Origin of the sequence: Billgrantia gudaonensis (assembly GCF_900100195.1) — a bacterium.
Classification (GTDB): domain Bacteria; phylum Pseudomonadota; class Gammaproteobacteria; order Pseudomonadales; family Halomonadaceae; genus Halomonas; species Halomonas gudaonensis.
This window is the reverse complement of the sequence record NZ_FNES01000010.1, coordinates 1-165,643: the sequence shown is the minus strand read 5'-3', so window position 1 is coordinate 165,643 and position 165,643 is coordinate 1. Positions and strand designations below refer to the sequence as shown.

Below are 165,643 nucleotides of genomic sequence, written 5' to 3'. Positions count from 1 at the left end.
TTCCCCGCTGACGGCTTCGCCACCCTGGCCGAGGCTCAGGACTGGGTTCAGCAATTTACCGAGTGGTACAACCACGAGCACCGGCACAGCGCCCTTCGCTACGTCACGCCGAGCCAGCGTCATAACGGCGAGGCCAAAGGCATCCTGGCCCAGCGCCGGGAGGTCTTCGAGGCGGCGAAGCAGCGTCACCCGGAGCGCTGGTCGGGTGACATCCGGAAGCTCAGCCTGCCTGAGATCGTGCACCTGAATCCCGAGCGGGACCCAGTGCCGCAGGCAGCAGGGTTTTAAAGAGCCAGAACTATTTCATATGCCAACTATGTTGACAGACTCCGAGTACCGCCACGCTCGCAAAGAGAAGCGCCTGGCCATCGGTGTTTATCCCGAGACCTCTCTGGCGGATGCAAGACAAGCCCGCGACGAGGCCAAGCGCCTGCTAGCTCAAAGCATCGATCCCAGCACTGCTAAGCGTCTCGCCAAACAGCTCGGGCACCAGGCGGCCATCAACACCTTCGAGGCAGTGGCCATCGAGTGGTTGGAGCAGGTCCACCAACATGAGGTCGTGCCTGCACACTACCAACGCAACAAACGCCGCCTGGAGCGCGACGTCTTTCCAGTCATCGGTAAGCGCCCCGCTTCTGAGCTCAGCCCGCCTGAGGTGCTGAGCTGCCTTCGCAAAATCGAAGCCAGGGGCTACATCGAGACAGCCCACCGAGTAAAAACCCTTTGCAGCCAAGTATTTCGCTACGGCATCTCGACGGGGCGTGTCGAGCGAGACCCCACTGTCGATTTACGGGGCGCCTTGAAGCCCCATAAAACCCAGCATTACCCCGCCATCACCGATCCCAAGGAGATCCCGGCTCTGCTAAACGCCCTCGACGGCTACGGTGGTCAGCCCACCACAATCGCCGCCCTGAAGCTGGCGCCTCTGGTCTTTACCCGTCCCGGTGAGCTGCGACAGGCAAAATGGGCCGATATCGACCTGGAGGCAGCCACCTGGACCTTTCAGGCCAGCAAGACCGCTCTACCCCACATCGTCCCACTACCCAACCAAGCAGTTGAGATTCTGCGTGAACTGCACGGGCTGACCGGGCGAAGCGAGTTCGTCTTCCCTGGTGTGCGAAGCAGTAAGCGCCCGATGAGCAACAACACTATCAATGCAGCGCTGAAGAACCTCGGTTTCAAAGACAAAATGACTGGTCATGGCTTCCGTGCAATGGCTCGGACTGTACTTGCAGAGCGCCTTAACTACCCTGAGCAGTACATTGAGCAGCAGTTGGCTCATGCAGTGAAAGATAGCAACGGTCGTGCCTATAACCGCACCACTCATCTAGAGCAGCGCAGAGAGATGCTCCAAGCCTGGGCTGACTACCTGGATACCTTGCGCAGCTCGTCCGCGCAAGCCGCATCAGCGAGCAAGCATGAAGCGCCTCCAGCGTTGCCGTAGCCATTGGACAAGATGAACGCAGTTGGAGCCTCCATGGTCGATTCGGTTGATCGAGAAACCCGAAGCAGAATCATGGGTAGGGTGCGTAACAAGGATACCCGCCCAGAGATGACCGTGAGGCGGCTCGTCCATGGAGCAGGCTACCGGTATCGCTTGCATGGCAAGAAGCTGCCAGGGAAGCCTGACTTGGTGTTCAAGAGCCGCAGGAAGGTCATCTTTGTGCATGGATGCTTCTGGCATCGCCACGAAGGCTGCACCCTGGCGAGGCTCCCCAAGTCCCGGCTGGACTTTTGGCTGCCCAAGCTGGAAGCCAACCGAGAGAGGGACAAGAGAAATGAGGAGCACCTTCGGGAGATGGGATGGGATGTGCTCATCATTTGGGAATGCGAGCTGAAGGACCAGGAAGCCCTCCTTTCCAGAGTTTCGGCATTCCTCGATCAGAGCCGCCAGTCCTAGCTAGTCAGCCTCGATGATCGTTCCTGAAGGAATCGGGCGCCTATCATTCTTATAGGCAATTACGTATCCCGGCAGGGCGGTTATTCGCCAGCTTGCGCCAAGTTCGCGCTTGGCGAGCTTCAGGAAGCTGAGGACAGTTCCCGTTTTGCTGGGAAGCTGGACCTCGGCATCCTCTAGGTCTTGGTGAGGCTTTCTCCCGCCTCCTCGGCGTGTCTCGAAACGGATGTTATAGGCCAGCTGCTTTTTCATTTGCTGGAGCAGCTCCGCCACTGTGATGGCGTTCCCGTCTGCCTCGATGGTTACTTGGAAGTCAAGGTCTATCGGGTACTGCGCATCGAAGTTAGTCTCCTTCACTCTGGTGGTGTCTCGCTCTTTCCCAGGGTCGTTCGACCCGAAGCCGCTGTGTTGCCAGTCAGGCTGTTGTCCGGCTTCTCGGTAATGGCTTATGAGGAGACTTTCCAGGTCCATAGCTGTGAAGACATAGACGCGAATTGCCTTGAAGGTCACCTGCTCGACAGGAAGGTTCCGGCGAGATTGAATTTTGGCGGCATGGCGAGACAGCCGTTTCTTGAGGCCCGCTTCAGCGTCAGTCTTTCCGATGTAGACAAGCTGGCCATCCTTGAAAAGCTGGTAGACGCCTTGCTCCTCCTCAACATGACCAAGTGCTTCGGCATTGAGGGGACCAGCGGGCATCTCGCCAAATAGCCTAACCAGCTCTTCCAACAGCTTAGACGGGAGGTCGAACTCGAGTTCTTGAAAGTAGGTGCGTGCTGACATAGCCGTCCTCCATAATGAGGATTCGACTATGCCATGACTGTTACATTAGAGAAACCGGCTTAGATCAGTTTATCTCGTGCAGCACCCTCGCGACTGAGTTGGCTACAACCTCTGCGAGCTTCACCGGGACGGCATTTCCTAGCTGCCGCATGGTCTCGCCCCAAGCCCCATGGAAGATGTACTCGTCTGGGAAGGTCTGGAGCCTTGCGGCCTCACGGACAGTGAAGTAGCGGACGGAGCCGTCGTCACGTACGAGCATGTTCTCGCCTCCAGGCACGCCGTGAGCCCCAGCCTTGAGAGTCTTCGAGGGCTCGTCGTACGGACTGCCGGTGTGCCCCTTGTACACTCTAGCTCCAGGCGTGAATGCATGGTTCGGGATCGAGAAGGGAGACGGCTTCTCGGGGTCTGGAAGGTCGCTGATAGCGTCTCTCACGGTCATCCAAGGCAAGCGGCAGGCCACCTCTCGCTCCTCTGAGGCAAGGCGTTTGATGCGGCTCCTCATCCTTTCGGGGATCGCTGGACGGCTCTTCTTGGCGATGCGATGCCGCTCCCAATACTCACCGGTGACCCACTTGGCACGGAGAAGCTCCACGTCGGAGTGAGTGGGCTCGGGGAAGGACCATTCAATGCTCAGATCCGAGCGGAAACCGACGAGGAATACCCGCTCCCGCTTCTGAGGAACGCCATAGTCGGCAGCGTTCAACAGCCTAAAGACGACGTTATAGGTGGGCTGCTTGCCTGATGTGTGGAGACCTTCCAGGCGAGCAAGGTGCTCTTCCCATGTCTCTCCCTGTTGTTTTACCACTTCAGGGTGGCTGAGCTGGAGATAGGTGTACTCGAAGTAACTGGCGAAGCTCTGACGCAGCAGCCCTTTGACGTTCTCGAAGATGAAGGCGCGAGGCATCGTCTTGTGGACGGCTTGGACCGCCGTGGGGAACATATCCCGTTCGTCCAGGTTGCCTCTGTGCTTTCCACCCAAGGAGAATGGCTGGCAAGGCGGGCCGCCAGAGATGACTTCCACCCTCCCCGCATACGGTGTCAGGTCGAATTGTCTTGCGTCACCCTCGAAGAGAACGAAGTCTTCCCCATGAGAGTCGTAGTGGGTCCGGTTCTCGCGGATGGTCTGGCAGGCATCGTCGTCCCACTCAACCACAGCTGAGTGTTGGAACCCTGCACGAGCCATGCCCATCGCTAGGCCGCCCGCCCCGGCGAAAAGCTCGATGCTACTCATCCTGTGCACCCTTCGTCCTGCTCATTGTTCCATCACCTCTGTCTTGCGTACCGGCCAAATGACGCTTTCTACTGGCGCCCCTTGGCTTCTTGGGGACCGTTTCCAACCCCGCGAGGGCCTGTCTGAAGTCGATGCCCTGCTCCGCCATTTCTCCCATCAGCTTGGAAATGACTGCCAGATGGGTCGGTATCGAAGACCACCCAGCGTAGTTCGAGACTGAATTGCGGTTCATTCCAACCAGCTCGCTGAACTCCTTCACTGTGAGCCCCGCCTTGCCGAGTTGCCGCAGGAACTCTTCGTAGGTCATAGAAAATAGCATAACATGCCATGCCAGGAAATACACTAATTAATGTAATTTCCACATTAATTAATGTGCCACGCAATCATCATGGGTCTCTCGACCAACCTGCGGCGCTAAAACCACCTCACCAGGTGGACAGCATTCCAGACACGCAGCCCTTGGAGGCATAGCTCCAGAGCACGACATCACATGCTCACTGCTGGTTAACCTGGTAGGTGCCTCACCCCGAGTTCTAAGCAGAGCCATTGGCGCCGACTGTCAGGCTTCGACGAGGCCGGCTATCATGTGCAAGGCTCGAAGGCCGCGTCCTGTATGGATTTTCCTGCTGTAGGAGCAGAAAACATAAGCATTTCGATCAAAAGGGAGTCTCCCCAACCAGGCTCGCTACGTGCTGCCTGGTCGTCCCTGACGATCATTTGGTTCCAGAATCCTATCTGCTCTCCCCCTCGCAAGATGCTTGAACAATGCTACACTTTGTTATAAAAGGTTATTATTAGCCTCATTTGGTAGACAAATATTACGAGCGGGGTGGGGTATGCTCGGAAAAAAAAACACAAAGATAAAAACCCTTTATAGCGTTTTCGATGAGCTTTCACGAGAAGTGGGAGATGAGTTCACTTCTGCGGAATTAATGGAAGCCGCTCAAACCCTTATTAAAATATCTCAAGAAGAATACGTTAGTATCAGACACAGCGAAAACGCTGGCTCGTCTCACTACTTCGCACACAATGTTGTAAGCGCTATGGAGAATATGGGATTTCAAATCCTATGCATGGAAACAAAGCTCAACCAGGACAGTGCCGAGCTTTCCGAAGACGCGAGAAATAAGCTTTTTTTACTAGGTGAAGATACAGGAGAATTTAATTGAACCGCTCGTATCAACCCGCTATGGCGCTTAGAGAACACATGCTTGCCGGCCATAGGGTATCTCTCCTGGAGGCAATCCTACTTTTCGGCGTACAAGGCCCAAACGCAGAATTCACTAGAATGAAAAAGGATGGATTTTTGATTAAATCACAAAAAGTTCCGATGGCAAAAATCATTAGGAGAATCAATGAATATACCGAATGCAAGGTGCCTAGTGATTTGCCTTATCGTGAAATAAGCTTAACAGAATATTGGATTAGCAAGTAGTGAAAAGGTTATTTTCTAAAAGACAAAAATCAATCTTAAAGCTTCTTTCTGGAGGCTTATGCCAGGTATGCGGCTCGCGTCTTGAGCCTAATTTTCACGCCGATCATAAGACACCATATTCGAGAGGGGGTGGCACTCTAATTAACAATGGACAAGCCCTCTGCCCCTCCTGCAACTTAAAAAAGGGAAACAAAATGGCTGACCTCAATTTGAGACCTTGGCAAACCACCGCTATAAAAAAAGCAGAAGATTGGTTGCTGGGAGCCGATGGGGGAAAACATTTTCTAATAAATGCAGCCCCTGGATCAGGAAAAACTATCTGCGCATCAGTAATTGCAAAGCAATTGTATGAAAAGGGTGAAATTGATAGAACAATAGTGATTGCCCCGCGTGCGGAAGTTGTACGTCAGTGGTCTGATGAATTTAAGTTTGTCACTGGCAAAACGATGATGAAAGTAACCGGTGCTGACCATGAGGATCTCGCTGGATACGGCTTGGATCTCTGCGCTACTTGGGCGGCAGTAGAGGGGCTTTTAGATGGATTTCAATCCATTTGTCTATCATCTCGCACACTTGTGATATGTGATGAGCACCATCACGCAGCAATCGAAGCGGCCTGGGGGCGCGGTGCTAATGGAGCTTTCGCTAAAGCGAAATACGTGCTTGTACTCACTGGAACACCTATACGTTCTGATGGACAAGAGCCCGTTTGGTTCGCCTATGACGATAACGGACGCATAGATCATCCCGACAAGGGTTCTTATACACTCACTTATGGAGAGGCGGTGGACTTAGACTATTGTCGTCCCATTACTTTTCACCGGCATGAAGGAAAGTTCACCGTATCACTACCAGATGGCGATAACATAGCTGTTTCAGGAACAGAAGAAACAAATTTAGAAGGCAGCCTTAAAAGAATTAGCGGACTACAGCAGGCATTGGAATTTTACAAACTTGCATGTACTCCGCACTACACGAAAGATGGCAAGGCTGATCTCCACTCCTACCAAGGCACAATGTTGGAATGGGCTATTGCTAAACTAGACGACTTACGAAATGAAGTGCCTAGCGCGGGGGGGCTTGTTATAGCACCAAGCATAGAAGTTGCTGAGTACATGGCGGAAATAATAGAGACGATGGAAGGAGAAAAACCGACAATAGTTCATAGTCGCACCCCGAATCCCGAAGCCAAGATCAAGGCATTTAAAGAAACAACAAAAAAATGGCTAGTCTCTGTTGCGATGATATCTGAGGGAGTGGATATCAAGAGGTTGCGCATTCTGGTTTACCTGCCTTCCTCACAAACTGAGCTGTCCTTCAGGCAATCAATGGGACGTGTTGTTAGAAGTCTAGGACCAGATGATTGCTCTCGGGCATATGTCGTTATGCCAACACATCGTATCTTTGAAGAATACGCACGACGTGTAGAGATGGAAATGAGCTCATCAAAAAGGGGTGACTCAGCTGAAATTAACTTTAAATTATGCCCGGTATGCGAAGAGAAGTGCTCTAAACTTGAAACCTCCTGCTCTAGCTGCAGTTACGAATTTCCTGCCACAAAAGTTAAATTCAAAACCTGCCCAGATTGTGATCAGCTAAATCCTCTCGGTCTTTCGGAGTGTCAGTTCTGTGGTTGCTCTTTCATGCATGAATTCGAGGTGAGCTTGGATGAAGCTCTTCGTATGGGTGCTATCGTCAGAGGAATGGATATAGAGGAAACCGAAGTGGTTGATGGGGAAAAGTATCGCCGAGAAATAAAAAGAGAGCTTCTATCGTCGGGAGACGAAGCCCTTATTAATATCGTCAAAAGGCTGCCTGAGGAATCTTGGGGGAGGCTAAGAAAAATTATTAATAAACAATAGAAGCATGCACCTATCGTTTTATAGGCTAGTCTGGCCCTGGCTAGGCTAGCATTAATATGATTTCTCGGCGAAGGTGTCTTGAAATGCTTATTGGGAGCCAAGCTTAGTGCGCAGAATACTTATCAGAATCAGCAATAAAAAAATCGTTATATTTAAGAATAGAGCGTTACAGTTGTAATTATAAACTTTCACCGCCATCTTCGCCCTTCTAAATTTACTAGGTTAGCTTGCAAACACTCATACCGTCCCTGCTTCATTTCTTTTAAAACGTACCTGATAACGTTATTCTCATTTTCGATCACTTGAAACCATGAGTGCCTATCTGGTGATGACAAATTAATCAAAGCTGTGGATGCATCAGCATCCTGCCAGCATTTCCTAACCACATCACAAAAGTCAAAATCATATTGCTTATCTTTATTTCCAATCCTTGGCGACGGGTCTACCGCTAAAACATGCAGATGATAACCGCTAACCATGTTTTTCTCAATTGACACAGCCAGCTTAACTGCTTTCTTGGATCGTTTGCCAAATACTTCGATATTTAATTTTTTTACAAATTTTTCAGCTATTTCCTGGGCCCTCTCTTCCTTAATATTTCTCCTAAAATTCAATGTGATGAAATAATTCCATCCATAACCTTTGAGAAAATTTGCATACGCATCTATTAGGCTCTGCCTTTTTAATTCTTCATAAGAGCTTTCATTAACCTTGAAATTTAACAATTTCGCCATTCTCCTTTCTTCTCTATCCTCATAGTATCTTTAATAAGCTAAGCCAAGGCAACCAGTTAAGGAGCCCGTAACACACCAACTATGCCATGCTTCTCATGAGTCGCCATAAGCGTTAAACTGAGGTTTGATGCATGTCATTACCTGTGACTTGAATTTATCCTTGCCTACAACCCATTTGTCTCGGATGTCTGGAGAAACTTTTGATGGCTCCCCCCCGACGCTTTAGCTCTACAGCTAAACAACGCAATGTAGAGGAGATCAACCGCCTTATCAGGTCTGGACAGAGCATTCGACAAGCCTGCCGTGGAGTGGGAATTCATCCCAATCAATTCCACAGATGGAAAGATCAGTTAGAAGCCTACAGGAAAGGGGATAGTGCAGCGCTTGAAGCTAAATCAAAAAGGCCAAAATCGTTAGCTCGAAAGACATCCGATGAAGATGCCCAGATTATCATCAACCTTGCTAGGTCTGGAGCATATCGTTCAGCACATGCCATAACCCAAGAGGCAAAAGTTATATTAGGCCGCCCCATCACAACAGGAACCGTAATTAAGATCCTGATTGAATCTGGAGATTACGGAATTGTCGAAGTAAAAGACAAGGATGGAAAGGTTATCAAAAGAAAGAAAGGGCTCATTAAAATAACTTAGCCCATGTTATTTCTTACTCTCTTTTATTTTCTCATCGTGAGGCGGAAATGCGGGATTCAATCCACTCCTCAATCTCATCCTCCACCCATGCTACTGCACGAGTCCCTAACTGAATAGGTTTGGGGAATTCTCCTTTAGCAATCAAACGATAAAGAGATGTATTACTTAGAGCTGTTTTCTCCAATACAGCTTTTTTCCTGATAAGTTGATGCATTTAATACTACTCCGTGGTGTCAGAGAGTGGGAGCAAACGACACTCCTCTAAACTCTGACGTACCATATTAACCATACAGCTGTATTTTGCAACCCCTAAGAAGCACTTTGGGCTAATTTTATCATTTGAATCTAATCCGACAAACTGAATTCAAATGGAATTACACAGAGCTGGGCTGAATTGGATTTAACTGCTTTGATGCAAAGTGAATTGGCTTTAATTGAATTTCTTAACCAAAATTACTTACCAAACTTAGACCAATAATCGCATTATTTTATTAGCTTTCTTGTAATTTTTTAATTGAAGAAAAATACTTCAGCGCAAGCTTGTTATAGAAAAGTGGGTCTGCATCTTTGCAATAATTAAGATGACCTGCGAGCTTTGATCGTTCAGCAACATCTAACTTTCCTCTGTTATATAAAGAAAGAAGAAGCCTGACATTATCTTTGTATTTTCTATGTAAAGTAATATGACCATCTGGGCAGATTCTCATGCCTGTTATGAAAGCTGAGCCGCCTTTTTTACTACCATACTTAGTTTTATTCTGATTTACTTTTAAATTCTTGATTCCGGATTTTTTTATTGAATCATGTACAAGACGAACCACTTCTTTTTTATGTCCTTTATTTTCAATTGAAATGGTTATATCGTCAGCATATCGTGTGTAACTGTAGTTTCCAAATGTTTGCTGCTTATCCTGAAGCGCTCTATCGATATGCTGGTCAACACCGAACATTATGATATTACTAATATAGGGAGATGCTGGATATCCAATAGCACATTTCTTATCATAAAAAATAGAGGACACAAAGTCTGAATCCTCAAGCTCTTTAATTAGCCAATTGTGCTTCGGGTAATACTCTTCAATTATATTTCGAAATTCTTCCGCGCCTATAGAGGGAAAAAAATCTGAAAGGTCCATTTTTACAAAATACTTCCCTTCAGCATGTTTCAAGGCGTTTTTCCTAATTGAGGCGCCAGGTTTGTAAGCTGTGGATGAGGGATGAATTGGGAACCCTTTCAAATGATTGTAGATCAACCAATATTGAACAATCTTGAATTCCCAAGGAGGAATGACTAACTTCCTGTAGCCTTTTTGGCTTTTTTTAGGAATCCTAATATGCTTTATTTTTCCAGCCGCAGTATTGAGCTGCTCCCTAAATACAGGTTCAGGCATGCCTAGCTCTTTTGCAATAGACTTTATGATTCCCATTGCTAACCCCTTGCCCGCTTCCTGATCATATTTAGGAAGAGTCCTGACTTAACCCTTTCGTCGCTGTCTGTATATCTAAAAAAAGCTGATTCTCTACAACTTTTCATCAAACCGTACGTATGCGGATATTCGATATAACCTAAAGAAACCAGAATTGCAATTATATCCGTCAGCTTCGAGAAATCCTTGCTGCCAAAAATATCTTTAATTAAATATACGAGATTTTTATATGTTACCTCATTCATCAGATATATAAGATCGTGAACAAATAGAACTGTTTTCGTTGAAATATTATCAGCTGGGTCCAGCTCTTCGTAGTGTATTATTTCACTTACCGACTTAGTGTGATCTAACACTCTGCTCAAACTAGGAAAGATATGGGCAATAGCATCTTGCCCTGTCCCACCCATTTCTGCCATTTTGTACCATATTACTTTGTCGTGGCCAGATGAATCTTTAATAGCTTTAATTGGGCCTGTGTTAATGAATGATTCTGATTTTTCGTATTCAGAATTATTAATTACCACAAGCTTGTTCCTAAGGTTTGCATGCGAGAAAGCGCCAAGCTCACAGATTGCACTTTCGCTTTCCATGATTATTATGATTTTTTCAGATATATCTGAAAGCACGTGCTCGAAATCAAGAGAGTTAATCTTGCCAGTACCATTCCGGTCTTTGTTTTTGATGTAATCTTGAAAAAATGACTCTGCGATAATTACGTGGGAATTAAAAACTTGCTGTTCGAGGAACTCTTTGACTTGCTTTCTCCGATATGATATCTGCCCTTCGGACTTATTTGCTCCACATAAAAAAAATAGCCGGGGCGTGCCTTTCAGAGCAACGACCCGGCTTCTCTTGATTGAATTAATAAGAGGTGTAATCGCCCTCGAATACGTACTCTCTGTTGTATACATTGCCTACCTAAGCGCGCTGGCATATTATTTGGAGATCAGCCGAGACTTCGGCTGGCGACAAAGAATATGCCAGCGAAATCTGAGAGCTGTTCACCGTTGCGTAGCAAGACATGACTCATGCCTCGTGGGTACGAGACCCAAATTGCTAGGCTTACGTTATGCTACAATAGGCTAACCTAACTGAGCAAGCTTGGCCTTAGCGATGCCTCGGGATACAAAACGTAATTAAGAGCACTGCACATACCTGGCTAAATAGGGGGCATTTTTGGGGGCATCATTTCCCAGCTAAAAGGTTATTTCCTTTCTTTTTCAATCACTTATTCGTATTTTTAGTGGGACGCCGCCTCCACCAATCATGTCGAAGAATCAAGCGCCTGCGGGCGCTTTTTTCTTTACACCACCCCAGATCCGGCGGCGACAGACTCTGACTGAAACTCCTTGCGCATCCATTCTCCAGTGAGTCCGTCTCTACCCAATTGGCCTAGCGCTCTCTCGACCCAGCCAGGGGATGACCGACACGGGATGTGCATTGCTGCCGGAGACGATCATCACCACCGCCAGCGCATTCCTACCTGGCCGGCGTGATCCTCGTAGTCGCTGCCCAGGCGGCCGTCGTAGGCGGCGTACACATCGACCCGGTCGGTGACGCGGGCTTCCATGCCCACACCCACGTCCATCAGGTCGGTCGGCAGTGTCTGGCCTTCGATGGTGAAAGGGTCGCTCCCCAACAGCGAGGCTTCGGTAGAGGCCTCAGGGTTGCCCAGTTCATGACTCCAGGCCAGACGCCCGGTGATCGCGGCACTGTCCGAGACTCGATAGGCGATCTCGGCGCCGAGCCGACCGCGCACGCTGTCATCACGAGAATCGTCGACATCGAGACCGGCCAGCCCCTCTTCCTGGAAACCCTCGCGGCGGGTATGGCTATAGGTGAGGCCGACCAGGGGCGAAACGCGCCAGTCGCTCTCCTCCGGCGACGGGGCGTACGCCAGCTCGGCATCGACCGTGCCGACATGGGCGTCGTAATCGGCCTGGTGCTGGCCGAAACCGGTCACGGAGCGCTCGCTCTCCAGGTCCAGCCAACCCATGCTGGCCGATCCCGACAGCCGCCAGTCGCCGAGCTCCTGGCGGGCATACAACCCTGCCGAGTAGGTATCGAAGTCGCTCTGGGCGCTGTCGCCGCTGACCTGGCCCCGCTCGATGCCGAAGGCGACACCCACCATCAGGTCGGTATCCAGGAACAGTTCGCTGCCGGCGTGCACCCCGGTCGAGCGTGAAGAGACGCCGGGCAAGTCGCCATCGGCGCCCAGTCGACTGTCGCTGCTGACGGCCCGCGCCCAGCTCACCGGTCCGGTTGGCTGACTCAACGTGGGCGCATAACCACGAGGGCCGACCGTTTCGCGATGCTGACGAGACGGTGGTGCAAAGGCCGACTCCAGCATCGATAGCCGTTGCGGTGCATAAGCGGCATCGCCCCGATGCAGCTGCTGCAGGGCGGCCGCCGCCAGTGGCGTCTCGCTGCTGGCACCGCTCATGCGCCCCTGCAGGGTGGCCGAGAAGGACTGGGTCAGTTGATCGATGGCCGTCTGGCTGACGGGAATGTCGCTTCCGGCCAACTCCTCGGCGGCCTGACCGGCCTCCCCGGATTCCAGCAACAGCAGGGCATTTTCGAAGGCCTGATATCCCGGCGCATCGGTATCGACCGTCTCTAGCTCCGACATGAGTCGTTGCGCGTTACCACTGGTGGCATAGGAGGACAGTCGTTCGTCGGATGAAAGCGCCAGGGTCAGTTCGACTGTCTGGTCCGAGTAGGTCAATGACGGATTCAGGAAGGCATAGTTGGCCGCGACGGCATCGAACTCGCCGTCGAGGGTATCGGCGGTCAGGATCGTGTGGTCGCCCAGTACGCTCTCATCGCCGTCCGGCTCCAGGCTGACGACATCGACCAATCCCGCGAGACTTGCCGTGCCGGCAACGTCGATACGGTCTTGGGCGTCGGCATCCACTTCAACCTGATACACCCCGTCGGAGCCGAAGGTCAGATCGCCATCTACCGCCAGCTCGCCGGGGGAGTAGCCAGGTGCGATCCGCCCGCCACCGTTGACCGTGACGTCGCCCAGCGTGCCATTGCCCCCGAGGGTCGCCCCGTCTTCGATGAACAGGCGGCCACCCAGGGTGCCGCCGGCCACGGTGGTGCCGCCGTGCAGGGTGAGCTCGCCGGTGAAGCCGCTACTGTCCCCGGTGAGCAGCAGCGCCCCGTCACCGTGCTTGCTCACGGTGCCGTCGCCGGCGAACTCCCCGGCGAAGGCGGAGTCGGCGTGTGTCTCACCCAGCGCCAGGGTCGCGTCGTTGAGCGCCAGGGTGCCCTCGCCGATGAGCGCGTCGGCCTGGACGCGGTGGCCGTCCAGGAGCAGCTGGGCGCCGTCGTCGATGCGCGCGCCGCGCAGGCGGTCGGCGCCGCTCGATAGTGCCAGAGTGCCCGCGCGTACCCGAGTGTTGCCCGTGTACGCGGTGTGACCGCTCAGTTCCAAGCTGCCCGCGCCCTCTTTTTCCAGGGCGCCCTCGCCTGCCACTCGTCCGCTGAAGCTGGCGTTGCCATCGGTGTCCAGACGCACGCCACCGCTACCCATGTACAGCTCACCATTGCCGGTCAGGCTGCTGAGAGTCACCTCACGACTGGCGGTTTCCAGGACGGCATCCGTCGTGATCGTCACATCGCCGGGGGTGTCGGCGTCGCCGGCGAGTGTCAGAGTGCCCTCGCCGACGGTGGTGGCGCCGTCATAGCCCAGCGCGCCGCGAAGCGTGAGCGTGCCGGCGCCGTCCTTGTCCAGGCCGCCATCTCCCTGGATGCGACCGCCGAAGACGGAGTCCGCCGCAGCGTTCACCATCACACCGCCGCTTCCCAGATGAAGCTCGCCATCGCCTGCCAGGCTGTCCAGGCTTACCGCCGCGCTGCCGGTCTCCAGGGTGCCATCGGCGTCGATGATTACCTCGCCCGGGCTGTCGGCGTCTCCGGTCAGCGCCAGCGTGCCCTCGTCGACGGTGGTGGTGCCGTCATAGGCCAGGCTGCCGCTCAAGCTCAAGGTGCCGGTGCCGGCCTTGCTCAGGCCGCCGCTACCCTGGATCCCGCCGGCGAAGGCGGAACTCCCGGCATCGTTCACCACCACGCCGCCGTTGCCCAGCTGCAGCTCCCCGTCGCCGCTCAGGCCGCTCAGGCTTACCGGCCGGTCGTCGGTTTCCAGCACGGCACCGGTTTCAATGCTCACGTCCCCGGGGGTCTGGGCATCACCGGTTAGCGCCAGGGTGCCCGCGTCCACGGTGGTGGTGTCGTGGCCAAGCGGGCCGCTGAGGGTCAGGCGGGAATTGCCGTCCTTGATCAGGGGCCCGGCGCCGGTGGTATTGCCATCAAAAGTACTGTCGCCACCCAGACCGATGCGTACGCCGCCACCGCCGATGTCGAGCGCCCCGGCGCCGGTGAGTGTGGATATAGCGACCTCCCGGTCGCCGGTGGCCAGCGCTGCGCCGCTGTCTATCTGCGTGCTCCCAGGGGTGTCGGCGTCGTCAGCCAGTTTCAGGGTGCCGCCACTGACCCGGGTGCCGGCGCCATGGGTGAGCGGACCGCTGAGACTCAGGATGCCGCCACCGGTCTTGCTGAGCTGCCCGCCGCCGCTGAGCGTACCCTCGAAACTGCCGTCCCGGACCTCGATGTCCCCCGGTCCGATTTCAAGCTCGCCGGCGCCGCTCAGAGAATGCAGGGCGATGGTGTTGAACTCGGTGGACAGGCGCGCGCCGTCGGCGATATGGATTTCGTCGCGCAGTTCGGTGACCATGCCCGTGAGGGCCAGCGTGCCCGCCAGTACGCGGGTGCCGCCTTCGTGGTAGGGCTCGGTGTGGAGCCGCAAGGTGCCGTCCCCCGTCTTGCGCAGCTCGCCTGTGCCGCCCAGGGAGCCATCCAGATCCAGCTGGTCGGTGGAGCTGACCCGCAGGGTGCCACCGTTATCCCCCAGATCAATGCTCTTGTCGCTGATGCTACTTTCGCTCAGGTGGAGTGTGCCGTCGTCCAGGCGCAGGGTGCCTCTGCCCAGATCATTCAGTTGTCCGATTTGCAGTACACCGCCGTTGATTTCCGTGTCGCCGTGATCGTAACTACCATTCAGGGTCAGAATGCCGTCCCCGGTCTTGAGCAGTTTGCCGTCGCCGGACAGGGCGGCGTCATGGGTGCCGTCGCTGCCCTGATCGAATTGCAGCGTGGCGCCGCCGGCGATCTCGGTGTCGGCAGTAAGGGTGCTGCTGTCGCCGCGCAGGGTGCCTTCGTCGACCCTGGTACTGGCATGTGTGTAGCTGCCGTCCAGGGTCAGGGTGCCGCCGCCGCTCTTGAGCAGTTCCCCGGCGCCGGAGAGGCCGGCCTCGTGGGTGCCGTCGCTGTCTTGATCGAATTCGAGTGTCGCGTCCGCGGCAATATCGGTGTCGTTGACGAGGGTGCTGCTGTCGCCGCGCAGGGTGCCTTCCGTCACGGTGACCCCGTCGTCGAAGTCACTGGCGGCGTTCAGCACCAGGGTGCCTTCGCCGGTTTTCTCAAGCCCCAGGGCCTGGTCCGAGGCGACGCTGCTGGCCAGCTGCCGGGCCTGCGTGGCGGCCACGTGGTTTTCAAGGGTGCCGCCGCCGCGCAGGAATAGGGCGCCGCCCTCGCCGGCGCCGTCTTGGTGGCCGCTGCCGCCGACGGCGGTGTTGCCGGCGCCGAAGTTGCTGTTCTCGATGCTCACCGAGCCGCCATCGCGCACGAACACGGCGCCGCCGAGCCCCGCGCCGCCGCCGCCGTCGCCGCCGGCCGAGCCGCCCGAGCCGGCGCCGTAGCCGCCCGAGCCGCCGGAGCCGGGGGTGCCGAACAGACTATCCGCTTCCCCGCCGCCGCCGCCGCCGCCGCCGGCGGCGAAGCCGCCGTTGCCGCCATCACCGGCGGTCCCGTTGAAAGCGCTGCCACCGCCGCCGCCGGCCCCGCCGAAGCTCGCATCACCGCCGGCTCCCGCGTTCTCCTCAATGCTCGGCGAGCCGCCGCCCCCGCCGCTGGCTTCGCCGCCATCACCGCCCGAGTTTCCGGGGTTGGTTGCGTAGGGGAACGCGCCGCCACTGCCGCCATCCGGGCCGCCGCCGTCGCCGCCGTGGCCGCCGTGGCCGCCGTCGCCGGAGTAGGAGTCGAAGATGGTGCCGGCGTCGCCGGCCTGGTCCATGCCGCCGCCACCACCGCCGCCGGTATTATCGCTGTCCGCATTACCCAGGCCGCCGTCGCCGCCGTCGCCGCCCTCGGCGCGGTTATCCTTGAACTCGATGCCGTCCAGGGTGAGGTCGCCGCCTGAATCCACGAAAATGGCGCCGCCCAGGCCCGCGCCGCCCCCGCCCCCACCACTGCCGCTGCCGCCGTCGCCACCCCGGGCTCGGCCGCCGGCCAGGGTCAGGCCACGTAGTTTCACCGTGGCGTCGTTGACACGGAACAGGCGCTGGCCGCTCGTCGAGCTCAGGGTGGGCCTGCTGCCCTGTATAGTGACGTCCACGTCTAGATCGAGCGTCTCATCCACCGATATCGTCGCCGTGGGGTCGGTCAGTGAGAAATCGATGGTATGGGGACCGGCGCCGGCGGCGTTCGCCTCATTCACCGCTTCACGCAAGGAGCCGTCGCCGGAAGCGCTGTCATTATGGACAATGAAGGTCTCCGCAGGGGCCGCGGCATGCCAGATCAGCGCCAGGGCGGCCAATCCGCCTCGGGGCGTCAACCGTGCGGCTCGGCGGCAGGCATGCTCGGCAGCCACTTTCCACGGTTGGAGGGTCGCGTTCCAGATCAGGCGGTACGTACGATTCATGGTCAGGGGCTCCGTTCCAGCAGCAGGGTAGTTAGTTCTTGTCCCCAGCCTTTCGAGTCATATAAAAAGTTATTTTTAAAAGAGTTTTAATACGTCAGTGCGTATTACATCCTGCCGGCCATGCGGGTTTAGGGACTGCTTCACGGTCTGAACTAGATTGGCGGCCATCATCAGTGCATTGCCGCTCAGTTATTCCGCACTCGGATACATGACAGCCAGTCTCAATGGAAGAGAGCGGACAGGCGGCGGCCTGGTCGCCAGCCGGAGCGGCAGACGGGAACCAAAGGTCTCTGGATGCCCTTGATCGCTACCGATGACCGAGGGCATGCCACATCGACCCGAGGTGTTTTCGGCAGCCTTCGCCGCGACGCTATCAACCGCGAGAAGCGCCGACAACGCGCGCTCCGGCACTTCGGAACACAGCGTCAAAAAAGAGCGAAAACTGGGGACGCTCAGGCAAACATGGAGCGGACTTCAGCAACGTGTCAGACGACGTACCCAGTCGTTGACGGTGTTGCCGGCATCCGCTTCGGATGACACGGTCGGTATTCTGGAAAAGTCCCGGGCATCACGAGGCGAGCAGCCGTAACGCTCACGGAAACAGCGGGAAAAATGAGCCAGGCTACGGAAACCATGGGCTTCGGCGAGTTCTCCGATGGAGCGGTGCTCCGTTGGGTCGTCCAGGCACCGTTTGACTCGTATCAGGCGTCGACGCTGGATATAACGAACCACGCCGCCATCCTGCTCGAACTGCCGATAAAGCTGCGTGCGCGACATCCCTGCCGCCCGACACAGCGCATCTGGCGTCAATCGCGGTGAGACGAGTTCCCGCTCGATGAGATCCTCCAAGCGACGGCGCACGATCGCTTGAATCGATGGCTGCACGCGCGCTCTGGCTTCGGCATCCTCGGCGCAGCAGGCCAGCACCATGTCCCGAGTGATTCGCGACAGCTCCGGCGCCTCGTGCGCTTTGACGCTGGGCAGCCGTCTCATCAGGGCAGCCAGGTAGTCGGCCAGGAAGGCGCCGCGTGCCGGCTCCAGCACCAGGCCATGCAGCCCGTCCAGGAAAGCCGGCTGCCCACTGAACAGGTCGCGCGGCAGCATCACGTTGAGAATGTCCGTCTCGCCCGATTCGGTATGCAGAGGACGGTCGAGATCGATCAACGAGACGTGTCGGGGAGCCACCCTCACCGCCGAGTCATCGAGCCGTCCGTGATAGCCGCCTTGGCGATGCACCTGCACCAGCAGGTGATCGACACGATGATTGGGCCGCGCACGGTAGAAGCGCTGCGCACCGGTGTGGACGCTGGCCGCCAGCATGTTGCCGAGGTGGTACGCCTCGATGCGTGAAGCAAACCTGACGGGACTTCCGCCGTCCTTGACCCGCAGGGGTTCGACGTCGAATACCGGGGCGATGGCTTCACGCCATGCCTCGAAACGGTCATTCGGCTCGAGCCACTCGCTGTCGAACCGGACAGCGGGAATCGTGGGCTCATCAACCATATCCCTCCCAGTGACACACGATACCGACGGATTTCAGTTATCCAAAGGCGGCATGCTCCTCACACCCCTTCACTCTCGGCAGCGCGTTCATCGCCAGTACCACTGTCGCTATTGGCTATGCTCGCCGGTCGTCCGTGCCTTTATGCGCGGAGACATAAAGCGATCGCGCCCGATCCAGGTGAGAGCGCATCTCGCTCACTGCCAGCACTTCGTCATGTCGGCGAATCGCCTCGATGATCCGCTCGTGCTCCTCCAGGGTGATCTCCTCATTGCCCTTCCAGTGCAGCATCGATGAGTGAAAGTGGGCCAGCCAGTCGAGCATGGCATGGCTGACCGCGATGAAAATGGGATTGCCGGTGATCCGGGCAATGGCCCGATGGAAGTCCATGTCCGCCTTGATGAAAGCCCCGGCGTCGCGATTCAGCTCGCTGCGCTGACGCGCCACGAGTTCCTCCAGGTGGGCAACGTCCGTCTCGACGGCCGACCGCGCCGCTCGCGCCACCATCCCCAATTCGAAGAAGGCACGCGCTTCCTTGAGATGCTCCAGCGACTGCGGAGAGCTCGACAGCATGTGCATCGCCGTCAGCTCGATCTGCGATATCAGCCCTTCGGCGGTCGGTGCCGTCACCCGCGGTCTCTGGCCATGCTGGATGGTCACCAGGCTCAGACGCTCCAGCGACTGCATCGCCTCGCGAATGGCCGGGCGGCCCACGCCGAACATCTCCATGAGCGCTCTCTCCGAAGGCAGGTGGTCACCGGGCATGAAGTCGCCATTGAGGAGCATGGCATAGAGCCGGTCGAACACTTCATCGGACAGTTTGCGACGGCTGATCTTCAGGGGGTCACTCATCGTTCGTTGGCCTTCATCAGTGGCAGCAGGAGCGCAGCTTACGCGTTGAGGACGCCGCCAGGTAGCGCTGCTGCGACCATGGTCGTATTTGACAGAGTCAGGTGATTATCATGTCATTATACCAGTTGGCTGGCCATCATGCTGCTTTCAGAAGCGACGATGTGCCTTCGCAGAATCACCACAACGCACACCGCCCGACGATAGAGAGGAAACGACATGACCACCATCGCGCTGATCGGCGCCGGCGGCAAGATGGGCTTCCGCCTGTCCCGCAATCTCAAACCCTCGGACTTCGAGGTCCGCCACGTCGAAGTCAGCGAGGCCGGCCGCAGCCGCCTCGCGGAAGAACTGGGCATCGATTGCGTCGATGTCGAGCACGCGGTTCCCGGGGCCGAGGTGGTCATCCTCGCCGTTCCCGACACCCTGATCGGCAAGATCTCCCACCAGCTCTCGCCGCTGATGGAGAGCGGTACCATGCTGGTCACCCTGGACGCCGCCGCCCCCTTCGCCGGACACCTGCCCGAGCGCGAGGACCTGGTGTACTTCGTCAGCCACCCCTGCCACCCGTCGATCTTCAATGACGAGACCGAGCTCGAGGCCAAGCGCGACTACTTCGGCGGCTACAAGGCCACCCAGCACATCGTCAGCGCACTGATGCAGGGTCCCGAGGAGAGCTACGCCCTGGGCGAGGCTGTCGCGCGGACCATCTATGCCCCAGTGGGCCGCTCCCATCGGGTCAGCGTCGAGCAGATGGCGCTGCTCGAACCGGGTCTCTCCGAGACGGTTTGCGCCACTTTGCTGGCCGTGATGCGCGAAGCCATGGACGAGGTGGTGAATCGCGGCGTTCCCGAGGAGTGTGCCCGCGACTTCCTGCTCGGCCACATGAACATCCTCGGCGCAGTGACCTTCGACGTGCAGCCCGGCGCCTTCTCCGATGCCTGCAACAAGGCCATCGAGAACGGCAAGCCGATGTTGATGCGCGACGACTGGAAGCGCGTGTTCGAGCCCGACGAGATCGCCGACAGCATCCGTCGCATCACCTGAACGAGGTCGACTCATGAGTGATCGCATCCTCGCCAGCTACCTGATCGAGACCCCCTACCCGCTGGAGCGCGCCGTCGAGGTGATGGCCGGGGAGCAGTCCTGCGGCACCTTCACCCGCCTGGCCAGCGAGACCGACGCGCTGCGTGAGGCGCACGGCGCACGAGTCGAGCGCATCGAACCGCTGGAAAGCCTCGACTCGCCGTCGCTACCGATTCCGGCGCCACCGACCGGGGTCGGCCCGCCGGTCTACCGGCGGGCCCGGGTCACGCTTTCCTGGCCGCTCGCCAACCTGGGGCCGTCGCTGCCCACGCTCGTCGCCACCGTGGCCGGCAATCTCTTCGAACTCAAGGAGTTCTCGGCACTGAAGCTGCTCGACCTGACGCTGCCGCCCCCTTTCGCCGAAGCCTACCCGGGTCCGCAGTTCGGCGTGGCCGGTACCCGCGAGCTGACCGGCATCCCCGAGCGGCCGCTGATCGGTACCATCATCAAACCCAGCGTGGGGTTGTCGCCTGAAGCGACCGCCGGGGTGGTCCGCGAGCTGGTGGCGGGCGGCATCGACTTCATCAAGGACGACGAGCTGCAGGCCAACGGCCCGCACAATTCGCTCGAGGCACGGGTCGACGCGGTGATGCCGGTGATCCGCGAGCATGCCGAGCGCACCGGACGCCAGGTGATGTACGCCTTCAACATCACCGGCGAGGCCGACGAGATGCGCGAGCACCACGATTACGTAGCCGCCGCCGGCGGCAGCTGCGTGATGGTCGCCCTGAATGCCGTCGGTCTCGCCGGGGTGACCCAGCTACGCCGACACTGCCGGGTGGCGCTGCACGGCCACCGCGCCGGCTGGGGGCTGTTCAGCCGCTCGCCGCACCTCGGCATGAGCTTCGTGGCCTACCAGAAGCTGTGGCGCCTGGCCGGGGTCGACCACATTCACGTCAACGGCCTGCGCAACAAGTTCAGCGAGGAGGACGCCAGCGTGATCGCCAGCGCCCGTGCCTGCCTGACGCCAATGTTCGATCCGCCCACCCCGGGCTGCGAGGTGATGCCGGTGTTCTCCTCCGGCCAGACTGCCGAGCAGGCCACCGACACCTACGCTGCCATCGCCAGTACCGATCTGATCTTCTGCGCCGGGGGCGGCATCATGGCCCATCCTGACGGCATCGGTGCCGGGGTGAAGAGCCTCCGCCAGGCCTGGGAGGCCGCCGTGGCGGGCATCGACGTCGACGACTATGCCCGCGAGCATCGCGAGCTCGCTCGCGCCCTGGAGACCTTCCGCCGATGACACCGATCGACACCGCCCCGCTGATCGCCTACTACGGCGACGACTTGACCGGCTCCACCGACGTCATGGAAGCCCTTGCCGGTCAGGGCGTCGACACCGTGCTGTTCACCGCCATTCCCGATGACGACCAGTTGGCGCGCTTTCGCCGCTGCCGGGCCATCGGGCTGGCCGGTACCAGCCGCAGCGAGACGCCGGCCTGGATGGAGCGCCACCTGGCCCCGGCGCTGGCCTGGCTACGCGAGCGCGGCGCAGCGCTGTGCCACTACAAGACCTGCTCGACCTTCGACAGCGCCCCCGAGATCGGCAGCATCGGCCGCGCCCTGGAGATCGGCCGTCGCCTGCATGGCCAAGACAGCGTGCCGATCGTGGTCGGCGCGCCCCAGCTGCGCCGCTACACCGCCTTCGGCCACCTCTTCGCTGCCGCCCAAGGCGAGGTGTACCGCATCGACCGCCACCCAATCATGTCGCGCCACCCTGTCACGCCGATGCTCGAAGCGGACCTGCGCCGCCACCTGAGCGAGCAGACCGAACTCGATATCGGCCTGATCGACCTGGCGACCCTGGCCGGCGGCGGCGTCGATGCCCGGGTCGATGCCGCGCGCGCCCACGCCGCGCTGCTCTACGACGTGCTGGACCCCGCCAGCCAGGCAGCGGTGGGGCGCCAGCTGTGGCGCACCCGGCCGCCGAACGGCGGCTTCGTGGTCGGCTCATCGGGGGTCGAATATGCCTTGCTCGCCGAGTGGCGCCGCCAGGGGCTGGTCGACACGTCACCCAGCGCCACGTTCGCCAACCCCGGCCCGGTAGAGCGCATCGCCGTGGTCTCGGGAAGCTGCTCCGACACCACCGCCCGCCAGATACGCTGGGCGCAGGACAACGGCTTTCATGGCATCCGAGTGAATGCGGCGCGACTGGCAGACGATCCCCAGGCCGACGCCGAGCTCGCCGCAGCCCGCGAACAGGCCCTGGCGGCGCTCGCGACGGGACGCAGCGTGGTGCTCTACACCGCACTGGGCCCCGACGCCGGACTGGCGACCCTGCCCGACGGCGATGGCGCGCATGCCATCGGCCGCCGTCTGGGCAGCCTGCTGCGCGACCTGGTCAGCGCCGAGCGCCTGTCCCGGGTGGTGGTCGCCGGTGGCGACACCTCGAGCCACGCCATCCAGGAACTCGGCATCCAGGCACTGACCACCTGCCTGCCACTGCCGCAGACGCCGGGTTCGCCGCTGTGCACCGCGCACAGCAACGACCCCGCCTTCGACGGCCTGCAGATCGCCTTCAAGGGGGGGCAGGTCGGCGACGACGCCTACTTCGGGCGGATCCGCGACGCCCAGCTCGACTGACCATGCCGAATGCCGGCCACACCGGCATCCGCAGCCCGCGTAGCCCGTAGCCCGTAGCCCGCGTAGCTCAAGTCTCGCCGAGCAGGGTCACCAACTCGGGCGTCAGGCGCTCGCCATGGCCGCGCGCGTTGATCTCGCGATACAGGGCATCGATGGCCTCGGCGACGCCGCGCGACGCACCCAGGTCCTCGGCCATGGCATGGTAGTAACCGACATCCTTGAGCGAGTTGGCGAGGCTGAAGCGAAAGCCCGAAGGGTCCTCGGCGGCAATGAAGGGGCGCAGGCGCTCGAGCACCACCCCACCGCCACCGCCGTTGCCGAGCACCTCGAGGAAGACGGCATCGTCGATGCCGGCGCGTCGCGAGGCCGCGGCAGCTTCGGCGAGCACCGCGGTGAAGCCCAGCGACACAAAGTTGTGCAATAGCTTGAGCTTGTGGCCCGAGCCCACCGGCCCGCCGTGGGTGATGTGCTCGGAAAAGCTCTCGAGCAGCGGCCGCAGCTCGCGGAATAGTTCGTCGGAGGCGCCGACGATCAGGTTGAGGCGCCCCTCGGCGGCCTCCTTGGGGGTCCGGGTCATGGCGGCGTCCATGAACCGGCCGCCGGCCTCGGCGATGCGCTCCGCGATCGCCTCGGTGGAGCTCGGAATCGCCGTCGAGCAGTCGACGACCACCGCACCGGTCGGTAGCCCCTCGAGGACGCCGCCAGCATCGAACAGCACGCTCTCCACCTGGGGCGTGCCAGTGACGCAGAGGATCACCACCTCGGCATCGGCGGCGACCTCCCGGCCACTCGCGCGGCGCTCGGCGCCGGCCGCCAGCAGGTCGTCGACCGGCTGGTTGCCGGGGTGGTCGAGAAAACTCAGCCGGTGACCGGCGCGCAACAGGCTAGCGGCGATGCCGTGGCCCATCAGCCCTACGCCGACCATGCCGACCCGATACTGTTTGCTCATGGGAGCTCTCCCGTCGATGGATTCGTTGTTCAAGCGGCCTCAAGGGCCGCGGCGATGGCGCGCCCCAGGGTCTCGGTGGTCCCGTTGCCCTTGAGGTCGGGGGTCAGCACCGCCGGATCGCCCTGCCCGAGCACCGTCTCGATGGCGCCGACGATCGCCGCGCCGGCCTCGGCCTCGCCGAGGTGCTCGAGCATCATGGCACCGCACCAGATCTGGCCGATGGGATTGGCGATGCCTTTCCCGGCAATGTCCGGTGCGCTGCCGTGAACCGGCTCGAACAGGCTCGGATACTCACGAGTCGGGTTGATGTTGCCCGAGGGGGCGATGCCGATGGTACCGGTACAGGCCGGCCCCAGGTCGGAGAGGATGTCGCCGAACAGGTTGCTGGCCACCACCACGTCGAACCAATCGGGATGCAGCACGAAGTGAGCGGTGAGGATGTCGATGTGATACTGGTCGACCTCGACGTCGGGGTACGTCTCCCGCATCGCCGCCACCCGCTCGTTCCAGTAGGGCATCGAGATGAACAGACCGTTGGACTTGGTCGCCGAGGTGAGCTTCTTCCTGGGCCGCGAGCGAGCCAGCTCGAAGGCGTAGTCCAGCACCCGGTCGACGCCGGTGCGGGTCATCAGCGTCTCCTGCAGCACCACCTCGCGGTCGGTGCCTTCGAAGGCACGCCCGCCGAGCTGGGAGTACTCGCCCTCGGTGTTCTCGCGCACCACCAGGAAGTCGATATCGCCGGGTTCACGCCCCTTCAGCGGGCTCTCGATGCCCGGCATCAGCCGGCACGGCCGCAGGTTGACGTACTGGTCGAAGGCACGCCGAAACTTGAGCAGCGAACCCCAGGCCGAAACGTTGTCCGGCACGCTGTCGGGCCAGCCAACGGCACCGAAGAAGATGGCGTCGAATCGCGTCAGGGTCGCGTACCAGTCGTCCGGCAGCATGTCGCCGTGTTCCATGTAGTAGGCGCAGCTGGCGAAGTCGAAGTGCTCGAACTCCAGCGGCAGGTCGAAGCGGCGTGCCGCCGCCTCCAGCACCTTCAGGCCCTGGGGGACGACCTCCAGGCCGATGCCATCCCCTGCCAGTACCGCGATCTTGTGAGTCATCTCATGTCTCCCGGTTGGGGTGGGTCAGCCGTGGCGAATCGCCACCGTCTTGAGCCGCGTATAGCTCTTCAGCCCCTCGAAGCCCTTCTCGCGACCGTGACCGGAGCGGCCGACGCCACCGAACGGCAGCTCGATGCCACCCGCCGCTCCGTAGTTGTTGACGAACACCTGGCCGCTGCGCACGCCCTTGGCCAGGCGCAGCTGGCGACCGCCGTCGCGGGTCCAGATGCCCGCACAAAGGCCGAAGTCGGTGCCGTTGGCCTGGGCCAAGGCCTCGGCCTCGTCCGAGAAGACCTGCACGGCCAGCACCGGCCCGAACAGCTCTTCGCGCAGCACCTCGTGGCCTTCGGGGATGTCGCTCAAGACCTGAGGCACCACGAAATGCCCTCCCGCGGGCGCCCCCTCCGCCAGACGACCGCGGGCCAGGGTACGAATGCCATCGTCGCGAGCCGCCTCCAGGCGAGCCTCCAGCTTGGCCTTCTGACGGGCGTTGATCAGTGGGCCGCAGTCGGCGTCCGCCTCGCCGGCGTCGCAGCGCAGGGTCTCGAACCGTTCGGCCAGTCGTCCCAGCACGTCATCGGCAATGTCGCGCTGCACCAGCAGGCGACTCCCCGCGGAGCAGGTCTGGCCGGCGTTCTGGATGATGCCGCGCACCACGAAGGGCAGCGCCGCCTCCAGGTCCGCATCGGCGAAGAGAAGCTGAGGCGACTTGCCGCCCAGCTCCATGGTCACGGGCACGTGGTGCTCCGCCGCGGCCTGGGCCACTCGAGTGCCGGTCTCCGGCGAACCGGTGAAGGAGAGGTGATCGATGGCAGGATGCGCCGCCAGCGCGGCCCCCGCTTCGCCGCCCAGGCCCGGCACCACGTTGAGCACACCGGGCGGCAACCCCTGTTCCAAGGCCAGCTCGGCGAGACGCAGCACGCTCAGGCAGGCGTCCTCGGCGGGCTTGAGCACGACGGTATTGCCGGCCGCGAGCGCCGCCGCCACGCAGCGCCCGAAGATCTGGGCGGGATAGTTCCAGGGAATGATCTGGGCGCAGACGCCATAGGGCTCGCGCAGAGTCAGCACCGCGAAATCGCTCTCGAAGGGGATCGTCTCGCCATGCAGCTTGTCGGCGGCCCCGCCGTAGAAGCGGAAGTAGCGGGCACAGGCGGTGATGTCGCCGCGCGCCTGGGTCATGGGCTTGCCGGTATCCGCGCACTCCAGGGCGGCGAGTCGCTCGTGGTCGGCCTCGATGGCGGCGGCGAAGGCCAGCAGCCACTCGCTGCGCCGGCGCGCATTCCAGCCGGCCCAGCCCCCCAGCTCGCCGGCAAAGGCCCGGCTGGCCGCAGTGACCGCCTCATCGACATCGGATGCCTGGCTGCGTGCGATGTGGGCGATCGCCTCGCCGCGCGCTGGCGCTTCGACATCGATGACCGCCTGGGTCGTCACCCAATCGCCGCCGATCAGTGCCTGGCTGCGGGGCAGGGTAGGGAGTGCTGCCATGTGTAGGACTCCTATGCTCGTCATTGTCAGTAGAGAAGGTCGACCAGCCCCAGCGAGATCCACGGCATGTAGGTGATCGCCATCAGGCAGGCCAGCACCACCAGCACGAAGCGCAGCAGCCAGGGGATCAGTTGATCGATGGAAAGCTTGGCCACCGCACAAGCGGCGAACAGATTGACGCCGAGCGGCGGGGTGAACATGCCCAGCGCCAGGTTGACCACGACGATCAGCCCGAAATGCACCGGGTCGATGCCGTACTGCACGGCGATCGGAGTGAAGATCGGTGCCAGCACCAGGATCGCTGCCGAGGTCTCGACGAACATGCCGATGATCAGCAGCATGACGTTGACCGCCAGCAGGAAGGCGATCGGGCTCTCGAACGCCAGGCTCACCCAGTCGGCCACCTGAGACGGCAGCCCGGAGCGGCTGATCAGGAAGCTGAACAGCGCCGCCGCCGAGATGATCAGCATCACCGTGGCGGTGGCCATGACGCTCTGACGCAGGATCGGCCACAGTTCGGACCAGGACAGCTCGCGATACACCAGGCCGCCGACGATCAGCGCGTAGACCACCGCCACCGCCGACGCCTCGGTAGGCGTGAAGACACCGCCATAGATGCCGCCGATGACCACCACCGGCATCAACAGCGCCGCCCAGGCACGTCGGAAGGCTGTGGGAAAGGCGACACTCTCGTCGCTGTCGCGCAGGCCGTAACCGCGGACCTTGCAGAACAGGTAGAGGAAGATCAGCAGTGCGCTGCCGATCAGCAGCCCCGGGCCGATACCGGCGATGAACAGCCGGCCGATGGAGGTATCGGTGCTGACCCCATAGAGGATCAGCGGTATCGAGGGGGGAATCAGCACGCCCAGTTCGGACGATGACGCCTGAATGGAAGCCGCCAGCGGCTTGGGATAGTCGTGCTTGACCATGGCCGGTATCAGAATCGAGCCGATGGCGAAGGTAGTCGCCACGCTGGACCCCGACACCGCGGCGAACAGCATGCAGGTCAGCACGCAGGTCATCGCCAACCCCCCCTGCAACCCGCCGACGATCGACTTGGCCAGGTCCACCAGGCGCTGCGAGATACCGCCGGCAGCCATCAGGTTGCCGGCCAGAATGAAAAAGGGGATCGCCATCAGCGGGAAGTTGTCGATCCCCACGAACATCTGCTGAGGCACCATCAGCAGCGGAAAGCGCGAGAAGAACTCGATGCCGATGATCGAGGCCAGCAGGATGGAAACGGCGATGGGCACGCCGAGAGCGAAGAAGATGATCAGCGACAGACCGATAGCGAGATTCACTGGCCGGACCTCCGAGTCGGTTGAGCGGGATCGTCGCCATTCGGTAGCGTGGCGGCGTCAGTAACCGGTGGCATCGCCTCGCGAGGCGGGGCCTCGGCCTCGACGTCGGCCAGCCCGACGGCTTCGCGCCCTGTCGCCTGTGCCAGCAATCGCGCCACCACGGACAACAGCGAAAAACCGGCCCCGATGGGAATCGCCGCATAGACCCAGGAGATCGAGATCCCCAGCCCCGAGAGCATCTGGTTGCGCACCCGGAAGGTCATGGCAGTGCCGAAGTAGACCAGAACGGCCAGGGCAATGAGGCAGCCCAGAGCGATCGCCGCCTCGAGCAGGATCAATCGCCGGGCGGGAATCAGCTTGTAGATGACCTCGACGGACATCATGTGGCCACCCCGGAAACACGCTGCGGCGGCGAGAAAGACGCACCAGATCATCGACGAGCGAGCTACCACCTCGGACCAGGTCGAAGGCGCATCGAAGACGAAGCGCGTCAGCACCTGGTAGAAGCCCGTGGTCACCGAGACGACGAGCATCAGCACGGCCCCGGCCAGGGCCACCCGGGATAGCTGGCGCTCGATACGCAGGAGGAGTTCCACCATGGCGTTCACCTAGCTGGGCCGGCCCCGGCAGACGCACCGGGGCCGGCGAACGGGCCGATCAGCAGCTGCTGTTGCGGATACGATCCAGCATCTCGCTGCCGTACTCGTCGGTGAAGACCTCGTAGGAGGGCTCCACGGCCTCCTGGAACTGGGACTTGTCGATGTCCTCGACCACCGTCATGCCCTTCTCCTTGAGCTCCTCGACGCCCTCGGTCTCGAGCCGCGAAACCATGGAGCGAGTCGCCTCGGCCCCGGCACGGGCGGCCTCGGTGAACCAGCCCTTCTCCTCATCGCTCAGGCCATCCCACATGATCGGAGAAGCCAGCATGATGGCCGGCGAATAGACGTGGCCGGTCAGCGAGAGGCGGTCCTGCACCTCCCACAGGTTGCCGGTGAGGATCACCGAAATGGGGTTCTCCTGGCCGTCCACGGTGCCCTGTTGAAGCGCGGTGAAGAGCTCGGGGAAGGCCATCGGCGTGGGATGCACGTCCATCTCGCGGAAGGCCGCCATGTGCATCTCGTTCTCCATGGTACGGATCTTCAGTCCCTCGGCGTCCTCCGGCGTCTGCACGTCGCGCTGGCTGTTGGTCAGGTGGCGAAAGCCATTCTCGGTCCAGGCCAGCCCCACCAGATCGTGGTTGCCCATCCGGTCGAGCAGCTCCTGGCCGATCTCACCATCCAGCACGCAGCGAGCCTGGTCGTAGTCCTCGAACAGGAACGGCAGGTCGAGCACATAGGTTTCCGGGACGAAGTTGCCCAGCGGGCCGGTCGAGGTGACGACGACGTCGATGGTGCCGATCTGCAACCCCTCGATCATGGCGCGTTCACCGCCCAGGGCGCCGGAAGGGTGCTCCTCCACGGTGAATTCGCCGCCACTGAGCTCGTCGAGCTTGGCCGCGAAGGCATCGATGCCTTCCGAGTAGTGCGAACTATCCGATGTGGTATGTCCCACGGTAATCGACTGAGCCGCCAGGGCTCCCAGGCTGGTGGCGGCCAGGGCCAGGGTCGAGACGCCGGCAATGGCGGCATGCAGGGCGTTGTGAGCAAAGCGCTTGGTCATTGTTGTATCCCCTTGGGTTTGCGGCTGGGTGAAAACCGACGGCGGCAGCCGTCGGGGTACTGCAAACTGGTATAATGACATGATAATCACCTGACTCTGTCAAATACGACCATGGTCGCAAAGTGCCAATACATGGCGCTGTCAGGGGCGTCATCGCCAGAATCTAGCTCGTCGAAGCCACCCGGAACGCCTCGACGATCTCGCGGAAATCCGTATCGCGCGGAAATCCCAGCGCCTCGGCGCGCCGGGTGTGGAAACGGGTCGGCCAGCTACCGACGATGGCCTGGATGCGCGGGTCCGGATCGTGACGGATACGCTCCACGGCCGTCGGGCCGGCGACCTCGCGCAGCGTCGCGATCATCTCGGCGACGCTGACGGTGATGCCCGGCAACATGAAAGCGCGGAACGCACCGATGGCCTCACCGTCGACCTCGGCGCCATGCAACAGCGCCGCGACCACCGTCTCGGGCGACATCACGAACAGTTCGAGTTCGGTGGGCACTGGGCAGACGGCCTCTTCGCCGTTGAGGGGTTCGCGCAGAATGCTCGAGGCGAAGCTCGACGCGGCCGCATTGGGCCGCCCAGGGCGGATCACGATGGTCGGCAGGCGCAGCACCAGGCCGTCCACCAGACCGCGACGGCTATAATCGTTGATCAGCAGTTCGCACATCGCCTTCTGGGTGCCATAGGAGTTCTGCGGCTGCAGGGCGGTCATGTCATCGAGGATCTCGGGCAACTCGCCGCCATAGGCCGCTACTGAGCTCGCCATCACCAGGCGCGTGGCGGCCAGGCCACGGGCACGGCAGCCCTCTAGCAGGGCACGGGTGGCGTCGAAGTTGACGGCCAAGCCCAGATCGAGATCCGCCTCGGCGGCGGAACTCACCACCGCGGCCAGGTGATAGATGACGTCGGGCCGCGCATCGAGCAGGGCGTCGAAGGCCCCGGGGGCGGTGATGTCGCGGGCCTGGGCGACGACCTCGACGCCAGCCGCCTCGGGGGTGGCGGCCTCGCTCTGGTCGATCAGGGTCAGCCGGCGGATCGGCTCGCCCCGCAGCTCGCCGCGCTTGAGGAGGCGGTGGATCAAGCGCTGGCCGAGAAATCCGGCCGCGCCGGTGATGGCGATATGCATGGTGTCGTGCTTCCTGTGGTTGTCCTTGTGGCGGTTACTGCTGAGAGGGCCGCAGCCCGTGATCCCGTCCCCAGCCGAGACCGGCACGAGTCGCCCCGAACGGGCGGTATTCGCAACCGATCCAGCCGTCATAGCCGAGCGTTTCGAGCCGTGCGAACAGCGCTGGATAATGTACTTCGCCGACATCCGGCTCGTGACGCTCCGGCACGCCGGCGATCTGCACGTGGCCGATGGCCGAAAACTGCCGCTCCAGATGCCGGATCAGATCGCCCTCCATCACCTGGCAGTGGTAGAGGTCGAACTGCAGACGCAGGTTGGGTTCGCCTACCTCCTCCAGCACCGCCATCGCTTGTGCCTGGCGCGAGAGGAAGAAGCCCGGCATGTCACGGGTGTTGATCGGCTCGACCAGCAACTCGCGGCCGCACTTCGCCGCTTCACGGGCGGCGAAGCGCAGGTTCGCTACGTAGGTGGCGTGATGCACGGCCCGCGTTTCGTCATCGGCAGCCAGCGGCAGCAACCCTGCCATGGCATGGACCCGCGGGCAGCCCAGGACATCGGCATAGCGCAGCGCCTCTACCACGGAATCGCGAAACTCCGCTTCGCGCCCCGGCAGGCTGGCCAGCCCACGCTCGCCGCTCTCCCAGTCACCAGGCGGCAGGTTGAACAGCACCTGCTCGAGGCCGCTTTCCTTCAGCGCGGTGCGCAGTGCCTCCGGGGCATGGGCGTAGGGAAAGAGATACTCCACGCCGCGAAAACCGGCCTCGGCGGCCGCAGCGAAGCGCTCGAGGAAATCATGCTCGGTGAACAGCATGCTGAGGTTGGCGGCCAGTCGGATCATCGTCGGTTCCTACTGTATGGGCGGACACTGTCAGTTTTCGGGAACGGCCTAGTCGCGGGGGAAGCGGGCTTCCAGTTCGGCCACCTGTTCGGGGGTCAGTGCTCGCGGGTTGCGACCGTGCAGCAGCAGGTACAGTTTGGCGGTCTCCTCCAGCTCCTCGGTGGCATACACCGCCGCCTCCAGGCTCTTGCCGGCCACCACCGGGCCGTGGTTGGCGAGCAGCACTGCGCTGTGTCGTCCTGCCAGCCCACGCACGGCATCCCCCAGCGCCGGATCGCCCGGCAGGTGATAAGGCACCAGCGGCAGCCTGCCGACCCGCATCACGTAGTAGGCGGTGAGCGGCGGAATGCAGTCGCAGGGGTCGATGTCGGGCAAGCAGGAGACCGCCACCGAATGGGTCGAATGCAGGTGCACGATGGCCTCGGACCGGGGCCGCTCGGCATACATCGCCATGTGCAGGAAGTGCTCCTTGGTGGGCTTGTCGCCGCCCTGCCAGCGCCCGTCGCGGTCGAGACGTGCAATGCGCGACGGATCGAGACGCCCGAGGCAGGCGTTGGTGGGCGTCATCAGCCAGCCACCATCCTCCAGGCGTACGCTGATGTTGCCGCTGGAGCCCATGGTGAGTCCCCTGTCGAACAGCGACTGGCCCAACGTGGCGATCCGTTCGCGCAAGCGGGTCTCGTCGTGGCCTCTCATGCCGCGCCCTCCTCTCCGGTCAGCTCGTCCAGAACCGTGAATGCGCGCGAGAAGAAATCCTCACCGCCGAAGTTGCCCGACTTGAGCGCCAGAGACAGCGGCCCCTCGCGGTGGCTCAGCGGAGCCTGAGTCCAGGGCACGCCGGGGTCGATCTGATCGCCGATGCGAAGCTGGCGAATACCCAGCGCCGAGACCACCGCACCCGAGGTCTCGCCGCCGGCGACCACCAGGCGCCCGACGCCCTCGGCGACCAGGCACTGAGCCAGTTCCCCCAGGGCCTGTTCGACCAGCGCACCGGCACGTTCGACCCCCAGCACCGCCTGGGCGGCCTTGACCCGTTCGGGGTCGGCGGAGGCATGAACCAGTACCGGGTCACCCGCGGCGAGATGCTCGCGAGCGAAGGCCAGGACCGCCCGGACGTGCTTCTCGCCCTCGGCGAGTGCCAGGGGATCGAGGGCAACCCCGGGATGGCGCTGGAGAAAATGCGCCACCTGCCCCAGAGTGGCCCACGAGCAACTGCCCGAGAGCACCAGGGCACCGCCGGAAGCCGGTGCCAGGCTTCCCGGCTCGTCCATCTCGGCCAGCCAGCCGCGTCGGCGGTACTGCCCGGGCAACGCCTGGCCTAGCCCCGAGCCACCGGTGACCAAGGGATAGTCGGCCAAGGCCTCGGCCAGCACCTCAAGGTCGGTATCGTCCAGGGTGTCGCAGATCACATGGCGAATGCCTTCGGCGGCGAGCGCTTCCAGGCGCCGGCGGACCGCATCGCCGCCTTGCGCCAGCGTCGAACGCGCCGCCAGGCCCACCGGATGCGGCGTCTGGCGGCCCAGCACGCGTACCAGATCGGCATCGTGCATCGGGTTGAGGGGATGGTGCTGCATGCCACTGTCGTTGAGCAGGCGGTCGCCGACGAAGAGATGCCCCTGGTAGACGGTGCGGCCGTTGGCCGGAAACGCCGGCACCATCGCCGTCTGGGTGCCGCCCAGCCGCTCCAGCAAGGCATCGGCCACCGGGCCGATATTGCCGGCGTCAGTGGAATCGAAGGTGGAGCAATACTTGAAAAAAAACTGCCTGGCGCCGCGGGCCTGCAGCCAATCGAGCGCTGCCAGCGAATCCGCCACTGCCTGCTCGGCCGGGGTGGAGCGCGACTTCAGCGCCACCACCACGGCATCCACGTCGGCCAGGTCGAGAGCAGCCTCGGGTACGCCAATGGTCTGCACGCAGCGCATGCCGGAACGCACCAGGTTGTTGGCGAGGTCGGTGGCACCGGTGAAGTCGTCGGCAATGGCGCCCAGCACGAGAGTCATGCCTTCGGACCTCCCGCATCGTTGGCGGCCTCGGGCAGCTCGATGCCCGACAGCCGTTGATAGACCTTGATCACCGCCGAGTCGTCCTGGCGACCGAAGCCGGCCCCCTTGGCCGCGGTGAACTGCTGCAGGGCGCTGGCCGCCACCGGAGTGGACATGGCCAGCTCGCGGCCGGTCTCGTGCACCAGATTCAGGTCCTTGACGAAGATGTCCACGGCCGAGAGCGGGGCATAGTCTCCGTTCAGGATGTGCGGCACCCGATTCTCGAACATCCAGGAGTTGCCCGCCGAGTGGGTGATCACCTCATAGACGCTGTGCGGGTCTAGTCCCAGACGAATGCCCAGCGCCATGGCCTCGGCGGCGGTAGCGATGTGCACGCCGGCCAGCAGTTGATTGACCAGTTTCATGCTGGAGCCGACGCCGGCGGCCTCGCCCAGCCGATGAACGGTGGCGGCCATGGCATCGAGCACCGGTGCTGCCAGGTCGAAGGCCGTCGGCGTGCCGGAAGCCATCACCGAGAGCTCACCGTTGCGCGCCTTGGCCGCTCCTCCGCTCACCGGGGCATCGAGCATGGCGAGCTCCATGCTCTCGAGGCGCGCCCCGAGCTCTCGAGCATAGGAAGGCGCCACGGTGGCACACTGGATGACCAGGCTTCCCGGCGCCAGCTGCGCCGCCACGCCCCGTTCGCCGAACAGCACGGCCTCCACCTGCTCGGCGTTGACCACCAGCACCACCACGACATCGCACGCTGCGAGCTCCGAGGGCATGGCAACGCTGCGGCCTCCCTCTACCTCGAACGCCTGGCGTGCATGGGCGGCGATGTCGCAGCCGGTGACATTCAGCCCTCGCTCGAGGAGAGCCAATGCCGTGCCTTGGCCCATGGCGCCGAGGCCGATCACTCCGATGCATGGACTCTCGATCGAATGGCTCACCGGATGCTCTCCTGTAGCGAATGGTCGACGATAACTGGTAGCGCTACCATGATAGCGCTATCATCGTTGTAGAAGATGACGGAAGGCACGGCAAGCGTTGTGATGGAGGGTACGACCAATGTCTAAATCGAACGGCCGGGCACGCCAGAGGCGCGGTTCCGACCAGCCGACGCTCGCCGAAGTCGCCGAGCTGGCCGGCGTCTCGCCCATCACCGCCTCACGGGCGCTGAACACTCCCGAACGGGTCAACGATGCCACACGCCAGCGTGTCCTCGATGCCATGGACCACCTCGGCTACGTCCCCAACCTGGTCGCCGGCAGCCTCGCCTCGGCACGGTCGAAATTCATCGCCGTCATCGTCCCGTCACTGGCCAACGCCGTGTTCATCGAGGTGATCAAGGGCCTGCAGTCCACCTTCGAATCGGCCGGCTATCAGATCCTGCTGGGCAACACCGACTACGACGTCGAGCGCGAGCACCAGTTGGTGAGAACCTTCCTGGGCTGGTCCTGCTCGGCGCTGGTGACCGCAGGACTGCGGCACACCCCGGCATGCCGCGAACTGCTCGCCGGCTGCGACCGCCCGGTGATGGAAGTGATGGAGCTGGGCGAGGCCGTGGACCTGAACGTGGGTCTGGACCATCACGCGGCCGGAGGTCGCATGGCGAGCCACCTGCTGGAACGCGGCTACCGCCATGTCGTCTACGTCGGGGCACGCATGGCCGACGACTATCGCGCCCGCATGCGCTACGAAGGGCACTGCAAGGTACTCGAGACTGCCGGCCTGGAGCCCTCCCTCATCGAGCTCGAGCGACTGGGCAGTCTGGAAGCGGGCGCCCAGGGCCTGGACCAGGTCCGCAACGATCACCCCGACACCGAGGCCATCCACTTCGCCAATGACGACCTAGCCACGGGAGCGCTGCTCCATGCTCAGCGCCTCGGCCTGCGAGTCCCCGGGGACATCGCCATCGCCGGGTTCAACGGCTTGTCGCTGGGGCAGCACGTCACTCCGCGGCTGACCACCATCCAGTCACCGCGAGAGACCATCGGACGCATCGCAGCCGGAGAGGTGATCAAGCGCCTGGCGGGAAGCCGCGTGAACCGGCGCCGCCACGACGTGGGCTTTCACCTCCTGGAGGGCGAAAGCACCTGAGGTGACGAGGCATTCGGGCGGACTACGCCTTGCTTCGACTTTCGCATTAGCCTTGACGCAAAAACCCCTTGCGGCCAGCCTCAGGGGGAGCCATCATCTGCGCCCTCTCGCCGGTCCACCGAGACGACGGGCCCCGGGCGAGGCCAAGACACTTCCCCTTTTCCCGATCTGGATTCGTACCCATGAGCAAAGTCCTGATTATCGGCGCCGGCGGCGTCGGCGGTGTCGTCACCCACAAGTGCGCCCAGCACCCAGACGTCTTCGGCGAGATCATGCTGGCCAGCCGCAACGAGGCGAAGTGCCAGGCCATCGCCGCCCAACTCGATCGCCCCATCCAGACCGCTCGGGTGGATGCCGACGACGTCGAGGCGCTGGTCGCCCTGATCGAGTCGTTCAAGCCCGACGTGCTGATCCACGTGGCCCTGCCCTATCAGGATCTGACCATCATGGAGGCGTGCCTGCGTACCGGCGTGCCCTATCTGGACACGGCCAATTACGAGCACCCCGACGAGGCCAAGTTCGAATACAAGGAGCAGTGGGCCTTCCAGGAGCGCTACGCCAAGGCGGGCAACATGGCCACCCTGGGTTGCGGCTTCGATCCGGGCATGACCAACATCTACTGCGCCTATGCTCAGAAGAACCTGTTCGACGAGATCCACCGAATCGACATCCTGGATGCCAACGGTGGCGACCACGGCTATCCCTTCGCCACCAACTTCAACCCCGAGATCAACATTCGCGAGATCACCGCGAACGGCCGCTACTGGGAGAAGGGCGAGTGGAAGGAGACCGCGCCGCTGGCCGAGAAGCGCACCTTCGACTTCGACGGCATCGGCGAGAAGGACCTCTACCTGCTCTACCACGAGGAGCTCGAATCGCTCAGCCAGAACATCAAGGGCCTGGAGCGCATCCGCTTCTGGATGACCTTCTCCGACAAGTACATCACCCATCTCAAGGTGCTGGAAAACGTCGGCATGACCCGCATCGAGCCGATCGAGTTCCAGGGCCAGCAGATCGCCCCGCTGGAGTTTCTCAAGGCAGTGCTGCCCGATCCGGCCTCGCTGGGTCCGCGCACCAAGGGCAAGACCAACATCGGCGTGATCGCCGACGGCATCAAGGACGGCAAACGTCGCAAGGTGCACATCTATAACATTTGCGACCACCAGGCGTGCTATGAGGAGGTCAAGTCCCAGGCCATCTCCTACACCACCGGCGTGCCGGCGGTGACCGGCGCCATGCTGATGCTCGAGGGCATCTGGAAGGGCGAGGGCGTGTTCAACGTCGAGCAGCTCGACCCCGACCCCTTCATGGCGCGCATCGGCGAGATGGGCCTGCCCTGGCAGGTGGTCGAACTCGACCCCGACCACGACCCGCTGGCCTGATCCATGGCGAACGCACGCGAGCAGGGCCTGGACTTCGACGTCCAGGCCTGCCCCTCCCCGGCCTATGTGGTGGACGACGCCCTGCTGCGCAAGAACCTGGAGCTGCTCGGGCAGGTCCAGGAGCGCAGCGGCGCACGCATCCTGCTGGCGCTCAAGGGCTTCGCCATGTGGGACTGCTTCCCCCTGATCCGCGAATACCTGGTGGGCACCACGGCCAGCGGCCAGGACGAGGCGCGCCTCGGCGCCGAGACCTTCGGCGGCGAAGTGCACGTCTACTCGCCGGCCTTCACCGAGGCCGAGATGGCCGTGGTGCTGCGCTACGCCGACCACCTCAGCTTCAATTCGCCGAGCCAGTGGCGGCGCTTCCGCGAGACGATCGCAGCGGCGCCCCGCCGGGTCTCCTGCGGCCTGCGGGTCAACCCGGAGCACTCCACCGGGGCGGTGCCGCTCTACGACCCCTGCGCGCCGGGCTCGCGGCTCGGCACCCGGGCCGCGGACCTGGCACCCGAGGACTTGGAAGGCCTCGAGGGGCTGCACTTCCACACCCTGTGCGAGCAGGACAGCGACGCCCTGGAAGAGACCCTAGCGACCTTCGAGGCGAAGTTCGGCCGCTACCTCGCCGGCATGAAATGGATGAACCTGGGCGGTGGCCACCATATCACCCGGTCCGACTACGACATCGAGCGGCTGGTGCGAGTGGTCCGCGACTTCAAGGCGCGACATCCGCATCTCACCGTCTACCTGGAACCCGGTGAAGCGATCGCACTCAATACCGGCTACCTGGTCTGCTCGGTGCTGGACATCGTCGACAACGACGGCCCCATCGCCATCCTCGACACCTCCGCCACCGCACACATGCCCGACGTGCTGGAGATGCCCTACCGCCCCGAGATCGTCGGTGCCGGCAAACCGAACGAGAAGGCTCACACCTATCGCCTGGGCGGCCAAACCTGCCTAGCCGGCGACATCGTCGGCGAGTACAGCTTCGATGCGCCGCTGTCGGTCGGCGACCGCCTGGTGTTCACCGACATGGCCCACTACACCATGGTCAAGAACACCACCTTCAACGGCATCCGCCTGCCGTCGATCTGCCGTATCGACGAGGCGAGCCGCACGGTGCGCACGGTCAAGACCTTCGGCTACGTGGATTACATGCAGCGGCTGAGCTGAGCCGACCGCCGCGAACGAAGCCCCTCACGGGGCTTCGTTCCTTTCCGCCACGGACTTGCGACCAACTTCACCGCCGCGCATGCAACCTCTATGGTGGTGAAAACCCACTGTACAGGAAGCCCATGATGCCCGAGGTCTACAAGTTCGGCGGCGCCTCGATCCAGGATGCCGACGCCATTCGCCGCCTGGGTGAACTGCTGACCCGACATGACCTGCGCCCCCGTGCCCTGGTCGTCTCGGCCATGGGCAAGACCACCAACGCCCTGGAAGCGCTACTCGACGCGGCCCGTTCCGACGATACGCATGCCTACCGCGAGCGGCTCGAGGCGATCCGCCAGGCCCACCTGAGGACGGCGGAGGCACTCTTCGGCGCGGACTCCACCACTGCCGCCGCCCTGGAACGGCTGCTCGACGACCTGGATGCCGACCACCGCCACTGCAACGCCGACTATCCCATTCATTACGACCGGACAGTGGGCTTCGGCGAGCTGCTCTCCACCACCCTGGTGGCCGCCTGGCTCAACGAGATCGGCATTGCCACCCACTGGTGCGACGCCCGCGAACTGATCATCACCGACGACCACCATCAGGCCGCCGAAGTCGACTGGACCGAGACCTGCAGGCGGCTCGTCGAGCTGGCTGGGCGAGAGGAGGGGCTGCTGCTGACGCAGGGCTTCATCGGTGCCACGGTCGAGGGTGTGACCACCACTCTGGGGCGCGAGGGGTCGGACTTCAGTGCTGCCATTCTCGCCCACTGCCTCGACGTCGAAGGCCTGACCATCTGGAAGGACGTGCCGGGGCTGTTCAACGCCGACCCGCGGCGCTTCGACAATGCCCGCCAGATCGCGCGGCTCAGCTATGGCGAGGCCGTGGAACAGGCCTGGCACGGCGCCAAGGTGATTCATCCGCGCACCCTAGCACCGCTGCAGCGCAAGTCGATTCCGCTAACCGTGCGCTCCTTTCTGGAACCCGATGCCGTGCCGACTCGCATCGGTCCCGAGGCGGGCGACGGTGACCGCCAGCCCGCCTGCATCCTGCGCGACGACCAAGTGCTGCTCGATGTCACCCCACACGACTTCAGCTTCATGGACGACGCTCGTCTCGGCCGGGTGCTCGCCTGCCTGGCCCATCACGGGCTGCACGCCAACTTCCTCGAATGCGAGGCGATGCGTCTGCGCCTGGCCATCGACGATGAGCCGGCAAAACGTCAGGCGCTGCTGAGCGACCTGAGGGAGGAGTACCGGCTCGAGTGCCAGGCCGGGTTGACGCTGCTCACCGTACGCCACCCCAGCGACCTCCTGCTGCACGGGCTCGGTAGCGGCATGACGATCGTCACCGAGAAACGAACCTCCACCATCGCCCAGCGGCTTTTCCCCAGCGAAGAGTGCCCCGAACGCTGGCGACTGCCGTAGGGGGCCCGCTCGAAAGCTCGCCACTCTCTCCGGCCTGACGCCTCTTCGCTCCGCACATGCGGGGCGTTTTGGCCTCACCCCAGCGCCTTGACCACCAGTTGCACGCCGACAATGGCCATGGCGACGATCACCAAGCGGTAGAACAGCACCTCGCTGACCCGACGCTGCAGCCAGATGCCGCTGTGCACCCCGGCCCAGGCCACCGGCACCAGCAGCAGTGAGGCCCAAGCGCTGGTCAGGTTGATCTCGCCGAGCCACAGGTAAGGCCCCACCTTCATCAGATTCACTAGCGCGAAGGAGATGGCCATGGTGGCGATGAAAGCCTCCTTGGAAAGGCGACGCGGAATCAGGTAGAGATTGAGCGGCGGGGCACCGGCATGGGCCAGAAAACTGGTGAAGCCGCAACCCAGGCCGGCGGGCCACGCCCAGCGCGTGGAGATGGGGCGGGCAGCGACCGGGCGCATCACCATGTAGGCGGCGAATGCCAGGGAGACCAGGCCCAGCAGCAGGCGTACGCCGTTCTCGTCGAGGCTTCCGATCAGCAGGGTACCGATGACCACGCCAATGGCCATTCCCGGCACCAAGCGCCATACCTCGGCGCCGGCCTGGTGGCCCCACCAGGCCTTGACGGTGAAGGCGTCCATGGCCAATAACAGCGGCAAGAGCAGCCCGGCGGCTTCCATGGGCCCGATCGCCAGCGCCATCAACGGTACCGAGAGGGTGCCGAAGCCGCCGGCGAAACCGCCCTTGGAGACGCCGGTCAGATAGGTGGAGGCAACGATCAGGCTCCAGGCCAGCCAGGAGTAGTCGGGCAGCATGGCGGCTTCCTTGCGCGGCGGTGAGTATGGCAAACGCGACAGACACACGAACGCCGGAGCGGAGAGCCGCCCCGGCGTTCGATCTCAGGCCATATCGGCCCGGAGGTCAAGCTCAGCGGCTGGCGTCGTGCATGGCCAGGGCGGTGTCGAGCATGCGGTTGGAGAAGCCCCACTCGTTGTCGTACCAGGCCATGATCTTCACCAGGCGGCCGTTCACCCGGGTGTGGTTGACATCGAAGGTAGAGGAATTGGCATCGTGGTTGAAGTCGATGGAAACCAGCGGCTGAGCGTTGACCGCCAGCACCGGGGAGCTTTCCGCCGCCCTGGCGACGATCTCGTTGATCTCTTCCTTGGTGGTCTCGCGACCGGCGGTGAAGGTCAGATCCACCAGCGAGACGTTGATCACCGGCACGCGCACCGCCAGGCCATCGAACTTGCCCGCGAGCTCGGGGAGCACCAGGCCCACCGCGGCGGCGGCACCGGTCTTGGTGGGAATCATCGAATGCGTCGCACTGCGCGCCCGGTAGGGGTCCTTGTGGTAGACGTCGGAGAGATTCTGGTCGTTGGTGTAGGCATGCACCGTGGTCATCAGGCCATTCTCGATGCCCACGCTGTCGTTGAGGGCCTTGGCCACCGGCGCCAGGCAGTTGGTGGTGCAGGAGGCGTTGGAGACGACGGTGTGCTCGGCAGTGAGCACGTCCTCGTTGACCCCGTAGACCACGGTGGCGTCGGCATCCGGGCTGGGTGCGGAGATGAGCACGCGTTCGGCGCCGGCCTCGATGTGCTTGGCCGCGGCCTCGCGCTTGGTGAACAGCCCCGTGCACTCCATCACCAGGTCGACGCCCAGCGACTGCCAAGGCAGTGCGGAAGGGTCGCGCTCGGAAAGGATGGCGATGCGGCTGCCATCCACGGTGAGGCTCTCCTCGTCATGCTCCACCGTGAAGGGAAAATGGCCGTGCACGGTATCGTGGCGCAGCAGGTGCGCATTGAGAGAAGGGTCGCCCAGGTCGTTGATGGCCACGACCTGAACACGATCGCGGTAGCCATTCTCATACAGGGCGCGCAACACGTTGCGGCCGATGCGTCCGAAGCCGTTGATGGCGATCTTGAGCGTCATGTCCTCTGCTCCTCCAGTGGCATCTTTACAGGAATGTTGGCAGAGCCTGCTGGCAGAGATCCGGCGCGCGTCTTGGGAACCGGCTTGGTGACCCGCGGCTCATGGCATGGACCACAATGTGGCGCAATCCGATCGGTGACTCAAGGATTTTTTAGTAACTTTACAACATATGCAGCAAAGTCTCGACGTTCCAAGCTAGCCGAAGCAACGATCGCTGAGCAAAATGCGTAGGAAACGGCTATCTCTGCCGCGCCATGGCGGCTGAAGTGGGCAGTTCGGTAAATGTAGTAAAGTTACCACCCAGCAACTACCCTTATAGCCTGATGACAGTCGACTTCGAAGAGGAACGAAACCATGAGCGATCCACGTCCGCAGCGCAGCGTGCGGCGTTCCCTGCCGGCACGCAAGCGCATCGCCCTGATCGCCCACGACGGCAAGAAGGCAGAGCTGCTGGAGTGGGCGGCGCGCTGGCAGGAGACCCTCTCTCGGCACGAACTGACCGGAACCGGCACCACGGCGAGCCGAGTATCGAAGGCCTTGGGCCTGCCCGTGCAAGGGCTGATGAGCGGCCCCCTGGGCGGCGATCAGCAAATCGGGGCGTTAATTACCGAGCAGAAGCTCGACCTGCTGATCTTTTTCTGGGATCCCTTCGCCCCTCAGCCCCACGACCCGGACGTCAAGGCACTGTTGCGCCTGGCCGCACTCTGGAACGTGCCGGTGGCTTGCAACGCCGCTAGTGCGGACTTCCTGGTCAGCTCACCCTGGCTCGACCAACCCTACGAAATGGCCATTCCCGACGCTGGAGCCTGGGCCGCCGAGCGTGCCGACGATCGAGGCGCCAGCTGACCTGCCGGCAACGTGCATCGAGCGCATCCTGCGAGCCGGGCCGCTCAGGACCGTGCCACCGCGCGCTGCCCGAGCCGATATCCCAGCCAGGCAGCGGTCAGCCACAGCACCACGCTGATCGACACGTAGCTCAACGCCAGCCAGGAGCGACCGACCTGCCACAGCTGCAGCGTTTCCAGGCCGAAAAGTGAGAACGTGGTGAAGCCGCCGCAAAAGCCGGCGACCAGGAAGGGCTGCGAACGTGCGACTCGACCGTGAGAGCGGCTGGCAGCATAGGCAGCGAAGCCGGCGATCAGCCCGGAACCGATGCCGTTCACTGCCAGGGTGGCCCAGGGAAAGGCCATTCCCGCCAGCGCCAGCGAAACCAGATAGCGCAGCAGCGAACCCAACGCGCTGCCCAGGCCGACGGCGGCATGGGCTCTCCAGCCACTCACGCCAGACCTCCCGCCAGCCAGGCGCCCATCGCCAGGGCGCCCAGGCCCGCCAGCAGGGTAACCGCCACATAGCCGACGGCCAGCGATTCCCTGCCCTGCTGCCACAGCGTCAGGGTCTGCAGGCTGAACGAGGACACGGTGGTATAGCCCCCCAGCAGTCCGATGGCCAGCAGCGACCAGGCCGGCCCCGCCACCAGGCCGCCCCCACCGGCCAGCATCCCCATCAGCCAGGCACCGCTGAGATTGACCGCCAGCGTCCCCCACGGAAAGCGCGTACTCAGTCGTCGCCCCACGACGTCGACCACGGCCAGGCGAGCCATGCCGCCCACGGCACCGCCGAGCGTCACGGCCAGCATCTCCACTCCATCCACCTGCATCACCAACTCCTGCCAAGAACGATTCGCCGAGCGAGTGGCGGATGAGTATCGCACGCCAGACGAGCCAGCGGCAGGACGAGCCACCGACCGATATGAGACGAACAGCTCATGATGTACAATTCATGTACATGAAATGGAATGCCATGCCATCACTCGTGGTCGGGTCGTAAAGCCCGTATCATGAGAATGTCAATATAACCATCGCCCACGCCACGAGACGGAGGTCACAGCGTGAATCCCTTGCGAGCCCTACCCCTGATGCTCGGCTGGCTGCTGATTGCCCTGATGGCTTTCGCCGCCCCCGTCCAGGCCCAGGAATCGGCAGATACGAGCGGCAGCCAGCCGCCCGCCTACGACACCCTGGCCGATCTGCTGGAAAACGAGGAAACCCGACAGCAACTGATCGAACAGCTGCGTGGCATGGCTGGCGAGACATCCGACTCGGCTGCCGCCGAAGAGGCTACCGCGGAGCCTTCGATTCCCCGCCAGTTGGCCGAACTCACCAGCCGCGTGGGCAGCGACATCGGCAACCAGTTCGAGGCCATCGCCTCAGCCATCGGCGGCATGTTCTCGAGCGACTTGGACAGCACGTTCGACATGGCCGCCTTCACCAGCGCCGCCATCAACCTCGGCCTGGTGATACTCGCCACCGTGGCCCTGTTCGTTGCCTTCCGACACATGGCCAAACCACTGTTCACGGGAATCAGCCAGTGGTCGCTCAACGGCAGCGGCCTGACGCCGATTCTGCGCCTGGTGATCTGCGTCGCCCTGGCCGCGGTGGTGGACGTGCTGGTGGTCGCACTGGCCTACCTGGGCGGCAATCTCATCGCCACCTTCGCCATCGGCGAGACCGGCGAACTCTCAACCCGCGCCTCGTTGTTCCTCAATGCCTTCCTGGTGATCGAGTTGCTCAAGGTCGGCGTGCGCATGTTGTTCGCTTCGCGCTACGACGGCCTGCGCCTGCTCCCCATCGGCGCTGGCGAAGCTTCTTACTGGAATCGCTGGATCGCCCGGCTCATCGGCCTGGTGGGCTATGGGCTGATGGTGGTGGTACCGCTGGTCAATGCCTACGTGGCGCCCGCGGTGGGCCAGGGGCTGGGCACGCTGATCATGATCGGCGCCTTCCTGTACGCCGTGGTCGTGGTGCTCAAGAACCGAGGTCGTCTGCGCAACGCTATCGACGCCAAGGCCGACAAGGCCACCATGGCGGCCAGCCGGGTCAGCCTGCAGCTGTTCGCACGCATCTGGCATCTCTTCGCCCTGGCCTATTTCGTCATGGTGCTGACGGTGACCCTGACCCGCCCCGTCGATGCCCTGCCCTTCGTGCTTTTCGCCACGCTGAAGACCATCGCCGCCGTGGTGGTGGGTCTGCTGGCCTCGAACTTCCTGACCCAGACCATCGGTCGCCGGATCCGCCTGACCGACGATCTACGCCGCAAGCTGCCTCTTCTCGAAGCGCGCCTCAACAGCTACGTACCCAACGCGCTGAGGGTGATTCGCACCGTCATCGTGGTGCTGGTGGTGATGGTGGTGCTCAATGCCTGGAACGTCTTCGACCTGGCGGCCTGGTACGCCTCGGAGGCCGGCCGCGGCCTGGTCGCCAAGCTGATCAGCGTGGCGATGATCCTGGTCATCGCCGTCATGGCGTGGCTGGCGCTGGCCAGCCTGATCGAGCACAAGCTCAACCCAGAGACCGGTGGGGGCGTACCCTCGGCCCGCGCCCAGACGCTGCTCACCCTATTCCGCAACGCCCTGGCGATCGCCCTGATCACCATGACGGCGATGATCGTGCTGGCCGAAATCGGCATCAACATCGGCCCGCTGATCGCCGGTGCCGGGGTGCTCGGGCTGGCCATCGGCTTCGGCGCCCAGAAGCTGGTACAGGACATCATCACCGGCATCTTCATTCAGGTGGAAAACGCCATGAACACCGGCGACGTGGTCACGGTGGGCGGCATCACCGGTACCGCCGAGAAGCTGAGCATCCGCTCGGTGGGCATCCGCGATCTCTCGGGTACCTACCACCTGGTGCCTTTCTCCAGCGTGGACACCGTATCCAACTACATGCGTGAGTTCGGCAACCACGTCGGCGAGTATGGCATCGCCTACCGCGAGAGCATCGACGAAGCCATCGAGCAGCTCAAGATCGCCTTCGAGGACCTCAAGGCCAGCGACGAGCACGGCCACAAGCTGCTGGAACCGCTCAACGTGGCTGGCGTCATCGCCCTGGCCGACAGCTCGGTCAACATTCGGGTGGTCATCAAGACCACCCCCGGTGACCAGTGGGCCGTGGGGCGTGCCTACAACCGTCTGGTCAAGCTGCGTTTCGACGAGGCGGGCATCGAGATTCCCTTCCCGCACACCACCCTCTACTTCGGCGAGGACAAGCGGGGCCAGGCCCCCGCGGCCAACGTGCGGGTGCTGGAGTCGCACTCGGGGGCGGCGAACGCCAGCGCTCCGGCGCGCGTGGACGACCCGCAGCACGGGATCCAGGAGAGCGCCCACTCGGACCACGAAAAGCCGAGCGAAGACGACGTCGACCAGACCTGATCGCCACAGGCGCGGGTCACCACGCAAAACGGGGCTGCCATTCGGCAGCCCCGTTTTGCGTGAGCCTTGCGATGCTCCAGCCCGCTCAGCCGGCCTTGCGGCCTTTTTCCCTGCCGTTGTGGGCAGCATTCTCTGCCGGCTGCGGAAGCGACGGCAACGACTTGTCGAGCAGCTCCACGCTCTGGCGATAGTAGAGCTGGCTCTTGTTGTGTTCGCCGAGGTTGGCATAAAGGCGCGCCAGCTCGGCGCAGACCACACCGCTGGGACGCTGGCGCTGGCTGGCTTCGAAGTACTCCTGCGCCTTGCCCCAATAGGCATTGCGTAGCGACAGCCGGCCCAGCGTCAGCAGCAGATCGGGATCGTTGGGACGCTCCTGCAACCACTTCTCGGCATGAACCAACTGGCGGGCAGGATCGACGTTGAGCAGGCCATAGCGCAGCACCAGACGACTGTCCCAGTGCTCCTTGAGGGAGTGACGCAGCAGGCGCTCGGCGATTCCCTCTTCCTTGCCGCGCACCAGGGCCTCGGTGTAGAGCGCGATCAGCTCGACGTTACCGCGCAGGCTGTCCGGCATGTCGGCCCACAGGTTGCGCACCCGCTCCACGTGACTGGGATCGCGCGCCTCCTGAATCAGCAGCTCGCGATAGGCACGCAGCTCGAGCTGGTTGCGCTCTTCGGCAGAGACCAGTTGCCGAGCGGCCAGCCGCGGCATGAGACGACGCAGTCCTTCCCAGTCGTTGACGCTCAGATAGGCCTGCTTGAGCTGCTTGAGCACCTGCGGGTGATTGGGCAGTTGCCGGTCGAGCCGAGTCAGAATGGCCAGCGCTTCCTCGTACTGCTGGCGATCGAGCATCAGTTGCGCCTGCATCAGCCCCACCGCGGTATCGGCGCCCTGGGTGCTCAGATGGGCGCGTTTGAGCAGGGTGTCGGCCTGCTCGAAGCGCCCCTGATAGTGGGCAGCGAGCGCTGCGGAGAGGTAGTTGACCAGCGGCGTACTGGAATCGTCCGCCGCCTTGACCAGCGACTTCTCGGCACGCTTCCAGCGCCCCTCGGCCAGGGCGACCAGGCCGCGCACGGTGCGCCGCATCGCATTGCGGTGACGGGTCCGGCTGTTCCATACCTTGAAGCGGCTGACCGGGCGCGACAGCCGAGCCAGAATGCGCAGGGCGAAGTGCAGCACCAGGAAGGCGGCCAGCAGCAGCACCAGGCCGAACCAGAACGAGGTCTGCACGGATGTCTCGCCCACCCGGATCAGCCAATAGCCCGGCACGGAAACCATCAGCTGCCCGAACAGCGCTCCCAGTGCCAGGCCGACGACGACGATCAGGATCAGCTTTCTCATGCGTCATCTCCCTGCTCGTCGCGCGAGCCGAAGCGGCGTTCGATGAAGGTCTCGAGCGCCTCGTGGGAGCCGCTGATGTCGGGCAATTCGGGGCGAATCGTCTCGCCCTTGAGCGATTCGAGGCGCTCGACGACGGCCTGGACTTCCTCACGGTCGGTGGCGTAGTAACCGTCGATCAGCGTCAGTGCCTTGTCGAGACTCGCCTCGAAGAGATCCTGCTCTTCCTTGAGCAGTGCCAGCTGGGCCTGTTCGAGCACCAGACGTACGCTCTGGCGCAGATAGGACTCCTGCTCGGGGCTGATCAGGCTCTCCAGCGCCTGGTCGTGGTGGCGAACCACCACCAGATCCTTGAGCTCCTCGCCGAAGCGCGACAGCTGCTGCTGCCAGCCACCGTCGGGCGCTTCCTCGATGCCCGAACGCGCCGGGATCTCTTCCAGCTCGCGGGAGAGCGGCAACTGAGCGAGACGCTCCTGCTGGGCGTTGAGAGCCAGGTAGAGTCCGCTACGATCGACCTGAGGCACGCCCTCGAGGATGGCGATCTCCGAGGCGATGGAACGGCGGACGGAGAGCAGCGCGGGGTTGTCGGCCTCGCTCAGGCGTTCGTCGGCGGTCTCCAGCAGGGCGATGGCGCCCTCGACGTCGCGCTCGAGCTGCAGCCGCTGGTTGGCCAGGCGCAGCAGGTAAGCGGCTTCGGCGTGCAGCCACTCGCGAGCATCGGGCTCCTGCTCGCTGGAAAGCTCGTCGAGAACCTGGTCCAGAGTGCCATCGATCTCGCTACGGTAATCGCTGAACCGCTCTCTCAGCTCGTCGAGAGCGGCGTTCAATTCGGCGTTGCGCTCGCTCTCGCCCTCCTCCAGCCGGGTTTCGAGTTCGGCCAGGGCGTCCTGGGTGGCGGCGCTGTCGGCACGCGATTCGAGCTCGGCCAGGCGCTGCTGCTGCCCGTCGATGCGTTGCCATATGCGCTGGGCGAAGAACCCCGCTGCCAGGGCCAGCACCACCACCAGCACCAGTGCCAGGGCGCCGCTCTTGCTGCCCTTGCTCTGGCCGCCGTTGCCCCCGCCAGCGGCGGGAGCAGCGTTGGCCTTGCCGCCGCCCGAGCCACCGCCCGACCGGGACGGCTCGGCCTTGTCGGTCTTGCTGCCCGACTTGCTGGGTTGCGACTTGCCGGCCTTGGCGCCCGCCTGGCTCGCTTGCGACGTGTCGGCCTGAGCGCTTGCCTTGCCAGCCTGCGGCTCGTCGCCCCGGCCCTCCGTCTTGCTCGCGGTCGACGTGTCCTTGCCGTCGCGGGCCGCCGCCGTCGGCTTGTTCTGCTTGCCTGTCGATGCCTTGTCCGCCGACGGGTTCGCGGCAGGCGTATCACGACTCGTTCCCGAACGGCCGGGAGGCGCCTTGGAAGTCTTGCCGGCCGCACTCCCCTCCCGCGACGATTTGTCACTCGGTGCGGTACGCTTGTCGTCGGCACTACCGCTCTGACCGGTAGCTTCACGGCGCTCGCTGCCCTGAGCCTCGCCGGATGGCGACTTGCGTTCGTCCTGCTCGTTGGTCTGTTTGCTCATCAGTCGCTAGCCCTTATTCGAGATCTTCGTGATCGACATCGGCATTTCCGGGGTGACAGGCCCCGGCCACCGCGTCGGCCAGTGCGGCCGGCGTGGCACCCGACGCCACCACGGGGGCGCGAAACCCCAGGTTGACGGCCAGTGTAGCCAAACGACGACTGGACACGATTAGCGGTTGGTTCAAGGTCGACTCGGTGCACCATCTTGCCAGATGCTGCAGCAATTCTCCGCTGCTGATCACCAGCGCACGAAAGTCGCCGCTCTCCAGGCGCTTCGCCTCGAGCGGTGGCGGCGGCACGAGGCAACGCCGGTAGAGCGCCAGGCGTGTGACGCGTGCCCCACGCCCCGACAGCGCATCGGCGAGCAGCGTGCGCCCCCCCTCGCCGGCAACCAGCAGTACCCGCTGCCCATCGAGAGCGCGCAGCGACCCCAGGCGCAACAGCGCCTCACTGGTGTCTTCTGCGGCATCGGCCGGTGGCACGTGGACGCGTACCCCAAGGCGTTCATTGAGCGTAGCAGCCGTGGCTCGGCCCACGGCGTACCAGGCAGTGCCCAGCGGCAGCTGCGGCCAGTAGCGATCGAGCGCCTCGGCGAGGCACTCGGCAGCGAAGGGGCTGACCACCACCACCCGCTGAAAGTGATCGAAATCGAGCCAGGCGCTGCGCATCGCCGGGCTCTCGGGCAACGGCTCCAGCACCATGGCCTCGACATGAGCCACGCAGAAGCCCGCCGCCTGGATGGCGGCGGCCAGCGCCCGGGCCCGCTCGCCCGGACGGCAGATGAGTACCGGCCGGGAGGCGGCCATCAGCCGCCGTAGACCTCGGCAAGAATCTCCCCAGCCCCCTGGTCGAGCAGATCCTCGGCCACGCGAATGCCCAGGGCTTCCGGTTCGTGGATCGAGCCGCGTCCCTCGGCGCGCAGCACCTCGGTGCCTTCGGGGTTGCCGACCAGGGCGCGCAGCCACAGGGTCTGGCCGTCGTTCTCGAAGGTCGCATAGCCGCCGATGGGTACCTGGCACCCTCCCTCGAGACGGGTGTTCATGGCCCGCTCGGCACGCACGCGAGTGGCGGTATCCGGATCATCCAGGGGGGCCAGCAGGCCGATCAGCTCAGGATCGTGGATGCGACACTCGATACCCAGGGCCCCCTGGCCACAGGCCGGCAGGCACACCTCGGGCGGCAGCTCCATGGCGATGCGATCTTCCAGACCCAGCCGCTTGAGCCCCGAGGTGGCCAGCAGGATGGCGTCGAACTCGCCGGCATCGAGCTTGCCCAGACGGGTCTGGACGTTGCCGCGCAGGTTGGCAATCTCGAGATCGGGCCGTGCTTCGCGCATTTGCAGGGCACGCCGCAGGCTGGAGGTGCCCATGCGGGCCCCTTCGGGCAGTTCGTCCAGCGAGCGGTAGTCATTGGAGACGAAGGCATCGGTGGGTTCGGCGCCGGCCAGGATCACCGACAGGCCCAGCCCCTCGGGGAAGTGCATGGGCACGTCCTTCATGGAGTGCACGGCGATGTCGGCACGCCCGTCGAGGATCGCCTCTTCCAACTCCTTGACGAACAGTCCCTTGCCGCCCACCTTGGCCAACGGCGTATCGAGGATCTTGTCGCCGCGGGTGGACAGTGCGACCAGCTCCACTTCCAGGCCGGGGTGCTCGGCCATGAGCCGATCACGAACGTGTTCGGCCTGCCACATGGCCAGTTGACTCTTGCGCGTGGCAATACGCAGCGTATCGATGGATCGCACGTGGTTCTCCCCATGCTGGGGCCCGGCGGGCCCGACTGAGCGGTAACTGCCGCAGACGGTCGCGACCGCGGGCATCTCGAATCATTGCCAACATCATAAAGCACCCGGGGGAGCAGGAAAAACTCGCACACCTTGACGCAAGGCACTGTTCAGCCCATGCGAGGGACCCCGAGGACGAGCCGAGGGTCGGCTCACCCGACAGCCGCCCGCCCCTCGCCAGCCGCACCGACTCTGGTACACTGCGAGACCATGATCGGAAGCCGCCCCGCGCCTTCCCCGAGTATCGTCACAAGTACCGTTGCCAAGTACCCTGCAGGATGTTCACGCCGATGAGCCCTAATTCCTCAAGCTCCAGCACCAATCAGTCCTGGGGCGGTCGTTTCAGCGAACCCACCGACGCCTTCGTCGCACGCTTCACCGCTTCGGTCGGTTTCGACCAGCGCCTCGCCCTGCAGGACATCCGGGGCTCCGTCGCCCACGCCACCATGCTGGCGCGGGTAGGCGTGCTGACCGACGACGAGCGCGACGCCATCGTGGTCGGCCTCGACGAGATCCGCAGCGAAATCGAGGCGGGCACGTTTCAGTGGTCGGTGCCGCTCGAGGACGTGCACATGAACATCGAAGCGCGTCTCACCGAGAAGATCGGCATCACCGGCAAGAAGCTGCATACCGGCCGCTCGCGCAACGACCAGGTGGCCACCGACATCCGCCTCTACCTGCGCGATGCCATCGACACCGTCGAAGCCGAACTCACGCGCCTGCGCCAGGGGCTGATCGAACTGGCCGAGCGGCAGGCCGACACCATCATGCCCGGCTTCACCCACCTGCAGACCGCTCAGCCGGTGACCTTCGGTCACCACCTGCTGGCGTGGCAAGAGATGCTGGCCCGCGACCACGAGCGGCTGCTCGACTGCCGCCGTCGGGTCAACGTGCTGCCGCTGGGCGCCGCCGCTCTCGCCGGCACCACCTACCCCATCGACCGCCACGTCACCGCCGAACTGCTCGGCTTCGAGCGTCCCGCAGAGAACTCACTCGACGCGGTGAGCGATCGCGATTTCGCCATCGAGTTCACCAGCTTCGCCAGCATCCTGCTGATGCACCTGTCGCGCATGAGCGAAGAACTGGTGCTGTGGACCAGCGCCCAGTTCGACTTCATCGACCTGCCCGACCGCTTCTGCACCGGATCCTCGATCATGCCGCAGAAGAAGAACCCCGACGTGCCCGAGCTGGTACGCGGCAAGACCGGGCGCGTCTACGGCCACCTGATGGGCCTGCTGACGCTGATGAAGTCGCAGCCGCTGGCCTACAACAAGGACAATCAGGAGGACAAGGAGCCGCTGTTCGACAGCGTCGACACGGTGCGCGACTGCCTCAAGGCGTTCGCCGATATGGTGCCGGCCATCGAACCCAAGAAGGCGAGCATGTTCGATGCGGCGCGCCGCGGCTTCTCCACCGCCACCGATCTGGCCGACTACCTGGTTTGCCGTGGCGTGGCCTTCCGCGACGCCCACGAGATCGTCGGCCAGTCGGTGGCCTACGGTCTGAAAACCGGCAAAGACCTGTCGGAAATGACCCTGGAAGAGCTGCAGCAGTTCTCCGACGCCATCGCCGACGACGTCTTCGCGGTGCTGACCCTGGAGGGCTCGGTGGCCGCCCGCAACCACATCGGCGGCACCGCCCCCGATCAGGTCCGCGCCGCCGCCCAGCGGGCCCGCGACGCCCTGACCAGTCTGGAGCGCCCGGCATGACGGCGCGCCTGGCACTGGGCGTCGTCCTGCTGGCGGCACTGCTCGTGGCCGGCTGCGGGCAGAAAGGTCCGCTCTATCTGCCCGACGACGAGGCCGCCGCCGAGCGCTACGACCGCAGCGCTCCCGCAGACGATGCGCCAGCCGACGAGGACAGCGACTGACATGGACCATTTCGACTACCGCGACGGCGTGCTCTACGCCGAGCAGGTTCCCCTGACCCGCATCGCCGACGAGGTTGGTACGCCCTGCTACGTCTACTCACGCGCCACGCTCACTCGCCACTTCCGCGCCTATGCCGAGGCACTGGGCGGCCACCCGCACCTGATCTGCTATGCGGTCAAGGCCAACTCCAATCTGGCGGTGCTCGACCTGCTGGCGCGCCTCGGCGCCGGCTTCGACATCGTCTCGGTGGGCGAATTGGAGCGCGTGCTGGCCGCCGGCGGCGACCCGGCCAAGGTGGTCTTCTCCGGCGTGGCCAAGCAGGAGGCGGAGATGGCCCGCGCGCTCGACGTGGGCATCAAGTGCTTCAACGTCGAATCGCGACCCGAACTCGAGCGACTGAGCCGGGTCGCCGAACGGCTCGGCACCGTGGCGCCGGTATCGCTGCGCGTCAATCCCGACGTCGACGCCGGCACCCACCCCTACATCTCCACCGGGCTCAAGGAGAACAAGTTCGGCATCCCGGTGGACGAGGCGCTGGCGGTCTACGAGCTCGCCGCCACCCTGCCCGGAGTGAAGGTGGTGGGGCTGGACTGTCATATCGGCTCGCAGCTCACCGAGCTCGCCCCTTTCCTCGACGCCCTGGATCGCCTGCTGCTGCTGCTGGAACGCCTGCGCGAGCGGGGCATCGAAGTCGAGCACCTCGACCTGGGGGGCGGGCTCGGCGTGCCCTACCGCGACGAGCGCCCACCGCAACCCTTCGACTACGCCGCCTCGCTGCTCGAGCGCCTGGCGCGCTGGGAAGGCGGCGAGCGGCTCACCTTGCTATTCGAGCCGGGCCGCTCGATCGCTGCCAACGCCGGGGTACTGCTCACTCGAGTGGAGTACCTCAAGCCGGGTGAGAGCAAGAATTTCGCCATCGTCGATGCCGGCATGAACGACCTCATCCGTCCCTCGCTCTACCAGGCATGGCAGGCGATCCTCCCGGCGGATACGCGGCCCGTGCGCGAGAGCGCCATCTACGACGTGGTGGGCCCGGTGTGCGAGACCGGCGACTTCCTCGGCAAGGACCGGCCGCTGGCCATCGCCGAGGGCGACCTGCTCGCGGTGCGCTCGGCCGGCGCCTACGGCTTCGTGATGGCCTCCAACTACAACAGCCGCCCGCGTCCTGCCGAGGTGATGGTGGACGCCGGCCGTTACCAGATCGTCCGCCAGCGCGAAACCCTGTCCGACCTATGGGCCGGAGAGTCGCGGCTGCTGGACGACGACGCCGAGGGGGAACGCTGATGCTGCTGCATTTCACCAAGATGCATGGCCTCGGCAACGACTTCATGGTGATCGACCTGGTCACCCAGCGAGCCCGGCTACGCGACGAGCAGATCCGGCGCCTCGCCGACCGCCGCTTCGGCGTGGGCTTCGATCAGCTGCTCGTCGTCGAGCCACCCCGCGACCCGGACATGGACTTCCGCTACCGCATCTTCAACGCCGACGGCAGCGAGGTGGAGAACTGTGGCAACGGCGCGCGCTGCTTCGCCCGCTTCGTGCGCGACCAGCGCCTCACCCACAAGCGCGAAATCCGCGTCGAGACGGCGGGCGGGCCGCTGACGCTACGCATCGAAGACGACGATCAGGTCACGGTGGACATGGGCACGCCGCGTTTCGCGCCCGAGTCGCTACCTTTCCAGGCCGATGGCGAACGTCCGTTGCATGCCCTGGAAGTCGATGGCGAACGCGTCGAGATCGGCGTCGTGTCGATGGGCAATCCCCATGCGGTGCTGCGGGTCGACGATGTCGATTGCGCGCCCGTCGAGCGCCTCGGGCCGATCATCGAAGCCCACCCGCGCTTCCCCCGACGCGTCAACGTCGGTTTCATGCAGATCGTCTCGGCACATGAGATACGCCTGCGCGTTTTCGAGCGCGGCAGCGGCGAGACGCTGGCCTGCGGCACCGGTGCCTGCGCCGCAGTGGCCTGCGGCATTCGCCAGGGGGTACTGGAAAGCCCGGTCACCGTGCACTTGCGCGGCGGCGACCTGCGCATCGCCTGGTCCGGCGATGACACGCCGCTGACCATGACCGGCCCGGCCGAACGCGTCTTCGACGGGCGTATCGTCCTCCACTAGCGCGCCCCTCAGCCAAGGAGACCGCCATGCCCCGATCCGCACCCGAACCGCGCAAGACTCTGGACCCCGACCGGGTTGCCGAATGGTTGGCCCGCCACCCGGAGTTCTTCGTGGGGCGCGAGGGCCTGCTGCAGCAGCTCAAGGTGCCGCATCCCGAAGCGCGCGGCGCCACGTCGCTACTCGAGCGTCTGGTGCACGACCTGCGCCAGCGTGCCGAACAGGCCGAATGGCGCCTCGATCAGTTGCTGGAATCGGCCCGCCACAACGAGGCGCAGTATCGCCGTACCCGCGAGCTGGTGCTGGGTCTGCTCGAGGCCGAGGACAACGACGCCCTGGGACAGGCGCTGGCCACCCAGATGGCCGAACGCTTCCAGATCCCCACGGTGGCGCTGTGGTGCGAGCCTTCGCTCACCGACCGCGAACCGCAGCCACCACAGCCGCCGCGGCAAGTGCTCGACGATCACGCCCGTGCCCGCCTGGCGGCCTTGCTCGACGGACGCACCAGCCGCTGCACCCGCCTCACTCCCACCGACTGGGCCCAGTTGCTGCCCCACACCGATGCCCCTCGCCAGGCCGGCTCCTGTGCCCTGGCACGCCTCGCTCTCGGCGAGCCGCTGGGCTACCTGATACTGGCCAGCCCCGATCCCGACCACTTCCGCGCCAGCATGGACACGCTGTTCACCGAATACCTGAGCGACGTCCTGTCGCGCTTGCTGATGCTGCCAGGTCCGACGCTGAATGGCTGACAGCACCCTGCGCGCCCAGGTGGCCGCCTGCCTCGCCGAACTGGCGGCTACCGCCAGCCCCGCAACGGTGAGCGCCTATCGTCATGATCTCGAGGCGCTCGCCGGCTTTCTGGAAGCGCAGGGAGTCCACGATGCCGGCGAGCTGGATGCAGCACGGATAAGGCGCTTCCTGGGAGCCGAACGCGCCCGCGGCCTGGCGCCACGCAGCCTGGCAAGGCGCCGCGCCGCGATCTCGCGATTCGCCGCTCACCTGGTGGCCCGGGGCGTACTGACCCACAATCCGGTGAGCCTCGCCCCTGCGCCGCGCCAGCCGTCCCACCTGCCCAAACCGCTGGACGCCGACCAACTGGCGAGGTTTCTCGACACGCCCCATGACGACACGCCGCTGGCCAGGCGCGATCAAGCCATGGTGGAACTCTTCTACTCCAGCGGCCTGCGTCTGGCCGAACTGGCCGGCCTCGACCTCGGCGACCTGCAGGCGCAGCGCGTACGCGTCACCGGCAAGGGCGGTAAACCGCGTCAGGTACCGGTGGGCAGGCGCGCCAGCCAGGCGCTGACCGCCTGGCTGGCGGTGCGCGGCCAGCTGGCCGGCGACGGCGAGCCGGCGCTGTTCGTCGGCGCCCGAGGCGGACGACTCGGGCATCGCGCCATCCAGAAGCGCCTCAGCGAATTGGCACGCCGCCGCGGCCTGCCCGAGCACCTGCATCCGCACCGTCTGCGCCACTCCTTCGCCAGCCACCTGCTGGAGTCGAGCCAGGATCTGCGGGCCGTGCAGGAGCTGCTCGGCCATGCCAACCTCGCTACCACCCAGGTCTACACGCGGCTGGACTGGCAGCACCTGGCGGAGAGCTACGATGCCGCCCATCCACGCGCCCACCGCCGCCGCCACGACCCAAGCCCCGAATGAACGGACGCCGGTTGCCGAGGGGCATCACGGAAAATCGCTACCGACTGGGTACGGCTTGCGTCGTCGGGTCGTGACGGCCGTTCGCTGGCGGGGCACTGCTCACCCGGCGGGGTCGTCGAGCAGCCATGCATCCAGTTGCGCCGCCGCCTCGTCCACGCCTTGACGCTTGAGTGCCGAGAACAGCTGAACGCTCACCAGATCCTCCCACTCCTGCAAACGGTGGCGAACCTGCTGAAGCGCCCCCCGGGCCGCCCCCGGTTTCAGCTTGTCGGCCTTGGTCAGCAGGATGCGTACCGGCATGTCCTGCTCATCGGCCCAGCCCAGCATCATCTGGTCGAACTCCGTGAGCGGGTGACGCACATCCATCATCAGCACCACGCCCCTGAGCGAACGGCGCGCGCGCAGATAGTCGGAAAGGTGGCGCTGCCACTCCAGCTTGACCTTCTCGGGTACCTTGGCATAGCCGTAGCCCGGCAGATCCACCAGCCGACGGTCGGCATCGCCGGCCACGGTGAAGAAGTTGATCAGCTGCGTTCGCCCCGGCGTCCGCGACGTCCGAGCCAATGCCTTCTGCTGCGTCAGTGCATTGATGGCGCTGGACTTGCCGGCGTTGGAACGGCCCGCGAAAGCCACCTCGGCACCGGCGTCGGGCGGACACTGCTCGAGCGTCGGCGAACTGGTGAGAAAACGGGCGGTGTGGTAGTTGAGTCGAGGCATGGCATCACTGTGCGGCAAAGGGTCATCGCCCGGGGGAGCGGCCTGCATTCCCGATAGGCGGGGGATTCGTTATAATGCAGTGTCTTTTGTCTGCGACCTGGGCGCGCTAGTGTACCACCGTGCTCTCGTCGGCAGCGACCGCGGGGAGAGTCGCTGTAGCGCGACAGGGCGAGCCCGGCCTGGCACCAGCGGGATCTGGGCGGCACCCAGGATGCGTACCGGTAATCAAACACAACGGCATAGTGGATCAGCAATGAGAAAGTTACTGGCAAGCCTGGCATTCACCATGGGCGCCGTCGGCGCCGCCCACGCGGATATGGCAGCGGACGCAGACCCCGCTGCCGGCGAGGAGAAGGCGCAGCCCTGCGCCGCCTGCCATGGGCAGGAAGGCATCAGCTCCGCCCCCTCTTTCCCGCACCTCGCCGGCCAGAAGATGTCCTACACGGCCAAGCAGATCATGGACATTCGCGACGGTAACCGCGAAGTGGCCGAAATGGCCGGCCAGGTCGACGACTTCTCCGACCAGGACGCTTGGGACGTGGCCGCCTACTTCGCCGAGCAGGACCCCAACGTCGGCCAGGCCAAGGACGACGAGGCGCTGCTGGCCCGTGGCGAGGAGCTCTACCGCGCCGGCGACATGGCCAAGGGCATTCCGGCTTGCGCCGCCTGCCACACCCCCACTGGCGAGGGCATCGGCACCGCCGGCTATCCGGCCGTCTCCGGTCAGTTCGCCGAATACACCGTGAGCACGCTGCAGGACTTCGCCGCCGGCGAGCGCGCCAACGATCCCAACGCCATCATGCGTGACATCGCCTCCAAGATGAGCGATGACGACATGGAAGCCGTGGCCAACTACATCCTGGGGCTGCACTGAGCGATGCCGTAACCGCGTCGCGGCGGGCCGCTTCCGGCCGAGGTTTCACGAAGGCGGCGCTCGGCCGCCTTCGTCTTTTCGTGGGCCGGGAACCCGGCTGCGGTTACCGGCTCCAAGGAAGCGATGCCCACTCGGCACATCGACCGTTCCACCAAGGAGACATGCAGCATGCGCAAGACGATCCCGTTAATGGCCATGGCGCTGGCCGCCCTCGCCCTGTCCACCCTGGCCACGGCTCAATCGCTGGTCGAAGGCGAACACTACGAGGTGCTCGAAGAGCCGGTCGAGACTCAGGTCGCCGAGGACAAGATCGAAGTCACCGAAGCCTTCTGGTACGGCTGCCCGCACTGCTACAACCTGCAGAGCCACGTCCGCGACTGGTATGCGACGCTGGACGATGACGTCGAGGTCGTGCACATGCCGGCCACCATGGGCGGCGACTGGAACACCCATGCCCGGGTCTTCTACGCCGCCGAGGAGCTGGGTATCCGCGAAGAGGCCCACGCCGACATCTTTCATGCCATCCATGAGGAAAATCGCTCGCTCACCGACATGGACGAGGTCGCCGAACTGTTCAGCGACTACGGCGTGAGCGAAGAGGAAGCGCATGACGCTCTGGATGCCTTCGGCGTCAAGAGCCAAGTGAATCAGGCCCATTCCCGGATGCGCGACATGCGCCTCAGAGGCGTCCCGGCACTCATGATCGACGGCCGCTACCTGGTCACGCCGAACAGTGCCGGCAGCCTCGACAACATGCCGCAGATCGCTGCTGCCCTGGTCGACAAGGTCCGTGAGGAACGTGCAGACTGAGCGCTCGTCACACTTGGCCGAGGCCCGCTCGCCGCTCCTCGAGGGGGGGCGGCTCAGGCTGCTCACCTTCAACCTGCAGGTCGGCATCCAGACGTCGGCCTATCACCACTATCTGACGCGCAGCTGGCAGCACCTCCTGCCCCATCCCCGGCGCCAGCGACGCCTGGACATGATCAGCGAGGTGCTGAGTCGCTTCGACATGGTCGGCCTTCAGGAGGTCGACGGAGGCAGTTTCCGCTCCAGCCACGTCAACCAGGTCGAGTACCTGGCCAGTCATGCCGGCTTCCCGCATCATTACCAGCAGCTCAACCGCAACCTGGGCCGCATCGCCCAGCACAGCAACGGGCTGCTCTCGCGCCTGGGCCCCTCCCAGTTGGAAGAGCACCGCCTACCCGGCACCCTGCCCGGCCGGGGTGCCATTCATGCGCGCTTCGGCGAGGGACCCAATGCCCTCCATCTGTTCGTCGCTCACCTGGCGCTCAGCCACCGTGGTCGCGTGCGCCAGCTCGACTACCTGAGCGAGCTCATTCAGCCACTGCGCCATGTGGTGGTCATGGGCGACCTCAACTGCACGCCGGAACAGCTGCACGGCCACCGGCGCTTCTGTGCATCCCTGCCGCTTCATCCGGTACGCCCGATGCTCAGCTATCCGTCATGGCAGCCGCGCAGGGCCCTCGACCACATCCTGATCTCGAACACCCTGGCGACGCGCCACGTGCGCGTTCTCGACCATCTCTTTTCCGACCACCTGCCAATCGCCGTCGACGTGGAGTTGCCGCCGGCGTGTCACGAGACCCTCTCCGCTCTGGTCCACGACAGGGCTTGGCAACGCGACGTTGAGACGCAGGGATGACTCGTCGCAGCGAATCGGCGATGATGCCCTCCCGTTATCCGCATCAACCAACGAGAGAGTCTTCATGCCCTCCACGAATCGTGAACGGGCTGTACTGCGACGGCTCGATGACCTGACCGAGGCCGTGGGGCGCTCTGTCGCCTGGCTGGTACTGATCATGATGCTGCTGCAGTTCGCCATCGTGGTCATGCGTTACGTCTTCGGCATCCACAGCATCGTGATACAGGAGTCGGTCATGTACATGCATGCCGCCGTCTTCATGCTGGGCGCGGCCTGGACGCTGCGCCGCGACGGCCATGTGCGCGTGGATATCTTCTACCGCAAGCTATCGACCCGAGGCCGGGCCGCCATCGACCTCGCCGGCACCCTGCTGCTGCTGCTGCCGGTCACGCTGTTCATCGCCGTCAGCAGCCTGGACTACGTACTGAGCAGTTGGGCGATCCTCGAGCGCTCGCCGGACGGCGGCATTCCCGGCATCTTCCTGCTCAAGACGCTGATCCTGGTCATGGTGGCACTACTCCTGTTGCAGGGCGTCGCCCAGGCAGTGCGTCAGTGGCTGATCCTGCGCGGAAGCGCCCCTCACGACCCCCCGCCGGCCCGACCGGACACCCCCGATCATCAGGAGGGAATCTGACGTGGAGGTGCTGCTCGAATTCCTGCCGCTGCTGTTGTTTGCTACCGTCTGCGCGGCCCTGATGCTCGGCTATCCGGTGGCGCTGACGCTGGCCGGTACCGCTCTGCTGTTCGCCGGCCTCGGCCATTTCCTGCTCCAGTTGGGCGTGCCGGTGCCTTTCGAGGCACGCTACCTGGAAGCCATGCCCAACCGCCTCTACGGCATCATGACCAATCAGACCCTGCTGGCCGTGCCGCTGTTCGTGCTCATGGGGGTGCTGCTGGAGAAGTCGCGGGTTGCCGAGACGCTGCTCGACGCCATGACGCTGCTGTTCGGCGCACTGCGGGGCGGTCTGGGCATCGCCGTGGTGCTGGTGGGCATGCTGCTGGCTGCCTCCACCGGCATCGTCGGCGCCACGGTGGTCACCATGGGCCTGCTGTCGCTGCCCACGATGCTCAAGCGCGGCTATTCCCCACAGCTTGCCACGGGCAGCATCTGCGCCACCGGCACCCTGGGGCAGATCATCCCGCCATCCATCGCCCTGGTGCTGCTGGGTGACGTGCTGTCCAATGCCTACCAGCAGGCCCAGCTCGCCATGGGCGTCTGGAGCCCCAAAACGGTATCGGTAGGCGACCTGTTCGTCGGAGCGCTGATTCCCGGCCTGCTGCTGGTGGTCGCTTATATCCTTTACGTGACGATCACCGCCTGGCTGCGCCCCCAGGCAGCGCCAGCCGCCGACCGCGAGGCCCTGATGGCCGAGCTGGGCCATGCCGGCAGCCTATGGCCGCTGCTGTTCAAGGGACTCATACCGCCAGTGCTTCTCATCATCGCTGTGCTGGGCTCGATACTCGGTGGCCTGGCCACGCCCACGGAAGCCTCGGCGGTAGGCGCCACGGGCGCGCTGTTGCTGGCACTGGCCAACCGTCGCGTCGACCTGTCCATGCTGCGCGAATCGGTCTACGCCACGACCCAGGTGACCAGCATGGTGTTCATGATCCTGATCGGTGCCGCGCTCTTCTCGCTGGTGTTTCGCGCCTTCGGCGGCGAGGCGCTGGTCACCGAGCTGTTCGAATCATTGCCGGGCGGCGTGGTGGGCGCCACTCTGGTGGTGATGCTGGTGATCTTCCTGCTCGGCTTCATCCTCGACTTCATCGAAATCACCTTCGTGGTGGTGCCGATCGTCGGTCCGGTACTGCTGATGATGGACATCGACCCCATCTGGCTGGGCATCATGATCGCAGTGAACCTGCAGACCTCCTTCCTCACTCCGCCGTTCGGCTTCGCTCTCTTCTATTTGCGCGGGGTGACACCGGAATCCGTCCCCACGTCGGCCATCTACAAGGGCGTGATTCCCTTCATCCTGCTGCAGCTCGGCATGCTTCTGGCCCTGGCGCTGTTCCCGGGCCTGGCCACCTGGCTGCCTTCGATTCTGTAGGACAGGGATGTCGGACAAGGAACTACTGGCAGAGTGGAGCCAGCCACGCCTGAGCCAGGAGGAGCACGACCGCATAGCGGCTCCCCTTGGCCAGGGCGATCAGCAGCAGGGCCCGCCACCAGGGCAAGCGCAGCACGCCGGCCAGAACCGTGAGTGGGTCACCCACTATCGGCGCCCAGGAGGCCAGCAGGCTCCACTCGCCGAAACGCCGGTACCAGCGCTCGGCGCGCACCAGCCCCTCGCGTGAGGCGGGAAACCAGCGGCGGTCCTGGAAGCGTCTGGCATAGCGCCCCAAGGTGACGTTGATCAGGCTACCCAGAGTGTTGCCGAACGTGGCCACCGCCCATAGCATGAGCACGTGCTCGCCCCGGCACCAGAGCCGGGCCAGCCACACCTCGGAGCCCCCCGGCAGCAGGGTAGCGCTGACCAGCGACACCACGAATAGACTCAGCACGGGTGACTTTCACGCTTTGATACTGCCTTGCGATACCTTGACCTCATGACACAGTCTCGAACGATACCCAATGCGCTGACCATTGCCGGCTCCGATCCCAGCGGCGGCGCCGGCATCCAGGCCGACCTCAAGACCTTCTCGGCACTCGGCGTCTATGGTACCAGCGTGATCACCGCCTTGACCGCCCAGAACACGCGCGGCGTCAGCGGCGTTCACCCCATACCGTCCGGCTTCATCGACACCCAGCTCGCCACGTTGCTCGACGACGTCACCATCGACGCCGTGAAGATCGGCATGGTGGCCAGCCGCGACGTCGCCGAGACGATTCGTGCGTCACTCGAACGCTGCCGGCCGCGGTGGATCGTCCTCGATCCGGTCATGGTGGCCAAGAGTGGCGACGTATTGGTCGACGATGCCGGCATCGCTGCAGTGCGCGATCTGCTGGTACCGCTCGCCGACGTTGTCACTCCCAACCTGCCGGAGGCAGCGGTGCTGCTCGATCGACTGACGCCGCACAGCCGTACCGCGATGGAAGCACTGGCCGCCCCCCTGCGCGACCTGGGTGCCGGAGCGACCCTGCTCAAGGGAGGCCACCTACCCGGGAGGGAGTGCCCCGACCTACTGATCACCGCTGGCGATGCGATCTGGCTCGAAGGCTCACGGGTCGATACCGCCAACCTCCACGGCACGGGGTGCACGCTCTCTTCGGCAATCGCCGCTCGCCTGGCCCATGGCGACGCCCTGCCCGATGCAGTGACCACCGCCAAAGCATGGCTAGAAGCAGCGCTGACGGCGAGCTCGCGCCTTGACGTGGGTCAGGGCCAGGGGCCAGTCCATCACTTCCACGCCTGGTGGTAAGGTAGGGCTATCGCAGTTAGGTTGCTCTCGGCCTGTCGCGCACCTCGTCGTGTTCGACTGCCATTACCCTAGGTGGTAAGCGGGCGCGCTTGCAGTACCGTGACTCCCCACCCATGCTGAGACTGTCCCGCCGGGATCATCCGACATGGGAGGGAGTCACCATGACCCAGACCCTGCTCTTCGCCTGCGACCTGTCCGCCGAGAACCGTGCCGCCTTCGCCCGCGCCATTCGCCTGGCCACCGAGAACGGTGCGCGCCTCGATGTCGTCCACGTACTCGACCCCTACCTGCCCCACCGCGTGCTGCACGACCTGGAGGATGCCGTGGTCGCCGACATGCAGGCCACGCTGACGGACATCCGCGAAGACTATGCCCTTCCCGAGCCGCGCACTCTGCTGCAAACGGTAGCTGGCGCCCCCTATGCCGAGATCGTACGCGAAGCGCACGACCGCGAGGTGGACATGATCGTGCTGGGCTCCCACCGCAAGCGCGGCCAGCCCGATCTGGTGGCCGGCACCACGCTGGCCAGGGTGCTGCGCAGCGCCCCGTGCCCCGTGTTGTCGGTGAGCCAGCCGGCCAGCCGCGACTGGGAGGACGTTCTGGTGCCGGTGGACTTCTCGCTGGCCTGCCGCCATACCTTGCGCGAAACCCTCAAACGGTTTCCCGAGGCCCGGCTGACGCTGCTGCACGCCTGGGACATTCCCGGCGAACGCGAACTAGGCTCCCAGGGCGACTATGCCCGCTGGCGCGACCGTGAGGTGGGGCGCCTGCGCAACCAGCTGGAACGCGAGGTCGACCGGCTGATGAGCGAACTCGACGACGTGCCGGAGCTGGAGCTGGTGCTGGAGCAGGGCGATCCCCTCGAGGTGCTGCTGACCCGCCTGCGCCGCCAACCCCCGGATCTGCTGGCGCTGGGCAGCCGCGGCCAGTTGGGCCGCCAGAGCCATATCACCGAGGCGCTGCTCACCGAGCCCCACTGCGACATCATGCTGTGTCGCGCCTGGTGAGAGCTCCCGACCCGCGTGCTACCCTCGGCGCTTTCGCCACACGGAGGGAAGCCCGCCATGCGCGCCCTGATCCAACGGGTTCGTCATGCCAGCGTGACGGTAGACGGCCGTGAGACCGGCCGCATCGACCAGGGTCTGCTGGCACTGATCGGCATCGAGAAGGGAGACGACGAAGCCTCCGCCGACAAGCTGCTGCACAAACTGCTGCACTACCGGGTGTTCGCCGATGCCGACGACAAGATGAATCTGAACCTGCAACAGGTGGAAGGTGGCCTGTTGCTGGTATCGCAGTTCACCCTGGCCGCCGATACTCGCAAGGGGCTACGTCCCAGCTTCTCCAGCGCCGCCCCGCCCGCCGAGGGCGAACGGCTCTTCCACTACCTGCTGGAGCGGGCCCGGACCGCCTGGCCCCAGGTGGCGAGCGGCGAGTTCGCCGCCAACATGCAGGTCGAACTGATCAACGACGGACCGGTGACGTTTCTGCTGGAAAGCTGAAAGCACCGAGCACCTCAGGGGGATAGCGGCTGACGCCTGACGCGAGCGGCGCCAGGGATAGGTCGAACCGGGGGGCTTCTTCCAGGGAAGGAAGAAGTAGCGTCCAGGGAGGGATTCACAGCGCCCCCGCGCAGACCTGTCGTCGGAAAAGCCGTGATGTCAGCATGGCTAAGCGTTGCCCTGCAGCTCGGTCTCCATCGCCTCCAGCGTCTCCTCGGCGGTCAGCCAGTCGGCCTCCAGCGTCTCCAGCCGCGACTTGAGTTCGCCCTGGCGGGCCAGGCGCTCGGTGAGCTCGCCCTTGCGCGCCGGGTCGGTGTAGAGCTCGGCGTCGGCCAGCGCCTCCTCCACGGCGGCGAGTTCGGCCTGGACCTCGTCCATGGCGCGTTCGGCCCGGTCGCGCGCCTTCTTGAGCGGCCGCAGCTGTTCGCGAAGCTCCGCGGCAGCGCGGCGTGCGGCCTTGCGACCCTCCTTGGAAGCTTCGCCTTCGGCCTTGCGCTCGCTCTTCTCGGCGCGGGCTTCGCGGCGCACACCCTCCAGTCGCTCCTTGAGCCAGGCACGGTAGTCTTCCAGGTCGCCGTCGAAGGGCTCGACGCGATGGTCGGCCACACGCCAGAACTCGTCGACGGTGGCACGCAGCAGGTGACGGTCGTGAGAGACCAGGATCACCGTCCCCTCGAAGCTCGCCAGCGCTTCGGTGAGCGCCTCGCGCATCTCCAGATCGAGGTGGTTGGTCGGTTCGTCGAGCAGCAGCAGATTGGGCTTCTGCCAGGCCACCAGCGCCAGCGCCAGGCGCGCCTTCTCGCCGCCGGAGAAACGCCCCACCTCGGCGAAGACGTCGTCGCCATGGAAGCCGAACCCACCCAGGAACTGGCGGATGTCCAGATCGGCCGCCGTGGGCGAGAGACGCTGCACGTGCTGGAAAGGCGTGGCGGCGAGATCCAACCCCTCCAGCTGGTGTTGGGCAAAGTAGCCGACGGCCAGATGCTCGCCGGCCACGCGCTTGCCGTCGAGCAGCGGCAGATCGCCGGTCAGCGATTTGATCAGCGTCGACTTGCCTGCCCCGTTGGGCCCCAGCAGCCCGATGCGCTGACCGGGCAGCAGCGTGACCTTGACCGCATCCAATTGGGTCGTCTCGTGACCGTTGTCGTCGCGATAGCCCAGCCGCGCCTCGTCGAGCACCAGCAGCGGATGGGAGGTCTTGTCCGACGAGGGAATGGTGAAGTGGAAGGGCGAGTCGGCATGGGCCACGGCAATATCGCCCATGCGCTCGAGCATCTTGAGCCGGCTCTGTGCCTGGCGCGCCTTGGTGGCCTTGTAGCGAAAGCGGGCCACGAAGCGCTCGATCTCCTCGCGCCGCGCCTGCTGCTTGGCCGCCTCTGCCTGCTGCAGCGCCAGCTTCTCGGCACGGGTGCGCTCGAAAGTGGAGTAGTTGCCGCGGTAGAGGACCAGCGACTGGCGGTCGAAATGCACGATGTGGTCACACACCGCGTCGAGGAAGTCGCGATCGTGGGAGATCAGCAACAGCGTCCCTGGATAGCGAACCAACCACTGCTCGAGCCACAGCAGGGCATCGAGATCCAGATGGTTGGTGGGTTCGTCGAGCAGCAGCAGGTCCGACGGCATGAACAGCGTGCGTGCCAACCCGACGCGCATGCGCCAGCCGCCGGAGAAATCGGCCAGCGGCCGCTGCAGATCCGCCTGCTCGAAACCCAGCCCCACCAGCAGCTGAGCGGCGCGTGCCGGCGCGCTGTAGCCGTCCAGCGCCTCGATCACGCCGTGCAGTTCGGCCTCGCGGTGATCATCTCCGGCACCGCGGGCAGCCGCCAGATCCGCCTCGACCCGGCGTAGCTCCTGGTGGCCATCGAGCACGTAGTCGACGATCGGACGGTCGAGGGACGCCACTTCCTGGGCCATGTGAGCGATGCGCTGCCCACCGCTCATTTCGACCTCGCCGCTGTCCGTGGCCAGCTCGCCGAGCAGCAGCTGGAACAAGCTCGACTTGCCGGTACCGTTGGCACCGACGATGCCCGCCTTGTGGCCGGCGTGCAGGGTCAGGTCGGCGCCTTCCAGCAAGCGTTGAGTACCGCGTTGCAGGGTGACCTGGCGTAGTGCAATCATGCAGGCTCCGCGCGTCATGAAGGGGTGAAGCGATGACGGGAAACGGCCAACGAGGCAGCCGCCGCCCGAGCGAGGCACCCGATTCTACCGCATGGGCCACGGCGCTGCGCAGCCGTCTGCACGAGACGCCGCTCATCGACTTCGCCCTGGCGCTGTATGCCCGCGAGGGCGTCGAGGCAGCCTGTCTCACCCTGCAGGACGATGCCGGACTCGACGTCTGCGAAGTGTTGTGGCACGTCTGGCTATATCATCATGGCGCACGACTCATCGGCGATCCGCCTGAGCTTGCCGAGCTGCACCGCTGGCAGCGCGAGGTCACCCAACCGCTGCGCGCCCTGCGCCGGAGGCTCAAGGCCCAGGCGCACGGCGATGCCGGCGTTGCGGGAGTCCGCCGCGACATCAAGCGTGCCGAACTCGCCGCCGAATACCACGCCCTGGCGCTTCTCCAGCGTCTCGGTGAACGCACGACGCGCCTCGAGCCACTCTCGAAGCCACCTCCGCCACTGTCATCAACGTTGGCGGCCCGTTGGCAAGTGCAGAAAAAATCGCAACTTATGGCCCTGCAAACCCTGGAAAGCCGGCTTGACCCTCCATAGGGGCCACGCTAGCCTGAAATTACCTGTCCAGCCATCGTGCTGATCAAGATGCCTGAGGACGCTGAGGTTTTTCGGGCTCCAACCTGCAAGGAGAACACAAGAATGAAGGCAACCAAGCTGTTGACCGCTGCCAGTGTCGGCGCCCTGCTGTTCGGCATGACCGGTGCCGTGCAGGCTGCCGAGTGGCGCTATGCGCATGAGGAATTCGAAGGTGACGTTCAGGACGTGTTCGCCTACGCCTTCAAGGAGCACATCGAAGACAACTCCGATCACTCCGTTCAGGTCTATCGCTTCGGCGAACTGGGCGAATCCGACGACATCATGGAGCAGACCCAGAACGGCATCCTGCAGTTCGTCAACCAGTCGCCCGGCTTCACCGGCTCCTTGATTCCGGCTGCGCAGATCTTCTTCATTCCGTATCTGATGCCGACCGACATGGAGACGGTCCTCGAGTTCTTCGACGAGAGCAAGGCCATCAACGAAATGTTCCCCGAGCTCTACGCCGAGCACGGTCTGGAGCTGCTCCAGATGTACCCGGAAGGGGAGATGGTGGTCACCGCCGACGAGCCGATCACGTCACCCGAGGACTTCGACAACAAGAAGATCCGCGTGATGACCAATCCGCTGCTGTCGGAGACCTACAACGCCTTCGGCGCCACGCCCACCCCGCTGCCCTGGGGCGAAGTCTACGGCGGCCTGCAGACCGGCATCATCGACGGCCAGGAAAACCCGATCTTCTGGATCGAATCCGGCGGCCTGTACGAGGTGTCCCCGCACCTGACCTTCACCGGCCATGGCTGGTTCACCACCGCCATGATGGCCAACAAGGACTTCTTCGATGGCCTGTCCGAGGAAGATCAAACGCTGATCCGCGAAGCCTCCGAAGCCGCCTACGACCACACCATCGAGCACATCCAGGGGCTCGCCGAAGAGTCGTTGGACAAGATCATGGAAGCCTGTGACGAGTGCACCGTGACGCGCCTCGATGAAGAGCAGATCCAGACCTTCCGCGAACGTGCGCCGCAGGTCGAGGAAGCCTTCCTCGAGATGACCGAAGAAGACGGTGCCGCGCTGCTCGAGCAGTTCAAGGCCGATCTGGAAGCGGTCACCGAAGAGTAAGGCGAATTTTCGCCACCATACGGGGGCAGCACTCGCTGCCCCCGACTTGTTTCAAGCGGTGCTCTGCCGCACTGCCAGGGCAGGCGGGTGGTTCAACGTCCATTGAGCGTTGAGACTCAACGCCGCTCTGCATCCCAGAGCCCGATACCCTGATGATGGCCAGGGCTTCGATGGCCGTTCATTCGCTGACAGGAAGATTCGCCATGACCGAAGAAGACTCCGAAAAGCACTATCGCTCCGGTCTACCGGGCTTTCTCGGCACCATCGATACCTTCATCAGCAAGCTCGAGGCGGTGATACTCGCGATGGGCGTGCTGCTGATGGCCACCAACACCATCGCCAACGTCGTCGGCCGCTTCGTGTTCGGCCAGAGCATTTTCTTTTCCGGTGAGATCAACCGAATCCTGATCATCATGATCACCTTCGCCGGCATCGGCTACGCCGCACGCCACGGCCGTCACATCCGCATGTCGGCCATCTACGATGCGCTACCGGTGGGCGGGCGAAAGGCCCTGATGATCGTCATCTCGCTGTTCACCTCATTGGTGATGTTCTTCCTGCTGTATTACTCGATCGTCTACATCGTCGATCTCTATTCCAAGGGTCGCGTACTGCCCGCTCTGGGCCTGCCGATCTGGATCATCTACGTCTGGGTGCCCTTGGGCTTTCTGATCACCGGCATCCAGTACCTGCTGACCGCCATCAAGAACCTGACATCGCGGGACGTCTATCTGTCGACGGGCGTGCTGGATGGCTACAAGGACACGGAAACGGAAGTCTGACGCAGGGCACAGCGCCCGGGGGAACTCACCATGACGACGATAATGGTCACCACGATGATCGCCCTGCTGCTGCTGGGCTTTCCGATGATGATCCCGCTGATCACCGCTGCAGTGATCGGCTTTTTCATGATGTTCAACGGTCTGGGGCAGATGGATACCCTGATCCAGCAGATGATGGCGGGCATTCGCCCAGCCTCGCTGATCGCCGTGCCCATGTTCATCCTCGCCGCCGATATCATGACCCGCGGACAGTCCGCCGAACGCCTCATCAACATGGTCATGTCCTTCATCGGCCACGTTAAGGGCGGCCTGGCGGTCAGTACCGCGGCTTCCTGTACCCTGTTCGGTGCCGTCTCCGGCTCGACCCAGGCCACGGTGGTAGCCATCGGCTCGCCGCTACGCCCCAAGATGCTCAAGGCCGGCTACTCCGACTCCTTCACCTTGGCACTGATCATCAACGCCAGCGACATCGCCTTCCTGATCCCGCCGAGCATCGGCATGATCATCTACGGCGTCATCTCGGGCACTTCCATCGGCGAACTGTTCATCGCCGGCATCGGTCCCGGGCTGCTGATCCTGCTGATGTTCGCCACCTACTGCGTGATCTACGCCATCGTCAAGGACGTGCCCACCGAGCCACGCTCGACCTGGCGTACCCGTGCCCTGTCGGTGCGCGACGCCCTCTGGCCGCTGGGCTTCCCGGTGATCATCGTCGGCGGCATCTATGGCGGCATCTTCAGCCCCACCGAGGCGGCCGCCGCCTGTGTGCTCTATGCGATCGTCCTGGAATTCGTCATCTTCCGCTCGCTGAAAGCCGCCGACATCTACGCCATCGCCAAGTCCACCGGCTTGATCACCGCCGTGGTGTTCATTCTAGTCGCCGTCGGCAACGGCTTCTCCTGGATCATCTCCTTCGCCCAGATTCCACAGGAGATCCTGGCCGCGGTCGGCATCCAAGAGGCCGGTCCCACGGGCGTGCTGATCGCCATCTGCATCGCCTTCTTCGTGGCCTGCATGTTCGTCGACCCCATCGTCGTCATCCTGGTGCTGACGCCGATCTTCGCTCCGGCCGTCGAAGCCACCGGCCTCGACCCGGTGCTGGTGGGCATCCTGATCACCCTGCAGGTGGCGATCGGTTCGGCAACGCCGCCCTTCGGCTGCGACATCTTCACCGCCATCGCCATCTTCAAGCGGCCCTACCTGGACGTGATCAAGGGCACGCCACCCTTCATCTTCATCCTGGTGCTGGCCGCGGCACTGCTGATCATGTTCCCGCAGATCGCGCTCTTCCTGCGCGACCTTGCCTACGCCTAATCCAGCCACCTCAGGAGCAAGTCGATGTTCAATCGCATACTGGTACCGGTGGATGGTTCCAAGGGGGCATTGAAGGCCCTGCAGAAGGCCGTCGGCCTGCAGATGCTGACCGGTGCGGAGCTCTATATCCTGTGCGTGTTCAAGCACCACAGTTTGCTCGAGGCCTCGCTCTCCATGGTACGTCCGGACAAACTGGACATTCCCGACGACGCCCTCAAAGAGTACGCCACCGAGGTCGCGGTGCATTCCAAGAACGAGGCCGTGCAGCTGGGTGCCGAACAAAGCAAGGTACGTGCCTTCGTCAAGGGGGGGCGACCGTCACGAACCATCGTGCGCTTCGCCCGCAAGCGCGAGTGCGATCTGATCGTGATCGGCGCCCAGGGCACCAATGGCGAGAAGAGCCTGCTGCTGGGCAGCGTCGCCCAGCGCGTTGCCGGCTCGGCCCACTGCCCGACCCTGGTGGTCTGACGCCCGAGCGTGCGGAACCTAACCCATCCTGATAGAGTCCGATTAGCCGTGCATCGGCCCGCCATTGGCGGGCCGATGCCGCAAGTGACGGGCAATCGGGGCCGCTGCGAACAACGCGAGCTCGCCCCTGGATTCTACGAGGATGCGTGCATGAAGAGACTGCTGACGACTGCCTGTGCGGCCGCATTGACGCTGACCGCGCCATTGGCCAGCGCTGCACCGGAAAGCGACGAAGAGCGGTTGAGTTACAGCCTGGGCGTGGCCTATGGGCAGAGCATCGCCCAGGACTTCGCCGACCTCGACGTCGATGCGTTCGCCGAGGGCATCCGAGACGTCATCGAAGACAACGAACTGGCCATGGACAACGAGGCGATGAGCGAGGCGCTGAGCCGCTTCCAGGAGGAGGCCATGGCCGCACGCCAGGCCGAGTCGGAAGTCCTCGCCGAGCGCAATCAGGCCGAGGGCGAGGCATTCCTGGAGGAGAACGCCGAGCGTGAGGGCGTTCGGGTCACGCAGTCCGGCCTGCAGTACGAAGTGCTGGAGTCCGGCGACGGCCCCTCCCCGGACGCCACGTCCACCGTCGAGGTACACTACGAAGGCTCGTTGGTGGACGGTACCGTCTTCGATAGCTCACACGACCGCGGCGAGGCGGTTACCTTCCGCGTCAACCAGGTCATCGAGGGATGGCAGGAAGCGCTGCCGATGATGCAGGCCGGCGACACCTGGAAGCTGTTCATTCCCCCCGAGCTCGGCTACGGAGCACAGGGTCAGGGGCCCATCGGGCCCAACGAAACGCTGGTCTTCGAGATCGAGCTGCTGGACGTCATGGACTGAACCGCCAATGCGAACCGCGACACTCCTCGCCGCTGCCTTGGCGGCGACCGTGGGCCATGCCTGGGGCCAAGAGAGCCCTCCCGACCTGCCCCGCCTGGCACTCGACGACGATGCCACCAGCGTGATCGGCATTTCTTCCGGAGGCTACATGGCCACCCAACTGGCGGTGGCCTGGCCGTCGCGCTTCGTCGGGCTCGGCGTGCTTGCCGCAGGGCCGTGGAGCTGTGCCGAAGGCAGCCTGGGGCAAGCCCTGGGGCAGTGCATGGACACCCGCGACGGTCCTCCGGACCTGGACGCCCTGGCACGCCGCCGCCGCGACTACCAGACCCGCGACCTGGTGGGCAGCGATGAGGCCTTCGCCGAATTGCGTGCCTTCGTCTGGCACGGTAACGACGATGACGTGGTCGACCCCTCGCTGGGCGAAGCCCTGGCCACACAGCTCAGCGACTGGCTGGCCGACCCCGATGAGCAGTTGCTCCACCAACAAGCCTCGGCCACTGGCCATGGATGGCCGATACGTACCCAGGATCGCGACATCCCACCGGAGCAGCTCGGCGACTGCCGGCGCGGCGGCGGCACCCACCTGCTGGCCTGCGACACGGACCTGGCCGGCACGGTGCTGAACTGGCTGCATGGCGACCTGACCGCGCCGAGCGAGCAGGCGACGAAAGCTGGAGAGCTGGCAACGTTCGACCAGACCGAGTTCGAGGCCAAGGGGCTGGCCGATACCGGTTATCTGTACGTGCCTGAGAGCTGCCAAGACGGCGGCTGCGATCTCACCCTGGCGCTTCATGGCTGCGCCATGGGCGCGGAGCAGATCGGCGAAACCTTCGTGCGCCACAGCGGGCTCAACGCCTGGGCCGCGACCAACCAGCGCGTGGTGCTCTACCCCCAGGCGGAAACCAGCCTGGCCAACCCTCAGGGATGCTGGGACTGGTGGGGGTTCGCCGAGAGCACCTGGCAGCTTCACCCGCTGCATGACACTCGCCAAGGCACCCAGGTGTCGGCGCTGATGGCCATGCTCGAGCGGCTGGTGGAAACGCCGGCCTCGCCGTGAGGTCAGCCGCTGGCCAAGGCCTCCTCCACCGCTGCCTGCAACGCCCCGGAGGTCGGCGAGTAGAGTACGCGCCGCTGTATTTCGCCATCGCGGTCGACCAGGAACAGCGACGCCGTGTGATCGACGGTGTAGCCCATCGCCGAATCCGGCGTCTCGACACGGCGCCACACCACGCCGTAGCGGTCGGCGATATCCTCGAGTTGCTCGAGGGAGCCGGTGGCGCCGATGAACGACTCGCCGAAGTTGCCGACGTACTCAGCGAGGCGCTCCAGGCTGTCTCGCTCCGGGTCCACCGAGATCATCACCGGCACGATGCGTCGACGCTGGCTCTCGTCGAGGCTTTGCATCACCTGGCGCATCACCGCCATGTTCATGGGACAGACGTCCGGGCACTGCGTGTAGCCGAAGAAGATCACCGCCAGCTGATCCGCCTCGAGCTGGTCGAGCGAGAAATCCCCCTGCGTAGAGGGGAGTTCCAGCGGGCCACCCACGGGCTCGTCGCCCTGTCCGGTCTGCTGCTGATACCAGGCATAGGCCCCCACTGCCAGGGTCGCGACGAGCAGCACGAACGCTGCCCAGAGTATCTTGCGTGTCATGGCGTGTTTCGCTCCACCGTGAAATCGAATCGACCGCCCAGGCGACCATCAGAAGTTTCGACCACCACTCGAGCCTGCCAGTCCATCCGTGCTTCGGTACAGATCGGCACCTGCCCTTCGCCATGGAAGCGACCATCGGCCTGGCGCTCGAGGGGAAAGCGATGCAGCCCCATGTCCATGTCGCGACCGACCAGATCGACGCGCACGGAACTGGCATCGATCCCTTCCACGGCCACCGTCAATGGCAAGGGCTCGAGCGCCTGGATACGACCGTCGGCCGTCGCCTCGAGTTCGAGGAAACCGCGTTCTCCCAGCGTCACCTTGCAGGACGCACGATGCAAGTCACAGCTGGGGGACGCGGAAAACCACTCGATGTCGGACTCATCGCGCAGTTGGTGCGATACCAGATACCACAGCGCCGTGGACAGTGCCACCAGGGTCGCCACGGCCAGCAAACGCAAGGTCGGCAGCCCCGAAGAGCGCAACGAAGGCAGCGAGGGGAGATTCATGGCAGCGGCGGCAGCCCTTCAATGAGCGAGAACGGACGATAAGCTTATCAGCATTGGCCGGCCGCTGAACGCGGGCGGTTGTCGCAGGCGAAATCGACCAGACGACACAACAGGGAGGTAGCGATGACTGACGTGGCCGGCGCACTGGGCCCGCTGTTTCTGCTGATCCTGCTCGGCGCACTGCTGGGCCGGCTGAAGCAGCCGGGGGGCGATTTCTGGCCGCAGCTGGAGCGACTGATCTACTATCTGCTGTTTCCCGCCATGCTAGTCGCCACCCTGGCCACGGCCAACGTCTCGCAGGTGCCCATCGGACGCCTCGCGGCCGTGCTGTTGGGCGCCCTTCTGATCTTCTCCGTGGTCCTGTGGCGCCTTCGGCATCGACTCGCCCCGGATGGCGCCACCTTCACGTCGCTCTTCCAGGGGGCGATCCGCTTCAATACCTATGTCGGCGTGGCCGGCGCCGCGGCTCTGCACGGCGCCCCCGGGGCCACGGTCGCGGCCGTCGCCGTCGCCCTGATGGTGCCGGTGATCAACGTGTTGTGCGTGCTCTGCTTCATTGCCGCCGGCACGCTCGGTTCCTCGAGCCTGGGCAAGAGCCTGGCCGCTCTGGTGCGCAATCCGCTGATTCTCGCCTGCCTGGCCGGTATCGCCCTGAACCTCTCCGGAGTCGGCCTGCCCGGCTGGAGTCAAGCGACGGTGGAACTGCTGGGGCGCGCTGCCCTGCCATTGGGTCTAGTGGCCGTGGGCGTGGCTCTGCGACCTCAGGCATTGATACGCCACGACCGGGGCATCTGGGTCGCCAATCTCGTCAAGCTGGTCGTGCTGCCCGCCATGGTGCTGACCCTGGCTTGGGTCGCCGGACTCGACCCGGTCAGCCGCGACGTGGCATTGCTCTTCGCGGCGCTGCCCACCGCCACCTCCGCCTACATCCTGGCTCGCCAGTTGGGTGGCGATAGCGAGCTGATGGCGGCGCTGATCACCGGCCAGACACTGCTCGCCATGCTCACCTTGCCTCTCTGGCTACGGCTGGCCGGCGGATAAACAAAAAATATTCGTATTTGTGTTGACGTCGCAAATGAGAAGCACTACATTAGGGGTGTGGCGTTGATGAGGCGCCACACCCATGCGGGAAGCGTCGCGTTTCTCGCTATGGTTTCTCCCCCTCATTGCTAGTCACGGTCTTGCCTGCGCCCTCTCCCCGAGGGCGCTTTTTTTGGTTTCTCCCCCTCATGAACCGAGGGTCAGTCGATGCGGCGGTAGATCAGGTCCCAGACGCCGTGGCCGAGCTTCTCGCCGCGCGCCTCGAACTTGGTGAGCGGGCGGAAGGCGGGGCGCGGCACATAGGGCGCCGTCTCGACCGTGGCCATGTTGGCAAACCCGGAAGCGGCTTCCATCACCTCGGCCATCCACTCGGCATAGGCCTGCCAGTCGGTGGCCATGTGCAGGGTGCCGCCGGGCTTGAGCCGTGAGCGAATCAGCGCCACGAAGGCAGGCTGGACGATGCGCCGCTTGTGGTGCTTCTTCTTGGGCCAGGGATCGGGGAAGTAGAGCTGCACCGAGTCGAGGCTTGCCTCGGGCAGGCACTGCTCTAACACAGCCACGGCGTCCTCGCGGTAGACGCGCAGGTTGGTCAGGCCGCGCTTGTCGGCCTCGTCGAGCAGCTTGCCGACGCCCGGCATGTGCACCTCGATACCGATGAAGTCGGTTTCCGGATGGCGCTCGGCCTGCTCGACCAGTGAAGCCCCCATGCCGAAACCGATCTCCACCACCCGTGGAGCCATGCGCCCGAACAGGTCGTCGAGATTCTGGCGGCCGTCGGCCAGCGTCAAGCCGAGCCGCGGCCAGACTTCCTCGAGGCCGCGGTTCTGCGCCTGGGTCATGCGCCCGGCGCGCAGCACGTAGCTCTTGATGCCGCGTCGATGCAGCGGGGCGTCGGGCCCTTCCGGGCCGGTGGTCGATTCGGGACTGTCGTGTGACGACGGATTCATGCGTAGGCTCGAAGCTCGGAAGGCGGATCAGCCGTTGATACGACCGGCGAAGGGCGAGGAAGGATCGGCGCTCTGACGACGCGGCATGCGTCCGGCCAGAAAGGCCTCGCGGCCCGCTTCGATGGCTTTCCTCATGGCACTGGCCATCAGCACCGGCTGGCGAGCCTGGGCGATCGCCGAGTTCATCAGCACGCCGTCGCAGCCGAGTTCCATGGCCAGCGCAGCGTCGGAGGCAGTACCGATGCCGGCATCCACCAGTACCGGCACCTCGGCCTGCTCGATGATCAGGCTGAGGTTGTGCGGATTCTGGATGCCGTGGCCGGAGCCGATCAACGAGCCGAGCGGCATGATGGCGCAGCAGCCCAGTCGCTCCAGCTCGCGGGCGACGATGGGGTCGTCGCTGGTATAGACCATGACGTCGAAGCCGTCGGCGATCAGCGTCTCTGCCGCACTGAGCGTCTCGACCACGTTGGGATAGAGGGTCGACTGATCGCCCAGCACCTCGAGCTTGACCAGCTTGTGGCCGTCGAGCAGCTCGCGCGCCAGCTTGCAGGTACGCACGGCATCCTTGGCCGTGTAGCAGCCAGCGGTGTTGGGCAGCAGCGTGAAGCGCGAGGGCGGCACCACGTCGAGCAGGTTGGGTTCGCCCGCCGTCTGGCCCAGATTGGTGCGGCGCACCGCAAAGGTGACGATCTCGGCACCGGAGGCGGTCACGGCCTCGGCGGTCTCGTCGAAATCCCGGTACTTGCCGGTGCCGACCAGCAGCCGCGAGGTGAACGCCTGGCCGGCGATTCGCAGCGGCTGGTCCTGGATGAAATCGGTCATCGAAGTTGCCTTCTGTCGGTTCGGGGTCAAGAAACGAGCGCCGTGGACGTCCGCTCAGCCACCGCCAATGGCGTGGACGATCTCGAGCCGGTCGCCCTCGGCAAGCTGGGTGGCGGCGTGCTCGCTCTTGGGCACGATTTCTTGGTTGCGTTCCACGGCGATACGCTGGCCGGCAAGGCCCAGCTCGTCGAGCAGCTGCGCCACCGTGAGGCCGGCTGCCAGGTCGCGGGCTTCGCCGTTGAGCTGGATTTGCATGGCGTCCTCTCTGCGTTGACCATTGTTGCGGGGCCACATTGTAGCCGCTCGCAGCGCTGCGGGGTACGGTGATGGCAAAGCCGTTCGAGGAGCGATCATGCACGACCGACCGTGGTGGAGCCTCACAGCGCTGTCAGGGGCGCTGACCGTCATTGCCGGCGCCTTCGGCGCCCATGCCCTGGAGGGTCAGTTGGCGCCACGCCTCGCCGCCGCCTTCGAGACGGGGGTGCGCTACCAGGCGTGGCACACCCTGGCGATGCTCGCCGTGCTGGCGTGGCGCGCCAACCTGCCCCTGGCGGGACAGCGCCTGGTGCTACTGCTTTGGACAGTGGGGATCGGTCTCTTCTCCGGCTCGCTCTATGTGCTCGCCTTGGCCGGCGGCCGCGGTGGGCTGGTGCTGATCACCCCGCTGGGCGGGCTTGCCCTGATCGGTGGCTGGCTCGCGCTTGCCGTATGTGCGCTGCGGGGGCGTCGCGATCAGTCCGAGTCGGGAAGGACGTAAGTCGCGGTAACCAGCGCCACCGGTGCCTCGTCGCCGGCGGAGAAGAGCTGCACCTCGCCCACCGCCAGGCGACGCCCCAGCTTGTGGATGCGCGCATTGGCGATGATGTCGCGGTCGCCGCGCGGGCGGCGCAGGAAGCGGCAGTGCAGGTCGCTGGTCACGGCCATGGGCTCGGGCCCGATCTGCGCCAGGATCGCCACGTAGAGACAGACGTCGGCCAGCCCCATGAGCGTCGGCCCCGAGACACTGGCACCGGGACGCAGGTGCTCGTCCTCGATGGCCAGGCTCATGGTGGCGCGCATCTCGTCGACACCCTCGATGGTGCCGGTGCGCTGGGGAAAGACCTCGTCGAGAAAGTCCTCGATGGCGGCGGCGGTCATCACGGTCATCGGCGCTCTCCTGGCGGTGGCTTGTGGTTGTCGGTGCCTGACGTCTGACCATAGCGCAACGCGCCCCGGGCGGGTACCCGGGGCGCATCCCGTTACGGGCTACGAGCTACGAGCTACGAGCTACGAGCTACGAGCTACGAGCTACGAGCTACGAGCTACGAGCTACGAGCATCAGTATGGCTCGCCACTCACGGCCCGCAACCCGTGGCCCGTGGATGATCATTTCGCCTTGTGAACGGCACGCCAGTGGTGCAGCAGCGGCTCGGTGTAACCGGCGGGCTGCACGCGGCCCTTGAAGATCAGGTCGCTGGCCGCCTGAAAGGCCGTGGAAGCCGCATAGTCGGCGCTCATCGGCGTGTAGGCCGGGTCGCCGGCATTCTGCTCATCGACCACCTTGGCCATGCGCTCGAGGGTCTCGCGCACCCGCGCGGCATCGACCACGCCGTGGTGCAGCCAGTTGGCGATGTGCTGGCTGGAGATACGCAGGGTGGCGCGGTCCTCCATCAGTCCCACGTTGTGGATGTCCGGCACCTTGGAGCAGCCCACGCCGTGCTCGACCCAGCGCACCACGTAGCCGAGAATGCCCTGGCAGTTGTTGTCGAGTTCCTGCTGGATCTCCTCGTCGGACCAGTTCGCCTGCTCGGCCACCGGCACGCTGAGCAGGTCGTCCAGAAAGTTCGGTTCGCCCTGGGCCTCTAGCTCGCGCTGCACCTCGGTGACGTCCACCTGGTGGTAGTGCAGGGCATGCAGGGTGGCGGCGGTGGGCGAGGGCACCCAGGCGGTGTTGGCGCCGGCCTTGGGGTGACCGATCTTCTGCTCGAGCATGGCGGCCATCAGGTCGGGCATGGCCCACATGCCCTTGCCGATCTGGGCGTGGCCGCGCAGGCCGCAGGCCAGGCCGACCTGGACGTTGCTCTTCTCGTAGGCCTGGATCCAGGCAGCGTTCTTCATGTCGCCCTTGCGGATCATCGGGCCGGCTTCCATGGCGGTGTGCATCTCGTCGCCGGTGCGGTCGAGGAAGCCGGTGTTGATGAACACCACCCGCGAGGCCGCCTCGTTGATGCATGCCTTGAGGTTGACCGAGGTGCGTCGCTCCTCGTCCATGATGCCCATCTTGAGGGTGTCGCGGGGCATGCCGAGGATGTCCTCGATGCGCCCGAACAGCTCGTTGGAGAAGGCGACCTCCTTGGGCCCGTGCATCTTGGGCTTGACGATGTAGACCGAGCCCTCGCGGGAGTTGCGCGCCTCGCCGTCGCCCTTCTTGAGGTCGTGCAGGGCGAGCAGCCCGGTGACCACGCCGTCGAGGATGCCTTCCGGGAGCTCGTTGCCGTCGGCGTCGAGCACCGCTGGGGTGGTCATCAGATGGCCGACGTTGCGTACGAACATCAGCGAACGGCCGGGCAGGGTCAGGCTGCCGCCGTCCGGCGTGGTGTAGGTGCGATCGGCATGCAGGCGCCGGGTGAAGGTCTTGCCCCCCTTCTCCACCTCCTCGGTGAGATCGCCCTTCATCAGGCCCAGCCAGTTGGCGTAGACGCCGACCTTGTCCTCGGCATCCACCGCCGCCACGGAGTCTTCGCAGTCCATGATGGCGGTCAGCGCCGCCTCGACCAGTACGTCCTTGACGCCGGCCGGGTCGGTCTTGCCGATGGGGTGGCTCGGGTCGATCTGGATCTCCAGGTGGAGGTCGTGGTTGGCCAGCAGAATCGCCTCGGGGCTGGCGGCGTCGCCCCGGTAGCCGACCAGTTTGCCCGGCTCCTTGAGGCCCGTCTCACGGCCGCCCTCGAGGGTCGCCACCAGGTGGCCGTCGCGCAGTACGTACTTGACGGCATCGCGATGCGATCCAGTGGCCAGGGGCGCGGCACGGTCGAGCACGCCGCGAGCGTAGGCGATCACCTTCTCGCCACGCTTGGGGTTGTACTCGGCGGTCTTCTCGGCGCCATCGTCTTCGGGGATGGCATCGGTGCCATAGAGAGCGTCGTAGAGACTGCCCCAGCGCGCGTTACCGGCATTGAGCGCGTAACGGGCATTGTTGACCGGCACCACCAGCTGCGGGCCGGCCTGCACGGCGACCTCGCGGTCGACATTGGCGGTGGTGACTTCGACCTTGGCCGGCGCCTCGACCAGGTAGCCGATCTCTTCGAGGAAGGCGCGGTAAGCGTCCAGGTCGCGCACCGGGCCGGGATTCTGGCGATGCCAGGAGTCCAGCCGCTCCTGAAGGCGATCGCGCTCAGCGAGCAATTCGCGATTCTTCGGGGTCAGATCGTGAAAGAGGGCATCCACCCCGGTCCAGAAGGCCTCGGGATCGACGCCGGTACCCGGCAGTGCCCGCTCGTTGACGAAGCGATCCAGCTCGGCAGCCACCTGCAGACGGTGGCGTGTGACGCGTTGGGTCATGGGGAAATCTCCTCGTGCACGGAGGCGAGTTCATGGCTCGCCTGCCGGATGTTGGGATGGAACCACGCTATATCGACGATTTTGTGGAAAATCGTTCCATATGTAAACCCAAGGGCCGAGCATAGGCACTAGACATAGGGTGGAGACACCATGGCAGTCAGCCACGCCGCTGCAACGCTCGAAAGGGGTGGTACAGGCCAGGTAAACTGCCAGATCGGCGACGCTTCCTCGCGTGACGCCCTGCCAATCCCGCCGGAGGTTGCGATGACTGACTTTTCCCCGCTGCAGGCCCACGGGCCCATCGCCCCCTTCGACAGCACCGCCTGCGATACGCATCCTCTCGGCGACCACCTCGCTCATTACTTCGCCCATTATGGCCTGGCGGCGCTGATCGATGATCGGGTCGGGCTGCACGTCGGCTACCTGGAAACGCCCCGCTTTCGCCTATGGACCCAGGTGTGGAGCCCACCGCAGGCCATCGGCACCGCCTTCGTGGTCCACGGTTACTTCGATCACCTGGGACTCTATCGCCACCTGCTGGAACGCCTGCTCGAGCACCGTTGGCGCGTGGTCCTGTGGGATCTCCCCGGCCATGGTCTCTCCAGCGGTCGACGCGCCTGCATCGACGACTTCACCGACTATGCCGACTGCCTGCGCGCCCTGCAGCAGCAGCTCGGCGACCGCGAGCTGGCGCCGCGCCCCTGGCTCGGCGTCGGCCAGAGCACCGGCGCGGCGATTCTGGCCACCGATGCCTTGACCCGTGCCGACGATGGCCACTGGTCGGGGCTCGCCCTGCTCGCACCGCTGGTGCGCCCCTGGGGATGGCCTCAGTCGAGCTGGCTGCACCGCCTGGTCGGCCCTTTCGTCAGCTCGGTGCCGCGCAAGTTTCGCGCCAACTCCACCGACCATGACTTCGCCACCTTCCTGCGCGAGCAGGACCCGCTGCAGCCCGATCGCCTATCCATGCACTGGATCAGTGCCATGCGTCGATGGATGCCCCAGCTGCTCGCCCTGCCTCCCAGTCAGTTGCCCACCCTGATTCTGCAGGGCGAGCAAGACCTCACCGTGGACTGGGAGTGGAACCTCTCGGTATTGGGGCACAAGTTCCCCAACGCCTGCATACACCGTCATCCCGAAGCGCGCCACCATCTGGTCAACGAAGCCGAGCCGATTCGCCAGGCACTGTTTGCCGCCCTGGACGATTTCATCGCCCGCTTGGAAACGGAAAGAATGCCATGCTGAAGTCCCTGGTGCCGTTGCTGCTGACGCTGTTCATCCTCAACGGTTGCGCCACTTCGGCCAATCGCATCGAACCGGTACGCCAGGCGCTGCTGGGGCTCGGCAACAGCGCCGCTCAACGAATCGGCGAGATCGACGCACTGCAACCGCTCGAGCAGCAGGTGCTGTTGCTTGCCGCCCCCGAGGTCGACTCGGAGCTGGGCGTGGGCGTCGAGCGCATGCGCGAGAGCCTGACCCGAGCCCTGCTCGGCATCGCTCCCGGCCCTCAGGTTCTCGATTGGCAACCCGGCATGGAAGGCAGCACGGAACCCCACCAGTGGCGACTGAAAAGCCGTCTGGAAGCCGCGGCCCCTCGCCTGAGGCTCTCCGACCGCGAACTCCTGCCTTACCGCCTGACCCTGATGCTGCAGCGCCCCGATGACGACGCAACGCTATGGGAGACGAGCATCGAGGGCGCCTTCGACGCCACGGCGCTGTAGCTCCCTGCTCTCCCAGTCTCAGGCTTGACGAAGCTGCCGGTCCAACTGCCGATAGCCGATCGCCTCCATGAGCTCGTCGCGCTCGGGGTGTGGTTTGCCGCCCAGGTCGGCCAGGGTGAGGGCAACGCGCAGCACCCGATGATAGGCCCGTGCCGAGAGCTTGAGCCGCTCCAGAACGCCGGCCAGCCAGGCGCGATCGGCATTCGACAGGGCACAGGCGACTTCGAGCTCCCGGCCGCCCAGATGGGCGTTCAGGGCGCCGCGAGCGTACTGCCGCTCACGGGCGGCCATCACTCGCGAGCGTACCGTGGCGGAGTCCTCGCCACGCTCGCGGGCGGTGAGCTGCTCCGGGGGCAGCGCCGGTACCTCCACCTGCAGGTCGATGCGGTCGAGCAACGGTCCCGAAAGGCGCGACTGGTAGCGCTGAATCTGCGCTGCCGTGCACTGGCACGCTTGACGCGGATCGCCCAAATGGCCGCAGGGGCAGGGGTTCATGGCCGCTACCAGCTGGAAACGAGCCGGGAAACGCCGCTCGTGACTGGCCCGTGCGATGTGGATCCGTCCTGACTCCATGGGCTCGCGCATCACCTCGAGCACCTGTCGCGAGAACTCCGGCAACTCGTCGAGGAACAGCACGCCGTGGTGGGCCAGGGATATCTCGCCAGGGCGTGGCCAGGAGCCGCCGCCCACCAGGGCCACGGCGCTGGCGGTGTGGTGCGGAGCCCGGAACGGACGCCGTCCCCACTGTTCGGCCAGCGGTAGCCCGCAGACGGAGCGCACCGCCGCCACTTCCAGCGCCTCATCCTCGGTGAGCGGCGGAAGAATGCCGGGCAGGCGGCTCGCCAACATGGTCTTGCCGGTACCGGGCGGGCCTGCGAACAACAGATTGTGCGACCCCGCCGCGGCGATCTCCAGGGCACGGCGTGCCTGGTGCTGGCCGCGCACCTCGGCGAGGTCGCCTTCTCGCCGCTCGGCAACGGGCGGCGTGACGAGACGGTGGGCGGCGATGGGCGTCTGCCCCAGCAGGTGTGCCACCACTTCCAGCAGGTGATCGGCGGGCAGTACCTGCAGGTCACCGGCCAGTGCCGCCTCGTCGGCGTTGTCGCGCGGCACGATCAGCCGGCGGCCCGCCTGGCGAGCGGCCAGCGCCAGCGGCAGCATCCCACTGATCGGGCGCAGCCGGCCATCCAGCGCCAACTCACCGACGCTCTCGATGCCCGACAGCGCCTCCGCCGGAATCTGGCCGGAGGCCACCAGGATGCCCAGGGCAATGGGCAGATCGAAACGCCCGCCGACCTTGGGCAGGTCGGCGGGCGCCAGGTTGAGCACGATCCGGCGGGTATTGGGAAAGTCGAAGCCGGCATTGGTGAGGGCGCTGCGCACCCGTTCGCGGCTCTCCTTGACGGCGGCTTCGGGCAGCCCTACCAGAGTCATGCCGGGCAGGCCGTTGGCCAGATGCACCTCGACGAGCACCTCGGGTGCCTCGAGGCCCAACCCCGCCCTCGTGGCGACGATCGCTAGCGTCATGCGGTCCCTCGCAGTCCGTTTGCCAAGCCTCTAGCTTAGCATCCGCCGGTGACGGTCGCGTGCCGCTACCTCAGCGGCCGGTCTCGCCCGCGCCGGCATCCTCTTCAGGTTGCGCGGCGCTCTCCTTCTCGGCAGGCGGCAATGCCGAGGCATCTGACTGCCGTGCCGCCACCGCCTCTTCGAGGGCGGCGACCTGCTTTTCCAGCGCTTCGACGCGACTGCGGGTGCGCTGCAGCACGTCCATGAGGATGTCGAAATCCTCTCGCGAGACCAGCTCCAGGCGATCGAAGGCGCCACGCACTACCTGCTGCGCAGCCTTCTGGAACTCTTCCGGAGCCTGAGAAGCGCCCTGCAGGCGTTCGCCGAGCTGCTGGGCCAGCCGACTGATGGGATCCTGACTACTCATGGTGTTCTCTCCTGGAACCGCTGATGACTATCCCCACAGGATACGCAAGGCGCAGCAGCCACGCATTCTCCCGTTGCGCGCCATGCTGGAGCATCTGCACCACAGCCCGGCACCAGCCTGGTGCACCTGCCGACGATACCTCCCACCGGAAGCGTGCAAAACATTCCAGACAGGACTTACAAGCCGCTGATCGAAGACCATTTTTTTCGCGACTGGCACGCTCTGCGCATGGACAGGGCATGACATGACCGGTGGACCATGCCACCCCAGCCAGCCGGAGAGATGAGATGAAACTGATCACCGCCATCATCAAGCCGTTCAAGCTCGACGACGTCCGTGAGGCGCTGGCCGACAACGGCGTTCAAGGCATCACCGTGACCGAGGTGAAAGGCTTCGGTCGCCAGAAGGGCCACACCGAGCTCTACCGCGGCGCCGAGTACGTGGTCGATTTCCTGCCCAAGGTGAAGGTCGAGGTGGCCATCGACGACAGCCGCCTGGAAAGCGTGCTCGACGCCATCTGCAGCGCTGCCAACAGCGGCAAGATCGGCGATGGCAAGGTCTTCGTCACGCCGCTGGAGGACGTCATCCGCATTCGCACCGGTGAACGCGGCGCCGATGCCGTTTAAGCCCACCGCTTCCGATACGACGCCGAGGAGAGACTTCCATGAGTGAACTCAGTGAACTGAGCTACGCGCTCGATACCTTCTATTTCCTGGTCTGCGGCATCCTGGTAATGTGGATGGCCGCCGGCTTCTCGATGCTCGAGGCCGGCCTGGTGCGCTCCAAGAACACTGCCGAAATCCTCACCAAGAACATCGCCCTGTTCGCCATCGCCTGCACCATGTACCTGCTGCTGGGCTACTACCTGATGTACTCCAGCAGCGCCGGCGGCTTCTTGCCCAGCTTCGGCTTCCTGCTCGGTGGCGAAAACACCGTGGATGCCGTGACGGCCGGTGGCGATGACGCCCCCTACTACTCCATGCGCGCCGACTTCTTCTTCCAGGTGGTGTTCGTGGCCACGGCCATGTCCATCGTCTCGGGCGCGGTGGCCGAGCGCATGAAGCTGTGGGCCTTCCTGGCCTTTGCCGTGGTGATGACCGGCGTCATCTACCCGGTGTCCGGCTACTGGACATGGGGCGGCGGCTGGCTCGCCGAGGTCGGCTACTCCGACTATGCCGGCTCGGGCATCGTGCACCTGGCCGGTGCCGCCGCGGCACTCGCCGGCGTGCTGGTTCTCGGTCCGCGCAAGGGCAAGTACGGCAAGGACGGCAGCGTCCACGCCATTCCCGGCGCCAACCTGCCGCTGGCCACGCTGGGTACCTTCATCCTGTGGATGGGCTGGTTCGGCTTCAACGGCGGCTCGGAGCTGAAGCTCTCGGACGTCGGCTCGGCCAACAACATGGCCCAGGTGCTGGTCAACACCAACGCCGCCGCCGCCGGCGGGGTGATCCTGGCTCTGATCCTGGCCAAGCTGTGGTTCCGCAAGGCGGACCTGACCATGGCCCTCAACGGCGCCCTGGCCGGCCTGGTGGCCATCACTGCCGATCCGCTGTCGCCTTCCGCCCTGGGCGCCACCCTGATCGGCGGCATCGGCGGCGCTATCGTGGTGGCTTCCATCGTGACGCTCGACAAGCTGAAGATCGACGACCCGGTGGGTGCCATCTCGGTGCACGGCGTGGTCGGCATCTGGGGCGTGCTGGCCGTACCGCTCACCAACGGTAGCGCCGGCTTCGGTGCCCAGGTCATCGGCATCATCGGCATCTTCGCCTGGGTCTTCGGCGCCAGCCTGGTGGTATGGCTGATCCTCAAGGCCATCATGGGCATTCGCGTCAGCGAGGAGGAAGAGTACGAGGGCGTGGATCTCGCCGAGTGCGGCCTGGAGGCCTATCCCGAGTTCAGCGTCGCCAAGATCCATGGCGGCGGAGGCGGCCGCCCGGCAGGCGGCTACGCGGCCCCGGCTCCGGCGGGACAACCGCGCACCGAGTGACTCGACCACCCCATCGACAAGGCTCCCCACGGGGAGCCTTTTTTCTTACCGCCAAGGGCGGTGTATGCTTGAGGCCAACCCGTTTTCGTACCCACTCGGGTTCGCCATCACGAACCCCGACCGACCATGAGGATGCAGACCATGAAACTGGTGACCGCCATCATCAAGCCGTTCAAGCTCGACGACGTTCGCGAGTCACTCTCCGAGATCGGCGTCCAGGGCATCACTGTCACCGAGGTCAAGGGCTTCGGTCGTCAGAAGGGCCATACCGAGCTCTACCGCGGCGCCGAGTACGTGGTCGACTTCCTGCCCAAGGTGAAAGTGGAGATCGCGGTGGACGAGGCCATGGCCGAGAAGGTGATCGACGCCATCACCCAAGTCGCCAATACCGGCAAGATCGGCGACGGCAAGATTTTCGTCACCCCGCTCGAGCAGGTGATTCGCATCCGCACCGGCGAAACTGGCAAGGACGCCGTCTGACAGCTGGAAGCTGGAAGCTGGAAGCTGGAAGCTGGAAGCTGGAAGCTGGAAGCTGGAAGCTGGAAGCTGGAAGCTGGAAGCTGGAAGCTGGAAGCTGGAAGCTGGAAGCTGGAAGCTGGAAGCTGGAAGCTGGAAGCGCAGCATGAATTCGCCACCCGGGGTGTCAAGCCCTTTCTTCCAGCTTCCGGCCGCGTAGCGGTGCTCTTCTAGCGTATCGCTTACTTCTCGACGAAGGCGCGCTCGATGACGTAATCCCCGGGCTCGCCCATGCGCGGCGAGATGGTGAAACCGAGGTCGTCGAGTAGAGCGCTGGTCTCGTCGAGCATGGCCGGGCTGCCGCAGATCATGGCACGATCCTGCTTGGGGTCGAGCGCCGGCAGGCCGGTGTCCGCGGCGAGCTTGCCGCTACGGATATGGTCGGTGAGACGTCCCATGGTACGGAACTCCTCGCGGGTCACGGTGGGATAGTAGACGAGCTTGGCACCGATCTCCTCGCCCAGGTATTCGTGGGCCGGCAGTTCCTTCTCGATGAAGTCGGCATAAGCGAGTTCGCTCACCGTGCGTACGCCATGCACCAGCACCACCTTCTCGAAACGCTCGTAGACTTCCGGATCCTGGATCAGGCTCATGAAGGGCGCCAGGCCGGTGCCGGTGGACAGCAGATAGAGGTTGCGCCCCGGCAGCAGGTCGTCGGTGACCAGCGTACCGGTAGGCTTACGACTGACCATGACCTGATCGCCGACCTGTAGATGCTGCAGACGTGAGGTGAGTGGGCCATCCGGCACCTTGATGCTGAAGAACTCCAGATGATCCTCGTAGTTGGGACTGGCAACGGAGTAGGCGCGCATCAACGGCTTGCCCTCCACCTCGAGGCCGATCATCACGAACTGGCCGTTCTTGAAGCGCAGGCTACGCTCACGAGTGGTGCGGAAGCTGAATAGGGTGTCGTTCCAGTGATGGACGCTCAAGACCTCTTCCAGGGCGAACTTGCTCATGCCGGCTCCTCGATATTCCTTTGGCGAATAAAGCCACCGATTAAGTGTGTCGTGGATTCTAAGAGATCTGCGTTTATCTGTTAATTGAATTGTATGGATATCGTTTATCTATACTATGGATAAACGTTCTGCTCGGAGGGGGCATGCACTTCACTCTGCGCCAACTGGAAGTCTTCGTGGCCGTGGCCCAGCACGAGAGCGTTTCCCACGCCGCACGCGCCCTGGCTCTTTCCCAGTCCGCCACCAGCACGGCGCTGGCCGAACTGGAACGCCAGTTCGACTGCCGCCTGCTCGACCGCATCGGCAAACGCCTCAAGCTCAACGCTCTGGGCTTTCAGTTGCTGCCCAAGGCGGTGGCACTGCTCGACCGCGCCGAGGAAGTCGAGGAGCTGCTGCACGGCCAGCAGGGCATCGGCTCGCTGGATGTGGGCGCCACCCTAACCATCGGCAACTACCTGGCCACCCTACTGATCAGTGACTTCATGCAGCGCCATCCCGGCAGCCGAGTACGTCTTTCGGTGCGCAACACCCGCGCCATCGTCGACAGCGTGCGCCACCATCAGCTCGACCTGGGCCTGATCGAAGGACGCTGCGAGGAGGATGACGTGGTCACCCAGCCCTGGGTGGAAGATGAACTGGCGGTGTTCTGTTCGCCCCGCCACCGGCTCGCCGGACAAGGACCGATAGAGCTCGACCGGCTGCTGCGTGAGGCATGGATCATGCGCGAGCAGGGTTCGGGCACCCGCCTGACCCTAGAGCAGGCGGCTCGTCATCGCCGCGGACGCTTCAACGTATTGCTCGAACTGGAGCACACCGAGGGTATCAAGCGGGCCGTGGAGTCGGGGCTGGGCATCGGTTGCGTATCGAAACTGGCACTGCGCGACGCCTTTCGTCGCGGCAGCCTGGTTCCCATTCCCACCCCGGAGCTGGATCTCAGCCGGCAGTTCGCCTTCATCTGGCACCGCCACAAGTACCTGGCCACCGGCATGCGTGAATTTCTGCGCCTGTGCCGACAGATGACGGACGGCGTGAAGCGCAGCGACGAGATCGATCTGCCGTCCGTACCGTAGAAAAAACGGCCCGACGCGACGCCGCCGGGCCACGGCAAGTGGATCAGCGCAGGTCGCTGACGGCTTGCTGGATATCGGCGAGGCTGGCCTTGGACAGGTCCTTGGCCAGAGTGTGGATGATCAGCTTACGAGAAGGGCCATCGACCTTGTCCCGCAGCAGCCCCAGAAATCGTGGCGGCGCTACCAGAATCAACTTCTCCAGGCTGTTGTCGACCCGTGCCCGGTAGATGCACTCGGCGACCTCCTTGGCGAAGAGTTCGGCATGATGCTGCGTTGCCACGCTCTCTCCCCCCGCCGAACGGGCGTTGGTCGACGTCGACTCGTGCACGTCGCCGCCACGGTCCGTCACCAGGTCGCCCTCGTGCAGGCGCCCTTCGGCGTGCACCAGGCTCTGACGCTCTTCCAGCTTGAGGGCATCGCGCGTGAACACGCGCGCCCGGGCTTGGTCGGCCACCACGATGTACGTTGTCATAGCCACTCCTCGTGCGGGTTGATGGGGAAGCCGGCCAGGCCCGGCGACCGGCTTCATCCTCTTCAACATTGGCAAGGGGGCATCGGGCGGTCAACCGTCATATCACCTTGCGGCGCAGCACGCCGGTGATGGCCTCGCCAAGCAGTACGAGGGTGATGATAGCGATCAGAATGGTAGCGACCGTTGGCCAGGCGAAGGTATCGATGGCGCCCTGCAGGATCACCCCGATGCCACCGGCACCGACCAGGCCCAGCACCGTGGACTCACGGATGTTGATGTCCCAGCGCAGAATGATGATGGCGAAGAATGCCGGCATCACCTGGGGCACCACGGCATAGGCGATCACCTTGGCCTTGCTGGCCCCGGTGGCTTGCATGGCCTCCACCGGCCGGCGGTCGATCTCCTCGATGGCCTCGCCCATCAGCTTGCCGACGAAGCCGATGGAACGGAACATGATGGCGAGTATACCGGCCAGCACCCCGGGACCGAAGATCGCCACGAACAGCAGCGCCCAGATGATGGTGTTGACCGAACGGCTGGCCACCAGGATGAAACGGCCCAGCCACAGGCAGGCCCGATTGGGGGTGGTGTTCTGGGCCGCAATGTAGGAGACCGGCAGGGCCACGAAAATGGTCAGCGCCGTGGCCAGAGTGGCGATGTGCACCGTCTCGAGCAGCGCCGCCACGATCTCGCCGAGACCGCTCGGGTCGGGCGGCCACATGCGTGCACCGAGACTGCCGATCTGATTGGGCGCATCCCACACCCAGGGCCAGAAGATGTCGATGTCGCTGACCGCCCAGTAGAGCACCATCATCGACAGCAGCAGCACGACGTAGCGAATCAGGCGCTGGCGGCCATCGTAGCGCTGCCAGACACGTCCCTGCGCAGCGGACGAATTGTCTACCATATCTGCTTCCTTACCCAACCGCTGACGCCTTCGCTGACCAGGATCACCGCGATGATCACCAGCAGGATGGCGAAAGCGAAGTCGTAGTCATAGCGTCCGAAGGCATTCATCAGGGTGCCCCCGATACCGCCGGCACCGACGATGCCCACTACCGCCGAGGCACGCAGGTTGCTGTCGAGTTGGTACATGGAGAGCCCGACCTGGCGCGGCAGGATCTGCGGAAAGACCGCATAGACCAGGGTGGCGAAATAGCCTGCTCCCGTGGCCTTCATCGCCTCGACCTGTCCCCAGTCGATCTCCTCGATCTCCTCGGCAAGCAGCTTGCCGACGAACCCGATCGAATAGAGAGTCAGCGTCAGGATGCCGGCCAGTGGACCGAAGCCCACCGCAGCCACGAACAGTATCGCCACGATCACCGGATGGAAGCTGCGCGAGACGATGATCACCCCCCGCCCCAGCAGATAGACCGGGCGGGGCGCCAGATTGCGGGCGGCCATCACCGCGAAGGGAATCGAGAGCAGCACCCCGAGCAGCGTGGCCAGAATGGCGATCTGCAGGCTCTCCTTGAAGCCGGTGAAGAGCAGATCGGCGCGATCGAAGCTGGGCGGGAAGCCGCCACCGAAGATTCGTGCAGCGCGCGGCAGGCCTTCGGCGATACGCTCCCAGTTGAATGGCAGGGTGCCGAGTGCCCAGACGAGATAGGCCGCCACCACCAGCCACAGACCGTAGCGCAGCCAGGGATTGGCGATGAACGGCGGCTTGTGCCAGGTTCGCCGCACCGTGGCCGAGGAGGGGGAACTAGAACGAGTCATGCGCCACCCCCCGAGCGCCTTGGCGCGGGCCCGATGCCGGCGTCTCGATCAGCTGGTCGTCGGGCGCCTCGATGCCGCCATAGATGGCATCCAGCGCCTCCTTGGTGAAATCCTCGGGCGCTCCGTCGAAGATCATCTTCCCGTGGCGCAGCCCGACGATGCGTTCCGTATACGCCTTGGCCTGGGCCACGTTGTGGATGTTGATCAGCACCGGCAATGACATTTCGCTGGCCAGGCTCTGCAATAGGCGCATGATCTGCTCGGAGGTGCGCGGATCGAGCGACGCCGTCGGCTCGTCGGCGAGCAGGATCTCCGGTTCCTGCATCAGCGCACGCACCACGCCGACGCGCTGACGCTCGCCGCCGGACAGGGCATCGGCGCGCTTGTTGGCATAATGGGCGATCTCCACCCGCTCGAGCAGGGCGAAGGCACGGTCGATGTCCGCCTGAGGGTAGCGGCGTGTGACCGCCTGGTAGAGATTGACGTAGCCGAGCCGACCGGCCAGCACGTTCTCCATCACCGTGAGCCGGTCGATGAGATTGAAGCCCTGAAAGACCATGCCGATCTTGCGGCGGGCCTGGCGCAGGGCAGCGCCCTTGAGGGTGACGAGCTCGCTGCCGTTGAGCTTGATCGAGCCGGACGTGGGCTCGACCAGCCGATTGATGCAGCGCAGCATCGTGCTCTTGCCGGCACCGGAAGCACCGACGATGGCTACCACGCTATTGCCCTCGACCGTCAGATCGAGGTCTTCGAGGACCGCGGCATCACTGCCATAGCGTTTGGTCAGATTGGAAATTTCTAGCATGGACGTGTCCGGCTGATGCACAAACGAAAAACGACCGGCAGCCGCCATGCAGCGGCTGCCGGCAACGCCACGAGCCCGTCACTCGAGGTTGTCGGGCGTGTACTCGACTCCGTTGGCTTCCTGGATGGTGCGGATGACCTTCCAGTGCTCCTGGTAGTTGATGGGGATGAACTTCTCGACACCATCGAACTCCTCGCCCAGCTCGGTACCGGCGAACTCGAAGGAGAAGAAGGCCTCCTCGATCTTGTCGACCAGGTCGGGATGCAGGTCGTGGGCGTAGGTGTAGGAAGTGGTCGGGAAGCGGTCGGACTCGTAGAGGAGCCGCACGTCATCTGGGTCGTAGAGGTCGCGATCGGCCATGCGCTCGACCACCTCGGAAGCTACCGGCGCGGCATCGTAGTCACGTGCCACCACGCCGAGCATCGACTGATCGTGGCTGCCTGAGTAGACCACCTCGTAGTCCTCGCCGGGCACGATGCCCATCTCGGGAAACAGGGCGCGGGGCGCCTGATTGCCGGAATTGGACGTGGGCGAGGTGTGCGCTACGCGCTTGCCCTCGAGATCCTCCATCTCGTGGATGTCGGAGTCCACGTGGGTGTAGAGCTGCAGGGTGTAGCCGAACTGCCCATCGTCGGAGCCCATCAGCGCGAAGGGCACGGCGCCGGCCAGGTTGACCGCAAAGGGCGTCGGCCCGGTGGAGAAGCCAGCAATGTGCAGGCGTCCGCTGCGCATCGCCTCCACCTGGGCGGAGTTGGACTGCACGGCGAAGAAGCGCACGTCGCGCTCGGTGACCTCTTCGAGGTGATCGATGAAGGGCTGCCAGATATCGGCATAGATGGCCGGATCCTCCACCGGCGTGTAGGCGAAGATCAGTGTATCGGGGTTCGTCCACTGGGATTCATCCTGCGGAGGATCGGCAACCATGTCGCCGTCGCGGTCGCAGTAGATCTCGTCCAGCTTGCCACGCGGACAATCCTCCTGGGCGATTGCCGCCGACGAGAGCAGAAGGGTCAGGGAACACAGCGAAACGCAGGACAGCGCGCCCGGTACGCGCCTGGAAAATGCCGGATGGGAAGTCATGGCGTGCCTCTCGGTCTGTTGTTATTGGATTCGCTCACGTCACGGGCCGACGAAGATGGAGATCTCGACCCGAATCGCTGAGCGGAACCGAACATCAAGGTCGCATGATATGCTCGCATGCGAAAACCTAGTTTCAATCTAGGTAACATGACAATTCCATGTCAAACGGGAGATTTCACGCTGTGACCCAACGCCGCAATCGCTATCTGCTCATGCGCCATGGCCATAGCGAAGCCAATGCACGAGGCGTGATCGTCAGCCATGCACGGCATGGCCTGAATGCCTACGGCCTGTCACCGGAGGGGCACGCCCAGCTCGAACGGCTGGTAGACGACTGGCGTTGGCCCGCTCCCACTCGGCTTTGGCACTCGGACTTCCTGCGCACTGCCGAAACCGCGGCTCGAATCGCTACCCGCTTCGGTCTCACCCCGCACCCGGACCCTCGCCTGCGCGAACGCGACTTCGGCAGTCTGGAAGGTCAGCCCGACGCCCGTTATCCCACGGTCTGGCAGCGGGATGCCCTAGACCCCGACCACTGCGATTTCGGCGTCGAAAGCGTGAGCCGCGTGGCCGAGCGCATGCTCGACGTGCTAAGCGGCCTGGAGCGCGAGTACCATCGGGAAACCGTGCTGCTGGTCAGCCATGGAGACCCGTTGCAGATCCTGCTCACCGCCATCGAAGAGCGACCGTTGACGCAGCACCGTGATCGTCGACCGCTGATGCCGGCAAACGTCATTGCCTTGGCGTAGGCTATGAGTATCATCGAGGCAATGCCCAAGGACGAGCCCTCTCATGCCGGATCCCGTTGCCCCGGATGCGCCCCGCCTGCTCGCTGCCCTGGCTAGCGGAAGCCAAGCCGTCGTGGACGCGCGTTTCTGGGGCGACGGCGTCGACCGCTTGATCGCTGCCCTCGGCAAGGCCAGTGGCGCCAGCCGGGTTTGGATCTTTCAGCTCATCGAACTGCAGGACGAGGCCGTCGTGCAGGACTACGTCTTCGAATGGGCCGCCGAACCACGCTACCGTCAGCTCACCCAGAAGCGCTTTCGCTTCTTCACCACCTTCTTCGACGACCCGATCTACCAGGAAATGGTGGCCGCCCGACAGCGCGGCGAGGCACACGGCTTCGTCGTCGAAGCCATGCCAGCAGGTCCGCTGCGCCGCAATCTCGAGAGCCAGGCCATCCAATCCATGGTCACCGTCCCGATCATGGTCAACGGAACCTGGTGGGGCACGTTGGGCATCGACGACTGCGTGCGCCCCCTCGACTGGCAGGGTACCGGCCTGCAGGCCCTGCGCGTGGCCGCCGAGTTGATCGCCTCGGCCATCTACCGCCAGCAGCTCACCAGCCGGCGTCGGCAGATCGAGCTCTTCCAGCGCGTCACCGACTGCGGCATCTGGGAGGTCGACCCGCAAAGCGGTGCCACCTGGTGTTCCCGCGCGCTGCTGCGCACTCTGGGCTACCCGGACGATTACGCCCGGTTGCCCATACGCCGCCTGCTGGCCCACATCGCCCGAGAAGATCGTCAGCGTCTCTGGCAACGGCTGCGACGCTGCCTATGCAGTACCTCCTGCAGCTGGCGTCTCGATGTGCGCCTGATCACCGAGCGGGGCGAGACGCGCTGGCACGAGATCGTTGCCGAGGTGGTCAGGGGCCCCAGTCAGAACGTACAGAGCCTGGCAGGACTGATCATCGACGTCAGCCAGCGCAAGCAGGGCGAGGAACGTGCCATGGTGGCCGCCGAATACGACGAGCTCACCGGTACGCTGAACCGCCGCGGGCTGTGGCGACACCTCGACGAGACCCTGGTCGACGATCGTGCGCCCCACCACCTCCTGCTGCTCGACATCGACCACTTCAAGCCGGTCAACGACCGGCACGGCCATCCCGCCGGCGATGCCCTGCTGCGCCTGCTGGCCCAGCGACTCGGCGGCGAGCTACGCGCCCATGACGGCCTGGCCCGTCTGGGCGGCGAAGAGTTCGTCATCGTGGTGAGCGGCCTGGCGCAGCCGGAAGTGTTGCAGATCGCCGAACGCCTGCGCACCTGCATCGCCAACGCTCCCTTTCAGCTCGACGCAACACCTGACGACAGCGTGCCGCTGTCGATTCCCATCACCGTCAGTCTGGGCATCGCCAGCCTGCCCCACGGGACGACTCGGCGTCACGGCCATACCCTGGCCATCGCCCAAGCCGACCGAGCGCTCTATGCCGCCAAGGACGGTGGGCGCAATCGGATCGTCGCCTACTGGCAACTGCCCTCCGCGAGCGATGCCGACACGAGCATTGTCGATGCCGCCGACCGCCGGCTCAGTGGCCGCGAATCTGACTGAGTGAGCGTCATGTTCACGACGCCCACGCCGGCGAGACCGGCGGGAGCGTGAATCGGGAAGCGGAAGGCCTCGAGGAGGCCGCCCAGGTCAGCTGCGGATCAGGTAATCGAAAGCGCCGAGCGCGGCCCGCGAGCCCTCGCCCATGGCGATGACGATCTGCTTGTAGGGCACGGTGGTCACGTCGCCGGCGGCGAAGATGCCCGGCACGCTGGTCATGCCGCGTTCATCGGTGACGATCTCGCCGCGCTCGGAGAGCTCGATGGGCGAGTTCTTCAGCCACTCGGTGTTGGGCACCAGGCCGATCTGCACGAAGACGCCTTCCAGCTCCAGGTGGCGCAGCTCGCCACTGGCCCGCTCTTCAAAGGTCAAGCCATTGACGCGGGTACCGTCGCCGTTCACCTCGGTGGTCCGAGCGCCTTTGATGATCTTCACGTTGGGCAGGCTGGCGAGCTTCTTCTGCAGCACGTCGTCGGCCCGAAGCTCGTCCATGAACTCGATCAAGGTCACCTCGGCCACCAGGCCGGCCAGGTCGATGGCCGCCTCGACGCCGGAGTTGCCGCCACCGATCACCGCCACGCGCTTGCCCTTGAACAGCGGGCCGTCGCAGTGCGGGCAGTAGGCCACGCCCTTGTTGCGGTACTCGGCCTCGCCGGGCACGTTCATCTCGCGCCAGCGGGCGCCGGTGGCCAACACCAGGGTGCGACTCTTCAGCGTGGCGCCGGACTCGAAGCGCACCTCGTGCTCGCCGCCCGGTTGGCTGGCCGGTACCAGCTCCACCGCACGCTGCAGGTTCATGATGTCGACCTCGTACTCCTTGACGTGCTCCTCCAGTGCCGCGGCCAGCTTGGGCCCCTCGGTGTGGGGCACGGAAACGAGATTCTCGATGGCCAGGGTGTCGAGCACCTGGCCACCGAACCGCTCGGCCACCACGCCGGTGCGAATGCCCTTGCGCGCCGCATAGACCGCCGCCGCGGCGCCAGCCGGACCGCCACCGATCATCAGGGTGTCGAAGGCCGGCTTCTCGCTGAGCTTGGCGGCCTCGCGCTCGGCGGCGCCGGTGTCCACCTTGGCAAGGATCTGCTCGAGGCTCATGCGGCCCTGATCGAAGGGCTCGCCGTTGAGGTAGACGCTGGGCACCGACATGATCTCGCGCTGCTCCACTTCAGCCTGGAAGAGCGCGCCATCGATGGCCACGTGGCGAATCCGCGGATTGAGGATCGCCATCAGGTTGAGTGCCTGCACCACGTCGGGGCAGTTCTGGCAGGAAAGCGAGAAGTAGGTCTCGAAATGCAGATCGGCATCCAGCGCCTTTATCTGCTCGATGACATCGTCGCTGGCCTTGGGCGGATGGCCGCCTACCTGCAGCAACGCCAGCACCAGCGAGGTGAATTCGTGGCCCATGGGAATGCCGGCGAAGGTCAAGCCGGTATCCTCGCCCGGGCGGTTGAGAGCGAACGACGGCGTGCGCGCATCGTCACCGTCGGTCTTGAGAGCGATCTTGTCACAGAGCTCGGTGATCTCGGTGAGCAGTTTGAAGAGCTCCTGCGACTTGTCGCCGTCATCGAGGGACGCGACGATCTCGAACGGCTGAGTGACCTTCTGCAGGTAAGCTTTGAGCTGTGCTTTCAGATTGTCGTCCAACATGACAGCGATCCTTCACATATGGCTAATATAAAAAGGCGCAACTGACCACAGGCTCACGGTTGCTATGCCGTGCGAAGCGAGTGACGCCGTGTCGAAAAACGCCCGGGCGCGATACGCCCGGGCGCGACTCCCTCGAGGTCAGGGGGATCCCTCGCGAGGGAGAGGGGCCAATCAGATCTTGCCGACCAGGTCCAGAGACGGGGACAGAGTCTCTTCGCCTTCTTCCCACTTGGCCGGGCAGACTTCGTTCGGGTTGGCACGCACGTACTGGGCGGCCTTGACCTTGCGCAGCAGCTCCTCGGCGTTGCGACCGATGTTGCCGGCGTTCAGTTCGACGATCTGGATCTTGCCGTCCGGGTCGACCACGAAGGTGCCACGCTCGGCAATGCCGTCTTCCTCGATCAGCACCTCGAAATTGCGCGAGATGGCGTGGGTCGGGTCGGCCAGCATCGGGTAGGTCAGCTTGCCGATGGTTTCGGAGCTGTCATGCCAGGCCTTGTGGGTGAAGTGGGTATCGGTGGAGACGCTGTAGATCTCGACGCCCAGCTTCTTGAATTCCTCGTAGTTGTCCTGCAGGTCACCCAGCTCGGTGGGGCAAACGAAGGTGAAGTCGGCCGGGTAGAAGAAGAAGATGCTCCACTGGCCCTTCAGGTTCTCCTCGGTCACTTCGACGAATTCGCCGTTGTAGTAGGCAGTGGCCTTGAACGGTTTGACTTCGGTGTTCAGCAGGGACATTCGATGCTGCTCCTTACGACTTTGGTATGAAGGTGTCGGAAATTCAAGCGCATGGTATCCCGTACGCTCTGATAGCGTAAATTGAATGGTGTCATCGGCTTGATAATTCAACCCTATGGACGACGATCGGGCATCAGCCGAGACGCACGGCCTCGCCCTGCCGGTCCAGCGCCAGGAACGCTTCGACGCTGCCCATCTTCAGCGATTCCACCATGCGTTCGAGCTGCGCCTCCACCTGTTCGTCGCTGGGCGCCTCATGGCCGTGTCCGGCCAAGGCCCCCACGAAGACGATGTCCCAGTCGACGCCGGTCCGGCGGGACTCGGTCAACAGCCCCGCCATGTCGCTGAGCTCCTCGGGCGCCTTGTCGACGCACAGCACTGGGGTCAGCACCCCGCCTTCGCCCCGCTCGAAGCGGCGTCGCTGTGCTTCGGTGGGGTGGTCGGGCAGTTCGGCACGGGTGAAAACGAACAGCAGGCGCTGCGGTTCGGGCTGGCGACGAGCCTCTTCGAGAAGGTCGCTGAAACGGGAAATGGCCAAGGTATCACTCCTGAAGTTCGACCGACCGTCACGCCAGCAATGGATGGCGTGACGAATTCACTGATCCGACGAGAGGGAAAGCGAGCGCGGTGCACGCGGCCATCACCCTGAGGGTGGCGGAAACCGCGCGAGTATCTCCTGCGTCCTACCCTGGCGCCGCACTTCGAGAGGCAGCAAGGTGCCGGGTGGCTGACGACGCACGTGACGGCTGACATCGGCCGGCCGGCTGACCGGCTCACCCGCCACTCGCAGGATGACGTCTCCTGCGACCAGCCCTGCCGCCTCGGCCACCGAGTCTTCGACGATGCGATGGATCTCGACGCCATCGTCGTGGGGCACCAGCGCGACGCCGAGCATTCGGTGTGACGCCCGTTCCGGCGTTTCGGCAATGGCGAACACCGCCTGGGCCAGCCCCTCGGGCGGTGTCTCGCAACCGCCTTCGCGGACCGGCCAGGGCAGCAGCGCTTGCTGAGTCTCGACGCCCAAGTCGCGGAGCTGGTGCGGCACGCCATGCCCGAAGCGCAAATGCCCCTCGCCCATCAACCCCACCACCAGAGCACCGTCGCGGCTAGCTTCTTCCAGACCCGTGGCCATGGCACGGTCCCAGGCGAGTTGGGCGGTGACGAAACGCGCCAAGCCGTCATCGCCGTCGCCTGCGGGATGCTGAGCGTAGAACCGGGCCAGGGTCTCGCGGTACTTTTCGTCCGGCGGTGCGGGTACGGTAATGCGATGCCGCTCATCCAGAGGAATGGCGCTCCAGGTTTCTTCCACCAGCCGACGGCGCAGCTCGGGCGTGATGTTGATCGCCTTGACGGGAATGCGGTGCAGGCGTGCGAAATGCAGAATCGGCCAGTAAAGGTCCGGATCGTAGCCCCAGGCGCTGTACCACTCGCTGCGGGCCAGGAACTCGGCCTCGTCGAGCTCGCCAGCCACCCAGGCATCCAGCGCCGGCTGGGCCTCGCGGGGCAGCATCTCCAGGCCGATCACCAGCTCGGAGCGGCGAGCCTGCAAAGCGGCCAGGGTATGCAACTGCCAGCGGTGGTGATCGGCGTTGTCGTGCTGCTCCCCGAGCATCACCACGTCCTGGCGTGCCAGTTCGTCGAACAATTCGGGCGCTGTCGGCCGACTGCCGTCGTCGAGCCGCTGCCATTCACCGGGCTCAGGGCAGACATCGGCCAGCACGGGAGCACTGGCCGCGAGACACAGCACCACCAGCCAGGCGGCGCGGGATACGAGAGACGACATGGAACCTCCGCGGGCGACTCACGCCGACGAGCCTACCACGCCACCCCTGGCGCCACTACTGGCCATCGAGGCTCAACGTCGCCTCGGGCGCCGCCGGCACGGACAGGCACGAGCTATTGTCCCCGGCACGCATTCCTGTCAGTTTGAAGGGGTTACGCTCTGAACGAGCATGTCTACGACAAGGCAGCGCGATGGAAGGGATCGTCAATGCAGGCCCGATGCAGCGCTGAGGAAGCCTTCCGTCAGCTCGCCGAAGGGTTGAGCGAACGGGGTGCCGCCGATTTTTTCGATGGTCTGGTGGCCAAGCTCGCCAGTCTGCTGGACGTCGATCATGTGCTGATCGCCCGGATTCACGGTGACGGTCAGGCGCATACCTTGTCGCTGTGGTCCCGGGGAGCCCACCGCACCAATCGGCGATACCCTCTGGCAGGTACCCCCTGTGCAACGGTGGTTGGACGATCGCCCTGCCTGTATCCCCATGACGTGCAGACCCGCTTTCCCGACGACCCCCTGCTGCAACAACTGGGAGCCGAGAGCTATCTCGGACTGCCGCTGTTCGCCGTGGACGGTACGCCCCTGGGCTTGCTGGCCGTGCTCAAGAACCGACCCATGACAACGGCGGGGCTGGACAACGAGATTCTGCGTCTCGCCGCCGCCCAGGCCGGAGCCGAACTCGACCGGCAGCAGGCCCAGTCCGCCCTGCAGGCCAGCGAAGGACACGCCCGAGAGAGCGAAAGGCGCCTCGATACCCTGCTCAATCACCTTCCCGGCATGGCCTATCGCTGCCTGAACGACCACGCCTGGACCATGACCATCCTCAGCCGCGGTGCCGAAACGCTGACCGGTTACCCCATCGAATCCCTGATCGACAATCGACACATCAGCTACGCCGAGCTCATTCATCCGGATGACCGGGAGCGGCTCTTCGAAGAGGTCCAGGCAGCGATCGCCAGACGCACGCCCTTTCGAATGACCTACCGGCTGCGCCGTGCCGATGGCAGCCTGCGCTGGATGTGGGAGCAGGGGCAGGCCGTGTTCAACGGGGATGGCGAGGTGACGTACCTGGAAGGTTTCATCACCGACGTCACCGAACAGCACGAAGCGCAGCGCGTCCAGGATGCCGTGATGCAGGTCGCCTCGACCATCACCCCACGCCTGGGCGACGATTACTTCCACCAGTTGATCCGCACCCTGGTCGAGATTCTCGGTGCGGATGCCGGCATCATCGCCCTGCTGGATGCGTCGTCCGAGGGCCAGGCGACCGCTCCCCGACAGCGCAGCACGTCCATGAGCACGGTCAGCGCAGTGATCGATGGCAGGCTGCTCGATGCCGACTCCTTCCCTCTCCCCGACTCGCCCTGCGCGCGAATTCTCGACGAGCGAGAGGCCATGGCGATGGAACACGCCGGCATACGCTTGCCCGGCAGCCCCGATCTGGTCCGCTCGTGGATCGGCCGCCGCCTGGACAATGCCCATGGCGAGCCGATCGGCGTGATCATGGTGCTGTACCGTCAGCCGCTGGACGCCAACGCTTTCGCCACCTCGGTTCTGCGCATCCTCTCCACGGGTGCGGCAGCCGAACTGGAACGCCGCCGCGATCACAGCCGCATGCATCAGCTGGCCTACATCGACGGCATCACCGGCCTGCCCAATCGCGTGCGCTTCATGGAGGAGCTGGCTCGCCTGCGTCAGGAGGCGGAGCAGGGCCAGTTTCCCCTCGGGCTGCTGCTGCTGGACATCCGCCGTTTCAAGGAAATCAACGACATTCACGGCCACCAGGTGGGCGATCAGTTGCTGGCTACGCTGGCCGGGCGGCTGCAACGTGCCGCGACGCGTCACGAGTCGTTGGCGCGCCTCTCCGGCGACGAATTCGCCCTGCTGGTACCCGATGCCGACGATGCCACGCTGGACGCCAGTCTGGCCCGCGTGCACGAGGCCATCGGCCATCCCGTTCCACTGGGTCGCCGCCGCTTCACCCTCGAAGTCAGCATCGGCATGGCTCGCTACCCGGACGACGCGACCACCACCGGTGACCTCTTCAAGTCGGCCAGCATCGCGCTCTACCACGCCAAGCAGAAGGACAGCGGCATATGCCCGTTCGACATCTCGATGACCCACGAGCTGAAGCGCCGCCAGCAGATGACCGAGCGGCTCAGCGACGCTCTGCAGCACCATCGCCTCACGCTGCATTTCCAGCCTCAGATCGACCTGCGGAACGGGCAGTTGGTGGGGGCCGAGGCCCTGTGCCGCTGGTACGAAGAGGAATGGGGCTGGGTGAGCCCCGGTGAATTCATCCCTCTGGCCGAGGAACGCGGACTGATTCGCGCCCTGGGCGACTGGGTTCTCACGGCCGCCGCGCGGCAACTGATGGAGTGGCAGCGCGCCGGCACCCCTCTGCCCGGGCGACTGTCAGTCAATGTCTCCGCGCAGCAGTTCACCGATCCGCAGTTGGCCAGTCACATCGCCTCCCTGGCCGAGGGAGTGCCCGCCTCGGCCATTGCCCTGGAGCTGACCGAAAGCGACTTCATGCGCGATCCCGAGCAGGCCGTCGCCATCACGCAAGCCCTGCGCAACGCCGGCTACGCCCTCGCCATCGACGACTTCGGCACCGGCTACTCCTCGCTCTCCTACCTGCGCCGCTTCGCGGCCGACGCCCTCAAGATCGACATCTCCTTCGTGCACGAGATGCTCGACAGCCATCACGCCCGCACCATCGTGGAAACCATCATCGCCATGGCGCAGGCCCTGGGCATGCAGACGGTGGCCGAAGGCGTGGAATGTCGTGAACAAGCCGTCGCCCTGGCCGAAATGGGCTGCGACCACGCCCAGGGATATCACTTCGACCGACCCCTGCCGGCCGATGCCTTCACCGCGGCCTGGGGCCATGCCATGCGGCCGAGGGCCCGTTGAACCCGCTCGGGAAATGACGACGGCTGGGCGCGAAGAGCAGGCCGCTATTCGGGATTCGGCGCGGCAGCAATGCCATAGGCGGCCATGAAATCGTTCAGCTCCATCGGGCGCGCGTAGCGGAAGCCTTGGACTTCGCCGATTCCCAGCCCGGCAAGCCACTCGGCCTGCTCATCGCTTTCGACCCCCTCAGCGACCACGGATAGCCCCAGTCGCTCGGCGAAGTACACCATGGCGGCGTAGGCCTCCTGGGCCTGGGCGCGCTCGCCCGCCGCAAGCAACAGGGAGCGATCCATCTTGACGGCCATGAAGGGTAGACGCTGCAGCAGCCGAAAGGCCGTATGGCCGGTGCCGAAATCATCCAGAGCCAGGCGCACCCCATGATCGCGCAGTGGCGCCATCACCCGCTCGATGGCGTCCAGGTCGCGAAAATCGGCATGCTCGGTGATCTCCAGCTCGACCATGGAGGGAGGCAGCGCCAGGGCCGAAAGACGCTCCGTCAGCCGGTCCTGGAACGCCGGCTCGGAAAGAGTGGCCAGATTGACGTTGATGGCCAGATGCGTGAGCCCGGGTAGTCGCTCACGGTGTCGTGCCAGCCAGTCCAGGCCACGAGTCATCACCCAATGGTCGAGGCGCGACGCCATGCCCAGGATCTCGACGACGGGCAGGAACTCGAGCGGGGCGATATCGCCCAGTTCCGGATGCCGCCAGCGCAACAGCACCTCGGCGCCGCTCAGCTCTCCCGTCAGCGGCGACACCTTGGGCTGAACCACCAGTCGCCATTGGGCATCGGGATGGTCGATCAGCGTTTCCAAGGCTTCCGACAACTGACGGAACCGCGTGGCCTCTTCGCGCTCCATGGGTTCCACGCGAATCACCGGCTGTCGCCACCCCTGCCGCTCCAGCCGAAACAAACCATCGTCCAGCGCGGCCCGGCACTGCGCAAAGTCGGCCTGCATGCCCGACAAGCGCAGCAGGCTGGCGTACCAGCTCACCCGATGGCCAGCCGGCGCCTGGGAGAGGCGAGCCATGCAACGGTCCACCATCACCTCGCCGCTCTCGCCCTGATCCGCCGAGAGAAAGCCAATCACGCCCAGGTCGGCATTCACGTAGAGCCTGCACTCCCTGGGCAGGCTCTCACGCAACGCAGGTAGTTGCTCGCGAAACAGCGCCTGGGCGCCCGGCAGGCCCACATGCTGGCGGTAATCGCGCAGGCCAGGCGACATCAGTGCGAACAGCCAGCCGTCACCCTCAGAACGCAGTTCGTCGAACTCGGCTTCCAGCAGCTGACGCGTGGGCAGGCCGGTGGCCGGATCGACGGCCAGGCGGTGATGCGCACGCCGGGCGCGACGCCGTGACACGACCAGCATGAGCAACAACAGCAGCAGAAGGCCCGTGAATGCCACACCACCCCAGGTCAGTTGCGACAGTCGGGTATCGGCACTGGCCATCACGCCTTCCACTTCGAGCCACTCCAGCTCCTCGCGAAGGTCGGCCGGCACCTGAGCATGGAAGCTGGCGTGCAGCATGCGACGACTGGCACGCACGTCCTGCACCGTCGGCAATTCCGAGAACGCCGGACTGACCAGCGTTTCCACCGCCAGTCGCGTCAAGCGACGGGTATCGAGAATGGCCCCGCCAGCGCAGCCGAGCCGTACCTGATACGGCAAATGGCAGAACACCCGCACGTCCCGGTCGGCCAGATCGTGGAGCCAGCGCCGCGCATCGGGACGCAAGTCGGCTGCGCCGGTGGTCTGCCCTTCCACCAGGTAAACGCGCGTCCTGGCAGGCAGTGCCGACAATGTCGATACCACGTCGGCGGGCGTCCAGTCCCACAGCACCTGCGCGAGATGGGCGCCTTCCGCCGCCTCCAGGCTGGCCAGGAATTCACGAGTCAGATGCTCGCCGCTGCCGGTGCTGTCTCCCAGCACCAGCAGCGGCAACGGCACGCCGAACAGCTCCTCGAGAAAGTCGAGCGACCGTTCGGCGACCGCCTGAGTGAGGATGAGCTTGACACCCCGCGCCATAGCGCGCTCGCGCAGGGAGGGTGCGTTGATGCCGATGGCGACGACGCGTTCGGGACCACCCAGCGCTTGGGCATGGTCCAGGTAAAAGCGCAGTGCAGCATCGTCGATCAGCAGCAAGCGGGACGCCGGCCGTACGGCCTCGCGCCCCGCCAGCCGTCGCCGATGGAGCTCGAAGGCGGCAGATTCATCGAGGCGCCGTGCGTCGAGATAGTCGACGTTGACCCCGCCTTGCCATTCCAGCCAATCGGCGGCTTCGGTGATACGGTCGACCAGTTCGTCCGACCAGGGGCTGCCACGATGATAGGAGGCCAGCACCTGAATGGCATCGCGCTCGGGCTGGCGCGCCTGTGCTGTCGTAGCCAACAGCATCAAAGCGACCATCAGCAGTGGTCCCAGACACCATCGCATGGCATCGAGGGCAGCCCGGCGGCGCAAGATCGTGGCATGCATCGCTGCATTCTCCCTGCCAGTGGCGTCACACGCCAGGACGGCATTCAACGTCCGTAGCCAAGTGCTCGCAGTGGATACGGGCTTTCACATCGCCTCCGCCACATGGCCAACCGCAGCGACGTACGACATGCTTTACACTATTGGCACCCTGCTGCTCCATTCAACGCCTAGCCAACAGGAGGCCTTCTCGGTGGCACACCGAACCCTGCAGGCGCGACTCGTACTGGCGGTCGTCATCCCGATCATCCTGGTGACGGCCAGCCTGTACCCCATCTTTCGCTCGCACCTGGCAGCCAAGCAGGATGGCGCTCAAGCCAGCGCCGAAGCCATGCTCGAGGCCGGTCATGAGTCGTTGCAGCGCGGCATGGGGGAGAGCGTCAGCCTTGTGCTGGCCACCGCCGAAACGCCCCTGTTACAGCATCACCTGACACCGCCCGAAGCAGCGGCTTCCCATGGCGACTTGGCTTCGGCTGGGCTCGCCGACGAGCGTCTCGAAGCACAGTTCGACACGCTGCTGCGTCACTATGCACGCTATACCAAAGTCGTGCTGATCGATACTCAGGGTCGCGAGCGCCTCCGCGTTACCCGTCACACCTCACCAGCCCGACCACCGCTGGCGGTCGATCACGCCGAGGCCGACTACTTCCGGGAGGCCATGAAGCTGTTCCCGCGCGATCTCTACGTCTCTCCGCCCGGTCGAGGCCGCCACTCTGGCCACACCGGCAAGGAGGTGGTCCCCGTCATCGATATCGCCACTCCCGTATTCGGTGCCGACGGACAGCGCCTGGGCGTGCTGCTGTTCAGCCTGGACTGGCACTACCTGACGGCCGGACTGCGACATTCACTGTCCATCGACACCAACGCCCAGCCCGTCATGATCGATGCCCAAGGGAACTGGCTGTTGAGCATGACGACCGAACCGCCATTCGACATCGACTACGGCGATCCGATCCCCACGGCATTTCGGGAGTCCCTTGCCACCGCCGAGCGCGGCCAGGCGGAGTTCGACGATCACCGCATACAGTTTCGAACCATCGACATTCGCAACCTGGAACACCGCGGCCTGGCCGGCATGACGCACAGCCTGTCGGACTACCATCCCTGGTGGCTGGGAGTGGCAATGCCCAAGCCCGACCTCGCCACGCTGCTCGCCGACGATATCGCGCCCCTGATGATCCTGACACTGCTCTATGGGCTTTCCGTGGCCTTCGGCATCTTCTGGGTACTCAGCAGCCACCGCCAGCTCAGACTCAAGTGGGAAGCGCAGCAACGTGCTCGCGAGGTTCGCGACCTCTACGAGAACGCCCCGTGCGGTTATCACTCGCTGGACAGCAGCGGCCGGGTGGTGAAGATGAACCATACGGAGCTCGAATGGCTCGGTTACCGCGCCGAAGAAGTGATCGGCAAGCGCCACTACCGCGACTTCGTCTCGCCCGCCACTCGCGCGGCGTTCGACGCCGGTTTTCGCAATGTCCTTGGACCCAGCCGGGAGGGCATGGCCGAGTGCGAACTGATTACGCGTTCCGGCCAGGCACTTCCCGTGGTCATACAGGGCACCGCCTACACCAACCGCCTCGGTTTCGTTCACTCGCGCGCCATGGTCTTCGACCTGACCGAGCGCAAACGGCTCGAGGAGACGCTGGCACGCCAGGCCATGACCGATCCGCTGACGGGGCTGGGCAACCGTCGCTATCTGGAGGATCAAGCCGCCAAGGAAATCGCGCGGGCACAGCGCAGCGGCGAGGCCCTCAGCCTGATCGCCGTGGATCTCGACCGCTTCAAACGCATCAACGACGAATACGGCCACGATGTGGGTGACCTGGTGCTGCAGACGTTCGCCGAAACCGCCAAGTCACGCCTGCGCGAGGGCGACGTGCTGTGCCGCATGGGCGGAGAGGAGTTTGCCATTCTACTACCAAGCACCGCCAAGGCTCAGGCCATGCGCGTGGCCGAGCGCCTGCGGCAGGCCATCGAAACCACCCCGGTGCCGGTTGGCCAGGATGTCTCCGAAGACGGGCTGCTGCACTACACCGCCTCGCTGGGCGTCACCCTGGTCATGGCACAGGAAACCAACCTGAAATCCGCCATCAAACGCGCCGATCGTGGCCTCTACGCCGCTAAGGAGAAGGGCCGGAACCAGGCCTGGTGGCAAGCCGTATGAGACGGAGACCTATCGCCGCATCGTGGGCTGACGCGTCCCAGCCTAGCCGGTGAGCTGCTGAGCCTTGCGATACAGCTGGCGCACCCGCGCCACCGCAGCGGCTTCGTATTCATCGAGCATCAGTGGATGTTCGTCACGACCGGCACGTCCGCTCTTCACCGCTTCCAGCACATCGGCGTAGCGCCTCAGCAGGTTCTTCAGGTTCATGCGAATCATCGTGCCTTCCAGCTCGAACTCGGTCTTGAACCCCTTCAACAGACGATGCACCTCTGGGTCGCTGGTCGTCTGCATGCGCACGGTCAGGACGTCGTAGACGAGTTCCTCGGTCGACTTGAGCTTGGGCACCAAATCGTAGAGCAACTCATGGGCGGTAATCTGAGCGGAGGTCGTGTCGGACTGATCCAAGGCAGGGTCTCTCGACGGCAGTGGATGGGACCCAGGCCGGTGCACCGGCCTGAACGAATCAGCGTGACATGCTAGCATGCCTTTCCACTTCCCCCATCACGCCGGCCCAACATGGAAGAACTCAGCCTTCGATGGCTCATCGGCCAGGGCGTCAGCCTGACGGCCCTGGCCCTGTGCGTCGTGGCCTTCGCCAGCAAGCGCGACGACCGCCTGTTCGTGCTGCTGCTGTTTGCCAACGTGGCCTTCGCCACCCAGTTCGCCCTGTTCGAAAGTTGGGTGGCGGCCGGCATCTCGGCGCTGATCGTTCTGCGTATCGCCCTGGCGCGCCGCTTCCACGCCAATCGCCGCCTCATGTACCTGATGCTGACCGCCACCGTGGCGATCGCCGTGCTGATGTGGAGCGGACCCCGAGACATCCCCGCCCTGGCCGCCGGCCTGCTCGGCACCTACGGCATGTTCATGCTGCGCGGCATCGCCATGCGCTTGGTGCTGGCTGCCGCCGCCTTCTGCTGGATCATCAGCAACGTCCTGGCCGGTTCCATCGGCGGCACCCTGGCAGAAACGCTGATCTTCGTGACCAACCTGATCACGATCCTTCGCTTGCGGCGCGATGCCAACGCCTTAGCCTAACTAGCGTCTGGTGCTCAACTCGACTGAATTCACGGAGTGTGAAAATGGGCCAAATGGCGCCTCTTCATCGGACAGTGCCTGAAGGTGGGCATCTTCGTCGGCAGTGCCAATCTTCACGGAGTTGAGCCAGGAGATAGTCGGCCTTGAGGTTAACAAGGACGAAAGATGCACCGTCCCGAATCTCCGCTCACAATGAGTTTATGAACCGACCCTGGCTGCTGCCGCTCTTGCTATGCCTCGCCTGGCAACGAAAGCGTTTGAAAGGCACCGTAAGCCCCTACCACCGTCTCCATTTGCGCGGTATGAGCCTGCACGAACGGGTCACCGGACAAGGTTTCATCGGGGTATTCGGTGATCAGCATCAGCGGCGTCATCTGTTCGGTGACTTCCGTCATCAGGTACGGAAAACCGTTCAACACCGGAAAGGACAGCGAGCCCGCATGGGTCTCAAACAGTGCAATCTGAGTGGCATTGAACTCAACCAGCCCAGGCACCTGGGCCAGCGACCGGGTAACGGCTTCGACCAGTTGTTTCGCCGCTGCCTCCCAGCCGGGCTGATGGCGCAAGATCAGGAAGAATCCCTTGGGAATCGTCCACATCTCAAAGCCACGGGGCACATACCCACTCAACGGCCGTGTCCACTCGTGAGCCGGATACCCATGCAGGTTGATGTGTAGCCTGGCACCACTGGCCGCCACCGCCTGTTCGCGAATGGCATGTTCGAAGGGTTGTCCTAGAGGCTGGCTCTGCAGGTCGTTACCGAAAGCCGTATAGCGCGCCGCATGGTGCATGTGGCGCGGCTGGATAGCCGCCAGTCGGCTCTGCAGCGCGTAGCCGTCGGGATTCTCCAGCGGCGAAATGACGAAATGGGCCTGCGGCCGCTGGCCAAGCTGCTGCGCGGCGCGTAACGCCCCCACCACGCCGGAGATTTCGTTGGCATGCTGGCCAGCACTGATCATCACGGCACGCTCGCCGCCGGCAAGATAACGCGCTTCCACGGTCCGCCCTGCCCGGGTGACGGTATGCATCGCCTGACCGCCAAGCTCGGCCAGCACCCGCTCGATCTGATCGACACCTATCGCCTGGTGAGCCGTATCCAGCGCGACTTCATCGCACGCCGGCCGAGAGGTATCCAAGGGCCGTACGCTTACCTGCAAATAGGGCATCTCGCCTTGGGTCGACACCTCCGGCACGATCTGCCCCGGCTGGATCGAGCGATCACCCAGCGCCAGGCCCGCGTGGCGCTGGAAATACTCCAGGGTGGAAAAATAGAGCTCTTCGTGCAGCGCCTCGGCGAGACTTATTCGCTCGTCGCCCCAGGCCAGACGGCGGTCAGCGCTCGGCCAATGTACCGTGAAGTTGAGTTCATCGAAGTAGGGCGCTGTCGCCTGCCACCGGGTCAAAGAGAGTGTCGCCATGGCGGCTTGAAACAGCGCCTCGTAGTCCGTCTCGATAACCGATTCGCTGATCTCCCCCAAGGGGGAAGTTAATCTCAACCAGCCACAGGGCGAGAATTGCGCCTCACCGACATGGTCCTGGTGGTGGCGATTGGGCGCTGCGATGATGTGCGCCTCCCGACTCCCCGAGGTGCGCTCGACCCGGACCCGGTAGTGGGCAGGTGTTCCCTCTACCCCTTCCCAGCATAGCATCACGCCTTGCGGAAGCATGGCCGCCAGCGGATAGGCTTCCAGAAGAAAGCGACGAGGGGATTGCTCCAGCAGCGGGTATTCGATCACCAGGGATTGCAGCGACTCCCAGGAAAACTCTTCCAGGAAGAAATGCACCAGAGGCTTGTAGGCACTGCGTATGCGAGCACCCACCCCGGCGACTTTGAAAGCGGCTTCCGTCGCTTGGCGTTCGGCCTCGTCATCGAAGACCCAGGCCTCCAGCTCATAGCCCTGATACGCCGGTGTGGCGTACTCCTCGATCAGGGCACGCGTGGTGCGCGGAAAGGAGCGCTCCAGTAACGTCTCGACCGGGGTGCTGTTGAATGGGCTCATAAGGAAGTGCGTCCAGTGGGATCCAGGGCATCGCGTAGCCAATCACCAAGCAGGTTCAGCCCCAGCACGGTCAACAGGATGGCCAGGCCGGGAAACACACTGACCCACCACGCCGTTTGCAGGTAGGTCCGCCCTTCGGCAAGCATGCCACCCCAGCTCGGGATCACCGGGTCCACACCGAGCCCCAGGAACGTCAGGCTGCTTTCTAGCAGGATGTTGTTAGCCACGTTGAGTGTCATCAGCACGATGACCGGGCCAATCAGGTTCGGCAACAGATGCTGGAACAAGATACGCATATCGTTCACCCCGATCGCCTTGGCCGACAAAATGAACTCGCGGTCACGCAGCGACAGCACCGATCCCCTGACCAAACGTGCATACTGCACCCACTGGGAAATGATCAGCAGGATGATCATGTTGGTCAGTCCGCCACCGATCACAGCGATAAACGTGATCGCCAGCAGAATGAAGGGCAGTGCAAGCTGCACATCGGCGAAACGCATCACGATGATATCCAGGAAACCGCCGTAGTAACCGGATACCAAGCCCATGATGATACCGATGACCACCGCGCCAAGCGCCGAGTAAACCCCCACCTTCAGTGAAATTTCACCGCCGATGATGACTCGAGCCAGGATGTCCCGGCCCAGCGGGTCGGTACCAAGGGGAAAGCCGGGTTCCACCAGCGGAGGCGTCAACCGGTACGCCAGATTCAGCTCCGCGCCGCCGCCGGGGAATAGCCAGCCCGAGAAGATCACCGCCAGGCCGATACCGCCGACTAGCAGCACACCGAGGATGAACTCCAGATTCTTGAAGCGTTGTAATTTGTCGGTCTTGATAGCTGCCGTCATGGTTATTCCTTGCGCACTCTAGGGTCGACCAGGCCATATGCGATATCAACGATAAGATTGATGGAGATGATCATTAACGAGAGCACGGTGATAACGCCCTGCAAAACCGGATAGTCCCGCGTCGACACGGCCTCGAAAGCCAGCGTGCCCAATCCCGGCCAATTGAACACCCGCTCGACGACGACGATACCACCCAGCAGCCCGCCGAATTGCAGACCAAAATAGGTAATCAACGGAATGGAACAATTACGCAGTGCATGCTTGTAGAGCACCACACTGTTGGAGAGCCCTTTCGCCCGCGCCACCATGATGTATTGCGAGCGCAAAGTATCCAGCATGGTGGTTCGCACCAGACGCACATTGGTGGCGGTTAAAATGATGCCCATCGTGGCGGCGGGCATGATGAAGCTGGCGAACCCTTCCATGCCACTGGGTGGCAATAGATTGAAGGTGATCGAGAGCAACAGCACCAGCATGATGGCCAGCCAGAAGTTGGGGAAGGAGAGCCCGATCAGGGAAAAGATCCGGATCATCTGGTCGGGCCAGCGCCCCCGCGATACCGCCGCCTTGATACCTAGAGGGATCGACACCACGATGGACACGAACAACGAGGCGAAAGCCAGAGCCAGGGTGGCAGGCAAGGCTCGGCCGATCAGGTCGCTCACCGGGGTTCCACCCATAAAGCTGCGGCCGAAGTCCCCCACCACTAGGCCACGCAGGAAATCAAGGTACTGCGCCAGGAAGGATTGATTCAATCCTAGGGATTCACGAATCCTGTCCAGATCCGCTTCCGTGATACTGCCCGCTCCCTGGGCCAGCATGACTGCCGGATCGCCGGTCAGACGGATCGCAAAGGACACTATCAGGGTGACTGCAATCACTACGAAGATGGCTTGCAATATTCGATATAACAGAAACTTTGCCACAATGACCCCTTGTCATTTGAGCCCGCATCGCCGTTGGTGTTGTCAGCCCGTGAGCTCGTCCCGGCCCCTTTCACAAGAGGCCGGAGTTCGCCATGGTCAGTCGGCGACATCCACTTCGGTCAGGCGGATACGGTTATCCGGGGCCGGATCGAAGTTCTTTACCCGGTCGCGAACGCCATAGAGCGCATTGATGCTGTAGAGGGGCATCTCCAAGGCACGATCCTGAGTATAACGCGCAATCTCCTGGAGCATTTCCTCGCGCTTGCCCTGGTCGGTAATGCTGCGCTGGGCTTCGAGCATCGCATCCAGCTCTGCATCGCTATCATAGGGATTCCAGCGCTCGCCGGTGTGATACATGAGATAGGCGGTGTTGTCGAAATCGAACGTCCAGCCGCCCCACTTCTGCTGGAACATCTCCCCGGTACGGCCCTCCGGGATAATGTCATTGAGCAGCACGTTGGTTTCGTAGGGCTGGATGGAAGCGGTAATGCCCACCCCCTGCAGGTAGGAAGCAACCACCTGGGCGACTTCGCCGAAGGTCGCATCATTGCCGCGCACATCGATCTGCACTGTGGCACCCGGCTCGACACCGGCTTCATCCAGTAGCTCGCGCGCGCGTTGCGGATCGAATGGCAGCGGCTCCATTTCAGGGTCGTTCCCAAACGATTGGGCACCCTGGAAGCTGGCGATCACTTCGCCCTCCCCGGCCAGGATGGAGTCGATGATGGCCTGGCGATCCACGGCCATGATCATGGCTTTGCGCACCCGTTCGTCAGCGGTAATACCGGATTGTGTGTCAAAGCGAAGGGCCTCTACGGTCGGCGACGGTACGCTGACGATACTAGCCTCGTCGTGGTTCTTGATCGTGTCGATCATGCCAATGGGAATGGTGGGAGGAATGACGATATCGACACGTCCCGCCTGCAACTCGGCCACAGCGGTGGAAGGCTCGGAAATGAACCGGTAGGTCACCTCGTCGAGCTTCGGCGCACCACCCCAGTGTTCGTCGAAGGCTTCCAGTTGCACATCCTCGCGGGGATTGTACTCCACCACCTTGAAGGGCCCGGTGCCTACTGGATGGGTATTGAAGTGGTCATCGCCATGCTCGGCCAGGTATTCCGGTGGCACGATCATCGCGCCATAGCCGGCCAGCTTGGTCAGCAATACCGGGTCGGGTTCACTGAGGTGAAAGTCGACCGTGTAGTCATCGATCACTTCCACGCTCTCGATAGCCGTGTAATTGGAACGCTGCGGGCCTTGGGCACCTTCATCGCCCAGCAGTCGCTCGAAAGTAAATTTCACTGCCTCGGCATTGAAGGCTTCGCCGTTATGGAAGGTGACACCTTCGCGCAGGGTGAAGCGGATACGGGTCCCGTCATCGAGTTCCTCCCACTCGGTGGCCAGACCGGGCACCAGTTCCAGGTCGGGCCCGCGATAGGTCAAACCATCGAAAATATTGGTGGCGACCGAAGCCCAGTTGACCAGGAAAGTATCGATGGGATCCCAGCTTCCCGGGTCCTGGGGGGAAGCGACGGTCAGCGATCCCGCTTGTGCGGAGACGGAAAAGGCAACGCTCAATGCCGCGCCCGCTACCATGCGACTAAGTACGGTTCTGGTTATTTTCATGGGGTAACACTCCTGTTTTTATGAAGCGAACCTTGCCAAAGAAGGTATAAGGTTCTTCAAGACACGAACTTCAACGCAGATAGTTGAAACAGTGTCGTCGTTGGAACACTCAGGACGCCAGGCACGCATCGCTTGCCGTTTCCCGGGCCACGAAGTGCCCGTCGGCCACCTCTACTAACGGCAGATGTTCCGGCTCGTCGCCCACCTTGCGGATGGGGCTGAGAATATCGCCTTGCAGCAACGTTCGCTCCTGGCGTTGACTCGGATCGGCCACCGGTACAGCGCTCAAGAGCCTGCGGGTGTAAGAGTGCCGGGGAGAATCGAAGACTGCTCGACGTTCGCCCAGCTCGACGATCTGGCCCAGGTGGAGTACCGCCACGCGGTGGCTCATTTTCTCGACCACCGCCATGTCATGGCTGATGAACAGATAGGCCAGCCCTTCGTCTTGCTGCAACTCCATCAACAGATGGATGATCTGCGCTTGGATAGAGACATCCAGAGCGGATAGCGCTTCATCGGCAATGATCAACTTGGGCTTGGAAGCCAGGGCGCGGGCGATGCATACACGTTGGCGCTGGCCGCCGGAAAACTCATGGGGGTAGCGCTCGGCCTGCTCGGCGCTGAGGCCGACACGCTCCAGCAATTGGTCGATACGCTGGCGTATCGCCTTGGCACCGTGCAACAGGCCATGGGTGCGAATGGGTTCGGCAATCGAAAAGCCGACGGTCTTGCGAGGATCCAGGGAGGCGAAGGGATCCTGAAAAATGTACTGCACCTCCTGACGCAGACGCATTTTTTCCGCTCGCGTCATATCGGCCACGGCCTTCCCGCCGAAACGTATCGTGCCGCTGGTGCTTTCCTGCAACTGCTGGATCGTGCGTCCAATGGTCGACTTGCCGGAGCCCGACTCCCCCACCAGAGCCAGGGTTTCGCCGGGAAAGATGGTGAAGTTGACGTTTTCCACCGCATGCACGCGATGACTGACGCCGCCGAAGAATCCCTTGCGGATTTCAAAACGCGTCACTAAGTTTTCGACCTCCACCACCGGGGCCTCATCGATTCTGGCGGTATCCTGCTGCCGGCTCTCGCCGAGTGTGTGCGCAACGTCACCCTCCAGCTCAACCAACGGGTCCATGCGGGGAAGGGATTCCCCCTGCATGCTACCGAGCTTGGGCACCGCTGCCAGCAGCGCTTGAGTGTAGGGATGACGAGGGCGAGCGAATATCTCTTCCACCGTGGCTTCCTCGACCTTCTCCCCCTGGCGCATGACCACCACCTGGTCGGCCATCTCGGCCACCACGCCCATATCGTGGGTAATGAAGATCACCGCCATCCCCAACTCCTGCTGCAGGTCGCGCATGATGGTGAGAATCTGCGCCTGGATGGTGACATCCAGCGCGGTAGTCGGCTCATCCGCCACCAGCACCTTGGGGCGGCAAGCCAATGCCATGGCGATCATCACCCGTTGGCGCATGCCACCGGACAGCTGGTGTGGATAGCGCTTCAACAACGCTTCGGCGTCGGCCAAGCGCACCAGCTTCAAGAGCTTCACTGCCTCGGCACGTGCCGAGACCCGGGTGTGCTTTTCATGCAGCACTAGCACTTCGGTAATCTGGTCACCGATAGTGTAGACCGGGTTCAGTGAAGTCATCGGTTCCTGGAAGATCATGGCGATATCCTTGCCACGTATCTTCCGCATCGCCTTATCGGAAAGCTGGGTAAGGTCTTGCGGACGAGCGCCCTGGGCATCGCTGTGAAACAGTATCGAGCCCTCGGTAATCTCGGCGTTCAGGTACTCCACCAGGCGCATGATGGCCAGGGACGTTATCGATTTTCCGGAACCGGACTCGCCAACGATCGCCGTCGTCTTTCCTGGATAAACATCGAAACTCAGGTTGTTGACCACCCGGCTGGAGCCAAAATTCACGCTCAAGGAGCGAACCGATAGCGATGGTGTCGTCGTCACAGGATGTCATGCCCCCTACTCTCGATTGACGTTTTTATAGCATCGGCGCGGGGCCGCTTTCCTCTTGTTTCGCTTTAACCGGTGCAGTTGATGGTGTATTTCATGAAATTTCGTTTTCGCAGCGGTTTCTTACCGTTGGTCAGCTAAAAATTATCAAGAAAAGTAAGATTAGACACCATTAGAAACCTTTGTCAATTGACGATCTTAACCGTACCGTGTCTCCCTCGATCCCAACGCCAGAAGCACTTCGTTGCGGGTCATCTCCTGGCGTCACGATCTTACGGAGTGAAGGAACGCTGCCATGTCATGCGTAGAAGCCGTCGTCGATGACCGAACCAATCATTGTTAGACATCCACAACGAAAAGGGCCTACGGCAATACCGTAGGCCCTTGAATCTGGCGCGCCCGGCAGGATTCGAACCTGCGACCCTCGGCTTCGGAGGCCGATACTCTATCCAACTGAGCTACGGGCGCTGACGCTGCTGCGAAGCGGCCCGTATCGTAACCGCCAGCAGCGGGCCTGTCCACCGCTGCGACGGCATGGCATCAGCCGCCCCGCAACATATCGCCGACCTTGTCGAGGATGTGCCGCCCGATGGGAATCGCCGAGGTAGCCGCAGGCGAAGGGGCATTGCAGACGTTGACCGTGCGTCGGGTATTGACGAACAGGAAATCGTCGACCATTCGCCCATCGCGGGAGACGGCCTGTGCGCGCACGCCAGCGGGCCAGGGCTGCAGATCGTCAAGGGTGAGGCTCGGGCAATATTTGCGCACCTCCTCGAGATAGCCGCTGCGATAGAGGGAGTTCTTCATTTCGTGCAGCCCCGGCTTCAGGTAACGGCTGAGAAGACGCAGCACGCCCGGGTCGGTGAACAACCGTGCCATATCGGGCAACGAGACGTCGCTCTTGCGGTAGCCTTCCCGCTTGAAGGCCAGCACGGCATTGGGGCCCACGGTCACCGACCCATCGATCATGCGCGTCAGGTGCACGCCGAGAAATGGCATCGAGGGATCGGGAATGGGATAGATCAGGTGGCGTACGATGTCGCTGTGACGATCGGCCAGCCGGTAGTACTCGCCGCGGAAGGGACAGATGGTGAAACCGGGGTCGCGCCCCAGCAGACGCACCACTCTATCGGCCATCAGCCCGGAACAGCTTACCAGGTAACGGCTGCTGAATTCGCCCTGGGAGGTCGTCACCAGCACTTCGCCGGTACGCTCGGCCAGGTCGGTCACCTCGTGAGAGTAGCGGACCTGTCCACCACGGCGTTCGAACTCCTCGGCCATGGCAGCCGCCACCCGCGCATAGTCGACGATACCGCTGGAAGGCACGTACAAGCCGGCCTGCCCCGTGATGTTGGGCTCACGCTCCTTCAGTGCCTCGGCGGAGAGCCACTCGCGCTCCAGGCCGTTGGCGGCAGTGCGCTCGTAGAGCGACTGCATGCGCTGGACTTCTTGTTCGCTAGTGGCAACGAGCAGCTTGCCGCAGACCTCGTAAGGGATGGCATGGCGATCGCAGAAATCACGGGTGGCGCGGTTGCCCTCGCGACAGAAGCGTGCCTTGAGACTGCCCGGCGCGTAGTAGACCCCGGCATGGATCACGCCGCTGTTATGGCCGCTCTGGTGGCGTGCCGGCCCCGCCTCTTTTTCCAGCAACAGCAGCTTCTTGTCAGGAAACCGCTCGGCCAGTTGCATGGCCGTGGAGAGACCGAGGATACCGCCGCCGATGATGATGATGTCGTACACGCGCGCCTCGTGCGTCTGTCGGTCGTTCGAAGAGTTGGCTTCAAGATAGCGGCTCAGCGGGTGCGGCGGCTAGTCGCGCCTGCGTTTTCATCCCAAAGGCTTGGGCGGTGTCGTTTTCCAGCGGTTTGCGATGTCGGTATACTAGGCCGCACTGTGCGCGTCGTGGCGTCCCGAAGCGTGTCACCGATATTGGATGTCGTCACGAGTCGATAACGATTACCGGACCGTCAAGAGGTGGTGAGAGTGAATTCCAGCAAGCTGATCATGGGGTGCCTGGCCGCCCTGGGCCTGTCCGCAGGCGCCGCAACCGTGCAGGCCGACGTGGACCGCGATGCCATTGCCGAACGCCTGAAACCGGTGGGCGAGCTTTGCCTGCAGGGCGAGGATTGCGGAACCCAGGCGGCCCAAGCCGACGCGAGCGGCAGCGGAGAGGGCGAAGGCAACGGGGGCGATATCGACGGCGCCAACATTTACAGCAGCGTGTGTGCCGCCTGTCATGACACCGGCGCCGCTGGCGCACCCACGCGCGGTAGCGAAGACGCCTGGGCCGAGCGCGTCGAGAAAGGCTTCGCGACGCTGCTGGACCACTCCCTCAACGGCTTCAACGCCATGCCGGCCCGTGGTGGCAACTCCAGCCTCTCCGATGCGGAAGTCGAGGCCGCCACCGCCTACCTGGTCGAACCGGTGATGGACGTGCCCGAGGCAGGCGGCGATGCTGCCAGTTCCGATGAGGAAGACGCCACCTCCGACGAGGAGGATGCGGCCGCCGATGAGGGACAGGCCGCCGCCGGCGAGGAGGACGCCGCCACCGATGAGGAAGAAGCCGCATCCAGCGAGGAGGACGCTGCCGCCGACGACGAAGAGGCTGCTTCCGAGGAAGGTGATGGTGGTGATGCCCCATCACATGCCGGCATCGACGGCGAGGCGATCTACAACCAGGTGTGCATGGCCTGTCACGAAACCGGTGCCGCCAACGCCCCGGTTCGCGGCAACGCCGATCAGTGGGCCGGCCGCCTGGAGAAGGGCATCGACACTCTCTATGACCACTCTATCAACGGCTTCAATGCCATGCCGGCCAAGGGCGGTAACGCCAGCCTCTCCGACGATGAGGTGAAGGCCGCTACCGACTACCTGGTCGAACCGGTGCAGTAAGGCCAAGGTTCAGGACGAGCACCACAGCAGCATGGGCAAGGGGCGCCATCCGGCGCCCCTTCACATTTCCGCACTCCCCGCAGCCCGCAGCCCGCAGCCCGCAGCCCGCAGCCCGCAGCCCGCAGCCCGCAGCCCGGATTATTCCAATGACGAGCGCCCTCTAGGCCATGATGTCCGAGGAGAAGATGATGGCAGAGACCCCGTTGGTGCCTTTCGCTCGACTTCCTGGATCCAGAGACGCAATCAGTGCCACCATCGTCACCACCACGGTGATTTTCGACGGCAATGTACCCGCACCTTACGGAATGCCGGCCTCCACGGCCTAGGTTGTGCCGGTCGCCAAGGTCGATGGCATCTATGATCTGCCAATGCGCTACTGGCCGAGAATGCAGACGAACGCTTGAGTCTATCGCTGAACCAGACCTCCATGAGCCGGAGGGCCAGTGGTATTTCTCACCACCAGCTCGGGAGGAACGACCTCACGAACCGGCGGGTGACGCTCGCCCGCCATGCGAGCCAGCAGCAGCTCGCTAGCCCGCTGACCAATCAAGTCCGTGCGCACTCTGACACTGGTCAGCGCGGGAGCGGAATAGGCCGCCGCGCCCATGTCATCGAAGCCGGTGACCGAGATATCTATCCCCGGGCGCAGCCCATGTCGGTAACAGGCCGCCAGCACGCCGAAAGCGATGATGTCGGAAAAACAGACAATGGCGGTCGGCGGCGTCGGCAACGCCAGCAGCCGTTCGAGCATGGCATCGCCGAAGGCCAGCGACGTCGGGCCGTGGTGGATCGTCTCGGTGGTGACAGGCAAGCCGGCGGCATCCATCCGCTGGCGGAAAGAGCGCTCGCGGTCCCGCGCCGTGGATGTATCACCGCCGCCCCCCAACCAGGCAAAGCGCCGATGCCCTGCTGCGTATAGATGATCGAACAGTAGACGGATACCCATCTCGTCGTCGTTGATGACGCGATCGAAGCCGGTATCGTCGACATCCCGTGAAATCAGCACCAGCGGAAAATCCCGCAGGTGCCGCACCTGGGGCCCGTCGAGATCCTCGCGGGTGGTCCCGGCGACAGGCACCAGGATCAGCCCGGCGGCGCCATGCTCGGCCATCTGGCGAATGAAGCGGGCCTGGATCGATGGCGTTTCATGGGCATGGCAGAACAGCATCATGCGGTCCGCCTCGCGAAAGCGTGCCTCCATGTGGCCGAGAAACTCGGTGAAGAAGGGATTGCTCAGGTCATTGAGGCATACCGCCACCGTACCGCTATCGCCTCGCCGCAGGCCCGCTGCATGGCGGTTGTAGACGTAACCCAGCGTTTCGGCCGCCTGCTGGATACGTTCCCGGGTCGCCCGGGAAATGCGCGGATCGTCGCGCAGGGCCAGCGAGACCGCGGAGACGGTCACCCCCACCCGGTCGGCGATGGTTTTCAGTGTCGGTCGATTTGCCATTCAGCGATATCCTGCTCTCACGAACGCCGGGCTAACATCGCTGCGCTTCGCCACGCCCCAGCCGCCCGGTCGGTATCGCCGAATCTTCTCATAGCGCTCTTTTCAGTGATATCGCGGGCCGGTTACCCCTTTGGCTCAACGACCAAAGTCGCATTGGTTCAATCGATTGAACTGTGTAGAAAACGAACCAGGAGGGCGGCCCGAAGCAGTTGTTTACGCCGCCTGGAAGGCTCACGCCACTGGTAGGAGTAAACAGCATGGTTCGCGCGACTTCGACAACGATGACGACCGCCTCGCTGGCCCTGTGGGCCGCGCTGGCGGCAACCCCCGCATTGGCCGAGCAGCCGGCAGCCTGCGATTGGCAACCCGAGCGTGCCGTGACCTTCGTGGTTCCCTGGGGCACCGGCGGTGGCACCGACGCCAACGCACGCCGACTGGCCAGCCTACTCGAGGAGCAGATGGGCGTGCCGTTCAACGTCGTCAACCGTACCGGGGGTAACGGTGTCGTCGGCCATACCACGCTCGCCCGTGGCAAGCCGGACGGCTATACCATCGGCGCCGCCACGGTCGAGATCGATACCATGCACTGGATCGGCCTGACACCGCTGACTTACCAGGACATCACGCCCATCGCCCTGATCAACCGCAGCTCGCCCGGGGTACTGGTGCAAGAGGACTCGCCCTACGACTCCCTCGAGGCCCTGCTCGACGAGGCACGCCGGAACCCGGGTGAGCTGACCGCTTCGGGAACCGCCCAGGGCGGCATCTGGCACCTCGCCCTGGCCGGCATGCTCAAGGCCGAGGGATTGGCGCCCGACGCCATTCGCTGGATCCCCAGCCAGGGGGCCGGGCCGGCACTCAAGGAGCTGATGGCGGGTGGCGTCGATGTCGCCACACCGGCGCTCGCCGAAGCCCGCAATCTGGTCGAACAGGGGGAGCTCAAGGCGCTGGCGTACATGAGCGATACGCCGATGGAGCAGATGCCCGAGGTGCCCCTGACCGCCGAGACCCTGGAGAGCGGCTGGACGCTGAGTGCCTTCGTGACGGTCAGCGGTCCCGGCGGTCTGCCGGACGAGATCGCCTGCGCCTACGAGCAGGCGATCGAGACCGCCGTGAACAGCGAGGACTGGGCCGAGTTCAAGCGCAGCCGCGGTACTGAGGTGGTGTTCGAGGATCGCCATGAGACCGCCCAAACCCTCGCCGAGGCCGACCGCCAACTGGGCGAAGTCATCGAGGCGATCGGCCTCGCCCAGTGAGCCCGAGACATCGCTAGACGGCGCATCGCTACACAGGAGGTGTCCATGTCACGCAATGATCGCTTGTCGGGATGCCTGCTGGTCCTGTTCGGCGCGCTGGTGCTGTGGCGCGCCTCGACCTTCCCGACCCTGGCCGGGCTGGAGTATGGCCCCGGCCTGTTTCCCGCCATCGCGGCGATCGGCCTAATGGTCTGCGGTGCGGCGATCGGGTTCGGACCGCGGGGCCGGCAGCCGGCGCAGAGCACTTCGACCCTGCCGGCCCGGCAATCGGGCCGGTGGGCGGCGGCACGCCCCCTGGCCCTGCTGGCCGTGGTATTCGGCTACGGCCTGCTGCTCGATCCCCTGGGCTTTCATGTCGCCTCCTTCCTGGCGGTTTTCGCCACGGGCCGGGTGTTCGGGCTGCGTGTCACGGGTGCCGCGCTGCTGGCCCTGCCCCTGGTGATCGGCGTGCACCTGCTGTTCTATTCGCTGCTGCGCGTCCCGCTCCCCTGGGGCCTTTTGACGCCACTGGCCTGGTGATTCCATGAGCGCCTCGACCCTTGCCGCCCTGTTCAGCCCCGCGTCCCTGGCGGTCATCGCCGCCTGCACGCTCTACGGCACCTTCATCGGCGCCATGCCGGGCCTGACCGCCACCATGGCGGTGGCCCTGCTGGTGCCGTTCACCTACTTCATGGATCCGCTGATCGCGATCAGCGCCATCGTCGCCACCACCACCACGGCGATCTTCGCCGGCGACGTCCCCGGCACCCTGATGCGCATTCCCGGAACGCCCGCCTCCGCGGCCTACGTCGAGGACGCCCATCGGCTTTCCCGCGCCGGACGAACCCGCTCGACGCTGATGGTGTCGCTGTTCGCCGCCTGCATCGGCGGGCTGGTGGGGGTCGCCCTGCTGGCGCTCATCGCCCCGCAGCTGGCACGCATCGCAATACAGTTCTCCAGCTTCGAAACCTTCTGGCTGGCCTGCCTGGGGCTGAGCTGCGCGGTGCTGACCAGTAACGGCAGCGTGGCCAAGAGCTTCGCCAGCCTGTTCATCGGGTTGTTCATCGCCACGATCGGCATCGACGTGGCCGTCGGTCACCCGCGCTTCACCTTCGGCTATTACGAACTGTTCGACGGGATCAGCTTCATACCCGCCATCATCGGCCTGTTTGCCCTCAGCGAGATCCTGCGCAGCGCCCAGGCAAGGCGCGGCGAGCAACCCGCCAGCGCTGCCCAGGAACCGTTTGCCCGGGCGCTGCGCGAGGCAGGGCGCACGCTGCGCCGCTTCAAGCGCAACATCGCCCGCTCCAGCGTGCTGGGCACCCTGATCGGCGCGCTGCCCGGCGCGGGGGCGGACATCGCCGCGTGGATCTGCTATGCGGTTTCGCGGCGCTTCTCGCGCCATCCCGAACGCTACGGCACGGGCTACATCGAGGGCGTGACCGATGGCGGTTCCGCCAACAACGCCGCCATCGGCGGGGCCTGGACGCCGGCACTGGTGTTCGGCATCCCCGGCGACAGCGTCACCGCCATCGCCATCGGCATCCTGCTGCTCAACGGGATGTCGCCCGGGCCACAGATATTCACCGACTCGCCGGAACTGGTACACACCCTGTACGGGGCCTTCGCGCTGAGCAATCTCGCCATGATCCCCGCGGGCCTGCTGGTGATCATGATTTCCAGCCAGGTGGTACGTATCCCGCGCCGGGTGCTGATGCCCATCGTGTTGCTGTTCTCGCTGGTGGGGGCCTATGCCATCACCAACTCGGTGATGGCCATCTGGACCGTGCTGGCGCTGGGCATCCTGGGCTACGCCATGGAAGCCAACGGCTTTCCGCTGGCACCCGCCATCCTCGGCATCGTCCTCGGCGAGATCGTCGAAGAGAACTTCATGACCTCGATGATGAAAGCCCAGGGCGACTTGCTGGCCTTCTTCGAGCGTCCCTGGGCGACGGCGCTGGGCGTTCTGACCCTGCTGCTCTGGGCCTTGCTGCTGACCCGTGGCATCCACGAGAGCGTCCGGCGCCGACGCCACCCCGATTCCTCGACCACCTCGCAAACGGATACCGCTTCATGAGCCCACGCAACCGCACCAAACTCGCCCTGCAGCAGGGCCGGACCGTCAGCGCCCTGTGGCTGGAAAGCGCCAGCCCCGAACTGGCCGAAGTGGCCGTCTGGGCCGGCTGGAAGACCATCCTGATCGACAACGAGCACGGCGTTTCCAGCCTCGAGCACACCGCGCACCTGGTCCGCGCCATCGAAGCCGCGGGTGGCGAGGCGGTCCTGCGCATCCCCGCCAACGATCCGGCCTATCTGAAGAAGGTCCTCGACATGGGCGTGCGCTCGATCATGGTGCCGATGGTCAACAGCGCCGAACAGGCCCGCGCCGTCGTCGATGCCTGCCGCTACCCTCCCCAGGGCCAGCGCGGTTATGCGGCGCCGATCGTGCGCGCCTCGGGCTATGGTGCCTTCCGCGACTATGCCCGCCGGGCCAACGACGACCTGCTGTTGATCGCTCAGATCGAACATGTCGATGCGGCCGATAACGTCGAGGCGATCGCCGGGGTCGAGGGCATCGACATGCTGTTCATCGGCCCCAACGATCTCGCCGGATCCATGGGACGGCTGGAGCAACTGGAGGACGGCCAGGTACGCGAGCTGATCGGCGGGCTGGAGCGGCGCATCACCGCCAGCGGGCGCTTGATGGGCACCATCACCGGCCCCGGGCGCGACGTCGCCACCCTGACCGATAGCGGCTACCGCTTCGTCGCCGGCCCCAACGACATCGCGCTGTTCGCCAGCACGCTGCGCCAGGAAGCGACCTTGTGGCGCGAGCGATCGGCCGATTTCGACGCTTGCTGACTGCCTGAGACTCGCTCGCGCCCCGGCGGCATGGGGCGCATGCTATTCACCCCAGCAACGAGCGCAGGCCCGCAATGGCATCCTTGCCGCGGGCCTGCTTCTTGTCCGGATCCTCCTTGTCGGCGCGTCCTTCCCACTCCAGATCGGCCTCCGGCAGCTCGTCGAGAAAACGGCTCGGCGTGCAGTCCATCAGCTCGCCATATGCCTTGCGCTGGCGGGCCAGGGTCAGCGTCAGGGTGCGCCGGGCGCGGGTGATGCCCACGTAGGCCAGGCGACGCTCCTCCTCCACGGTGCCCGCCTCGACGGCGTTGCGGTGCGGCAGCAACTCCTCCTCGAGGCCCATCAGGTAGACGTGGGGAAACTCCAGCCCCTTGGCGGCGTGCATGGTGAGCAGCTGAACGCGATCCGAGTCGTCCTCCTCGGCCTGCTGTTCGAGGATGTCGCGCAGCACCAGCCGCGAGATGGCCGCCTCCACGCCGTCGGTCTCGGTTTCCTCACTGGCCGCGCTGTCTTCGGGATCGGCCTGCATCGACTTCTCGAGCTGGTCGATCAGCGTCCAGACGTTGGCCATGCGCCGCTCGGCGATGGTCGGCGTGCTGGCGTTCTGGTAGAGCCACGCCTCGTAGTCCATATCGCGCAGCATGTCACGGATCGCCGCCAGGGCATCGCCAGCATCCATGCGCCGGCGCACCCCGTCGATGAAGTGGGTGAACCGCCCCAGGCGCTCCACGGCACGGGTGGGCAGAACCTGTTCGAGCCCCAGTTCGTGGCAGGCGGCGAATAGCGAGCCGCCGCGATCGCTGGCGTAGTTGGCCAGCTTCTCCAGCGTACCGGGACCGATCTCGCGGCGCGGCACGTTGACGATACGCAGAAAGGCGTTGTCGTCGGCGGGATTGATCAATAGCCGCAGGTAGGCCATGGCATCCTTGATCTCGTTGCGCGAGAAGAAAGAGGTGCCACCGGAGAGCTTGTAGGGGATCTGATAGTGCTGCAGCTTGAGCTCCAGAAGGCGCGACTGGAAGTTGCCGCGATAGAGCACCGCGAAATCGCGCCACTCGGCACGTTCCTTGATGCGCCGCGTCAGTATCTCGCTGGCCACCCGTTCGGCCTCGGCCTCTTCATGGCGATTGACCACCACGCGAATCGCCGCTCCCTCGCCCATCTTCGACCACAGGGTCTTGTCGTAGACATGGGGGTTGTTGGCGATCAGCGTATTGGCCGCGCGCAGTATGGTGCCGGTGGAGCGATAGTTCTGCTCGAGCTTGATGACGTTGAGGCGCGGGAAGTCCTCGCCCAGCGTCACCAGGTTCTCGGGGCGCGCTCCGCGCCAGGCGTAGATCGACTGGTCGTCGTCGCCCACCACCGTGAAAGTGGCCCGCTCGCCCATCAGCAGCTTCACCAATTGGTACTGGCTGACGTTGGTGTCCTGGTACTCGTCGACCAGCATGTAGTGAATGCGTTTGCGCCAGCGCGCCAGGGCATCGGGATCGTCGCGCAGCAGCACCACGGGAAGCAGGATCAGGTCGTCGAAGTCCACGGCGTTGTACGCCTTGAGGTGGCGCACATAGGCTTCGTAGGCGCGGGCGGCAAAGAGTTCGTCCTGGTCCGTAGCGTGAGAAGCGGCCTCACCGGGCAGCACCAAGTCGTTCTTCCACTGCGAGATCCGGTGCTGGACGCGGTTGATCACCTCGGCATCCACCTGGGCGTCCTTGTGCATCAGATCGCGCAGCAGCGCCTTGGCATCCTCGGGGTCGAACAGCGAGAAGCCGGGGCGATAGCCCAGCGCCGCCAATTCCCGGCGGATGATGTTGAGGCCCAGGGTATGGAAGGTGGAGACGGTCAACCCGTGGCCCTCCTTGCCTTCGAGCATCTGCCCCACCCGTTCCTTCATCTCGCGAGCCGCCTTGTTGGTGAAGGTCACCGCGGCGATGCGTCGGGCGCTCATCCCGCACGCCTGCACCAGGTAGGCGATCTTGGTGGTGATCACGCTGGTCTTGCCGGAGCCGGCGCCGGCCAGCACCAGACAGGGACCGTCGATGTAGCGCACCGCTTCCTGCTGGCGGGGATTGAGCTTGGCGAGACGCTGCTGAATGCTCATGGGCGTGCCTCGAGTTTCATCGCACCGGCGAAGCCGAGCTGACGCCAGGCCTCATAGACCAGCACCGCAGCGGCATTGGAGAGATTGAGGCTGCGGCTCTCGGGTAGCATGGGAATGCGCAGGCGCTGGGCCTCGGGCAGCGCGTCGAGCATGGCCTGGGGCAGGCCGCGGGTCTCGGGACCGAACACCAGGGCGTCGTCAGGGCGGTAGGCCGGCTCATGATGGCCGGTGCGCCCGCGGGTCGACACGGCGAACACCCGCCCTGGCGAAACATCATCGAGGAAGGCCTCCCAGCTTCGATGCACGCTGACAGCGGCCCATTCGTGGTAGTCGAGCCCGGCGCGGCGCAGGCGCTTGTCGTCGAGCACGAAGCCCAGCGGTTCGATCAGGTGCAGGCGAAAACCGGTGTTGGCACACAGCCGGATCAGATTACCGGTGTTGGGCGGAATCTCGGGCTGATAGAGAACGACATCGAGCATGACGACCGCTCATCCGGTTGCCGCCACTCCGTAGCGCGCGCGGTAGTCGCGGATCGCCTGGGCGTGAGCCAGAAAGGCGTCGCCGCCCCGCTCCTCGAGATAAGCGAGCACCATGTCCAGGGTGACGATGCTCACCACCGGCATGCCGTAGCGTGCCTCGACCTCCTGGATGGCGCTCAGGCCTTGTGCTTCACTGTCAGCCTGGCCATGCTCCTGGCGGTCGAGGGCGATCACCACCCCGGCAGCCTCGGCGCCGGCGGCCTCGATCAATTCCATCACCTCGCGGATGGCGGTGCCGGCGGTGATGACGTCGTCGATGATCAGGATGCGCCCGGCAAGCGGGGCGCCGACGATGTTGCCACCTTCGCCGTGGTCCTTGGCTTCCTTGCGGTTGAAGGCGTAGGGCAGATCGCGGCCGTGGTGATCGGCCAACGCCACGGCAGTGGTCGCCGCCAGGGGAATGCCCTTGTAGGCGGGGCCGAAGAGCACGTCGAACGCGGGCGCGCGCTCGGCGATCGCCTGGGCGTAGAAGCGCCCCAGCCGCGCCAGGGCCGCGCCGGTCTTGAACAGGCCGGCATTGAAGAAGTAGGGGCTGACGCGGCCCGACTTGAGGGTGAATTCGCCGAAGCGCAGCACGCCTTGCTCGATGGCGAACTCGATGAACTCGCGCTGATATGCCTGCATGCTCGCCGCCAAGGTTCGTCTCCTGATGCCTCAACCGATGTCGACCAGGGACCGACAGCGCGTCCCAAGCCCTATATCATGTCTATCGCGACGGGCCATTTACCCAAACGTCGAAACGTCGGGTATCATACACGCGCGACGTCAAAGGGACCATGTATGAAAATTGCCACCATCAATGTCAACGGCATCCGCGAGGCGGTCGACCGCGGCTTCCTCGACTGGCTGGCCGGCCAGGACGCCGATGTCGTCTGCGTGCAGAATCTCAAGGCCAAGAGCTTCGAACTCGACGACGACATCCTCTACCCCGAAGGCTACGAGGGCTACTTCCTCGACGCAGAGCAGGACGGCTTCTCCGGGGTCGGCCTCTACTGCCGAAAGATTCCCAAGGCCATCATGTACGGGCTGGGCTTTCCGCAGTGCGATCACGAGGCACGCTTCCTGCAGGCCGACTACGACCGCTTCAGCATCGCCAGCTTCCTGATGCCCGACGGCAGCGACTATGCCGCCAAACAGGCCTTCATGACGCAGTACCAGGAGTACCTGAGCAAGATGGCGCGCAAGCGGCGCGAGTACATCATCTGCGGTACCTGGCACATCGCCCACAAGACCATCGACCTGGCCAACTGGGCCGATAACCAGACCACGCCCGGCTTCAAGCCGGAGGAGCGCGCCTGGATGGACCAGGTGTTCGGTCCCACCGGCTTCATCGATACCTTCCGCGAGGTCAATCGAGAGGCCGGCCACTACACCTGGTGGCCCAAACTCGACCAGGAAGTGCCGCGCTCCCGCCAGGAGGGCTGGCGCATCGACTACCAGATCGTCGGGCCCAACTTCCGCCGCCACGTGGTGGACGCCTGGATCGACACCGATGCCACCTTTTCGGAGTTCGCGCCGCTGATCGTGGAGTACGACCTGGAGCTGTAACGACCTCCCTTCGTCGCCGTTCCGGCCCGCCCGGAATGCATTGCGCCGGCCTTGGATAGGCCGGCGCAATGCGTTAGGCAGTCGCTCATGGCCGTTCCGTCGATAGGCCATCGCGGAGCCCTTGTAACCCCATCCCTGGCGCAGGACCTCCACTGTGGTCTGTCCCCGGTGCCATTCGCGCCAATGCTCAGCGACGAATGCCCAGCGCTTCGCGCTGATGGCCGAAGAGTTCGCTGCCGGCCTTTTCCGCCAGGTCGAGCATGGCGTTGAGCGCCTCGCGGGAGAAGGTTCCCGCCTCGGCAGTGCCCTGCACCTCGATCAGGCCGCCCGACTCGGCCATGACCACGTTCATGTCGGTGTCGGCGCTCGAGTCCTCGGGGTAGTCCAGGTCGACCACCGGAACCCCCTTGAAGAGCCCCACCGACACCGAGCTGATCAGTTGCACGAAAGGGTCGCCCTTGATCAGCTTCTCGCGCTGCAGGTAGCGAATGGCGTCGACCAGCGCCACGCAGCCACCGGTGATCGAAGCAGTACGGGTACCGCCGTCGGCCTGGATGACGTCGCAGTCCACGGTGATGGTGTACTCGCCGAGCTTCTTGAGATTCACCGCCGCGCGCAGCGACCGGCCGATCAGACGCTGGATCTCCAGCGTGCGCCCGCCCTGCTTGCCGCGCGTCGCTTCGCGGCCACCGCGGGTATGGGTGGCGCGGGGCAGCATGCCGTACTCGGCGGTCACCCAGCCCCGGCCCTTGCCGCGCAACCAACGTGGCACGCCGGCTTCCACGCTGGCATTGCACAACACCTTGGTGTCGCCGAACTCCACCAGTACCGATCCCTCGGCGTGACGGGTGTAGTCGCGGGTCAGGCGGATCTCGCGGGGCTGGTTGGGCGCTCGCCCACTGGGACGCTTGACGTCGGCTGCCATAGTTCCTCTCTGCTCGTTATTCGCTCGGAATGAAGGCGCCATTCTACACGGTTGGCGACCGGAATCGGTTACACTGCCGCCTCGGACCCGACCCTGGGCCGCCGACGGCGGCCCGCATCGCCTGTTGAGGAGTAGGCCAATGGCCGACACCGGCAACCGCGTTCACAGCATGACCGCTTTCGCCCGCCTGAGCCGCGAAGCGAGCTGGGGCAGCCTGCAGCTCGAACTGCGCTCAGTGAACCAGCGCTACCTGGAGCCCCATTTCCGCTTGCCCGAAACGCTGCGCGACCTGGAACCCGGCTTTCGAGAAGCGCTGCGCACGCGCCTGGCCCGCGGCAAGGTGGAGTGCACCCTGCGCTTCGAAGCAGAAAGCGCCGATGACACCCTCACGGTCAACTCGGAACGCCTCGCCGCCCTGGCCGCTGCCCTCAGCGAAGTACGCACCGCCCTGCCCCAGGCAGCGATGCCCGATGCCCTGTCCCTGCTCGACCACCCCGGCGTGCTCGAATCTCGCGGCACCGACCTCGACACGGTCAAGGCCGAAGCCATAGCGCTATTCGATGCCGCCCTTGCCGAGCTGCTCGCCGCCCGCGCCCGCGAGGGCGAGAAGCTCGCCACGCTGATTCACAGTCGGCTAGCCGGGGTACGCGAACAGGTCGCCGAGGTGCGCCGCCTGATGCCGCAGATTCTCGATCGCCAGCGCACCCAACTGCTGGAGCGCCTCGAAACGGTCAAGGCCGAACTCGACCCCCAGCGCCTGGAAGCCGAACTGACCCTCCTGGCCCAGAAGGCCGACGTCGACGAGGAGCTCGACCGCCTGGTCGCCCACGTCAGCGAAGTCGAGCGCCAGCTCGGCCAGCCCGGTCCCAAGGGGCGCCGCCTGGACTTCCTGATGCAGGAGCTCAATCGCGAAGCCAACACCCTCTCTTCCAAGTCGGTAGTCGCCGACACCACGCGCTGCGCGGTGGAGCTCAAGGTGTTGATCGAGCAGATGAGGGAGCAGATCCAGAATATCGAGTAGTTTCTACAGACCTCCACACGCATCCATATCCAATTGTTTTTACAGAAATATAAGAATCAGTTTGTCTATGGATGTCTACGAAAATCTAGCTTAAGCCATCGCCTATTGGGGAGTACAATGGGGAGTACATTGGCTTACTCCCCACCAAGAGGCGCGATTTTCTCGACATGTACTCCCCACTTCAAACGCTCACCGCCAGCCATCGCCGCTCCTGCAGCGAGCGCCAGCCCCTGCCATCCTGGCAACCGAAACAATGTAAACAATAGCCTGGGCTGAACCCGACTTTTTTTCAGCCACACAATCAAACACTTGTTTCAAATTTTCTGATAGAGCTTTCTGGGAGGGGTGATGGGTAGTTTCACTGTCAAGAAGGTCCAGGCCTTGATCAAGGACGGCACACCGGGCCGCTACAGTGACGGTAACGGCCTGTACCTGATGATTCCCAAGAAGGGCTCACCCTACTGGATGCTCCGATACACTGTTGCCGGAAAGCGGCGTGAGCTGACCTTGGCCAAGTACGCGGACCGTTCCTTGGCCGAGGCTCGTGAGCAGGCTGTAGAGACACAAAGGGCTATCCGCAACGGTCTCGACCCTGTTGAAGAGCGCAAGCGTGAAGAGCAGGCCACCATCCACACCGTCAGGGAACTCTTCAGCGACTGGTACCAGGACCTGGAGAAGCGCCTCAAACACCCCAACATTCCGAAGCGGATCTTCGAGAAGGAGGTGGCGCCCTCAATCGGGCATCTGATTCTGGAAAACGTCACTCCCATGGATGTACGTGCCATCATCCGGAAAGTCGCAAGCAGCGACCGACCGACCATCGCGAACGACACCCTGATGTACCTGAAGCAGCTGTTCAATCACGCCATCAAGCTGGGACTGCTCACCTACAACCCGGCGGCTGCCTTCAGCGTCAATGACGCCGGTGGAATCGAGAAAAGCCGTGACCGCGTTCTCACCGTCGAGGAGATTCACCAGGTCTTTCGAATCTTCAGGGACAACCGAGAGAGCTTCACCCGAGACAACTACCTTGCCTGTGCGCTGCTGCTCGTCCTTGGGGTGCGCAAGACTGAGCTGACAGAAGCCCAATGGTCAGAATTTGACCTGAAAGGGCAGCGGTGGAACCTGCCCAGTGAGCGCAGCAAGACAGGCGCTGGGATCGTGATCCCCCTGCCTCCACAGGCTGTGACCTGGCTAGAAGAGCTCAAGATCCGCGCCTGCGGCTCACCTTACGTCTTTCCCAGCCGCCGCAACAGCAAGCGACCACACATGGGCAAGGACACCCTGAATCGCGCCATTGCCAAGCTATTCGGCAAGGAGCCAGGCAAGAAGCCGCAGCCGGAGAACCGGATGGGCGACATTGCCGAGTTCACCGTGCACGACCTGCGGCGCACCTGCCGCAGCCTGCTGGCTGCGGCAGGCGTGCCTGGGCATGTCGCGGAGCGCTGCTTGAACCACAAACTCAAGGGCGTAGAAGGTATCTACGATCGTCATGACTACTTCGAAGAGCGGAAAGAGGCACTGATCAAGATAGCGGCACTGGTTGAAACAGCCATTAGCGGCGTCTCAAGTGGATGAGGGTTTCACCAAAAATATAGGTGGGTCAAAACATTTTGGTGTGGCCGCCCTGGATCACCATAGATGGGGCTTGGCAATCCTTTTGCTAAGTCTTTCAGGATAACTAATTAATGTGTATACACCCCCTGAGTGATAGCTTACGCAAGCTTCAGGCAGCATCGCATGCGAAATCACGACTCCTTACGAGCGGCCTGCACCTGCAAAAATTCGCAAATCGTTAAGTTCGCCTCAACAAATTCTTGCCAACTGTACTGCTGGGCGTAGGCCTGCTCAAACTGTAAATCCACACGGCAGATTTCCGGCCTTTTTTCATAAATCTCGCACCCCTTTCCAAGTTGGTCATAGTAGCGGCAGATACCGTCGCCGCGATCAAGAAAAAAAGTCTCGGGAGAGAGATTTACCTGTTGACAGCACAGGCCGCATCTATTGCAAGGAAAGACTTGATACGAATTCATTGACTGGTACACTACACATAGCCTAACTTAAAAGGCTCGCGCCTCGTGAGGGGCGAGCCATTAACTCATTGAGACATGCTATCAAGAGATTCTTTTTTACCACTCGCCACATCATTAATATCGATAACTCTCTTCTTAGTGGAGAGAACGAGATTACCTTCTTTGTCAAGTAACGGTGTATCGATCATGGCCTTCAATAGCTGAGCAAATTTGACGGCATTGAATACCGCTATTTTGCCTTGATCCGTGTAGTTTCCAAAGTCCTTCCCCTCTCTGTTGACGGTATTTTTCATATCAGAGATTGCGTGCCGTAAGCGCGAGCTGACATTTGAAAAAGTTGTGTTGGCAAATGAAGTTACCTCTGTAATGGCCTTGAGCTTTCCCCCCATAAGAGATGCTTGCTCGCAGATAGTTTTGGCCTGTTCTCGATTGGCATTGGCTGTGTTTAATGCTTCCTCACCTTTGTTGCCCAATACATGTCCAAAAATTGCCAAAGCCGGGCCGGCAACGATACCACCCAGAACCATCACGCCACCCGTCATGCCATAACCACCTGTAGCGAGCGACCCACCTCCCAGCCAGGCAAGGGTGGCATTGGTGGCAGCGACACCATTCAGTGATGATATCGCAGTCCCGGTACTTGCAGTCGCCAGTAGCATCGTGCCGTTGTATGAGCCGAATGCCAGCGCAGCTCCGCCACCAATGCCAGCCCCCAAGCCTAGGCCCGCATCCTTGAGAGCTTGGTAGTCTTGCGTCAGGCTTGGAAGAGTCCTGTTCGAAAAATCTCCAGCGTTGAGCTTGTCAAGCTCAACGCTTTGTTTGAGATCTACGTTCTTAATTATTTGGAAAGTACCGATGAAGTCTGAAACAACCCCGTTGAAAGCACGAAGTTTGCGCTGGCCGTAATCCTCAAGTGTTTCATTTGCCATCCTACGTAGTTCATCAAGCTCTTGATTCGCAACCTCTACTGATGTACGAGCATTATTGTTAATGTGCTTGGCAGAACTCTGATCTACAACTCCGCTTACACCTTTCACGGCACCATATACCCCGGCTGCAGCTGCAGCTGCACCAATGACCAAAGGGATAGGCATACCTGACTCCTTATTCTAAAACAATAGAAATGGTCTTACTGATTTCTTGATTAAGATATTCTGCACGCTCTAACAGATCATTGAAGATAAAGTCTTCCAGGTTACAATACCTCTGAAATTCCTTGAGCAAGGCCCACTCGACACCCGAGATATGCCCATCTCGTAACGCTACTAACAATAGCTCATAAAGAATAATTTTTGGAGTGGATGGAAGGTCATAATTCTTGCCTGCCAGCAACTCCAACAATACCGTGGTACCCGCCGCCACACGCGCACCTGGATCCTCCATCTTCACAAAAGGATAGTTCTTCAAGACATCGACGAGTCGTCCTGATATTTTATCAATAGCACCATAACTGAAAACAATTCCAAATATATCTTCTTGATTCACACCAGCATCTTTCTGCAATTCCTCCATTATTTCTCGCTCTCGCTTCCCCACCTTTATGGAAACCTCATCCAAGCTGGTTTGCGGAGTTAACTCTTCATAAGTCTTCCCATCCCAAAGCAATGGTTTATCAGCGATTGTAAACAAGCTTGCCAGGTCAAGCAAATGAACTCTATCGGCCTCTGAAAGCATTTTTATCAACATGAAGAACTTTCCCTTTTCTCGAATCTTCAGATTATAAAGCAAGAGGATCGTCAGTGGACATGAACAACTCAAACTCATCAATGGACTGGAATTGAAGCTTCTTACCCAACAATTCTGCGTAGTGGTTGATGCTATTACACATCTCATCAAGGCTCTTTTTATTGGTACTACCAATCGTTGACAAGAGACTTTTTGTTTCCAATCGCAGCTGGGGGATCTCTCGGCTTACAAATTCCTCCAATTGCTCTTTTTCAAAGTCGATTCGATCTCTCGCAGCAGCTTCAATCGCACGCACCTGAAGAAGCCGCTCACGAGAAATCTGCGCGCCATGTGCGGCATCCAAGGCACTCTGGTAAAACATAGACGAAAGCATATAGCCAATCAGTCCACCAATAGCAGCACCTGCAAAAGGAACTGGAATTGCCACTTGACCGACAGCTGCCATCATACCGCTCGATAGCATACCAGCACCTTTTTCACCCACCTCTGTGAGTAACTGTTCCTCGTTGATCTCACCCGTCACGAAGCGCTGAACGGAGCTGCCCAAGGAAAGACAAATGTTTAACGCTAGCGTCGGGGCACTGGTACCTGCAAGCTGTCGTACGAACGGATTTCCCGACTGCTGCATACCACCCTTTATGGCCGAACCTGCAAAAGCCCCACCATAGCCAAGCGCGCCTGCCTTTATGGTATCAGTAGCGATATCAGAAAAAATGTCCGATGCCTCTTTCTCTCCTTGAGCGACAGCCAAACAATTGACTAAGATTGAAATGCTACCACCAATTATCGCGCCGTACTTGGCACCTTGTATGCCTGCTCTATGGGAGGTACGACCAATGTCCATAAAGGTCGCGGAACCGGGACGCTCCCGATAAAAAATTGCTTCTTCTGTAGTAAGACCACTATCACTGACTTGTTCAGCTAGCTCGTCGTAATTGTCGGCCTCACGACGAAGTTTTGTTGCTGCATCTGAGTTTCCTTTAGCCTCTGCTTTTTCAGCATTGTATCGCCGCTGATGAGCTTTCCTTCGGCAATAGTCCGTTGCGGGCTCCGCTTGAAAATTCTCAGCTTTTGCACGCTCTTCCAGCTTGGCTGCCTCAATTCGGAGTTTATTTGCCTGATCAGCCTTGCCGGACTTTTTAGAGAGTTTTTCAGCCTGCTCTTTCAGTTTTTTTGCTTCTTCAAGCACGTAGGCACGGTTACCTTCAAATTGCTCGCGTGGCAATTCAATCTTGGTACCACGGTACCGTGAAAATTTTCCGTCTTCCCGTGCAATGTCCTCAAGGAGCTGGTTTCGGTCTCCTACGAATTTCATTTGTGCCTGGGAGCCATCAACGATATTTCCATCTACCAGTTTAACTCGGTCGACTACGTTGTGGTTTTTTCCATACTCGGGCAGATCATCTGAACGTGAAGTCCTAACATTCGACTTGCTGATAATAGCCTCAGCATTGTCGCGGCTAGTCGTGGCCACCTCTGCGCTATATCCAGCCTGTTGCTTGATATTGCGTGCGGTCCAGCGAGGATCATCGCTTACCTTGTGCTTTGCGATGCCGGCCAAGCCTTTAGCAAAACGCTTACCTGTTTCATGGTCAACACCGCGGTAGCCCTTAATATATTCGGCGTTCGCACTACCGAAGCGTTGCACCGTCTCATGGAAGGCTAATCCTTCAGCCGCACGGATGGCATCGCGGCGGATTTCCTGCTGCGACTCATCCTTCTCTCCCGTGGTACCAGTCTTGTTAGCAGCCATCGGAGCCCTCTCTGCAGTTATGGCCGTGTGCTAGTGAAGCTCTTCTCGTGACGGTGCCAGACGCACCAAAGCAGCCAAAAAAAGCTATATCATACTTAGTATCGGCTCGCCCTGCTGAAACTTTAGGCTCCCCATGCGTCCAACCCAGCACCCTCTGCCAACGCACGCGAAGCCGTCTTCAGCACCATGTGGCTGGGCTGGACCCTCATACGCTAGCTGACTCCTACGACAGATCATGTCGCAGAAGCTCAAACGCAAAGTGCGACACAGAATGTCGCTATTTAGACTAAGACTGATGCCTACAGCAGTTAAGGAGGCATCGCTTATGGGACCGAAAACCTTAAGGAATCAAGCACACCATAGCTCTACAGGCGAAGGTGACTCCATAATCAAGCCAGAATTTCTATGGCAGACTGACTGCGAAGTCTGGAAATCCGATCAGCCCGCTACTGCCTTTCTGGCTGAGCAACTCTCTATTCAGAGCATACCGGAATCGTCTGTGGCGACAGCCACCACTGACGGCAGAGGTATCTATGTAAACCCACGTTGGGGCGCTAGTCTGGACAAAACAACCCGCCAGTTCACGCATGCCCACCTCGTATGGCACTGCGTAGCCGGACACTTCCGCCCCGCCCCGGTCTTGGATAGCCGCCGCTGGCACTTGGCATGCGACCATGAGATCAATGTAGTCTTACTGATGCTGGGGTTTTCCATGCCAGCCCAATCTGTACTTTTTCCTGCCTGTATCGGTAAATCATTAATCGCTGTGTATGACTGGTTAGCTGACTGTCCCCTTCTCGACAATGAAACGAGCCTGGATGTAATGCCGTGGCAGGCTGCTTTTAGGGGGGATAGCGCGATAGAGGGTACACCCCTCGATATGAAGCTCCTTTCTCAGCACTGGCAGCACCAAGCTCGTAAAGTAGTAAACCTCTACCTAAGGACCTCGTGCTTAAGTTCTTTGATGGCATCTTGGTCATCACCTCGCTGGTAATATTGAATGTCCACCGTTAGACTGGAGCCACTCTGGCTACTCACACTATAAGGTTTGTTAATGTCCGAGATCCGAGAGACCCTTTTCCGCTACCTGGCCATGTTACAGCTAATTCCACGCAGTCCCGGCCGCATAAGCACCCCAGTGCTATTGGAAAAGCTCAACGAGCGGGGCTTCCAGATCGATACCCGCTCCCTGCAGCGCGACCTGCGCGACAAACTGGCTCTACACTTTCCGCTAGCGTGTGACGACAGCCAGAAACCCTACCGCTGGTACTTCGACCGGGACTTCCACTGCAACCTGCCGGCCCTCGACGTGCCCAGCGCCCTGACCCTGGTCCTGGCCGAGGAGTACCTGAAAGGGTTGCTGCCGCCGGTGGTGGTCGGCCAATTGGCACCTCAGTTTCGCGACGCAAGACGGTTACTTGATAACTTGGAGGGCAACGGGCTCAGTCAGTGGGCAAAGCGGGTCCGGGCAATTCCCAATGGGAAGGCGCTGATTCCGGCCCCATTCGAGGCGGCCATTTGGCAGACAGTATCTCAAGCCTTGCTGGAAAATCTAGCTGTGGACGTAACCTACCTATCGCGAAGTGCTGAGGAAGAGAAGCAGTTTACTCTTCACCCCCAAGGATTGGTAAGTCGCCACAGCGTAACCTATCTTCTGGCTACCGTGAACGATTACGAAGATATTCGCCAATTTGCGTTGCACCGTATCAAGAAAGCTGCTATCAGCAGTAGTCCATGGCGGGGGTCGACGAGGTTTCATCTAGATGACTACATTCACAATGGCGCCTTTGGTTATCTGGAAGAAAATGAAGACACGACATTAATCGCCAACGTGGCGCCACAACTGGCTTGGCTATTGACGGAAACACCACTTTCCAATCAACAGACCCTTTCCCCGATAAAGGACAGCGAGTGGCAGCGTCTTGAAGCTTTAGTTCCAAATGATCAACAGACACTGTGGTGGATTAAAGGGCTTGGCACGAATATTGAAGTATTGGGTCCAACTTCATGGAAAAATGACATACTAGCCACTGCCCGCGAGATCCTGTCACGCCAAGATATAAAAACCAAGCTTTAAATTTTTAACCTCACAAATACAACGAACACAGACACAAACAATTATAATAATTTTAAAACCTATATCACTCCTGTGAGCAAAGCCCTTCCCGGGCTACTTCCACTGGCACAGGAGGCCTTCTATGCCTTTAGCCTGCTCGCGCTGCGAGTTGCAGCGCGTCATCAACCTCGAGACTGCCCGCAAGCTCGGTACCGCCGCCGGCGGGCTGGTCGGCTCCCTGAAGGGGGCCTACGCCTCGCTTTACTCGCATAGCCTGTCACTCAACCCCTCCGCGTCCTTTCCGATCAGCCGGGTCGCGGCTGCCGTGATGGCAGCGTCGACCGGTGGTATCGCCGGGGCCGCTGCCGGGCACCGGATGGTCCAGCACTTGTTCCCCCCTGGAGAGGGCACGCCCTGGCTCTGCCTGAGCTGTGGCCACGCCTTCCGGGTGCTGGACTGATCCCGTCACTTCGTTTCCTCAACCCTGCCGGCGCTCTGCCGGCTTTTTTTCGTCCTGGAGGTTTCTCATGGCACATCAGATCGAACAGATGGCTTACGTCGGCGACACCCCCTGGCATGGCCTGGGGCAGCAACTCTCGCGTCATCAATCCCTGGAAGTGTGGCGGCAGCAGGCCGGCATGGACTGGCACATCGAGGCGTCCCCCGTGCGCTTCATCGCCGATGGCGCCGGGCACCTGGGCAGCATCCACTCCTTCCCGGAACAGAAGGTGCTCTATCGCTCCGATACTCGGGCCCCGCTGTCAGTGGTCTCCCAGCGCTACAAGGTGGTGCAGCCCGAGGAGGTGCTGGAGTTCTACCGCGACCTGACCGAGTACGCCGGCTATGAACTGGAAACGGCCGGGGTGCTCAAGGGCGGCCGCAAGTTCTGGGCGCTGGCCCGCAGCGACCTGGGCACGGCGCTGAAGGGGCAGGATCAGGTCAACGCCTACCTGCTGCTGGCGACCTCCTGTGACGGCTCGCTGGCCACGGTGGCCACACCGACCTCGGTACGGGTGGTCTGCAACAACACCCTGACCATCGCCGTGGATGGCATGGCACAGGGCGTTAAGGTGCCGCACAGCACCGAGTTCAACCCGCAGCGGGTCAAGCAGCAACTGGGCATCTCGGTCTCGCAGTGGGACGACTTCATGTACCGCATGAAGACGTTGGCCGAGCGCAAGGTCAGCCAGGAAGAAGTGAAGACTTACTTCCAGTCGGTGATCTGCAACGCCGAGGCGCCGACCGACGACCCTTCCAAGCTGCCCAACGTCCGGGCACTGAATCGCGTGCAGAAGCTGTTCCATGGCGAAGGGCGTGGAGCTCAGCTCTGCACCGCTCAGGGCACCGCCTGGGGCCTGCTCAACGCCATCACCGAGTACGTGGACCACGAGAAGCGCGCCCGCAGCAACGACTACCGCATGGACTCCGCCTGGTTCGGTCAGGGGGCGAGCCTCAAGGACAAGGCCCTGGCGTCAGCCATGGCGCTGGTCGCCTGATCGGCAGCACGGGCTGCGACAGCAGCGGTCAGTCTCGCCACCCACACCATCCCATTCCCATCACGGCATAGCGCCCGGCCACCACGGCCGGGCGTTTCTGTTTCTGGAGGATCCCATGTCTTCGCGACTGTCATTCGAGATCTGCCGCGCCCTGACGCAGCTGACCCGTCAGCTGCTGGAGGCCGGCAAGCATGAGACGCAAACCCACGTGCTGGCCAAGGGCCAGCTCTATCGCGTGGTCGTGTCGCTGGAGCCGGTGCCCACCGAGCAGCTCCAGGACGTCATCAACCGTTACCTGTGAGGTGATTCCCATGGCAACGCCCATCCATCCCCAGCAAGGCCAGCGCAACGGCCAACTCGCCACCGAGCCGACAGCTCAGCCCCTGCAGGAGAGCACCGCCATCATCCAGGTAATCGAGCGGGCCGCCCTCAACCCCGAGGTCGACATCGACAAGATGGAACGCCTGCTGCAGATGCAGGAGCGCGTGCTGGATCGTCAAGCGCTGATGGCTTACAGCACCGCCATGGCGGCCATGCAGACCGAACTGCCGAGCATTGCCGAGCGCGGCCAGGGCAACAACGGTGCCTACGCCACCCTGGAGGACATCGTCGACACCGTCAGGCCGATCATGAAGAAACACGGCTTCGCGGTGAGCTTCCGCATTCAGACCCATGAGCGCGGTATCCAGGTGACCGGCGTGCTGATGCACAAGGACGGTCACCGCGAGGAGACCAGTATGTTGCTCCCGGCCGATACCAGCGGCAGCAAGAATGCCGTGCAGGCCTTCGGCTCCTCCACCAGCTACGGCAAGCGCTATGTGTTGTGCGCCTTGCTTAACATCACCACCCGCGGTCAGGACGACAACGGCCATGCCGCGGCACCGGTAAAGCTCGTCACGCCCTTCCAGGCGGGACAGATCCGGCAGCTGATCGCTGCTTGTCCTTCCGCCACCCAGGAGTGGTTCGTCGGCAAGTACGGCGATGCCGAGCAGGTGCCGCGCGACGACTTCGACAGGCTACGCGCCTCGCTGCACAAGCGAGCACTGACCAACCGCCAACAGCACTGACAACCCGGCGAGGGGAGTTCCCTCGCTGGCTATGCCGCATTTCATCAAGGAGAACCGTCATGCAGATTCTGACACTGGAACAGGGCACGCCCGAGTGGCATGCCGCCCGTCTCGGCATCGTCACCATGTCCGAGCTCAAGTCCCTGCTGGTCAAGGGCAAGGGGCCGGGTGGCTTCGGTGCTGGAGCCATCAGCTACATGCATCAGTTGATCGGTGAGCGCATCACCGGCGAGCCCTCGGATGCCTTCCAGGGAAATGCCCACACCCAGCGGGGGCATGAGTTGGAGCCAGTGGCCCGCGAGCTATACCACGAGGCCACTGGCCTGCCCCACCTCAAGCAGGTCGGCATCATTCTCAACCACGGGGTGGGTTACTCCCCGGATTGCCTGGTGGACAGCCGGGGGCTGGCCGAAATCAAGACCAAGCTGCCCAAGTACCAGATCGAGCTGCTGCTGGCCGACGAGCTGCCCCAGGAGCACGTGGCGCAGTGCCAGGGCGGCCTGTGGGTCAGCGAACGGGAGTGGATCGACTTCGTGAGCTACTGGCCCGGCATGCCGCTGTTCGTCAAGCGCGCCTACCGGGACGAGGGAATGATCCGCACCATCGCCGAGCGGGTGGAGGCGTTCTACGAGGAGCTGGAGCGCCGCATGGCCATGGTCATGGCGGCGTGAGGAGAGACACCATGAATCACCGCAAGCTCAGAGCTGGCGAAGTCGCCGGCACCTATGACATCACCGCGCCCGTCACCGAGGCGGAGCTTGTCAGCATCGCCCAGGCCTTCGCCCGTCGGCGACTGGCCAGGGGGCGCAAGCTCACCCGGCCGGACCTGGTCTTCGACTACCTGCAGGTGCTCTTTCAGGGCTACGAGCACGAAGTGTTCAGCGCCCTGTTCCTCGACACTCAGCATCGCCTCATCCACTTCGAGACGCTGTTCCGAGGGACAATCGATTCGGCCAGCGTCTACCCTCGGGAAGTGGTTAAGCGGGCCCTGGCCCACAATGCCGGGGCGGTGATCTTCGTTCACAACCATCCCTCAGGTGATCCGGAGCCCAGCGATGCCGACCGGCGCATCACCCAGCGCCTGAAGGAAGCCCTTGGGCTGGTGGAGATCCGGGTCATCGATCACATCGTGGTGGGCAGCGAGGGGCGTTCGTCCTTTGCAGGGCTGGGCTATCTCTAAGAAATATCCTGGCAGACAACTGCACGGCGCCGCCCTTTGTGGTGGCGTCGTGGCATTGAAAGCATTTTTTCTTTTTGATGCAGATTGGTTCCAGATCACCGCTGGCGAAGCGGGGCTTAGGGGTTTTCGCCGCGGGCACCGGGGGGCGCTTGCGCCCACCGGTGAGGGGTTGGGGTCATCGAAGGGACTTGCGAGGAACGAGCCGGCCCCGCCGGGTGGAGCGTATGAGGGACGAACAGGCGGAACCGTCAGCGCGCAGAGCGCCAGGGATGCGCAGGGTGGCGAAGCCAGCCCGTAGGGCCGAAGCTCGGAGCAGCCCGGCCCGCGGGCGAGGAACGAGCCGGCGGTGGCGCCAGACAGAGGTTGTTACTGAGCTTTTGGGGTAGCTCGCCATCCATAAGGCTCAAGGTCGAATCTCGAGTTCATCTCGTCTGCTGTGAAGAATAGAGGCTCACTCGGTTCATCGGAAAGCGCATCGGTAACCACTGCCAGAAGCCATGCCGGATGCACCGAGGCAGCACGCTCGTTTCGGGTCAGGCAGAAAGCCGGTTTGGTGCCGGCCGTACCCTTGACCTCGACGCGCAAAGCCTCTTTTCCACGTATTGCCAGCAAGTCATATCCGCAGTTGTCTTTCTGCCGGTCCCGCACCTCGAATGGAGGGTTCAAATGCTCCAGATACGTCATCACACGAAGAACGGCAGCCTCCTCCACGGCCTTGCGAGTCTCTGGGTCGGTACTCCAACCTCCCCTTCCTTGAAAGTCGGCTGATCCATCGACCTCTTCCAGGAACAGGATGCCGGCTATCGACTCGGTGGAGCGGTGTTTCCGGTAATCTTCGATGACAGCGGCGTCGCGGGAAAATGCTGTGGGACGGTATTCGCCGCGGTAAGCCCATGCATTAGCCCCCTGCTTGATGTAGAGAGGAACCGCTTTCCCGCTCTCCATGAACTGCTCTGCCCTGGATATGACTTTAGGCTTATTACCGACAATGATGACCTCTGGTGCTTCAGGATTGTCCCGGATGGTCACGGCCAACCCCTTGACTTCACCATCCTTGGTCCGAATATAGTAATCGCCGCCGGCCAACCGTGACGCCAGCTCTCGTGTGTCGATGGTCTTCATCCATTTTCCCTGATAGAACGACTTCTGCCGCACCGACTGACGTCTTGCCGCTTTAGGAAACAGCGAGGAAGACATCAGCATTCGCTGATGCCATAGGCTCTCACAAAGACCGTTGCCCGTCATGCTCACCCGATAATTGACGCCTGAAAAGGATGCAGCTCGTGGATAGCGCCGATCTCAATGGCTCGAAGACTGATTTTTGCGAGCGGCTCCAGCGGTTTCGCAACGCACGCTACGCCGAGCATGAACGAGAGCAGGTCGGTTCGCTCTTTCCCTTCAGCACCGAAGCCATCCGTCAGGACGATGACGCCATCCTTGAGCATGCTTGCCAGGTGCTTGCTGATCGCGTCAACGGCGATGCCCTGACAGCGGTAGCCGCTCTGGTGCTCATCAACGGAATTGTGCAAACCCCTCGGGAAACTCTCACTGAATATTTCGGCGAAGAAGTTGCTGATCTGGTTGACGCCGCGTCGACGCCTTTCGACTCGGCCTGCGGTAATGTCGTGCTCTGGGAGCGTGCTCTCCAGCAAATGGCCGAGGCCCCCGCCGACGCCCAAAGAGTGAGGCTTGCACTGTTGCTGGGCCAGATCGAACACAGCCCGGACGCGACGGGGCACATCCCTTTCTGGCACCAAGAGGCAAAGACAATGAGCAGCGGCGATCCTTACCTGCAGCGCCGCGTTATTGAACGGCTCGAAGCTGCCTGGGCGAATGCCCAGTGATGCTCATTCCCCGAACCGACTCGAAAGAAGAGCGCTATTCTCAGTAGCGGGACGATCAACTGTCCTCCCTCACTCCCAGCGTCCTGTCGGCCCCCACCTCGTAGCCGCTGACCAGCACGTAGCGGCTGCCGCGCGGCCGGTCGGCCCACTGGCCGCGGTAGAAGCGTTCGTCGCGCAGCTGCCGCCAGTAGGGCGCCACCGAACGTGGAGCGGTCATCGCCAGCGAGAGCTCGCGCAGGACCATGCCCTCCTCGTCGGCCAGCGACTGGACGCGCCCGCCGGCATGCTCGAAGGCCTCGCGGTTGATGAAGTCAGTGATCTGGCTGGGCGTGAAGGCGCCGCGCAGCATGGTCGGGTCGAGGCTGAAGTCGGGCGTCAGCGCGGCGCAGGTGGCTCAGCGCGGCGTTGGGCTCGTTCCAGGTCGTCTCGAAGCGGTAGTCGTCGAGGTAGAAGTGACAAAGGTCACGGGCGGCCAGGCTGCACTTGCTGCGGTAGGGCAACAGCCAGAACGCCGGGGGCGGCTCGGTGAAGGTCTGCGGCAGCAGGTCGGGGATGCCGAGCGGCGATGCGCCGGGGAAGACCTCGCGGGTGCCGATGGTGTCCCAGCCGCCGGGCTTGCAGGTCCAGTCTGGCGGCTGGGTGAAGGAACGCGGCATGGACGCCGCCTCACTGCTTGGGCTTGGCGTCGTTGCCGCGCCCGCCGTAGAAGTGAGTCATGGCGTTTCTCCTGGGTGCGGGATCACCACCAGCAGCGTTTCCACTCGATCCACCGGCTTCTGATTTCCCCTCTGCCAGGATTGGTATCAGCGTGGTAGTAGATTTTGCCGTCCGAGCGCCGAATGGCTTTGCTCATGGCGTTGGGCAAGCCGTGCAGTCCATATGGCACTGCTTCGGGCATGCCGGGATGGTAAAACCGGCAGATGATGGGAACATCAATGGGCGGTAGGGCTTGGCCTAGGAGGATGTAGCCGTTGGTCATGTTGCGTATCCTCCTGTCGCTTCTCAGCGAGTGGATGGGTGGGCACTGCCAGCATCACTGTATAAGAAAACAGTCGGCAGTGCCAACCGGAAAGCCAGGCCTGGACTAGAAGTCCTCGACGGGCGCCTGCTCGGCCTTCTCCTGGAAACGATTCAACTGCCGCGCCGGCAAGTAGAAGGTCGTTTCCAGCGTCGGCCCCCAGTAGTCATCCTCGTAGACGTACACGTCGGACGCCCGCATGCCGGGAGACATATCCAGCAACAGCTCCTCGACACTGGCCGATTCTCGAATCCGGCCAAGCCCGGCTTGGTCGACCATCGTCATGCCGATGTACCCATGCCGCAGTTGTTCCGTCTCGAACTCGCTCAGTGCGAGCTGCAGACTGCGCTCATCGCTGAACGTCCCTTCGTGGATATGCTGCACCATATCAAAGGTACCGGCCGGCCCTTCTGCGTAGACCAGTGCGAAATTCCGCACGAGCGCGCCCACCACTGAGGCATACAGATCGTCGCTGTAATCCGCCAATAGCGCGGCGCTGACCAGCGTTCCGTCGTCGGCGAAAAACAGCTGCCCCTGGAACTGGCGCTCCAGAAAGGCCACGCCGTCATGACACAGTGCCCAGGCGCCCAGATCGTCGGAACAGTCGTAGTAGCCTTGGCTGCGCGGAAATTGATCGATGTGCTGCCCGTAGTGCCAGTCCTTGAAAAGCCGGGTGCCTTGTTCGGCAGCAGCCCATGTCGAAACCAACAATCCTGCGCCCAATGCAGCGACGGCAATCCAAGGTTTGCCCATTACCCTGCTCCCTGCCAGTGATGTCATACCCAACCCCTCCCGCTTTCCTCTGGTTATTTTGCTGACTTGACCCAATTCGATAGTGCGCGAGAGCCCTTCACTGCCTAACGAAAGTCGGTGCCGCAAGATGCCCGGTGTCGAGCGCCCCAGGAGCTGCCATCACCCTTCGTCAGCTCTCACTCCGCTCTGGGCCTTCCGAGACCACCCTACCCTAATTTCCATTAGCGAAGCACCCCAGAAATGATCGTATGCGCCGTTCTGGAACCCTGCGGCCACTTTGTTCGCGCTCGGCCCCGCCACGTTGAGCGCCTCGATGTCGTGCCGTTCGATGAAGCGAGCGGCGATCTCAGCAGATCGGACTTCGTCGATCTCGGCGGCGTCGAGTGCACCACGGTCGGTACCCACTGCCCTACCTCTGGGGTTCTCGCAGCTCTTCACTAACCCTGTTCAGTGACGGCCTTGTCTAGGCTCACCGATGGGATAAGGCATCAGTGCAGCAACCGTATTGGGAAGTTGCTTACCTTCAGAGCAAAGCCTGTGGCCACAGATCAGAGCATCCACCAAGACACGAAGACAACGGCCCTCTACTTGCCCATTGCATCCCAAGCCTATCCATGTATAACGGCGAAATCTGTCAGAGCTACTTGTCGATCGAGTGACAACCGATGTGGCGTTACTCGTTCGTTCCGCCCGTCTGGGCAAAGGCTTGCAGCAACACCGTCTTATAAGGACAACAATGATAGATGGAACACAGTAACCGTCGTCTCGCCATTCAGGCCTGGCTTCTGATTCTACTCACCAGCAGTTTCCTGGTGGGTCTTAGCAGCCTGCTGCTCGACCTCATTGCTCACCTGCCGCTGCCTCCTCAGTGGCGCCTGAGCCCTGATGGTACCCTCGCCGTACTGCTAGCTAGCTTCGGCCTTCTGGCCCTGCTTCGCCACAAGTCACGATGGCGGCGCATTGCAGGGGGCCTCATGGTCGCGCTGGGAGGTTACAGTCTCGGCTATCAACTCCTTATCCCGATAACCGATGCTGCCTCGTCATGGCTCGCCGGGCACCCCGGCCTAGAGCCTGTACCAGCCACTCTGGTTCTGATACTGGGAGCGTGCTGCTTTCTGTCTCCGGCATCTGACCACACACGGCGCTACTATCGCATGATCGGCTGGGTGTCGAGCGGCATTGGCGCGGCCACGCTCGTGTATCCGCTGACCACCAATATGCCCCCTGCACCGGTTGTAGGCCTGACCTCAATGGGCAGCGTGTTCTGCCTGCTCTTGGGCATCGGTCTATTGATCATGGCCCACCAGCGAACCTATCCGACACTGTCTCTGCCCCGATCTGCCGTTATCGCCGGAATAATCGGCGTTACAGGCAGCCTATTGATCTGGCTAACCAGCAATTGGATGCAGTACCACGCCCGCGTTGCTGAAGCCGATAAGCTGGTCAACAACATCGCCGACGGCATGGAACAGCGCGTCGAGGTACGTGCCCGCCTCATTGAGCGCCTCGCAGCACGCTGGCTGACGTTAGGAGAGCGGCCCAGCCGCCCCATCCAGCAGGTCGAAATGCGTTCCCTGATGAACGACGAGCCCAGCTTGCAAGCCATCGCCTACTTAGGGCCTGAATCACAGACCCGGTGGCGTGTTGGACGCACACCGGAAGACCTTCTATGGCTAATGGACCAGCTGACTGACTCAGCGACGCTTGGCTGGCTACGTCAACAGAACGAGTTGAGGCGGCGTATCCACTGGCGCTTTCCTGATCCTGAACGCAGCAGCCACGGGCTTCTCTCGGTAACTCTCGACGGCGGCCAGAACAGCATGCTCGCCGCCATCGACTTTGCCGAAATCGTCAACATGCAGCGTCACCTGGACACAGGGGGCTTTACAGTCACCTACAGCTCACATGGCAGGACCTGGGGCACACTATCCGCCAAAGACTGGCATGAGGGCACTATCCCGGGCCCACTTGCCTCCCGTGAAGTGGCGTTACCGGGTGGTCCGATGTTCACTGTCTCCGCACTTGACGGTCCGCTCTCGCTGACCAGTCTACCCGGAGCGCTGCCGGTGACCTTTGGTCTGCTGGGCTTGGTGTTCACGTACCAACTGATCATCAGCCGTGCGCTCGTCGCAATTCGTGACGCTCAGGCCAGCGCCCTGCAGCTCAGTGAGCAGCGCTTCCGGTCACTGTTCACGCAGAACCCGGATGCTGTCTTCGCTCTCGATAAGAATGGTAACTACCGCAGCTTCAACCCAGCTACTGAATCGATAGTCGGGTTCCGCGAAAGGGAAATATTGGGACAGCATTTCCACAGCGTCATCAGCGCACCTGCCTGTGCCCAGGAGGACATCAAGCAGACAGAGACCGCCTTCCGCATTGCCTCCCAAGGGCGTCCCCATACCTACTCCATGTGCTATACCCGCAAAGGGATGGCGCCGAAGCACCTGGAGGTGCTGATGCTGCCCATCATCGTCAATGGAGAAGTTGACGGGGTCTTCGGCATCGCCAAGGACATCACTGCGCGCGTGGCTGCCGAGGAGCGGTTGCGCATTCTGGAGCGTAGCCTTGAGGCCAGCAGTAATGGTGCCGTGATCCTCGACGTCCGCGAGGACCGAAAGCCGGTGGTTTACGTGAACCCGGCGTTCACGCGCATCACCGGCTATCTAGAGCAGGAAGTGATAGGCCACCCACCCGCCTTTCTCGCTGGCGATGAGACAGATCCCCGGGATATCGAACAAATTCACGAAGCGATCCGTCTCGGGGACAGCCTGTCAACCACGGTACGTGCCTATCGTCGCGACGGCACTGCCTTCTGGAATCAGCTGTTCCTGTCGCCGGTGCGCGATGACCAGCAGCGCGTCACGCACTTCGTGAGCATCATGAACGATATCTCCGAACGCAAGGAACAGGAGAGTCAACTGGCCTATCAGGCCACCCACGATGTGCTGACCGGCCTCGGCAACCGCGCTCTGTTCAGCGACCGCCTCGCCCATGACGTGGAACTAGCGGCGCGTAACGGGCAAACACTGGCCGTGTTGTTCATCGACCTCGATGGATTCAAACCCATCAATGATACGCTCGGCCACAAGGTGGGTGATCAACTGTTGATCAGTGTTTCAGAACGGCTGAGGCAGGACCTGCGAACCAGTGATACACTCGTTCGTCTGGGCGGTGATGAGTTCGTACTACTGCTTCCCGACCTCAACCACGCCAGCGAAGCCGAGGAGGTCGCCGTTCGGCTTCTGGAGGAGCTCAACAAGGCCCACCGGGTGAGCGGGCACGAGCTGCACGTTTCGGCCAGCATCGGCATCGCCGTAAACTATTCAGGACTCGATGAACCAGAGCGATTGCTACAACACGCCGACATGGCGATGTACAAGGCCAAGCAACAGGGCCGAAACACCTACCAGCTCTACACCGAAGATCTCGACAATAAGCTGAGCCGACGCGTCACCCTGCGCAGCGAGCTTCAGGAAGCCATCGAACATGGCCAGCTTAGCCTGCACTACCAGCCTCTGTTGGATCGTGAGAATCGCGTCGTGGGACTAGAAGCCCTGGTACGCTGGCATCACCACAGCAAAGGTTTCATCTCGCCAGCAACCTTCATTCCCATGGCAGAGGAAACCGGCCAGATCATCCCGCTGAGCCGCTGGGTGATGCGGAAGGCCTGCCAGGATGCTCAACGCCTGGTGACTCAGGGTCTACTCGCAGGCCGTATGGCCATCAACCTGTCGCCTCTTCAGTTTCACCGACCCAACTTCCTCAGCACGTTACGCAACGTTCTAGACGAAACAGGCCTAGCACCGACGCATCTGGAGCTGGAACTTACCGAAGGCATCTTGATGCACGATACCGATGGAGCCATCGATATTCTGCACGCCCTGAACGGCATGGAGGTCAGTACCAGTATCGATGACTTCGGCACCGGCTTCTCCAGCCTCAGCTATCTGCGCGACCTGCCCATCGACAAGATCAAGATCGACCGGAGCTTTGTCAAGAGTGCCGCCAAGAGCGACAAGAACGCTGCCATCTGCCAAGGTGTCATCACGCTGGCTCAGGAGCTCGATCTCAGAGTGGTTGCCGAGGGTATCGAAACGGCTGAGCAGCACGACTACCTGATGTCACTAGGCTGCGAGGTATTCCAGGGTTACCTGTTTGCCAGACCAATGCCCCTGGACAGCCTCAGTTCTTGGCTGGCAGCGCCATCGTCGTGAACAGACAACGTTGAGCTGCTCTCGCTCGGACGGATGGCGTTGAATCGTAGAGCTCCATGCCCCCCGTCCACTGGGAATGCGACACATCCGATCACCGCGCCTACCCCAGCCGCTAATACCCGGGAACTACTTCAACCGCTTACCCGAATGCCAGACCGCCAAACGCTATAATAGTCCGGGGCGCCTGATTGACGCCCCGGAAAGAAAGGGTCCTGATTGACTTAGAAGGACTCCCACTCCTCAACCTTGTCTTGAGAGGCGCCGTCTGCCCGCGTCGATTTGCCGGCGCTCGAGCTTCTCAAAGTGGTGAGTGACTGCTGATTTTCCTGAGCGCCTGTACCAGGGAGCGCCCGTTGACCTCCAGCGGGGCTCTTCTGCACCTTGCTGGAGGGGAGAGAACGCACCGGTGATGCGGTGTCTTCACGTAGCTGGAAAGTAGCCACAAGGTCTGCCAGGCGAGACGCTTCATCTTCCAGTGAAGCTGCAGCCGTACTGGTTTGCTCTACCAACGAGACATTCTGCTGTGTCGCGCTATCCATTTGATTGACAGCCGTCGACACCTGGTTGATACCGCTCTCCTGTTCCTGCACGGCATTCTGGATCTCCTGCATCATGGCCGTGACCTGTTGGATCGCCTGCATGGTAGCTTCCATTTCATCCCGTGTCTGACCCGATTGCTCGGCACCGGCGGCAATATTCTGGGTGATCTCCTCGATGATCGTACGGATTTCCTTGGAAGATTCAGCAGAGTTGGCCGCCAGTTTGCGTACTTCGCCCGCCACTACTGCGAAGCCGCGGCCATGCTCACCGGCTCTGGCGGCTTCAACGGATGCATTCAGCGCCAGGATGTTGGTCTGGAAGGCAATATCCTCGATGGCACCGATGATATCCTGCACTCGGCGTGAGCTGGCTTCCATGGTTCCCATCAGTTGCGAGGTGCGGATCACCGCTTCACGAGATTCTTTCGCCTTATCGACCGTCTCTTCGCTGAGTCGATTGGCTGAGGTTGCGGACTCGCTGGTCTGGCGCACCGTGGAGTTCATCTCCTCCATGCTGGTGGCCGTTTCTTGCAGCGCCGAAGCCTGTTCTTCGGTACGGGTTGCGAGATCCTCGCTGCCCGCCGCTATCTCGCGGGAGCTGTGCGCCACTTGATCGCCGCTTTGGCGCAGCATGCCGATGATCTCGATAAGACGGCTTTGCATCTCCTCAAGCGCCTGATTCAGAGTGCTGATCTCGTTCCGGCCATGAACCTCGATATGGTTGGTGAGATCCCCCTTGGCAATCTGGGCACAGATATTGCCAGCACGCCTCAGTGGCGCCACCAGCAGTCTCTGCATGCCAGCATAGCCCCCAACGGCCAGCAAGGCAGCAACCAGCAGGAGTACCGCCGTCACTATAATGGATTGCTGCACGCTGCTATTGGCATCCGCCTGCATCTCAGCAGCACGCTCCTCGGCGTAGCCCGCGAACGCACGAATACTATCCGAGAAAGCTGGGCCAAGAGTATTGAGCCGTTGACGTTCCTGTCGCACTACGGCGACATCGCCACTTTCGATGGCCTCGGTCAGCTCAGGTGTGACCAGCTCTTCGAAGGTCTCAACCACGGCCTCGAAGTAGGGGTAGCGACGCTGAGACGCATCAATATCGACATCACGAAACTCCTCGAACCGAGTTCTGGCACGCTCGAGACTCTCTTGTGTCTGATTGAGCGCGGTGCCGGCCATCTCAGTATCACCGCTCCGGGAAAACTCTTCATAACGTGACATGCGCAACCGCATCTCCAGGAGGTTGGACTCCATGCGGTTGGCAGTGTTGGCTTGATCGACGCTGATCTCAGCCAACTCATTGATATCACTCTCAAGAGCTAGTTCACCTCGAATCGAGACAGCACCGATGATGGCTGTCATTCCGATCATGATCAGCAGCAGTGTAGTCAGCAGGGTCTTTAGAGTAATGTTTCTCATAGCATTCTCTTTTGTATACATTTCTGAAGGAGCGGCCACTCTGTCTAAGTGCCTATTCCTCTCCCACTCCTTTGTATCGACGTTACAGCATGAGCCTTTAGTCTCGGCACTCGATAAAAATTGAGGCTGGTGACCATCCCATGACGGTCATTCGGGGGCTCGGTGAAAGGCGTGTGACTCAGCGTGGTATACGAGAACATGCCAATGAAAAGAGTCTGGGTAGCGCCTATCCCAGACAGGGTTCAGAGACTGCTTGTCCGGTGTGAACGTGGGACGCTTCACCAAGGAGCGGATGAAATGACATCAGATGGGGCATCCCTCCCATAGCCTCTACCCAGGCGCACCGATGTCTCGGAGCAATCGGACAGAAGGTAGAAAGCTCATCTGCCGGTCCTGAGGCTAGTAACGAGTTCAGTGGATGGTTTGCGGCATCGGTGGCTTGACTGCTCTTCCCAGCAATCACGGACCCGAAGGATGTCGGGCAGGCAGCGGAAGAAGGCGTCTACCAATGCGGGGTCGAAATGTTTGCCGGCCTGCTGGCGTATAAGGTTGGTCGCCTCCTCCATCGGCCAAGCCTTCTTGTAAGGACGCTCGCTAGTGAGAGCGTCGAAAACATCGGCAATGGCGGCTATGCGGGCCGACAGGGGAATCCACTCTCCGGCGAGACCTCTCGGGTAACCGCTGCCATCCCACTTCTCGTGGTGACACAGTGCCACTTCCCGTGCCATGTCCAGCAGGTCGGAGCCATCCTCCCCGATAATTTCGGCCCCTATCTCGGCATGGGTCTGCATGATGGCCCATTCTTCGGCATCGAGTTTGCCCGGCTTCTGCAGAATGGAATCCGGAATGCCGATCTTGCCGACGTCATGCATGGGCGCAGCATTGAGCAGGGTATCCGCCCAGACATCGCCCATTCGGAATGCCAGGGCGATGAGGCGCGAATAGTGGCTCATACGAATCACATGAAGGCCGGTTTCGTTATCTTTGTATTCCGCGGCTCGCCCCAGTCGCTGAACTACAGCCAGCCGGGTTTCTATCAGCTCGTCTACTCGTACCAGCGAGAGATGGTTCTGGACCCTGGCGCGAACGATGGGCGCACTGACCGGCTTGGTAATGTAATCCACGGCCCCGAGTTCGAACCCCCGGGTTTCATCCTCCACATCGGATAGGGCGGTTACAAAAATGACCGGAATGTGGAGGGTACGCTGATCCCTCTTCAAAGCTTCGCAGACCTCATGACCCGACAAACCAGGCATCATGACATCCAGCAGAATCAAGTCCGGTGTTTCGGCACAGGCAATCTGTAGTGCCCGTTCGCCATCCCGAGCGAACAGCAACCGGTAGTGGGTTGAGAGAATGTTACGCAGCACCTGAAGGTTGGCAGGTTCGTCATCAACGAGAAGAAGGGTCCGCGTATCGGTCAGCATGGATAATCCTCAAGAGGTCAGGCGGAACTGGGTCAGTATCCGGGCGGCTTTCTCCGGTTCGAAGTCGGCCAGTGCCGCTGTCGCCTCTCCGCACTCCGGTTCAGGCAGGGCTGACTGGATCAGATCAACGGCCTGATTGGGAATTTCACCATGGTTGAGTTGTTCGACGAGTGTATCGATGGCTCTGTGATCCAGTGGCTTCTCTGGCTTTTCCGGAGCAGCCTTCCGCTCTTTATTCGGCTGACAATCTAGCCACTGCTCGGCGGCCCTGAAGCGCTCTATGAATTGTTGCCACTGCCGCTTGCTGACGGTTTCACCCTGCTGAATGATGGACTCTATGGTGGCGAGGGTGCGTGCCAAGTCACTGAATCCTAGGTTACCGGCCGTTCCCCGCATACGGTGGGCCAGATCTCGGACTCGCTTGCGGTCTTGCTCGTGGCAGAGCTCCTCGAGCTGGCTGTGTGGCATCGCCAGAAACTGTCTTGCCGCTTCTCGGTGGGTGGCTTCATCCGGCCACAGTTGCTCAATGACAGTCTTATCAATGATACCGCCCTCAGCTGGCGCTGGCGCCGGCGCTTCAGCAACAATGACGCCCAGGTCCAAAAGACGGGCGATTTCCGCCGTCAGCCCCAGCACGTTGATGGGCTTGATGGCAAAACCGTCCATACCCGCGTGAGAAGCATCCCGACGGTCGTCTTCCAATACGCTGGCAGTGAGAGCAATCACCGGCGTGCGGGGCAGCTGACGCTCCGCCTCTTGTTGGCGTATGGCCCGGGTAGCTTCATGGCCGTTCATTGTCGGCATCTGAACATCCATAAGCACCACATCAAAGGGCTGTTCAGCGTAACGGGCAAGGGCCTCTTGCCCATCTTCCGCCGTGACCACCCTATGCTGACGCTGCTCCAGCAGCGTTTTCAGCAGCTCCAGGTTCTGGGGAACGTCATCGGCCACCAGTACATTCAACGGGGGAAGTGGGGTTTCCTGATCGGGTTTGGCCTCAATGGCTACCGCCTGTCCGAGCGCCAGGGGCAGGCTCAGGTGAAAGCAAGTTCCCTCACCCGGGCTACTCACCACGGTGATCCGGCCGCCCATGAGTTCCGTGAGCTGCCGTGCAATGGTAGTTCCCAAGCCTGTACCGCCGAAACGTCGAGTCATGCTGGCATCGGCTTGGACAAAGGGCTCGAATATCGTGCCGATACGCTCAGCAGGAATCCCGATTCCAGTATCCACCACCTCCAGTGTAACACCGCCTGTTTCGGGCTGGCCTACCCTCACGGTGACACCACCGCTTTCGGTAAATTTGACCGCATTGCTGACGAGGTTGAGCACCACCTGCTGAATACGCAGTGGGTCGCCGCGGAAGTACTCCGGCGCTTGATAATCCAGCTTCAGGTACAGTCCCTTGCGCTGTGCATTCAGAGATTGGGTGGCAATGACCTGCTCGCACACACTGTGCAGGGAAAAATCCTTTTCCTCGAGTTCCGTATGGCCACCATCGAGTTTAGCCGTATCCAGTATGTCGTTCAGCAATGCCAACAGTGATCGAGCCGAGTTCTTGACAATGCCCAAATGCTTGGCCTGTGACGGTTCCAGCGGTGTGTTCAGCACCAGGTCGGTAAAGCCGATAATGGAATTCATTGGCGTACGAATTTCATGGCTCATATTGGCCAGGAAGCTGCTTTTGGCTTCGGCAGCTTGCTCGGCGGCTTCCTTTGCCTGGCGTAGGTCATTCTCCATGCGGACCCGTTCGGAAACATCTGTCAGGAAGCCGACAAAGGTGCTGCGCCCATCGATGCGGGCCTCGCCGATGGCCAGACGCACGGGAATCTGCTGCCCATCCTTGCGCAGCGCCATCACTCGTCTGCCGGTACCAATGATCTTGCGCTCGCCGGTACGCAGGTAATTCTCCAGGTAGCGATCGTGGGCATCACGGTGAGGATTGGGCATCAGCATGTTGACGTTATGGCCGATCACCTCCTGGGCGCTGTACCCTAATATGCGCTCTGCGGATTCGTTGAAAGAGAGCACGGTGCCCCGTTCCGATATCTTGATGATGCCGTCAACCGCCGCATCTGCCGTTGTCTGCAGTTCGCTGGCTATCTCTTGACTGTGCTTCAGCAGATTGCGATAGCGGGCAATGGCATTGACGCTGGCTGCCAGCAGACTGAAGGCGATGGTAATGCATGCAATGGTCAGTGACAGCACCGTGTGGCGCTGGCTGCCAGGCATGAAGTCTGGGGCCGGGGTGCCGATAAATCGAGCCGCTTCCATGGCAGTGTAGTGCATGCCGGCAATGGCCAGCCCCATGATGGCTCCTGCGGTTAAGCGTTGTTTATAACCTCTCAACCCACGCTGGTGACGCAGCCCAAAACTGACCCACAGAGCCAAAGTCCCCAGTACTACCGCTACCACGATAGAAACGACGAATAGGACAGGGTCATACCGCAGCGCCGGACCGATCTCCATGGCCGCCATGCCCAAGTAGTGCATGGCACCGATGCCAGTGCCAACAGCCAGCCCTCCTACCACCAGCTTCGGCAGCGTAAGATCGTGACGTGACAGCAGACTGAGGGTAACCCACGAGGCAATCAGGCTGGGCACCGCCGACAACGCAGTGATGCCCAAGTGATAATGAACATGGGTCGGTATCTGGAACGCCAGCATACCGATAAAGTGCATGGACCAGATTCCTAGCCCCAAGGAAGCAGACCCACTGACCAAGTGCAGACGCTCCATGAAAGGTGCCCGGCTTCGCCGTGCGGCACCAGCCAGTGTCATGGCCATATAGGAAGCCCCTATGGCAATCACCAGGGACAGAGTGACCAGCCACAGATCGTACTGGCCAGTGACCAGCTTCTCGGGAGCGGGCCCGAGAACGAAGAAATGATCCAGTGAAAGCAACGTTGAATCCTTTCTGTCGGCGGTCAATGAATGGTGGGCTTGGTTGTGAGTATGGGAGCGTATCGTATTATTTTTGATAGGCTGCCCGGTTACGCCCGTTCTGCTTCGCGGTATAGAGTGCTTTATCGGCACGCTTGATGGCCAGCTTGAGTGATGTCTCTCCAGCGTTGACAAGGGTCACACCCAGAGAGATGGAGTAGGCCAGGGTGCCGTCGCGGGAGATGCTACGACCAACCTTGGCGGGGGCTCTTTCTATCGCCTGGCGAAGACGCTCGGCGACCTGCATGGCTTGTTTCTCCCCCGTACCGGGCAGCATGATCGCGAACTCCTCACCCCCCATACGGCACAGCACGTCGCCGTCGCGAAGCATCTGACGGGTCAGGTGGGCGAACTCCTGCAGCACCAGATCCCCCACGTCGTGGCCATAGGTGTCGTTGATGCGCTTGAAGTGGTCGAGGTCGATGGCGATCAGCGATAGTGGGGCCCCGCTGCGCTCCGCGCGGGCGATCTCCATGGTCGCCTGGTCTTCCAGGTAGCGGCGGTTGCCCAAGCCGGTGAGCGGATCGGTCATCGCCTGCTCGGCCAGCCGCTCTTCCAGTTTCTTGCGCTCGCTCAGGTCGAAGACCGTGGCACGCGAATACTGGAAGCCGTCCTCGGTGACGTGGGCAGTGGCCTGGATCACCACCGGGAGGCGGGTTCCATCTCGACACAGCAGTTCGCATTCGGCCGCTCCCTCCTGCCCGAGACCCAGCACTTGCTGGAAGGCCTGATCGAAAGCCGCACGGGTCTCCGGAGTAACGAAGTCACGATAGCAGCGCTTGCCGATCACCTCCTCGGCACGATAGCCCAGCCACTCGAGCTCGGTACGGTTGATCTTGAGTACCCGGCCATCGCTGTCGAGCGAATGGTAGCCACAGGGCGCGTGTTCATAGAGGTCCTGAACCTCATCGGCGTTCTGGCGCGCTTCTCGCGAGAACTGCAGGGCTCGCTGCCGTAGCGATCTCAAGCGATGGTTACTGAGCACCCAGAACACACCGAAGGCCACCGACAGCAGATAGACCAGAGCGATAGCCAGTAGCTGAACCGGGCTCTCACTCAGCAAATCCGTCAGACCCGGCTTCGGCATCAGGACCCCGAGACGCCAGGGCTGTGTCTCCACCTCGCTGGTGATCATCCCGGCTTGACTGCGGTAATGATGAGTGCGGATATCGTGGCTACGAAATCCCAGCAGATGCTCATCCAGTATGACCATGCCTTGGTTGCTCGCCGACATGGCCTGCCAGATAGCCGGCCTTTCGTTTGCCAGTGCTCGACCGAACGGGACTCTATGCGCCTCGTCACCGGGTAGCAACCAGGTTCCCTGTGCATCGACCAGGAGGGCTTCTCCCTGGCTATCCTCCCTGACATGCGGCAGAGTGGCGGTGAATCGCGACCAGTCGAGCGTGAACATCAAAACGCCTAGACGCTGCCCGCGATCATCGAAGACCGGTGTCGCGATATCGATCACGGCCGTCCTTGGCTTATCCCTGGCCCTGGAAGCCCCCAAGTGTGGCGGCGAGACATAGAGATCGCGCTGCTGCAACAACATGGCCTCCTGAAAGGCACTCGTCGCGCCGTAATCGACCACTGGAGGTAGTGACAGCAGTGGGGTCGCGGTCGCTGCAACCATTGCATGGCCATTGGCATCGATCAGCGCCAGCCTCGTGTAGCGGCCAAAATGAGTCAGCAGCGTGTCGAAGAGCGCCTCCAACTGCTCTCGATCATGCTGTAACGCAATATCCCGTGTCGGCGTCAGGGCCGCCTGCTGTCTTCCCAGAAAACGGCCCAGCAACGGAAACTCCGCGGTGGCCAGCACCTGGTTGAGGCTTTCGTTCATGCCCTGAAGCAGCATGTCGTATTCGGACTCGAGCCAGGCCTCTGCCGCTTGGCGCGTGCTGTCGACCCGTTCCTCGAGGTGAGCGGCAAAGATCGGATACAGCGTGACGGTGACGAGTACCACGGGGAGTAGCGTCGCCACGACCAGTCGGGCCCAGAGCACTTTCAGCATCAATGGCAAAGCCTCTCGTCAAGCCAGGCTCGGATCGAAGCCAGGCAGGTTACCCAAATTGTCAGTGGTGGCAGGGCAACAGCCGCCCGGCATGAAACCCTTGCACCGACTGGTGAAGTATCCAGCAAATGCACATCGGCATCACCCCTGATGCCGTCCTGCCATCGTTGGACGTGACTGCCTGCTTCGCGCTTGACGAAACGCTAGCCAGGCTGAGACAAGAACGCCGTATCCACCAAGGAGATATCAATGGCCGATATCCGTCACCTGCTCAACGTCACCGAGCATGGCTACGGCAAAACACCACTGCTGATGATCCATGGCTTCGGCTGCGACAAGACTGCCTGGCGGCGGCTGATGCCTTATCTCGAAGATAGCTACCGTCTGATTTTGCTGGATCTCGCCGGCTTCGGCGGTTCAACTCCCGAAGCCTTCGAGGCCGAACGCCATGCCACTCCAGCAGGGCATGCCGAGGACATGGCGACACTGTGCGATGAGCTGGAGCTTGAGAACGCTGTAATGCTAGGCCACTCCATTGGGGGCACCATTGGCATGATCGCCTCCACCCTGCGCCCCGGTGCTTTCCGCCAGCTGGTCATGGTGTGCAGTTCGGCCCGCTACCTGGATGACCAGCCCGACTACCGCGGTGGTTACAGCCAGGAGCAGCTCGATGGGTTGATGCAGCTGATGGAGCAGAACTATCTCGACTGGGCAAGCACACTGTCGCGGGTGGCACTCGGTGATGCCGCCACGAGGTCACGCGAACATGACCTGCGCGAGCGCTTCCTGGCAATAGACCCAGAGGTGTTGCGGCCGTTGGCACGCAGCATCTTCCTGGGAGATACCCGCCACCTTCTGCCTCAGGTCAGCGTGCCCAGCCTGATCGTGCAGACCGCGCGAGATGCCATCGTCCCGATGGAAGCCGCAGAATACCTTCAAGCCAATCTGCCAGACAGCGAGCTAGTGGTGCTGGACACCGGCGGCCACTATCCACAACTGACCGACCCCGCAGCTCTGGCCGAAGTGCTGCCATCCAGGCTGACCCTGCATGGAAGCGCCTCATAATGCGCCCCCGGGCAGCAGACTTTGCCCGCTGGTGGCATCACGCCCCAAGCGGGCAGGTCATTGTCGATGAACAAGGCCTCATCTTACAGGCCAACCAGACAATCAGCGACTGGATGGCACTGCCCGTGAGTTACCTTTACAACCGCCCGGCCAGTGAGCTCTTCACCCCTGAAGCGCGCATGCTCTATCTCGGTCTACTCGCCTATCGGGTTGCCGAAGATGGTGCGGCCGACGAGGTGCACCTCACGCTGCGCGTGGAAGGTGATGCGCCCCTACCGGTGCTTTGCAGTGCCCGCCAGATGACACACCAGAGTGCCGACCTGGTACTGCTGTCGATGCTGCCGATTGCCCGCAAGGACAGCCTTGAGCGTGAGCTGATCCAGGCACGCCAAGAGGCCCAGCTCGCTCTGGAGGAGAAGAACGCTGTCATCGCCGAACTGAAATCGGTGCGCTCGGCCCTGGAGTCACAGCGCGAGGAGCTGAAGAGCCTCACCATGAGGCTTGGCCATGAGGCCAGAAGCGATGCGCTTACCGGCCTACCCAACCGCCGCCATTTCGATAGCGTCCTCCAGCAGCTTTTGCTGACGCTGGCTGTCAACCGAGGCCCAGCCTCCCTCAGCGTGGCCCTTCTGGACGTCGATCACTTCAAGCCAGTCAATGACCAGTATGGACATGCCGTTGGTGACAGGGTGCTTCAGCAGCTCGCCCAACTGCTATCTTCGCAATTGCGGGGTCGTGATCTTGCTGCACGCATTGGTGGCGAAGAGTTTGCCTTGCTGATGCCAGACACGTCGCATGCGGAGGCCAGCGTCGCCATGGATCGCCTGCGTCGTGCCATCGAGATATATCCCTGGCAACCCGTGCCGATCACCGTCAGCATTGGCTTGACCAGTTTCCGGGCGGGGGACACACAAGACAGCCTGATGGCGCGTGCCGATGCCGCTCTGTACTCGGCCAAGCACCAGGGACGAAATCGCGTCGCCAAACGGTGAAAGGGAGTGAGTCATGCGAGTCGGATTGGCCGACCTGAGCGAACGGGGCGATGCCCACTTACCCTACCGGGTACGCGATGTCGCAATGGACGTCGGCCTGCTGATGGTGGCTACCATCTTCACTCTGCTGGGAGGCACCGGCCTTCTAGGCCATCTTGCTGGCATAGACTACCCACTGAACGGGCTGATGGTAGCCGACGCTGCACTCACTGGATTCCTGGCCGGCCTCGGCCTGCTGGGATGGCTGTACGGCAAGCGCTGGTTGTCTTGCCTCTCTGCCCTGCCTCTGGTGCTCATCACGCTATACACTCTGATCCACAACGGCTTGGCAGGCGGCCCCTGGGCTGGTGAGTCCTGGGTCTCGGGTGGCCCGAGAACTCTCTCGGCAGCGGCACTCCTGCTGTTTTTAGCCGCGTTATGCACTGCCCTGGGCATGTCGCGCCCTTGGCACCGGCTGGTGTGGGCAGGCAGCGGGCTGCTGGCATTGAGCGCGGGCAGCTTTTCCCTACTGTTACTGATACTGCCGGACAGCCGGATTGGCTGGTCAGAGGGCTTCGTGTCAGCCCCCGTGCTCGCCACTCTCTATGCTCTGCTAGGCGGCCTCGCCTTCACTGGCGCCGCCTGGCGTGGGAGTCGCCCCATGCTTCCCCTCGGCCCGCTGCCCCGACTCGCCGCCGTAGCCGGGGTCATGGTGAGCTGTCTGGCCTGGTACACCCTGAGCTGGAGTGCCCAGAGTGATATCCAGCGCCAGGCCACCACCCTGCTGGACAATGCGGCTCTCAATGCCGGCCGCACCATGCAGTCTCAGCTGGAACTCATCGAGCGACTCTCATGGCGCCAGGGGCTTCTTGATCCACCGCTGGCCCACATGCTGTGGGAGCACGATATCAGTGCCTTTTTCCAACATGAACCGCACCTGGAGGCTCTGGGAATCATTAGTCCCGCTGGAGAACTCGAGGCCTTGCATGCCCAGACTGAGCACGACCATCAAGCCCTGCTTCACGCCTTGACCACACCGACTATCCGCGACTGGCTATCGCTGACCTGGCAGGAACCCAAGGCACTCATGGCTCCCAGTGCGCCCATGACGATATTGCTCTCCGCCCCACTGAGTGGCGGTGCCGGTAATCTGATTGCCAAACTGAACCTGGCCCGCCTGCTGGAGCGTGAGTTGGGCGTACAACTGGGAATGTTCCGGCTCACCATCGGTGGCGACATGCCGTATCTGGTATTGAGACAACCCGGACGAGCCACAACGGAAAGTGCCGAGCGCCCGCTGCCGCACTTGGGTCAGCGCCATGTCGGCCTCCCCGGCGGTACCCGCCTGACCCTCGACGCGCACATGGACTCCGTGTCGAGCATGCTGCGCGCCGGGATCATGCCCGGCGGTTTCGCGATTGCCGGACTGACGCTCAGCTATCTATTAGCGCTGAGTCTGGGCCTGGTCAGGCTGGTGATGGGGCGTTCCCAGGAGCTGATGGCGGCCCGGCAGCGCCTCGAGGCCCAATACGACCTCGAACAGCGTTACCGCTCGCTTTACCTCTATCATCCCGATGGCGTCTTTTCACTCGACCGCAACGGGTGCGTCGTCACTGCCAACGACGCTTGCACTGAGATCACCGGACGACCCAACGAAGAGATGCTCGGTAACCATTTCTCCTGCCTGCTGAAGCCTGAGGATGTCGAACGCATTCAGGTGATCTATGACGCAACTCTGAGCGGTCAGACCAAGCGTGCGGAGCTGCAAATACAGCATCGCGACGGCCGCCTCAGATCCCTGAACCTGACCACCATGCCGATCATCGTCGAAGGCGTGACTCAAGGCGTGTTCGGCATTGCCAAGGACATTACCCAGCAGCGTGAACAGGAAGCCCAACTCGCCTATCAAGCGACCCATGACTTGCTGACCGGTTTATCCAACCACTCCGCCTTCGACAAGTGTCTGGAGGAGACCTGCCAGCGGCTCCAGCAGAACGGAGGCTTGCTGGTAGTGATGCATCTCGATCTCGATGGATTCAAGGCAGTCAACGACGGATTGGGTTACCACATTGGCAACCAGCTGCTGATGGCGGTGGCCAAGCGGTTGCGCCATCTGGTGGGGGAAGACGATGGCCTGGCTCGCCTCACCGGCGACGAGTTCGCCCTGCTGTTCACCAGTCTCGACGGTTGTCAGGCTGGAGTCGACATGGCCGAGCGGGTACTGAATACCCTCTCGATGCCTTACAAGATCGAAGGTTACCCCGTCCACATCAGTGTCAGCATCGGCATCGCCTGCAACTGCGATTCCGTCGAACGTCCCCATGAGCTGATGCAACGCGCCGATCTGGCCATGGCCGATGCCAAGCAGCAGGGACGCAATACCTGGCACTGGTATCAGGGCGACGTGCAGCGGATCACCGAAGAGTCGGTGCTGTTGCGCCACGATCTTTACGCGGCGCTGAGCCGCGATCAGTTCGAGCTCTACTACCAGCCTATCGTCGAGGCAGAAAACGGCCACATCCGCGGGCTGGAGGCACTGATCCGCTGGCATCATCCCGAAAAGGGCATGATCTCACCGGGGGTCTTCATCCCGCTGGCCGAGCAGACCGGCCAGATCATCCCTCTGGGTCGCTGGATATTGCATCGCGCTTGCCGGGATGCGGCAGCCATGTGCGCTACAGGCGAGCGTGTGGTGCCAGTGGCTGTCAACATCTCGTCACTGCAGTTCCGGCGTACAGGCTTTCTAGCGGATGTAGAACAGGCACTGACCGAGTCCGGCCTACCACCTGAGCTTCTTGAACTGGAGGTGACCGAAAGTATTCTGCTGGACGGCGTTGACCACGCTGTCGAGCTGATCAACCAGCTCAAGTCGAAGGGCATCAAGGTCGCCCTCGATGACTTCGGTACCGGCTTCTCCAGCCTCAGCTACCTGCGAGACCTGCCAATTCACAAGGTCAAGCTGGACCGCTCTTTTATCCATGACATTGCGGACAACCGAAACAGTGCCGCCATCGTGCAGGGCATCATCACCATGGCCCACCACCTGGAGCTGGTGGTGGTCGCCGAAGGGATCGAAGAGCGCGAGCAGCAGCAGGATCTGAAGCGCCGCCAGTGTGATCTAGTCCAGGGTTTCTATTTCGCCAAACCCATGCCACAGAATGCCATCGTGGCACTGCCGGGTCAGTTACCTGCACCTGTTGGTCTCTGAGAGTTACACAGATCGCTGACTATTCCTGTCTGGGTAACCTTTGTCTGTGTCATTTTGTTTTTGTCGTGGACCACCCCACCTTGTTATTGACCAGTTGTTCAACAATACTGGTCCGAGACCCGATAACAGAGTTCCCATCATGCCTGGTCCCCCGCCCTTTTCCACATCCCCCACCAAGGTGGCGACGGTACCGCTGATTGCCGAAGATTGCCTGACAGCGTTTTCGCGGGGTAGCAAGGCGCTGATGACCATGGAGCACTGGGCAGATGGTGTCGACCGACTGCTGACCGAACTGGGTCCCGTCACCGGAGCCAGCCGTGTCTGGATCCTTCAGCTGGTGGAGATAAAACCCGATAAGATCATCCAGGATTACGTTTTCGAGTGGGCCTCGTCGGAACGTTATCGGTTGCTGAACCAGTATCGTTTCCGGTTCTTTGCTTCGTCTCTTGATGAACCCGAGTATCAGCGGCTCGTGGAGGAGCGACAGATGGGCTGTCGTCATGACTTCTGTACCTCCATGATGCCGGAGGGCCCCATCAAGCGTCATCTCGAGAATCAAGCGACTCTCTCGATGGCCAGTGTCCCCATCTTCGTGAACGGTCGCTGGTGGGGCACGCTGGGCGTCGATGACTGCGAGCGAGCCGTGAGCTGGGCCGGCCCCGGCCTCGATCTGCTGGAGTCGGCAGCGCAGATGATCGCCGCGGCACTCTACCGCTATCAGTTGAACCATCGCTCGCGTCAGGTCGAGCTATTTCACAAGGTCACCGACTGCGGCGTCTGGGAGGTCAGCCTGCGGAATGGACGCGCGTGGTGCTCCCAGGGCCTCAAGGTGGCATTGGGCTATCCCGAGACCTTCCCGAGGATGCCGGTAAGACGCCTGGCGGCTCGCCTTCACCCAGAGGATCGTGCGTTGGTCTGGTCACGGTTACGAGAGGCGCGAAATGCTCCCGAGCCAACTCAGTTCCGTCTCGACGCCCGCGTTCGACTCGCCGACAATGCGTGGTCCTGGTACGAAATCATTGCCGAGATGCAGTACAACGAGCAGGGCGAGCCGGTGGCCTTGGCGGGAGTGCTGGTCGATATCGGCAGACGAAAGCAAGAGGAAGAGCGAGCTCAGGCCGCTTCAGAGCGCGATGCGCTGACCGGCGCGCTCAACCGGCGAGGCCTGGACCGGCGGATGATGGAGTGCGTAGCTACATCGTCCCGACACCTGATCCTGTTCGACATCGATCACTTCAAACAGATCAATGATACCCATGGGCACCTTGTCGGGGATGCCTTGCTGGAACAATTAGCGGACCGGCTCCAGCATGAGCTTCGGCCCGAGGACTGCCTAATCCGCCTGGGTGGCGAGGAGTTCGCCGTTCTGGCGTCCGACATGCGGGACGAGCAGGCCATGGCGTTGGCTGATCGACTGCGCCGCCGTGTGGCCGATACGCCCTTCTGTGTTGAGGTGCCTGGGGAAGGGTCTGCGGTGCTTGCCAGCATGACGATCAGCCTCGGCGTAGCCCGCCAGTCTCGCGATAACGCCGAAGCCCTCGGACAGCTGATGGCAGAGGCCGACCAGGCGCTCTACGCCGCAAAACACGCGGGACGCAACACACTCGTCGCCTACGATGCCACCGCTGCCGAAAGAACACAGTCCAGTGCAGCAGGTGGTTGAGACAGCGCCCCGTCACGCGTAAGGGCGACCCCATCATTATCTTCACAGCCGCCCCCAGAGGTTATGTCAACGCCATTGAAGGCTGTCCAAGAAAAGCGCCGCACCCCCTTTACGGACTTATAGCTCCGGCGTCGACAAAGCCGTGGCATCCGTATGACCAGACGCCAGGGCTGAGTGCCCTGGTCGCTGATGATGGTACCGGCCTGGCTACGGTAGTTGTGGTGACCTTCTTCCCAGTAACCGGTTTCAGGGGTAGGCATCAAAATATTTCTAAGCTGGTCATGTTTTCTTTTATCAAGCCAGATTTTCAGATTAGGAAATCCCACTTAGGCCGATAATACCTACTCATCAGCTCCGGCTAGTACCGAACGCACGCACCCCGAGCCCATAGTGCTTTGTATCGGCCTTGCACAGGTATGACGCCCTATAGAAGGCCCGTTGGAAGCTCTCCGCATCATCCCGATCAATCCAGTACACAGGGTTCTGCGGGACATGAATCCAGGGTTCCTGGTGGCTCCACGCCACCCCCAGCGCGCTGTACCAGGCCCGGGAGACTCGGTTGAAGAGATTTTCGTTGGGGGAGCCTATCCTCCCGGGCAGGTGATAGGCATCGCGGTTAAGCATCAGGAATAAGTGATAATGCGGCTTGCCATTGCTGCCGACCTCACGGCACCAGACGTAGCGAACCCTAGTATTCGGTACCCATCCGCTTCGGCGCTTTATTTCACGCTCGTGCTTGATAATGGCCTTGAAGGAAGTGATGAACTTACGGATCAGCACCTGATGGTCCCGCAGCGTCATCCTGTCACTAATCGCGGTAGGTATGACTGGATCGACTCTGAAGGCCAGCACTCGAGGGTAGTCGCTGATGGCACGCTCCAGCGTGACCTGGAGCGCTTGCAGGTATTCACTCACCATCGGCAAGGATTCCGGCTGGATCTCCATCCCGTTGAACGAGGCGTAGTGGCTCAGATGCAGGTTGAGATTGGTAGGGTGTTTCGTTGTCATTTCAAATCTCCGGTGACATGGGTAAAAGCCCATGCCTTGTTGGTCATGGGCGCAGATAGCAGGCACGATGAATCCTCCAGCTGGCTGCTGGATTAAGGGTTGGTAGGTGGATGGATGTTGCTGTTGCTTTCCTCTTGTTCTGTTGGGCTCGGGGCTGGAGGCCCCTCCCCTGTCCCTTTTTTATTAGGGTAATAACAATTAAACAAGGGTCGAAAATGCTGATGTGGTGATCAGCGATGCAGGTGGGCTCTGGTGGACATGATGGGTAAGGGGTAGAAACTCGACTCTTTCATTAAATCAGTAATATCTGAATAGCCAAGCCCTAGCGGGAATCACCATCTCGGCGCTCGATCCCTTTTTGAATCCACGCCTCGACCTCACTCTCGACCCAGGCAACCGCCCGAGTGGTGAGCTTGACGGATTTGGGGAAAATCCCAAGGTTCATGTACTTGTAGACCGTGGATCTGCCGAGGCCGGTGCGGGCCATGACTTCCTTCATGCGGATCAGCTTCATGCTCATGACGAACTCCTGTTATTCGTTCATGAGATGAAGGCCGCCAGTAATTTTATTTGATACCAATCCCTACCGATGTCCAAACATCCTGAAGCCTTGGCCATGAGGTCGGAATTGGCACGTTCCACCTGCTTCAGCGTGACTCCGGTCGCTGCTGATGTGCTGCTGCTATACACGATGCACATTGCATGCAGGACGAGGAGCTAGAGGACCGAGCTCCGGCACTCACTGATCCTGGATAGCGTGGAGCCCTCTCAAACACGCCCTACTCTAAGACTGCCATGAATCAGTCTACGCCCACACTTTGGCTCGGCGCAGGCGCAGGCGCAGACGCAGGCGAAGGCGCAGGCGCAGGCGCAGGCGCAGGCGCAGGCGCAGGCGCAGGCGCAGGCGATAATAATCAATGACTTAGTAAATAAAAGACGTTGTTTCAAAACAACGTCACGAAACGTTGTTACGGAACGCTGTTACGATACGTAGTTAATCAACGTTGTAAGATGACGTTGTTGTGTTAACCTGTACGCAGCGGAGTCTGTCAACATAGTTGGCATATGAAATAGTTCTGGCTCTTTAAAACCCTGCTGCCTGCGGCACTGGGTCCCGCTCGGGATTCAGGTGCACGATCTCAGGCAGGCTGAGCTTCCGGATGTCACCCGACCAGCGCTCCGGGTGACGCTGCTTCGCCGCCTCGAAGACCTCCCGGCGCTGGGCCAGGATGCCTTTGGCCTCGCCGTTATGACGCTGGCTCGGCGTGACGTAGCGAAGGGCGCTGTGCCGGTGCTCGTGGTTGTACCACTCGGTAAATTGCTGAACCCAGTCCTGAGCCTCGGCCAGGGTGGCGAAGCCGTCAGCGGGGAAGCCC

The 165,643-nt window shown here is 62.8% G+C and carries 150 protein-coding genes, 1 tRNA gene and 2 pseudogenes; 73 read left to right on the top strand and 80 right to left on the bottom strand.

The features are described 5' to 3' along the window. The 3 genes from BLP96_RS13060 to BLP96_RS13050 all read left to right on the top strand — a co-directional run. The coding region (locus BLP96_RS13060; protein ID WP_143005112.1) for an integrase core domain-containing protein at positions 1–288 on the top strand (288 nt) is incomplete at its 5' end. 19 nt (positions 289–307) lie between these two features. Then, complete coding sequence (locus BLP96_RS13055; RefSeq protein ID WP_089686864.1) at positions 308–1,444, top strand: tyrosine-type recombinase/integrase; 1,137 nt, start codon at positions 308–310, stop codon at positions 1,442–1,444. A gap of 33 nt (positions 1,445–1,477) precedes the next feature. Next, positions 1,478–1,900, top strand: coding sequence for a very short patch repair endonuclease (locus BLP96_RS13050; protein WP_089686862.1), 423 nt, complete (start codon positions 1,478–1,480; stop codon positions 1,898–1,900). Here BLP96_RS13050 and BLP96_RS13045 read toward each other — a convergent pair whose 3' ends face one another. From BLP96_RS13045 to BLP96_RS13035, 3 genes are all read right to left on the bottom strand, one after another. Continuing rightward, positions 1,901–2,677, bottom strand: coding sequence for a GIY-YIG nuclease family protein (locus tag BLP96_RS13045; protein WP_089686860.1), 777 nt, complete (start codon positions 2,675–2,677; stop codon positions 1,901–1,903). It lies immediately after the preceding gene. Between the two features lie 64 nt (positions 2,678–2,741). After that, positions 2,742–3,908 (bottom strand): DNA cytosine methyltransferase, encoded by a 1,167-nt coding sequence (locus BLP96_RS13040; RefSeq protein ID WP_089686857.1) that lies wholly within the window; start codon positions 3,906–3,908, stop codon positions 2,742–2,744. Beyond that, complete coding sequence (locus BLP96_RS13035) at positions 3,901–4,215, bottom strand: DNA-binding protein (protein WP_089686886.1); 315 nt, start codon at positions 4,213–4,215, stop codon at positions 3,901–3,903. The genes BLP96_RS13040 and BLP96_RS13035 overlap by 8 nt, the downstream gene beginning before the upstream one ends. Before the next feature lie 529 nt (positions 4,216–4,744). Between BLP96_RS13035 and BLP96_RS19900 the strand changes: the two genes are divergently transcribed. From BLP96_RS19900 to BLP96_RS13025, 4 genes and pseudogenes are all read left to right on the top strand, one after another. After that, positions 4,745–5,077 (top strand): hypothetical protein, encoded by a 333-nt coding sequence (locus BLP96_RS19900; protein WP_143005111.1) that lies wholly within the window; start codon positions 4,745–4,747, stop codon positions 5,075–5,077. Then, on the top strand, positions 5,074–5,343 hold the full coding sequence (locus tag BLP96_RS13030) for a helix-turn-helix domain-containing protein (protein ID WP_218118610.1): 270 nt from the start codon (positions 5,074–5,076) through the stop codon (positions 5,341–5,343). The genes BLP96_RS19900 and BLP96_RS13030 overlap by 4 nt, the downstream gene beginning before the upstream one ends. Continuing rightward, positions 5,343–5,528: pseudogene (locus BLP96_RS20580) on the top strand (HNH endonuclease); the annotation flags it as partial. The gene BLP96_RS13030 and the pseudogene BLP96_RS20580, both read left to right, overlap by 1 nt. Before the next feature lie 9 nt (positions 5,529–5,537). Then, entirely contained in the window at positions 5,538–7,205 is a 1,668-nt protein-coding gene (locus BLP96_RS13025) for a DEAD/DEAH box helicase (RefSeq protein WP_089686884.1), read from the top strand. Between the two features lie 188 nt (positions 7,206–7,393). Here BLP96_RS13025 and BLP96_RS19895 read toward each other — a convergent pair whose 3' ends face one another. Continuing rightward, positions 7,394–7,939, bottom strand: coding sequence for a hypothetical protein (locus tag BLP96_RS19895; protein WP_143005110.1), 546 nt, complete (start codon positions 7,937–7,939; stop codon positions 7,394–7,396). Between the two features lie 203 nt (positions 7,940–8,142). Between BLP96_RS19895 and BLP96_RS13020 the strand changes: the two genes are divergently transcribed. Further along, on the top strand, positions 8,143–8,589 hold the full coding sequence (locus BLP96_RS13020) for a transposase (protein WP_089686853.1): 447 nt from the start codon (positions 8,143–8,145) through the stop codon (positions 8,587–8,589). Positions 8,590–8,620: 31 nt separating this feature from the next. On the opposite strand, the gene BLP96_RS13015 is transcribed toward BLP96_RS13020, so the two are convergent. From BLP96_RS13015 to nanR, 6 genes are all read right to left on the bottom strand, one after another. Next, a complete protein-coding gene (locus BLP96_RS13015; RefSeq protein WP_089686851.1) occupies positions 8,621–8,803 on the bottom strand; it encodes a helix-turn-helix transcriptional regulator in 183 nt (60 codons plus the stop codon). A gap of 277 nt (positions 8,804–9,080) precedes the next feature. Next, positions 9,081–10,016, bottom strand: coding sequence for a retron St85 family RNA-directed DNA polymerase (locus BLP96_RS13010; RefSeq protein WP_089686849.1), 936 nt, complete (start codon positions 10,014–10,016; stop codon positions 9,081–9,083). Positions 10,017–10,018: 2 nt separating this feature from the next. After that, positions 10,019–10,930 carry a retron St85 family effector protein gene (locus BLP96_RS19890; protein ID WP_143005109.1) on the bottom strand — a complete coding sequence of 304 codons (912 nt, stop codon included), beginning with the start codon at positions 10,928–10,930 and terminating at the stop codon, positions 10,019–10,021. Positions 10,931–11,478: 548 nt separating this feature from the next. After that, positions 11,479–16,782: an autotransporter domain-containing protein gene (locus BLP96_RS13005; protein WP_089686847.1), complete on the bottom strand. Its 5,304-nt coding sequence runs from the start codon at positions 16,780–16,782 to the stop codon at positions 11,479–11,481. A 474-nt stretch (positions 16,783–17,256) separates the two neighbouring features. After that, positions 17,257–18,285: a helix-turn-helix domain-containing protein gene (locus BLP96_RS13000; protein WP_089686845.1), complete on the bottom strand. Its 1,029-nt coding sequence runs from the start codon at positions 18,283–18,285 to the stop codon at positions 17,257–17,259. A 115-nt stretch (positions 18,286–18,400) separates the two neighbouring features. Next, entirely contained in the window at positions 18,401–19,135 is a 735-nt protein-coding gene (gene nanR, locus BLP96_RS12995) for a transcriptional regulator NanR (RefSeq protein WP_089686843.1), read from the bottom strand. A gap of 216 nt (positions 19,136–19,351) precedes the next feature. Between nanR and BLP96_RS12990 the strand changes: the two genes are divergently transcribed. Genes BLP96_RS12990 through BLP96_RS12980 form a run of 3 tightly spaced genes read left to right on the top strand, consistent with a single transcriptional unit; the run spans position 19,352 to position 22,801 of the window. Next, positions 19,352–20,179: a phosphogluconate dehydrogenase C-terminal domain-containing protein gene (locus tag BLP96_RS12990; protein ID WP_089686841.1), complete on the top strand. Its 828-nt coding sequence runs from the start codon at positions 19,352–19,354 to the stop codon at positions 20,177–20,179. 13 nt (positions 20,180–20,192) lie between these two features. Then, entirely contained in the window at positions 20,193–21,461 is a 1,269-nt protein-coding gene (locus tag BLP96_RS12985) for a ribulose-bisphosphate carboxylase large subunit family protein (protein ID WP_089686840.1), read from the top strand. Next, complete coding sequence (locus BLP96_RS12980; protein ID WP_089686838.1) at positions 21,458–22,801, top strand: four-carbon acid sugar kinase family protein; 1,344 nt, start codon at positions 21,458–21,460, stop codon at positions 22,799–22,801. Before BLP96_RS12985 ends, BLP96_RS12980 begins: the two co-directional genes overlap by 4 nt. A gap of 67 nt (positions 22,802–22,868) precedes the next feature. Here the strand turns inward: BLP96_RS12980 and BLP96_RS12975 are convergent, their stop codons facing one another. The 11 genes from BLP96_RS12975 to ltnD form a co-directional block, all read right to left on the bottom strand. Beyond that, positions 22,869–23,750 (bottom strand): NAD(P)-dependent oxidoreductase, encoded by an 882-nt coding sequence (locus BLP96_RS12975; RefSeq protein ID WP_089686836.1) that lies wholly within the window; start codon positions 23,748–23,750, stop codon positions 22,869–22,871. Positions 23,751–23,779: 29 nt separating this feature from the next. Beyond that, positions 23,780–24,856: a tartrate dehydrogenase gene (locus BLP96_RS12970; RefSeq protein WP_089686834.1), complete on the bottom strand. Its 1,077-nt coding sequence runs from the start codon at positions 24,854–24,856 to the stop codon at positions 23,780–23,782. A gap of 24 nt (positions 24,857–24,880) precedes the next feature. Further along, positions 24,881–26,341, bottom strand: a complete 1,461-nt coding sequence (locus tag BLP96_RS12965; protein WP_089686832.1) for an aldehyde dehydrogenase family protein — start codon at positions 26,339–26,341, stop codon at positions 24,881–24,883. Between the two features lie 26 nt (positions 26,342–26,367). After that, positions 26,368–27,642, bottom strand: coding sequence for a TRAP transporter large permease (locus tag BLP96_RS12960; protein WP_089686831.1), 1,275 nt, complete (start codon positions 27,640–27,642; stop codon positions 26,368–26,370). Next, the gene (locus tag BLP96_RS12955) at positions 27,639–28,241 is read right to left on the bottom strand and encodes a TRAP transporter small permease (RefSeq protein WP_089686829.1); all 603 of its coding nucleotides are present in this window, start codon (positions 28,239–28,241) and stop codon (positions 27,639–27,641) included. The genes BLP96_RS12960 and BLP96_RS12955 overlap by 4 nt, the downstream gene beginning before the upstream one ends. 58 nt (positions 28,242–28,299) lie before the next feature. Further along, the gene (locus tag BLP96_RS12950; RefSeq protein ID WP_089686827.1) at positions 28,300–29,301 is read right to left on the bottom strand and encodes a TRAP transporter substrate-binding protein; all 1,002 of its coding nucleotides are present in this window, start codon (positions 29,299–29,301) and stop codon (positions 28,300–28,302) included. Between the two features lie 163 nt (positions 29,302–29,464). Beyond that, complete coding sequence (gene denD / locus BLP96_RS12945) at positions 29,465–30,430, bottom strand: D-erythronate dehydrogenase (RefSeq protein WP_089686825.1); 966 nt, start codon at positions 30,428–30,430, stop codon at positions 29,465–29,467. 34 nt (positions 30,431–30,464) lie between these two features. Beyond that, positions 30,465–31,268, bottom strand: a complete 804-nt coding sequence (otnI, locus tag BLP96_RS12940; protein ID WP_089686823.1) for a 2-oxo-tetronate isomerase — start codon at positions 31,266–31,268, stop codon at positions 30,465–30,467. Between the two features lie 48 nt (positions 31,269–31,316). Beyond that, on the bottom strand, positions 31,317–31,964 hold the full coding sequence (gene otnC / locus BLP96_RS12935; protein ID WP_089686821.1) for a 3-oxo-tetronate 4-phosphate decarboxylase: 648 nt from the start codon (positions 31,962–31,964) through the stop codon (positions 31,317–31,319). Continuing rightward, a complete protein-coding gene (gene otnK, locus BLP96_RS12930) occupies positions 31,961–33,268 on the bottom strand; it encodes a 3-oxo-tetronate kinase (protein WP_089686819.1) in 1,308 nt (435 codons plus the stop codon). Before otnK ends, otnC begins: the two co-directional genes overlap by 4 nt. Further along, positions 33,265–34,200, bottom strand: coding sequence for an L-threonate dehydrogenase (gene ltnD / locus BLP96_RS12925; protein WP_281182819.1), 936 nt, complete (start codon positions 34,198–34,200; stop codon positions 33,265–33,267). The genes otnK and ltnD overlap by 4 nt, the downstream gene beginning before the upstream one ends. A gap of 118 nt (positions 34,201–34,318) precedes the next feature. Between ltnD and BLP96_RS12920 the strand changes: the two genes are divergently transcribed. The 4 genes from BLP96_RS12920 to BLP96_RS12905 all read left to right on the top strand — a co-directional run bounded on the left by BLP96_RS12920 (position 34,319) and on the right by BLP96_RS12905 (position 39,314). Further along, positions 34,319–35,350 carry a LacI family DNA-binding transcriptional regulator gene (locus tag BLP96_RS12920; protein ID WP_089686817.1) on the top strand — a complete coding sequence of 344 codons (1,032 nt, stop codon included), beginning with the start codon at positions 34,319–34,321 and terminating at the stop codon, positions 35,348–35,350. A gap of 182 nt (positions 35,351–35,532) precedes the next feature. Beyond that, positions 35,533–36,732, top strand: a complete 1,200-nt coding sequence (locus tag BLP96_RS12915; RefSeq protein ID WP_089686815.1) for a saccharopine dehydrogenase family protein — start codon at positions 35,533–35,535, stop codon at positions 36,730–36,732. Between the two features lie 3 nt (positions 36,733–36,735). Next, complete coding sequence (nspC, locus tag BLP96_RS12910; RefSeq protein WP_089686813.1) at positions 36,736–37,902, top strand: carboxynorspermidine decarboxylase; 1,167 nt, start codon at positions 36,736–36,738, stop codon at positions 37,900–37,902. Positions 37,903–38,027: 125 nt separating this feature from the next. Further along, entirely contained in the window at positions 38,028–39,314 is a 1,287-nt protein-coding gene (locus BLP96_RS12905) for an aspartate kinase (RefSeq protein WP_176761523.1), read from the top strand. Between the two features lie 74 nt (positions 39,315–39,388). Here the strand turns inward: BLP96_RS12905 and BLP96_RS12900 are convergent, their stop codons facing one another. Together BLP96_RS12900 and gap are read right to left on the bottom strand one after the other, a co-directional pair. Continuing rightward, a complete protein-coding gene (locus tag BLP96_RS12900) occupies positions 39,389–40,132 on the bottom strand; it encodes a sulfite exporter TauE/SafE family protein (RefSeq protein WP_089686809.1) in 744 nt (247 codons plus the stop codon). Positions 40,133–40,244: 112 nt separating this feature from the next. Further along, positions 40,245–41,249, bottom strand: coding sequence for a type I glyceraldehyde-3-phosphate dehydrogenase (gap, locus tag BLP96_RS12895; RefSeq protein WP_089686807.1), 1,005 nt, complete (start codon positions 41,247–41,249; stop codon positions 40,245–40,247). 354 nt (positions 41,250–41,603) lie between these two features. Between gap and BLP96_RS12890 the strand changes: the two genes are divergently transcribed. After that, the gene (locus BLP96_RS12890) at positions 41,604–42,095 is read left to right on the top strand and encodes a methylglyoxal synthase (RefSeq protein ID WP_089686805.1); all 492 of its coding nucleotides are present in this window, start codon (positions 41,604–41,606) and stop codon (positions 42,093–42,095) included. A 44-nt stretch (positions 42,096–42,139) separates the two neighbouring features. Here the strand turns inward: BLP96_RS12890 and BLP96_RS12885 are convergent, their stop codons facing one another. Then, positions 42,140–42,529, bottom strand: a complete 390-nt coding sequence (locus BLP96_RS12885; RefSeq protein WP_089686803.1) for a fluoride efflux transporter FluC — start codon at positions 42,527–42,529, stop codon at positions 42,140–42,142. Further along, positions 42,526–42,906, bottom strand: coding sequence for a fluoride efflux transporter FluC (locus tag BLP96_RS12880; protein WP_089686801.1), 381 nt, complete (start codon positions 42,904–42,906; stop codon positions 42,526–42,528). The genes BLP96_RS12885 and BLP96_RS12880 overlap by 4 nt, the downstream gene beginning before the upstream one ends. A 231-nt stretch (positions 42,907–43,137) precedes the next feature. Here BLP96_RS12880 and BLP96_RS12875 point away from each other — a divergent pair, with 231 nt between their 5' ends. Beyond that, positions 43,138–45,456 carry a mechanosensitive ion channel domain-containing protein gene (locus BLP96_RS12875; protein WP_089686799.1) on the top strand — a complete coding sequence of 773 codons (2,319 nt, stop codon included), beginning with the start codon at positions 43,138–43,140 and terminating at the stop codon, positions 45,454–45,456. An 85-nt stretch (positions 45,457–45,541) separates the two neighbouring features. On the opposite strand, the gene BLP96_RS12870 is transcribed toward BLP96_RS12875, so the two are convergent. Genes BLP96_RS12870 through hemC form a run of 4 tightly spaced genes read right to left on the bottom strand, consistent with a single transcriptional unit; the run spans position 45,542 to position 50,097 of the window. Beyond that, positions 45,542–46,798 carry a heme biosynthesis HemY N-terminal domain-containing protein gene (locus BLP96_RS12870; protein ID WP_089686797.1) on the bottom strand — a complete coding sequence of 419 codons (1,257 nt, stop codon included), beginning with the start codon at positions 46,796–46,798 and terminating at the stop codon, positions 45,542–45,544. Further along, the gene (locus BLP96_RS12865) at positions 46,795–48,354 is read right to left on the bottom strand and encodes a uroporphyrinogen-III C-methyltransferase (RefSeq protein ID WP_089686795.1); all 1,560 of its coding nucleotides are present in this window, start codon (positions 48,352–48,354) and stop codon (positions 46,795–46,797) included. Before BLP96_RS12865 ends, BLP96_RS12870 begins: the two co-directional genes overlap by 4 nt. 13 nt (positions 48,355–48,367) lie before the next feature. Continuing rightward, positions 48,368–49,159: a uroporphyrinogen-III synthase gene (locus tag BLP96_RS12860; RefSeq protein ID WP_089686793.1), complete on the bottom strand. Its 792-nt coding sequence runs from the start codon at positions 49,157–49,159 to the stop codon at positions 48,368–48,370. Beyond that, on the bottom strand, positions 49,159–50,097 hold the full coding sequence (gene hemC, locus BLP96_RS12855; protein ID WP_089686791.1) for a hydroxymethylbilane synthase: 939 nt from the start codon (positions 50,095–50,097) through the stop codon (positions 49,159–49,161). The genes BLP96_RS12860 and hemC overlap by 1 nt, the downstream gene beginning before the upstream one ends. 329 nt (positions 50,098–50,426) lie before the next feature. Here hemC and argH point away from each other — a divergent pair, with 329 nt between their 5' ends. The 6 genes and pseudogenes from argH (at position 50,427) to BLP96_RS12825 (ending at position 55,777) form a co-directional block, all read left to right on the top strand. Further along, entirely contained in the window at positions 50,427–51,845 is a 1,419-nt protein-coding gene (gene argH / locus BLP96_RS12850) for an argininosuccinate lyase (RefSeq protein WP_089686790.1), read from the top strand. Further along, positions 51,842–51,952 (top strand): annotated as a pseudogene (gene lptM, locus BLP96_RS12845) (LPS translocon maturation chaperone LptM); the annotation flags it as partial. The gene argH and the pseudogene lptM, both read left to right, overlap by 4 nt. 55 nt (positions 51,953–52,007) lie before the next feature. Beyond that, positions 52,008–53,291: a diaminopimelate decarboxylase gene (gene lysA, locus BLP96_RS12840; protein WP_089686787.1), complete on the top strand. Its 1,284-nt coding sequence runs from the start codon at positions 52,008–52,010 to the stop codon at positions 53,289–53,291. Further along, complete coding sequence (gene dapF, locus BLP96_RS12835; RefSeq protein WP_089686785.1) at positions 53,291–54,124, top strand: diaminopimelate epimerase; 834 nt, start codon at positions 53,291–53,293, stop codon at positions 54,122–54,124. Before lysA ends, dapF begins: the two co-directional genes overlap by 1 nt. Before the next feature lie 26 nt (positions 54,125–54,150). Next, complete coding sequence (locus BLP96_RS12830) at positions 54,151–54,870, top strand: DUF484 family protein (protein WP_089686783.1); 720 nt, start codon at positions 54,151–54,153, stop codon at positions 54,868–54,870. Next, positions 54,863–55,777 (top strand): tyrosine recombinase XerC, encoded by a 915-nt coding sequence (locus BLP96_RS12825; protein ID WP_089686781.1) that lies wholly within the window; start codon positions 54,863–54,865, stop codon positions 55,775–55,777. Before BLP96_RS12830 ends, BLP96_RS12825 begins: the two co-directional genes overlap by 8 nt. A gap of 99 nt (positions 55,778–55,876) precedes the next feature. On the opposite strand, the gene yihA is transcribed toward BLP96_RS12825, so the two are convergent. Further along, positions 55,877–56,494, bottom strand: coding sequence for a ribosome biogenesis GTP-binding protein YihA/YsxC (gene yihA, locus BLP96_RS12820; RefSeq protein WP_089686880.1), 618 nt, complete (start codon positions 56,492–56,494; stop codon positions 55,877–55,879). A 253-nt stretch (positions 56,495–56,747) separates the two neighbouring features. Here yihA and BLP96_RS12815 point away from each other — a divergent pair, with 253 nt between their 5' ends. The 5 genes from BLP96_RS12815 (at position 56,748) to BLP96_RS12795 (ending at position 61,079) form a co-directional block, all read left to right on the top strand. Continuing rightward, complete coding sequence (locus BLP96_RS12815; protein ID WP_089686779.1) at positions 56,748–57,368, top strand: c-type cytochrome; 621 nt, start codon at positions 56,748–56,750, stop codon at positions 57,366–57,368. A gap of 168 nt (positions 57,369–57,536) precedes the next feature. Beyond that, a complete protein-coding gene (locus BLP96_RS12810) occupies positions 57,537–58,178 on the top strand; it encodes a thiol:disulfide interchange protein DsbA/DsbL (RefSeq protein ID WP_089686777.1) in 642 nt (213 codons plus the stop codon). After that, on the top strand, positions 58,168–59,031 hold the full coding sequence (locus tag BLP96_RS12805) for an endonuclease/exonuclease/phosphatase family protein (RefSeq protein WP_089686775.1): 864 nt from the start codon (positions 58,168–58,170) through the stop codon (positions 59,029–59,031). Before BLP96_RS12810 ends, BLP96_RS12805 begins: the two co-directional genes overlap by 11 nt. A 64-nt stretch (positions 59,032–59,095) precedes the next feature. Then, positions 59,096–59,665: a TRAP transporter small permease subunit gene (locus tag BLP96_RS12800; RefSeq protein ID WP_089686773.1), complete on the top strand. Its 570-nt coding sequence runs from the start codon at positions 59,096–59,098 to the stop codon at positions 59,663–59,665. A gap of 10 nt (positions 59,666–59,675) precedes the next feature. Beyond that, entirely contained in the window at positions 59,676–61,079 is a 1,404-nt protein-coding gene (locus BLP96_RS12795) for a TRAP transporter large permease (RefSeq protein WP_089686878.1), read from the top strand. A gap of 22 nt (positions 61,080–61,101) precedes the next feature. On the opposite strand, the gene BLP96_RS12790 is transcribed toward BLP96_RS12795, so the two are convergent. After that, positions 61,102–61,533 (bottom strand): YqaA family protein, encoded by a 432-nt coding sequence (locus tag BLP96_RS12790; protein ID WP_089686771.1) that lies wholly within the window; start codon positions 61,531–61,533, stop codon positions 61,102–61,104. 45 nt (positions 61,534–61,578) lie between these two features. Here BLP96_RS12790 and thiD point away from each other — a divergent pair, with 45 nt between their 5' ends. The 3 genes from thiD (at position 61,579) to dtd (ending at position 63,893) form a co-directional block, all read left to right on the top strand. Further along, positions 61,579–62,391, top strand: a complete 813-nt coding sequence (thiD, locus tag BLP96_RS12785) for a bifunctional hydroxymethylpyrimidine kinase/phosphomethylpyrimidine kinase (protein ID WP_089686769.1) — start codon at positions 61,579–61,581, stop codon at positions 62,389–62,391. Positions 62,392–62,552: 161 nt separating this feature from the next. Beyond that, positions 62,553–63,398, top strand: coding sequence for a universal stress protein (locus BLP96_RS12780; protein WP_089686767.1), 846 nt, complete (start codon positions 62,553–62,555; stop codon positions 63,396–63,398). A gap of 57 nt (positions 63,399–63,455) precedes the next feature. Continuing rightward, positions 63,456–63,893, top strand: a complete 438-nt coding sequence (gene dtd / locus BLP96_RS12775) for a D-aminoacyl-tRNA deacylase (RefSeq protein WP_089686765.1) — start codon at positions 63,456–63,458, stop codon at positions 63,891–63,893. Positions 63,894–64,061: 168 nt separating this feature from the next. On the opposite strand, the gene BLP96_RS12770 is transcribed toward dtd, so the two are convergent. Continuing rightward, a complete protein-coding gene (locus BLP96_RS12770; protein WP_089686763.1) occupies positions 64,062–66,011 on the bottom strand; it encodes an ATP-binding cassette domain-containing protein in 1,950 nt (649 codons plus the stop codon). 32 nt (positions 66,012–66,043) lie between these two features. On the opposite strand from BLP96_RS12770, the gene BLP96_RS12765 reads away from it, so the two are divergent. From BLP96_RS12765 to BLP96_RS12735, 7 genes are all read left to right on the top strand, one after another. Beyond that, entirely contained in the window at positions 66,044–66,607 is a 564-nt protein-coding gene (locus BLP96_RS12765; protein ID WP_089686761.1) for a TIGR02444 family protein, read from the top strand. A gap of 102 nt (positions 66,608–66,709) precedes the next feature. After that, positions 66,710–67,726 (top strand): TRAP transporter substrate-binding protein, encoded by a 1,017-nt coding sequence (locus tag BLP96_RS12760; RefSeq protein WP_089686759.1) that lies wholly within the window; start codon positions 66,710–66,712, stop codon positions 67,724–67,726. A 203-nt stretch (positions 67,727–67,929) separates the two neighbouring features. After that, the gene (locus BLP96_RS12755) at positions 67,930–68,508 is read left to right on the top strand and encodes a TRAP transporter small permease (RefSeq protein ID WP_089686757.1); all 579 of its coding nucleotides are present in this window, start codon (positions 67,930–67,932) and stop codon (positions 68,506–68,508) included. A gap of 30 nt (positions 68,509–68,538) precedes the next feature. Next, entirely contained in the window at positions 68,539–69,822 is a 1,284-nt protein-coding gene (locus tag BLP96_RS12750; protein ID WP_089686755.1) for a TRAP transporter large permease, read from the top strand. A 24-nt stretch (positions 69,823–69,846) separates the two neighbouring features. Then, positions 69,847–70,290: a universal stress protein gene (locus BLP96_RS12745; RefSeq protein WP_089686754.1), complete on the top strand. Its 444-nt coding sequence runs from the start codon at positions 69,847–69,849 to the stop codon at positions 70,288–70,290. A gap of 150 nt (positions 70,291–70,440) precedes the next feature. After that, the gene (locus BLP96_RS12740; RefSeq protein ID WP_089686752.1) at positions 70,441–71,124 is read left to right on the top strand and encodes a BamJ family beta-barrel-assembly machinery protein; all 684 of its coding nucleotides are present in this window, start codon (positions 70,441–70,443) and stop codon (positions 71,122–71,124) included. A gap of 7 nt (positions 71,125–71,131) precedes the next feature. After that, entirely contained in the window at positions 71,132–72,181 is a 1,050-nt protein-coding gene (locus BLP96_RS12735) for an alpha/beta hydrolase family protein (protein ID WP_089686750.1), read from the top strand. A gap of 2 nt (positions 72,182–72,183) precedes the next feature. Here BLP96_RS12735 and BLP96_RS12730 read toward each other — a convergent pair whose 3' ends face one another. Next, a complete protein-coding gene (locus BLP96_RS12730; protein ID WP_089686748.1) occupies positions 72,184–72,777 on the bottom strand; it encodes an SCO family protein in 594 nt (197 codons plus the stop codon). Continuing rightward, positions 72,774–73,286: a hypothetical protein gene (locus BLP96_RS12725; protein ID WP_089686746.1), complete on the bottom strand. Its 513-nt coding sequence runs from the start codon at positions 73,284–73,286 to the stop codon at positions 72,774–72,776. Before BLP96_RS12725 ends, BLP96_RS12730 begins: the two co-directional genes overlap by 4 nt. Before the next feature lie 123 nt (positions 73,287–73,409). On the opposite strand from BLP96_RS12725, the gene BLP96_RS12720 reads away from it, so the two are divergent. After that, positions 73,410–74,327: an AEC family transporter gene (locus BLP96_RS12720; RefSeq protein ID WP_089686744.1), complete on the top strand. Its 918-nt coding sequence runs from the start codon at positions 73,410–73,412 to the stop codon at positions 74,325–74,327. Between the two features lie 200 nt (positions 74,328–74,527). Here BLP96_RS12720 and trmB read toward each other — a convergent pair whose 3' ends face one another. Genes trmB through thiS form a run of 3 tightly spaced genes read right to left on the bottom strand, consistent with a single transcriptional unit; the run spans position 74,528 to position 76,354 of the window. Further along, positions 74,528–75,274 (bottom strand): tRNA (guanosine(46)-N7)-methyltransferase TrmB, encoded by a 747-nt coding sequence (gene trmB, locus BLP96_RS12715; RefSeq protein ID WP_089686742.1) that lies wholly within the window; start codon positions 75,272–75,274, stop codon positions 74,528–74,530. A gap of 27 nt (positions 75,275–75,301) precedes the next feature. Next, positions 75,302–76,099, bottom strand: coding sequence for a thiazole synthase (locus BLP96_RS12710; protein ID WP_089686741.1), 798 nt, complete (start codon positions 76,097–76,099; stop codon positions 75,302–75,304). A 54-nt stretch (positions 76,100–76,153) separates the two neighbouring features. Next, a complete protein-coding gene (thiS, locus tag BLP96_RS12705) occupies positions 76,154–76,354 on the bottom strand; it encodes a sulfur carrier protein ThiS (RefSeq protein WP_089686876.1) in 201 nt (66 codons plus the stop codon). Positions 76,355–76,451: 97 nt separating this feature from the next. Between thiS and BLP96_RS12700 the strand changes: the two genes are divergently transcribed. Then, positions 76,452–76,856, top strand: coding sequence for a DUF423 domain-containing protein (locus tag BLP96_RS12700; RefSeq protein WP_089686739.1), 405 nt, complete (start codon positions 76,452–76,454; stop codon positions 76,854–76,856). Here the strand turns inward: BLP96_RS12700 and BLP96_RS12695 are convergent. Beyond that, a complete protein-coding gene (locus BLP96_RS12695) occupies positions 76,832–77,245 on the bottom strand; it encodes a PaaI family thioesterase (protein WP_089686737.1) in 414 nt (137 codons plus the stop codon). The two genes, BLP96_RS12700 and BLP96_RS12695, sit on opposite strands and share 25 nt — an antisense overlap. Positions 77,246–77,464: 219 nt before the next feature. After that, positions 77,465–79,639, bottom strand: coding sequence for a malate synthase G (locus BLP96_RS12690; protein ID WP_089686734.1), 2,175 nt, complete (start codon positions 79,637–79,639; stop codon positions 77,465–77,467). A 264-nt stretch (positions 79,640–79,903) separates the two neighbouring features. Between BLP96_RS12690 and BLP96_RS12685 the strand changes: the two genes are divergently transcribed. Then, positions 79,904–80,881, top strand: coding sequence for an alpha/beta hydrolase (locus BLP96_RS12685; RefSeq protein WP_089686732.1), 978 nt, complete (start codon positions 79,904–79,906; stop codon positions 80,879–80,881). Then, positions 80,875–81,357, top strand: coding sequence for a hypothetical protein (locus BLP96_RS12680; protein WP_089686730.1), 483 nt, complete (start codon positions 80,875–80,877; stop codon positions 81,355–81,357). The genes BLP96_RS12685 and BLP96_RS12680 overlap by 7 nt, the downstream gene beginning before the upstream one ends. Positions 81,358–81,375: 18 nt before the next feature. Here the strand turns inward: BLP96_RS12680 and BLP96_RS12675 are convergent, their stop codons facing one another. Both BLP96_RS12675 and BLP96_RS12670 read right to left on the bottom strand, forming a co-directional pair. Further along, positions 81,376–82,884 (bottom strand): YifB family Mg chelatase-like AAA ATPase, encoded by a 1,509-nt coding sequence (locus BLP96_RS12675; protein WP_089686728.1) that lies wholly within the window; start codon positions 82,882–82,884, stop codon positions 81,376–81,378. Positions 82,885–82,954: 70 nt separating this feature from the next. Next, positions 82,955–83,290 (bottom strand): accessory factor UbiK family protein, encoded by a 336-nt coding sequence (locus BLP96_RS12670; RefSeq protein WP_089686726.1) that lies wholly within the window; start codon positions 83,288–83,290, stop codon positions 82,955–82,957. A 287-nt stretch (positions 83,291–83,577) separates the two neighbouring features. Between BLP96_RS12670 and BLP96_RS12665 the strand changes: the two genes are divergently transcribed. The 3 genes from BLP96_RS12665 to glnK all read left to right on the top strand — a co-directional run bounded on the left by BLP96_RS12665 (position 83,578) and on the right by glnK (position 85,757). Continuing rightward, positions 83,578–83,916, top strand: a complete 339-nt coding sequence (locus tag BLP96_RS12665; protein ID WP_089686724.1) for a P-II family nitrogen regulator — start codon at positions 83,578–83,580, stop codon at positions 83,914–83,916. Positions 83,917–83,954: 38 nt separating this feature from the next. Next, positions 83,955–85,277, top strand: coding sequence for an ammonium transporter (locus BLP96_RS12660; protein ID WP_089686722.1), 1,323 nt, complete (start codon positions 83,955–83,957; stop codon positions 85,275–85,277). Between the two features lie 141 nt (positions 85,278–85,418). Continuing rightward, positions 85,419–85,757: a P-II family nitrogen regulator gene (gene glnK / locus BLP96_RS12655; protein WP_089686720.1), complete on the top strand. Its 339-nt coding sequence runs from the start codon at positions 85,419–85,421 to the stop codon at positions 85,755–85,757. Between the two features lie 218 nt (positions 85,758–85,975). On the opposite strand, the gene BLP96_RS12650 is transcribed toward glnK, so the two are convergent. Continuing rightward, positions 85,976–86,752, bottom strand: a complete 777-nt coding sequence (locus BLP96_RS12650; RefSeq protein WP_089686718.1) for a ferredoxin--NADP reductase — start codon at positions 86,750–86,752, stop codon at positions 85,976–85,978. 143 nt (positions 86,753–86,895) lie between these two features. Here BLP96_RS12650 and BLP96_RS12645 point away from each other — a divergent pair, with 143 nt between their 5' ends. Further along, positions 86,896–87,822 (top strand): LysR family transcriptional regulator, encoded by a 927-nt coding sequence (locus BLP96_RS12645; RefSeq protein WP_089686716.1) that lies wholly within the window; start codon positions 86,896–86,898, stop codon positions 87,820–87,822. A gap of 43 nt (positions 87,823–87,865) precedes the next feature. Here BLP96_RS12645 and BLP96_RS12640 read toward each other — a convergent pair whose 3' ends face one another. The 5 genes from BLP96_RS12640 to phnD form a co-directional block, all read right to left on the bottom strand. Beyond that, a complete protein-coding gene (locus BLP96_RS12640; protein WP_089686714.1) occupies positions 87,866–88,294 on the bottom strand; it encodes a host attachment protein in 429 nt (142 codons plus the stop codon). Between the two features lie 97 nt (positions 88,295–88,391). Beyond that, positions 88,392–89,201 carry a phosphonate ABC transporter, permease protein PhnE gene (gene phnE, locus BLP96_RS12635; protein ID WP_089686712.1) on the bottom strand — a complete coding sequence of 270 codons (810 nt, stop codon included), beginning with the start codon at positions 89,199–89,201 and terminating at the stop codon, positions 88,392–88,394. Next, complete coding sequence (gene phnE, locus BLP96_RS12630) at positions 89,195–90,013, bottom strand: phosphonate ABC transporter, permease protein PhnE (protein WP_089686711.1); 819 nt, start codon at positions 90,011–90,013, stop codon at positions 89,195–89,197. The genes phnE (BLP96_RS12635) and phnE (BLP96_RS12630) overlap by 7 nt, the downstream gene beginning before the upstream one ends. Further along, positions 90,000–90,818 (bottom strand): phosphonate ABC transporter ATP-binding protein, encoded by an 819-nt coding sequence (phnC, locus tag BLP96_RS12625; RefSeq protein WP_089686709.1) that lies wholly within the window; start codon positions 90,816–90,818, stop codon positions 90,000–90,002. The genes phnE (BLP96_RS12630) and phnC overlap by 14 nt, the downstream gene beginning before the upstream one ends. A gap of 78 nt (positions 90,819–90,896) precedes the next feature. Then, positions 90,897–91,898 (bottom strand): phosphate/phosphite/phosphonate ABC transporter substrate-binding protein, encoded by a 1,002-nt coding sequence (gene phnD, locus BLP96_RS12620; RefSeq protein ID WP_089686708.1) that lies wholly within the window; start codon positions 91,896–91,898, stop codon positions 90,897–90,899. A gap of 182 nt (positions 91,899–92,080) precedes the next feature. Here phnD and BLP96_RS12615 point away from each other — a divergent pair, with 182 nt between their 5' ends. Next, complete coding sequence (locus tag BLP96_RS12615) at positions 92,081–92,647, top strand: histidine phosphatase family protein (RefSeq protein WP_340147973.1); 567 nt, start codon at positions 92,081–92,083, stop codon at positions 92,645–92,647. A 43-nt stretch (positions 92,648–92,690) separates the two neighbouring features. Continuing rightward, positions 92,691–94,226 carry a sensor domain-containing diguanylate cyclase gene (locus BLP96_RS12610; protein WP_089686706.1) on the top strand — a complete coding sequence of 512 codons (1,536 nt, stop codon included), beginning with the start codon at positions 92,691–92,693 and terminating at the stop codon, positions 94,224–94,226. Positions 94,227–94,313: 87 nt separating this feature from the next. Here BLP96_RS12610 and ahpF read toward each other — a convergent pair whose 3' ends face one another. The 4 genes from ahpF to BLP96_RS12590 form a co-directional block, all read right to left on the bottom strand. Further along, positions 94,314–95,870 (bottom strand): alkyl hydroperoxide reductase subunit F, encoded by a 1,557-nt coding sequence (ahpF, locus tag BLP96_RS12605; RefSeq protein WP_089686704.1) that lies wholly within the window; start codon positions 95,868–95,870, stop codon positions 94,314–94,316. 171 nt (positions 95,871–96,041) lie between these two features. Next, positions 96,042–96,605 carry an alkyl hydroperoxide reductase subunit C gene (gene ahpC / locus BLP96_RS12600; protein ID WP_089686702.1) on the bottom strand — a complete coding sequence of 188 codons (564 nt, stop codon included), beginning with the start codon at positions 96,603–96,605 and terminating at the stop codon, positions 96,042–96,044. A 133-nt stretch (positions 96,606–96,738) separates the two neighbouring features. Further along, on the bottom strand, positions 96,739–97,143 hold the full coding sequence (locus BLP96_RS12595) for a ribonucleotide reductase subunit alpha (protein WP_089686700.1): 405 nt from the start codon (positions 97,141–97,143) through the stop codon (positions 96,739–96,741). 102 nt (positions 97,144–97,245) lie between these two features. Continuing rightward, positions 97,246–98,388 carry a ChaN family lipoprotein gene (locus BLP96_RS12590; protein ID WP_089686697.1) on the bottom strand — a complete coding sequence of 381 codons (1,143 nt, stop codon included), beginning with the start codon at positions 98,386–98,388 and terminating at the stop codon, positions 97,246–97,248. A 207-nt stretch (positions 98,389–98,595) separates the two neighbouring features. Here BLP96_RS12590 and BLP96_RS12585 point away from each other — a divergent pair, with 207 nt between their 5' ends. Beyond that, complete coding sequence (locus BLP96_RS12585) at positions 98,596–101,298, top strand: EAL domain-containing protein (protein WP_089686695.1); 2,703 nt, start codon at positions 98,596–98,598, stop codon at positions 101,296–101,298. Positions 101,299–101,342: 44 nt separating this feature from the next. Here BLP96_RS12585 and BLP96_RS12580 read toward each other — a convergent pair whose 3' ends face one another. Continuing rightward, positions 101,343–103,772 (bottom strand): EAL domain-containing protein, encoded by a 2,430-nt coding sequence (locus BLP96_RS12580; RefSeq protein ID WP_089686693.1) that lies wholly within the window; start codon positions 103,770–103,772, stop codon positions 101,343–101,345. 190 nt (positions 103,773–103,962) lie between these two features. Between BLP96_RS12580 and BLP96_RS12575 the strand changes: the two genes are divergently transcribed. After that, on the top strand, positions 103,963–105,933 hold the full coding sequence (locus BLP96_RS12575) for a diguanylate cyclase (RefSeq protein WP_245682245.1): 1,971 nt from the start codon (positions 103,963–103,965) through the stop codon (positions 105,931–105,933). A gap of 42 nt (positions 105,934–105,975) precedes the next feature. Here the strand turns inward: BLP96_RS12575 and BLP96_RS12570 are convergent, their stop codons facing one another. After that, positions 105,976–106,338, bottom strand: coding sequence for a hypothetical protein (locus BLP96_RS12570; protein WP_089686690.1), 363 nt, complete (start codon positions 106,336–106,338; stop codon positions 105,976–105,978). Positions 106,339–106,449: 111 nt separating this feature from the next. Between BLP96_RS12570 and BLP96_RS12565 the strand changes: the two genes are divergently transcribed. Continuing rightward, a complete protein-coding gene (locus BLP96_RS12565) occupies positions 106,450–106,968 on the top strand; it encodes a YgjV family protein (protein WP_089686688.1) in 519 nt (172 codons plus the stop codon). A gap of 230 nt (positions 106,969–107,198) precedes the next feature. Here BLP96_RS12565 and BLP96_RS12560 read toward each other — a convergent pair whose 3' ends face one another. The 7 genes from BLP96_RS12560 to lhgO form a co-directional block, all read right to left on the bottom strand. Continuing rightward, positions 107,199–108,968: a M14 family metallopeptidase gene (locus tag BLP96_RS12560; protein ID WP_089686686.1), complete on the bottom strand. Its 1,770-nt coding sequence runs from the start codon at positions 108,966–108,968 to the stop codon at positions 107,199–107,201. Next, positions 108,965–109,819, bottom strand: coding sequence for an ABC transporter permease (locus BLP96_RS12555; RefSeq protein ID WP_089686684.1), 855 nt, complete (start codon positions 109,817–109,819; stop codon positions 108,965–108,967). The genes BLP96_RS12560 and BLP96_RS12555 overlap by 4 nt, the downstream gene beginning before the upstream one ends. A gap of 2 nt (positions 109,820–109,821) precedes the next feature. After that, on the bottom strand, positions 109,822–110,745 hold the full coding sequence (locus tag BLP96_RS12550) for an ABC transporter permease (protein ID WP_089686682.1): 924 nt from the start codon (positions 110,743–110,745) through the stop codon (positions 109,822–109,824). Between the two features lie 96 nt (positions 110,746–110,841). Continuing rightward, the gene (locus BLP96_RS12545; RefSeq protein ID WP_422666821.1) at positions 110,842–112,341 is read right to left on the bottom strand and encodes an ABC transporter substrate-binding protein; all 1,500 of its coding nucleotides are present in this window, start codon (positions 112,339–112,341) and stop codon (positions 110,842–110,844) included. Positions 112,342–112,480: 139 nt separating this feature from the next. Next, the gene (locus BLP96_RS12540) at positions 112,481–114,298 is read right to left on the bottom strand and encodes an ABC transporter ATP-binding protein (RefSeq protein WP_422666822.1); all 1,818 of its coding nucleotides are present in this window, start codon (positions 114,296–114,298) and stop codon (positions 112,481–112,483) included. Between the two features lie 436 nt (positions 114,299–114,734). After that, positions 114,735–114,811 (bottom strand) — tRNA-Arg (locus BLP96_RS12535). A gap of 72 nt (positions 114,812–114,883) precedes the next feature. After that, a complete protein-coding gene (gene lhgO / locus BLP96_RS12530) occupies positions 114,884–116,083 on the bottom strand; it encodes an L-2-hydroxyglutarate oxidase (protein WP_089686676.1) in 1,200 nt (399 codons plus the stop codon). Positions 116,084–116,326: 243 nt separating this feature from the next. On the opposite strand from lhgO, the gene BLP96_RS12525 reads away from it, so the two are divergent. Then, positions 116,327–117,235 (top strand): c-type cytochrome, encoded by a 909-nt coding sequence (locus BLP96_RS12525; RefSeq protein WP_245682244.1) that lies wholly within the window; start codon positions 116,327–116,329, stop codon positions 117,233–117,235. Between the two features lie 406 nt (positions 117,236–117,641). Here BLP96_RS12525 and BLP96_RS12520 read toward each other — a convergent pair whose 3' ends face one another. Beyond that, entirely contained in the window at positions 117,642–118,685 is a 1,044-nt protein-coding gene (locus BLP96_RS12520; RefSeq protein ID WP_089686674.1) for a LacI family DNA-binding transcriptional regulator, read from the bottom strand. Positions 118,686–118,942: 257 nt separating this feature from the next. Between BLP96_RS12520 and BLP96_RS12515 the strand changes: the two genes are divergently transcribed. The 4 genes from BLP96_RS12515 to BLP96_RS12500 are packed head-to-tail and all read left to right on the top strand — an operon-like array spanning position 118,943 to position 122,782. After that, a complete protein-coding gene (locus tag BLP96_RS12515; RefSeq protein ID WP_089686670.1) occupies positions 118,943–119,941 on the top strand; it encodes a tripartite tricarboxylate transporter substrate binding protein in 999 nt (332 codons plus the stop codon). 45 nt (positions 119,942–119,986) lie between these two features. Then, complete coding sequence (locus BLP96_RS12510) at positions 119,987–120,460, top strand: tripartite tricarboxylate transporter TctB family protein (RefSeq protein WP_089686668.1); 474 nt, start codon at positions 119,987–119,989, stop codon at positions 120,458–120,460. 4 nt (positions 120,461–120,464) lie between these two features. Then, complete coding sequence (locus BLP96_RS12505) at positions 120,465–121,997, top strand: tripartite tricarboxylate transporter permease (protein ID WP_089686666.1); 1,533 nt, start codon at positions 120,465–120,467, stop codon at positions 121,995–121,997. Further along, positions 121,994–122,782, top strand: coding sequence for an HpcH/HpaI aldolase family protein (locus BLP96_RS12500; protein WP_089686664.1), 789 nt, complete (start codon positions 121,994–121,996; stop codon positions 122,780–122,782). The genes BLP96_RS12505 and BLP96_RS12500 overlap by 4 nt, the downstream gene beginning before the upstream one ends. Positions 122,783–122,828: 46 nt before the next feature. Here BLP96_RS12500 and rep read toward each other — a convergent pair whose 3' ends face one another. Genes rep through pyrE form a run of 3 tightly spaced genes read right to left on the bottom strand, consistent with a single transcriptional unit; the run spans position 122,829 to position 126,043 of the window. Beyond that, entirely contained in the window at positions 122,829–124,880 is a 2,052-nt protein-coding gene (gene rep, locus BLP96_RS12495) for a DNA helicase Rep (protein ID WP_089686662.1), read from the bottom strand. Beyond that, positions 124,877–125,359 carry a tRNA (uridine(34)/cytosine(34)/5-carboxymethylaminomethyluridine(34)-2'-O)-methyltransferase TrmL gene (gene trmL / locus BLP96_RS12490; RefSeq protein WP_089686660.1) on the bottom strand — a complete coding sequence of 161 codons (483 nt, stop codon included), beginning with the start codon at positions 125,357–125,359 and terminating at the stop codon, positions 124,877–124,879. Before trmL ends, rep begins: the two co-directional genes overlap by 4 nt. 9 nt (positions 125,360–125,368) lie before the next feature. Beyond that, positions 125,369–126,043, bottom strand: coding sequence for an orotate phosphoribosyltransferase (gene pyrE, locus BLP96_RS12485; RefSeq protein WP_089686658.1), 675 nt, complete (start codon positions 126,041–126,043; stop codon positions 125,369–125,371). Between the two features lie 156 nt (positions 126,044–126,199). Between pyrE and BLP96_RS12480 the strand changes: the two genes are divergently transcribed. Then, complete coding sequence (locus BLP96_RS12480; RefSeq protein WP_089686656.1) at positions 126,200–126,967, top strand: exodeoxyribonuclease III; 768 nt, start codon at positions 126,200–126,202, stop codon at positions 126,965–126,967. Between the two features lie 187 nt (positions 126,968–127,154). Here BLP96_RS12480 and rph read toward each other — a convergent pair whose 3' ends face one another. Further along, complete coding sequence (rph, locus tag BLP96_RS12475) at positions 127,155–127,892, bottom strand: ribonuclease PH (protein ID WP_089686654.1); 738 nt, start codon at positions 127,890–127,892, stop codon at positions 127,155–127,157. 139 nt (positions 127,893–128,031) lie between these two features. Between rph and BLP96_RS12470 the strand changes: the two genes are divergently transcribed. Together BLP96_RS12470 and BLP96_RS12465 are read left to right on the top strand one after the other, a co-directional pair. Further along, positions 128,032–128,913 (top strand): YicC/YloC family endoribonuclease, encoded by an 882-nt coding sequence (locus BLP96_RS12470; protein ID WP_089686652.1) that lies wholly within the window; start codon positions 128,032–128,034, stop codon positions 128,911–128,913. Positions 128,914–129,261: 348 nt separating this feature from the next. Beyond that, positions 129,262–130,491 carry a tyrosine-type recombinase/integrase gene (locus BLP96_RS12465; RefSeq protein ID WP_089686650.1) on the top strand — a complete coding sequence of 410 codons (1,230 nt, stop codon included), beginning with the start codon at positions 129,262–129,264 and terminating at the stop codon, positions 130,489–130,491. A gap of 520 nt (positions 130,492–131,011) precedes the next feature. Here the strand turns inward: BLP96_RS12465 and BLP96_RS12455 are convergent. From BLP96_RS12455 to BLP96_RS12445, 3 genes are read right to left on the bottom strand one after another with little or no spacing between them, the layout of a single operon-like run. Continuing rightward, positions 131,012–132,040: a hypothetical protein gene (locus tag BLP96_RS12455; protein WP_089686648.1), complete on the bottom strand. Its 1,029-nt coding sequence runs from the start codon at positions 132,038–132,040 to the stop codon at positions 131,012–131,014. A 10-nt stretch (positions 132,041–132,050) separates the two neighbouring features. Continuing rightward, positions 132,051–132,632 (bottom strand): hypothetical protein, encoded by a 582-nt coding sequence (locus BLP96_RS12450; RefSeq protein ID WP_089686646.1) that lies wholly within the window; start codon positions 132,630–132,632, stop codon positions 132,051–132,053. A gap of 31 nt (positions 132,633–132,663) precedes the next feature. After that, a complete protein-coding gene (locus BLP96_RS12445) occupies positions 132,664–134,385 on the bottom strand; it encodes a hypothetical protein (RefSeq protein WP_089686643.1) in 1,722 nt (573 codons plus the stop codon). A gap of 235 nt (positions 134,386–134,620) precedes the next feature. On the opposite strand from BLP96_RS12445, the gene BLP96_RS20575 reads away from it, so the two are divergent. From BLP96_RS20575 to radC, 8 genes are all read left to right on the top strand, one after another. After that, positions 134,621–135,379 carry a DUF2201 family putative metallopeptidase gene (locus BLP96_RS20575; RefSeq protein WP_089686640.1) on the top strand — a complete coding sequence of 253 codons (759 nt, stop codon included), beginning with the start codon at positions 134,621–134,623 and terminating at the stop codon, positions 135,377–135,379. Between the two features lie 60 nt (positions 135,380–135,439). Continuing rightward, entirely contained in the window at positions 135,440–136,462 is a 1,023-nt protein-coding gene (locus tag BLP96_RS12435) for a helix-turn-helix transcriptional regulator (protein ID WP_089686639.1), read from the top strand. A gap of 121 nt (positions 136,463–136,583) precedes the next feature. After that, a complete protein-coding gene (locus tag BLP96_RS12430; protein WP_089686637.1) occupies positions 136,584–136,901 on the top strand; it encodes a hypothetical protein in 318 nt (105 codons plus the stop codon). Positions 136,902–136,968: 67 nt separating this feature from the next. Next, the gene (locus tag BLP96_RS12425) at positions 136,969–137,937 is read left to right on the top strand and encodes a DUF932 domain-containing protein (RefSeq protein ID WP_089686635.1); all 969 of its coding nucleotides are present in this window, start codon (positions 136,969–136,971) and stop codon (positions 137,935–137,937) included. 115 nt (positions 137,938–138,052) lie between these two features. After that, positions 138,053–138,238 (top strand): hypothetical protein, encoded by a 186-nt coding sequence (locus tag BLP96_RS12420; protein WP_089686633.1) that lies wholly within the window; start codon positions 138,053–138,055, stop codon positions 138,236–138,238. 10 nt (positions 138,239–138,248) lie between these two features. Continuing rightward, positions 138,249–139,004 carry an ERF family protein gene (locus BLP96_RS12415; protein ID WP_089686632.1) on the top strand — a complete coding sequence of 252 codons (756 nt, stop codon included), beginning with the start codon at positions 138,249–138,251 and terminating at the stop codon, positions 139,002–139,004. A 59-nt stretch (positions 139,005–139,063) separates the two neighbouring features. Beyond that, positions 139,064–139,675: a lambda exonuclease family protein gene (locus tag BLP96_RS12410; protein ID WP_089686631.1), complete on the top strand. Its 612-nt coding sequence runs from the start codon at positions 139,064–139,066 to the stop codon at positions 139,673–139,675. 11 nt (positions 139,676–139,686) lie between these two features. Then, positions 139,687–140,184, top strand: coding sequence for a RadC family protein (gene radC, locus BLP96_RS12405; RefSeq protein WP_089686628.1), 498 nt, complete (start codon positions 139,687–139,689; stop codon positions 140,182–140,184). Between the two features lie 366 nt (positions 140,185–140,550). Here radC and BLP96_RS12400 read toward each other — a convergent pair whose 3' ends face one another. Beyond that, positions 140,551–141,381, bottom strand: coding sequence for a protein NO VEIN domain-containing protein (locus BLP96_RS12400; RefSeq protein WP_176761521.1), 831 nt, complete (start codon positions 141,379–141,381; stop codon positions 140,551–140,553). An 86-nt stretch (positions 141,382–141,467) separates the two neighbouring features. Here BLP96_RS12400 and BLP96_RS12395 point away from each other — a divergent pair, with 86 nt between their 5' ends. Continuing rightward, on the top strand, positions 141,468–142,028 hold the full coding sequence (locus BLP96_RS12395; protein WP_143005108.1) for a hypothetical protein: 561 nt from the start codon (positions 141,468–141,470) through the stop codon (positions 142,026–142,028). A 55-nt stretch (positions 142,029–142,083) separates the two neighbouring features. Here the strand turns inward: BLP96_RS12395 and BLP96_RS19885 are convergent, their stop codons facing one another. The 4 genes from BLP96_RS19885 to BLP96_RS12385 form a co-directional block, all read right to left on the bottom strand. Next, on the bottom strand, positions 142,084–142,377 hold the full coding sequence (locus tag BLP96_RS19885; RefSeq protein ID WP_143005107.1) for a hypothetical protein: 294 nt from the start codon (positions 142,375–142,377) through the stop codon (positions 142,084–142,086). Next, positions 142,340–142,684 (bottom strand): DUF4417 domain-containing protein, encoded by a 345-nt coding sequence (locus BLP96_RS19880; protein WP_143005106.1) that lies wholly within the window; start codon positions 142,682–142,684, stop codon positions 142,340–142,342. The genes BLP96_RS19885 and BLP96_RS19880 overlap by 38 nt, the downstream gene beginning before the upstream one ends. 83 nt (positions 142,685–142,767) lie before the next feature. Continuing rightward, positions 142,768–143,007 (bottom strand): hypothetical protein, encoded by a 240-nt coding sequence (locus tag BLP96_RS12390; protein ID WP_089686623.1) that lies wholly within the window; start codon positions 143,005–143,007, stop codon positions 142,768–142,770. A 105-nt stretch (positions 143,008–143,112) separates the two neighbouring features. Then, positions 143,113–143,826 (bottom strand): hypothetical protein, encoded by a 714-nt coding sequence (locus BLP96_RS12385; RefSeq protein WP_143005105.1) that lies wholly within the window; start codon positions 143,824–143,826, stop codon positions 143,113–143,115. Positions 143,827–144,542: 716 nt separating this feature from the next. Here BLP96_RS12385 and BLP96_RS12375 point away from each other — a divergent pair. Beyond that, positions 144,543–148,013, top strand: a complete 3,471-nt coding sequence (locus BLP96_RS12375; protein WP_089686617.1) for a sensor domain-containing protein — start codon at positions 144,543–144,545, stop codon at positions 148,011–148,013. 221 nt (positions 148,014–148,234) lie between these two features. Here BLP96_RS12375 and BLP96_RS12370 read toward each other — a convergent pair whose 3' ends face one another. From BLP96_RS12370 to BLP96_RS12355, 4 genes are all read right to left on the bottom strand, one after another. Next, a complete protein-coding gene (locus tag BLP96_RS12370; protein WP_176761520.1) occupies positions 148,235–149,977 on the bottom strand; it encodes a methyl-accepting chemotaxis protein in 1,743 nt (580 codons plus the stop codon). A 380-nt stretch (positions 149,978–150,357) separates the two neighbouring features. Beyond that, positions 150,358–151,404 (bottom strand): response regulator, encoded by a 1,047-nt coding sequence (locus BLP96_RS12365; protein WP_089686613.1) that lies wholly within the window; start codon positions 151,402–151,404, stop codon positions 150,358–150,360. A gap of 9 nt (positions 151,405–151,413) precedes the next feature. Further along, entirely contained in the window at positions 151,414–154,305 is a 2,892-nt protein-coding gene (locus BLP96_RS12360) for an MHYT domain-containing protein (protein ID WP_089686611.1), read from the bottom strand. A gap of 67 nt (positions 154,306–154,372) precedes the next feature. After that, complete coding sequence (locus BLP96_RS12355; RefSeq protein ID WP_245682242.1) at positions 154,373–156,352, bottom strand: sensor domain-containing diguanylate cyclase; 1,980 nt, start codon at positions 156,350–156,352, stop codon at positions 154,373–154,375. A gap of 249 nt (positions 156,353–156,601) precedes the next feature. On the opposite strand from BLP96_RS12355, the gene BLP96_RS12350 reads away from it, so the two are divergent. The 4 genes from BLP96_RS12350 (at position 156,602) to BLP96_RS12335 (ending at position 163,259) form a co-directional block, all read left to right on the top strand. Continuing rightward, positions 156,602–157,417: an alpha/beta fold hydrolase gene (locus tag BLP96_RS12350; RefSeq protein WP_089686607.1), complete on the top strand. Its 816-nt coding sequence runs from the start codon at positions 156,602–156,604 to the stop codon at positions 157,415–157,417. Continuing rightward, positions 157,417–158,409, top strand: coding sequence for a GGDEF domain-containing protein (locus BLP96_RS12345; RefSeq protein WP_089686605.1), 993 nt, complete (start codon positions 157,417–157,419; stop codon positions 158,407–158,409). The genes BLP96_RS12350 and BLP96_RS12345 overlap by 1 nt, the downstream gene beginning before the upstream one ends. A gap of 13 nt (positions 158,410–158,422) precedes the next feature. Further along, positions 158,423–161,596 carry a putative bifunctional diguanylate cyclase/phosphodiesterase gene (locus BLP96_RS12340; protein ID WP_245682241.1) on the top strand — a complete coding sequence of 1,058 codons (3,174 nt, stop codon included), beginning with the start codon at positions 158,423–158,425 and terminating at the stop codon, positions 161,594–161,596. Positions 161,597–161,840: 244 nt separating this feature from the next. Then, on the top strand, positions 161,841–163,259 hold the full coding sequence (locus tag BLP96_RS12335; RefSeq protein ID WP_176761519.1) for a sensor domain-containing diguanylate cyclase: 1,419 nt from the start codon (positions 161,841–161,843) through the stop codon (positions 163,257–163,259). A 348-nt stretch (positions 163,260–163,607) separates the two neighbouring features. On the opposite strand, the gene BLP96_RS12330 is transcribed toward BLP96_RS12335, so the two are convergent. From BLP96_RS12330 to BLP96_RS12320, 3 genes are all read right to left on the bottom strand, one after another. After that, positions 163,608–164,267 (bottom strand): inovirus Gp2 family protein, encoded by a 660-nt coding sequence (locus BLP96_RS12330; protein WP_176761518.1) that lies wholly within the window; start codon positions 164,265–164,267, stop codon positions 163,608–163,610. A 322-nt stretch (positions 164,268–164,589) separates the two neighbouring features. Then, complete coding sequence (locus BLP96_RS12325) at positions 164,590–164,787, bottom strand: helix-turn-helix transcriptional regulator (protein WP_218118609.1); 198 nt, start codon at positions 164,785–164,787, stop codon at positions 164,590–164,592. A 564-nt stretch (positions 164,788–165,351) separates the two neighbouring features. Then, a partial coding sequence (locus tag BLP96_RS12320; protein WP_143005101.1) for an integrase core domain-containing protein occupies positions 165,352–165,643 on the bottom strand: 292 nt, incomplete at its 5' end.

Excerpts from the sequence above, each read along its gene's own strand:
- BLP96_RS13055 (WP_089686864.1), top strand. The coding sequence starts at position 308 with ATGCCAACTATGTTGACAGACTCCGAGTACCGCCACGCTCGCAAAGAG.
- BLP96_RS13050 (WP_089686862.1), top strand. The coding sequence starts at position 1,478 with ATGGTCGATTCGGTTGATCGAGAAACCCGAAGCAGAATCATGGGTAGG.
- BLP96_RS13045 (WP_089686860.1), bottom strand. The coding sequence starts at position 2,677 with ATGTCAGCACGCACCTACTTTCAAGAACTCGAGTTCGACCTCCCGTCT.
- BLP96_RS13040 (WP_089686857.1), bottom strand. The coding sequence starts at position 3,908 with ATGAGTAGCATCGAGCTTTTCGCCGGGGCGGGCGGCCTAGCGATGGGC.
- BLP96_RS13035 (WP_089686886.1), bottom strand. The coding sequence starts at position 4,215 with ATGACCTACGAAGAGTTCCTGCGGCAACTCGGCAAGGCGGGGCTCACA.
- BLP96_RS19900 (WP_143005111.1), top strand. The coding sequence starts at position 4,745 with ATGCTCGGAAAAAAAAACACAAAGATAAAAACCCTTTATAGCGTTTTC.
- BLP96_RS13025 (WP_089686884.1), top strand. The coding sequence starts at position 5,538 with ATGGCTGACCTCAATTTGAGACCTTGGCAAACCACCGCTATAAAAAAA.
- BLP96_RS19895 (WP_143005110.1), bottom strand. The coding sequence starts at position 7,939 with ATGGCGAAATTGTTAAATTTCAAGGTTAATGAAAGCTCTTATGAAGAA.
- BLP96_RS13020 (WP_089686853.1), top strand. The coding sequence starts at position 8,143 with ATGGCTCCCCCCCGACGCTTTAGCTCTACAGCTAAACAACGCAATGTA.
- BLP96_RS13015 (WP_089686851.1), bottom strand. The coding sequence starts at position 8,803 with ATGCATCAACTTATCAGGAAAAAAGCTGTATTGGAGAAAACAGCTCTA.
- BLP96_RS13010 (WP_089686849.1), bottom strand. The coding sequence starts at position 10,016 with ATGGGAATCATAAAGTCTATTGCAAAAGAGCTAGGCATGCCTGAACCT.
- BLP96_RS19890 (WP_143005109.1), bottom strand. The coding sequence starts at position 10,930 with ATGTATACAACAGAGAGTACGTATTCGAGGGCGATTACACCTCTTATT.
- BLP96_RS13005 (WP_089686847.1), bottom strand. The coding sequence starts at position 16,782 with ATGAATCGTACGTACCGCCTGATCTGGAACGCGACCCTCCAACCGTGG.
- BLP96_RS13000 (WP_089686845.1), bottom strand. The coding sequence starts at position 18,285 with ATGGTTGATGAGCCCACGATTCCCGCTGTCCGGTTCGACAGCGAGTGG.
- nanR (WP_089686843.1), bottom strand. The coding sequence starts at position 19,135 with ATGAGTGACCCCCTGAAGATCAGCCGTCGCAAACTGTCCGATGAAGTG.
- BLP96_RS12990 (WP_089686841.1), top strand. The coding sequence starts at position 19,352 with ATGACCACCATCGCGCTGATCGGCGCCGGCGGCAAGATGGGCTTCCGC.
- BLP96_RS12985 (WP_089686840.1), top strand. The coding sequence starts at position 20,193 with ATGAGTGATCGCATCCTCGCCAGCTACCTGATCGAGACCCCCTACCCG.
- BLP96_RS12980 (WP_089686838.1), top strand. The coding sequence starts at position 21,458 with ATGACACCGATCGACACCGCCCCGCTGATCGCCTACTACGGCGACGAC.
- BLP96_RS12975 (WP_089686836.1), bottom strand. The coding sequence starts at position 23,750 with ATGAGCAAACAGTATCGGGTCGGCATGGTCGGCGTAGGGCTGATGGGC.
- BLP96_RS12970 (WP_089686834.1), bottom strand. The coding sequence starts at position 24,856 with ATGACTCACAAGATCGCGGTACTGGCAGGGGATGGCATCGGCCTGGAG.
- BLP96_RS12965 (WP_089686832.1), bottom strand. The coding sequence starts at position 26,341 with ATGGCAGCACTCCCTACCCTGCCCCGCAGCCAGGCACTGATCGGCGGC.
- BLP96_RS12955 (WP_089686829.1), bottom strand. The coding sequence starts at position 28,241 with ATGGTGGAACTCCTCCTGCGTATCGAGCGCCAGCTATCCCGGGTGGCC.
- BLP96_RS12950 (WP_089686827.1), bottom strand. The coding sequence starts at position 29,301 with ATGACCAAGCGCTTTGCTCACAACGCCCTGCATGCCGCCATTGCCGGC.
- denD (WP_089686825.1), bottom strand. The coding sequence starts at position 30,430 with ATGCATATCGCCATCACCGGCGCGGCCGGATTTCTCGGCCAGCGCTTG.
- otnI (WP_089686823.1), bottom strand. The coding sequence starts at position 31,268 with ATGATCCGACTGGCCGCCAACCTCAGCATGCTGTTCACCGAGCATGAT.
- otnC (WP_089686821.1), bottom strand. The coding sequence starts at position 31,964 with ATGAGAGGCCACGACGAGACCCGCTTGCGCGAACGGATCGCCACGTTG.
- otnK (WP_089686819.1), bottom strand. The coding sequence starts at position 33,268 with ATGACTCTCGTGCTGGGCGCCATTGCCGACGACTTCACCGGTGCCACC.
- BLP96_RS12920 (WP_089686817.1), top strand. The coding sequence starts at position 34,319 with ATGTCTAAATCGAACGGCCGGGCACGCCAGAGGCGCGGTTCCGACCAG.
- BLP96_RS12915 (WP_089686815.1), top strand. The coding sequence starts at position 35,533 with ATGAGCAAAGTCCTGATTATCGGCGCCGGCGGCGTCGGCGGTGTCGTC.
- nspC (WP_089686813.1), top strand. The coding sequence starts at position 36,736 with ATGGCGAACGCACGCGAGCAGGGCCTGGACTTCGACGTCCAGGCCTGC.
- BLP96_RS12905 (WP_176761523.1), top strand. The coding sequence starts at position 38,028 with ATGCCCGAGGTCTACAAGTTCGGCGGCGCCTCGATCCAGGATGCCGAC.
- BLP96_RS12900 (WP_089686809.1), bottom strand. The coding sequence starts at position 40,132 with ATGCTGCCCGACTACTCCTGGCTGGCCTGGAGCCTGATCGTTGCCTCC.
- gap (WP_089686807.1), bottom strand. The coding sequence starts at position 41,249 with ATGACGCTCAAGATCGCCATCAACGGCTTCGGACGCATCGGCCGCAAC.
- BLP96_RS12890 (WP_089686805.1), top strand. The coding sequence starts at position 41,604 with ATGAGCGATCCACGTCCGCAGCGCAGCGTGCGGCGTTCCCTGCCGGCA.
- BLP96_RS12880 (WP_089686801.1), bottom strand. The coding sequence starts at position 42,906 with ATGCAGGTGGATGGAGTGGAGATGCTGGCCGTGACGCTCGGCGGTGCC.
- BLP96_RS12870 (WP_089686797.1), bottom strand. The coding sequence starts at position 46,798 with ATGAGAAAGCTGATCCTGATCGTCGTCGTCGGCCTGGCACTGGGAGCG.
- BLP96_RS12865 (WP_089686795.1), bottom strand. The coding sequence starts at position 48,354 with ATGAGCAAACAGACCAACGAGCAGGACGAACGCAAGTCGCCATCCGGC.
- BLP96_RS12860 (WP_089686793.1), bottom strand. The coding sequence starts at position 49,159 with ATGGCCGCCTCCCGGCCGGTACTCATCTGCCGTCCGGGCGAGCGGGCC.
- argH (WP_089686790.1), top strand. The coding sequence starts at position 50,427 with ATGAGCCCTAATTCCTCAAGCTCCAGCACCAATCAGTCCTGGGGCGGT.
- lysA (WP_089686787.1), top strand. The coding sequence starts at position 52,008 with ATGGACCATTTCGACTACCGCGACGGCGTGCTCTACGCCGAGCAGGTT.
- dapF (WP_089686785.1), top strand. The coding sequence starts at position 53,291 with ATGCTGCTGCATTTCACCAAGATGCATGGCCTCGGCAACGACTTCATG.
- BLP96_RS12830 (WP_089686783.1), top strand. The coding sequence starts at position 54,151 with ATGCCCCGATCCGCACCCGAACCGCGCAAGACTCTGGACCCCGACCGG.
- BLP96_RS12825 (WP_089686781.1), top strand. The coding sequence starts at position 54,863 with ATGGCTGACAGCACCCTGCGCGCCCAGGTGGCCGCCTGCCTCGCCGAA.
- yihA (WP_089686880.1), bottom strand. The coding sequence starts at position 56,494 with ATGCCTCGACTCAACTACCACACCGCCCGTTTTCTCACCAGTTCGCCG.
- BLP96_RS12815 (WP_089686779.1), top strand. The coding sequence starts at position 56,748 with ATGAGAAAGTTACTGGCAAGCCTGGCATTCACCATGGGCGCCGTCGGC.
- BLP96_RS12810 (WP_089686777.1), top strand. The coding sequence starts at position 57,537 with ATGCGCAAGACGATCCCGTTAATGGCCATGGCGCTGGCCGCCCTCGCC.
- BLP96_RS12800 (WP_089686773.1), top strand. The coding sequence starts at position 59,096 with ATGCCCTCCACGAATCGTGAACGGGCTGTACTGCGACGGCTCGATGAC.
- thiD (WP_089686769.1), top strand. The coding sequence starts at position 61,579 with ATGACACAGTCTCGAACGATACCCAATGCGCTGACCATTGCCGGCTCC.
- BLP96_RS12780 (WP_089686767.1), top strand. The coding sequence starts at position 62,553 with ATGACCCAGACCCTGCTCTTCGCCTGCGACCTGTCCGCCGAGAACCGT.
- dtd (WP_089686765.1), top strand. The coding sequence starts at position 63,456 with ATGCGCGCCCTGATCCAACGGGTTCGTCATGCCAGCGTGACGGTAGAC.
- BLP96_RS12770 (WP_089686763.1), bottom strand. The coding sequence starts at position 66,011 with ATGATTGCACTACGCCAGGTCACCCTGCAACGCGGTACTCAACGCTTG.
- BLP96_RS12765 (WP_089686761.1), top strand. The coding sequence starts at position 66,044 with ATGACGGGAAACGGCCAACGAGGCAGCCGCCGCCCGAGCGAGGCACCC.
- BLP96_RS12760 (WP_089686759.1), top strand. The coding sequence starts at position 66,710 with ATGAAGGCAACCAAGCTGTTGACCGCTGCCAGTGTCGGCGCCCTGCTG.
- BLP96_RS12755 (WP_089686757.1), top strand. The coding sequence starts at position 67,930 with ATGACCGAAGAAGACTCCGAAAAGCACTATCGCTCCGGTCTACCGGGC.
- BLP96_RS12750 (WP_089686755.1), top strand. The coding sequence starts at position 68,539 with ATGACGACGATAATGGTCACCACGATGATCGCCCTGCTGCTGCTGGGC.
- BLP96_RS12745 (WP_089686754.1), top strand. The coding sequence starts at position 69,847 with ATGTTCAATCGCATACTGGTACCGGTGGATGGTTCCAAGGGGGCATTG.
- BLP96_RS12740 (WP_089686752.1), top strand. The coding sequence starts at position 70,441 with ATGAAGAGACTGCTGACGACTGCCTGTGCGGCCGCATTGACGCTGACC.
- BLP96_RS12735 (WP_089686750.1), top strand. The coding sequence starts at position 71,132 with ATGCGAACCGCGACACTCCTCGCCGCTGCCTTGGCGGCGACCGTGGGC.
- BLP96_RS12730 (WP_089686748.1), bottom strand. The coding sequence starts at position 72,777 with ATGACACGCAAGATACTCTGGGCAGCGTTCGTGCTGCTCGTCGCGACC.
- BLP96_RS12725 (WP_089686746.1), bottom strand. The coding sequence starts at position 73,286 with ATGAATCTCCCCTCGCTGCCTTCGTTGCGCTCTTCGGGGCTGCCGACC.
- BLP96_RS12720 (WP_089686744.1), top strand. The coding sequence starts at position 73,410 with ATGACTGACGTGGCCGGCGCACTGGGCCCGCTGTTTCTGCTGATCCTG.
- trmB (WP_089686742.1), bottom strand. The coding sequence starts at position 75,274 with ATGAATCCGTCGTCACACGACAGTCCCGAATCGACCACCGGCCCGGAA.
- BLP96_RS12710 (WP_089686741.1), bottom strand. The coding sequence starts at position 76,099 with ATGACCGATTTCATCCAGGACCAGCCGCTGCGAATCGCCGGCCAGGCG.
- thiS (WP_089686876.1), bottom strand. The coding sequence starts at position 76,354 with ATGCAAATCCAGCTCAACGGCGAAGCCCGCGACCTGGCAGCCGGCCTC.
- BLP96_RS12700 (WP_089686739.1), top strand. The coding sequence starts at position 76,452 with ATGCACGACCGACCGTGGTGGAGCCTCACAGCGCTGTCAGGGGCGCTG.
- BLP96_RS12695 (WP_089686737.1), bottom strand. The coding sequence starts at position 77,245 with ATGACCGTGATGACCGCCGCCGCCATCGAGGACTTTCTCGACGAGGTC.
- BLP96_RS12690 (WP_089686734.1), bottom strand. The coding sequence starts at position 79,639 with ATGACCCAACGCGTCACACGCCACCGTCTGCAGGTGGCTGCCGAGCTG.
- BLP96_RS12685 (WP_089686732.1), top strand. The coding sequence starts at position 79,904 with ATGACTGACTTTTCCCCGCTGCAGGCCCACGGGCCCATCGCCCCCTTC.
- BLP96_RS12680 (WP_089686730.1), top strand. The coding sequence starts at position 80,875 with ATGCTGAAGTCCCTGGTGCCGTTGCTGCTGACGCTGTTCATCCTCAAC.
- BLP96_RS12675 (WP_089686728.1), bottom strand. The coding sequence starts at position 82,884 with ATGACGCTAGCGATCGTCGCCACGAGGGCGGGGTTGGGCCTCGAGGCA.
- BLP96_RS12670 (WP_089686726.1), bottom strand. The coding sequence starts at position 83,290 with ATGAGTAGTCAGGATCCCATCAGTCGGCTGGCCCAGCAGCTCGGCGAA.
- BLP96_RS12665 (WP_089686724.1), top strand. The coding sequence starts at position 83,578 with ATGAAACTGATCACCGCCATCATCAAGCCGTTCAAGCTCGACGACGTC.
- BLP96_RS12660 (WP_089686722.1), top strand. The coding sequence starts at position 83,955 with ATGAGTGAACTCAGTGAACTGAGCTACGCGCTCGATACCTTCTATTTC.
- glnK (WP_089686720.1), top strand. The coding sequence starts at position 85,419 with ATGAAACTGGTGACCGCCATCATCAAGCCGTTCAAGCTCGACGACGTT.
- BLP96_RS12650 (WP_089686718.1), bottom strand. The coding sequence starts at position 86,752 with ATGAGCAAGTTCGCCCTGGAAGAGGTCTTGAGCGTCCATCACTGGAAC.
- BLP96_RS12645 (WP_089686716.1), top strand. The coding sequence starts at position 86,896 with ATGCACTTCACTCTGCGCCAACTGGAAGTCTTCGTGGCCGTGGCCCAG.
- BLP96_RS12640 (WP_089686714.1), bottom strand. The coding sequence starts at position 88,294 with ATGACAACGTACATCGTGGTGGCCGACCAAGCCCGGGCGCGCGTGTTC.
- phnE (WP_089686712.1), bottom strand. The coding sequence starts at position 89,201 with ATGGTAGACAATTCGTCCGCTGCGCAGGGACGTGTCTGGCAGCGCTAC.
- phnE (WP_089686711.1), bottom strand. The coding sequence starts at position 90,013 with ATGACTCGTTCTAGTTCCCCCTCCTCGGCCACGGTGCGGCGAACCTGG.
- phnC (WP_089686709.1), bottom strand. The coding sequence starts at position 90,818 with ATGCTAGAAATTTCCAATCTGACCAAACGCTATGGCAGTGATGCCGCG.
- phnD (WP_089686708.1), bottom strand. The coding sequence starts at position 91,898 with ATGACTTCCCATCCGGCATTTTCCAGGCGCGTACCGGGCGCGCTGTCC.
- BLP96_RS12610 (WP_089686706.1), top strand. The coding sequence starts at position 92,691 with ATGCCGGATCCCGTTGCCCCGGATGCGCCCCGCCTGCTCGCTGCCCTG.
- ahpF (WP_089686704.1), bottom strand. The coding sequence starts at position 95,870 with ATGTTGGACGACAATCTGAAAGCACAGCTCAAAGCTTACCTGCAGAAG.
- ahpC (WP_089686702.1), bottom strand. The coding sequence starts at position 96,605 with ATGTCCCTGCTGAACACCGAAGTCAAACCGTTCAAGGCCACTGCCTAC.
- BLP96_RS12590 (WP_089686697.1), bottom strand. The coding sequence starts at position 98,388 with ATGTCGTCTCTCGTATCCCGCGCCGCCTGGCTGGTGGTGCTGTGTCTC.
- BLP96_RS12585 (WP_089686695.1), top strand. The coding sequence starts at position 98,596 with ATGCAGGCCCGATGCAGCGCTGAGGAAGCCTTCCGTCAGCTCGCCGAA.
- BLP96_RS12580 (WP_089686693.1), bottom strand. The coding sequence starts at position 103,772 with ATGCATGCCACGATCTTGCGCCGCCGGGCTGCCCTCGATGCCATGCGA.
- BLP96_RS12565 (WP_089686688.1), top strand. The coding sequence starts at position 106,450 with ATGGAAGAACTCAGCCTTCGATGGCTCATCGGCCAGGGCGTCAGCCTG.
- BLP96_RS12560 (WP_089686686.1), bottom strand. The coding sequence starts at position 108,968 with ATGAGCCCATTCAACAGCACCCCGGTCGAGACGTTACTGGAGCGCTCC.
- BLP96_RS12555 (WP_089686684.1), bottom strand. The coding sequence starts at position 109,819 with ATGACGGCAGCTATCAAGACCGACAAATTACAACGCTTCAAGAATCTG.
- BLP96_RS12545 (WP_422666821.1), bottom strand. The coding sequence starts at position 112,341 with ATGGTAGCGGGCGCGGCATTGAGCGTTGCCTTTTCCGTCTCCGCACAA.
- BLP96_RS12520 (WP_089686674.1), bottom strand. The coding sequence starts at position 118,685 with ATGGCAAATCGACCGACACTGAAAACCATCGCCGACCGGGTGGGGGTG.
- BLP96_RS12515 (WP_089686670.1), top strand. The coding sequence starts at position 118,943 with ATGGTTCGCGCGACTTCGACAACGATGACGACCGCCTCGCTGGCCCTG.
- BLP96_RS12510 (WP_089686668.1), top strand. The coding sequence starts at position 119,987 with ATGTCACGCAATGATCGCTTGTCGGGATGCCTGCTGGTCCTGTTCGGC.
- BLP96_RS12505 (WP_089686666.1), top strand. The coding sequence starts at position 120,465 with ATGAGCGCCTCGACCCTTGCCGCCCTGTTCAGCCCCGCGTCCCTGGCG.
- BLP96_RS12500 (WP_089686664.1), top strand. The coding sequence starts at position 121,994 with ATGAGCCCACGCAACCGCACCAAACTCGCCCTGCAGCAGGGCCGGACC.
- rep (WP_089686662.1), bottom strand. The coding sequence starts at position 124,880 with ATGAGCATTCAGCAGCGTCTCGCCAAGCTCAATCCCCGCCAGCAGGAA.
- trmL (WP_089686660.1), bottom strand. The coding sequence starts at position 125,359 with ATGCTCGATGTCGTTCTCTATCAGCCCGAGATTCCGCCCAACACCGGT.
- pyrE (WP_089686658.1), bottom strand. The coding sequence starts at position 126,043 with ATGCAGGCATATCAGCGCGAGTTCATCGAGTTCGCCATCGAGCAAGGC.
- BLP96_RS12480 (WP_089686656.1), top strand. The coding sequence starts at position 126,200 with ATGAAAATTGCCACCATCAATGTCAACGGCATCCGCGAGGCGGTCGAC.
- rph (WP_089686654.1), bottom strand. The coding sequence starts at position 127,892 with ATGGCAGCCGACGTCAAGCGTCCCAGTGGGCGAGCGCCCAACCAGCCC.
- BLP96_RS12470 (WP_089686652.1), top strand. The coding sequence starts at position 128,032 with ATGGCCGACACCGGCAACCGCGTTCACAGCATGACCGCTTTCGCCCGC.
- BLP96_RS12465 (WP_089686650.1), top strand. The coding sequence starts at position 129,262 with ATGGGTAGTTTCACTGTCAAGAAGGTCCAGGCCTTGATCAAGGACGGC.
- BLP96_RS12455 (WP_089686648.1), bottom strand. The coding sequence starts at position 132,040 with ATGCCTATCCCTTTGGTCATTGGTGCAGCTGCAGCTGCAGCCGGGGTA.
- BLP96_RS12450 (WP_089686646.1), bottom strand. The coding sequence starts at position 132,632 with ATGTTGATAAAAATGCTTTCAGAGGCCGATAGAGTTCATTTGCTTGAC.
- BLP96_RS12445 (WP_089686643.1), bottom strand. The coding sequence starts at position 134,385 with ATGGCTGCTAACAAGACTGGTACCACGGGAGAGAAGGATGAGTCGCAG.
- BLP96_RS20575 (WP_089686640.1), top strand. The coding sequence starts at position 134,621 with ATGTCGCAGAAGCTCAAACGCAAAGTGCGACACAGAATGTCGCTATTT.
- BLP96_RS12435 (WP_089686639.1), top strand. The coding sequence starts at position 135,440 with ATGTCCGAGATCCGAGAGACCCTTTTCCGCTACCTGGCCATGTTACAG.
- BLP96_RS12430 (WP_089686637.1), top strand. The coding sequence starts at position 136,584 with ATGCCTTTAGCCTGCTCGCGCTGCGAGTTGCAGCGCGTCATCAACCTC.
- BLP96_RS12425 (WP_089686635.1), top strand. The coding sequence starts at position 136,969 with ATGGCACATCAGATCGAACAGATGGCTTACGTCGGCGACACCCCCTGG.
- BLP96_RS12420 (WP_089686633.1), top strand. The coding sequence starts at position 138,053 with ATGTCTTCGCGACTGTCATTCGAGATCTGCCGCGCCCTGACGCAGCTG.
- BLP96_RS12415 (WP_089686632.1), top strand. The coding sequence starts at position 138,249 with ATGGCAACGCCCATCCATCCCCAGCAAGGCCAGCGCAACGGCCAACTC.
- BLP96_RS12410 (WP_089686631.1), top strand. The coding sequence starts at position 139,064 with ATGCAGATTCTGACACTGGAACAGGGCACGCCCGAGTGGCATGCCGCC.
- radC (WP_089686628.1), top strand. The coding sequence starts at position 139,687 with ATGAATCACCGCAAGCTCAGAGCTGGCGAAGTCGCCGGCACCTATGAC.
- BLP96_RS12400 (WP_176761521.1), bottom strand. The coding sequence starts at position 141,381 with ATGTCTTCCTCGCTGTTTCCTAAAGCGGCAAGACGTCAGTCGGTGCGG.
- BLP96_RS19885 (WP_143005107.1), bottom strand. The coding sequence starts at position 142,377 with ATGCTGCGCGGCGCCTTCACGCCCAGCCAGATCACTGACTTCATCAAC.
- BLP96_RS19880 (WP_143005106.1), bottom strand. The coding sequence starts at position 142,684 with ATGCCGCGTTCCTTCACCCAGCCGCCAGACTGGACCTGCAAGCCCGGC.
- BLP96_RS12390 (WP_089686623.1), bottom strand. The coding sequence starts at position 143,007 with ATGACCAACGGCTACATCCTCCTAGGCCAAGCCCTACCGCCCATTGAT.
- BLP96_RS12385 (WP_143005105.1), bottom strand. The coding sequence starts at position 143,826 with ATGACATCACTGGCAGGGAGCAGGGTAATGGGCAAACCTTGGATTGCC.
- BLP96_RS12375 (WP_089686617.1), top strand. The coding sequence starts at position 144,543 with ATGGAACACAGTAACCGTCGTCTCGCCATTCAGGCCTGGCTTCTGATT.
- BLP96_RS12370 (WP_176761520.1), bottom strand. The coding sequence starts at position 149,977 with ATGAGAAACATTACTCTAAAGACCCTGCTGACTACACTGCTGCTGATC.
- BLP96_RS12365 (WP_089686613.1), bottom strand. The coding sequence starts at position 151,404 with ATGCTGACCGATACGCGGACCCTTCTTCTCGTTGATGACGAACCTGCC.
- BLP96_RS12355 (WP_245682242.1), bottom strand. The coding sequence starts at position 156,352 with ATGCTGAAAGTGCTCTGGGCCCGACTGGTCGTGGCGACGCTACTCCCC.
- BLP96_RS12350 (WP_089686607.1), top strand. The coding sequence starts at position 156,602 with ATGGCCGATATCCGTCACCTGCTCAACGTCACCGAGCATGGCTACGGC.
- BLP96_RS12345 (WP_089686605.1), top strand. The coding sequence starts at position 157,417 with ATGCGCCCCCGGGCAGCAGACTTTGCCCGCTGGTGGCATCACGCCCCA.
- BLP96_RS12340 (WP_245682241.1), top strand. The coding sequence starts at position 158,423 with ATGCGAGTCGGATTGGCCGACCTGAGCGAACGGGGCGATGCCCACTTA.
- BLP96_RS12335 (WP_176761519.1), top strand. The coding sequence starts at position 161,841 with ATGACCATGGAGCACTGGGCAGATGGTGTCGACCGACTGCTGACCGAA.
- BLP96_RS12330 (WP_176761518.1), bottom strand. The coding sequence starts at position 164,267 with ATGACAACGAAACACCCTACCAATCTCAACCTGCATCTGAGCCACTAC.
- BLP96_RS12325 (WP_218118609.1), bottom strand. The coding sequence starts at position 164,787 with ATGAGCATGAAGCTGATCCGCATGAAGGAAGTCATGGCCCGCACCGGC.